Raw genomic sequence first — 214,270 nt, 5'->3', positions numbered from 1 at the left:
ACCTCAACGGCGTTACAGATTAATTACTGTACCAGACTACAGCGCCATACCAGCTCCTTCTCCCAAAGGGCGAGGGGACCGAATGTGCTACCACTGGGTTTTGGCACTAAGCCTAGACCTAAACGGCGCTACAGATTAATTACTGTACCTGACTCTAACGCCATACCAGCCCCCTCTCCCTGTGGGAGAGGGTTGGGGTGAGGGGCGTCCTAGTCGTTAAAATACCAGTAACCGCTGTTGATCAACGCCGTCAGCAGGGCCAGGAACGAAGGATCGTCCACCGCGTCGCCCAGCAAGGCGGCATCAACGCTGGCGTGCTGGCACAGCGCATCGGCGGCTTGCAGATGCTCGGTGTCGATTAGCTCACCATTGACAAAGCATTGGTCGCCAACGCGCAGCACGCGTAACCCACCCAAACGCTGTAATGGCTCACCCTGTTGCAGCAGCTCATAGATTTCACCGGCCTGATAAGGCGGCTCTGGCGGCGCGATGTCCAGCTCATGGCGCGACTGCGAAATAAACTCGCCAAACCAGTTCTGGAAGTGCTCCGGCTGCTGCACCAGCTCCAGGATCATCCCACGCAGCGCATCGACCTCATGGGGGAGCACCATCGCCGGGTGATCGCGCTGCGCGATATCCGGGTCGGTGTAACGCTTGCTGCCCAACTCGCGGGCCAGCACGTAGTCGGCATAGCCACTTACCATCTCGCGGCCATTTGGCGCGCGGAAACCGACGGAATAGTTGAGCGAGTTTTCCAGCGAGTAGCCTTCGTGTGGGAATCCCGGTGGAATATACAGAATATCGCCAGGCTCCATCTCTTCGTCAATGATGGCGTCAAACGGCTCTACCTGTAGCAGGTCAGGGTGCGGGCAGTGTTGCTTCATCGGCACTTTTTCACCCACGCGCCAACGGCGGCGGCCAGTACCCTGGATGATGAACACGTCGTATTGATCAAGATGAGGGCCAACGCCGCCACCCGGCACCGAGAACGAAATCATCAGATCGTCCATGCGCCAGTCCGGCAGCTTACGGAACGGTTGCATCAGGGCACTGGAAGGCTGATGCCAGTGATCAACGGCCTGCACCAGCAATGACCAGTTGTTCTCGCCCAGATGGTCGAAACTTTCGAACGGGCCGTGGCCAACCTGCCAGCGTCCTTCCTGATGGCTCACCAGGCGGCTGTCCACCTCGTTTTCCATGGCCAACCCGGCCAGCTCATCCGGGGAAATCGGATCGATAAAGTGGTTAAAACCGCGCTTGATAATTACCGGGCGCTTTTGCCAATAGCGTTGCAAAAAGTCGTTCCAGTCGAGATCTAATTGGTAATCCATGTTCTATTCCAGGATAGAGTGAGCCTGCAGGGATTATAACGGAAGTTAGGCCCCGGTGGGATGAGTGACAAGTCGATAAGTGAAATGCTCGCAGTAACTGGACGGTATACCGATCTTATGGACCGCTTGTGAGCGGTCAGCCAAATGAATAGCTTAGCTTTATCCTACATTGCAAAGTTTTTCGGTGGTTTTCGGTCTACTAAAGCACGGCTTCGACATGGCGGCCTTCCTAGGCAAAATCGACGTAAGTACCAGGGAGCGAGAGCTGTATATTCAGGCGCTGATGCAATACGCCGAGCGGAAGGCACCTAAGCATGTAGGTATAGTAGAATGCCTCGCATGTCACATATGAGTTATCTTTACGGCCACATACTATGCGTTTTTTTGTTCATTAATAGGTCAAACCTTCTTGTAAATCCTCCTTAAAATGATACTGTACATGCATACAGTATTGGTGGTTGGGAAGTGGATAGTGTGACATTGATAAATATTTTTTAACAATGTGGTTGTAATGTATAATTTTACATATAGAATTATGTCACTTAATTTTATATGGATATAGGTTATGGCTATTTATAAATTTTATAATATTCAACTTCTTCCAATTGAATCCAATGTTAGTGAGGTAGGAGAAGGTGGGTATTGCCGATTATTTGAATCTATTGGTGAGTTGATTAACGAATGTAAAGTTAAGAACCTTAAACTAAGTTCAATAGCTGTCTCGATGAGAGGGGATATGTTCTTTGCTCCTTTTGATGTGACTACATATGAATATCCAGGTTTAGATGAGGAAAAAAAATTAATATATGGCTCATTTTTAAAGTTTGATGATGTAAACGAACTCGTAGATACAAGTAGTGGTGAGACAGAGTATATATCTAAAGGGAATACAAGCAGCAAACGTTTTAACCTAGAGTTTGTATTTGATCCGTGCACCCATATACTTGCAATCCATGATACCAAAGGTATACCCACAAGAAAGCCATTAATTGCTGCACTTACTAAAATATTAGACTCGCATGCAAAAAAAATATTTAAGCTTCACAATCTTGAGATTGAAGAGTTAACGTCAGCTGATTCAATAAAGGAGTTTTTAGCAACACCAAAAAAAGGATATAAGAGTTACAGTGGTATAATAACTTTCTCAAACTCAGACTCGTTTGATGATGCATTAGAAAGAGAAATCGTACAGAAGACAGAACAGGAATTAAAAGATAAGAAGGTTGCTAAGTGGGAAGCTAATTACAAAAGTTTCACAAAGTCGGTAATGAATGATCTTCCAGATCAAGCAAAGATTCAAATGATCCTTGCGACAAGATATGGTAATGCTGAGGTTTCCTATTTAGATTCTGACGGAATTAGGCAAAAGTATCAAATGGAAGATTATCCTGTTAGACTTGCATTAAAGGAAGATGTTAAAGCTGGAAGGCGACAAAAAGCATTGATGATAAAGCAGCTGATTGTAAAGGCCATAGAGAGAACAAGAATGAAACTGAGCGCAATCAGAAGCAACAAAAAAATCCTTAATGATAAGGAATAACCATTCAATATAACAAGCATGGCGGTGCGTTATGAAAGCAAAGGTATATAAGTTATTAAGGATGATTCCAGTTATCGGCGCAATATTTCGCATCGCTAATGCTTACGCTTATGAAGGGAGAGCTGAAGGAAATATATATGTAGCTCCTTTTCGTATGTGGTGGGGTCGGATTTTTAAAAAAATGGTATTCATACTATTATTTACTGAGATGCTTGTTCTAATCAATGGACAGTTACTATTAGATTGGTCTTGGGAGCCAGCGGATACAATTTTTTCTGTTTTTCCTAGTGTGCTTGGGTTTGGTATTGGTGTTTTTGCATTGATGTTTGTAATGCCAAGTAACTTTCTTCAATTTTTGAAAGATAGGAGAGGGACCCTTAGTTTTGGGCCAGAAATAGTTCCTGTTGATATGGGCTATCCACTAGTTGTCTTTGTTTTGGTGATTGTGTCAGCAGCTATAAATAAAATATTTCCTAATGGCTTTTTGAGATTCATAAGTGTATGGGCTTTTTTCTATGGATTAGCTATGGCATTTGAATTGATCTCATTTTTATTTAATACCTCATATCTTATTCATAAAATTAACGAGGATAACAATGAAAAGTCGTAAAATATACTGTCAGCTATCATATTAGAAAGGTTAATCTATATCTGTATTAAGTTGGTCATTTTTTAACTGTACAGTTAAACCCATAACGCTTTATAGCCTGCCTTGGCAGGTGCTGGTTTTTATCATTTCTAGAACTAGGTGTTTACTGAGCAATACCGTAAACTAGCAAGCAAAGGAGATCATCAATGATGTTACCTGTTTTCGAAGGGAACTGAGACAGTGGTAATCGATAAGGCCACCATTCTCGGACTACTTCCATGGGCCGGATTTTGATGATGTATTCATCGGATCTGTGATTTTTGTTATCAGCGCGAAAGAGTACCCCTCAACAATCTACTGATCAATACTTACCAGCGTAAGCATCCGAAATCGCTAGCATTAGTACAGAACACGAACTCTGTTACAAATATGGCCAACTGATCGACATCTATAATAGTTGGTGAATCGAATTGCTGTTTTTCCTTTTCAATGACCTATTACATGTGAAATCGAAAGTTGCGGCGGTACTTTTACCAAAAAATAAACATGATCCAGCTGCATATTCAGTTCCACCACTTTTATCCCGAGCTGTTCACTTGAGATCCTTATCTGCTTATAGACCCCTTTATTTACGTTGTTCCTCAGGATGCGAAATCGGTACTTGGGGGGCCGTACGATATGATATTGACAACACCAGAGCACATGAGATGCTTTCTTGAATCTACCTATTGTTAAGTCCTTATCAGTTATGTGGATAACGGATTCGGATTTTCCCATGAGTAGCATTACTGGCAGAGCCAATTTGTTGCTGACCACCTCCATAGGAGGTGGTGTTTATGCAGGGATAAAATACTTTACTATCAATATAGTAAAGTACAATCTGTAACTCGCCTGAGCGACAGAATTTAATCGTGATGGTGGGGGTCGTGCTGGCGGGAGAAGGTGACTTCCATCCGTGCACCACCAAGTGGGCTGTCGCTGATGGTAATTTGCCCGTCATATTGCTCAATGATCTCGGCGGCGACTGACAGACCAATCCCCTGGCCGGGGCGCAGAGTATCGACGCGTTGGCCGCGTTGGAAGATCAACTCACGCTTGCTTTCCGGGATGCCGGGGCCGTCGTCATCAATGACGATCGTCAGGTATTTGTCCGAGTGTAGCGAGGTGATCTCCACAAACTCCAGGCAATATTTACAGGCGTTCTCCAGCACGTTGCCCATCACCTCCATAAAGTCGTTTTTCTCGCCCATAAAGGTGACTTCGGGTGAGATATCGAGGGTGATGACAACCCCTTTGCGCTGATAGACCTTGTTCAGCGCCACGCTCAAGCTGTCGAGCAGGGCAGAAACCGAATGGATCTCGCGGGTCAGCACGGTTTGACCCGAGTTGATGCTGGCCCGGTGCAGGTAATAACCAATCTGCTGCGAGATACGGCCAATCTGCTCGAGCATGATCGGCTCGACCTCTTCGATGGTGGTCTGCTTGCTGGAACGCAGCGAGCGCAGGGTGGTCTGCAATACCGCCAGCGGGGTTTTCAGGCTGTGGGTGAGGTCGGACAGCGTCGTGCGGTATTTGGTGTAGCGCTGGCGCTCGTTGCGTACCAGAATATTCAGGTTACGCACCAGACCGCGCAGTTCACTGGGGGGATTTTCATCCAACTGTTCACGCTCGCCGTTTTCCAATTCACCGACCTGGGTTATCAGCGCCTTGATTGGCCGTAAGCTCCAATACGCGGCCAGCCACAGCAGAGGCACGACCAGTAGCAGATTGGCCAGCAGCACATAGCTGAACCATTCCCACACCACGTCCGAGCGTTGCAGCTCCTGCGGAATGCTGTCGACCACCACGATGCTCAAGGCCGGCAGGCGTGGGGTGGCGGCATAGGTATTGACGGCCACCGAGTGGGTTAACGCCTCATGGTCGCTATCGTCATAGTCTTTCAACTGATCCTGGGCCTTGGGGTTGTCGCCCAGCACTTCGCTACTGACGCGGGTATCGGTGTCTATCTCGTAGAAACCGGACTCTTGCAGCCACTCTTTCTGGATCAGTTTTTCCAGCTCCGGCACCGAGCGCTGGCTCCACAGCAGGTTGCCTTTATCGTCATAGATAAACACCAGCGTAGGGGAGTTGAGATCGAGATCGGGCGGGATGGCAATGGTCAGCTTCTGGTCTTTCCACTGCGCCAGGCTGAAGAACAGGTTGCTCTCACCGCGCAGCAGGCGGAAAGCGGTTTTATCGAAGCTGACGATATAGCCGACGACCGCAACCAGTCCATAGGATAGCGACAGCGCCAGGATCACCCCGGCGGTGGCCATCAGAAAGCGGGCGCGCAGCGAGAAGGGTTTTTTATCTTTGTTGAACATCATGTTCACTTAGCATCGAAACGATAGCCTTGTCCACGTACGGTGGTGATCACTTCCTGTGGGTATTCAGCCTGTAGCTTTTTACGCAGGCGCCCCATTAATACGTCGATGGTGTGGCTTTCGCGCAGCTCGGCATCCGGATAGAGTTGCAACATCAACGAATCTTTGCTGACCACTTTACCGGCGTTACGGATCAGCGTTTCGATAATGGTGTACTCAAACGCCGTCAGTTTGATTTGCTGTTCGTTGACGCTCAGTTCACGGCGTGAGAGATCGATCTGGAACGGCGGCAGCGCGATCACCTGCGAGGCCAGGCCGCTATTGCGGCGCATCAAGGCTTGCATGCGGGCAATCACTTCTTCCAGATGAAAGGGCTTGGTGACGTAATCATCGGCACCGGCTTCCAGCACCGCCACCTTATCCTGCCAGCTTTCACGGGCGGTCAGCACCAGGATTGGCAACTTCATCTGGTTGGCACGCCAACGGCGGATCAGGCTCAGGCCATCTTCACCCGGCAACCCGAGATCGACAATGGCGATATCAGGCGCATGTTCCTGCAGAAAATAGTCGGCTTCTTTGGCATCTTCTGCGGCATCGACCTGATGCCCCATTTCACGCATTTGCACACTAAGATGGTGGCGCAATAGGCCATTGTCTTCAACAACCAGTACTCGCATGGTACAGACTCCTGTGGTTAGGGGGTGAAACACCAGGCACCCACACTGAAAGGTTACACGCTGTTGGCCACGTTGCGAAAACGTGCGCTCGCTGACCATTCCTTGATCGTTTAATTCTGTCATCCATTGATTATCGGCAATCGCTGATAAACGCAGGATAAACAGCGTAGTGTCAAAGGTAAACAAAACTTAAACAAAGCCTGACTGCCTGAAATGTGAGTGGGATCGCTGCAAAGCAGTAAAGGTATCATTAAGGTATTACATAGGTATCGTAATGATACTAACACCAGGAACCCTACACCGCTTTCCCGAACCGATGCCGGGAAGGTAGCCAGCAAGGATATATAACAATGAAACGTCCTCATCTGAAGCTGTCTGTCATGATGTTTATCGAATGGTTTATCTGGGGAGCGTGGTTTGTTCCCCTGTGGCAATACCTCAACAAGCTGGGTTTTACGCCGGGTGAAATTGCCTGGTCGTACAGCAGTACGGCGATTGCGGCGATCCTCTCGCCAGTGCTGGTTGGCGTCATTGCCGATCGCTATTTCGCGGCGCAAAAAGTCTTGGGCTGGTTGCATCTGGTTGGCGGGGGGCTGATGTTTATCATCGCCTGGCAAACCACCTTTACCACCTTCTTCCCGCTGCTGGTGATTTATGCCATCACCTATATGCCGACCGTGGCGCTGACCAACAGCATCGCCTTTGCCAACATTACCGATACCGAAAAAGAGTTCCCGCGTATCCGCGTACTGGGCACCTTGGGTTGGATTGCCTCCGGTCTGGTGGTGGGCTTTATGCTGCCGCCGTTGCTGGGGTTGGGCAATATTTCCGATAGCAACCTGCCGTTAATCATTACCGGTGCGGCCTCGCTCGCGCTTGGTTTGTACAGCTTTGTGCTGCCCAATACGCCAGCCAAGGGTTCCGGCCCGGTGGATATCAAGGCGTTGCTGGGCCTGAACGCACTCGCCCTGCTGAAGGATCGCTCATTTGCCACCTTCGCCCTGTGTTCGTTCCTGTTCTGTATGCCATTGGCGTTTTACTATCAGTTTGCCAATGGCTATCTGACGCAGGTTGGGCTGCCGAATGCCACCGGCTGGATGACGCTGGGGCAGGTCTCGGAAATCTTCGCCATGCTGGCGTTGCCGTTGCTGCTTAAGCGTTACGGCATCAAAAGGGTGCTGCTGTTGGGCTTTGTGACCGCAGCGATCCGCTATGTGTTCTTTATCTACGGCGGCACCGCCGATGTCTGGGCCTACAGCATGCTGTTCCTGGGCATTTTGCTGCACGGCGTCAGCTACGATTTCTATTTCGTGACCGGCTATATCTACGTCGACAAAAAAGCGCCGCCGCATATGCGTACCGCCGCGCAGGGCCTGATCACCCTGATTTGCCAGGGGTTGGGCAGCTTTATCGGTAACTGGCTTGGGGGGCGTGCGATGACCGCTTTCGCTCTCGAACAGCCGCGAGACGGTATGACGTTTGACTGGTTCGCCGTGTGGGGCGTTGGTGCGGTGATGGTGGTGGGCGTCATGCTGCTGTTCCTGCTGTTCTTCCGTGAACGCAGCGACAACATCACCCCGATTGACGTGGCACGGTCTTGATTCGTTGCGCCGGGCGTGTTGCCCGGCAAGGTAAAAATTCAGGAGAAACAGATGAAGCAGTTAACCCAGGAGCAACGCGTAGTGGGTGCACTTTATGGTCAAATGCTGGGCGATGCGCTCGGCATGCCTTCCGAGCTGTGGCCGCGTGAGCGGGTTAAGCGCCACTTTGGCTGGATCGACCGCTTCCTTGACGGCCCGGCGGAGAACAACGCCGCCTGCTATTTCACGGCAGCCCAGTATACCGATGATACCTCGATGGCTCTGGCGCTCGCCGATGCGTTGATCGAGGCCGACGGTGAAGTGGTGCCGGAGCTGATTGCCCGTAACGTGATCCGCTGGGTCGATAGTTTTGATGCCTTCAACAAAAACATCCTTGGTCCGAGCTCCAAACTGGCGCTGGGGGAGCAGAAGAAGGGCACGCCGATTAGCGATTTGGAAAACAACGGTGTGACCAACGGTGCGGCAATGCGGGTCTCCCCGTTGGGTTGTGTGCTGCCTTCTGCGCCGTTGGAACAGTTTTGCCAACAGGTTTGGCTAGCCTCCAGCCCGACGCATAAATCCGATATCGCCGTTGCCGGTGCGGTGGTGATTGCCTGGGCGGTTGCCAAGGCGGTCGAAGGGGCCAGTTGGGCAGAGATCCGCCTGGCACTGCCGGGGGTGGCAGATTACGCCCAACGCCGACGAAGCACTACCTTCAGTGCTTCTTTAGCGGCGCGCATCGAGCTGGCCTTCCAGGTGGTGGAACAGGCCGGCGGTACCGAGCAGGCCTCAGAGCGGGTTTACCAACTGGTTGGTGCAGGGGTCAGCACCATAGAATCGGTACCGGCCGCGTTGGCGATGGTCGAACTGGCGCAAACCGATCCCACCCGCTGTGCGATCCTGTGCGCCAACCTGGGCGGTGATACCGACACCATCGGCGCGATGGCCACGGCGATCTGCGGTGCCCTGAACGGTATCGACGCGTTCGACGCGGCCATGTTGGCAGAATTGAAGCGGGTGAACCCGCTGGATATCAACCACTACGCGCAGGCTTTTCTCCGTTTCCGCCAGCGCTGGCAGGAGGCTGAATGAGTAACGAAAGACGCGAGTTATTGCAGACGCTGACCCAGGGCGGCTGGTATCAGCAGTGCCCGGTGACGGTGATTGGCGCAGCGGTGATGGATATGGTGGTGAGCGCCGATGCCTTGCCGGTGCGCGGTGGCGACGTGTCGGCCCGGATGCAGGGGCTGCATTTAGGCGGCTGCGCGCTGAATATCGCCGTGGCTTTGTGCCAGTTGGGCATTACCAGCCGCAATCTGCTGCCGGTGGGCGAAGGCGTGTGGGCCGAGCGTTTGCGTAGCGAGATGGCGCTGCGCGGCGTGAGTTCCGATCTGCAAGTGGGTGGTGAGGATAACGGCTGGTGCCTGGCGCTGGTCGAACCGGACGGTGAGCGCACCTTTATCTCTATCGATGGCATAGAGAACCAGTGGCAGCCGGAGTGGTTGGCAGACGTGACGCTACAAAGCGGGCTGGTTTACCTTTCCGGTTATCAACTAGGTGCCAGGCAGGGCAACGTGCTGGTGGATTGGCTGTTACGCCTGCCTGAACAGGTTCGGGTGGTGCTGGATATTGGCCCGCGCATCGATGTGATGGCGGAAAGCCTGCTGCAACGCCTGATCCGTCCTGGGGTGATCCTGACGCTAAACCAGCGTGAAGCCCAGCACCTTGGCATGCAGGACGATATTGCCGGTTTTTGCCAGCAGTTATGGTCAACCACCAGGCAACTGGTGATTGTGCGCTGCGGGGGGGAAGGCGGCTATTACTTTGCCGGGCCGGAGGATCAAGGCTGGATCGCCGCCCGTCAGGTCAAGGTGGTAGACAGCATCGGTGCTGGCGATAGCCACAGCGCCGGTTTGCTCGCCGGTTTGGCACTGGGCCTGAGCGCCCGCCAAAGCATGATGCTAGCCAATAGCATCGCCGGTTACGTGGTATCGCAGGCCGGTGGCGATTGTGCGCCAACCCTGGCTCAGCTCCTGGCCAGCGAGGAGCTCAATTCTCGCTGATAAACTCGTACATGTCGCTGCGGCAGAAGCTTTCGCTGTATTCGATGGGTTTTTTCCGGCTGTCGAACAGCGTTTGCTTGATGATCAGCAGCGGCATCGGTTCTTTCAACTGCAGCGCTTGCAGGGTTTCGCCATCACTCATGGCGGCGCTGACCTGGCTGCGCAGCGATCCCAACTCCACGTTGTTCAAACGGAAGTAGTCATAGAGAGAAACGCCGATATCATCAACGTTGGCTATTGCCTCCGCCACCACATAAGACACCGCCACCGACATGGGGCGCTGATCGATAAAGTGAATACGTTTGAGTTTGTACACCGGCGTATGCTCGGCCAGTGCCAGCTTCTCGGCCAGTGCGCTATTCGCCGGGATTTGCTCACGGCTGATCCACATGGTGTCCGGCTTACGCCCTTGCAGCATTACTTCGCGTGAAAAGCCTTTCACATCCGCCAGTGAATAGGCCAGTTTAGGCTGAGCCACGGTATTTTGAATGAAGGTGCCATAGCCCCGCGAGCGGCCGATAATGCCGTCCTGCTCCAGGCAGGCCAGGGCTTTGCGTACCGTAATGCGCGAGATCCCCAGCCGTTCGGTGAAATGGCGCTCACTGGGCAGAAAATCCCCCTGGCTCAATATGCCAAGCTCAATGGCCTGTCGTACCGATTCGTTAAAGCGCAGGTAGAGCGGCATAGCGCCAGCGCTGGTCAGATCGTGTTGCAGTTTGTCCAGCAGGCGCTGGTTGGGATCCGTGATCATCAGATTGCCTCCGGGAAACCTGGGCCTTTAGACCGGGGAGGAAAGGAGGCGGTTTTCAAGCTAACTTCTTTTTGTCTTTTCACTATAACTCCTGTAATTTTGTACATATGAAACGCGCCTACAAATATCGGTTTTATCCAACACAGGATCAGATTGAGTTTTTAGCTCAAACCTTCGGTTGTGTGCGTTTTGTCTACAATTCAGTTCTTCGCTGGCGAACTGATGCGTACCGCGAACGACAGGAGAAGATCGGCTACATTCAGGCCAATGCCCGACTAACCGCCCTAAAAAAAGAGCCTGAATTTACCTGGCTGAATGATGTTTCCTGCGTCCCGTTACAGCAGACTCTTCGCCACCAACAGGCCGCCTTTTCTAACTTCTTTGCGGGGCGTGCCAAGTACCCAACATTCAAAAGCAAACACCACAAACAATCTGCTGAATTTACGGCGAGTGCCTTTAAATATCGTAACGGCAAGCTGTACATGGCTAAAAACACAACGCCACTCTCTGTTCGCTGGAGTCGTGAACTCCCCTCGACACCTTCAACCGTCACAATTTCCAAAGACGCATCAGGTCGATATTTCGTGTCCTGCTTGTGCGAATTTGAATCAAAATCACTGCCTGTTACCGCAAAAATGACGGGCATTGATATGGGTTTAAAAGATTTGTTCGTCACTGATAGCGGATTTAAAACCGGCAATCCCCGCCACACGGCGAAGTACGCGAAACGTTTAGCGTTGTTACAGCGCCGATTGAGCAAGAAGAAAAAAGGTTCAAGGAACCGTGCTAAAGCAAGATTAAAAGTCGCAAAGCTCCACGCTAAAATTGCTGATTGCCGAATGGACAGCCTGCATAAGTTGTCCCGCAAACTGATAAACGAGAACCAAGTTGATAGCTTATTTAAGGTGATTTCGCCGGGCTGTGCAACCGTGTGGAGCAAGATCTGTGGAGATCAAACTCGCTACGTAGGAGCGCTGCATGCTGCGACTGTTTGGATAATCAATGGTGAGCCGGTGTCCACTGTTTCCCCTCACCCCAACCCTCTCCCCAAAAAGGAGAGGGGGCCGGTACGGCGCTATAGTCAGGTATGAGAGACAATCTGTAACACCAACGATCAAGTCAAAACGTAGGGGCGCTGCATGCTGCGCCCGTTGTAGTGTTTACTGCTGGGAAGGTTTGGCGGCGCTGTTCTCCCGTATTTCTTTGACCTGCTCGGCGGTGACCGGAGCGGCGTGATTGCCCCAACTGGTGCGCACAAAGGTGGCAATCTGGGCCACCTGCTGGTCGCTCAGCCGCCAGCCAAAGTCCGGCATGGTTAGCCCGGTAGGGGCGCTTAGAGTCATCGGCGTACGTGAACCATTCAGAATGATGCTGATCACCGCAGCAGGGTCTTCCGCCAGCAGCGCCGGGTTATGGGCCAACTGTGGGAAGGTATTGCGATAGCCCTGGCCGTCGCTGCGGTGGCAGGCGGCGCAGTTGTCCAGATAAGCCTGCCCGCCTGGGTTGTCTTGGTCGGTACTGTAGAGTGCCAGCGGCATGTTGGCCTCTGGCGATTTCTGCTCATCCCCCGCAGGCAGCGATTTCAGATAGGCGGCGATCGCCTGCAAATCCTCGTCGCTCAGGTGCTGAGTGCTGTCTTGTACCACGTCCACCATGGAGCCAAAGGCGGCAAATCTGTCGCTGTGGCCGGTTTTCAGGAAACGGGCCAGATCTGCCGCGTTCCAACTACCCAGCCCGCTGAACGCATCGCCGCGCAGGCTGGCGGCGTGCCAACCCTCCAGCGTCCCGCCGCTCAGATAGGCGTCATCTGTCTGATTCAGCGCCTTCTCCTGGAAGCCGATGCCGCGTGGCGTATGGCAACTGCCGCAGTGGCCCAATCCTTGTACCAGATAGGCCCCGCGGTTCCATTGTGCGCTTTGGTTAGCGTCTGGCTGATAGATGCCATCCTCGCGGAATATGCCGTCCCACATCGCCAACGGCCAGCGCATATTCAGCGGCCACGGGATATCGCTAGCCTTATTCAACTGCACCACCGGCGTTACCCGTTGGGTGAAGTAGAGATACAGATCGCGTATATCCTCATCATTGATTTTGGCAAAAGAGGGATAGGGCATGGCCGGGTAGAGCCGAGTGCCATCACGCGTAATGCCTTTGCGCAGGGCGTCGGCGAACTCTTGTAGGCTGTAGGCACCGATACCGGTGGTTTTGTCCGGAGTGATATTGGTGGAATAGATCGCGCCAACCGGGGTGGTCATCTTCTGCCCACCGGCGAAAGCCATACCACCTGGCGCGGTATGGCAGGCGGCACAGTCACCGGCGCGGGCCAGATATTCGCCATGAGCGATTTGCCCGACCAGGTGGGTATCCTCGGCTGCCAGAGCGCTAGCGCTTAATGCCAGCAAGGCCAGCAGCGAGGGCGTTAATCCTTTCATCGTCTTCTCCTTACGTATCAGTCCTGAACCAATGGGCCAGGATTGTTCAGATACTGACTGCGGATCGCTTCCGCCGAATAATAGGCCAGCGCACCGACAATCCCGGTGGGGTTATAAGCCAGGTTCTGCGGGAAAGCGCAGGCGCCGGTGACAAACACGTTAGGCACGTCCCAGCATTGCAGGTACTTATTCACCACGCTGGTTTTTGGGTTGTCGCCGGTGATTGCCCCGCCGGTAGTGTGGGTGGATTGATACGGGCGCACGTCATAGTGCGAGCCGCTGTTCATCACCGAGATCGCCATCTGTTTCGGCTCCATGGCTTTGGCGATGTTCGCCATCTTGCTGGTAATGTGCTGGGTCATTTTGATCTCGTTAGCCTTCCAGTCGAAGGTCATACGCAACAGCGGTAGCCCATAGGCATCCCGATAGGTGGGATCGAGATCGAGATAGCAGTCGCGGTAGGGCATCACCGAGCCTTCGGAACCAATGCTCATCGAGTGCTGATAATTATCTTTGATCCCTTGCTTCCAGCCGCTGCCCCAGGTGGGTGTTCCCGGCGGTAACGACATCTGCTGGATCGGACGGCCACCGGTGCGGGTGGCGGAAATGTAGGCGCCGCCGATAAAGCCCAGCGCGCTGTGATCGAAGTTTTCCGAGTTGAGATCGTCGATCACCGTGCCTGCCGCTCCGGCTCCGATGAACGGATTGAAGTGGGTGTCCTTATCGTAAAACAGCGAAATGCCGCTATTCATCTGATAGGCGTAGTTCTTGCCAACGACTCCTTCGCCGGTGGCGGGGTCATAAGGTTTACCGATGCCGGAGAGCAGCAGCAGACGCACGTTATGCAACTGAAAGGCGCTGAGGATCACCAGATCGGCCGGTTGCTCAATCTGTTGACCCTGGGCGTCGATATAGGTGACACCGGTGGCCTTTTTGCCGCTGCTGTCCAGATTGACCTTGATGACCTGCGACTGGGTGCGCAACTCAAAGTTTTTCCGTTTCATCAGCACCGGCAGAATGGTGGTCTGTGGCGATGCCTTGGAGTACATAAAGCAGCCGAAGCGCTCACAGTAACCGCAGTAGTTACAGGGGCCGAGTTGCACGCCGTAGGGATTGGTATAAGGCTCCGAGCAGTTGGCTGCGGGAATGCTGAACGGGTGATAGCCAAGCGACTCGGCCGCCTTGCCAAACAGCGAACCAGAATAGAGTTGCTTGAGGGGGGCGGTGGGATATTCGCTGGTTCGTGGCCCTTCGAACGGGTTGCCGCCTTTGACGATGTTGCCTTGCAGGTTACCGGCCTTGCCTGCGGTGCCACAGACCCGCTCGAACTTATCGAAGTAAGGCTCCAGCTCGGTGTAACTGAGAGGATAATCCTGCAACAACATGTCTTCTGGCACCCATTTATCGCCATACTTTTCCGTTACCGTCGTACGCATTTTCAGATCGGCGGGCAGGGCGCGCCAGAGCATGCCGTTCCAGTGGACGCCAGCACCGCCAACGCCGTTACCGGGCAAAAAGGATCCTAGCTGACGATAGGGTACGGCGAAATCCGCTGGCGTGTGGCGCACGGTGACGGTTTCGTGCGCCATCTCCTGCTCCAGTTTCAGGCGGATGCCATAGGTCAATTCGTCGGCAATCCGTGGATAGGCAAAATCAGGGTAGGTATCGCGCTGCTCACCGCGCTCCAGTGCCAATACGCTCAGGCCGGTTTCGCTCAGTTCCATGCCCATAATGGCACCGGTCCAACCAAACCCGACAATCACCACGTCTACCGGTGGTTTTTTTATCATGCTCATGATTATGCATTCCTCTTGCTGGAGATACTGACCGGGCCAAGGGGATAGGCCTGATTGGGATGATCGACCCAGTCGGTGTAATCCGCCCGCGCCCCAGGGAAACCGATCAGTTTCCATGAGGCCATCGACTGGTTACCGCCGTGCTGCGGATCGGCCAGATAACCCTCTTTGGTGTTTTGCAGCAACTGGCTAAAAAAGGCTTTGCCTGGCAGGGCTTCGGAGTCCAGTTCACCTTTCTCCAACGACGTCAGGATCTGCTCTTGCTGGCTATGATCAAGATCCACAAAGGCTTTCTGGTACTGCAACTGGCAGTGCGCATTGAGGCCGCGAATGCCGATGCGGTAGGTATCCCGCGGCGTCAGTTTGGACTGGTAGCCCAGTTCTGGGGCGGAGGGGACAAAAGGGGGATGCATATACCACAGGCCGCCGTGACCATAAGGCGTTTCCATCTGCTTATCGATAAAGATCGGCACGCTTTCTTCGATGGCACCGGGGCCATTGCTATCGCTGGGGATCAGTCGATCGCAGGCCGCCAACAGGAAGCGCCACTCGTCGTTATTGAAGTAAGTGGGGACATAGTGAGAGGAGATACCCGCCGCCGAGGCTGGTGGGGACGCCAATGTCATAACGCCGGTACCTCCAACTGCGGCTAACGGGATTAACGCTAAAGTCTTTTTAAGAAAGCTCCGCCTGGGCGGTATAGAAGAGTGCTGTTGCGACATAGTTCCACCTTGAATATGTTTCACAGAAATGCCCGCGTGCGGATCAGGTACGCACTGCCGCTGTCTTGGGCAGTAACGGGCAGAGGGAGTTGCTATTCCATGGCCAATAATGATTAGCAAGCTACTGGTATGGTGATTAAAGTTTAAGTCTTGGCGGGTAAAACAAACAATAAAGCATCCGTTTCAAAACATTTTATTCACATTTATTTTGATTTAGATCATTTCATTAACAATTCACCTTGACTAATGCACCTAACAAGCTTCGGCTGATTGGTCTATTCGCTGAATTTAATTGGTCTGTATGATGCGATCTGGCATCGGTATATGCTGCTGTGGAGAACCTGCTTTTGCAGCAACCGGACGGAATACTTTTATGGCGATAAATCAATATGGTCAGCCGGTGGGCGAACCCTTGGCGCAATGGCATACCTTGCTACGGCCGCAGGAGGTGATGCTGACGGGCAAATTTTGCCGCCTCGCGATGTTGGATGCCGAACGGGACTTTGCCGCATTGTTTGCGGCTTACCAGCTAGCGCCAGATGGCCGTGACTGGACTTACCTGATGAGGGAGCGACCGGATAGCCCGCAGGAGATGCGTGCGCATCTGGAAGACCTGCAGGCCAACCCGGTGCTGGTGAATCTGGTGGTGTTCGATTTAGCCACCGATATGCCCGTCGGCACGGTGGCCTTTATGCGGATTGAAGAGGCTAGCGGCGTGTTGGAAATTGGCCACGTCTGCTGGTCACCGCTGATGAAGCAGCGTTCGTGCGCCACCGAGGCGATTTACCTGATGCTGCGCCACACCTTTGACGAGTTGGGTTACCGCCGCTGTGAATGGAAATGCGATAGCCTGAATGCACCCTCCAGGCAGGCGGCGCAACGCTTTGGTTTCCACTACGAAGGGTGTTTTTTGCAGGCGTTGGCCATCAAGGGCCGCAACCGGGATACCGATTGGTTCGCCATGATTGACCAAAACTGGCCGCAGGTGCGTGGGGCGTTCGAAGGTTGGCTGGCTGACGAAAATTTTGGCACCGACGGCCAACAGATACAGCGTTTGCAGGCGTTTATGCCGCAGAATGGCTAACAAACGTCAACCGGTTCATTTTGTAGGGGCGCAGCATGCTGCGCCCGTTCCAATTCAGCATCTTTTTCGCCAGCTCATGGCCGGAGGCGCTAGAGAAATCACCACTATAACGCCAGCACGTGGCGTTGTATTACCGTGTTAGTCAGATGCTTTTTGGCACTGCTGGTTTTGTATTCCAGCTTTTCGGCAATTGCCAGAATGCAATGCTTGGTCTCTTCTTTGACGTTGAGCATGGGTGCGTTATTCAGAACCCGGGAGACTGTCGCATGCCCCCACCCAAAGGGTGAGGGGTAGACACCGGTAATAACCGCTTACTTTAGCTCGTCAACCATGGTAGTTGCGCGGCCAATGTAGTTAGCTGGCGTCATGGCTTTCAGGCGGGTTTTCTCGTCTTCCGGCAGTTCCAGGCTATCGATAAAGGCTTGCATACCGGCCGCATCCACGCGTTTGCCACGGGTCAGCTCTTTCAGTTTTTCGTACGGCTTTTCGATGCCGTAGCGGCGCATCACGGTCTGGATCGGCTCGGCCAGCACTTCCCAGTTGTGATCCAGTTCGTCCAGCAGGTGCGCACGGTTCACTTCCAGCTTGCTGATGCCTTTCATGGTGGCCTGATAGGCAATCAGCGCATAGCCCAGGCCCACGCCCAGGTTACGCAGCACCGTGGAGTCCGTCAGGTCACGTTGCCAGCGGGAAACCGGCAGTTTGCTCGCCAGATGGCCCAGCACCGCGTTAGCCAGGCCCAGGTTGCCTTCGGAGTTCTCGAAGTCGATTGGGTTAACCTTGTGCGGCATGGTGGATGAACCGATCTCACCGGCAATGGTTTTTTGCTTGAAGTGGTTCAGGGCGATGTAACCCCAGATATCACGGTCAAAGTCGATCAGGATGGTATTGAAACGCGCCACGCAGTCGAACAGCTCGGCGATATAGTCATGCGGCTCGATCTGGGTGGTGTACGGGTTCCATGTCACCCCCAGCGAGGTGACAAATTCTTCGCTGAAACGGTGCCAGTCCACTTCCGGATAGGCCACGATATGGGCATTGTAGTTGCCCACCGCGCCGTTGATTTTACCGAGGATCTCTACGCGCTCTAGCTGGCGGTATTGACGCTCCATCCGGTAGGCCACGTTGGCAAACTCTTTACCCACGGTAGACGGGGTAGCGGGTTGACCATGGGTACGGGACAGCAGGGGAATATCGCGATATTCCAGCGCCAGCCCTTTGATGGATTCGATGATCCTGCGCCAGTGCGGCAACACCACATCCTGACGGGCGGTGTGTAACATCAGCGCGTGCGACAGGTTGTTGATGTCTTCAGAGGTACAGGCGAAGTGGATAAACTCGGACACGGCATGCAGAGCAGGTACCGCTGCCACTTTCTCTTTCAGGAAGTATTCCACCGCTTTCACATCGTGGTTGGTGGTGCGCTCGATGGTCTTGATGCGCTGGGCGTCTTCTTCACTGAATTCTGCGACGATCTTATCAAGGTAAGCGTTTGCGTTGGCGTCAAAAGCGGGAACTTCTTTGATCTCTGCGCAAGCGGCCAGTTTTTGCAGCCAACGTACTTCAACCTGCACGCGGAATTTCAGCAAGCCATACTCGCTGAAAATGGTGCGCAGTGCGCTGACTTTATCACCGTAGCGTCCATCAATGGGGGAGACGGCGGTCAGTGAGGATAATTCCATCGGTAGCAACTCCTGGGAAGTTTAACAATGAGCAACGATATGTTGCGCCTGCTTGAGCAGACGATTACGGGAAAACATTAACTGCAGGCGGCTACCGCCAACCTGTTGCCACAGCACGGCGGCACGGATACCGGCGAGCAGGGTGGCGCGAACCTTGGCCTGTACCTGCGGATTTTGCAAGATGGCGGGTGAACCTGTTACCTGGATACGCGGCCCCAAAGGTGCCACGACATCGACGTAGATACTGGCCAGGGCGCTGATGATGGTATCCGAACCCAGTTCATAATGCGCCAACTGACGCTCCAACTGGCTCAACCGCTCGCCTAGCGTATTCATCGCCGTTTTGTTGGCGTTCAGCTTGCGCTCCAGCACCATCAGGCTGATGGTATAGCGGGTCAGCTCGGCTGCCGGGCCTTTGTTATTGGCGTTGAGTACGCCAATCAAGGTTTCCAGCCCCATCTTCAGGTTACGCTCTTCACCGCCGAACACCGCCAGGGTAGAAGGGGGATCCATCTGCAACAGGCTGTTGAGTGAGGTATGGAAGGCTTCGCCATCCTGTTGCCCTTCATGCGCCAACTGCTGTACCAGACGGGCCGCTTGGCTGATCCCGGCCATGGCCAGCGTGATGTCGTAATAATTCTTCGCCACGGTTACTCCTGTATACGCTGTTCGATAATGCCGCCGCCCAGGCAGATATCGCCCTGATAGAACACGGCAGACTGGCCTGGGGTGACGGCTGCGACCGGCTCGTCGAAGCGGACTTCGATGCGTTCGGCGTCTAGCGGCGTCACGGTGCAGGGAATATCCTGCTGGCGATAACGGGTTTTAACCGTACAGCGCAGAGGTTGTGTCAACGGCAGGCGATCCACCCAATGCAACTGCTGGGCAATCAGGCCGATAGACATCAGGCGCGGATGTTCATGGCCTTGGGCGACCACCAGAATATTGTTGGCGACGTCTTTATCCACCACGTACCACGGATCTTCGCTGCTGTCTTTCATACCGCCGATGCCCAAGCCTTTGCGTTGGCCGAGGGTGTGGTACATCAAGCCCTGGTGCTCGCCGATGGTTTGGCCGTCGACGCTAACGATCGGGCCGGGCTGTGCTGGCAGATAGCGCCCCAGGAAGTCGCGGAATTTACGTTCGCCGATAAAGCAGATGCCGGTGGAGTCTTTTTTCTTGGCGGTAACCAGTTCCAGCTGTTCCGCAATGCGGCGCACCTCCGGCTTTTCCAACTCACCGACCGGGAACAGGCTTTGCGCGACCTGCTCGTGGCTCAGGGTATACAGGAAATAGCTCTGGTCTTTGTTACCGTCGACGCCGCGTAGCATACGGCTTTTGCTGTCCACGTCCTGGCGGCGGACATAGTGACCGGTAGCGATAAAATCCGCCCCCAGATCTTCAGCCGCAAACTCCAGGAACGCTTTGAATTTGATCTCTTTATTGCACAGGATATCCGGGTTAGGGGTACGGCCCGCCTTGTATTCCTCAAGGAACAGCTCGAACACATTGTCCCAGTATTCCGCCGCGAAGTTCACCGTATGCAGCTCAATGCCCAGCTTGTCGCAGACGGCTTGCGCATCGGCCAAATCGGTGGCGGCCGAGCAGTATTCCTCGTCGTCGTCTTCTTCCCAGTTCTTCATGAACAACCCAGCGACCTGATAGCCCTGTTGTTGTAACAGATAGGCAGTAACGGAAGAGTCGACGCCGCCGGACATTCCGACGATCACTTTTTTCTGGCTGTTGTCTGACATGGGGGTCTCACGAACTGTGCGATAAAAAAACAAGCGCAGGATTTTACCACGTTGGCTGCCTGCGCGCACGGCCCTTATTTGCAGCTCAAAGCGGCCAGTTAAAGCTGGCAACCAGCGACAACGGGTAGCGTTCCGGCTGCTGATAACAACGGATCGTCTCGGCCACCAGCGGTGAACGCAGGTTTTCAGCCTCCAGGATCTGCTCGGCGGTCAGCCACAGACAGCAGTCGATGTCATCGTCTTGCGGCTCGGTGGGCAGCGGCTGCTCCAGCTCAATCACAAAGCAGAAGCGCAAAAACGGCGTGCGGTCTGGCGCGATCCACTGATGCATCCGCAGAAAAGACTGTGGCGTGGCGCGGATGCCGGTTTCTTCCCACAGCTCGCGCTCGGCGGCCTGGATCAGCGTTTCATCCGCTTCGAGATGGCCGGCCGGTTGATTCCACAGGGCTTTACCGTTGATGGTTTCTTCTACCACCAAAAATTTACCGGCGGCATGAACCACGCAGGCAACGGTGACGTGCGGCTTAAACATGGCGGTTCCTTATAGTGAATCGACGGTCTGCCATTCCCCAGGTTGCAAGCTCCCCAGGGAAAAATTGCCCATACTGTAACGAATCAGGCGCAGGGTAGGGAAGCCGATATGTGCCGTCATGCGACGCACCTGGCGGTTTCGGCCCTCGTAGAGCGTGATTTTCAGCCAACTGGTGGGGATGGTCTTGCGTTCGCGGATGGGCGGAGTACGTGGCCATAACCATTCTGGTTCTTCGACCAGTTCCGCTCCGGCGGGCAGGGTTGGCCCATCGGTCAGCGTAACGCCAAGATGCAGTGCGGCCAGATCGCTTTCCTGTGGCTCGCCTTCCACTTGAACGTAATAGATTTTGCCGGTGCGTTTGCCGGGCTGGGTTAGCTGCGCCTGTAGCTTGCCGTCGTTGGTCAGCACCAGTAAGCCTTCACTGTCGCGATCGAGCCGCCCGGCGGCATAAACATCGCTGAAAGGAATGAATTTTTTCAGGGTGACGCGGCCGGCTTCGTCGGTAAACTGTGGTAACACATCAAAGGGTTTGTTGAAGATAACCACTCGCCGCGGGGCCTGTGATTTCTGGCGTGCTGCGGGTTTACTGCGGCTGAATCGTTTAACTTGGTGATTTTTAACAGAGAATTTAGTCATGGTCTTTGCGATTTCGAATGATAAGCGCATTATAGCCTAATCCGTTTCGGATTGGCGCGAGCTGAATATTCAAGTAGTATTGACACGCATCTTACAAAGCATTAACAAAAATTGCGCTTGAAGACAGAAAGGAGAGGTTGATGGAAAGCAAAGTAGTTGTTCCGGCAGAAGGTAAAAAGATTACGGTTGATGCCCAGGGTAAACTGGTTGTTCCGCATAACCCTATCATCCCGTTCATCGAAGGTGACGGTATTGGCGTTGACGTTACTCCTGCCATGATCCACGTGGTGGATGCAGCGGTTAAAAAGGCCTACCACGGCGAACGTAAAATCTCCTGGATGGAAATCTACACCGGTGAAAAATCCACCCACGTTTACGGGAAAGACGTGTGGCTGCCGGAAGAAACTCTGGAACTCATTCGTGACTACCGCGTAGCGATCAAAGGCCCACTGACTACGCCAGTGGGTGGCGGTATTCGTTCTCTGAACGTGGCTCTGCGCCAGCAGCTCGATCTGTACGTATGTCTGCGCCCGGTGCGTTATTACCAGGGCACGCCAAGCCCGGTTAAACAGCCAGAGCTGACCGATATGGTGATCTTCCGTGAAAATGCCGAAGACATCTACGCCGGCATCGAATGGAAAGCGGGTTCTGCAGAAGCCGACAAAGTGATCAAATTCCTGCGTGACGAAATGGGCGTGAAGAAGATCCGTTTCCCAGAGCAGTGCGGTATTGGCGTTAAGCCTTGTTCCGAAGAAGGCACCAAACGCCTGGTTCGTGCGGCCATCGAATACGCTATCACCAACGATCGCGATTCAGTGACGCTGGTTCACAAAGGCAACATCATGAAGTTCACCGAAGGTGCCTTCAAGGATTGGGGCTACGAACTGGCACGTGAAGAGTTCGGTGGTGAACTGATCGACGGCGGCCCATGGTTGAAAATCAAGAACCCGAACACCGGTAAAGAGATCGTGGTTAAAGACGTGATCGCCGACGCCTTCCTGCAGCAAATCCTGCTGCGCCCGGCAGAGTATGACGTGATCGCCTGTATGAACCTGAACGGTGACTACATCTCCGACGCCCTGGCAGCCCAGGTTGGTGGCATCGGTATCGCCCCTGGTGCCAACATCGGTTCCGACTGTGCGCTGTTTGAAGCCACCCACGGTACAGCACCTAAGTATGCTGGCCAGGATAAAGTAAACCCAGGCTCCATCATCCTGTCCGCTGAGATGATGCTGCGTCACATGGGCTGGTTCGAAGCGGCTGACCTGATTGTTAAGGGCATGGAAGGCGCTATCGCTGCCAAGACCGTGACTTACGATTTCGAACGCCTGATGGAAGGAGCTAAGCTGCTGAAATGTAGCGAGTTTGGCGACGCTATCGTTAAACACATGTAAGCGTGTTTTATCGTTGAATGATTACGGGAGCTTATGGCTCCCGTTTGTTTTTCCCCCTTCAAAAAGTCTTCTGCAAAACTCCTGCAAAACTCTTCTGCAAAACTGTATGTAAAAAGAGCTGTTTTCATACCCCAACAACCTTCCAATCTCTCCCCCGGTCATCGTTGTAACGGTCAGTTTGACGCTGGGATTTATGCCCCAGCAAATCCTTAGTATTCACTTTTTGCTCCCTGTACACCCGTTCTGCCAGTGAGCGGATTTGGTGAAAACCGGGTGGAGTGTCCTTATCCCAAACCTAGTCTGACAGATCCCCATGATAATGGTGGCGCGATCACTGCCAGCATTGTGTTGAACTCAACCAGGATCATCCTCCCCGGTCTATCCATATGGAGTCTTTGTGGCTCTTCGCAGGGGTTGTAGCCTTGCCAGCGTGCTTAGCCTCCTTGAAGAACCCGGAAGTTGTACCATTCATGGTACAACCGTCCCGAGTATCGCCAATCTCTTTTTCTTGAAATACTGTTCATCCAAACAGTGGTTAGGGTTAGGCAACCAAAGAGGAGGGAACCATGCAAGCAGCTGAAATTCATTACCTGGATAACACTTTTACATATAAAGGAGTCACTATGCGTTCTATTGATTAATGTTTGGATACGTAATTTAATGTTTTTAAGTTAATTGCCTTGTGCGCATCAGTTTAGGGTGCACTCATTATTGTTAATTCTGAATCAGACATATCAATTTGTCTATCTTTCTAAATAAGGACTGTTTATGTTTAAATATTTATTACCTCTGCTTGTGTTAACTACTGCATTCAACGCTCCTATCGCCAACGCGGAAAAAATGTGGGCAGTTCACGTAACAAATTTCACGGGTAGCATGCCAAATGCTAATGTCGGCTATAAAATCATGAAATATCCTATCACTGTTGAGTCTGGACCCAATATGAAAAAATTCTATTATTCTCAATTTGGTTACTTCTCAAAGAGTGGAGCGGAGGGTGGGGCCTATTACACAGGAATACAGCCGCAGGGGAATAATAGGGCTACTGCAGTGTTTTCAGTATTTGGCAAGGGAGTCAAAAAGGTATCATCGTGGTGTACTGGGGAAGCAGATGGTGCTGCCGGTGCTACATGCCTTATAAATGTGCCTTTTTCTTTTGGTACCACTTATGATTTTACGGCGACCTTGGTAAAACAAAGTGTCACTGGAAATACATGGGAGGGATATATGACCAACACAACAAACAAGGCAACTTATAAAATTGGCTCTTGGATTACGCCTTCTAGTTGGGGGCTATTAACAGGAAAGAGTATTGGGTTTATAGAGGATTACTCTGGCATCAATGGATGCAGAGACATAAAACCTACAGTTGCGGCATTTGGTGCAGGGGTAGGTACATTGTCTGATGGTCGGGTTGATATCGGAATCATAAATAAACCCTATGCGGTCGGTGCGTGTAAAGATAAAGTTCCCTATAATTCCACTGTTTCTCAAATCTTGACTGTGAGCCAAGCTAATGGTGTGAATTAAAAAATAATTAAGTGTGCTGAGGGAATTGCTTGCATCAAAATTAATGCAATGATTTTAAATTGTTTATAATGGTGCTTTTAATAGTCTATTTCCCACGAGTACTTAATCAAAAACCTCGGTATTCTCCGGGGTTTTTCATCTATAGGCTGCGCTATTGCGTGGCCTTTTTCATTGGGTCGCAACGCTAATTCCAGTTATCAACTGCAAACATCTTCATGACTACGAGTGATTACGGCGTGGTGGCTATCCGGTACCTCCGGCGCCGAGAATCAGTTCAGTTATGGCATGACTGCGATGAACGCTAACCAGGAGATGGGGACCAGTGGGTCGATTAGTGGTAGCTATCGTAGTCGTATTAGCGCACTGAATGGCACCTACAGCACAGGGAAAGGCAACCAGAGTGGCTCTGCCGGTATGACAGGGACGGTGATCGCCCACGCAGGAGGCATCACCTTTACTCCCTACACCTCAGATACTTTTGCTCTGGTAGAGGCCAAAGGAGCAGAAGGGGCCAGCGTGTCGTCGTATCCTGGGGTGAACGTTAATTCCCGTGGCTATGCGGTGGTGCCCTACCTGAACCCCTACCAGATGGATGAAATCAGTATTGACCCGAAAGGAACGGCGGCGGACGTTGAGTTGGATAACACCAGTCAGAAAATTGCGCCGTATTCCGGAGCGGTGGTGAAATTGAAATACAACACCAAGCAGGGGACGGCAATTTTGGTGAATGCGACCTACCAGGGCGAACCGGTACCGTTCGGTGCCGATCTCTTTGATAGCAATGGCAATAGTGTGGGTTCCGTGGGGCAAGGTGGGCAGATGTATGCTCGCGTAGCGGAAGAAAAAGGACAACTGATTGTGAAATGGGACGCCGGTAGTGAAATGCAATGTAATGTACTGTGGGGTATATGCTTATGCAGCAGGCAAAAAGCAGTCCCGTTACGGCGATTCAATTTACCAATAGCGCGTGATTCATCGCTTGGTTGATCTGTAATCATCCTGCGAAGCTGTAGCTATCCCCGATACTCGTAGTGTTCTTCCAGACCCTAATTTTGAAACCTATCATAACTCATTGATTTTAAATTAATGAAAGCGGACGGGCGGAAAAAGGGTTTTCCGGAGGATTTTAAGGTTATTATTTAATTAACAGAAGATTAGCGATAGAATGTAACAGTTCACTGCCGTACAGGCAGCTTAGAAAGCTTGGAGAACCTGTAAATATTTCATCATAAAGTTCACTGCCGTACAGGCAGCTTAGAAATATTTCTAATCGTTTTTCTAATGCTATTCCAAGTTCACTGCCGTACAGGCAGCTTAGAAAACGCTGGTGAAGAAATTCAACGCTGGCGATGTGTTCACTGCCGTACAGGCAGCTTAGAAATCATACTTACCGCGCAGATAAGCCATAGCGCCGTTCACTGCCGTACAGGCAGCTTAGAAAGCGTACTGAGCCGCGAGGGAAACGTGACAATCGTTCACTGCCGTACAGGCAGCTTAGAAATGGGGCGAACCAGTCTATCTGGCACCAATCACGTTCACTGCCGTACAGGCAGCTTAGAAATGTCGATTTTGTGTAGAAGAGCGTTACATCGAGTTCACTGCCGTACAGGCAGCTTAGAAATACTATTTCGCGTGGGAAGCCTTTGAGGACGCGTTCACTGCCGTACAGGCAGCTTAGAAAAGTAGAACGTGGCCAGGATGCGGAAGCATTCGGTTCACTGCCGTACAGGCAGCTTAGAAAGCTGGCGCTGCATGTCCACGGCGGGACCTCGAGTTCACTGCCGTACAGGCAGCTTAGAAAAGTGATCAGCAGGCGTTTGCCCTGGCTGCGGTGTTCACTGCCGTACAGGCAGCTTAGAAACAGAACTGCCAACGGTGATGCAGGAGCAGAAAGTTCACTGCCGTACAGGCAGCTTAGAAAGTCAATCGTCTGTTGATCGGCCCATGTCCATAGTTCACTGCCGTACAGGCAGCTTAGAAACCTAATGAGGTGTCTGGGATTGCCTCATCCCTGTTCACTGCCGTACAGGCAGCTTAGAAATGTCGTACCCCAGTGATCAGCCTCTCACCACGGTTCACTGCCGTACAGGCAGCTTAGAAATTACGGCTAGCGAAGGCGTTAAGCACCGTAGTGTTCACTGCCGTACAGGCAGCTTAGAAAATCAGATGGACAAGGTATGCGGACGTTCTGCCGTTCACTGCCGTACAGGCAGCTTAGAAAATTGGGCTGACCAGCGGGATACCTTCGCTTGAGTTCACTGCCGTACAGGCAGCTTAGAAAAATAACTCATGGGAATCGAAGCGCAACGACTCGTTCACTGCCGTACAGGCAGCTTAGAAATATCCCGACAAGATGTGATCAACACCATGCGCGTTCACTGCCGTACAGGCAGCTTAGAAACACAGAAGCCCGGAGCCATTGAGTATTGCGGCGTTCACTGCCGTACAGGCAGCTTAGAAACCGGGCAGCAGGCGTGCGTGGCCAGTTGTCCGTTCACTGCCGTACAGGCAGCTTAGAAATTCCAATGCGTCACCCATCGGGCCTTTTAATAGTTCACTGCCGTACAGGCAGCTTAGAAAAGGAGCATGACGACGACCTGAGGGATCGGGTGGTTCACTGCCGTACAGGCAGCTTAGAAAATTGGCGTGGTGGGACTGGGGGCCGCCCTGGGGTTCACTGTCGCACAATCAACTTTTTCCACCCCAAGCTTGTTTTAATTATTAAGGTAATTGATATAAATTATTCACACTCTGTATCCATCCTTATGATTCATAATCAATAAAAATTAAAAAAATCCAACTTACATCACTCTATCTAATGAGTAAGTTATGCTAAAACAGCAATATCGCTTTGGCATCTGTCATAGATAATCACGAACTGAGTGGCCTATGGCATAAAAACAGGGAAGTTTTCATTTCGTGCAAAATCAATTTTCGCCTTCGGATTTAAAAACAATTCTGCATTCAAAGCGTGCGAATCTCTACTACCTGCAGCATTGCCGGATCCTGGTCAGCGGCGGCAGGGTGGAGTATGTCACTGATGAAGGTAAGCAATCCTTGTATTGGAACATCCCGATTGCAAATACCACAGCGGTGATGCTGGGGACGGGAACTTCCGTTACTCAGGCAGCAATGCGTGAGTTTGCAAAAGCCGGGGTGCTGGTTGGATTCTGTGGCGGCGGTGGCACACCTTTATTTGCCGCTAATGAAGTGGAGGTGGACGTCTCTTGGTTAACCTCGCAAAGCGAATATCGGCCTACCGAATATTTACAGCACTGGGTCAGCTTCTGGTTTGATGATGACAAGCGCCTGGCGGCGGCTATTGCTTTTCAACGGCAGCGTATCGTTCAGATACGTACTCATTGGCTTTCGGCACGTATGCAGCGCGAACAAGGATTCGACATCGATGCGGCACGTCTTAATCCGGTGTTGGACAATTTTATGCAGCGTTTGTCCTCCTGCCAAAATAGCAACGATGTCTTGGTGCAAGAAGCCGTTATGACCAAAGCGCTCTATAAACTGGCGGCCAACAGTGTGAATTACGGTGAGTTCAACAGAGCTAAGCGCGGCGGTGGGGTCGATACCGCTAACCGGTTTTTGGACCATGGTAATTATCTGGCGTATGGACTTGGCGCAACGGCAGCTTGGGTTATCGGCTTGCCGCATGGGCTGTCAATACTGCATGGCAAAACTCGTCGTGGTGGTTTGGTATTTGATATCGCCGATCTGATTAAAGATGCTTTGATTCTGCCGCAGGCCTTTGTTGCCGCCATGGCCGGAGAAGATGAGCAGGAATTTCGCCAGCGCTGTCTGCGTGGATTTCAGCAAGCGGATGCGTTGGATGTAATGATTGATACCCTCAAGGAAACGGCAGAAAGCTTGTCGTCAGTGGGCAAATGAATATTTTGCTGATTGCCCAATGCAATAAAAAGGCATTGGTAGAGACTCGCCGCATCCTGGACCAGTTCGCCGAGCGTAAAGGTGATAGAACCTGGCAAACTGCGATCACGCTGGAAGGGTTGAATACGCTGAGAAAACTGCTGCGTAAAACCGCCAGGCGCAATACTGCGGTGGCTTGTCACTGGATAAAAGGCGGCAATCAGACCGAACTGCTATGGATAGTGGGCAATTTACGGCGTTTTAACTCCGAGGGTTCGGTGCCGACCAATACCACTGAGCGCGATGTGCTCCGTAGCAAGGATGAAAATAGCTGGCATAGCGTAGAAGCGATTGCATTGATGGCGGGGATCGCCGGGCTTTTTCATGATTTCGGCAAGGCCAACCTTTTATTCCAGAATGGATTACGCGGCGAAGGGAAATATTTTCAACCCTATCGGCATGAGTGGGTTTCATTGAGGTTGTTTTGTGCCTGGGTAGGAGAACGGAGCGATAAACAATGGTTAGCGGCGCTGGCAGCGATCGACAAGAGCGATGAAAGCCAAATGTTAACTACCCTGATCAAGGACTCCGTTGACGTTTCTACTAATCCATTTCTCTCTTTGCCACCGCTGGCAACAACCATTGCCTGGTTGATTGTCTCCCATCACCGTTTGCCTGCTTACCCTAAAATGGAGCAGGGAAGTGGGAACCCGCCAGAATTAAAGGATATGGACGGCTGGCTAACGACACAATTAGTTGCAGAGTGGAACTCAACGAATAGCCTAATTGAAGGTTGGACAGTTGAAGAACGCCGTGCAGTATGGGGTTTCCCGCATGGCACACCAATGCGCAGTGCTATCTGGCGGGAAAAAGCGCACAAATTTGCCCAACGTGCGTTGCAATTATCCTCACTGATGCAATTTGGCGTATTGGACCAACGTTTCACCAGTCATATGGCGCGTTTGGTGCTGATGCTGGCAGATCATCACTATTCATCCTTAGCGCCGACGGAAGGCTGGCAAGATGCCGCTTATCAAGCATATGCCAATACCGATCGTCAAACGGGTGGGTTGAAGCAACAACTGGATGAGCACAATATCGGGGTGGGGCAGAATGCGTTGTTATTGGGGCGTAGCTTGCCGCATATCCGGACCACGTTACCGGCGATCACACGTCATAAAGGTTTCAAACAGCGCAGTAAGACAGATCAATTCCGTTGGCAGGATAGAGCTTATGATCTTGCATGTGCCGTTCGTGAACGTTCGGTTAAGCAAGGCTTCTTTGGCGTTAATATGGCTTCTACGGGCTGTGGCAAAACGTTTGCCAATGCGCGAATTATGTATGGCTTGGCCGATGAAAAGTCAGGCTGCCGTTTTTCCGTTGCTTTGGGGCTACGCACCTTAACCTTGCAGACCGGCGATGCGCTTAAAACCAGGTTAATGTTGGAAGATGACGATCTGGCCGTATTGGTGGGTTCCGCCGCCGTGCGGGAACTGCATCAACTCAATAATGATAAAGCTGAACTGCGCGGTACAGGCAGCGCTTCGGCAGAGGCGCTGTTCGCCGAACATCATTACGTCAGCTACGGTGGCAGTCTGGACGATGGGCGCTTAAGTCGTTGGCTACAAGATAGTGGCAACTTGCACAAACTGTTGAGTGCGCCGGTATTGGTGACCACTATCGACCATTTGATCGGTGCGACTGAAGGTGTGCGCGGTGGCAAGCAAATCGCACCGATGTTGCGCCTGCTGACTGCCGATCTGGTGTTGGATGAACCGGACGATTTTGATATTGCCGATTTGCCCGCGTTATGCCGCCTGGTCAACTGGGCGGGAATGTTAGGTTCGCGCGTGCTGCTCTCTTCCGCCACTTTGCCGCCTGCGCTGGTTCAGGCGTTGTTTAATGCATATAAAGCGGGACGGGCGGATTATCAGCAAGTGTGCGGCCAGCCAGAGACGCCATTAAATATCTGTTGCGCCTGGTTTGATGAGAACGATGCCGTAGCGCACGATGTACAAGGTGCGAAAGAGTTTAAAGCTGCGCATGAGGCATTTATCGCGCAGCGGGTGGCAAAACTGCAAAACGTCGCAGTTTTGCGCCGTGCACAGTTGATTAAGGTGCAACCAGTAAACCAGCGGAAAAGCACAGTACTGGATAGCGTGGCGGAAACACTATTGGTCGCCATGCGGCAGTTGCATGCGCTTCATCATCAAGAACATCCCGAGGGTAAAACCGTGTCGTTGGGGGTGATCCGCATGGCAAATATTAATCCTTTGGTGGCGGTAACTCAGCGGTTATTACGCATGTCAGCGCCAGAGAATACGAGAGTCCATTACTGTGTTTATCACAGCCAACATCCACTGGCGATGCGTTCACATATCGAGCGGCGGCTGGATGAAACTCTGACGCGCTATTGCGAAACGGCACTGTGGCAAATCACGGAAATCAAACATGCATTGGCGAATTATCCTGAGCAGCATCATCTGTTTGTGGTACTGGCGACATCTGTTGCCGAAGTTGGCCGCGATCATGATTACGATTGGGCCATTGCTGAACCGAGTTCAATGCGCTCGTTGATCCAATTGGCAGGGCGTATCCAGCGTCACCGGCAGAAGCCTTGTACGTCGCCAAACCTGCATATTCTGCAAAAAAACGTGAGGGCGTTGCAGGGGAATAAACCGGCTTATTATCGGCCAGGATTTGAGTCTGAGAAATACCGGCTTCAGCTCAACAGCCACGACTTGGCGGAGATTTTACAGCCAGCGCAATATGAAACGATCAGTGCCATTCCCCGAGTACAGGAATCTTTGAAACTGAGAGCCCATGACAATTTGGTCGATCTGGAGCATGCCTGTTTACGCAGCGTGTTGCAGGGACGACAGGATCTTGAGGAGAAATATTACGCCGCTATTTGGTGGCGCAAACAGGCCACTTGGTGCGCGGAGCAGCAGCGGGTGAGCCCATTTCGGCAATCTACTGAGGAAGAGTCGCATTATCTGTGGATGGAAGATGAAGTGGATAGGCCGCGCTTTAAATTCCCGGATATTGTCCCTGGTCGGTGGAAGCTCAGCGATAACTTTCGCGAGATTGAGGTTACTTTCGCCAAGGGCGTTGGTGCCTGGCTCACTGAGGACTACCCCACAATTTACCAAGAGCTGGCCGATAAGCTGGGGATGGAGTTATCAGAGGTGAGTCAGAAATTCGGTGAGATCAATCTACGAAAAAACAAGGCAGATCAATGGCATTTCCACCCGCTTTTGGGGGTATTTGGCGCACTCGAATGAGTGCGCCGCTGCCTGTACGGCAGTTTACTCTGTAGAACATATTTCTAAGCTGCCTATACGGCAGTTGGGTGATGGTAAACGGCTAAAAAAACAAATACCAGAACTTCTGAATTTTGTTGTAGTACATAGGATGAATTTTTCGTAAGATGCTTCCAATCACATGTGTATTCCTGACTGGGGTATCAAAATGAAACAAGGATGGATGGCCAAGGCTTGCAGGGCAATACAACTAGTTACTATCTGTGTTGTTTGCATAAATCCACTGATTTATGGTGAGGAGGGCAAGTCTTTATCAATCGAGGAGACGAGGGCAGTCTCTATCTTCACCATTAATATCAATATATAACCATGCTCCGGTTCTTTCGTCGAACCGGAAAGGCAAGGAGCGTTAGATGGCTGATAACGGATTAACCGCTTTAATTGTTGAATATATAGCCAGCCGCAAGCAGCCCAAGTTGGAGGTGCTGGAGAAAGAGACGGCAAAAAAATTGGCGGGGCTGACTGACCCCGAAGAGATCGCAGTTGCTAAACAAACGGCATTAGAGCAAAGGCAGGAGCTGGAGAAAAACTACGCACCACGCAATTGGCTGACCGATGCCGCAGGCCGTGCTGGGCAAGTCAGTTTGGTGACCCATGCGCTGAAATTTACCCACAGCGATGCCAAGGGCAGCAGTATTTTCAGCCCGGGTCTGTTGGAGCAGACAACAAACACTCTTTCTACCGCTTCATTATCACAGCCTGCTGTTGATGCTGTCGGCAATGCGGCGGCGTTGGACGTGGCAAAGTTGCTACAGTTGGAATATGAAGGCGAGTCGCTGATTGCCTGTTTAAGCCGTGATAACCCCGCGCCGTTGCAGGAACTGGCAGAAAACCCGCAACAGCTGGAACAGTGGGTCGTAGGATTCAAGCAAGTTTTGGCCAATAAACATCTCTCTTCTCACACCTTGGCCAAGCAGATCTATTTCCCGATAGGGCCGGGCGAATACCATTTGCTAAGTCCGTTGTTCTCTTCATCACTGGCTCATGCAATGCACAGCCGCATCAGCAAAGCGCGTTTTAGCGATACCTCCAAAGAGATTTACCAAGCCTTCAAAGCAGGTGAATGGCACCCTGAGCCACGTGTGATTTACCCAAAAACGGCTGTGGTAAACATGGGCGGTACCAAGCCGCAAAATATTTCCTATCTCAACAGCGTACGTGGTGGTCGGACTTGGTTGCTGCCTTGCGCGGCTCCGGTTTGGCAAAGCCAAAATAAGCCACCGCTAAACCAAAGCTCTATTTTCCAAGAGCGTAAAACATTCTCTGCGATGGCTAGAGACGCGGTGTGGCAGTTGAAGCAATACCTGCGCAGCCTTAACCCGCAGGATCGAAATACAGAGATCCGCCAGCAGCGTGCTGCCTATGTGGATGAGATTATCGATACTTTGTTCAGCTATGTGGCCGGGATCCAAAATAGGGAAGATTGGCAACGCTGGAGCATGGAAGAAGAGTGCCAACTGTCGCGTGCGCAGCAGTTGTGGCTTGATCCATGGCGGATGAAGGATGATAAAGACTTCCAGTTTGAGCGTGAAGGTGGGGATTGGAAAAAGGAAATCGCTATCGACTTCGGCGTCTGGCTCAATCACCAGTTAAAAACCGAAGAGATGAAGTTTAGCGAGGTTGAACGCCGCGAATGGTCAACCACGTCTTTGTTCAAACGTCGCCTGCGGGAGTTCGAACAAGAATTTAAGGAGGACTTCGCATGAGTACGTTGATCGTATTACGTCACGTCCGGGTGGAGAACGCCAATGCCGTTGCCGGGCTGACCTATGGTTTCCCTGCCATCACTCATTTTCTCGGTTACAGCCATGCTTTATCCCGCAAATTGCAGCAGAGCCACGGTTTAACCTTGGCAAACTGCGGTGTAGTTTGCCATCAGCAACAGCTCCATGCGTATTCCTCTGGGCGTGATTATGCTTTTGCCTTGACGCGCAACCCATTGACGAAAGAAGCGAAAACGGCAGCGTTCAATGAAGAAGGGCGGATGCATATCACGGTTTCGTTATTGATGGAATGCCACGGCACCATAGTTAACGGCGATCAAGGCGCTAAAGCATTGGAAGCACACCTTGCAGAAGTGTGTCCAACTCAGCGCTTGGCCGGTGGGGTGATCACCGACATTGGCGCGATTAAGGTGATGGGAACTCCTGAAAAACCAGAGGATCTGCGTAAGTTGATGCGCCGTCTGTTACCCGGGTTTGCCTTGCTCGATCGCTCCGAGTTATTGGCCAATCATTATCAAACGTTGCGTGAGAGTAACCCACAGGCAGAGCTAATTGATGCGTGGTTAGACTTTGCGGCGCTGAAATATCAGGCGCAAGATGAACAAGATCCTCAATGGTGCTATCAGCCAAAACCTGCTGCTGGTTACTTGGTGCCGCTTCAGACTGGATATCGTGCGATCTCTCAACTGTATGCGCCGGGTGAGGTCGAGAAATCACGTGATCCAACAACGCCTTTTCGTTTTGCCGAACCTGTCTATGGCATTGGCGAGTGGCGCAGCCTACACCGCATTACCGATCTGAATCAGTTGTTATGGCAATACCATCATCAAGGCGATGACTACCTCTGCCGCACTGCGGCGCCAGTCATCACGGAAGACTATCAATATAACGAAGAAGATTAACTTAAAGGATTATTCATATGGCTACTGTAAAGACTGCATCCGTCCTGGCTTTCGAACGTAAATTGGCAAACTCTGATGCAATTATGTATGCCGGTAACTGGCAACAACCTGAGTGGACGCCGATTGCGATCCAAGAAAAAGCAGTACGTGGTACTATTTCCAACCGTCTGAAAAATGCTATCGCCAGCGATCCGGCCAAGCTGGATGCCGAGATCCAAAAGCCCAACTTGCAGCGCGTAGATGTTGCTGCATTACCGTTCGACACTGATACCTTAAAAGTCAGCTTTACCCTGCGTGTGTTGGGTAATTTGTCGCAGCCTTCGGTATGCAACGATCAGGCTTACCAAGCCGAATTGGCGAAGGTGATCCAAGGTTATGTCAAAGAGCATGGTTTCAAAGAACTGGCAGGACGTTATGCTGAGAACCTGGCAAATGGCCGCTTCCTGTGGCGCAACCGTGTCGGTGCCGATGAGATTGCTATTACTGTAAAGGGGAAAGAGAAAACCTGGCAATTTAACGCCAGTGATTACAGCCTGCGTACGTTTAGTCAACCGAAAGGCGATTTAGCGGAGTTGGCAAAGGAAATTGAGCAAGGCTTGGCAGGGGACAGCTTTGCTTTCTTTAGCGTGGAAGCTTGTGTGCGATTGGGTAAAGGACAAGAGATTTTCCCATCGCAGGAACTGGTGTTGGATAGCAACAGTAAGAAAAGTAAGGTGCTGTACCAGGTGGGTGATATTGCCGCCATGCACTCACAAAAAATCGGTAATGCGTTGCGTACTGTTGATAGCTGGTACCCAGACGCGAGTGAGTTGGCATTAGGACCAATTGCGGTGGAACCTTATGGCTCAGTGACTAGCCGGGGGCAAGCCTATCGGCAGCCGAAACAAAAAATGGATTTTTATACGCTCTTGGATAATTGGGTGACCAAAGGGAAGGTGCCAGAAGTGGAGCAACAACACTATGTCATGGCCATTCTGATCCGTGGCGGCGTATTTGGCGAGAAAGGCGAATAAAGGGGCGACGTATGGATCATTACCTTGAGATTCGCGTGCTGCCGGATCCGGAGTTCACGACGACGGTATTACTGGAAGCACTCTTTGCCAAGCTGCATAGGGCATTGGGTGCTGCTGGGCAGGGAAAAATAGGTGTCAGTTTTCCCTCTGCCGGTAAAACACTGGGCGATAGGTTAAGGTTACATGGCCCTTTAGTGGTGCTTACGGCCTTTGAGACTTTACCTTGGCGTAAAGGGCTACGGGATTACACGGAATGTGGCGAAATTCTGCCGGTACCTGCCAATGTGAAATACCGTACAGTGCGACGCGTGCAGATCAAAAGCAGCGCCGAGCGATTACGCCGCCGTTCTGTTCGCAAGGGATGGCTAACTGAAGAAGAGGCTCGGCTGCGTATTCCTGACTCCGTTGAGGAACGCTCAGCGTTGCCATTTATCCGTTTAAAAAGTTTATCCAGCGAGCAAACCTTTTTGTTGTTTATCGAGCAAGGCAAGATCCGCGATAACGCAACAGAGGGGATATTTAATGCTTATGGTTTAAGCGCGACGGCAACCATCCCGTGGTTTTAATCCTGATTTAATGGCTGATTCTAACCTGTTGATTTATAAGGTTGGGTTCAGCCATGAATAGCTGTGGCATGACATCGGCAAGAGCTGAACAGAAAAAACACCAACATCCACCAGGTATGAATATTATTACGAGCAGTCATCCATACTGAAACGGCGTAAGTGCTACTTGCAGCTATTTTAATCAAAGACATTGATATTTATTCCTTTAGACACAACTAGTTCACCAATGTGGCAAGTTGGCTATTGGATAATCTTGGTCTCGCGGTAGGAGACGATAAAGCTGCAATATAAGGGAGTATTTGGCCGGCTAAGTTAACATTGGTGGTCTGATTTATGGTTTTTAGCCACTTCAAAATAGCGCAGACTAAGGATTACTCGCAAAAGGCCGAGAGTTGCATATTGGGGGAGCGCAGCTAAACAGGAAGGTTTGCAACCTCTAATACGGCAGGCATTACCTACCGCTTCAATTCACTGTAGTGCGGGTAGGGTAGAAATATGACTTATCAGCGATTTTTGTGAACTGATACCTTCGTAATCATTTTACGAAGGTATGCCCACCTCTGGAATGAGTTGTGTCCTGCTGACCCTTAATTTCCGAGCAATTTGTAACTCATTGATTTAAAACACTGAGAAAGGAACGGGTAAAAAAAGGGTTTTCTGATAAATATCAAGATTATTGTTTGATTAACAGTAGATTAGCGATAGGATACAACAGTTCACTGCCGTACAGGCAGCTTAGAAACAGGTAACCGCGTAGCTATAGCTGAGGTGTGGGTTCACTGCCGTACAGGCAGCTTAGAAAAAGTCGAAAACCAGTTCCTAGAATACGTTCCAGTTCACTGCCGTACAGGCAGCTTAGAAATACAAAACCCGGAAACCAGACACCAGCCGCTAGTTCACTGCCGTACAGGCAGCTTAGAAAATCAAGCATGAGCGGGAAGCGCAAGGTAAAGAGTTCACTGCCGTACAGGCAGCTTAGAAATTATGATATTGACGGTGTGCAATTTGATGATTGTTCACTGCCGTACAGGCAGCTTAGAAAGTTTAGCCCATATGTTTCATCTAATTCTTTCAGTTCACTGCCGTACAGGCAGCTTAGAAAATCAACGGCAGCCAATACCACACTACCGTGTAGTTCACTGCCGTACAGGCAGCTTAGAAACTGAAAAGGGAGTTCCATAGACCATTTCACTGGTTCACTGCCGTACAGGCAGCTTAGAAATTGAAATTGTTGTATTCATTCTCAAGGTATTTGTTCACTGCCGTACAGGCAGCTTAGAAAATTGACCTTATAAGCCCTCAGCGCATACTTTTGTTCACTGCCGTACAGGCAGCTTAGAAATGGCCAACAGTAGTAAAGCTGGCAAGCGCTGGGTTCACTGCCGTACAGGCAGCTTAGAAATCAATCGCAATGTCACAAGGTGGGGACTTCCTGTTCACTGCCGTACAGGCAGCTTAGAAACGCTTATTAATCTCAAAATCACTTAGTTCGGTGTTCACTGCCGTACAGGCAGCTAAACATTAACCTGGAGAGCGGGGGTATCGCGAGAAGAACTCAATCTTCGCGTTTACGAAAGTAATGTCCACAGTGGGGGCAAATCAGCGTGACGTTTTTTTTCACCTTACTGCGATTTTGCGGCGAACTTTTTGCACATTCAGGGCAAGTGACGTCGACAGGGGCATCACCGAAAAGCTTAAAGGCATCAAAGAAAGACATCTTTTTCACCGGGTAGAGGTAGGAGGAGTTCAGTGTACCTTTATCGCTCGGTGATAGCTCTACATAGATTGATAAACCATTGGTAGGGACGTGGGGATGGGGCCGTGCGCCAAAAAGGTGCTAACCAGTAAGGGAAGGGAGAGGACAAGAAAAAAGCCCCGCAAAAGATGCGGGGCAAACACAACAACACCAGGGAAATCGTTGATGACTAATCTGCTATTACTATATGTTTTTTGAGACGAGAGTTCATCAATAAATTGCTGCATCATTGCAACATTATAGTTAATTAATTTGTATGTATTTTGGTTTGTTTATACGTTTTGTGAATTTGTTCGTTATTTGTGAGTAATAAGTCAGCATGGCGGTTATTTTCTGTTGAATTGATGGCTTGGGGGATGGTTTCTTGTTCCATCACCCCGTTCCAAACGGAATGTGACTTGAATCACATCGGGCAGATCCCCTATATTCCCCACCCATAAAGATGTTGTCGTATTGCGATGCAGCGGCGCAGAGATTTTACATTTATCCGGAGTTGTTGATGGAGTTAACTACGCTTTTGCTTTACGTGATTGCCGTCAGTGCGGTGATGGTGACGCCTGGCCCTTCCATGCTGTTGGCGCTAAACAATGGCGCAACCCACGGTATGCGTATTGCCAGTTACGGTTTTCTGGGGGCGGTGTTGGCCGATTTGTTGCTTATCGGTGCCGTCGGTTGCGGACTAGGGGCGTTGTTGCAGGCTTCTGAGCAGCTGTTTGCCGTGGTGAAGTGGGGCGGTGCGTTATATCTGGTCTACCTGGCCTGGGTGCTGTGGCGAGCACCGGTAAAGGCTTTGGCGGTAAGCGCCAGCCCCGCCGCTGCGACCGGGAAAACGGCATTCCTGCGTTCCCTGATGGTTGGTTTGTCCAATCCGAAGGGCCTGCTGTTTTTCTCGGCCTTTCTGCCGCAGTTTATTCAGCCAGAAAAATCGCTCGCTATGCAATACCTGATTCTGGCACTGGTCAGCGCGATAATCGACTGTGTGATGATGACGATCTATGCTTACGGCGGTCGCCATGCAATGCGTAAATTCTCTGCGAACGTGATGCGCTGGGTAAACCGTAGCTGTGCCGGCATGCTGGGCGTACTGGCCGTGGGTGTCGCGCTTTATCGGCGTAGCGATGTGAGTTAGAGCCTATCGGTTATATCAGCGGGCGCAGCATGTGGCGCCCCTATTTGGCGAAAAAGCCTACAGTTTCAGAGAGCTGACAAGCTCTCTTTTTAATAGGTGACTGCCTGTGTTAACAAAAGAGGAAAGCTTGGACATATTGCCTGCCGACAGGTCTGCAGTTAACTCGCAGACCGCATTGTTCCACGTCATAGTGGTATGGTTCGCATCTGATTGGTAGTAGTGCTGATAGATGTGAAATATATGCACAACGCTAGTCACCGCTAATATAATCACCAGTGCAATTAAAACGTAGGTTATTTTAACCTTGCTCAGAAAGTTATTTTTCTTTTTACTGGGTAATTCAGGTTGATTCTGATTAATTGAGATCTCTTCAATGGCCACATTATCGGCTATTCTTAACCCTACTTTTGGTATGGTTTCTATAATGTTTTTATCAATACCCATACTTTTGATGATCCGACGTAGCGTGCTCAGGCATTGGTTGAGATTATTATTGCTGGCCTGTAGACCGTAATCATCCCATACCCTTTGCAGAAGCACTTCTCTCTCAACAATTTCTCCTTTATTTTTAATAAGAAAGGAGAAAAGTCGAGCTGCAGCGGAGGAGATGGTGACGATTTCTTCCTGAAGTTCCTGATGATAAAAACCGACGCTATTCGGGCAGAAAAGGACATCTCCTTCGATGAGATATTGGGGCTTAGTCATGATGATTCACTCCATGTCAGACAGTATGATTAACTTAATTAACATTAATCCTGAGTCTTATAATATTGTTTTTTGGGCTGTGGGGCAACAAATAAACAATATAAAATATAGAATAATCAACAAACTTTAGTTTAAAACACGCTCTAATTAGAGATGGTAGTTATTAATATTAAGTGAATAGACTGTAAATTATTAATTGGCACTTAATAAAAATTAATGCCGCTAACTTACTGATAATTTTGCCAAACAAAGGTTCTAACTAGCCCGATCACTAAGAATCAGCCTAGTTAGAAAAATGTATCAATTTAAGCAGCAGGTTGGTGCTGAGACAGCGTTACATTAAACCCCAATTCGATCGCGCAGGGTGTAGTAGGCAGCGCCAATGGCGGTGAAGGGGATTTGCAGATTACGGCCGCCAAAGAACGGCAGGTGTGGCAGTTTGGCAAAGGCGTCAAAACGTTCTGCATCGCCACGCATCAGCTCTGCTATTAGCTTGCCCGCCAGATGGGTGCAGGTCACGCCGTGCCCGCTGTAGCCTTGCATGTAGTAGACATTGTTTTCCAACCGGCCAAACTGCGGCATGCGCGAGAGCGTCAGCAAGAAATTCCCGGTCCAGCGGTAATCAAGGCGTACGCCTTTCAACTGTGGGAAGGTTTTCAGCAGTTTAGGGCGGATCAGGTTGTCGATATCATCCGGATCGCGGGCGCCATAGACCACGCCACCGCCGTACAGCAGCCGGTTATCGGCGGTTAAACGATAATAATCCAGCAGGTAATTGCAATCTTCCACGCAATAGTTTTGTGGGATCAGTGAGGCCGCCACTTCTGGAGCCAAGGGCTCGGTGGTGACCACTTGAGTCCCGCACGGCATACTGCGTTTGGCCAGCCTTGGTTCCAGTTTATCGCCCAGGTAGGCATTCCCGGCTACGATCACGTAACGAGCGGTGACTTGGCCGTTGGCGGTGCTGACCAGCGCTGGCTCTCCGTGACGGATATGGGTGACTGCGGACTGTTCGAAGATCCGCCCTCCTTGCAGGCGGATGGCCTCGGCCTCGCCCAATGCCAGGTTGAGCGGGTGGATATGGCCGCCGCTGTGATCGAGCAATGCGCCAACATAACGATCGCTGCTGACCTCCTGGCGGATACGGTCGGCATCCAGCAGTTCAAGTTGCGTATTACCGTAACGTTCCCAGTGCTGCTTTTGTTCGATCAGCGCGTGATACTGCTTATTGTTAAGCGCGGCGAAGATCCCGCCGGGGCGATAGTCACAGTCAATGGCATAGCGCTTGATGCGGCTGCGGATAATCTCTGCGCCTTCAAACATCATGCTACCCAGCAGCTTGGCGCTTTCTGCACCGTAACGGCTTTCGATCACGTCGATGTCGCGGCTGTAGGAGTTGACCAGTTGGCCACCGTTGCGGCCGCTGGCACCAAAGCCGATGCGGGCAGACTCCAGCACCACCACATTATAACCGGCTTCGACCAGAAACAGTGCCGATGACAGGCCGGTGTAGCCGCCCCCCACGATACAGACGTCACAGTCGATCGATTCATTCAACTGCGGATAAGGCTGATGGTCATTGGCCGTTGCCGCATAGTAGCTTTTTACGTGTTCAGTCATCATCAATTCCTTATTCCAGTGAAATCCAGGTGGTTTTCAGTTCGGTAAATTTATCCAGCGCATGCAGCGACTTATCGCGGCCGTTGCCACTTTGCTTGTAGCCGCCGAACGGCACGGTCATATCGCCGTCGTTGTAGTTGTTGACGAACACGGTGCCCGCTTTCAATTGGCGAGCCATGCGGTGTGCGCGTGACAGATCGCGGGTCCAGACGGCTGCACCTAGCCCGTAGTCGCTGTCGTTGGCCAATGCGAGTGCCTGTTGCTCACCGTTGAAGGTAGTGACGGCCAATACCGGGCCAAATATCTCGTCCCGCGCGACGTGCATCGCGTTATCCACCTGAGTGAGAATGGTGGGGCCGAGATAGCCGTGATGATCGCTTTGCGGATGAACTCTCCCATCAAGGAACAGCGAGGCTCCCTGGCTCAAACCCTGCTCGATGTAGCTGGTGACTTTTTCACAGTGCTGTTGGTCGATCAGCGTACCCATAAGCGTTTGCGGATCGAGCGGGTTGCCCGGTGTGAAGGCCGCTGCATGTCGCTGCAATGCCAGTAAAAAGGCCTGCTGAATACTTTCCTCTACCAGCAGGCGCGTACCGGCAATGCACACCTGGCCCTGGTTATAGAAGATCCCGGCCGCCGCGCCCTGCGCCGCCTTATCCAGGTCCGGGCAGTCGGCGAAGATAATGTTGGCACTCTTGCCACCGGCCTCCAGCCACACGCGTTTCAGGTTGGATTCACCGGCGTACTTCATCAACTGCTTGGCCACCAGGGTGGAGCCGGTAAAGGCGAGAGCATCAACGTCGTTATGCAGTGCCAGCGCCTTGCCTGCATCGTGGCCGAAACCAGGAATAATGTTCAGGACACCATCCGGCAACCCTGCCTGCTGCGCCAAAGCGCCAAGATAAACCGCCGTGAGCGGTGATTTTTCCGAGGGTTTCAGCACCACGCTGTTACCGGCTGCCAGCGCCGGGCCTAACTTCCAGCAGGCTAACAGCAGCGGAAAGTTCCACGGCACGATGGCACCCACCACACCGATTGGCTCCCGCTGGATCAGGGCGAGCGCATCATGGCCGGTTGGGGCTATTTCGCCATACACCTTGTCGATAGCTTCGGCGTACCAGCGGATACAGCGGATCGCCCCTGGAATATCATCGCGCAGGCTGTGGCGAATGGGTTTGCCGGTATCTAACGTTTCCAACAGCGCTAACTGCTCGCTGTGCTCTTCCATCAGGCTGGCGAGTTTGAACAACGTCGCCTTGCGTTTGGCAGGGGAGGCTTGCGACCAGTCACCGCGTTCAAATACCTCCCGAGCCGCCTTGACGGCCAAATCGATATCGATGTGACTGCCACGGGCCATCTGCACCAGTTCACGAACCTCGGCTGGATCCTGAATGCTAAAGGTTTCCCCTTCGGCCGCCGTGAGGTAGTGGCCATTGATAAACAGCCGGTTCTCAATCTTCAGGGCCTGTGCCCGTTGTTGCCAATATTCCAGGTGGTGGAAGTCCATACCTTGCTCCGTTAATCAGAATGTCGTCGGCGTATGTGCGCTGATAATTCGGCAAATGCGCGCCGAGGTGTTGCTGAAACTATGGGGGATCGCGGTGTTGATGGCGTAGCTCTGGCCTGCCCGTAGGTGATAGCTTTGCCCGTTGACCTGCAGCATCACTTCGCCTTCCAGCAGGGTGCCAATCTCTTCCCCCTGATGTTTAAGCCGTTCACCGGTGGTGGTGCCCGGATCGTAGGTTTCGATCATCATTGCCAGGGTGCGGTCGGGATCGCCGTTGTGGATCAGCTTCATCGAAACCCCCTGGCTGCCGATTTCGATCAGATGGTCATGGTCGATTACAATCTGCGGCTCATGCGGCTGTTCCGGTTCGGTAAAGAAAGCCGATAGCGACAGTCCATACACCGTCAGCAGCTTTTGCAGCGTACTGATGGCCGGGCTGACCTTGTCCTGTTCAATAGTGCTGATGGCGCTGTGCGTTAAGCCAGACAGTTCGGCTACCCGGCGCTGTGATAGCCCTAACTGCTGGCGGATCTGCGATAAGCGTTTCCCCGGTGCCAAGCTGACGTCGCTCATAGGCGTTTTTCCTTTTGGTAGTTTTGGCAGGCGTTAATAAATCCCTCAAACAGCAGGCGGGACAGGGCGTATTCATCGCTGTTCCATTCAGGATGCCATTGCACCCCTAAGGCAAAGGGCTGATCGCGAATGCTGAGGGCTTCCACCAGGCCGTCGGCGGCATAGGCTTCAACACGCACGCTTGGGCCGAGGGTTTTGGCCCCTTGGCCGTGCAGGGAATTCACCCAGAATCGGTGGCAATCCGGCAGCAGCTGTGTCAGCAACCCTCCGTCCTGTACGGTCACTTCGTGAGCAGGGGCATACTGCTGTTCCAGCGGCAGTTCATGATCTTCACGGTGTTCGAGCAGTTCTGGTTGCTCATATAAACGGCGGTGCAGCGTGCCTTGAGTCGCAACCACCAGTTCTTGCATACCGCGGCAAATGGCGAAAAGGGGGATGCGCCTGCTCAGTGCCAGGCCAATCAGCGCCAGGCTCAATTCATCGCGCCCAGGATCGGCGTCAGGCTCATCGCCGTTTTCACCATAAAGGTGCGGCTGCACATTACTGGGGCTGCCCGGCAGCAGGATGCCGTCGAGGTGGGGCAGCAACTCTGCCAGCATTTCCGGCTCTGCCAGCGCGTGCGGCAGGGCAATCGGTAATCCTCCGGCAGCTAACACTGCATTCAGGTACTTTTCTTGCAAGGTCTGGGTGAGGTGCTGGTTTAACCTATACCTGCACATTACGACGCCGACGATTGGTCTGTTAAATATATTGCCCATACTATCCCCTCAGGTTGTTCGAAATTATGACCGATAAGCCGTTTAATCGCCTTTTTTGTTCAATATTCACTAAATCTAGCAGTCGAATGGGCAATATTCAAACCAAAATTAACACTTGCAAAACATTTTTGTTGCATCTATGTTTCATTGGTGGACATTATATTGAGCAAGATGGTCAATAAACATCGAAGCCAATAAGTGTGAGAACCACAGAGCAAACACAACGGCGGGTGAAACATGCAAACCAACATCGTAGAAGTCGAAAACTTTGTGCAACACAATGAAGAAAGGCGAAGTAGCACGTTCCAGCGCGAAGTGAAGAAGTATCTGGAACGTTATCCGTTAACCCAGCATATCGACGTATTGCTGACCGATCTCAACGGCAGCTTCCGCGGCAAGCGCATCCCGGTGAGCGGGCTGGGTAAACTGGAGAAGGGCTGTTACTTCCCGGCCTCGGTGTTCGCGATGGATATTCTTGGCAACGTGGTGGAAGAGGCGGGTTTGGGGCAGGAACTGGGTGAGCCGGACCATATTTGTGTGCCGGTAGCCGGAACCCTGACGCCATCGGCGGCCGATCCGCAATATCTGGGCCAGGTACTGCTCACCATGCTGGATGAAGATGGTACTCCCTTTGACGTTGAACCGCGCAATGTGCTGAACCGAGTGTGGCAGCGTTTGCGTCAGCGCGGGTTATTCCCCGTAGTAGCGGTAGAGTTGGAGTTCTATCTCATCGATCGCCAGCGCGATCCGGAAGGCTATTTGCAACCACCTTGTGCTCCCGGTACCCAGGAGCGTAACACCCAGAGCCAGGTCTATTCGGTGGACAACCTCAATCACTTTGCCGACGTGCTGAGCGAGATCGACGAACTGGCTCGCCTGCAAGGGCTTCCGGCCGACGGTGCGGTAGCGGAAGCCTCACCGGGCCAGTTTGAGGTTAACCTGCATCACACCAATGATGTGCTGCAGGCCTGTGACCATGCCCTGGCGTTAAAGCGGCTGATACGCATGGTGGCAGAAAAGCACCATATGCATGCGACCTTTATGGCCAAGCCTTACGAGGAACATGCGGGCAGCGGTATGCATGTGCATATCAGCATGTTGGACAAGCAAGGTAACAACGTCTTTGCCGATGCGGATGGTGAAGACTCGACGCTGTTGAAGCAGGCGCTGGCTGGCATGATCGCCTTGATGCCTGCCTCCATGGCGCTGCTGGCACCCAACGTCAACGCCTACCGCCGCTTCCAGGCAGGGATGTACGTTCCTACCCAGGCATCCTGGGGCCATAACAACCGCACCGTAGCGCTGCGTATTCCCTGTGGCGATCGCGACAGCCACCGCGTGGAGTACCGCGTGGCGGGGGCCGATGCCAACCCTTATCTGGTGATGGCGACCATTCTGGCCGGGATTGTCTACGGCCTCGACACTCAGTTACCGCTGCTTGAGCCAGTGACCGGCAACGGGCTGGAGCAAGAGGGGCTGCCGTTCCCGATCCGTCAGAGCGATGCGCTGTATGAGTTCGAACACCAGCCGGTGCTCAATGCGCTGCTGGGCGAACGTTTCAGCCACGTCTACCTGGCCTGTAAGACCGATGAGCTGGAGCAGTTTGAGCGGCTGATCACCGAAACCGAAATCGAGTGGATGCTGAAAAACGCCTGACGTCCTCAGCCCGATCCTACCGCGCGCCGGCGCATTCCCGCGGGCTACCTGTGGCCTGGCGAGGCCGTGCGCGACGGTGATGATTTTTTCCAACTTGGCGTACAGGACGCCGGTGAGGAATAACCCAATGACGATAAGTGCCATCGACGATAATGGCGCGGGCAAACCGCAACTGCGCAAGACATTGAAACTGTGGCAAGTGGTGATGATGGGCCTGGCCTATCTGACGCCAATGACGGTGTTTGACACCTTCGGTATCGTTTCTGGCGTGACGGATGGGCACGTTCCGACGTCTTATCTGCTGGCATTGGCCGGGGTGCTGTTTACTGCCATCAGCTATGGCAAGCTGGTACGCCAGTTCCCGACTTCTGGCTCGGCTTACACCTACGCACAAAAGGCCATCAACCCGCATGTGGGTTTCCTGGTTGGCTGGTCATCGCTGCTGGATTATCTGTTTTTGCCGATGATCAATACGCTATTGGCCAAAATCTATCTTACGGCCCTGTTCCCAGAGGTTCCGCCGTGGATCTGGGTGGTCGGGTTTGTGATCCTGATCACCGCCATCAACCTGAAAAGCGTCAGCCTGGTGGCAAACTTCAACACCTTGTTTGTGGTGGCGCAGGTGGCAATTATCGTGGTGTTTATTTTCCTGGTGGTACGAGGGTTGCACAATGGCGAAGGGGTTGGTCAGGTGTGGAGTCTGCAACCTTTTATCAGTGAAAACGCCCATCTATTGCCGATCATTACCGGCGCCACCATCCTGTGCTTTTCGTTTCTGGGGTTTGATGCCGTCACTACGCTGTGTGAAGAAACGCCTGATGCCGCCCGTGTGATCCCGCGTGCTATCTTCCTTACCGCACTTTACGGTGGGGTGATCTTCATTACCGTATCGTTCTTTATTCAGCTGTTCTTCCCGACACTGGAGCGTTTCAAACAGCCGGATGCGGCACTGCCAGAAATCGCGCTGTATGTGGGCGGCATGCTGTTCCAGTCAATCTTCCTGTGCGTCACCTTTATCAACACCCTGGCTTCTGGACTGGCTTCCCACGCCAGCGTGTCCAGGCTGCTGTATGTGATGGGGCGCGACAATGTGTTCCCGGAAAAATTCTTTGGTTACGTGCATCCTAAATGGCGCACGCCAGCGCTTAACGTGTTGCTGGTTGGTTTGGTGGCGTTATCGGCCTTATCGTTCAATTTGGTGACGGCGACTGCCCTGATCAACTTTGGCGCGCTGGTGGCCTTTACCTTCGTCAATCTTTCGGTGATCAGTCACTTCTATATTCGTCAAGGGCGCAACAAGAGCTGGAAAGACCGCTTCCATTACCTGATTTTGCCGCTGGTGGGGGCGCTGACGGTAGGGATCTTGTGGTTGAACCTGGAAAAAAGCTCCTTGACCATGGGGCTGCTGTGGGCGGCGCTTGGGTTTGGCTATCTGGCCTATCTTACCCGTCGTTTCCGCCAGCCTCCGCCGCAGTTGGAACGCCAACCTCAGCAGTAAAGATACGGGCGCAGCGCTGCGCCCTTTCTTTTTCCCCTCTAGGGCAGTAGAGTAAAAAAACCGCACAAAAATAACCGATTGGATCCTACGCTAATGCCTCCGTTGTCCGCTTCTCATAAAGCCACCTTGCTCGGCCTGCTGGCCATTGTGTTATGGAGCAGCGTGGTTGGCCTGATCCGCAGCGTCAGCGAAGGGTTGGGGGCGGTCGGTGGGGCGGCGATGATCTACAGCGTGGGCACGTTGTTTCTGCTGGTGGTGATGGGTGCCCCCAAGCTGCGTGAGTTCCGCCGTTCCTATCTGATCCTCGGCAGCCTGCTGTTTGTGCTGTATGAGATCTGCCTCTCGTTATCACTGGGCTATGCCAGCAACCGTATGCAGGCCATTGAGCTGGGGATGATCAACTATCTTTGGCCCTGCTTTACGGTGCTGATGGCCATCCTGTTCAACGGGCAAAAGGCCAAATGGTGGGTGGTGCCTGGCTTGTTGCTCTCCCTGTTCGGTATCGGCTGGATCATGAGTGGCAGCGGCGGTTGGTCACCGGCGCAAATGCTGGCTAACGTGCGCAGCAATCCGTTGAGTTACGGGCTGGCGTTCAGTGGAGCGGTGATTTGGGCCATCTATTGCAACGTGACCAAGAGGATCGCCCAGGGCAAAAACGCGGTAGTGCTGTTTATCTCCCTGACCGCGCTGGCGCTGTGGCTGATTTATCCTTTCAGTAATGAAAGCGGCATGCACTTCAGCCTGCCGGTTGTGGTGGCGTTGCTGTGCGTGGGTTCGGCGATGGGGGCTGGCTATGCCGCTTGGAACGTCGGGATCCTGCATGGCAATATGACGCTGCTGGCGACCGTATCTTACTTTACCCCGGTGCTGTCATCGGTGTTTGCCGCTGTGGTACTCAGCACTGCGCTGACTCTCAACTTCTGGCAGGGGGTGATGATGGTGACGTCAGGATCGCTGATTTGCTGGCGGGCTACCCGCGCCAATTAACGCTTATTTTTGCTTTGGCGAGCAGCAAAGTCATGAATTTCGATCTAATCTCAAGGTAAGTGCTTCGCCAGAAGGAGTGGGAAAATGAGAAAAGATATTCAATTTATTCAGCAGCCAGCGCTAAATGGTCACAGCTTCAGCACCGGCGATATCGTGCGCCTGACCACCTCTAATCTGCCGCATGAGTATCAGTTGGATGTGATGATCCTGCGCCGTGACGATAAGCTGATCCATGGTTCGGTAGTCGTGGCCTCGCCGAAAATCGATATCCCCGTCAGCCAATGGGAAATTGCCACGGGTGATGAGGTGGTATTCCGGCAAGAGAACATTGCCAAGGCCGTACCCGGAGCCCGCTGAAAAAACCAACCGGTTCGCCATGTAAGGGGGGCCGTATACTGGGCCAGCCTGCCACTAAGCCGACATAAGCGTCGGCTTTTTTACGTGCTTTTTCACTCCAGGTTAAAATTTGGTGTCGAACACAAAGACACCAAAAATCGTCGATTGAAAATTTATCGATATGATGAAAATCACATCAAAAATGTTTTGCACTGCAATTTATTTTGAAAAATGAGAACGCAATCGATTACGCAATGATAAAATGCCTAACTGGATCACAGATTATTACAGTGAGTGCTTTCTATAATGCGCACGGCAACCAGTAATAGGTAACCGTTTGTTTACAACAGGCGTCGCCAGACTCATATCATTCTAACGGGCAGGGAATGGCCCACTCAGCATGTGGTATTAAAATGAAGAAAATAGCTCTCGCAGCAGGTGTGCTTCTCTCCGCGTCTTTCAGCCCCGCTTCCATGGCGGCAGAAAGCAAAGACAGCCAGTTTCTGTCAGACTGGTGGCATCAGAGTGTCAACGTAGTAGGCAGCTACCATACCCGCTTCGGGCCGCAGCTGAACAATGACGTGTATCTGGAGTATGAAGCCTTTGCCAAGAAAGACTGGCTGGATTTCTATGGCTATGTGGACGTGCCAAAGTTCTTCGGCACCGGTAACACGCCAAACCGCGGCATCTGGGATAAAGGTTCACCGCTGTTTATGGAGATCGAACCGCGCTTCTCTATCGACAAACTGACCGGCACCAACCTGGGCTTTGGGCCGTTCAAAGAGTGGTATTTTGCCAACAACTACGTTTACGACATGGGGCGTAACAACGCCTCCCGTCAAAGCACCTGGTATATGGGCCTGGGCACCGATATCGAAACCGGTCTGCCGATGAGCCTGTCGATGAACATTTATGCCAAATACCAATGGCAGAACTATGGTGCATCCAACGAGAACAGTTGGGACGGCTATCGCTTCAAGGTGAAATACTTTGTACCGCTGACCGAAATGTGGGGCGGCAACCTGAGCTATATCGGTTTCACCAACTTTGACTTTGACTCCGATCTGGGCAGCGACAACTTCGTAGTGAATGGCCGCCAGGCGCGTACCAGCAACTCTATCGCCTCCAGCCACATTCTGGCGCTGAACTACGATCACTGGCATTACTCCTTTGTGGCGCGTTACTTCCATAACGGTGGTCAATGGCAGGATGGGGTGGATATCGGTACGCCGCAGGGGCCAATCAAGTCTACTGGCTGGGGTTACTACCTGGTTGCCGGTTATAACTTCTGATTTTCCGTGGTATCAGAAACAGGAAACCCCGCGCTGGCGGGGTTTTTTTCATCATTTTAGCTAACTTTCCGCGGGTAAATGTTTAACCGGCATAAACAATTTACCCTTGATAACGTAGCACTCATTGTCGATCCAGTTGAGGATCTGCTCACGGCTGACACCTTCAAATTGTGCATAGCGATAAATATCGCCATTAAAGTGCAGCTGGATGTACTCCATCAGCGTCATGTGCATGGGTATAACTCCTAAACGCCCAGAAATAGCGGTATCGCCATGCCGAGTGGTTGAGGTTCGCAAGGCCTAAAGGTAAATTATCAGCAACAAAACCGCAACGAAAAACACTGAAAAGAGGCGTGTCGGCAGTGAAAAATAGTAAAGGAATTCCCGCATAGGGCGGCGGGAAATAGCGCACTATCATTTATCGATGACATAAGATGGGTTTGAGGTGCAACGAAAAAGAGCAGGTTTACTCATCTTCGCAGCCCACTAAAATTACTGGATGGCTTATTTGGCCGCAAGAAAAATCTACGGAATTCACTCGGATATCATGAGTAGTTTTGAGCATGAACAATTTTTTGTCTTCTAACCACGATCTATTTTTTTATAACTGGCGTGAATGATAGGTCGAGCAGTGACCTGCTGATGAGGCAAAGCGGCTAAACGGGCGCACAATGCGGCGCCCCTACAGAGCGTGGCGAACTTTTACGTGCGGGCGCTGATGTTCTTTTTGAACGTCAGTACCCGGCTACGGCTGGCGATCAGATCGACCTGGTAACCGCGGAAATACAGACAGAACCGATTCAGGCTGGGTCCATCGTTGCTTTCAACCAATATCCTCCCATCTCCCAGCGAACTCAGGGTGCCTGTTTGCACCGCCGGGCCGACCCCGATGTGGATCTGGTTGCCGCAAATTTCGAACGCGGTGCGGTATTGTGGATGATACCAGTGCCCTTGAACCTGTTTGAGACAAACCGTTTCGCTAGCCACCGGCAGAAAGCGGCGTGCAACGTGGCCAACTTCACCTTCTATGGCTTCACCTGTCCACTTAAGACGCATTGGCTGATGGGCCGAGAGCGATACCGCATAACCGTCTTCACTTTGATACAGCGGTTCGTTGCTGCCCAGATAAGCCACGTTGCCCCCTTTAACCTCCAACCAATAGGGTTCCGCCCGGGTGGCGTAGATCCCATCTGGGATCGCCGTGCTGCGTTGGGGCAGCGGTTCACTCAGCAGCGCCGCCATCACCTGTAAAATGATGGCAAAGCTGTCACAATCTTCACGGTTAGCGACCAGCAAAGCACCGGCTTGCCGGTCTGGCGCTAGCAGAAAATAGGTCTTATAACCGGCATGAGAACCGCCGTGGCCCAGTAATGTCAGGCTGCCAAGCGGCGTTCGCGCCAGCCCAAGTCCATAATGGCTGATTTGGCCCTGGCTGAGCCGACGTGGGGCACTGAGCTGCGTCAGAACCTCTTTGCCTGGGCCGCTATTGGCCAGCAGGCATTGCAACCAGCGGGTGAGGGCGTTGGCGCTCCCTGTCAGGCTGCCAGAGGCGGAGAGATGCAAACCGGCGCTGGTCTGCTGCCAACCTTTAGCCGTATGCCAATAGCCAGGAGCTAGCCCAGGCACCACATCAAACCAGCTTTCGGGGGCTTGTAGCTGCACGTCCAGAGGGCGGGCCAGATGTTGCTGAACCAGAGCATCAAAAGCGTACCCTTTAGTCTTCAGCGCCGCCTCTACCAGGCGGTAGCCGGTATTGGTGTAGGCGATCTCACTGCCCGCCGGGTAGTTGAGCCGGGTTAAATCATGGATAAACTCCATCACCGGTTGGGCCTCACTGACGGTGTTGACCGAGATGCCAAGCAGCCCCAGCGTTTGTCGAATATCGGGTAGCCCGCTGGTCATGTCCAAAGCCTGGCCTACCGTCACCTCCGCCAGTTGTCCCTGCAGTTCGGGCAGTAGATTGCCAAGGCGATCGTCAAGCTGCAGGGCGTTGTCGGTGGCATTGAGCGCCAGCGCGGCAAAAATATGTTTGGTGATGGAGGCATAGCGCACCACGGTATCGGCAGTGAAGGGATCGCAGCGTGCCAGATCGGCCAGCCCAGCACACACAACCGCCTGGGTGTTATCTTTGTCAAACAGGGTGATAGCCCCACCGGGTTGGCCTGGGGTTTGCCAACCTGCCAATAGGTGAGCAGCGGCTGCCTGTGCGGCGCGCCAGTTTAGCGGGGTGTCAGACATGGTTTCCTCCTGAGGTAACGAACGCCACACACTACTGTGGCCGAGTACACACGAGTGTTTACCACAGCCACGGTACAGAAGTGGTTGGCGGGTATGGCAAGGGTGGTCTTTCAATCCCTGATCTCTGCCGTAAGACCGCTGACAACGGGTGGGCTTGGGATGAAAGTGGCCCAATTGTGGCGCAAGGCAAAAGTCACGGGCCGCTGTTTTGTGCGCTGTTCAGACCAGTGGGCAACCTTTCCATCAAAATTGGGATGCAGTGCTCAAATCGTCATGGAAGGGCGTGAAAGACAGGAGGGGATAAGGCCGACTCCGGCACGATAGCTGCACCGGAGAAGGAACGGGTTAACGTTGTTGCTCGCCCCAGGCCAGCATGCTTTCTATCATCTGCTGCAACAAGTGTTGTAAAGGTGCGGCACGGGCGGCATCAAATTCAAATGTCTGCTCAGACATATAGTTCACCTGCGCCAACTCCAATTGCACCGCGTGCTGGTTTTTCTGCGGTTGGCCATAGGCACGGGTAATGTAGCCCCCTTTAAAGCGCCCGTTGAGTACGTGGCTGAACTGCTGCTGTTGCTGACAACAGGTGACCAGCCGGTCACTCAGTGAAGCAGGGCAGCTTTCACCCCCGTTGGTGCCCAGGTTGAGATCGGGTAGCTTACCGTCGAACAGGCGTGGTATCACGGAGGCGATCGAGTGGGCGTCAAACAGTAAGGCATAACCGTGTTGGGCTTTTAGCCGTGCCAGCTCGTTTTGTAATTGCTGATGGTAGGGCTGCCAGATGTTTTGCAGGTATCCGGTCCGTTCTTCGTCCGAAGGGGCGGCGTCCGGCAGAAAACTGGGGCGGCCATCGAACAACACATCTGGAAACAGACCGGTGGTGGCGGTGGCGTAGAGCGGTTTGTCATCTGCTGGGCGGTTGAGATCGATAACCAGGCGCGAATAGTTACCTACCAGGACGCTGGCACCCAGGGTGCGGGCAAAATCGTACAGCCGTGGGATATGCCAGTCGGTGTCCTGCAGGGGGCGGGCCTCATCGGTTAGCCCTTTCTCAACCGTTGGCGTTAAGCGGGTACCGGCATGGGGAATACTGATCAACAGCGGCAGATGGCCACTCTGGAACTCAAAAGGATCGCGAATCATCATTAACGGATTTCTCCTCGGAAAATCACCGTGCAGGGCAGTTGTCCGCCCAACCAGTAAGCCAGCTCTGCCGGGCGTGCCAGCGGCCAGTGAACAAAATCGGCCACTTTACCCACTTCCAGCGAGCCGTGGGTTTCCTGCAGGCCCAAAGCCTTGGCGGCATGCAGCGTTACGCCTGCCAGCGCTTCTTCCGGCGTGAGGCGGAACAGGGTGCAAGCCATATTAATCATCAGACGCAGCGATAGCGCAGGTGAGGTGCCAGGGTTGGCATCGCTGGCAATAGCCATTGCCACGCCGTGTTTGCGGAACAGCTCAATCGGTGGGCATTGCGTTTCGCGTAACAGGTAGTAGGCACCGGGCAACAGCACCGCGACGGTTCCGGCTGCTGCCATCGCTTTCGCATCTTGTTCGCTGGCATATTCCAGGTGATCGGCGGAAAGGGCATGATGCCGTGCTGCCAAAGCGCTACCGCCGAGTGCCGAAAGCTGCTCCGCGTGCAGTTTCACCGGCAGGCCAGCTTGCTCTGCGGCGGCGAAAACCCTCTCAACCTGCTCAGGGGAGAATGCCAGATGTTCGCAAAACGCATCTACTGCATCTGCCAGTCCTGCTGCTGCGGCCTCAGGGATGATGGTATTGCACACCAGGTCAATATAGTCGTCGCTGCGTCCGGCATATTCCGGTGGCAGGGCATGAGCGGCCAGGCAGGTGGTTTTCACTTCGACCGGTAATATTTCTGCCAGGCGACGCGCCACACGTAACATTTTCAGCTCGCTTGCTAGCGTTAAGCCGTAGCCGGATTTGATTTCTACGCAGGTGACACCCTCAGCCAGTAATGGCCGCAGGCGGAACAGTGCCTGTTCCAGCAACATCTCTTCTTGCGCATCGCGCGTGGCTTTGACCGTGGAGATAATGCCACCACCCTGAGCGGCAATCTCTGCGTAGCTCACTCCGTTCAAACGCTGTTCAAACTCACCGCTGCGGTTGCCACCAAACACCAGATGGGTATGGCAATCCACCAGGCCGGGGGTGATGATGCCACCGTCAAGCTTCACCGTTTTGGTCGCGGCCAAGGTTGGCATGTCGGCCTGTTCACCCATCCAGACAATTTTGCCTGCACGCACGGCGATCGCGCCGTTGCTGATGATGTGATACTTGCCGTCACGCATGGTGACGATATCGGCCCCGTGCCACAGGCTGTCGCAGTGGATCTCAGACGTCATGGTGTTCCCGCTCCCACATGGTTGTATATACAATTAAAAACAACCTAGCGCATTCGCCGGTCTGCGACAAGAGAGGGGATAAAAATTTGTTACCGAGATGTGATGAAACGCGAAAAAGGCAGGGTTTAGCACACCGGATGCAACCGTAGGGGCGCGATATGCTGCGCCCACTTTGGTAGCACGCTCGGAGTGACCGCTCCCCGTCGTAAAAAATTTGGGTAAGGGTTTACGGCGGATTTTGCTAACTCAAACCTGATTGGTAAAACGGCCAAACAGCTGATAGCGGCTGCCAGGATAGAGCAGGCGGGCGGAGGTCACCACCATTTTGCCAGACCAGGTGCGACGATGGATCAGCAGGCCCGGCTCGTGGTCTTCCAATTGCAGCAGTTCGCGCTCCTGCCTGGTTGGCACCACGGCTTCGACAATATGTTCACCTGCGGTCAGCGGAGCGGACTGGGTCAGGTAAATATAGGGCGTGACCCGATCGAAATCCTGTTTCATATAATCGGGGGCCGCCAGCGGGTTGACGCAGCGATCTTCCACCTGCACCGGCACGTCATTTTCATAATGCACAATCTGCGAGTAGAACAGCTGCTGGCCTGGCAGGATCCCCAATGCCGTCGCCTCCTCTGCGCTGGCCGGGCGGGCGGTCAACTGCAAAATTTTACTGCTGTGGCGGTGCCCACGGGCGGCGATCTCATCGGCGATATTATGCACTTCCAGCAATGCGGTGTGTGCCTTGGCCTCGGCCACGAAGGTGCCTACGCCCTGCATGCGGATTAAAAAGCCCTCACTGGTCAATTCACGCAAGGCCCGATTGATGGTCATACGGCTGACGCCCAGCTCGCTGACCAGTTCACTTTCCGAGGGAACGCGTTGGTGCGGCTGCCAGTGGCCCGCACGGATTTGGCTTATGATGGCCTGCTTGACCCGTTGATAGATCGGGGCGGGGGTTTCGCTCATTGCTGCAGCCAACTGCAACACGGTCTGTTGATCTACCACGACGTTAACCTCGTCAAATAAAAAAATAATAACACCAGTTTACTGTTGATGTTGAAGATACGTATATGTATATACAAGTAAGCGCCTGTTCACCAGATGAATGAAACTGGTTTACAAATTTTTTACCTGCGCGGCGTAATAGTCGTGCGTTCTTAGCCGTTACACCTACTTTGGAATACTGCTATGTCTGCTTATTTTGCCTCTCGCGCACTGCTTCCGACCGGTTGGGCCCATAACGTACGGCTCGAAGTCGATGCGCACGGCCAATTGGCCCAAGTGACCCCCAATGCCGCCCCTGACGGTTGCCTGCGCCTGCACGGTGACGTGGTGCCGGGCATGCCGAACCTGCACTCTCATGCCTTCCAGCGCGCGATGGCCGGGTTGGCAGAGGTAGCGGGCAATCCGCAGGACAGTTTCTGGACCTGGCGCGATCTGATGTACCGTCTGGTGCAGCGCTTAACCCCGGAGCAGGTTGGGGTTATAGCCCGTCAACTGTATATCGAAATGCTCAAGGGCGGCTACACCCAGGTTGCGGAGTTCCATTATCTGCATCACACACCGGAAGGAAAAGCCTATGCCGACCGGGGCGAAATGACCGGGCGCCTCAGCGAGGCAGCGCTTCAGGCAGGCATTGGCATGACGCTATTGCCGGTGCTCTACAGCTATGCCGGGTTTGGCGCCCAACCTGCGCAAGCGGGGCAAAGACGCTTTATTCAGGATGCGGAGAGTTACCTCGAACAGCAACAGGTGATAGCTCGTCAACTGGCAGGTCAGCCATTGCAGAATCAGGGGTTATGCTTCCATTCGCTGCGGGCGGTTGAGCTGGGGCAGATGCAGCAGATCCTGGCGGCCTCTGATCAGACCTTACCGGTGCATATTCATATCGCCGAGCAGCAAAAAGAGGTCAACGACTGCCTGGCCTGGAGTGGTCAACGCCCGGTGGCCTGGCTGTTTGAACATTTACCGGTGGATAGCCGCTGGTGTCTGGTGCATGCCACTCATCTGGATCGTGAAGAACTCGAGCAACTGGCGCGCAGCAAAGCGGTAGCCGGATTATGCCCGACCACCGAGGCCAATCTGGGTGACGGCATTTTCCCTGGTGACAGTTATCTGCACCACCAAGGGCGCTGGGGGATCGGCTCGGACAGTCACGTTTCCCTAAATGTGGTGGAGGAGTTACGCTGGTTTGAATATGGGCAGCGGCTGCGCGATCAGCGCCGTAACCGCCTGACCACGCCAGAGCAGCCCGCCGTGGCAGATGTGCTTTATCAGCAGGCATTACAGGGCGGCGCTCAGGCCTGTGGCACGGCGATTGGCAAGCTGGCGGTAGGCTACCGTGCGGACTGGTTGGTGCTGGATGGTGACGACCCGTATCTGGCATCTGCGCCTGATGCTTCTATCCTCAACCGCTGGCTGTTTGCCGGGGGCAAAGAGCAGATCCGCGACGTATTTGTTGCCGGCCGGCAGGTGATTGAGCAGGGGCGTCACGCGCTGCAACAGCAAAGCAGCGCTGAGTTCCTACAGGTGCTGAAAACGTTCCAACAGGAGGCGTGATGAAACTGAACCGTTTCGATTTTGCCGACCTGCCGGTCAGCCCATGGCGTAATGGCGGTGGTGAAACTCGTGAAATAACCTGCCAACCGCCGGGCAACGCCGAATTCGGCTGGCGCGCCAGCATTGCCACTATCGCTCAGGATGGGCCTTTCTCGGCCTTTAACGGCATTGACCGTTCTATCACCCTGCTGGAAGGCGATGGCGTGCATTTGTACAGCGAAGGCCGGGTTGATCACCAATTACAGCACATCGGTGAGCCGTTTGCCTTTTCGGGGGATGTGGCGCTAGAGGCCAGATTATTAGGCGGCAGCAGCCAGGACTTCAACATCATGACGCGGCGTGGCCACTACCAGGCGCAGGTGCAACGCATTGTTGAGACCATCGGGCTATCGTTACAACATGCCGGTGTGATGTATGTGCTGCGCGGAGAATGGCAGTTGCCAGACGGCAGCTTGCTGGCTGCACGCCAGGGTTGCTGGTGGCTCCCGGGGGATGGCCCGCTGCGGTTAGTGGCTCAGGGTAATGATGCGCGGGCCTTATGGGCCGATATTATGCCTGCCACGCTACCGTAGGGGCGCTGCATGTGCGCCCGTGTATCCTTCGTCACCAATCTGGACTATTCCGATTACTCAGCCAAGCCTGACGTGAGAATATAACACCAAGAGAGGCCGGGCTTGCATACCTTGGGCTCTTACAGGATCGCCAACCACTTCGGTTGGCGATTCACTTTCCTTCTTTCAGCATGTTGATCGCCGCACCGATCAGGATGCGCTGTTCAATATCGTGGCTTTCCGCCAGATGCTGCGCCAACTGCCTGGACAGGCTCTCCACCGACAATTCCTCGCCGTGATGACGCAACTGCATCACGCTGTCGCCAATCAATCGGGCAACCTCATCCCATACGGGTTTAATCTCCTGTTCCGAGAACTTCATCGCTAACCTCGGCTGGGTGATTTTTGCTCAATGTAGCAGTTGGCAACCGGCTGCGCTACCCGTCAGGCCATAGAGAAAATAAAACCGGAAGGATAAAAATCATCCCATCAGTGTTTCTTCTGGTTTTTATATTCAATACTGGCGTGGTCAAATCAACGAGGGGGCGCAACCATGAAACTGGTCGAACAATTAGCGGCTTATTATCAACTTAGCCGAGATGCTGAAGTGAAAAATCGCTGGTGCCGTTGGTGGCTACCGCAGGAGGAGGCCCGGATCGCCTATTTGCGTGAGCTGCTGGAGCCAGTGGCCAAAGTGCCTGCTGCCCGAGCGGGAGAGGCGGCTTACAAAACGCAGGATTAACCGAAGACGATAGCCGCCCAGCGCAATAGCAGCAGGGCCAGACAGATCAGCACCAGGATCACAAACATTTTCCAGTGTTTGGTACGCATACGCTTGGTTGGCAATTCGGGGTTCCTTATTTTCCTTTAGACACAGAGATACCAGCTCCCGAGACCGATAAGGGTGATGGCTATAAATGTGATGATTTTCAGTAAATCACTGAAGGTGTCATCGGGATCTTGCTCTGCCTGTTTCATTTACTGCCCAGGCAGGTTGGCTGCCATTGAGGACGTCTTGATCCACAGTATGAATGCTGCACTGCGATACGCACAGAACTTTAGCGTAAAGCCAGCTAAAAAGCAGGGACTGCGAGCCGGTGCGGCAACGTGATGGATGCAGACGTGAGGGAATACGGTGTAATATTGCCTGAGCACCTGTGACTCAATCAATAAAGGTAAAGCAATGGCCATTCCTGAAAAGTATGAAAATGTAGAACGTTGGGCGTTTGGTGATACCGAACAGCAGGCGGATGAGTTGGTGAAGCTGGTGCTGGATGGCGTCAAGACCGCCACCTGTTCCAATCTGGATGGCGAAGGTATTCCGCAGCCTGGCGATGTCTTTGTGGTGGTGGACGGTAAGAATGAACCGGTGTGCGCCATTGAGTTGACGACGGTGGATATGAGTACCTATGAGCAGGTGGATGCGGCTCATGCCCTGGCGGAAGGCGAAGGCGACCGCTCGCTGGATTACTGGCGCAAAGAGCACAAACGCTTCTTTGAAGAGTATGAACTGTTCTCACCGGACATGACGCTGGTGTTGATGCATTTCAAGGTTATCGAAAAGTTTTAAGTGATGTCGCAACCTGAAGTGCCCTATGTGTGCCAATGGGCAACGCCAGAGCTGGCTGCGGATCTGATCGCAGGGCGTGTCACGCTGGCGGAGGATGCCAATTGGGTGCAGAGTGGGGCGGCCAATCGGGCGGAATATGTTGAGTGGGCTAACCACGTGTGCGGTATGGCCTGCCTGAAGATGGTGCTGACGCACCGGGACGGCGCGGCACCGCCATTGCTGGAACTGGCACGCCAAAGCCTCCCTTATGGGGCTTATGTTCGTGACGGCGAGTGGATCAAGGGGCTGATTTATGCTCCCTTTGTGGTGTTTGTGCGTGAACAGTTTGCGCTAACGGCAGAGGTGCGAGTCGGTCTTGATGAACATCAGTTGCCGCTGCTACTGGAGCAACACCGCTATTTTATCGCTTCGGTGCACCCGAGTATCCGGCAACCAGCGGCACAACCGCCAGCGCGGGGTGGGCATCTGGTGCTGGTGTTCGCCGCAGATCGGCATAGCGTCACCTTTCATAATCCTTCCGGTGATAGCCTCGCCAGTCGCCAGAAGGTGACAATGTCACTGGCAGATTTCGGCCGTTTCTTTGCCGGGCGCGGTATCGCCATCGCATAAAACAACGTGCCGTGCCCAATGGGAACACGGCGCGTCCTTCCTCCTGAACCTCTTTACTCCAGCCGCATCACCCAGGCATCCGCATGTCGATCATAATGCTGTTTGTACAGCAGCGACTGCTGGCCATCCAGCATGGCCGGAATACTGGTATGCTCGTCCCAACCGTCCAGCTGCATGCACAGGTCGGGGTCTGATTTGCAGGGGATCGCCAGGGTGATTTTCCCTTCGGCGTGTTCGGATGCTGGCGTTAAATGTGCGTCATCAACCTCGAAGCTGCCTATTTTCACGACGGTTTTGCCCATTGGAACTCCTTGCTGAAACTGGTGGTATGAGGTGTGACCAGTTGCGACCACCCAATAAGCATAGACAAAAGGGCGAAAAAGTCACAAAAAAGTCGCCAACCGCCCGCTGGACGCTGCTTGTTGCACTAGAGCCAATCATTGATGCTTGCGTAATTGTTACGATAAATATTAACGATCCTCACTATCACACTCATTAACCATTTTAAAATCGAGGTATGTCGCGGTTTTCTGGAGTAAAGTTTGATAATAATTTGAAAAATAGTTTTTTATTCTTATTTTGCTGAAAGTAGATAAATTCCGCTTAAGCTAAATTTATTAATCTATATTTAACCAAGATAGCTTGTGTCATCAGGTTGTTACCGTCAGGGTTCCTTTGCATAAAAATAGAATCCGGCTTCAGCGTTATCTTTATCTTTGGCAGTTTTTGGCAGTGCGTGAGTCCACCAGAGAATTTCCATACGCAACCTGGTTGCATGAATACACATCGGTGTAAGTTGTTATTGGGAGTTATCATGGGCGAAAAAAAGAGTTTATTACTGGCTTTGCTGGCTGCTGCAAGCTTGGCGCTGGCTGCGGGTGTGCAGGCCGCGGGGACCTTGACAGGGCAAGTCGGTATTCAGTTGACGATCGGTAGCGGTTGTACCGTGGGTAACGGCGGCGCGACCGGTGGCGCTAACCAATGGGGGACCTTGAACTTTGGCAGTTACTCCGATCTGACCAGCGTAATCAACGGTACGGTGTTTGGTGCCAATGGTTCCAGCGCGGTCACCATCACTTGCAGCACTGGCCTTAGCCCGACGCTGTCGCTCAATGGCGGTCTGGCGGCAACGGGAGCGCTGCGTGCCATGAGTTCCGGCGGCGACACCATTCCTTATCGTCTCTATTCAGATAGTGCGCGTACCACGGAAATCGCCATTAATACGCCGGTTGCCTTGACGACGGGCACGACCGCACAAAACATCCCGATTTATGGCCGCGTATTACCTGGCGATCAGCTCAGCACCTCTCCGGCAGCAGGAACCTATAACGATACCGTTGTCGCCACGCTTTCCTGGTAAGGCTGTTATTGCGCCGGGGGCGATCTGCTCCTGGCCGGTTTTTTATACGGGAAGGAACGAGCATGGGGATCAAGGTGTTGCTGCTGTTGCCAGCGATCTTGTCGCAGTCTTTACTGTTCCACATTCCCTCAGGTCAGGCGGCGACGATCGGCATTGCGGCCACGTTGCAGCCCGCCTGTGAAGCGGGAACAACGACGTCTGGCAATACCAGCTTTGGCACGATGAATTTCGGTACTTTTGCCACTCTGAGCAATGTGATCAACGCGACCAGCGCTCAGTTGGCAGGCTCAATCCGTGTCAAATGTGTCAGTGGTCTGAGTTATAAAATCTTGCTGGATGGAGGCAGCAGCGGCGTGGTCACGAATCGCAAAATGGTGAATACCACCAACAGCTCGGCTAGCGTGCTGTACAACCTTTACACCAACCAACCCGGCGGTACGATTTGGGATAACATCACCGGGCTGAGTGACACAGGCAACGGAGCTGACCAATGGCACACCGTCTATGGCCGTGTTCCTGCGCAAACCACGCCGGCTGCCGGTGTTTATCTGGATACGGTGAATGTCACCGTGTCCTGGTAACGGGAGACATTGATGCGCTATGTCTCCTTGGTCCTGCTGCCGTTGATGATGTGCGGTGCGTTACGTGCCGCCACGCCAACCACCACGACCTTTACCGTGACGGCAACCCTGACCAGCGGCTGCGTTTTTGGTAGTTCGCTTTCCAGCCCCACTTCCAACCTCGGCACCATCAATTTCGGCACCATGACGACCCTTGCCAGTAATGTCGATACCGTGAGCACCGCCGGTGCCGGTTCGGTAGTGGTGACCTGTACACCGGGAGCGACGGTCAGCATTGCCATGGATTATGGTATCCACGGGGGCAATGCCAGCCGGCGTTTTATGCAAAACAGCGCCAATAGCGACACGCTAGGTTATCAGTTGTTCCGCGATGCCAACCGCAGTCAGGTCTGGGGCAATGGCGCATTGGTGATGTCTATCCCCAGTTTTCCCAGTACCACACAAACCTACCCGGTTTATGCCCGTTTATACGCCGTGACCACACTGCCTTCGGCAGGAACTTATACCGATACGGTCACCGTAACATTAACTTATTGAATCATCAGGATATGAGCCATGTCGATCTTGTTTGCCCGCATTATCAGAGCCGCATTACTGAGTTGCACAATCTGTGTTTCAATCACGGCACAAGCCGCCAGCTCGGTGCTGGTCTGGCCGGTATATCAAATCATTGAGTCCGATCAGAACGGCTCCGCCTTATGGCTGGAAAATCGAGGGGCTGAACCCGTTTCATTACAGGTGCGGGTGCTGGCGTGGAAACAGGAAAATTTTAACGAGCGCTATGCCGATCAGAATAATGTGGTCGCCAGCCCACCTTTTGCCACCGTACCGCCAGGGCAACGCCAACTGATCAGGCTGATCCGCAATACGCCAGTACCGGCCAATACCGAGCAGGCCTACCGCATCATCGTTGATGAAATCCCGTCGCCGATCAGTGGCGCAGCCGGGGGGCAAAGTAAAGCGGTGGTAGGGCTGCAATTACAGATGCGCTATCTGCTGCCGCTGTTTATGGATGGTGGCAGTTTGTGGACCAACGAACGTAGCGATATCAAACGTGATGCTGCTACAGCGACGCGCCCAGTGTTGCAATGGCACACGGTCAACGACGGCGGAAAAACCTATTTGCAGATCCGTAATAGCGGCATTGTGCATGCGCGACTGAGCAATGTGTTCTGGTCAGAGAAAGGCAACCAACAGCAGGGCGTGAAAACCATGATCGCGGGCTTTATGGGCTACGTCTTGCCTGGGCAGTCGATGCGCTGGCCGGTTCCTACCGGGGTTAGCCCTGGTGCGCAACTCAATGCGCAAATTGCCGATAACACCAAACCCATCGTCATTCCACGCGGCGAATAGCGTCAGGAAGTGCGCCGAATGCCGAACCGAACCATTACTCGTCCCGGTCATCAGTATCCGCTGTATTGCCGGGGCGGTCTGTGCCTGCTTTGTCTGAGTACCTTCAGCGTTCAGGCGCAGGAATACTCATCATTGCCCGATGCCCCGCGAGCGGCACCGGTGATCACCAATGCAATGTTCTACCTGACCCTGGTCGTCAATGGCCAGAGCGACGGCCAGGTGGTCCCCGTGACCTATCGGGAAAATGCGTATTACGTGGAGGCGGGTGTACTGGCGAAGAACCATGTACATACCAATGGTCAGCAAGGGTTGATCAAGGTCGAGGAGTTGCCTGGGGTGAAGGTGAAATATGATCCTGCCGCCCAGCAGTTGATATTTCAGGTACCGGATGCCTGGCTGCCAGAACAGGACGTCGGCGGCGGCGAGCTGATGAATTACACGGTGGCGCAAAGTAGCACCGGTCTGCTGCTAAACTACGATTCCTATTATACCGATCCCCACGATGGCTCCAGATCGGTTGCTACCTGGATGGAGCAACGCCTGTTCAGCAATGCGGGGATTATCAGTAATAGCGGGACTTATCGCTACAATATCGACACCGCATCGGGCGAGGGTGGCAGTAATGTACAAGACCGCTATCTGCGCTACGATACGTTCTGGCGCTACAGCGATGAACAAGATCTGATCAGCTATCAGGTTGGGGATTTTGTCAGCAACTCGCTAACCTGGAGCAATTCGGCCCGCATGGGAGGGGTACGCATTAGCCGTAACTTTTCCCTGCGCCCGGATCTGGTGACCTATCCACTGCTGCAATACAGCGGTACCGCAGCTGTCCCCAGCACCGTGGATTTATTTCTCAACGGCTTTAAGGCCAGCAGCAATAATCTGAACTCCGGACCGTTTACCCTCACCAATGTGCCTTACATCAACGGGGCCGGTGAAGCGACGATCGTCACCACCGATGCGGTCGGGCGCCAGGTATCCACCACGGTGCCGTTTTATGTTTCCAACACTTTGTTGCGTAAAAACCTGAGCGACTTTGATGTGTCACTCGGCGCGGTGCGTCAGGATTATGGCATCTCTAATGGTGACTATTCCGACGCGGCCTTCAGCGGAATTTACCGCTACGGGCTGAGTAATTATCTGACGCTTTCCGGGCACAGCGAGGCGACGCAAGGGCTGACACTCGGCGGGTTAGGGGCCGATATCGCAGTGGGAACCTGGGGGACGCTGAGCCTGTCCGGCAGCCAGAGCAAGGCTAATCATCCGCCGGTGGCGACCAGCGACGTGGTTAACGATCAGATTGTCCCGCCGCATACGCCTGGAATGCCCGATCCCAATCAGAATACAGATAATCCGCTGGGAGCTAACGTGACGGACAAAAAAGACGGTAGCCAATACACACTGGGCTACACCTATAATTCGACGCTATTTAGCTTTTCGGCGCAGCGGGCCTCGCGCACCGTGGGTTATCAGGATCTCACTTCTTACACCAGCAATACCCGCCTGAGCCGTCAATCCGATCAGGCCACCTTCAGCGCTTCGCCGTTTGGCTCAAACAATGGCACCTTGGGCTTGGGTTATTACGACGTGCAGGCTTATGACAACTCACATACCCGCCTGGTGAACTTCTCTTACAGCCGGGCCCTGTGGGGCCAGAGCAGCATGTTTGTCTCACTCAACAAAACGTTGGGGGATAACGGCTACAGTGCGCAACTGCAATTTATTGTTCCGCTGGGCGGTGATGTCAGCCTCAATGCGGGGTTGGCACGTAACAATAATGGACATTATCAGCAGCAGGTGGGGGCCAGCAAGGCCGCTCCCACAGATGGAGGCATGGGCTGGAACCTGGCTTACAGCGGTGGTGGCGATGCCTATCAACAGGCCGATGCAACCTGGAAAACCCGCTATGCCACGCTGCAGGGCGGCATCTTTGGCCCACAAGGGGAATATACTCATTGGGCGGACCTGAGCGGCTCAGTGGTGTTCATGGCCAACTCCTGGTTCCTGTCGGACAAAATTAACGACGCGTTTATTGTGGTGGATACCGATAATTACGCCGGGATTTCGGTGCTGTACGAGAATCAGAAGATGGGCACCACCGACAGCAACGGGCATCTGCTGATCCCGTCGATCAGTTCGTACTACCCGGCCAAGGTCGAGATCGATACGCTGCCGTTACCGGCGGACGTGGTGGCTAACCAGGTCAACAATCGCATTGCCGTTAAGCAAGGCAGCGGGATGGTGGTGAAATTCCCGGTACAAAAAGTCCTCTCGGCCAATATCACGCTATATGACAGCGCCCGGCAACCGCTGAAACTGGGCACCTTGGTCACGGAACAAACCACGCAGCAAACCGCCGTTGTTGGTTATGATGGACTGGTGTATTTCTCTCATTTACAACCTCATGCCCAGTTAAGTATTCAGCAGGAAGATCGCTCGGTATGCCGCGTGGACTTCGACCTGGATCCCAATTATCACAGCATTGAACAGGTCGGGCCGCTGGTCTGCCAAGGCAGTGCAGCGGAGGCAAAATCATGACCGGGTTATTACCATGGATACGAGCAGGATTGTCATTACTGCTGTTAGTGGGGGTTATGCCTTCAGGCTGGGCTGGCTGCACCGCCCCGGCAACCTCAGGTAACCTGGGCACGCAAAATTCCTTTGACGTCAGCAGTACCCCGTTAACCACCTCTGTCAGTAGCGGGCTGAAATGTACCGGCTCGCTGCTTAATATTGGCGGCACTAACACCATTACGGCCACTATCGGTACGACTTTACATCCAGTTGGCACCCAGCCGCGTTTATACAGTGCGGCAACCGGTCAGTATCTGCCATACAGTCTGTGCAAGGATGGTGGCTGTAGCACCCTCTATAATCAGGGCAGCGTCATTACCTGGACCAGTACTACTGCACTGGATTTACTCGGTCTGTTTACCGGGCCAAACAGCACGCTGCCGATTTTTATCCGGCCACAAATGAACTCGAATCTGGCTGCTGGCACTTATACTGATACCATTCCGATCGTCTGGAGCTGGAGCATCTGCTCGATTGCGCTTGGCCCCATTTGTATCGCAGACACTGGGAGTATAACGTCCGGTTCCAATATCAGTCTGTCGCTGGTTGTCACCAATTTTTGCTATATCGACAGTGCGCCAAATGTCGGGTTCGGCAGTGCGGCGTTGCCGTCTGGCCTCACTACGGTAGTTTCCAATACCATCAGCGTGCGTTGTACCCTTAACGCCAGCTATTCGGTCAACCTGACCAGCAGCGTCGCCAGTTCGGGGCAATATCGGCAAATGGCGTCTACGGTAAACGGCACCACCAGCTATATTCAGTATCAGCTGTTCAAGGGGGATAGCACCGTTTGGACCGCCGCCACCAATAGCAACGCGACGGGCGCTGGCACCTCGCAATCCTTCCCCTATACTGCTTCGGTTAACCTGTCGCAAAACAACCAGCCAGCGGGGAACTATAGTGACACTGTAACGGTTACCGTAGCCTATTAGACGTTATTGATGGAAATCCAGCACTCCGTCACGCACCAGTTCCCGAGGCAGACTGTTTTTAATCCGGCTGCCGATCAGTTTGGCCAGCCCTAACGGCTGATGTTGATAAGTGACGATACACTCATTGCTTTGCGGGGGTTGTGAAGGGTAGAGATCGCGGCCATGGAACCATTCCTGGGCCAGTGCCGCATCGAGTTCAAAAGTCTGTGGGGTGCCACTGGCAGCCAAGGCGATCACCGCCTCATGCTGCCAACGGAACCCTTTTGGGAAACGTTCCGCCAACTTAAGGCCAATGCGTGAAAAACGCACTTTGCTGACTAAAGGCTCCAGCGCTGCTGGGAACAGCCAGATTTCTTTATCCCGCGCCCATAATTTACTGGTTTCATCCCAGACCAGGCCCGAGGCTGCGGCAGCTTGCGCCACCAACGCGGATTCCTGGGCCGACAGTGGGGTGAAAGGGAACTTGCCTAGTTTATAACTCGGTTTGGCCAGGGCCGGAACGCTGTGATTTTTACGCAGCCGGGCGACAAAGAAGCCTTCACTGTCATAAATTTGTGGGAATACGTGCAGGAAGCCTTCTTGGGTAAGGGCAAGCTGTGCCTGTGGGAACAGATCCCCCAGCGGTTCAACGTTGACGGCGTCGCCATAGGTTGCCAAGAGTTGGTGTACCACCTGTTGATTTTCCTGTGCATTCAGCGTGCAGGTGGAGTAAACCATCACGCCGCCGGGCGCCAGGGCGTGGAAGGCGCTGTCGATCAGTTCCCACTGGGTTTGCGCAATGCTGGCTACGCTTTCTGGTGACCAGTTGCTCATGGCATCCGGGTCTTTGCGCACTACGCCTTCACCAGAGCAGGGCGCATCCAGCAGAATGGCGTCAAAACTTTCCGGCAAGGCGGCGCCAAATACCCGGCCGTCGAAATGGGTCAGCGCCGTATTTTTGATGCCGCAGCGGCTGATGTTGGCGTGTAACACCTTGACCCGGCTGGCCGAATATTCATTGGCGACAATGCCGCCCTGATTGCCCATCAACGCGGCGATCTGGGTGGTTTTGGAACCCGGCGCGGCGGCGACATCCAGCACCCGGCGTGGGGTTTCACGCCCGGCAAACAGGGCGCTCACCGGTAGCATGGAGCTGGCTTCCTGAATGTAGAACAGACCGCTAAGATGCTCCGCCGCGCTGCCCAGCCGCAATGCTTCGTCCTCGCGCTCGATCCAAAAGCCCTCGGGACACCAGGGGATGGGTTCCAGCCGCCAGTCGTAGTCTTTTACCAGCGCCAGAAAGTCCACAACGCTGATTTTCAGCGTGTTGACCCGCAGGCTACGCCGCAAAGGTTGTTGGCAAATAGCGATGAAATCATCCATGGATAAATGGTCAGGCATGATGGCGCGCGTCGCGTCGAGAAAAGCAGGAGGCAAAAAAGCAGGGGCAGGTTTAGCCACAGGGAACTCTCAGGGCGGAAAAAAATCGAAGGGGTTAGTTTACCATAAACTGCCTGCCTGAGAATACCGGCAAGTTTCGGTCAATGAGATGGATGGCAAAGCGGCAATGATAGGGATTATTTAGGCGGGCGCGTTGCGGTACCGTGAACTCGGCAGGGTTCAGAACATTGAACCCTGCCAATAGCTATCAGTTGTCCCTGGGGATGGCGGTGCCCCATTCGTGCCAATCTTTCGGCTCTTCCGCATTCAGCAGGAAGTGTTTGTTCGGCGTGGCTTTAGGGGCCAGTGGAATGCTAGGTGGAGTGGCAAAGGCAATACCGCCGCGAATAAACTGCTGGAAGGTGCCGCTTTTGATCACGCCGCCCGTCAGGCCAAACTGCAGGTTGTAGCCAGAGGCCAGCCAGAAGACGCTGTTGTTACGCACCAGATGCTGGAATTTCTTGCTAATGCGCAGTGAGACGTGCACGCGATCTGACATCGCCCCCAGATAGAAACCGGTCACGGTACCTACTTCAATGCCTCGGAACAGGATCGGTGTGCCAATTTGCAGCGAACCGGTCTCGGCGGCGTCCAGGATCACGCTCAGGCCATCCAGGTAGCGGGAGTCGGTAATGCTGGCTTCCTGTAGCTCAAAAGAGCGCCTTGAGCCGCCGTGGCCGGGTTCCACGTTGATATAGGGCTGTAACAAGGTATCCAGATTGTTTACCCCAGCGGCGGAAATCTCCGGTGAAACGATGGCGAAGCGGCTACCGAGACGGGCAAAAGTTTTCACATACTCTGGGTACAATACCGCTTTTGCCAGCACCTCGTTACGCTCCGGTGCCAGTTTCAGAGATTCAAGCTGGCCGATATCAATGCCCAGATAGCGTATTGGCATCCCAGGCGACAGTTTGCTGGCATCATAGGTGCGCAGCGTGATCTGGCTACCCACGGCGCGAGCGGCGGTTTCGGAGGCATATAGCACGCGTTTGGCCCCTTTATCCAGCGTAACGCCCTGCAGGTTATCAAAGCTGATGGCGCCTTTCAGCGCGCGGTTGAGTGGGGAAGCCTGCACCGTGAGGCCACTGCCGTTCAATTGCACCTTGGCACCGCCTTCTGCCCAGAAAATGCTTTCGCTGGTTAACAGCTTGCGGTATTCCGGGCTGATATAAACCTCAACGTCAAACTCGTCGGCCTTGGGTCGCACGTTGACAATCTCACCTACCTGGAACTTGCGGTATAACACCACTGAACCGGCTTGCACATCTGGCAGGCTGGTGGCGGTAAGCGTCAAGGTGGGGAGTGGGCTGTTGCCGACGATGCCCTCGGCGGCTTTTTCCGCGTTGCTGTACAGCGGATACTGTGCGTCCGGCGCGCCTTTACCCCCAGGGATCAGGCGTACGCCGCCGTCCAGCCACTCCTGGGCACTGGCACCCAACACCTGCACGCCGTCCAGACCGAATTTGACATCCATTCGGCTGTTGACCACGAATTTACTGTCTTTGTGCAGCAAACTGCGGTGCTGAGCTTCGATCGCTGCCGTAAAGGTCACACCGCTGTCGGTAAGGGTACGCGTCAGGATCTGGCCGATCTTGATACCGTGCACGATTAACGGCTGCCCGACATCAATGCCGTAGCTTTGCGGGGCATTCAGGGTGACTGTAAGCACGCCAGGCTGTTGCAGCAGCGTTTTACTGCTGTCCAACACGGTAAAGTGCTGTTGGGGTTCTCCTTCCCCCGGCACCAGCTCCAGGGTGTTGCCGGTTAACAGTTGGCTCAGCTTGGCATCGTTAAGGCTGATTTTTGGGCTGCGCATCTCAATGCGCGTACCGCTGCGCATCAGATCGACCACCGAGGGATCGATGGTAAGTTCGCCGGTCACCTTACTATCCTGTTGTAGTGCCAGGCGGGTCAGCGTACCGACCTGCAATCCTTGATACATCAGCGGCGTGTGCCCCTCGCTCAGGCTGTTGCCGTCGGGCAGATCCAGCGAGATGTTCACCCCACGCTGGCTACGGGCCAGATCCGGGTACAGCGCATAGTTTTGATCGGCCTTGGCCTGCTTGCCGTCGAGCGGGGAGTCAAAGGCTATCGCACCATTTACCAGCGCAGCCAGGCTTTCCATCTGCACGCTGGCACCGGACAGGCTGAAATCGCCTTTAAAACCGGAAACGTTCCAGAAGCGGGTGTTATCCTTCACCAGCTTGGCAAAGCGGCGTTCGATCAGTACGTCGATGATCACGCCTTTGTTACCCGGCGATATGGTGTAGTCATACACTTTGCCGACTGGGATCTTGCGATAATAGACCAGCGAACCGGTGTTCAGGGAACCGAGGTCGTCAGCTTGCAGGTGGATCATCAGCTCGCCCGTATTCAGGCGGTATTTCGGCTGCGTATCCAACGCGGTGAAGTGGGTTTGCGGCTTGCCCCGGCCCGGCATCATGCCGATGTAGTTACCACCGACCAGCGCATCCAGGCCGGAAACCCCAGCCAATGAGGCTTTGGGCGTCACCAGCCAAAATTGCGTGCCTTCCCGTAGTGAGTCTTCCAGATCGCTCTTGATGCTGGCTTCAACCACGATACTACGCAGATCCTTGCTCAGCGAAATGCTTTGCACGGTGCCCACGTCCACGCCCTGATAGCGTACCGGCGTGCGGCCAGCGACAATACCTGCCGCAGACTGGAAGTCTATGGTGACGCTATTGCCGCTCTCCTGGTAATTGGTATAGACCAGCCACCCGGCAATCAGCAGGGCAATAAACGGCAGTAACCAGAATGGTGAGATACGGCGCTTGTTTTTGACCCGTGCCTCAGTCGGCGTATTCGGCGTTTCCTGTTGCATGTGCATCCCAAATCAATCGGCTGTCCAGCCACTGTACGGCAAGGATAGTTAAAATAACCGCAGACCCAAAGTAAAAAGCTGCTGGTCCCATAGTAAAAGAAAACAGTTGGTCGCGATTGATCAGCGACATCATCAACGAGATCACGAACAGATCGAGCATCGACCAGCGACCAACCCAGGTGACCAGCCGTAGCAGCCGGATGCGGGTCTTGAGGCTGTGCGATGTTTTGAAATGAATGCTGAACAGCAGCACCAGCAGCACGATCACCTTGGTAAAGGGCACCAGGACGCTGGCGATAAATACGATGGCGGCGATCGGCATGTTGCCCGAGTTGGCCAGCGAAACGACGCCGCTGAAAATGGTATCTTCCATACGCGCGCCGTTGGCGTAAACCACCGAGATCGGCAGCAGGTTGGCGGGGATCAGCAGCACGATGGCGGCGATCAGCGCGGCCCAGGTTTTTTGCAGGCTGTAAGGTTGGCGATGGCTCATCGGCACATGACAGCGGGGGCAGCGGCCACGCTCATCCTGAAAACCGGTAAAATGGCAGGCCAGGCAGACATGCAACGCCTCTGGTTTGCCCTCTGGCTGTTCCTGCGGATAGTAGCGTTCCCACATCTGCTCCAGGTTCATGTGGATCAGCGTCAGCAGGCTGAGGAGGGTCAATGACAGATAGGCAATCAGGGCGCTGCCGGCTTGAATATCTGCATATTCCTTGACCTTGATTGCCGCAACCACCATGCCGATCAGGTAAATATCGAGCATGATCCATTCTTTCAGGCGTTCCAGCATCAGCAGTACTGGCCGCAGGTTCATGCCGAGCGCATGGCCAAACCACAGGTACAGCAATGACAGTGATAGCGTCAGCGGCGCGCCGATGGTGCAGAAGGCGACCATGCTGGCGGTAAACGGATCTCCCTGGCTGCTCATTTGCCAGATGCCTTCCAACAGGCTGGCGTTAATCCGCGTGCCAAGCAGGCGAATGCTGATCAACGGCTCGCTAAAGGCAAAGGGCATCAGCAACAGCATGGTGACGGCCATGGCGGTCAGGCGGGTCATTGACCAGTCGCGGCCATTTACCACCTTGGCGTTGCAGCGTGGGCAGTAGGCGGCCTGATGGCGGGTTAACGACGGCAACGTGAACAGCAAATCGCATTCACAACAGCGTTGGTGGCGAGCCTTGGAGAGTGGGCCGGTAATCGCGAGTATCTTCATCATGAGTGCTGTTTGGCGACCTGAGGTCTGCTTAGCGTAGCTGGAAAACCAACCTGTCAATGTCATCAACCGGTAAAAAGGGATTGGCATCGCAGGTTACAAATGATTTTTAGACGGCAAACATACCCTGTTGTACCGTGTTTTGTGAAGCAACAGATGATTAACCTTGTGGCTATACGCATTTAATGCTTATTTTATACGGGTTAAGTCTGGGCTATTTTGAGCATTTGAACGGTTAATCATGATTAAAGAAACATTCTACGCGGAATTAAAACGCGATTTGAGCGCATTGCTGGATGGGGAAGATAATTTTATTGCCGCGCTGTCTAACGCCAGTGCGCTACTCAATGAGCGTCTTGATGACGTAAACTGGGTCGGTTTTTATCTGATGGAAGGCCATCAACTGGTGCTAGGTCCGTTCCAGGGCAAGATTGCCTGCGTGCGGATCCCGTTGGGTAAGGGCGTGTGCGGTACGGCAGCGGCGCAGAACCAGGTGCAGCGCGTTGGCGATGTTCATGCATTTCCTGGACATATCGCCTGCGATGCCGCCAGCAACGCGGAAATTGTGTTGCCGTTAGACGTCAGTGGTCAGGTCATCGGTGTTCTGGATATCGACAGCACAGTTTATCAACGCTTCGATGAACAGGACGAAATCGGCCTGAAAGCAGTGGTGGCGGGGCTTTGCGCACGGTTGGCACAGAGCAATTTTGCAAAATATGTCACTGTAGCGGCAAGTTGATCTACGGTTAACGTGGCATTTAGCGATGGCGTCATTATAATGACGCCTGTTCATGCCTGCGGCTTGTTGGCAACCCGTTGTAATCAGGAAATTTCATGGAAAATCAACACAAGTTGAACTCAGTTAAAGAAGTCATTGCTTTTCTTGCCGAGCGTTTCCCGCTCTGCTTTAGCGCCGAAGGCGAAGCACGTCCGCTCAAAATCGGTATTTTTCAGGATCTGGTAGAACGTGTCCAAGGGGAAGAGAGCCTTAGCAAAACGCAGCTGCGTTCCGCCCTGCGCCTGTATACCTCAAGCTGGCGTTACCTGTACGGTGTCAAAGTTGGCGCCCAGCGTGTAGACCTGGACGGTAACCCGTGTGGTGAGCTGGAACAGCAGCATGTCGATCATGCTCGCCAGCAGCTTGAAGAAGCCAAAGCGCGCGTTCAGGCACAGCGTGCCGAACAGAATGCCAAAAAACGTGAAGCTGCTGGTGAGTCTGCCACTGCCGAGCCTCGTCGTCCGCGTCCTGCCGGCAAAAAGCCAGCCGTACGTCGTGAAGGCGGAGCCGCAGCAGAGAACCGCAAGCCGCGTCCACAACAAGCACGCCCACAGCAAGCTCGTGAACCTCGTGTAGCCAAAGAGGCCAGCCAGCCGCGCCATGTGCCAGTCACAGACATCTCAAAACTGCAAATTGGCCAGGAAATCAAAGTCAGAGCAGGTCAGAGCGCGATGGACGCAACCGTACTCGAAATCGCTAAAGATGGCGTACGTGTACAGCTCTCCTCCGGTCTGGCGATGATTGTGCGCGCAGAACACTTGCAGTTCTGATACGGAGGCCAACCTAGGCATGAACAAATTTGTCAGATTAACCGCAGTTGCGGCTTTGCTGTGGGCGAGTGTCAGTTACGGAGCGGATACCGCCAACATCCGCATCGATCAACTGCCCAAGCTTGAGCAGGAAGTGCAACATGCAACCGTGAGTGAGCGCGTAACCTCGCGCTTCACTCGCTCTCATTATCGCCAGTTTGCTCTGGATGCGGATTTTTCAGGCAAGATCTTCGATCGCTACCTGAATATGCTGGACTACAGCCACAACGTGCTGCTGGCCTCCGATGTCGCGCAATTTTCCGACAAACGCAGCACGCTGGGTGAAGAGCTGAAATCCGGCAAACTGGTTACGCCTTATGCGCTGTTCAATCTGGCGCAAAAGCGCCGCTTTGAGCGCTATCAGTATGCGCTGTCGCTGCTCGACAAGCCGATGAATTTCACCGGTAACGACACCATTGACGTAGACCGCAGCAAAGCTCCGTGGCCGAAAGACAAGGCCGAGCTGGACCGCCTGTGGGATGCCAAGGTCAAATTCGATCAGCTGAACCTGAAGCTGACCGGCAAGACGGATAAAGAGATCCGTGACACGCTGACCAAGCGTTATCAGTTTGCGATCAAACGTCTGACGCAAAGCAACAGCGAAGACGTGTTCTCGCTGATCATGACCGCGTTTGCCCACGAGATCGATCCGCATACCAACTACCTGTCGCCACGCAATACTGAACAGTTCAATACCGAGATGAGCCTCTCTCTGGAAGGGATTGGGGCTGTTCTGCAGATGGATGACGACTACACCGTGATCAACTCTATGGTGGCAGGCGGCCCGGCAGCCAAAAGCAAGGCGATCGCCGTGGGCGACCGTATCGTCGGTGTTGGCCAGGCAGGCAAACCGATGGTGGACGTGATCGGCTGGCGTCTTGACGATGTGGTTTCCCTGATCAAAGGGCCGAAGGGTAGCAAGGTTCGCCTGGAGATCCTGCCAGCTGGTAAAGGCTCCAAAACCCGCGTGGTCACGCTGACCCGTGAGCGTATCCGCCTGGAAGATCGCGCCGTTAAAATGACCATCAAGACCGTCGGCAACCAGAAGGTTGCGGTGATGGACATCCCTGGTTTCTACGTTGGCCTGACCGATGACGTGAAGGTCCAGCTGCAAAAGATGGCCAAGCAGAACGTCGACAGTCTGATTATCGATTTGCGTACCAACGGCGGCGGGGCATTGACCGAGGCGGTATCGCTTTCCGGTCTGTTTATCCCGAGTGGCCCAGTGGTGCAGGTGCGTGATAACAACGGCAAGATCCGCGAAGATGCGGATAACGACGGCGTTGTCTACTACAAGGGCCCGTTGGTGGTGCTGGTTGACCGCTTCAGTGCCTCCGCTTCCGAGATCTTTGCTGCGGCAATGCAGGACTATGGCCGTGCGCTGATCGTGGGCGAGCCTACCTTTGGTAAAGGCACGGTGCAGCAGTACCGTTCACTGAACCGGATTTACGATCAGATGCTGCGTCCTGAATGGCCTGCACTGGGTTCTGTCCAGTACACCATCCAGAAGTTTTACCGCGTTGACGGTGGCAGCACCCAGCGTAAAGGCGTCACGCCAGATATTCTGATGCCAACGGGTATCGATCCGGCGGAAACCGGCGAGAGCTTCGAAGATAACGCCATGCCGTGGGATAGCGTAAACGCGGCGGTCTACACCAAAACCGGTGATTTGAAACCGTTTGGACCGCAACTGTTGAAAGACCACGCGCAGCGTATCGCCAAGGATCCGGAGTTCCAATACATCGCGCAGGACATTGCCCATTACAAGGCGTTGAAAGACAAACGCAACATCGTTTCTCTTAATCTGGCCACCCGTGAGAAAGAGAGTCATGACGATGATGCAACGCGCCTGAGCCGTATTAATGAGCGTCTGGAGCGTGCGGGTAAAAAACCGCTGAAGTCCCTGGAAGCCTTGCCAAAGGACTACAAGGAGCCGGATCCGTATCTGGATGAAACGGTCAAGATTGCTCTGGATCTGGCCAATAGCGAAAAGCAGCAACCATCGCAACAGACGGTTGCCGCCAAGTAAGTTATTTGCGGATTTAACGTTATTGAGAGCGCACCTTCGGGTGCGCTTTTTTTTCGTCATATCCGTACTAAAATTTCTGTTGTGGTTTCTCCCCTTGGTACAGAGATCGTTTACACTTTGTAAAAGCCTTGTTTCGTCGTGACTTTGTAAAGTTACGTATTTTTAGTGGGTTAATGGCCTGCCAATCTTGAAATTGTGACCGATGCCCATAAGATCTGGCTATCAGAGGTCGCGTTTTGTTAACAATAACGAGGAAGTAAACATTCTATGATGCGTATAGCTTTGTTCCTGCTCACCAACCTGGCGGTGATGTTGGTTTTCGGGCTGGTGCTTAGCCTGACAGGGATCCAATCCAGTAGCGTTCAGGGCCTGATGATCATGGCCGGTCTGTTTGGTTTTGGCGGTGCGTTTGTTTCACTGCTGATGTCCAAATGGATGGCGCTGCGCTCCGTCGGTGGGGAAGTGATTGAACAACCGCGTAACGAAACCGAACGTTGGCTGTTGGACACGGTGCGTCGCCAATCGCAGCAGGCGGGTATCGCCATGCCGCAGGTGGCTATCTACCAGGCGCCGGACATCAACGCCTTTGCGACCGGCGCACGCCGCGATGCATCGCTGGTAGCGGTCAGTACCGGCCTGCTGCAAAGCATGAGCCGTGATGAGGCGGAAGCGGTGATCGCCCACGAAATCAGCCACGTTGCCAACGGCGACATGGTGACCATGACGCTGATCCAGGGGGTGGTGAACACCTTCGTGATCTTCGTGTCGCGCCTGATTGCCCAGGTGGCCGCCGGTTTCCTCGGTAACCGAGATGGAGAAGGTGAAGGCAATGGCAACCCGATGATCTACTTCGGCGTGTCGATGGTGTTGGAGCTGGTATTTGGTATTCTGGCCAGCATTATCACCATGTGGTTCTCACGTCACCGTGAATTCCACGCCGATGCGGGTTCAGCCAAACTGGTCGGCCGCGAGAAGATGATTGCTGCGCTGCAACGTTTGAAAACCAGCTATGAACCGCAGGAGGCTGGCACCCTGATGGCTTTCTGCATTAACGGCAAATCCAAATCGTTCAGTGAGCTGTTTATGTCGCACCCGCCGTTGGACAAGCGTATCGAAGCGCTGCGTTCCGGCCAGTATCTGAAATAACCCCGCATCAAACAAAAACCCCGGCTCGCCGGGGTTTTTGCTATTCAAACGGGCATCGCATGCAGCGCCCGATAACCCGCATACCTTGTCCGATAAACTATTTACCGGGTTCAGCGAGGTTGGCGCGGGGCTGAGTAATACGCAGGCAGCTCACCACCGCGGCAACACTGGCGAAGGTGCCTGCCAATACCAACGAAGCATGTGTGCCGCCGGTGGGGAACAGGTTGAACATCAAGGCCACCAGCGCCGCGCCAGAGGTTTGCCCCAATAAGCGAGCAGTACCAAGCATGCCACTGGCTCCGCCGCTGCGGTGGCGTGGGGCAGCAGAAATAATGGTGTGGTTGTTGGGCGACTGGAATAACCCAAAGCCCGCACCGCACAGCACCATGCGCCAGATGATATCCAGATCGGTCGGGTTATATGGCAATAGTGCCAGCAGGAACAAGCCGAGCGCGAAGGTCGCCAAACCAATCCCTCCCAGTAACCCCGCGTGAACACGCTCCACCAGGCGGCCTGCAATCGGCGCCATCACGATAATGGCCAACGGCCAGGGAGTTAACAGCAAACCCGTTGCCACCTCGTCACGGCCCAAAGAGGCTTGTAGGAAGAAGGGTAACGACACCATCGCTAGCATCTGGGCGGTAAAAGAACAGATTGAAGTGCCCATCGACAGCGCAAAAATAGGGATACGCAGCAGATCGACCGGCAGCAAAGGGGATGTCTGCCGCAGTTGACGGCGCACAAAGAAGTAACCTATCACCAGCAACGCCGTGATTTCAGCTGTAATCAGCAGCAGGCTTTGCCCTTGGGCAAAACCGCTGATGGCGGTGATCAGCAGGCCAAACGTCAGGGCATTCATCACCGCACTGGTAGGATCAAAGCGCTGATTACTGCTTTTCTGACTGTTAGCCGGCAGGTATCTCATTCCCAGGATCAGTGCAACGATGCCGATCGGCAGGTTGATGGCAAATAACCACTGCCAGGAGGCCACGGATAAAATGGTGGCGGCGACCGTAGGCCCGGCGGCGGAAGAGAAGGCTACGATCAGCGAGTTTATCCCGATGCCACGGCCGAGAAAGCGTTGCGGATAGATGATGCGGATCAGGGCGGTATTGACGCTCATAATCGCCGCGGCACCGAACCCTTGCAGTACGCGGGCGATCGTCAAGGTTAATAGCGAATCGGACAGCGCGCAGAATAGCGAGGTTATGCTGAATACCAACAGACCAGCCTGATAGATACGGCGATAGCCAATCAGATCGCCCAATGATGCCAGAGAAAGCAACGAGATGGTGATCGCCAACTGATAGGCATTGACCACCCAGATCGAGCTGGCCGGGCTGGCGTTAAGATCGCGGGCGATGGTTGGCAGGGCAACGTTGGCGATCGCCCCGTCGAGCACTGAAACCGTAATGCCCAGCGCAATGGCCAGGATCGCCCCGTAGCGTTGCGGAACGGGTAAGCCGTCGGAATTAGCAAGCGTTGTCATGGAGGTAGTTATTAAACAGGGGGAATATTACAATGCTAATCATATTTCCCGCCGAATGCACCCGGCGTTTCTGTACTAAATGTAAAAGCAGTGGGATATCTGCCGCTAATCCCGTCATTTATGGCGAATATTGTACAACCTCCATTGCGTGGGGTGAAATGTTCCGATTATACTGAAACTCCTGTTCAAATTTCCTAAAACAAAAATAGTTAAGTTAAGGTATTAACCATGGCTAATGCAGATCTAGACAAACAACCGGATTCCGTTTCATCAGTGCTGAAAGTGTTTGGCATCCTGCAGGCACTGGGTGATGAGCGTGAGATCGGTATTACCGAGCTTTCTCAGCGGGTAATGATGTCCAAAAGTACCGTTTACCGTTTCCTGCAAACCATGAAGTCGCTGGGTTATGTCTCACAGGAAGGAGAGTCGGAGAAATATTCGCTGACCCTCAAGCTGTTTGAACTGGGTGCCAAATCGCTGCAAAACGTCGATTTGATCCGCAGCGCGGACATCCAGATGCGTGAGCTGTCCAACCAGACGCGTGAGACTATCCACCTGGGTGCGCTGGATGAAGATAGCATCGTCTATATTCACAAAATCGACTCCATGTATAACCTGCGTATGTATTCACGCATTGGTCGCCGCAACCCGCTGCACAGCACCGCGATTGGTAAAGTCCTGCTAGCCTGGCGCGATCGCGGTGAAGTGGCAGAGATCCTATCCCACGTCGAGTTTACCCGCAGCACTCCGCATACCATCGCCAGCGCCGCAGAATTACTGCCGCTGTTGGATAAGGTACGCGAGCAGGGGTTTGGCGAAGATATCGAAGAACAGGAAGAAGGCCTGCGCTGCATCGCGGTGCCAGTGTTTGACCGTTTCGGCGTGGTGATCGCCGGCTTGAGCATCTCCTTCCCGACCATCCGCTTCTCCGAAGAAGGTAAAGAGGGCTACGTGGCGCAGTTGCACACCGCCGCTCGTCTGATTTCAGCGCAAATGGGCTATCACGACTATCCGTTTTGACGGTGTCTGAATAGCTAAGGGCCAAACGTACGTTTGGCTCTACGTTTCTGCATCCTCGCCTTCCTCTGTTATCTCACCACAGTAAAACCTTCACTGTTTAACGATGGCTCCAAACACCAAGTATAAAAAAACCGGCGCCTGGGCGCCGGTTCAGTTTGCGGATCAGTCTAGGGTTACCGGTGAGCCAGCTCTGCTTCGTCCTCGCTGTCCATAATGGCTTTGTCGGTCTGCTTCATCAGTTGGCTGGTGATGGTACCTGCGGTCATAGAACCACTAACGTTCAGCGCGGTACGGCCCATATCGATCAACGGTTCAACCGAAATCAGCAGGGCGACCAGGGTCACCGGCAGGCCCATCGCTGGCAGCACAATCAGTGCAGCGAAGGTCGCTCCGCCGCCCACACCGGCAACACCGGCTGAACTGACGGTAACAATGCCGACCAGCGTTGCGATCCACAGAGGATCCAGCGGGTTGATACCCACGGTTGGCGCAACCATCACCGCGAGCATTGCCGGGTAGAGACCCGCGCAACCGTTCTGACCAATAGTGGCACCAAATGAAGCCGAGAAGCTGGCAATCGATTCTGGCACGCCCAGACGGCGAGTCTGCGCTTCGACGTTCAGCGGGATGCTGGCAGCGCTGGATCGGCTGGTGAAGGCAAAGGTCAGCACCGGCCACACCTTGCGGAAGAATTTCAGCGGATTGACGCCGGTGAAGCTCAACAGCAGGCCGTGAACCACGAACATGATCGCCAGACCAAGGTAAGAGGCAACCACAAAGCTGCCCAGCTTGATAATATCGTGGATGTTTGAACCCGCAACCACCTTGGTCATCAACGCCAGTACGCCGTAAGGCGTCAGCTTCATCACCAGACGGACCAGCTTCATCACCCAGGCTTGCAGGGTATCGATAGCTACCAGCACGCGCTGGCCTTTCGGCTGGTCATCTTTAAGCAGTTGCAGCGAAGCCACGCCCAGGAAGGCAGCGAAAATCACCACGCTGATGATTGACGTTGGGTTGGCCCCGGTCAGATCGGCAAACGGGTTTTTCGGCACAAATGACAGGATCAGTTGCGGCACGCTGAGATCGGCCACTTTGCTGGCGTAGTTGGTTTCGATTGCTGACAAACGAGCAGTTTCTTGTGTGCCCTGGACCAGACCTTCTGCGGTCAGCCCGAACAGGTTGGTGACCAATACGCCCACCAGGGCGGCAATCAACGTGGTAAACAGCAGCGTACCAATGGTCAGGAAGCTGATTTTGCCCAGCGAGGAAGCGTTGTGCAACTTGGCTACGGCGCTAAGGATGGAGGCGAAAACCAGCGGCATCACGATCATTTGCAGCAGCTGTACATAGCCGTTACCGACGATGTTAAACCAGCTGATGGACGCTTTCAGCACCGGGTTGTCCGAGCCGTAAATCAGTTGCAGTACCAAACCGAACACTACACCAAGTGCCAGACCAACCAGCACTTTTTTAGCCAGACTCCATTGCTTATGGCGGGTTTGCGCCAACAGCAAAAGGAGGGCGGCAAAAACCAGCACGTTTAATACGAGCGGTAGATTCATCCCCAATGTCTCCAATCTTGTTTTTTTATATTTAAGGTGCTGTGCACCGATGTAATACGATGTAAATATCGTAACATTTTGCGATGAAGCGCACTTATATCTAAAAGGTATTTAATATAACTTTTTACTGAAAATAGATGGCATAGTGAGCGATTTGGCGGGTAAATAGGCGGTTTTGTTGATCACAGTCGGATATTTTTAATTTGCTCAAAATATGACTGCACCGGAAGAGTGTAATCTCCTTGCCAGTAAATGGCGAAAGCCACCAGGCATAGACACAGTACCCTCTCCAGCTGATTGCCTTTTTGTGAGTTCAATATCGGCAGGCAGAAACGCCAGCGGCAGGGCCAGAACAATGGTACTCCAGCAGGGGTCAGCATATCGGCCAGCAGGTGGCTGAAATAACCGATAATCATGGCGTGTAGTACATCCGCGGGGATCGGCCAACCGCGCGGCACCTCCAGCTGAAATAACCACATGCCGCCGACGATCGCCAGCAGGCTATGGGTGAAACCGCGGTGACCAAAGGCGCGTGAGATTGGGATGGCTATCCAGCGCAGGCGCTGGCCCAGGATGGATTTAGGGTGATCGATATCGGGTAACAGTGACGTCAGTAGCGCGGCAGGAATGATGTGCCACCAATCGCCAGCGGCGAGCACAGGAGTCACCTCCGCTTTCTTGGCAAAGATCGCGCAGGCAACAGAGAATAGGAGATGTCCTTCCGCGGTCATGTTGCTATATTCCGGCTACTAAACTGTTAATTTATCCAGTATATGGGAATTTTTACAGTAACGGAAGCAGTTACCCTGTAACGATTTGTTAATTTTACGCCGTTTTACAAAGGGTTGAAACCTCATTTCTGACGGATGCAGTATACAGGCAGACTCTAATGTAGGGAGGGCCGCATGCGGCACCCGTTCAAATTCGGGGGAAGATATGTTTGCTGTGGGGATCAACGAGCCAGCCCAATCACGATGCCTTGCCTTTGGCCGGTATTACAGCCAGTGATCTGCGATATTTACCCCATTAAGTATAATGAATTCAAAATGATAGATTTGTTCTGCCTGTCGTGAGGGAAGAAAACACCGGGCTTTCGATGGCTACCGCGTGGCAGTGACAGTGACACCTAATTGTCCGGTGTTTTCTTTATGCGATTAGCATAATTTGGATGGTATAATAATTCAATAAAAATGAAATCGTATTTTATTTTATCGTAATAAGGGGAAAGGGCACCGGTAGGGCCGATGCCGTCAAGATCAGGCCAGATGTGCGGCAGTCAACTGCTCGAGACTTTGCAGTTTAAGGTCGGCCAAGGCCCAGCGCGGATCCTGGCTGTATTCGTGCGCAGGGATCACGATCGACCTCATGCGTGCCGCCTTGGTGGCAATCATGCCGTTGAAGGAGTCTTCCAGAGTAATGCAGTGCTGTGGATCGCTGCCCAGACGTTCGGCCGCGATCAGATAGACTTCCGGGTGCGGTTTGCTATACGGCAGGTATTCGGCCGAAACCAACTGGTCAAAGTAACTCTCCAGATCGAACATCTTTAGCACCTGTTGCTGCATATGTAGCGGAGAAGCGGAGGCCAGCCCGATATTCAGATCCAGGCTACGGCACAGTTCCAACGCTTGTTGCACCCCAGGTAGCAACGGGCGCTTTTCCTGCACCAACTCGATGGCCCGCTCGATTATGCGGCCAGTCACTTCCTCCTGAGAAGGTCCTTGCCACGGCATGGCCTGGAACCACATCCGCACTACCAGATCGATGCGCAAACCCAGCGTATCCGGCAGGTTGTGACGATTGGACAAATCCAGTCCCAATGAGCTGAAGATGTCCATTTCCGCCTGTAGCCACAGGGGCTCAGAATCAATCAATAAACCGTCCATATCAAAAATTGTGGTTGTTATGCGTTGCGAATAAGCCATTAACAATTAACCCCTGTTGTACTAGTAAAAGAAAATGTTTTCGCCACTCTATCATCTTTGTTCAGGCAACTGCATCCTTCGGACCCGGAGGGGGGACAAAGTGCAGGATCTCACTGGATTCAGATGGGAAGACGAAGAAAACGGTGGGCGAGTTTCATTAACTACAGGTAGACTTAGCGCAACAACGATTGCGTCGCTTACAAGGGGAACACATGACGTATCAACAGGCTGGGCGCGTTGCCATTCTGAAACGCATTTTCGGATGGGTCGTTTTCATCCCGGCGTTACTTTCAACGCTGGTTTCACTGCTGGGTTTTGTTTATCAACACAGTGAGAAGTCCAGAGGGATCAACGCAGTGATGCTGGATTTTGTCCACGTCATGGTCGATATGGTGCGCTTCAATACGCCATTCCTGAATATTTTCTGGTACAACTCACCGGTACCGGACGTGGATAAGAGCCTGTTTAGCGGCGCTAATCTGATGTTTATCATTATCTACTTCCTCATTTTTGTTGGCCTGGCATTGCAGACCTCCGGTGCGCGCATGTCGCGTCAGGTGAAGTTTATCCGTGAGGGATTGGAAGATCAGATGATCCTGGAACAGGCCAAGGGTAGCGAAGGGCACACGCGTGCGCAATTGGAGGAGCGGGTAACGTTGCCGCACCACACCATTTTGCTGCAATACTTCCCGTTGTATATTTTGCCGGTGGTGATCGCCGTAGTGGCTTATTTTGTACTCAAGCTGCTAGGGCAAATGGCCGGAGTGGCGTAGGGGCGCTGCATGCTGCGCCCGTTAAGATAAGTCAGTAATATTGCCGCTTTGTCATCAATCTGAGGTGCCGCATGCGGCACCTTATCGTTTACAGCATCTCCGGGTGGAGCAGATTGTCGATGGCTCGTTGTGCCATGACCAGATGTTGACCGCCAAACAGGTTGCTGCGGTTGAGCAGGTAATAAAGTTGATACAGCGGCTGGCGTTCGATAAAACCGGCCTCCAGCGGCCACACGCTCTGATAGCCGTCATAAATCTGGGTGGGCAATTCAGGATAAAGCGGCAGCATCGCCAAATCACACTCTCTGTCGCCCCAGTAACAGGCTGGATCAAACAGCAAAGGCCCATCGGCGGCCTGAGCGCAGTTAGCAGGCCACAGATCGCCGTGCAGCAGGGAAGGCTGTGGCTGATGGTTTTGCAAGCGCAGATACACCACGTCGATAATTTCGTCGATATCACCGAAGGTCATACCCTTTTCCGCCGCCAGCTGTAGCTGCCAGCCGATGCGTTGCTCGGCAAAAAATTCCGCCCAGCGGCGTTGCCAGGCGTTGGGCTGCGGTGTGGTGGAAAGATGGTTATCGAAGTCGAGGCCGAACTGTGGTTGTTCGCTCCACTGGTGCAGGCGGGCCAGTTGTTGCCCGAGGCAGTGCGCCCCGTGAGCATCCAGCGGCTTAAGGGGTTGATACTCCAGCAGCAGGAAACTGTAATCGCGATCGCTGCCAACCCCATACACTTCAGGCACTCGCACAGTCTTACTGCGCGCCAGTAGGGCCAGTTGATCGGCCTCTGCGGTGAATATCGGCAGCATTTCACGGGTATCACATTTAACAAATACCTCGCTATCACCGTAACTCACGCGCCACGCCGGGTGGATTTCCCCCCCGGGCAGTTCAGTCCTTTCGCGGATTTCTGCGCTGCCAAGATGTTCACTCAACAGACGACTAACGGCTTGCCACATAGTAATCCCCTTCTGTGTTGCCTGCGATTTCATTAGGTTAGCGTCTTTCCTACTGCGAAAACACGATGTGGCGCACAGCTGCGCCATCTATTGACGAAAATATCATCGCTGCGTGTCTGGTCAAAGTATATACGCTATTGATTAATTTAAGTACGCTTATGCTTAATGCCGCTTGCGGGATAGCCGACAAGACGGTATCTCTCCCGCGCAGGGCGAGGGAGCTGTCGTGGAGCCGTGGGTAGGGGCAGGAGCCAATCGGTGGCACATTCTGTTCCCTCTCCTGGGGGAGAGGGTTAGGGTGAGGGCGACTTGGTGAATGGAGTTGAGTCGGCAGTGGCAGTGCGGTAAGTTTCGTATCAACACATATGGTGGTCCCTACGAATGATCCTTAGCCAGGCCGTTCTCGTGGTGTTGCACGGGTTTGAAGTGGCTATAGAGCAGGGCGATGACAAACAGCACCGCCTGCACAATAACGATGCACGGCCCGGTTGCGCCGTCGATATGAAAGCTGATCAGCGTCCCCAGCACGCAGGAAAAAACCGAAGCGACGGTGGCAATGATCAGCATCCGGTTGAAGCTGCGACACAGGGTGAACGCAATGATCCCCGGTGCGATCAGCATCGCAATCACCAGGATCACCCCCACCGCCTGTAGCGAGGCCACAATGGTTAACGCCAGCAGGCACAGTAAGCCGTAGTGCAGTAACTTCACCGGCAGGCCGATGACGCGCGCATGGTTGGGATCGAAACAGTACAGCATAAAGTCCTGGCGCTTGAGCAGCACGATCGCCAGCGTGATCCCGGCGATCCACAATGTTTGCCGCAACTCACCGTCGGTGATCCCCAACATATTGCCGAACAGGATATGGCTGAGGTGTTGATCGGTATCGATGCGGGCAAACAGCACCAGTCCAAAGGCAAACATACCGGAGAACACGATCCCCATCACGGTATCTTCCTTAACTCGGCTGTGCTCTTTCAGATAGCCCGTCGCCACTGCGCAGAAAATGCCGGAAAGAAATGCGCCAATCGCCAGCGGAATACTGAATACAAAGGCCAATACAATGCCGGGTAGCACGGCGTGAGAGATGGCATCCCCCATCAGTGACCAGCCCTTCAACACCAGATAACAAGACAGCACGGCGCAGACCACGCCGGTGACGATGGCCGCGATGATGGCGCGCTGCATAAAGGGATAGGCGAACGGCTCCGAGAGCCATTGCAACAGAAGTTCCATCAGTTACCCTCCGGGGAGTTGCCATGGGTGACACGGCGTTTTGAGGCTAACAGCCCGTGCTTCGGTGCAAACAGGAAGGCGACCAGGAACACCAGCGTTTGCAGCGTGACGATCACGCCGCCGGTAGCCCCGTCGACGAAGAAGCTGAGGTAAGCGCCCAGGCTGCTGGTCAAGGCTCCGATCGCAATGGCGATAATCACCAACCGGCCAAAACGGTCGGTCAGCAGATAGGCGGTGGCACCGGGAGTGATCACCATGGCGATCACCAAAATGGCGCCGACGGTTTGCAGTGCGGCCACGGTACAGGCGCTAAGCAGGGTAAAGAACAGGATCTTCAACTTCAATGGCGAAAGCCCGATTGATACCGCGTGGTTTTCGTCAAAAAACACCGCTAGCAAGTCTTTCCACACCAGGCATAAGATCAGTAACGAAACGCCGATAATAATTTCCACCTGCAACACGTCTTCGTCCGCGATGCCGAGAATGTTGCCGAAGATGATCGACTGCACATTCACCGAGGTGGGATTGAGCGAAATAATCAGCAGGCCGACGGCGAAAAAGGTAGAGAAAATAAAGCCGATAATCGCATCTTCACGTAGGCGGGTAACGTGACGTACCAACGTCATCGCCAGCGCGGCCAGCATGCCGGTGAAAAACGCACCGGCCGCATAAGGCAGGCCGAGGGCATAGGCACCGGCCACGCCAGGGACCACGGAGTGGGAAAGCGCATCGCCCATTAACGACCAGCCTTTCAGCATCAGATACGCCGACAGAAAAGCGCAGGCCGCGCCGACGATGGCGCTAACCCACATCGCCTTGACCATATAGTTGTAGTTGAACGGTTGCAGCAGGATCTCGAGCATCAGGGATTATTCTCCTTTTGCTGACTTTGCGCCGGAGGATCGCTTTTGGTATGACCATAAAACACCGCAGGGCGTTCGTCATCGGTTAATACCGTCACGGTGCGGGGATCGTTATCATCGTGCAGATCGGGCCCAGAGAGGTTGATATGGCGCAATACGCCGCCGAATGCCAATTCCAGATTGCTTTGCGTGAAGGTGGTTTCGAGCGGCCCGGTGGCCAGCACGGTACGGTTAATCAGGATCACCCGATCGCAAAATTCCGGTACGCTGCCGAGGTTGTGGGTCGATACCAGGATCAGGTGACCCTCATCGCGCAGCGAACGTAACAGCTCGATAATGGCGTTCTCGGTTTTGACATCCACGCCGGTAAAAGGCTCATCAAGCAGCAGTACCGTTCCCTGCTGAGCCAGGGCACGGGCCAGGAATACACGCTTTTTTTGCCCGCCGGAAAGCTCACCGATCTGTCGGCTACGTAGCTCACTCAGGCCAACGCGTTCCAGCGCCTTATCGACCCACAGCCGGTCTTCCTTAGTCGGAATGCGCAAGAAGTTCATTTTGCCGTAGCGGCCCATCATCACCACGTCTTCCACCAGCACCGGGAAGTTCCAGTCAACCTCTTCGGTCTGCGGCACGTAGGCGATAATGTTTTTCTTCAGCGCAGCGACAACCGGTTGCCCGCTCAGCATCACCTGGCCGGACGTCGGTTTTATCAGGCCCATGATGCTTTTGAAGAGGGTTGATTTCCCGCTGCCATTAACTCCCACCAGTGCACAGATCGAACCACCGCTAAGGGTAAAGCTGGCGTTATGGATTGCCGTATGGCCATTATTATAGGTGACCGATACGTCATCCACGTTGAGTTCGGGGCGGATAAAGGTCTCTGTACTCATTGATTGAACCCTTTGGCGATGGTTTGCACGGTGGCATTGAGCAGATCGATATAGGTGGGCACCGGCCCGTCGGCGGCAGACAGCGAATCGACATACAGCACACCACCGTATTGCGCACCGGTTTCTTTGGCCACCTGCTTGGCGGGTTTATCCGAAATGGTGCTTTCGCTGAACACCACCGGAATGTGGTTGGCCCGCACGGTATCGATCACTCGGCGTACTTGCTGTGGTGAGCCTTGTTCGTCGGCATTGATCGGCCACAGATAGACTTCTTGCAGCTGATAATCTTTGGCCAGATAGCTAAAGGCACCTTCGCTGGTCACCAGCCAGCGTTGGGCTGACGGAATGCGAGACAAACGTTCGCGTAGTGGGGCATCCAGCGCCGCGATTTTTTCAGCGTAGGCTTTGGCATTGCGGTTATAGCTTTCCGCGTTGTCGGGATCGTACTGTACCAACGCTTTGCGGATGTTCTCAACGTAGATCAGCGCATTGCTTGGTGACATCCAGGCATGGGGATTTGGGTTACCGTTATATGGGCCTTCGTGGATCGGAAGTGGAGTGATCCCTTCGGTCACCACTGCGGCGGGAACCTGTTTGATATTTTCGAAGAAGCGTTGGAACCAGCGTTCCAGATTCATCCCGTTCCATAAAATCAGATCGGCGTGCTGTGCCTTAACGATATCGCGCGGCGTGGGCTGGTAGTCGTGGATTTCCGCTCCAGGTTTGGTGATGGACTCCACCACGGCGGCATCGCCCGCCACATTCTGGGCGATATCCTGGATAATGGTGAAGGTTGTCACCACGCGCAGTTTATCCTTCGCCAGAGCTGGTTGGCTCACAGCAACAATGCTAAGGCATACGCAGAGCAGGGCAAGAGGGCGAAAGCGGGACAAGCTACAATGACGGGTAAATACTCTGTTTTTCATTGGCATGATGGCGTCTCCTTGTTTCAAATGAAAATGATTATCAATATCAATTGAGCGGAAGTCAAGCATCACCCAGCTTTGCCAAAGGGTTATTTTATTGTTAATGGAATGGTGCCGCCGTGTGAGTTATAACATTTTATGTATCGGGATGTAACCGCTTAAAGTAGTCACTGGCAGTGATTATCTCCACCTCGGGTTTTGCCCCCAATGCCACCTCGCCCAACCCCTGCGCCAACTGTTTTACATCTTCTTGATTTAATGACATTGTTAGCGAAAAACTGTTGATCCCAAGCTCATGGGGAACGCCCTTGCTGTCGCTGAGCGTGGTGGAAAAACCGGCCAGCGTCATTTGTCCTGTTAATTCAGCTAAATCGGTTAAGCTCTGTTCCAGATAGGTGAAAGACACCACATAACCTGTGGACGAAGATTGACTCATAAATCACCTCTTGGTATATGGATAACCTGAGAATAGACCAAAAAAGTTATGCAGGTATCCTTACCCGTTGTATATGCTACGCAACTCATTGAAAGGAGTGAGGGATTCTGTGAAAACAAAAATAGGTTGCCTGATGGCAATCGTACTATTAGCCGGTTGTGCGAAAGATCCGCAAACAACGAGCAATCAGGCAGGCAGTGGCACTTCGGGCGGTTGGCTAAAAACCCCACCGCAAACACCAAGCAACCGTACCGGCACACCGGTCGCTTATAACGATTATATCCGCCAGGCCGCCAGCAACTATGGCGTCGACGAAACGCTGATTAAGGCGATCATTCAGGTGGAGTCCGGGTTTAACCCGAACGTGGTCAGCACCTCGAATGCCGTGGGGCTAATGCAGCTGAAAGCCTCAACCGCTGGGCGTGATGCTTACCGTATGAAGGGCAAGAACGGGCAGCCAAGTTCACGTGAGTTGAAGGATCCGGCGGTTAATATTGATCTGGGAACAGCCTATATCAATATTCTTCAAAGCCAGCAGCTAGCCGGGATCACCAATCCACAAACGCTGCGCTATGCCACTATTGTTTCCTATGTGAACGGGGCAGGCGCGATGTTACGGACCTTCTCATCGGATAAGCGCGTGGCGGTAAACCGCATTAATCAGATGAGCCCGGAAGAGTTTTATCAGCATATCCAGAAGAAACACCCGGCACCACAAGCGCCGCGTTACTTGTGGAAGGTTACCACCGCTTATCAAGCGATGGCCTACTAGCCTCAGATTGCCTACAACCGGCCTCAGTAAGGGGCCGGTTTTGCTATTTCTTACCGCTAAAAATGTGTTCCACATCCCATTTCCGCCTATCTGCTGCCTGATGTTCTAAAAAGCGCACAAATTGTTAATTTTACATTAACAAAGAAAACTTTACGTTCAATCAATTAGTTACCGGTAACATTGTTGCTAAAGCTCACATTCTGACCTTCAATAAATAAACAATTACGTAACAATATATGTTTAAACTCCGCATAGACCACAAGGTTGAGGTTAAATAGTTGTGATTCTTTTCGGAAGGAATGTGCTATGTCGAACGATAAAACCAACAATTCCCGGCGTGATTTCTTACTGAAATCGATGACGCTGATCCCCGCAGCCGTTATCGGTGGCAGCGGTGTGGGTGCCCTGACGACACCCACATCTGTGCTTGCCGCTAGCGATACCCCCAAGCAAGCTGACTATCAACCCACCTTCTTTACCCCCGAAGAGTGGGCCTTTGTTCAGGCGGCGGTGGCGCGTTTGATCCCTGCGGACGATCGCGGCCCGGGCGCTTTGGAAGCCGGCGTGCCGGAGTTTATCGATCGTCAGATGAATACGCCTTATGCCACCGGTGCAATCTGGTACATGCAAGGGCCGTTCAATCCCGATGTCGCTCCGGAAATGGGTTATCAACTGCCGTTGGTACCCAAACAGATTTATAACCTGGGCATCAGCGACGCGGATGCCTACAGCAAGAAAACGACAGGTAAAGTATTCGCCGAACTGGATGGCGCACAACAGGATGCGCTGTTGCAAAAGTTTGAATCCGGTGAAGCCGAGTTTGTGCAACTGCCTGCCAAGCTGTTCTTCTCTTATCTGTTGCAAAACACCCGTGAAGGCTTTTTCAGCGATCCGATCCATGGCGGTAACAAAGAGATGGTGGGATGGAAGCTGATCAATTTTCCGGGCGCGCGCGCCGACTTTATGGACTGGGTTGAGCGAGGGGAACGTTATCCCTTCCCGCCGGTATCTATTCGTGGGGAGAGAGGGTAATTATGGCAACGGTAATGAAAAAGCAGGATGTGGTGATCGTCGGTTTTGGCTGGGTTGGTGCCATTATGGCCAAGGAGTTGACCGAGGCCGGGCTTAACGTGGTGGCGCTTGAGCGTGGCCCGATGCGCGATACCTACCCAGACGGCTCCTACCCGCAGGTGATCGATGAACTGACCTATAATATCCGCCGCAAGCTGTTCCAGGACCTTTCCAAAAGTACCGTGACCATCCGTCACAACGCCAGCCAAACCGCAGTGCCTTATCGCCAGTTGGCGGCTTTCCTGCCGGGCACCGGCGTGGGCGGAGCTGGCCTGCACTGGTCTGGCGTGCATTTCCGTATCGATCCTATCGAGCTGCGAATGCGCAGCCATTATGAAGAGCGCTACGGCAAAAGCTTTATTCCAAAAGACATGACGATCCAGGATTTTGGGGTGAGCTACGACGAGCTGGAGCCGTTCTTCGATAAGGCCGAGAAGGTATTCGGTACCTCCGGCACTGCCTGGACGGTGAAGGGGCAGTTGGTGGGTAAAGACAAAGGTGGAAACCCCTTTGCACCTGACCGTTCCGACCATTTCCCGCTGCCAGCGCAGAAGAACACCTTCTCCGCGCAGCTGTTTGAAAAGGCGGCGCGTGAGGTGGGTTATCACCCTTACAATCTGCCCTCTGCCAATACCTCAGATTCCTATACCAACCCCTATGGCGCGCAGATGGGGCCTTGCAACTTCTGCGGTTATTGCAGCGGTTATGCCTGCTACATGTATTCCAAGGCCTCGCCAAACGTCAATATCCTGCCAGCACTGCGGATGGAGAAGCGCTTTGAGCTGCGCACCAACGCCAACGTGCTGAAGGTTAACCTGACCGCAGACAAAAGCCGGGCGACCGGGGTCAACTATATCGATGCCCAGGGGCGAGAGATCGAACAACCTGCCGATCTGGTGATCCTCGGAGCCTTCCAGTTCCACAACGTACACCTGATGCTGCTCTCCGGTATTGGCAAGCCTTACGATCCACAGACCGGTGAAGGGGTGGTTGGGCGTAACTTTGCCTACCAGAATATGACCACCATCAAGGCGTTCTTCGATAAGGACGTCCACACCAACCCGTTTATTGGCGCGGGCGGTAACGGCGTTGGCGTGGATGATTTCAATGCGGATAACTTTGACCACGGCAAAGAAGGTTTTGTCGGTGGCTCACCGTTCTGGGTCAACCAGGCGGGTACCAAGCCTATCTCCGGTCTGCCGACGCCTCCTGGCACTCCAGCCTGGGGCAGCAAGTGGAAAGCTGCGGTGGCGGATGCCTATACGCACCATGTCTCTATGGATGCGCATGGCGCGCACCAGTCCTATCGTAGCAACTACCTCGATCTCGATCCGACCTATAAGAACGTCTTTGGCCAACCGCTGCTACGCATGACCTTCGACTGGCAGGAAAACGACATCAAGATGGCGCAGTTTATGTTTAACAAGATGGCCCCCATCGCCAAGGCGATGAACCCGAAACTGATTTCCGGCAGCCCGAAAAACGCTAACAGCCATTTCGATACCACCAGCTATCAAACCACGCACATGAACGGCGGTGCGGTGATGGGGGAGGATCCGAAGACCAGCGCGGTAAACCGCTATCTGCAAAGCTGGGACGTGCATAACGTGTTCTCGATCGGCGCATCAGCCTTCCCGCAGGGGCTAGGCTACAACCCGACCGGCACCGTTGCCGCGTTGGCCTACTGGTCTGCCCGTGCCATTCGCGATCAGTATCTGAAAAACCCAGGCCCATTGGTACAGGCATGAGGATGCGAGTGATGAAAGTTTTGGTTCCCGCACTGGTTCTCAGTGCACTGAGTTTTTCCGTTTTGGCGCAGGACGCGGCGGTCAGCAGCGACTTGCTCAAACGGGGTGAATATCTGGCACGTGCCGGTGACTGTGTAGCCTGCCATACCAATGGCAAGGGCGGCGTGCCCTTTGCTGGTGGTTTGGCGATGGAAACGCCGATTGGCACTATCTATTCCACCAACATCACCCCGGACAAAACCACCGGCATTGGCGACTACAGTTTTGAAGATTTCGACGATGCGGTACGTAAAGGTGTCGCCAAGAACGGTAGCACCCTGTACCCGGCGATGCCTTATCCTTCGTTTGCGCTGGTGAAAGAAGAGGATATGCGTGCCATGTACGCCTATTTCATGCACGGCGTGCAGCCAGTGAAACAAGCGAACAAAGACTCTGATATTCCCTGGCCGTTGTCCATGCGCTGGCCGCTACACATCTGGCGCTCGATGTTTGCACCAACACCGGCAGATTTCGCGGCAAACGCCAACGCCGATCCGGTTATTGAACGTGGCCGCTATCTGGTCGAAGGGCTGGGGCACTGCGGAGCATGCCATACGCCGCGCAGCCTGACCATGCAAGAGAAGGCGTTGAGCAACACGGAAGGGGATGATTACCTGTCCGGCAGCAACGCGCCGATCGACGGTTGGGTGGCATCCAGCCTGCGTGGTGATAATAAAGATGGCCTGGGTACCTGGAGTGAGAGCGAACTGACCGAGTTCCTGAAAACCGGCCGTAACGCTAAGTCGGTGGTATTTGGTGGCATGAGCGACGTGGTCGAACATAGTCTGCAATATCTCAGCGATGAGGATTTGACCGCGATCGCCCGCTATTTGAAAACCTTGCCGCCGAAAGACGGTAAACAGCAGGCCGCACCGGTTGAAGACAGCGTCGCCAAAGATTTATGGCGTGGTAACGACAGCAAGCCCGGAGCCGCGCTGTACGTCGATAACTGTGCCGCTTGCCACCGCACCGATGGCGTTGGCTACCAACGTGCTTTCCCGGCGTTGAAGGGCAACCCGGTGGTACAGACCGAAGACGCGACTTCGCTGATCCACATTGTGCTGGTTGGCAATACCACGCCAGCGGTGAAGGGAGCGGTTTCCAACCTCACCATGCCGCCGTTTGGCTGGCGCTTGAACGATCAGCAGGTAGCGGACGTGGTGAACTTTATCCGTTCCAGCTGGGGTAACAACGCCAAAGCCATCAGTGCCTCCGATGTGGCTGACGTGCGTAAGGATCGTTCCATAATCCGTGATGAGAAGGCGATGGGCAGCTCTGCTATTCCAGAGTCAGCACCGGTGGGCGCCAAGTAATCTTCCAATCTGTCCAAGGGCCTCGTTCGAGGCCCTTTAATCGTCTTTCATTCCCCCCTTGAATAAATTAGAGTTGTTAATCATTTTTCTGTGGTTGCTTTTTAATCGCTTTTAGCAGTGTGTTGCTAGTGTTTTAAGCTGTTTGATCTGATTATGTTACATTTCTACAGGATGTTGTACCTAGGATTTATGTTATGTCATTGTTATTGATTGAGTTCTAATGTTTTTTTTTCATGGTGAATAAAATTATCATTAGTGTTATTAATGTTAATCACAAGGAAGCGTTGAAACCAAGGGGAGGTTATGAGCGTGATGGTGATAGCATTATTGATGGTGGTGTATGTTTCCATTGCTTTTGAGATCGATAGACGTAAGCGCATCTGTATTGGCCTTGGTCGAAAATATACCTACAGGAAGCGCATCAATCTCAAAAGGAAATGTGTAAGGTTTATCGATATTCTGCTTTTCCGAACATGATAGGTTGTGGTTTGCCATATTTGGTCAAAAAGCAGATTTCTTCAGGTGAAATGCCCCGGAAAAGCGGGGCATTTTAGATTGATGACCAAGAAGCCGCAGCTATTTGACACTACCAATGCCTGTTAACAATTTGCACCGTTATCGATCTCGTCAAAATGTCGATCTACTACCCGTGAGCAGACCCACGCTTTTGTGATCCTGTAGATAAAAAGTGTCTAATCCACTGTATGCATTCAGCGGCTGCTTTAGTATGGTCTTTGTAATTGAGCATTCGCCAAAAGACATTGCCATGGAAAAAATCGACCTGCATATGCATTCCAACTACAGCGATGATGCAGACTTCCCGGTTGAGACGGTGATTGCGCGCTGCCTGGCCAACGGCATCAGTACGTTGGCGGTGACCGACCATAATAATGCCAATTCGGTGCCGGAGGCCAAGGCCCTGGCATCGTCCAGCCTCAATGTCTTGTCCGGTATCGAGATCGACTGCACCTTCGCAGGGCGTAACTTCCACCTGTTGGGCTACGGGTTTACCCCCAGCAATGACTTTGTGGAAATCTATAACAATTTCAGCACTATTCAACGGGAACTGACGCCGCAAAAGTTTGCCAGGCTGCGCGGATTGAAATTCCATCTGGATGAGCAACGCCTGGAGCAGGTATGCGGTGGTGCCATCCCGCAGGAAGAGCAGATGGGTGAAGTGATACTCGACGATCCACGTAATGATGGGCATCCGTTGCTGATGCCTTATCGGCCCGGGGGGGAAAGGGCCGATATGCCACTAATCAATTTCTACTGGGACTTTTTTGGCCCAGGAAAGGTGTGCTATATGCCGGTCACCTATCCCGCCATGAGCCGCATGGTGGAGGTGATCCGCCATAACGGAGGAATACCGATCCTGGCGCATATCGGTGCCAACGTTAAACAGGACCATACCCAAGTCATCGATGAAATGTTGAAGATTGGTGTGATGGGGGTAGAGGCGTTCTCAAGCTATCATTCACCCGAATTGGCCAGCCAGTTGTATGAGTTTACCGTGAGCCGCTCGGCGTTTGTTACCTGCGGCAGCGACTTCCACGGGCGTAACAAGCCAAAAATAGAAGTAGGGCAATGTGCTTACGGCCCGCAGCATATTGGTGAAATACTCCGGTTTGTCGCCGCCGCCAGCGCCTAGGCATTGTTTCATTCCATATGGCTCGTGGGCGGTATCGGCTGCTCACGAAGCGCGCAGTTAACCGCCGAAATATAGACCATTCCAGATATTTTCTTTATCCTTTGCCGTCCTTTTATCAGGTAGGTGAATTTTTCTCGCCATTAACATCCTGTTTTATATGAACATTCTACGGGGAAGGGAGTTTCCGTCGGGCGCAATCGTTGGCGCTGTAGATTAAGGTAAGCTGTCTCATGAGTACGATTTCTCCAGATCATGGCAGGTTGGCTATTGCCCAATCTGCCAAATGGAACAAGACCGACACCGTCTGGATGTTCGGTTTATACGCCACTGCCGTGGGCGCCGGCACCCTGTTTCTGCCGATCAATGCCGGTCTGAATGGCCCACTGGTGCTGCTATTGATGGCACTGTTTGCCTTCCCTTTGACCTATTTACCCCATCTGGCGTTAACCCGCTTTGTCCTTTCCGGCTCCAGCCGCGATGGCAATATTCAGGACGTGGTGGTCGAGCATTTCGGCGTGTTAGCCGGCAAGCTCATTATGGTGCTGTACCTGATGGCGTTTTTCCCCATCGTGCTGGTCTACAGTATTTCCATCACCAACGCGTTGGACAGTTTCCTGACTCACCAATTTCACTTTGCCCCAGTCCCCCGCGTCTGGCTGAGTTTGGCGGTGGTGGTGGTGCTCAATCTGGTGCTGCTGCGCGGAAAGGACACGATCGTGGCCGCGATGGGCGTTCTGGTATTCCCATTGCTGGTGTTTCTGATGGGGATTTCGTTGTATCTGGTACCCACCTGGCAGACCGAGAACTTTGTCAGTGGTTTGGCCAACACCCAACTTGGCAGCCCCGATCTGTGGCACTCGCTGTGGTTGGCGGTCCCGGTGATGGTATTTTCCTTTAGTCATGCGCCGATCATTTCGTCGTTCGCTTCCACCCAGAACAGCTTATACGGTGACAACGCCGAGCGCCGTTGCGCGCGGATTATGCGTTACAGCTACCTGCTGATTTGCGTCACGGTGCTGTTCTTCGTGTTCAGCTGCGTGCTGAGCCTTTCGCACCAGGAGATGGAGCAGGCGAAAGCGCAGAACATCACGGTGTTGACCACTCTGGCCAACAAGTTTTCCAATCCGCTGATAGCCTATCTTGGGCCGGTGATGGCGATGTTGGCGATGGCAAAGTCCTATCTTGGCACTTCATTAGGCGTAACCGAAGGGGCAACCAGCCTGATCGATGGCCTAACACGTGCCGTTGGCAAGCCGCTGAGTGCCGTGACGACCCATCGCATTTCCGGCGTGGTGCTGTTCTTGCTCACCTGGGCAGCCACCGTCTGGAATCCGAGCGCCTTGCATATCATTGAAACCATCAGCGGTCCGCTGATTGCGGTGATCCTGTTTATTCTGCCGATGTATGCGGTGCGCGCGGTTCCGGCTATGCGCCGTTATCGCGCCTTGAGTAATGGTTTTGTGCTGGTGATGGGGCTGATTGCGCTTTCCGCTCTGGTTTACGGTTTGGCATAACGGGCAAATTGGCCCCGCAACAGCGGGGCCGGTTGGGTCAGGTCATTGGCACGTAGGTAGAGATCAGCTCCAGTACGCCGTTGATAATAAACTGCACGCCCATACACACCAACAGGAAGCCCATCAGGCGGGAAATAGCTTCGATACCACTTTCGCCAACCAGTTTCATGATTGCCGTGGAGCTGCGTAAACAGATCCATAGAATGACCGCTATCGACAGGAAAATGGCCACCGGTGCGGCCAGCAGCACCCAGTGGGCAAAGCCCAGGGTATTTTCGTTGACGCTGGATGCGGTGCTGATGATCATGGCGATGGTACCCGGCCCAGCGGTACTTGGCATGGCCAGCGGGACAAAGGCGATATTGGCCGAGGGTTTCTTGTGCAGTTCTCTGCTTTTGGTTTCTACCTCCGGTGTTTCATCGGCACTTTGCTGTGGGAATAACATGCGAAAACCGATAAAGGCGACAATCAAGCCCCCGGCGATCCGCAGCCCGGGGATGGAGATCCCAAAGGTGCTCATGACCAGTTGACCGGCATAGAACGCCACCGTCATGATGCAGAATACGTAGACCGAAGCCATCAGAGACTGATGGTTGCGCTCTTCGTTGGTCATATTTCCCGACAGACCAAGCAGCAGCGCCACGGTGGTCAACGGGTTGGCCAGTGGCAACAGTAGGGCTATCCCCAGCCCGATGGCCTGAAAAAACTGCAAAATACTCGACATAAAACAAACCCCAGCAAGAGAATGAAATGAGGGCGCAGTCACTACGCCCAAAAAGTATTGTGACTACCAGCGTCATACCAGACGCTCAATTTTCCTATGCCGCCATACCAGCCTATAAAACGTTGTCTGCAATGCCAGCATTGTCAAATAGGCGATAGGGAACGCCATCCATACCCCCTCTAATCCAAAGTGATTGCTGAGCAGATAGGCCGCTGGTAGCTGTACGGCTACGATGCAGAGAATGGAGATTGTCACCGGTACCAACACCACGCCGCTGGCGCGCATGATGCCGCCGACAATCGCCTGGAAGCCAAACACCAACATGCTCCACAGCATGATATGCAATAAATGCTCCGCTTCTGCCAATACTACCGGGCTGGTCAGGAACAAACCCAGCAGCCAATGTGACAGCAGGTAGACCAGAATAATCAACGAACCGGTCAGCCAGAGGTTGATATATAACCCGGTACGCAAGATGGGTGCAATTCGCTCGGTTTTGCCAGCGCCGATGGCCTGAGCACCCAAAATGGAGGCGGTGACGGCAATCGACAGAGCAGGGAATTGCACATAGTTAACGATTTGCGTCACTGCGCCATAGGCTGCTGTGGCATCCGAGCCGTGGCGGTTGACCAAGGTCAGGATAATCAATTCAGAGATAGAAATCACCACCATTTGCAAACCGGTGGGCAGGCCAATACGTAACACTTTGCGTAGCACCACCGTATCCAGCTTGAGCGCGGCCAGCATGGCCCGGTCGGGGGCCAGCACGTGTTTTTTGCGGCGCAGGCGCAGTGTCAGATACACCATCGCCAGTGCGTTACCGACCATACCCGCCAGGGCGGCGCTCTGTATGCCCATGGGGGCAATGCCCAGCCAGCCACGGATCAGGGCCGGGGTGAGCAGCAAGCCGACGATGGTGGACAACAGCAGGGCCAAGAGTGGCGAGACCGTGTCACTGACGCCGCGCAGCAACTGGGTGAACAACACAAATACCAGCAGCAACGGCATAATCAGCATCATGATGCGGGCGTAGGAGACCGCCTCTTCCAGCACATCCGCTGGCGTGCCAAGCGCTTGTAGCGCCTGGCGGGCAAACAGACTGCCAAAGACCGCCGCCAGTAAGCCAAGCGACACGCCCAGCATCAAGGCCGTACCCGCAATGGCTTTGACTTTCTCTGGTTCATTCGCGCCCCATGCCTGCCCAATCAGCACCGAGGCACCGGCACCAACGCCAATCACCAGTGAGATAAAGAAGAATACCACCGGGAACATACCGGAGATGGCGGCCAGCGCATGGGTGCCGAGCATCTGGCCAATATAGATGCCGTTCAGCGTGCCTGAAAATCCTTGCAGGAAGTTGGACAGCACCATGGGCACCAAAAAGATCAGATAGATGCGCCAAAGCGGTGGCTGCTTGTGCTGCGGACGGGTTTGCATTTAATCGTTTTTCCTGCGCTTGAAAGGCCTGTAAAGAGCTCTAGTAATACTGAGACTCATATGTAGGGGCGCCGCATGCTGCGCCCGCCTGGTTATATCACCGGGGAAATGCATCGCGAGTCATCCAGGCCAGATGCGCCTGGATATCGGCAGGCCATTGCGCAATTCGCTCGGCAAACAGCTTGCCGTTGTGGCCAAACAGTGCGCGCGTGGCTTCTTCATAGCCTGGTAAAGAGCCGGCGATGGCGCTCATAAAGCGATAGCCGTTCTCTTTGATACGGCGTTCATTATCCTGCTCGGCGGAGGTGCGCCGGGCTTCATCAACCAGACGACGTAGCGCTGCAGAAGCCCCACCACGTTGTTGTGCCAGCCATGCCCAATGACGGGGCAGGAGGGTCACTTCGCGGGCCACCACGCCGAGCTTGGGCCGACCAACCGAGGGCTGAGCTGCCGGTTCCGCGTCAAGCTCAGCGACACCGCCATCAGGCTGGGGCCAAACGTAGCCTGCTGGCCAAGGGTAATCCACCTGGGAGCCGGTGGCATCATCAAACACTAACAGCTCACCGGCAGTAAGATCCATCGCAGCAAGCGCCTGAGCGACATCGGCATAAGACCCGGCAGCCACTCGTTGATGCTGCAAGAAGGCGGTGCAGCTCGGCGTATTGATGGTTTTCATATTATTTATATCCGGGTTAAATTGTTTTACCCGGGTAATTTGTCTGAGTTATCGTGGTAAGTCAAGTGTGATCAATTATGCAGCAGGGTAAACTGCGCTTTATTTATCCTCCACAGTTTTAATGCTACTATCCGCAAGGCTGTATACAGCCACTGGAGGTTCGCGTGTTATTAACGGACCAAGTTGTGCGTCAATCTGGCAATTGTGGGCGAGATATGACGCATAACTGACTCAACACTAACCAAAATATCTGTACTGCATGTGATCTGTCGTGTGGGTCACCACTGTAGATAAGGAATTATGAATGCCTGTTATTACTCTTCCTGACGGAAGTCAGCGTCAATACGACCATGCCGTTTCCCCGCTGGATGTTGCCCGTGATATCGGCCCTGGCCTTGCCAAAGCCTGTATCGCTGGCCGCGTTAACGGTGAACTGGTCGATGCCAACGATGCCATCGAATCCGATGCACATCTGGCCATCATCACCATCAAGGATACCGAAGGCCTGGAAATCATGCGCCACTCCTGTGCGCACCTGCTGGGTCATGCGATCAAACAGCTGTGGCCAGACACCAAAATGGCCATTGGCCCGGTGATCGACAACGGTTTCTACTATGATGTTGACCTTGACCATACCCTGACGCAGGAAGATCTGGATCTGCTGGAGAAGCGGATGCATGAATTGGCCGACAAAGATTATGACGTCATCAAGAAAACAGTGAGCTGGCAGGAAGCCCGCGACACCTTCGCAGCCCGTGGCGAAAGCTACAAGGTGGCGATTCTGGATGAAAATATCAGCCATGACGATCGCCCTGGCCTGTATCATCACGAAGAATACGTGGATATGTGCCGTGGCCCACACGTGCCGAATATGCGTTTCTGCCACCATTTCAAACTGCAGAAAACCTCCGGTGCCTACTGGCGTGGCGACAGCAAAAACAAAATGCTGCAACGTGTCTACGGCACTGCCTGGGCAGACAAGAAACAGCTGAACGCCTACCTGCAACGCCTGGAAGAGGCGGCCAAGCGTGACCACCGCAAGATCGGCAAGCAACTCGACCTGTATCATATGCAGGAAGAAGCCCCTGGCATGGTGTTCTGGCATAACGACGGCTGGACCATCTTCCGCGAACTGGAAGCCTTTGTGCGCATGAAGCTCAAAGAGCACCAGTATCAGGAGGTGAAAGGGCCGTTCATGATGGACCGTGTGCTGTGGGAAAAAACCGGCCACTGGGAAAACTACAAAGACGCCATGTTCACCACGTCTTCAGAGAACCGTGAATATTGCATCAAGCCGATGAACTGCCCGGGCCACGTGCAGATCTTCAACCAGGGCCTGAAGTCTTACCGTGACCTGCCGCTGCGTATGGGCGAGTTCGGCAGCTGCCACCGTAACGAGCCATCCGGTTCACTGCATGGCCTGATGCGTGTGCGTGGCTTCACCCAGGACGATGCCCATATCTTCTGTACCGAAGATCAGGTGCGTTCCGAAGTGAACGACTGCATCAAAATGGTCTACGATATGTACGGTGTGTTTGGCTTCGAAAAGATTGTGGTGAAGCTGTCCACCCGTCCAGAGAAGCGCATTGGTACCGACGAAATGTGGACTCGAGCCGAAAACGATCTGGCCGCTGCGCTGACTGAAAACGGCATTCCGTTTGAATATCAGCCGGGTGAGGGCGCTTTCTACGGACCAAAAATTGAATTTACCTTGCATGATTGTTTGGATCGCGCATGGCAATGTGGTACCGTGCAACTCGATTTCTTCTTACCGGGCCGTTTAGGCGCGTCGTATGTTGGCGAAAACAACGAACGCGTGGTCCCGGTAATGATACACCGTGCTATTCTTGGCTCCATGGAGCGCTTCATCGGTATTCTTACCGAAGAATATGCCGGTTTCTACCCAACCTGGATTGCTCCAGTGCAGGTAGTGGTGATGAATATCACCGACAGTCAGTCTGATTACGTCCAGCAATTGACCAAAAAACTGCAAGATGCAGGCATTAGGGCAAAAGCGGACTTGAGAAACGAGAAGATTGGCTTTAAAATTCGCGAACATACTTTACGACGGGTTCCATACATGTTGGTGTGCGGTGATAAAGAGGTCGAATCAGGCAAAGTTGCCGTTCGTACCCGCCGTGGCAAAGACCTGGGGAGCCTGGACGTACAAGAAGTCGTAGACAAGCTGCTACATGAGATACGCAGCCGAAGTCTTCATCAACTGGAGGAATAAAGTATTAAAGGCGGAAAACGAGTTCAACCGGCGCGTCCAAATCGCATTAACAAAGAAATTCGCGCGCAAGAAGTTCGCCTAACCGGCGTCGATGGCGAGCAGATTGGTATTGTCAGTCTGAATGAAGCTCTTGAAAAAGCTGAGGAAGCGGGTGTTGATTTAGTAGAGATCAGCCCAAATGCCGAACCGCCAGTTTGCCGGATCATGGATTACGGCAAATTCCTCTACGAGAAGAGCAAGTCGACCAAAGAACAGAAGAAGAAGCAAAAAGTTATCCAGGTTAAGGAAATCAAATTCCGTCCTGGCACCGATGATGGCGACTATCAGGTCAAACTACGCAACCTGATTCGCTTTCTGGAAGACGGCGATAAAGCCAAGATCACCCTGCGTTTCCGTGGGCGTGAAATGGCGCACCAGCAGATCGGTATGGAAGTGCTTAACCGCGTCCGTAAAGACCTGTGTGAAGATATTGATCTGGCAGTGGTCGAGTCCTTCCCAACAAGGATCGAAGGCCGCCAGATGATTATGGTGCTCGCACCCAAGAAGAAACAGTAAGGCTTCCAAGTAATCGAACCCGCGCCGTGCAAGCGTGCGTGGGTTTTATTCGCCTCACTGATTCGTTGTTTAACAATGCGAAGTGGATTTAATTAACATGCCAAAGATTAAAACTGTACGTGGTGCAGCCAAGCGCTTCAAAAAGACCGGCAGCGGTGGTTTTAAGCGCAAACATGCTAACCTGCGTCATATTCTGACCAAAAAAGCAACCAAGCGTAAACGTCATCTGCGTCCGAAAGGCATGGTGTCTAAAAACGATCTGGTCCTGGTTATCGCGTGCCTGCCGTACGCATAAGCCACATTTTTTGAATCTAGAATAAGACTTTAGGAGAGAGCATATGGCTCGCGTAAAACGTGGTGTAATTGCACGCGCACGTCACAAGAAAATACTGAAACAAGCGAAAGGTTACTACGGTGCCCGTTCGCGCGTTTATCGTGTTGCCTTCCAGGCAGTAATCAAAGCAGGTCAGTATGCTTATCGTGACCGTCGTCAACGTAAGCGTCAGTTCCGTCAGCTGTGGATTGCACGTATCAACGCAGCTGCTCGTCAGAACGGCTTGTCTTACAGCAAATTCATTAACGGCTTGAAAAAAGCTTCTATTGAAATTGACCGTAAGATCCTGGCTGATATCGCAGTATTCGACAAAGTGGCCTTTGGCGCACTGGTTGAAAAAGCGAAAGCAGCACTGGCGTAAGCTAGTTGAAAAGAGGGAGCTTGCTCCCTCTTTTACTGTTTGTTTCCAATACAGATATTGACTTTTTTGGCTGGCGCTTTAACACTGGTTGCCAATCTATCGACAAGGTATGCACCAACATGCACGCTGTTATTTTCCGCTTCTTTTTTTACTTTAGCGCCTGACTTCAGGAGGCTTTGCGCGTAAGAAAAGAAACGGAAAGTAGCGCCCAAGCCTCCCAAGTGGAGGCTTTTTTGTTTTTGGCCACCTTCTGCGCCTTTCGGGCCTGCGGCACTTGCCTGGCTACGGCTTGAAATTCTTTGAAGATCAACCAAAGGCGTGTTGGAATAATAGATAACAATTACTTAGGGCCACAAGGCCAGAGGAAGAGGAAAGCAATGTCACATCTCGCAGAGCTGGTTGCCAACGCCAAGGCAGCCGTAGAAGATGCCCAAGATGTTGCCGCGTTGGATTTGGTACGCGTCGAATATTTTGGCAAGAAAGGTCATTTTACCTTACAGATGCAGTCCCTGCGTGAAGTGCCAGCGGAAGATCGCCCGGCAGCCGGGGCGGTGATCAACCAGGCAAAACAGGAAGTTCAGGATGCGCTGAACGCGCGTAAGAACGCGTTGGAGTCTGCGGTGCTGAACGCCCGCCTGGCGGCGGAGACCATCGATGTCTCGCTGCCGGGGCGTCGCTTGGAGAACGGTGGCCTGCACCCGGTCACTCGCACCATCGATCGTATCGAAACCTTCTTTGGCGAACTGGGCTTCTCGGTAGAGACCGGCCCGGAAATCGAAGACGATTACCATAACTTCGACGCGCTGAATATCCCTGGGCATCACCCGGCGCGCGCCGATCACGATACCTTCTGGTTTGACGCGACGCGCCTGCTGCGTACCCAAACCTCTGGCGTGCAGATCCGCACCATGAAGAACCAGCAGCCACCGCTCCGCATCATCGCGCCGGGCCGCGTGTATCGTAATGACTACGATCAGACGCATACCCCGATGTTCCACCAGATGGAAGGGTTGATCGTCGACAAGGACATCAGCTTCACCAACCTGAAAGGGACGCTGCATGATTTCCTGAACAACTTCTTTGAAGAAGACCAGCAGGTTCGTTTCCGTCCTTCCTATTTCCCGTTCACCGAACCTTCTGCCGAAGTGGATGTAATGGGCAAAAACGGTAAGTGGCTGGAAGTGTTGGGTTGCGGCATGGTGCACCCGAACGTACTGCGCAACGTGGGTATCGACCCGGAAATCTATTCCGGCTTTGCCTTCGGTATGGGTATGGAGCGCCTGACGATGCTGCGTTATGGCGTCACCGATCTGCGCGCGTTCTTCGAAAACGATCTGCGTTTCCTCAAACAGTTTAAGTAAGGCGGGAATATCACATGAAATTCAGTGAACTCTGGTTGCGCGAGTGGGTAAACCCGGCCATCAGCAGCGAAGCATTATCCGATCAAATCACTATGGCTGGCCTGGAGGTAGACGGCGTTGAGCCGGTAGCTGGCGTGTTCAACGGCGTGGTCGTGGGCCACGTGGTGGAGTGTGGGCAGCACCCGAACGCCGACAAACTGCGCGTCACCAAAGTCGATGTGGGCGGTGAACGCCTGTTAGACATCGTTTGTGGTGCGCCAAACTGCCGTGCTGGCCTGAAAGTAGCCGTTGCTACCGTCGGTGCCGTACTGCCAGGCGACTTTAAAATCAAAGCCGCCAAGCTGCGCGGCGAGCCTTCTGAAGGCATGCTGTGTTCGTTCTCCGAACTGGCGATTTCAGACGATCATGACGGTATCATTGAGCTGCCGACAGATGCGCCGATCGGTACCGATATCCGTGACTATCTGCAACTGAACGATAGCGCGATCGAAATCAGCGTCACGCCGAACCGTGCCGATTGCCTGGGCATCATTGGCGTCGCGCGCGACGTTGCCGTGCTGAACCAACTGCCGCTGACCGAGCCGGATATGAGCCCGGTTGCTGCCACTATCACCGACACCCTGCCAATCCGTGTAGAAGCTCCTCAGGCATGCCCACGTTACCTTGGCCGCGTGGTGAAAGGCATCAACGTGAAGGCACCTTCACCGTTGTGGATGCGTGAGAAACTGCGCCGTGCTGGTATTCGCTCGATAGATGCCGTGGTCGATGTGACCAACTACGTGCTGATGGAGCTGGGCCAGCCGATGCACGCCTTTGACCTCAATCGTATTGAGGGCGGTATCGTGGTGCGTATGGCCCACGAAGGTGAAACCCTGCGCCTGCTGGATGGCAACGAAGCCAAACTGCAGGCAGATACCCTGGTGATCGCCGATCGGCAAAAAGCGCTGGCTATGGGCGGCATTTTTGGCGGTGAGCACTCTGGCGTGAATGACGAAACCCAGGATGTGCTGCTGGAGTGTGCTTTCTTCAGCCCGCTGTCGATTACTGGCCGTGCTCGCCGTCATGGCCTGCATACCGACGCCTCACATCGTTACGAGCGTGGCGTAGATCCGGCACTGCAACATAAAGCGATGGAGCGCGCCACACGCCTGCTGATCGACATCTGTGGTGGTCAGGCTGGCCCAATCATTGACGTTAGCGACGAGAGCACCTTACCGAAACGTGCCACCATTGCGCTGCGCCGTGAAAAGCTTGACCGTCTGATTGGCCATGTGGTGCCAAGCGAGCAGGTGAGCGATATTCTGCGCCGCCTGGGTTGCCAGGTTACCGAGCAGGGTGACAACTGGTTGGCGGTAGCGCCAAGCTGGCGTTTCGATATGGAGATCGAAGAAGATTTGGTGGAAGAAGTGGCCCGTATCTATGGCTACAACAATATCCCGGATGTGCCAGTGCGCGCCGATCTGGTGATGACCAAACACCGTGAATCCGATCTGACCCTGAAGCGCGTGAAGACCCTGTTGGTCGATCATGGCTATCAGGAAGCAATTACTTACAGTTTTGTCGATCCGAAAGTGCAGACGTTGCTGCACCCAGGTGAAGAAGTCCTGATCCTGCCAAGCCCTATCTCGGTAGAGATGTCTGCGATGCGTCTGTCACTGTGGACTGGTCTGCTGTCGGCGGTGGTATACAACCAGAATCGCCAGCAGACGCGGGTGCGCCTGTTTGAAAGCGGACTGCGCTTTGTGCCTGATACTGCGGCAAATCTGGGTATCCGTCAGGATGTCATGCTGGCTGGCGTAATTGCCGGGCATACCCATGATGAGCATTGGGATCTGGCAAGAAAGCCGGTGGACTTCTATGATTTGAAAGGGGATCTGGAATCGATATTGGAGCTGACCGGTAAATTATCCGAAATTCAGTTCAAGGCAGAGTCCAATCCCGCCCTGCATCCTGGGCAAAGTGCGGCCATTTATTTACACGGCGAGCGTGTCGGTTTCATCGGTGTGGTTCACCCGGAACTTGAACGTAAACTGGATCTTAACGGCCGTACTGTGGTATTTGAATTGGAGTGGAACAAGCTCGCAAGCCGCGCCGTGCCTCAGGCCCGTGAGGTTTCTCGCTTCCCTGCAAACCGCCGCGATATCGCCGTTGTAGTGGCTGAAAACGTCGCCGCAGAAGATATTTTGGCAGAGTGTAAGAAAGTTGGCGCAAATCAGGTAGTTGGCGTAAACTTGTTTGATGTGTACCGTGGCAAGGGCGTAGCTGAGGGTTATAAGAGCCTGGCTATCAGTCTGGTGTTGCAGGATACCGCCCGTACACTGGAAGAAGAGGAGATTGCCGCTACCGTTGCAAAATGTGTAGAGGCTCTAAAACAGCGATTCCAAGCATCCTTGAGGGATTGAACCTATGGCGCTTACTAAAGCTGAAATGTCAGAACACCTGTTTGAGAAGCTAGGGCTTAGCAAACGGGATGCCAAAGATCTGGTAGAACTGTTCTTTGAAGAGGTCCGTCGAGCTCTGGAGAACGGAGAACAGGTCAAGCTGTCTGGTTTTGGCAATTTTGATTTGCGAGACAAGAACCAACGTCCGGGACGCAACCCGAAAACCGGTGAGGACATTCCGATTACGGCGCGCCGCGTGGTCACTTTCCGTCCGGGACAGAAACTGAAAAGCCGGGTGGAGAACGCCAGCCCGAAAGAGTAGGTTATACAACGCCAAAAAGGCCGCGCAAGCGGCCTTTTTCTTTTGGGCGGTTTACCAACCTCACCGGGCATCGTGTAGGGGCGTCGCATGCTACGCCCGTGTGTGTATTACCATTCATCGTATCGATGACCGGCAGTGCCAGCTGCTATTTTCCCCACCATTCGTTCACTCAGTCCTTCCCCTAAACGCCCGAACCTCCTACTATTTGCTGCAGACGTTATTTTCAGGCCGTTATCCTGGCCAGTAGGGAAGTTGTGTAGTTATGCCGAGCAGTCAGACCTTCACTTTGTTACAACAGCATCAGCACCGCCGCGATAAACGCTATTTAACCTGGCTGACGCTGGGCGTCGTACTGGCGTTTGCCTTCAGCCTGAGCGCCGGGGATCTGTGGATCTGGCCTGCGCAGTGGTTGAGTGAGCCTGCACAGCTGTTTGTCTGGCAATTGCGCCTGCCACGAGCGCTGGCGGTGATGCTGGTGGGGGCAAGCCTGGCGGTGGCCGGGGCGGCGATGCAGGCCCTGTTTGAGAACCCGTTGGCGGAGCCTGGTCTGCTTGGCGTATCCAACGGTGCCGGAGTGGCGCTGGTGCTTACGGTGCTGTTCGGCAACGGCCTGCTGCCGGTGGCGCTGATGAGCATGAACGCCATCGTAGGCGCCCTGGTGATGACCTTCCTGTTGCTGATTTTTGCCCGCCGTCGTAGGTTGAGCAACGCACGTTTGCTGCTGGTGGGGGTAGCGCTGGGGATTGTGTGCAGCGCGATCATGACCTGGGCCGTCTATTTCAGTTCGAGTCTCGACCTGCGGCAGCTAATGTACTGGATGATGGGCGGTTTCGGCGGGGTGGATTGGCGGCAGAAATGGTTGCTGTTAGCTCTGCTGCCGGTGCTGCTGTGGTTATGCGCGCAGGGCAAGGCGCTGAATTTGATGGCGCTTGGCGAAATGCAGGCCCGGCAGTTGGGCCTTTCCCTGCATGTATGGCGTAATCTGCTGGTGCTGGCTATCGGCTGGCTGGTGGGAACCAGCGTGGCACTGGCGGGGGTGATTGGCTTTATCGGCTTGGTGATCCCACATATTTTGCGCCTCAGCGGTTTGACCAACCAGCGTTACCTGTTGCCTGGCTGCGCGTTGGCGGGCGCAGGCGTATTGTTAGTGGCAGACGTGGTGGCGCGGATTGCGCTGTTTTCGGCGGAGTTACCCATCGGCGTGGTCACTGCAACGCTGGGAGCCCCTCTTTTTATCTGGTTACTGGCGCGGACAAAAAGCGTAAGGTAAACCAGTTGCCGGTCATGTCCGGTGGCGTTTTTCTGTATCACCTGCAAATAAAACCAAAGGAAAACATCTGATGAGCAACCCCATTTATGCCATTCCCCTGCAAACCATTGAGAACCAACCTACCACGCTGAACGCCTATGCCGGCAAGGTGCTGCTGGTGGTCAACGTGGCGTCGGAATGCGGCCTGACCAAGCAATACGAAGGTCTGGAAAAGCTTTATGAAACCTGGCGTGAGCAGGGTTTTGCGGTGTTGGGTTTCCCCTCCAATGAGTTTCTTGGTCAGGAGCCGGGCAGTAATGAAGAGATCCTGGCGTTTTGCCGTGGCACCTTTGGCGTCCAATTCCCGATGTTTGCCAAAATTGAAGTCAATGGTGAGGGCCGTCATCCGCTGTATCGGGAACTGATTGCCGCACAGCCACAGGCCGTCGCACCAGAAGGCAGTGGTTTCCTGGAGCGGATGAGCAGCAAAGGCCGTGCGCCGAAGCACACCGGCGATATCCTGTGGAACTTTGAGAAATTCTTGATTGGGCGTGATGGTACGGTGATCCAACGCTTCTCGCCTGATATGACGCCAGAAGATCCACAGGTGTCCGAGGCCATCAAACAGGCTTTGGCCAAGTAAAGGAGCGAACAGAACCATGCTGCAACTCAGTGAGGTGGGGGTAGAAGGGCGACTAGTGCCGTTTTCTGGGCAGATCGCCGCTGGGTTGCAGGTGCACCTGATCGGCCCAAACGGCGCGGGTAAGAGTACGCTGTTGGCCAGATTGGCGGGTATGCTGCCAGGGCTTGGCGAAGTTCGGCTGTCTGGGCGTTTGCTGGAAGCGTATACGGGGAATGAACTGGCAAGGCATCGGGCTTATCTGTGCCAGCAGCAGCCTCCGGTTGCGCTGATGCCGGTATTTCAATATCTCGCCTTACATCAGCCCGCCGGGGCGGACGAAAGCGAGCTGGAAAAAACCATCCTGTATTTGGCACGTAGCCTGAAGCTGACGGATAAATTATCCCGCATGTTGACTCAACTCTCCGGGGGCGAATGGCAACGGGTGCGACTGGCCGCAGTGTTGTTACAGGTTTGGCCGACGGTCAACCCGCGCAGCCAATTACTGCTGCTCGATGAGCCGACCAACAGCCTGGATGTGGCGCAAAAGGTGGCGCTGGATCGCCTGTTGCGTGAATTTTGCCAAAGTGGCCGCAGCGCACTGGTCTGTGCTCACGATCTCAATCATACCCTGCAACAGGCCGATCGGGTCTGGTTGCTGCAAGCCGGACGGCTGGTGGCCGAAGGGAGCACCCACGAGGTAATGGAGCCGGGGCTACTTTCCAAGGTTTATGATGTGGATTTTCATCTTCAGGCGGTGGGAGAACAGCGCTGGATTATGACCAAAACGGCCTAGCGATGTTTAATCGATTAAATTAAACGAAAAGTAAACGTGCTCGATATAATTATCCAATAAGGGGATAAATCCTTCCGGTAATCTCGCAATATAAGATGGAAAATTCCCGGTCACCTGCTACGCTGTTCGGGTTGAAAAGAATTAAGTAAAAAATCATGACTGTATAACAAATTGATTATTAATATAATTTTCATTCCATTAATGAGAGGGTTTTACAGAAGGTTTCCTGATAATAATTTCTCTCTTAAGGTTTAGTTAAGCTTGCCCACGTACATTGGTAGTTAATCCACCAGGGATCATTCTTTGCGACGTTTACTTTTCGTTAAATGTAAAAGTCTTACAGTGGCTCAAAGAAAATCGAGATGTTTGGGGTTTAATTATGGATCAATTTCTGCCTTTTTCACGCCCGGCAATTGGGGATGAAGAAATTGCGGCGGTAGAAAAGGTGTTACGTTCGGGCTGGATCACCACCGGACCGCAAAATCAGCAGTTGGAAAGCGAGTTTTGCCGAACCTTCGGCTGCAAACATGCGGTTGCCGTCTGCTCTGCAACGGCGGGGATGCACATCACTCTGATGGCCCTGGGGATCGGGCCAGGGGATGAAGTCATTACCCCTTCTCAAACCTGGGTTTCCACCCTCAATATGATCGAATTGCTTGGCGCTACGCCAGTGATGATCGATGTTGACCGTGATACGTTAATGGTTAGCGCAGCCGATGTTGAGGCGGCCATCACCGCACGTACCAAAGCGATTATTCCCGTTCACTATGCGGGCGCACCATTACCGATGGATGAGCTGCGCGCGTTGGCTCAGCGCCACAACCTCCCCCTGATTGAAGATGCCGCTCACGCCGTGGGTAGCCGTTTCAATGGTGAATGGGTTGGCGCACGGGGCACTGCCATTTTTTCTTTCCACGCCATCAAAAACCTGACCTGTGCGGAAGGTGGCCTGATCGCGACCGATGACGATCAACTGGCCGATCGCGTCCGCTGCCTGAAGTTCCATGGCCTGGGCGTTGACGCTTTTGACCGCCAACTGCAGGGGCGTAAGCCGCAGGCAGAAGTGGTTGAACCTGGCTACAAATACAACCTGTCAGATATTCATGCGGCGATTGCTGTGGTACAGCTGGCGCGCTTGCCAGAGCTGAACGCTCGGCGCAAGGTTCTGGCGGAACGTTACCTGGCCGCGCTGCAAGACTCGCCTTTCCAACCGTTGGGGTTGCCGGATTATCCGCACGATCACGCCTGGCACCTGTTTATGGTGCGCGTTGATGAACAACGTTGCGGCATTGGGCGCGATCAACTGATGGAACGGCTGAAAGAAGTTGGGGTCGGTACCGGTCTGCATTTCCGCGCCGCCCATACGCAAAAATTCTACCGCGAACGTTACCCACAGCTGTCACTGCCCAATACCGAATGGAACTCGGCACGCCTGTGTACTTTACCGCTGTTCCCGGATATGACCGAAGCTGATGTCGATCGCGTGGTCAATGCCTTGTCTTCCGTATTGGAGTCTTCCCGTGTCTCGCGTTGAACCTATTAGTAAAGTTTCGGTGGTGATCCCGGTGTACAACGAGCAGGAAAGTTTACCTGCCTTGTTGGAGCGCACCACCGCCGCCTGTAAACAACTATTGCAACCTTATGAAATTATTCTGATTGACGATGGCAGCAGCGACAACTCTGCCGCCATGCTGACCGCCGCGGCAGAACAACCGGGGAGTTGCATTATTGCCGTGCTGCTGAACCGTAACTACGGCCAGCATTCCGCCATCATGGCGGGGTTCAATCAGGTCAGCGGCGATCTGGTGATCACCCTGGATGCCGATCTGCAAAACCCGCCGGAGGAAATTCCCCGTCTGGTCAGCGTCGCGGAAGAGGGGTATGACGTAGTGGGTACCGTGCGTGCCAACCGTCAGGACTCCTGGTTCCGCAAGACGGCCTCCCGCATGATCAATATGATGATCCAGCGCGCGACCGGTAAATCCATGGGCGACTATGGATGCATGCTGCGTGCCTATCGCCACCATATCATTGAAGCGATGCTGCACTGCCATGAGCGCAGTACCTTTATTCCGATCCTGGCCAACACCTTTGCTCGCCGCACCACGGAGATCGAGGTGCGTCACGCTGAACGCGAGTTTGGTGACTCCAAATATAGCCTGATGAAGCTGATCAACCTGATGTATGACCTGATCACCTGCCTGACTACCACGCCGTTGCGTCTGCTCAGCGTGGTGGGCAGCGTGATTGCGCTGTCAGGCTTCGTGCTGGCGGTGTTGTTGATCGTGCTGCGCCTGGTCCTGGGGCCGGAATGGGCGGCAGGCGGAGTGTTCACGCTGTTTGCGGTGTTATTCACCTTTATCGGTGCACAGTTTGTCGGTATGGGATTGTTAGGGGAGTACATCGGCCGGATTTATAACGATGTCCGCGCTCGTCCCCGCTATTTTGTCCAGAAAGTGGTCGGTGCCAAGCCAACCCAAAATACTCAGGAAGAAGAAGAATGAAAGCTATCGTATTTGCTTACCATGACATCGGCTGCGCAGGCTTGAAAGCGCTGACAGAAGCGGGTTATGACGTACAGGCCGTATTTACCCATACCGATGATCCCGGTGAAAACAACTTCTTCTCTTCCGTTGCTCGTCAGGGTGCCGAACTGGAGCTGCCGGTGTATGCGCCGGAAGATGTCAATCATCCGCTGTGGGTGGAACGTATCCGTGAGCTGCAGCCGGATATCATTTTCTCTTTCTACTACCGCAATATGTTGAGCGATGAGATCCTTTCTCTGGCTCCAAAAGGTGGTTTTAACCTGCATGGTTCACTGTTACCACGCTACCGTGGCCGCGCGCCGATCAACTGGGCGCTGGTGAATGGCGAAACCGAAACCGGTGCCACGCTGCACAAGATGGTCAAACGTCCGGATGCCGGCGATATCGTTGGTCAGCATAAAGTGGCGATTTCCGAGCAGGACACCGCGCTGACGCTGCACAAAAAAGTGCTGGAAGCGGCGCAGATCGTCTTGAAAGAACAGCTGCCGAAACTGAAAAACGGTACGGCCAGCCTGACGGTACAAAACGAAGCGGATGCCAGCTATTTTGGCCGCCGTACCGCTGCCGACGGCGAGATCCAGTGGCACAAATCTGCGCGTGAAATCAATGATTTGGTGCGTGCTGTCACCGAACCTTATCCGGGCGCATTCAGCTATCTGGGGCAGCGCAAGGTGATCGTTTGGCGCGCACGCGTGCTGGATACCGCACATGATAAGCAGCCTGGCACGGTACTGAGCACCACTCCACTGCTGATTGCCTGTGGTGAAGGGGCGTTGGAAATCGTGGCTGGCCAAAGCGAGTCTGGTTTGTATGTGCAAGGCAGCCGTCTGGCGCTGGAAATGGGCATGGTGAGCGACGTACGTCTGGCTGCCAAGCCCAGCTCAGTGATGAAGCGCCGGACCCGCGTGCTGATCCTGGGAGTTAACGGCTTTATCGGTAACCATCTCACCGAACGCCTGCTGCGCGAAGATCGCTATGATATCTACGGCCTGGATATCGGCTCTGATGCCATCAGCCGTTTCCTGGATAATCCGCGCTTCCACTTTGTGGAAGGGGATATCAGCATTCATTCCGAGTGGATCGAATATCACATCAAGAAGTGCGACGTGGTACTACCGCTGGTGGCGATCGCCACACCGATCGAATACACCCGTAATCCACTGCGCGTGTTCGAGTTGGATTTCGAAGAAAACCTGAAAATCGTCCGCGACTGTGTGAAATACAACAAACGCATCATCTTCCCGTCCACTTCAGAAGTGTATGGCATGTGCGACGATAAAGAGTTTGATGAGGACACCTCGCGCCTGATCGTCGGGCCAATCAACAAACAGCGCTGGATCTATTCGGTCTCCAAACAGCTGTTGGACCGGGTTATCTGGGCTTATGGGGCCAAAGAAGGCCTGAAGTTCACGCTGTTCCGTCCGTTTAACTGGATGGGGCCACGCCTGGACAACCTGGATGCGGCGCGTATCGGCTCTTCGCGCGCGATCACCCAGTTGATCCTGAATCTGGTTGAAGGCTCACCGATCAAGCTGGTGGACGGTGGAGCGCAGAAACGTTGCTTTACCGATATCAACGACGGTATTGAAGCGCTGTACCGCATTATTGAAAACCGCGATGGTCAATGTGATGGTCAGATCGTCAACATCGGCAACCCAACCAACGAAGCCAGCATTCGTGAGCTGGCGGAAATGCTGTTGGCCAGCTTCAATGAGCATCCGTTGCGCGGCAATTTCCCGCCGTTTGCCGGTTTCAAGGACGTGGAAAGCAGCAGCTACTACGGCAAAGGGTATCAGGATGTTGAGCATCGTACGCCAAGCATCAAGAACGCGCGCCGCCTGCTGGGCTGGCAGCCGACGATCGCCATGCAGCAAACCGTTGCCGAGACGCTGGACTACTTCCTGCGTACCACGGTAAAGGAAGGTGATGGTGCATGAAGAAGGTCGGCCTGCGAGTTGATGTAGACACCTTTAGCGGTACCCGTGAAGGGGTACCGCGCCTGCTGGAACTGTTTGCCAAGTACGATATTCAGGCCAGCTTCTTCTTCAGCGTCGGGCCGGACAACATGGGGCGCCACTTGTGGCGCCTGCTTCGTCCGCAATTCCTGCTGAAAATGCTGCGTTCCAAGGCCGCCTCCCTGTATGGCTGGGATATCCTGCTGGCGGGGACCGCGTGGCCTGGGAGGAATATTTCCCGATCTTTGGGGCCGTTGATGAAGCGCACGCTGGAAATGGGCCACGAAGTAGGTTTGCACGCCTGGGATCATCAAGGCTGGCAGGCCAAGGTGGGGAGGTGGTCCAAACCCGAGTTGATGCGCCAGGTTCAGTTGGGCGTTGATGCGCTGGCAAAGGCGATCGGTCAACCGGTGCGATTTTCGGCGGTGGCGGGGTGGCGTGCCGATCAGCGCGTCGTGGAGGTTAAGCAAGATTTCGGTTTCGAGTACAACAGCGATTGCCGTGGCACTCATCCATTCCGTCCGCTATTGGATAACGGCCAGCCGGGCACGGTGCAAATCCCTGTCACGCTCCCCACCTTTGATGAGGTGATTGGCCGTGAAACCAGCATGGCGGATTTCAATGATTATATTTTGCGAGCGATAGCAAACGATCGTGGAGTGCCGGTGTACACCATACATACCGAGGTGGAAGGCATGTCGCAGTCGGCTATGTTCGAACAGTTGTTACAGCGAGCAAAACAGCAAGGCATCGAGTTCTGCCCGTTGAGCGCATTGCTGCCCCAAGACGTGTCATCATTGCCGCTAGGCCGCATTACTCGCGCGCCATTTCCTGGCCGAGAAGGCTGGTTGGGCTATCAAACCGAAGTTGGGGGAGAAAAGGTTTCATGAAAGCGTTGAAAGGATCCTGGGCCATCGTATTGGCCATTTTTTTTGCCCTGGTGTATCTGCTGCCGGTGAATGGGCGGTTGCTGTGGCAGCCGGATGAAACCCGCTACGCCGAAATTAGCCGTGAAATGCTGGCGAGCGGAGATTGGATAGTGCCCAACCTGCTCGGCCTGCGCTATTTTGAAAAGCCGGTTGCCGGTTACTGGTTTAATAACATCAGCCAGTGGCTGTTTGGTGATAGCAACTTTGCCGTGCGCTTTGGCTCGATATTCAGCACTGCCATGACCGCCTTGCTGGTCTTTACTCTGGCCTGGCTGATGTGGAAAAACGCGCGTCGTGCCTACGTGGCGGTGCTGATCTTCCTGTCGATGGTGCTGGTATTCAGTATCGGCACTTACAGCGTGCTCGATCCGATGATCTCGCTGTGGCTGACGGCGGCCATGGTCAGCTATTACCTGACGCTGAAAGCCACCACCGCCAAAGGCAAGTTGGGCGGCTATGTGTTGCTCGGGCTGGCCTGTGGCATGGGCTTTATGACCAAAGGCTTTCTGGCGCTGGCGGTACCGGTGATTGCCGTCATCCCCATTGTTATTCAGCAGCGAAAGGTCAAAGATCTGTTCTGCTATGGGCCAGTGGCGATCGTGGTGGCGATACTGCTCAGCCTGCCATGGGCACTGGCTGTGGCCCAACGCGAGCCGGACTATTGGAACTACTTCTTCTGGGTGGAGCATATTCAGCGCTTTGCCGAAGACAATGCCCAGCACAAGGCCCCCTTCTGGTATTACCTTCCGATCCTGATTGCAGCGGTACTGCCGTGGTTGGCGTTATTGCCAGGTTCCCTGCTCAAGGGATGGCGTGAGCGTGTGCAGCGCCCGGAGCTGTTTTTCCTGTTGAGCTGGGTCATGATGCCGCTGATCTTCTTCAGCATCGCCAAAGGCAAGCTGCCGACCTATATTCTGCCTTGCATGGCGCCGTTGGCTCTTCTGATGGCGGCTTACGCAGAGGATTGCGCGGGGCAGTTGCGCACCCGGGTATTCAAGGTGAATGCCTTACTGAATGGCCTGTTTGGTCTGATTGGCATTATCACGTTGTTGCTGATCGGCTCTGGTGTATTACATAAAGTACATCTGTTTACCGCCGATGAGTGGCCGAAAATCGTGTTCGGCCTGATTGCCTTTGGTGGCTGGCTGCTGTTTGCCGTGGTTTCCGCTCGTGATAATGCGAAGCGCTGGACCTGGGCGGCTGCCTGTCCGTTACTGCTTTGTCTGTTGATCGGCTACGCTATTCCACAGCAGGTAATCGACTCCAAGCAGCCGCAAAACTTCATGCGCGAAAATATCGCCACGCTCAGCCAGAGCCGGTTTGTGTTGGCCGATCGTGTGGGTATCGCCGCTGGCCTGGCCTGGGAACTGAAACGCAGCGATGTGCTGATGTATGGTGAAAAAGGTGAAATCACGTATGGCTTGGCGTATCCCGATGCGCGCGGTCACTATATCGGCGAGCAAGATTTTGCTGGCTGGTTGGCGCAGGCTCGCAAACAGGGGGATGTGTCACTGGTAATGCAACTCTCCCGTGGTGAGCACGTGCCGACAGATCTGCCAACGCCAGACCGCGTTGTCGAGATGCATCGCATGGCACTGGTATGGTATAAGCAGCAGCCATGATGGCGTATTTATTGGTGATCCTGGTTAGCCTGTTCACCTGTGCAGGGCAACTGTGTCAGAAGCAGGCGGCTCTTACCTGGCAACAGGCTGGCGAGCGGCGGCGGGTTTTAACGCTGCGCTGGTTGGTGCTGGCGGTGTGGCTATTGGGGCTGGGCATGCTGGTGTGGCTAAATGTGTTGCAGCGTCTGCCGCTCAGCCTGGCCTATCCGATGCTGAGCCTCAATTTTGTCCTGGTGACGCTGGCGACACGCTGGTTGTTTAACGAGCCGACCACGCTGCGCCACTGGTGCGGCGTGGCGTCGATCATGCTGGGGATCTTGCTGATGAGTCTGCAATCATGAAAGGTTATCTTTGGGGCGCGGGCAGCGTCCTGTTGGTTACGCTGGCCCAGTTGCTGATGAAATGGGGCATGGGGCAGATCCCACTATTGTCCTTTGCCGAAGTTACCTGGTCGTTACTCAATCAGTACGGAATGGCCTTGCTGGCGGTGGTCGCCGGGATTTTCGGTTATGGATTATCAATGCTGTGCTGGTTCTTTGCGCTCCATTACCTGCCGCTGAACCGGGCTTATCCGTTGTTGAGCGTCAGTTATGCGCTGGTTTACCTGGCGGCGGTGATCCTGCCTTGGTTTAATGAACCGGCCACCTTGCTCAAAACGCTGGGGACGCTGTTTATTCTGTTCGGCGTCTGGTTGATTAACAGCCATCGGGCGGAAAAAAACCGTTAATAGCGGAAAAAACGCTGTCGATTCGAATATCTCATGCACAATACTTGCCTTTTTATTATCTTGAGCGATAAATTAACGCCAAACAGCATTCTCCTTACCTGGGGTGGCGTGGTGAAATACCGCAGGCGGTTGATCCGCTTCGGTGTTCAAGTGAAAGGTAAAATGCGATGCGTGTGTGGTTTCTATTAGCCAGTTTAATTCTCGCCGGTTGCAGCAGCCATGCGCCTCCGCCGAGTGGCAGTTTGTCCGATCCCATCGTGGTAGTAGCGCAATTGAACGAGCAACTGCGACAATGGTATGGCACCCCGTATCGCTACGGCGGGCTGGATCGCGGTGGCGTAGATTGTTCCGGTTTTGTCTATCGTACCTTTCGCGATCGTTTTGATATGCAATTACCTCGCTCCACGGCGCAGCAAACCGGGCTGGGTACCAAAGTCTCGCGCGACGAGCTGATGCCGGGTGACCTGGTGTTTTTCAAGACCGGCAGCGGTGAGAACGGCCTGCATGTGGGTATCTACGATACCAACGACGAATTTATTCATGCCTCGACCAGCAAAGGCGTAATACGCTCCTCGCTCAATAACGTTTACTGGCGCAAGGTGTACTGGCAGGCGCGCCGGATTTAACGCGCCAAAGCGCCTATCTGGTGTATTATGGCAGCACTGCATGATGAGGTGACTGCCATGAATTCCTTACGTTTATTGATTTCCGACTCCTACGATCCCTGGTTTAATCTGGCGGTAGAAGAGTGCATCTTCCGCGAAATGACCACGCAAAAAATCCTCTTCCTGTGGCGTAATGCCGAAACCGTGGTGATCGGCCAGTCGCAGAACCCGTGGAAAGAGTGCAATACCCGGCGGATGGAGCAGGATGGCATTCGTCTGGCACGGCGCAGCAGCGGCGGCGGGGCAGTGTTTCACGATCTGGGCAATACCTGCTTTACCTTTATGGCCGGTAAGCCCGGTTACGATAAAACCATTTCTACCGGCATTATTTTGGCGGCGCTGAAACAGCTGGGGGTTGATGCTTCGGCTTCCGGGCGTAACGATCTGGTGGTCGAAACGGCCGACGGAGTGCGCAAAATCTCCGGCTCGGCCTATCGTGAAACTCAGGATCGTGGCTTTCATCACGGTACGCTGCTGTTGAATGCCGATCTCAATCGGCTGGCGGATTATCTCAATCCCGATCCGAAAAAATTGCAGGCGAAAGGCATTACTTCCGTGCGTTCCCGGGTCGCCAACCTGGCCGAGTTTGTGCCGGAAATTGACCATCAGCAGGTTTGTGACGCCGTTATTCAGGCATTCTTCGCCCATTATGGTGACACTGCACAGCCGGAAGTGATTTCTCCGGATGTCTTCCCAGACCTGCCCGATTTTGCCCGGCAATTTGCCAAGCAGAGCAGTTGGGAATGGAATTTTGGCAAGGCGCCAGCGTTTAGTCATCTGCTGAACGAACGCTTTACCTGGGGTGGGGTGGATATCTTCTTTGACGTCGAGAAGGGGACGATTGTACGTGCGCAGATCTTCACCGACAGCCTCAACCCTGCGTCATTACAGACCTTGGCCGAAAAGCTGGTGGGGTGTGCCTATCGCAGCGAGGCATTGGCAGACTGTTGTTCACAGTTGGTTGCGCAGTATCCGCAACAGGAAAACGAACTTGGCGAACTGCGGCGTTGGCTGTTGGAAACCATTAAGTAGTGCTGTGCAGTAAATAAATTAGGAATTTTATTAATGAAATCAGGTGGTCGCCGCATCACCTGATCGTTGCACGTCAAAAAATAAATCACACATTGCATAAGGTGATTAATTTGTAACGATACATGCCGCAAATTAAATTAACGTACCTGATTGTCTGAACGAAAAAACATCGCTAAAACTATCAATTACTTGGCAACGCCCGGCTAATCACATTGCTATTTATGACCTATTCCCCAGGGATTGATCGGTATAACTTATTGTTATACGATGGTTTGCACGCCATTCAGCCTCTGGCATTAAAATGAATATTCAATCTGACGTTGATTTTATTAGTCAGTACGTCTTCCTGCCGATTTACTCCATGACGGGAAGGTTACTGGCAGTGGAACTTCTTACCCGTTTTACTGGCTCGGGCGACAACCTGGCGATGCCTACGGAGATCGGCTTGCGGTTATTATCCCCAGCGCAAAGGATTGAATTATTCAACGACCAGCTAACAATGGCTGAAAGGCACGCGTCATGGTTTATTGCTAGCGGGGTGTCATTGACCATTAATATCGAAGAAACGGTCGTCGATTGGTTGGTGAGCAGCGAGGAGCACCGTCAGCGTGTGCGGCAGTTGCCGTTTATTGCCTTTGAAATCAATGAGAGTTTCCCCAACCTTTCCGCTGGGAAAGACAATGGGAAAATTCGCTTGTTAAGTGCTGAATTTTCGCTGTGGCTTGATGGTTTCGGTTCTGGCAAAGCGACGTTGACCGCACTGTACGATGGTTTATTTGATTTTGTGAAGATCGACAAACGCTTTTATTGGCAATTGGTTACCCAACAGGGATATGACCTGGTTATCGATTCACTGTTTAAAAATATCAATCAACTTTGTAAGGGAGTGATTGTTTGCGGCATTGAGAAACATGAGTACTTCAATAAACTGACCAACACCGGTGTTTTAGGACTACAGGGTTTTTTATGGCCTGCCATCAGTGTGGATAATCTGCGGTCTCTACCCAGGATTGCTGAAGAGTTCGAGAATAATAGCTGATTTTTGCATACACACAGGGGTATATAGTGGACTGGATGATTTTTACCGTGATCCCAGCATGGTAATTATTGTCGTTTTATCATGGATGAAGCACTTTATCCATGCGCGCAGTAGGTTATTAGAAGATGCACGCCGCCGGTGCGAAATAACCAAGCTAATAGGGCTCACCGCCATTTTTTGTCTACCACGCCCCTGTCGGTTATTGGCCAAGGGCGATCCCCTTGTAAATCCTCCGTGTTAATCCGAACTTCCAGGCTCTACACTAAGCGTTACGGAGGGCCTATGCCGCAATTTGAAAATGCTTATTACCAACAGCTGCCCGGTTTTTATACCGCACTGCTGCCGACGCCGCTCAAGGCGGCTCGTTTGCTGTATTACAGCCAGCCGCTGGCACAGGAGCTGGGGTTGGACGCAAGCTGGTTTACCCCAGAGAAAACGCCAATCTGGGCAGGTGAAACCTTGTTGCCCGGCATGCAGCCTTTGGCGCAGGTTTACAGCGGCCATCAGTTTGGCTCCTGGGCGGGGCAGTTGGGAGATGGCCGGGGGATCCTGCTGGGTGAACAGCGGCTCGCGGACGGCCGCAGCATGGATTGGCATCTGAAAGGTGCCGGGTTAACGCCGTATTCCCGCATGGGCGATGGGCGAGCGGTGTTACGCTCGGTGATCCGTGAATTCCTGGCTTCCGAGGCGCTATACCATCTGGGGATCCCGACAACGCGGGCCCTGACAATAGTCACCAGCGAACATCCGGTGTTTCGTGAGCAGCCTGAGCGCGGGGCAATGTTACTGCGCGTGGCGGAAAGCCATGTCCGCTTTGGCCATTTCGAACATTTCTATTACCGCAAACAGCCGGAGCAGGTCAGGCAATTGGCGGACTTCGTCATTGCACGTCATTGGCCACAATGGGCGGAGGAACAAGATCGCTATCTGCTGTGGTTTATCGATGTGGTGGAACGCACCGCACGGATGATTGCTCATTGGCAGTGCGTGGGGTTTGCCCACGGCGTGATGAATACCGACAATATGTCGATCCTTGGCCTGACGATGGATTATGGGCCTTATGGTTTCCTTGACGACTACCGACCCGATTTTATCTGCAATCATTCCGACTATCAGGGCCGCTACGCGTTCGATAACCAGCCTGCCGTGGGGTTGTGGAACCTGCATCGGTTAGCCCAAACGCTTTCCGGTTTGCTGAGCGCCGAACAGTTACAGCAGGCGCTGACCGCCTATGAACCGGCTCTGATGCAGGCTTATGGTGAGCAAATGCGTGCCAAACTGGGCTTGTTTACCCAGTCGAAACAGGATAACGATCTGCTGACCGGCTTATTGAGCCTGATGGCGCAAGAGGGACGTGATTACACCCGCACCTTCCGCTTATTGAGCGATGTTGAGCAGCAGCAGGCGCAAACGCCATTGCGTGATGAATTTATCGATCGCGACGCCTTTGACGGTTGGTATCACAAGTATCGCCAGCGCTTACAGCTGGAGCAGGTGAGTGATGCCCAACGCCAGCAAGCGATGAAGCTGGCGAATCCTAAGCTGATTTTGCGTAATTATTTGGCGCAGCAGGCGATCGAAGCGGCGGAGCAGGATGATGTCAGCAAGCTGGCACGTTTGCACCAGGCGTTGCTGCAACCTTTTGCCGATGATGCTCGGTATGACGATCTGGCGGCCTTGCCACCGGATTGGGGCAAGCATTTGGCAATTTCCTGTTCGAGCTGACAGCAGCAAGCCCTCCATGGCTTATCGTTACTGACGTAAAAACACCTGCGGCAGTGCGGTATCCGGGTGGGCGATGACACCGAGATCTGCCTGATACCAACGCGTCAGGATATCCGTCTGTAATACCTGCTGCGGGGTACCGGAAGCGACCAGGCGGCCCTGATGCAATAACAGAATACGATCGGCGTATAGCGCGGCCAGATTAAGGTCGTGCAATACGCAACAGACCGCCAATGGCTGCTGGCGAGTCAGGGAGCGTAGCAGGCGTAAGGTATGCTGCTGATGATACAGATCGAGCGCCGAGGTGGGTTCATCAAGGAATAACCAGGATGGTGCGGGTTGTGGCTGCCACAACTGTACCAATACTCTGGCCAGTTGCACCCGCTGCTGTTCCCCGCCGGAAAGTTGGCGGTAATCGCGTTGTGCCAGGCTGACGCAGTCGGTCTGCTCCAACACCTGCTGGATCGCCCGTTTGGCATCACGCCCGTTATGCGGAGAGCGCCCCATGGCGACTACTTCTTCTACGGTAAACGGAAAGGCCAGCTCGCTGTGTTGACGCATTACCGCCCGCACCTTGGCCAACTGCTGCGGTTGCCACTGTTCAAGTGGTTTACCTTGCAGGCGGCATTCGCCACAGTCAGCGGCCAGATAGCCGGTGAGCAAGCGAAGCAGGGTCGATTTTCCCGCACCGTTGGGGCCGATAATCGCCACCATCTCACCGCTGGCGATGCTGAGAGAGACATCGGCGATCAGCCGGCGATCCCCCAGGTTGTAACGCAATTGCCGTGCCGTCAGCGTTGATGAATCATCCATCCGCGCGCTCCCGCTGGCGCATCACCAGCCACAGAAAATAGGGACCACCGATCAGGCTGGTCATCAGGCCAACCGGCATTTCCGCCGGGGTGACCAGCGTCCGTGCCAGCGTATCGCTCACCAGCAGCAGGCAGGCACCACCGAGGGCAGCGGCTGGCAACAACCAGCGGTGATCGCCCCCAAGCCGCATGCGCACCAGATGGGGCACCACCAGGCCAATAAAGCCGATGACGCCACTCATGGCTACGGCGGCACCAATCAGCAAGGCGCTCAACAATAGCAATTGCAGCTTGGCGCGTTGCACATTAACCCCAAGGTAATGCGCCTCTTCATCGCCCAGCTGTAGCAGATTCAAACGACGGGCCTGTAACAGCGTCAGCAATGCGGTCGGCAGGATCAACGAGGTGGACACCACCAGGGTGGGCCACTGTGACTGGCTGAGGCTGCCCATCATCCACAGCGTAAACTGACGTAATTGCTGGTCGCTACTGAGGTACGACAGCACTCCGATAGCCGCCATGCAAAGCGCATTGATGGCAATACCGGCCAGCAACAGCCGTGACAGGTTGCCGTGCCCGCTGCGGCTGATACCGTAAATCAGTATCGAAACCAGCAGGCTGCCAAGGAACGCCGCCAGCATCTGGCTGTACAGAGCGACGAGTGGGGGTAGGGCCAACGGCATGACGATCACCAGGGCGACGAACAGAGCGCCGCCGCTGCTGATCCCCAACAGGCTGGGATCGGCCAAGGGGTTGCGGAACAGCCCCTGCATCACCGCACCGGAAACCGCCAACGCGCAGCCGATCACCACGGCCAGCAGTACGCGGGGCAGGCGAATATTCAGCCAGATATGCCAGGAGGCATCACTGAAAGGAGCCAGCCACAGGGTGCGAAATGACAGTGTCAACGCTCCGAGGTTAGCGGCCCCAAGTGCCAGGATCGTCAGCAGGATCAGCAGGCTGCCGATTGCCAGCCGGGGCGAGGTTCGGCAGCGCATTACTGTTGCTCCGCCGCTTTACGCAACAGGCTGAGTGTCTGCGGCGTTTCCAGACCAAAACCGAGCAGCGCAATATCATCAACGATTAACACGCGGCGGTTTCTTCCCGCCGGTGTCAGAGCGATGCCGGGCAACTGCCACAGGTTTTCCTGGCCGCCGATGGAGCGAACGCCATCGGTAGTCACCAGCAGCAAGTCTGGTGTGCTGGCAATCACGCCCTCTTGCGAGAGTGGGCGGTAACGGCTGAAACCTTGCATCGCGTTTTTCAACCCAGCCGCTCTGATAATGGCATCTGCCGCGGTTTGCTGGCCCGCAGCCATGGGGGTGATACCGCCGTGACTCATCACGAACAACACCTTTACTGGCAGCGGCGTGTTGGCTACCGCAGTCAACTGTTGCTGATAGCGTTCGGCCAACTGTTTGCCTTGGCTACTGCGGTTGACTGCCCCGGCAATCACGCTGATTTTTTCGGGCACCGCCTGCACGGTGGTATCCCCAGGGATACGCACCACTTTCACGCCACTGTCTTCCAGTTGCTTGAGCACCAGTGCTGGCTCTGCCAACTCGGTGGTCAGGATCAGGGTGGGTTTCAGCGCCAGGATGCCTTCGGCATTCAACTGGCGCATATAGCCCACGTCCGGCAATTTCTGCACCACAGCAGGATGTAGACTGGTACTGTCTCGTGCCACAATTTCATCGCCCGCGCCTAGCGCGAAGGCAATTTCGGTCACGTCACCCCCTATAGAGACTATCCTCTCGGCCGCCACGGTGGCTAATGGAAACGCCAGCGCAACACACTGCGCCAGGTGCCGGAGCAATGAAGCTATCATGCGGCGACTTCCTTCGGTTCAAGAGCAGTAACCTGTTCACGCCACTGGAGCTGTTCCGGTTGACCCTCGGTGCGCTGCCCGTAGAGTTGGGCGATCTGGGTGCCATCGGCGGCAAACAGCTCCAGGCTGGTGACCATGCCATCTTTAGTTGGTTTGCGGGTGATCCAGCTTTCGGCGATCGCCCCTTCAACCAGGTGCAGGGTAAAGTGGCGGTTGAAGATGTTGACCCAGCCGTCCTGCGGCATCAGGCGTTCGATCTGGCCGGTAAAGATCTGCACACATCCCCGATTGCCGACGAAGATCATGATTTCGTTCTGCGCAGACTTGGCGGCTTCCAGGATCGCCGTCAGCGCACTGTTGTCCACGCGATAGGCCAGATCGTTGCCGACGGCGCGGAAGGCCTGTTGACGGGTCAGATTATTGCGGCTCAGCAGTTGGAAGAACTGGTGGACATCGGTCATAGCCCGCCAGTCGGCATCGATTTTGGCGGCATCTGGCGCGCTATTGCTTTCTTTAATCTCGGCCGGTCGCAGTTCTAATGCCGGGTTTTCCGCACTCTGATGGCGTTCGACCAGGGCAAACCAGGCGGCAAGGTCGGTTTCGTCAGTGGTGTAAACTTTGTGCAGCGCGTCGCCTTGATGGTCAAAAAACTGAATGCTGTGGCGCACGCCGCGCTTGTTGGTTTCACTCAGGGCAAAAACGCTGGCCCATTGGTTGAGGAACAGGCGCAGATCCAGCTCGCGTGGGTTGAGGATCAACCCGGCATGGCCGTTGAGATGTTGATTCTGGTAGCGCCCAACCTGCTCGTGTACCGCATAGCTGTTACGCGTGATGGACTTGGTGACGCCAACCTGTTCCAGTTCGGTCAGCAGAGTACGGGCTTCGGCCTGCAGGCGACGAGCATCGTGGCCGACGCGGGCTTGGGTCAGTTCGGCTTCGCTGGTACCCAACAGCTCGGCCAGATCGCGGGCATATTTACCTGGGTGATCAATTTTCGCCTGCTCATAGCGTTGGTATAGGGTCTCGCTCATTATTTTGCTTCCTGTGCTCGTGGTGGGTGAGAAGCGGGCAAAAACGGCCTGCCCGCTGTGGTTCAATGGGTTACCACTGATAGCTGACCAGCAGTTTGGCGTTACGACCATCCTGCGGAATGCCCTGTGGTGAGTAATATTCTTTATCGAAGGCATTCCCCAGAACCACGGTAGTGGTGACGCCCTGCAGGTTTTCGCGACCTTTATAGCTCAGGTAGAAATCGTTCACACCATACCCGGCTTGCTTACTACTTCCCTCGCTGACATGGTTGGCGCTTTGCGCCAGCGTGGCTACCCAACCGGCAGAAAGTCCGGTGGTGGCGATTGGGATGTCCAGCGTGCTGGTCACGGTATCCGGCATGGTAGTTGACAACCACTGGCCACTGTGACCATTCAGCTCACCTTGGCTAGAGCGATCTTTGGCACGGGTGCGGTTGTAAGCCAGATCCCAGTCGAACCAGTGGGTCTGATAGCTCATTGAGGCATCCCAGCCCCAAATTTTGGCGCGGGAGATATTTTGTGAGTAAGTTTTGCGGCCACGAATATCCACATACAGATTGATGTAATCGCGGGCGTCGGTATCGAAATAGCTGGCTTTGAACTGCAGGTTATCGTCTGCCAACATCAGATTGTCGAATCGCAAGCCCAGGCCGAATTCCGTGGTGCTGCTGGTTTCTGGCCTCAGGTTGGGGTTGGGTACCCAATAGTTGCCTGGGAAGTGCATTGAGTCGTTATACATTTCCCCCAAGGTAGGGGCACGAAACGCCTGCGCATAAGAACCAAACAGCATTAACCAATCTGTTGGCGATAGCGTAATCGCTCCCCGAGAAGACCATTTGTCCGCGTTGACGTCATCATGGCCCTGGCTTTTGCCTTGGAAGTTGTCATAACGGGTGCCAGCAAGGATGGAGATCGGCAGATCACGCAAGGTGATCTCGTCTTGTAACCAGCCGGAGGCAAAGTTGATTTTTGCATCGGGGAAACTGGTGGTGGCTCCGCCTGGCCGTTGCTTCTGCTCGTAAGCCTCGGAACCGTAAGTCAGCAAATGCGCGGCGAAACTGTCGGTAAACAGGTTGGTACGGTTTTCCAGTTTGCCGCCATTGGTGGTTTGCTTGCGGAACTCGTCGGTTTTACCCGCATTGTGGGCATTGATCTTCACTTCCGAGGTATACACTTTCGCCACAGCATTTACCCAGTCTTGACCCTGCGGGTTCAGTTTATAACTGAGAGCTGCATCGCGCTGGATGGTAGAGCGATCGGTCATTGGATTGCTGGTGGAGGCCGCTGGCGTTTGTGGGTTTTTGGGTTGTTGTGCACTGTTGTTGTAGTAGCGCAAATCGCCGCTTAGCGATTGATTGTTGTCGATGTTCCAGGTGCCTTTGGCTAGCACATTGCTGATGGTTTCGCTGTTTGGGGCATCAAAACCGTTACTCTGACGGATATCGCCGACATCGCGAGTGCCGAAAGAGATCAGACCGTCGAGTTCATCGGTTTTGCCGTAGGCGCTGGCGCTTACCCCAAGGCTATGATCGCCGCTAGCCGTAGTGCCGAACACTCGATAACCGGTGTTGTGGCCTGGCAACAGCAGGTCGGCTGCGTCGACAGTTTCATAGGCAATCACTCCGCCGAGAGCACCACTGCCGTAAAGCAGCGCGGCCGGGCCACGAACGACTTCGATGCGCTTCACCAAACCAGGATCGATAAAGGTCGCGCCGATATGGCCGGTATCGGTGCCTTGGCGGATCCCATCAACCAACGTCAGTACACCGTTTTTACCATAGCCACGCATTGACACATCTTGGCCGTTACTCCGCCCGGTGCCGTTAACGGTAATCCCAGGCACATGACGCAGCATATCGCCAGCGGTGGTGGCGGTTTGGCTCTGAGGGCTGTTGCCGTCGATCACCGTCACCATCATCGGCGCTTCAAAACTGCTGCGTTGATTACCGGTGGCGACCACGGTCATGGCCTCATCTTTGTTTTTTTCTTGTGCCTTGGTGGCAGCGGAAACTCTGGTGTCGGTCTGGGCAAAAACCACCGTAGGCAAAGCGCAGGCAATGGCCAGGCTTAATGCGGAAAAACGCAGCCGGGAGGTGAAAATGGCAGGCATGTGGCAACTCTCCGTATGAATCAACATATCAATAGATTTGCTGGCTGCCTGGATCGCAAGATCGGGGTGGCTGGCGCTAAAAGGAAGCAAGACGTTATTTGGTCAGGATCAATTTTCCCGCTTTGGTTTGGCGCAGTTGATAACGTTGCCCCTGATGGATGATCACCGCCAGCCCATCACTGCCCAGCAGCTCGGCACTGTCGAAGCAGGGCGGTAACGCGGCATGTACACCGCCGTCAGGGGTAACCAAAGCGTTGTTGGGCTGTTGGCAATTATTGTGATTGTCCATAAATTTAGTCAGTAAATGGTAATTAATATCACATTGATAATCATTATCATGTGAACGAAAGGTTACATCAAGGGAAATTTTCTTACCGATGGAACCTTTTTGTCATCATGTCTTACCGGAACCGGGGTGCTCCAGATCAATTTGCTGATCAAAAGGCTATTTCAACAGGGTTTCGATACGGCTGAACAGGCGCTCGGGTTTAGTGATGGGGGCGAAGCGTGTGATGCGCTCGCCATCGGCGGTGAGCAGGAATTTGGTGAAGTTCCACTTGATACGTTGGCTGCCTAACAAACCGGGAGCACGGCGTTTTAACTCGCTGAACAGGGGATGCGCCTGCGCACCGTTGACGTCGATCTTGCTGAACAGCGGAAAGCTGACGCCATAGTTGAGGGTGCAGAAGTTGGCGATCTCCAGCGGATCGCCCGGTTCTTGCCCGCCAAACTGGTTGCAGGGGAAGCCCAGCACCATCAACCCACGTGAGCGATAATACTGCCATAGCTTCTCCAAGCCTGCATACTGCGGGGTAAAGCCACACTTGCTGGCGGTATTAACCACCAGGTAGGCTCGTGCCGGAAAGTCGGTCAGCGTTTTATGTTCCCCTTGCAGGGTGATACAGGGAATGGACAGCAGTGAAGAGGTCATGTGGTCGGCTCCAGATCTTGTGTGCGGCAACGTTTGGCAAGTATAGCTGAATGGCATAAGTCTATCCCGTAGAACACGCACTATATAATTCGGCGAAGATGTTGTGTATACGCTAATTCAGTATTGAAATGAACTTTTCCCATGTCATAAAAACACTGTTTACCCGAACGGTAAAAACTAACCTGAGAGACATTATCTAATATTAACAATGCATTACACTCTTACCTTTATATATTAAGAGAACATTTAAAATAAAAAAGTAATATATGAAATAATGCTTTTTTCATTGAAAATTATTGACACTTGAGTTTTTCAATGTTTATTATCTTATTCATGGATGATGTGGTTTAAATAGGGATTATATGAAATGGAATAAAGAGAATTTTCTTTTATTGATTTTATTTGGCATGATTTCTTTTATCTCCCATGCAGAGACACCAAGGGAGAATGTGAGTGCTGAGTCGATGAAATCAATTTTAAAAATAGATGACTTTCTTCCGGAAAAGAAAAGCTGGTCATTTGGAACCGGGATAAACATCATAAATGATAGCTCGAATGGAGCCTACTCTGGTGTTTATATAAATCAAATCAGTCCAGGCCAATATGTTATAGACCGTACCTCGTTGTCGTATCGGCGGGAAAAAAACGGTGTGTCAGGGTATTTTTCAGGGATGTATGGGGTGACGCGCCAACTTTCATTATCAGCAACTGCAAATGGGCAATGGGTCAATACTAAGTTTTCATTGGAAAATGATGGTAGTTCAACTAAGAACGAGTACAGGTTTAATGGGATAGGGGTTGGGGTAAGTTACCAGTTTTATAGATTATCGGATTATACGGTTTTGTTTTCTGGTGGCAATTTTAAACATGGATCGCTACAGAGTTACGTTCTTGGTTCTTCACTCAGTTGGATATACGATCCTGTAGTTCTTAATCTATCATTAGGGTATCTCGATGGTATTTCGAAGGAGAAATTTGCTAACGACTATAAAGCCTATACTCTATCGGGAAAAGTTGTTTTTGCCATTAATCCTGAGATTAATTTAAATTGGGGCGTTTCTAAGGATGTCATAAATGCATATGGTTATATTTCAAACCAAAAAGAGTGGAGTAGTAAAACCTCGCTTTTAGTTGGCACAGCAGTGAACTTGGCAGAGAATACTATTGGCAGCGTTAGTGCTAAAGGGGGGGTAGGTAACAACAAAGGCTCTGTCATATCTATTGGTTTGAATTATCGAATGTGAATAGGTACCAATTTTCACTCTGTCAGAACGTTAGGAATACATTTCGCATAGTAATCTAATGTCATATCTAACGTGTTCAATATCGCAATGAACATTTAATGCATAAAGGTTGCCAATATGATGAAGGTAAAACAGGATTTATTTCTTTGCGTTTTAGGTCATTACTCTTTTTTTAGTGCGAATGTGTGCGCTGAAAATAAAATAGAATCCTTGGATAAGGATAAGTATCGTAAGTTAGAGGCGCTGGGATATCATTCATTCTCACCATTAAATATAGAGGAGTTAGATAATACCAAAGGTAAGGTTGGCCCTCTGATTATTGGTGCCATTGGGGCGGCAGGAGGTGCTGCTGGGTCAATTGGTATTGACTTATCAAATGGAGCGCAAATAAATTGGGGGAATGCAGCCACTGCGGCCGTCGGTGGTTTTGTAACTGGTGCTTCGGGTGGGTTAATGGGCGCTACGGTGTCAGGGGCGGCTGCCAGTGCGGCTTTAGGGGTGAGTGCTATGGGGGCTACGAATGCTGCTTTTGGACGTTTTGGCGGCGGTGGAAGAGGATCATGTGATACTTGTCATAAGAAGAAATAATATGTATATACTTAATGTTGGTTTGCTTATAGTGGCAACATGTTGTTACTTCATTACAGGCGTAAAAATATTTACGGATATCAAGATGAGTGTCATGGTATTTTCATTGTTGATGTTGGTTTTTGCAGGGATAATAAGTGGTTATGTTATTTTTACTGCGTTTTACTCCCTTTTTATGATTTTAATGGCTACTATTATCCACTGGCTTTATAAAATTAAAATAATAAAAGAAGTTAACAGTATGGGGATCATTTATGTGAATTTTTCTTCGTTACCCGCTATCGTTTACCTGGCTGAATGGATAAACTCATGATTTTGAGTGGAATCTAAAGGTTTTACTGGTAAGAATGGCAACATGACAGTTATTGGGGGGCTATTGAAAAGATGGATGGTGAGTGTTATATGTTGGTTTATGCTTTGTAGTGGTTGTCAAACGAGTGCGAAAGCAACCTATCTTTACACTAAATTCCTGGGGGGGAATAGACAGCTGTATGATAACACTTGTGGGTTGGCATCCCTTGAGTTTATTTTAAGGAAATATTATAGCATTGATACATCAGAACTGAAGTTGATAAACAAAATTGGTGTGAAACCTGAATATTCACTCTTGGATATTAATAGGCTATCAAAAAAAATGGGGCTGGATACCATAGGCGTTAAAATCACCGCAACACAATTAAGGCAAATTCACTCACCCGCTATTCTATACATAAAAAGATTTGGGAAAGCGCACTTTGTAGTTTTTCATGGGGTGATGGATGGTGTTATTCAACTATACGATCCTGCTTGGGGGTATATTAATTACCCATTTCCACAGTTCGAAAGGTATTGGCTTGGAGATGAGCAGTTCGGTCGCGCGCTGCTGTTTCTCGATGATATTAACATCAATATCAACGAAAACCTGATCTACCAAAAAGTCGTTTCGATAGAGTGATCCCAATGCTTGATAATATGGGGACCTGTTGTATGGCGACCGCAGCAGCAAAGGAGAACCAGCATGCCATAAGCATGCTGGTTAAAACGATCAGAAGCGGGTATCTACCGCATCGGCCAGCATAGCCAGCAACTGCTCGCTGTCCGACCAGCTCAGACAAGGGTCGGTAATGGATTGGCCGTAGGTTAGTGATTGACCAGCCACGATCTTCTGTGTGCCTTCCACCAGGAAGCTTTCTGCCATTACGCCAGCGACGGCCGCGGAGCCTGCACGGATCTGTTGGCAGACGTTTTCCGCCACTTCCAACTGGCGGCGATGCAATTTCTGACAGTTGCCGTGGCTGAAGTCGATCACCAGTTGTTCAGGTAAATCGAACTCGCGCAAGCTATCACAAGCGGCTACCACATCGGTCGCGTGATAGTTTGGTGTCTTGCCGCCGCGCATGATGATATGACCATAAGGATTGCCACTGGTCTGGTAAATGGTCATCTGGCCGGTTTTATCTGGCGACAGGAACATATGACCGGCGCGTGCGGCGCGGATGGCATCAATGGCGATGCGGGTGTTGCCGTCGGTACCGTTTTTGAAACCGACCGGGCAGGAGAGCGCCGAGGCCATTTCACGGTGGATCTGGCTTTCGGTGGTGCGAGCGCCAATCGCGCCCCAGCTGATCAGATCGGCAATATACTGGCCGATCACCATATCCAGGAACTCGGTCGCCGTTGGCAGGCCAAGCTGGTTCACTGACAACAGCAGCTTGCGCGCCATCTCAATGCCACGGTTGACCTGATAGCTACCGTCCAGATTGGGATCGGAAATCAAGCCTTTCCAGCCCACCACGGTGCGCGGTTTTTCAAAATAGGTGCGCATCACGATTTCCAGGCGGTCCTGATAGCGTTCGCGCAGTACGTTAAGGCGGGTGGCATAGTCCATCGCCGCATCCAGATCGTGAATGGAGCAGGGGCCAATCACTACCAGCAGGCGCTTATCAACGCCTGTCAGGATTTTTTCAATACGTTTACGTGACGCTGTCACGTTATCGGCTACCGATGCAGAGATCGGCAACTTTTCTGCCAACGCCTGAGGCGTGACCAAGCTGTCGATGCGCGCGGTCCGCAGTTCATCTGTTTTGTGCATGATTGTCTCTAAAACTGTTCTTCGCGACGGCAGGAATACCGGGAAGTGATGGCGATCACAATAACGCAAAAACCGCTGAATTCAACCGTAGAGATTGTGTTCTGCTGATTAAAACCGGAAAAAAAGCACAAAAAAGGGGCCTGGACGACTCTCCTCCGTCCAGCCCCTGCTATCAGAACATCCGCCGGCTCATACCGAGGATATCGAGGATCTTGGTGGAGATCTCTTCCACCGAATAGTTGGTGGTATTAAGGTAGCGGATCTGGTTTTTGCGAAACAGCGCTTCCACTTCGGCAACTTCCATCCTGCACTGGCGCGGGGAAGAGTAACGGCTGTTTTCTCGGCGTTCTTCGCGGATAGCCGTTAACCGCTCAGGATTAATGGTCAACCCGAATAATTTATGCTGAAACGGTTTTAGCGCGGCGGGTAACTGCAAATTATCCATATCATCGGCGGTAAACGGATAGTTGGCTGCGCGGATACCAAATTGCATCGCCAGATACAGGCTGGTGGGGGTTTTACCACAGCGGGATACGCCGAGCAGGATCACCTGCGCCTGATCGAGATTGCGCAGCGATATGCCGTCATCATGGGCCAGGGTGTATTCAATGGCCGCGATCCGGGCGTCATACTTGCCCAGGTTGTTTTCGGTCAGCCCGTGGGTGCGATTAGGCACTGGCGTTGGATCCACCGCTAATTCGCCCTGTAGTGGGCCGACCAGGGCCTGCACGATATCCTGGCAGAACCCTTCACTTTGGGTGATCACCTGGCGCACTTCCGGCGAGATAATCGAATAGAACACCAGTGGGCGCACCCCGGTTTGCTGGTAAATATCATTGATTTGCTGGCATACACCCCGCGCACGCGCTTCGGTTTCCACAAAAGGCAGAGTGAAAGTGGTGGCCTTGACGGGAAACTGTGACAGCACCGCATGCCCCAATACTTCAGCGGTAATGGCCGTTCCATCCGAGATATAAAAAACGCTTCTTTCCACCCATAACTCCTTAATGCCTGAAACGACTGATAGCAACATCATGGTCCGCATACCCACATTCGGTAAAGAGGGGGACAGAAATTTTGTGACGGTGGAAATCATTCGCGGCAATAAAATATATTTAATAAAACCTAATTTCATTTTTAATAAAATTAAGAGTGCTATTTTAACTACAGCCATCGACACAGGTTGGCGCTATTTTCGTCAAATCAACCACGAAAAATACGGGTATTAAAGCAAAAATTTAAATAATATATAATTTGTTGAATTGTATGCTTTTAACCATTTAGGGAACGATCCCTATTAAAAGTTGTGCCCGCTGGAATTCTCTTAATTGCTATTTTCTTCATTGGCTTGATCGATTCACCTGTCCATTGTCTATGGATCAATGTGCTAGTCTGGCTGGGTGCCGTTTTTGCGGTACGAGTCAAAAATCCGTCAATACCCTACTGATAGCAATAAGGATTGTCTCGATGTCTAACAATGGCCCAGACTTGCGTAATGTGCTTTGGTACAACCAGCTTGGCATGCACGACGTTGACCGTGTCGGTGGCAAAAATGCCTCCCTCGGTGAAATGATCACCAATCTTTCCGATTTGGGTGTGGCCGTACCCAACGGTTTTGCCACCACCGCCCAGGCATTTAACGATTTTCTTGAGCAAAGTGGGGTTAACCAGCGCATTTATCAGCTGCTGGATCAGACTGACGTTGACGATATTGCTCAACTGTCCAAGGCCGGTGCGCAAATTCGCCAATGGGTGATCGATACGCCTTTCCATGCGGAATTTGAACGTGAAATTACCCTGGCGTACCAGCAACTGTCCGAGGGTGAAAGCGAAGCCTCCTTCGCCGTGCGTTCTTCCGCCACGGCCGAAGATATGCCAGACGCCTCGTTTGCCGGCCAGCAGGAAACCTTCCTCAACGTGCAGGGTATTGATGCGGTGATGGTGGCGATCAAACACGTCTTCGCCTCTCTGTTTAACGACCGGGCCATTTCTTACCGTGTGCATCAGGGTTACGATCACCGTGGCGTAGCGCTTTCCGCCGGTGTACAGCGCATGGTGCGCTCCGACCTGGCTTCCTCTGGGGTCATGTTTACCATCGATACCGAGTCCGGCTTTGATCAGGTGGTGTTTATTACCTCGGCGTTCGGCCTGGGGGAAATGGTGGTGCAAGGGGCGGTCAACCCGGATGAGTTTTACGTCCATAAACCGACGCTGCTGAAGGGCAAACCGGCCATTGTGCGCCGCAACCTTGGCTCGAAAAAAATCCGCATGGTGTACGCACCTTCACAGGATCACGGCAAGCAGGTACGTATCGAAGATGTGCCAGAAGAGCAACGCAATCGTTTCTCTTTAACCGATGATGAAGTCCAGGCACTGGCGCATCAGGCATTGCTGATCGAAAAACACTATGGCCGCCCGATGGATATCGAGTGGGCTAAAGACGGCCACACCGGCAAGCTGCTGATAGTCCAGGCGCGGCCAGAAACCGTGCGCTCCAATGAACAGGTGATGGAACGCTACCAACTGAACGGTAACAGTACCGTGCTGGTGGAAGGGCGAGCCATTGGTCATCGCATTGGGGCTGGCCCGGTGAAGGTCATCCACGACATCAGTGAAATGGATCGCATCGAGCCGGGCGACGTGTTGGTCACCGACATGACCGACCCGGATTGGGAGCCGATCATGAAGAAGGCGGCAGCGATCGTAACCAACCGTGGCGGGCGTACCTGCCATGCGGCGATCATCGCCCGTGAACTGGGGATCCCTGCCGTTGTAGGCTGTGGCCACGCAACGGACCTGCTGAAAGAAGGGCAGAAAGTCACCGTCTCCTGCGCAGAAGGTGACACTGGCTTTGTTTACAGCGACATGCTGGAATTTACCGTACAGAGCTCGGAAGTGACCGAACTGCCGGAATTACCGTTGAAGATCATGATGAACGTCGGTAACCCGGACCGTGCGTTCGACTTCGCTCGCCTGCCAAATGAAGGCGTGGGCCTGGCCCGGTTAGAGTTTATTATCAACCGCATGATCGGCGTACACCCGCGTGCTCTGTTGGAGTTTGATCAGCAAACCCCAGAGCTGCAGGCAGAAATCAAGACGCTGATGTTGGGCTATGACGATCCGGTCGAGTTCTATGTCGGCCGTTTGACCGAAGGGATCGCCACGTTGGGCGCGGCATTCTGGCCGAAACGCGTGATCGTGCGCCTTTCCGATTTCAAATCTAACGAATACGCCAACCTGGTCGGCGGCGAGAAATATGAGCCGCACGAAGAAAACCCGATGTTAGGTTTCCGTGGTGCGGGTCGATACGTGGCGGACAGCTTCCGCGACTGTTTCGCCATGGAATGTGCCGCAATGAAGCGGGTACGTAATGAGATGGGGCTGACCAACGTTGAGGTGATGGTGCCGTTTGTACGTACCGTGGCTCAGGCGGAGGCCGTGGTGGCAGAGCTGGGGCGTCAGGGGCTGAAGCGCGGCGAGAACGGACTGAAAGTGATCATGATGTGTGAGATCCCCTCCAACGCCTTGCTGGCCGATCGCTTCCTTGAGCATTTCGATGGCTTCTCTATCGGCTCCAACGATATGACGCAGCTCACACTGGGGCTGGATCGCGATTCCGGTGTGGTCTCTGAGCTGTTTGACGAGCGCAATGAGGCGGTCAAGGCGCTGCTTTCCATGGCGATCCAGGCGGCCAAGCGTCACGGCAAATATGTCGGTATCTGTGGGCAAGGCCCGTCAGACCATGCAGACTTTGCCGAGTGGCTGATGGATCAGGGGATTGATAGCCTGTCGCTTAACCCGGATACCGTGGTGCAGACCTGGGTTAATTTGTCACAAAGAAAGTAAACCCGAATAACGACATCTATTGAAAGCATAAAACCGCCGGTTAAACCTGGCGGTTTTTTTTTATATTAGGGGTTATTTTGCATAAAAAAAAGCCCATCAAAAGACGGGCAAAGACTACACACAGCAATTCAGAGAGTACCTTGTTAGGTGGCTTGACTGGAAAACAATGCATGTAAAACAATGAATTTCAGCAAGATAGAGTTTCATACTAGGCAGTTATCTGGCGCGCGTCATTAAGAATCGTCTCAATAAAACAGCCTGAGAATTATACAGGCTCACTGTAATAACAGGTATTTGAACGGCATCTATTATTGCAGCAGATAAGTCAGCAGAAAAATTATCGGGGACGATGCTGCGGGGAAAGGGAATGTCGGAGTCATCGCCTGCCCAGTGGATGAGCAGGCGACGCAGGGATCACAGCTGTTCTAAATCTTTGGCGACTTCTTCCAGATCGGTGGTGGGTTCCGGGGCTTCGTTCACCCAGGCACTAACCAACCGATAAGAGACCGCTAACACGACCGGGCCGATAAACAGGCCAATCATGCCGAAGGCCAGCAGGCCACCGATAACGCCTGACAAGATCAGAATCAACGGCAGGTCGGCACCCATGCGGATTAGCGCCGGGCGCAGGAAGTTATCCAGAGTTCCGACCACACAGCTCCACACCAATAGCACGGTGCCCCAGGTGGTGTCACCGGTCCAGTACAGCCAGATAATGGCCGGGACCAAGACCAGCAATGGCCCCAGTTGGGCGAGGCAGAAGACGAACATCAGTACGCTCAGTAAGGTGGCCGCCGGAATGCCAGAAACGGCCAGCCCAATACCGCCCAGGATCGACTGCACCAATGCGGTTACCACCACGCCTAATGCGACTGCACGTATCGCTTGCCCAGCCAGTAACACGGCCGCGTCACCCCGAGTGGAAGCAAGGCGCACGGCAAAATGGCGGATCGCCATGCCAACCTGCTCACCGCGGGCGTACAGCAAGGCGCTGAACAGGAGCATTAGAGAACAGTGGATCAGGAAACGGCCAATATGCGCTGCCTGGGTGACAAACCAGGTGGCGGTTTGGCCGAAGTAAGGTTGAATTTTGGCCACCAGGGCGTTACCACCAGTGTTCACCAGCAGGTGATAGCTGTTAAAAAGTTTGTCCCCAATCATCGGGATTGAGCGCAGCCACTCCAACTGCGGAGCGTGGATCTGGCCCGGTGCGTTGACCCACGCCACGATTGGAGCACTATTATCCACCACGCTGCTGACCAGCAGGGCAATAGGCAGTACGAACAACAAGAGCAGCAGGATGGTCATCACCAGCACGGCCAGTGACCGGCGGCCCCACAACAGATGCTGTAGTTTAATCAACACTGGCCAGGTGGCGATCACCACCATGGATGCCCAGGCAAAACCCAAAATAAACGGTTGAACGACCCAAAAGCTGGCGACGATCATAATGGCGATAAACAGCACGCCAAAAATTATCGTCGGTAAATCGTAGCGGCGTTGCGGTTGTGTCATGAATGCGTTTTCATCCTAGTAAGTTAATTCCTTGGTACCCTTTTATCATGGAGCATTTTTGGCAACTTTCACAGCCAGGTGCACATTTTGTCGCGAATTTTGGTCTGGGGTACAGCCTTTCATTGTTGGATATCATTCACGCGTGTCAGTGGATTGAAGAGCAGATGCGCCATGCGGGTTGGCAGGCTGAGCATTCATCCATAACGATCCCTGGGGAGCCAACACTAAACTGGGCGCAGTGGAATAACCGCCGGACTTTCTTCTTCCTGAAGCGCAGCTATCGGCTTCCTCACCAAATAATGCCAAATGCAGGATGTACAAGCGGCAAAACACCCGCCATTATGAGGTAGATAGCGATGATGCAGGGGCGGATAACGTCCCCTGCATCATTGTGATAATAAAAGACAGGGGAGGGCCAGTTCCTGGCCCGATTAAGCAATTAAGAGCAGACAGAGTCAAACAAGCGAATGATCCCACAAATTTCTCAGGCACCCGGCCTCGTTCAACGGGTGCTGGACTTTTTGGCCGCGTTAAAACAGAGCGGATTCAACGGCGATACCGCCACTAGCTATGCCGATCGACTGACGATGGCGACGGATAACAGCATTTACCAGCTGTTGCCCGATGCGGTGGTGTTTCCTCGCTCAACCGCTGACGTGGCGCTTATCGCCCGGCTTGCCGACGAGGAGCGCTTCAAGGCGCTGACCTTCAGCCCGCGCGGTGGCGGCACCGGCACCAATGGGCAGGCACTTAATACCGGCATTGTGGTTGATATGTCGCGCTACATGAACCGCATTCTGGATATCAACGTCGAGCAGGGCTGGGTGCGGGTAGAAGCCGGGGTGATTAAAGATCAGCTCAACCAGTATTTGCGACCGTTTGGCTATTTCTTCGCGCCGGAGCTTTCCACCAGCAACCGCGCTACCCTTGGCGGGATGATCAATACTGACGCGTCTGGCCAGGGGTCGCTGGTGTACGGTAAAACCTCAGACCATGTGCTGGGACTGCGGGCGGTGTTGCTGGGGGGCGAAATGATCGACACCCGCGTCATGCCGACGCCGCTGGCGGAAACGATTGCTCAGGAAGATACGCCAGAGGGGCGGATCTACCACACCGTGCTGAACCGTTGCCGCGAGCAACGGGCGCTGATCCTGGAAAAATTCCCCAAGCTTAACCGCTTCCTTACCGGCTACGATCTGCGCCACGTGCTGAGCGACGATCTGCAAACCTTCGATCTGACACGCATTCTTACCGGTGCCGAAGGGACCTTGGCCTTTATCACCGAAGCGCGGCTGGATATCACACCGTTGCCGAAGGTGCGGCGGCTGGTCAACGTCAAATATGACTCTTTCGATTCGGCCTTGCGCAATGCCCCCTTTATGGTGGAAGCCAAGGCGCTGTCGGTGGAAACCATCGATTCCAAGGTGCTGAATCTGGCCCGTGAAGATATTGTCTGGCACACGGTCAGCGAACTGATCACCAACGTGCCGGACAAAGAGATGCTCGGGTTGAACATCGTTGAGTTTGCCGGTGACGATAAGGAACTGATCGACAGCCAGATGGAAGCGCTGTGCGAGCGTCTGGACGACCTGATCTCCAAGCAACAGGCTGGCGTGATCGGTTATCAGATTTGCGGCGATTTGACCGGTATTGAGCGCATCTACACTATGCGCAAAAAGGCCGTTGGGTTGCTGGGTAATGCCAAAGGGCAGGCCAAGCCCATTCCGTTTGCCGAAGATACCTGCGTACCGCCGCAGCACCTGGCCGACTACATCACCGAGTTTCGCCAACTGTTGGATAGCCATAACCTGAGCTACGGTATGTTCGGCCACGTTGATGCCGGGGTGCTGCACGTGCGTCCGGCGTTAGATATGTGCGATCCCCGGCAAGAAGTATTGATGAAGCAGATCTCTGACCAGGTGGTAGCGTTAACCGCGAAGTACGGTGGCCTGCTGTGGGGAGAACACGGGAAGGGCTTCCGGGCGGAGTATAGCCCGGCGTTCTTCGGCGAGGAGCTCTATGAAGAGCTGCGCCGTATCAAGGCTGCGTTTGATCCGCTCAATCGCCTGAACCCAGGTAAGATCTGCCCGCCGTTAGGCGTTGATGCCGTGATGATGAAAGTTGATGCGGTGAAACGCGGTACGCTGGATCGTCGCATTCCTATCGATGTCCGCACCTCGTTCCGTGGCGCGATGGAGTGTAACGGCAACGGGCTCTGTTTTAACTTTGACGTACATAGCCCAATGTGTCCATCGATGAAGATCACCGCGAATCGGATCCATTCGCCGAAAGGTCGTGCGGCCCTGGTGCGCGAATGGTTACGGTTATTGGCAGAGCAGGGCGTCGACCCCGTCGCGCTGGAAAAACAGTTACCGCAGCAGCGCCTCAGCTTCCGCACCCTGGTTGAGAAAACCCGTAATAGCTGGCATGCAGGCAAGGGCGAATATGACTTCTCCCATGAGGTCAAAGAAGCGATGTCTGGCTGCCTGGCCTGTAAAGCCTGTTCGACCCAGTGCCCGATCAAGATCGACGTGCCGGGCTTCCGTTCACGTTTCCTGCAGCTTTATCACACTCGTTATCTGCGCCCAATGCGTGACTACATGGTTGCTGGCGTCGAGAGCTATACCCCGTTGATGGCCAAAGCGCCGAAGGTGTTCAACTTCTTCTTCAAGCAGCCATGGGTGCGCGAACTGAGCCGCAACAGCATCGGTATGGTGGATTTACCGCTGCTGTCCAGCCCAACGTTACGCCAACAGCTGTCGGGCCATAGCGCGTTCAGCATGACGCTTGAACAGTTGGAAGCATTGAGCGATAGCCAGCGCGAACGGCATGTGCTGGTAGTGCAGGATCCGTTTACCAGCTATTACGATGCCCAGGTCGTGGCAGACTTTGTACGGCTGGTGGAAAAGCTGGGCTACAAGCCGGTGCTGTTGCCTTTCTCACCGAACGGTAAGGCGCAGCATATCAAAGGCTTCCTGACGCGCTTTGCCAAAACGGCGCGCAAGACCGCGGACTTCCTCAACCGGGTAGCCAAATTGGGGATGCCGATGGTGGGCGTCGATCCAGCGCTGGTGCTGTGTTATCGCGACGAGTATCAAGAAATTCTTGGGACCGAACGGGGGAATTTCCAGGTGCAACTGGTCCATGAATGGTTGCAAAAGTTGTTGGTAGAACGTGTGGAACAGCCTGCCACCGGGGAAGCCTGGTATCTGTTTGGTCACTGCACCGAAACCACCGCCTTACCGGCCAGCACCCAGCAGTGGGCTGCGATCTTTGCTCGTTTTGGCGCCAGGTTGGAAAACGTCAGCGTGGGTTGCTGCGGCATGGCGGGCACTTACGGTCACGAAGCCAAGAATCTGCAAAATTCCCTGGGGATTTATGAGCTATCATGGCATCAGGCGCTACAACGTTTGCCAAGGCAACGCTGTCTGGCGACCGGTTATTCTTGCCGCAGCCAGGTAAAACGCATTGAAGGCAATGGCGTGCGGCATCCGTTACAGGCACTTCTGGAGATGATTGCGTGAAGCTGTGGAAACGTGAAACAACGCTGGAACAACTTAACCAAAGCGGCGAAGGATGCATGGTGGCCCATGTAGGCATTCGGTTCACCCGCTTGGAAGAGGACTATTTGGAGGCGGTGATGCCCGTCGATCACCGCACTACCCAGCCGTTTGGCCTGTTGCACGGCGGGGCTTCGGTGGTACTGGCCGAGTCGATGGGCTCAATGGCCGGTTATCTGTGCACCGAAGGGGAGCAAAAGGTGGTAGGGCTGGAGATCAACGCCAACCACCTGCGCGCGGTATTTAAAGGGCAGGTGCGTGGGGTTTGTCGTGCGTTGCACGCTGGCCGTCGCAATCAGGTATGGCAGATCGAGATCTTCGACGATCGCGATCGCCTGTGCTGTACCTCACGGCTGACCACGGCGGTATTGGAATAGAGGCCCCCCTCACCCCAACCCTCTCCTACAGGGAGAGGGATCTGTTGGCCTCTGCTCTTTTGGAAGCAAGGAGGTCATCTCAGCAAACGCGAACGCTCCCTCATCCAAAGTGCGTCACCGAATTTCAGTTGCACTCGTTCGGTCCCCTTGCCCTGTGGGAGAGGGGCCAGCTTTATAACTGGAAGGGGACCCGTTTCACAAAATCCTTCTGAAAAGCGGTAGCCTTATCCCAACCGCCTTCCATCGAATATTTCTGGCAAATCAGCGTTAGCGTATGCCGGGCAAAATGGTAGCTTTGCACGCGGAACAACTGACAGCGCTGGGGATTGTTGATCTCGACGATCAGCCGGTTATGCAGTTTGCTCAGCGCATGCAGATAGCTTTCATCATCGCCATTTTCCAGGCATAAATTTGCCATGCCAAGGCTGACGCCGTTGTAACGCTTCAGATGATTGATGTTGCATTCTGGCCGCTGTAGTGCCGCTTCCGCCATATAGAAATCCACCGTGGCATCACGGATATTGAACTTGTATTCATCAATTTTGCCAAGCAGCCACGCATTCATCGAGATGGCCATAGATTCACGTCCAATCAAAACTTAATGATAATCATTATCATATTTGCTGCTGTGGCGATGTTCAATGCTCTTCGGCGATTTTTTTCTCTGGTGGTTGATTTGACCACCACGGGCTAAAAACACGCGAGCGACTAGACTTAAAGCAGGGAAAGGCATTTTTCAGACAGACAAGATGCAGAAATAGGTATTTTCTATGAATGTTTAAAACAGACGATTTATCCGGCGCCATAACCTTGTCATGGCAGTGGGATAAGCCGTACGAGATATGATGAATTGCTATAAATTCATAGGGATAAGAATTATCCCGCAGTCTGTTTTGTCTGGATACGCCATCGGTTTATCGTGTTACCGAGCGTAAATCTGGGCGTTTGGTAAATACCCCCGCAAAACAAACGGTTGAAGTGATAATCATTATCACTAACATGGGTGGTACGCCAGATCGGCTGTAGTAAAACACGAATGTGAGGTAGGCCATATGCATACGGAAGAGGTTGGTACTTTTTCCTTGGCAGATAACGTCTGGCAAGGTATTTCGCTGAGCGACAGCGCGGTGAAGCAGATAATCAGACTCATGCAGCAGGATGCGCAAGTAAAAGGGCTGCAACTCGGCGTCAAACAATCCGGCTGTGCGGGTTTTGCCTACGTGCTGGATTTGACCCGCGAACCGGCCAGCGACGATCTGTTGTTTGAACGTGACGGGGCAAAGTTGTTCGTGCCGCTCAAGGCGATGCCGTTTATTGATGGCACCACGGTAGATTTTGTTCGGGAAGGGCTGAATCAGATGTTCAAATTTAATAACCCCAAAGCTCAGAACGCCTGCGGGTGCGGTGAGAGCTTTGGCGTTTAAGCGATGCAATCAACATGACACGAAGCAACGTAGAAACAGCGAAAGATGTACCGGCTTGGGTCAGCGAAGGTCGCTACAAGGAAGGATTCTTTACCCAACTGGCCACCGATGAGTTGGCCAAAGGTATCAACGAAGAGGTGGTACGCGCCATCTCGGCCAAGCGTAACGAACCCGAGTGGATGCTGGAATTCCGCCTGGAGGCTTACCGTGCCTGGCTGCAAATGGAAGAGCCACACTGGCTGAAAGCCAACTATGACAAGCTGAACTATCAGGATTACAGCTACTATTCAGCGCCGTCCTGCGGCAGCTGTGATGATGCCTGCGGTTCTCAGCCTGGGGCGGAGCAGCAACCTGGCGCCAGTACGGAAAACGGCTACCTGACCAGCGAGGTTGAACTGGCGTTCAATCAACTGGGTGTACCGGTGCGTGAAGGTAGCGAAGTGGCGGTCGATGCCATTTTCGACTCGGTTTCCGTCGCGACCACCTACCGTGAAAAGCTGGCGGAGAGCGGGGTGATCTTCTGCTCGTTCGGTGAAGCCATTCACGATCATCCGGATCTGGTGCGCAAGTACCTGGGGCGGGTGGTGCCGCATAACGACAACTTCTTTGCCGCACTCAACGCTGCGGTGGCTTCCGATGGCACCTTTGTCTACGTGCCAAAGGGCGTACGCTGCCCAATGGAGCTTTCCACCTATTTCCGCATTAACGCCGCGAAAACCGGCCAGTTTGAACGCACCATCCTGATTGCCGATGAGGGCAGCTACGTCAGCTATATCGAAGGCTGCTCAGCGCCGGTACGTGACAGCTATCAACTGCACGCGGCGGTGGTCGAAGTGATCCTGCATAAAGACGCTGAAGTGAAGTATTCCACGGTGCAGAACTGGTTTTCCGGCGGCGGCGAAAGCAAGGGCGGCATTCTTAACTTCGTCACCAAACGGGCGTTGTGTGAAGGCGCAGGATCCAAAATGTCCTGGACGCAGTCGGAAACCGGTTCGGCCATCACCTGGAAATACCCAAGCGTGATCTTGCAGGGCGACAACTCTATCGGTGAGTTTTTCTCGGTGGCGTTGACCAGCGGCTACCAACAGGCGGATACCGGCACCAAGATGATCCACATCGGTAAAAACACCAGGTCGACCATTATTGCCAAAGGGATCTCCGCCGGGCACAGCCAAAATACCTATCGTGGGCTGGTGAAGATCCTGCCCGGGGCGGAAAACGCTCGTAACTTTACCCAGTGCGATTCGATGCTGATCGGGCCGAACAGCGGGGCGCATACCTTCCCTTATGTGGAAACCCGCAATAACAGCGCCCAGCTTGAGCATGAGGCCACCACCTCGAAGATTGGTGACGACCAGTTGTTCTACTGCCTGCAACGGGGCATCAGTGAAGATAACGCCATCTCGATGATCGTCAATGGTTTCTGTAAGGACGTGTTCTCCGAACTGCCGCTGGAATTTGCCGTGGAGGCACAGAAGTTACTGGCTATCAGCCTGGAACACAGCGTTGGTTAAGCACCCGTATTAATAGCGCAGCAGCGCGAACAGAGGACACAGCATGTTAAGTATCAAAAATTTGCACGTCAGCGCCGAAGGCAATGAGATCCTCAAGGGGCTGAGCCTGGACATCAAACCGGGCGAAGTGCACGCCATTATGGGGCCCAATGGCTCCGGAAAAAGTACGCTTTCCGCCACGCTGGCTGGCCGGGAGGAGTATGAGGTCACTGCAGGCGAAGTGACGTTTAAAGGCAAAGATCTGCTGGAGCTGGCTCCTGAGGATCGGGCCGGTGAGGGCGTATTCCTGGCGTTTCAGTATCCGGTGGAGATCCCCGGCGTCAGCAACCATTTCTTCCTGCAGACCTCGGTGAATGCGGTGCGTAATTACCGTGGCCAAGAGGCGCTGGATCGCTTTGACTTCGCCGACTTTATCGAACAGAAGATCGCATTGCTGAATATGCCTGCGGACCTGTTGACACGTTCGGTCAATGTCGGTTTTTCCGGCGGCGAGAAGAAGCGCAACGACATCCTGCAAATGGCCGCGCTGGAACCGGAGTTGTGCATTCTGGATGAAACGGACTCCGGGCTGGATATCGATGCCCTGAAGATCGTCGCCAACGGCGTCAACTCGCTGCGTGACGGCAAGCGCGCCTTTATTATTGTCACCCATTATCAGCGTATTCTCGATTACATCAAACCGGATTACGTTCACGTGCTTTCCCAGGGGCGCATCGTGAAGTCTGGTGATTTCTCATTGGTGAAACAGTTGGAGGAGCAGGGCTATGGCTGGCTTTCCGACCAACAGTAATTCACGGGCGCTACAGCAGATGTACAGCCTGTTCGAAGCGCGCGGCGGCGAGCGTTCTGCGCATGCGTTAGTCCATTGGCAGCAGGCTTTGCGTCAAGGCTGGCCGACTCGCAAGCAGGAAAACTGGAAATATACCCCGCTGGAAGGCTTGCTGGATCAGCAGTTCCTGGAGCCTGTGGACAAAGTGTTCAGCACGGAGCAGCGCGACAAGCTGGCGTTAAAGATCGATGCCTATCGCCTGGTGTTTGTCGATGGGCGTTTATGCCTGCGGCTGAGCGATGAAGATCTTGGCGACTATCGGTTGACCAGGATGGCCTATGATGCGCCACCAACGCTGCCGGAGCCGGTCCAGCCAGAAATCTTCCTGCATTTGACCGAAAGCCTGGCGCAGGAAACCAGCGTGATTAGTCTGGCGGCGGGCAAAGCTCCGGTCAAACCACTCTATCTGTTGCATATCAGCACCGGTCGCGAGCAGCCCGGTGAAGTGAATACGCTACATCATCGGCACCATCTGGAGATTGCGAGTGGTGCACGAGCTTCGGTCATCGAACACTATGCCAGCGTCAGCGCTGCGGCCCACTTCACCGGCGCGCGCCTGACCGTGACGGTGGGTGATAATGCCGAACTACATCATTGCAAACTGGCGTTTGAGAGCCAGGCCAGTTACCACTTTGCCCATAACGACCTGCTGATTGGCCGCGACGCGCGGGTTAAAAGCGATAGTTTCCTGCTGGGAGCGGGGCTGACACGCCACCACACCAGTGCGCAGTTAAACGGCGAGGGGAGCAATCTGGTCATCAATAGCCTGGTGCTGCCGGTGGGCAAAGAGGTGTGCGATACCCGTACTTATCTGGAACACAACAAAGGCTACTGCGAAAGCCGCCAACTGCATAAAACGGTGGTCAGCGATCGGGCCAAGGCGGTGTTTAACGGCATGATCAAGGTCGCGCAGCACGCGATCAAAACCGACGGACAGATGAACAATCACAACCTGCTGTTGGGCAAGGTGGCGGAGGTAGATACCAAACCGCAGTTGGAAATCTATGCCGATGATGTCAAATGTAGCCACGGTGCCACCGTGGGCCGGATCGATGAAGAGCAGCTGTTCTATCTGCAATCGCGTGGTATCAATAAACATGCGGCGCAGCAGATGATTATTTTTGCCTTTGCCGCTGAACTCACGGAGGGCATTGCCGACCCGGTCATCCGGGAGTTGGTGCTGGCCCGTATCGCCGATCGTTTACCCCGGGAGGTGGCATGAGTTATCCCCTGGAACGGGTACGTAGCGATTTTCCCTTGCTGGCTCGGGAGGTCAATGGGCAACCGTTGGCGTATCTGGACAGCGCTGCCAGCGCGCAGAAACCGCAGTGCGTGATTGACCGCGAACTGGATTTTTACCGTCACGGTTATGCCGCTGTACACCGCGGTATTCATACGTTGAGCGCCGAAGCTACCCAACAGATGGAGGCCGTGCGTGAACAGGTGGCACGCTTTATCAATGCGGGCTCGGCGGAAGAAATTGTATTCGTCAAAGGTACCACCGAAGGCATCAATCTGGTGGCTAACAGCTTTGGACGCCATTTGCTGACGGCGGGCGACAGCATCATCATCACCGAGATGGAGCACCACGCCAATATTGTGCCTTGGCAAATGCTGGCGCAGGAGCGCGGCATTACGCTGCGTATCTGGCCATTACAGCCAGACGGCACCCTGGATATGGCGCAACTGCCGGATCTGATCGATGTCTCCACCAAGCTATTGGCGATCACCCAGGTATCGAACGTGCTGGGCACCGTCAACCCGTTGCAGGAAATCGTTCCCGTGGCCAAAGCCGCGGGGCTGAAGGTGCTGGTGGATGGCGCTCAGGCGGTGATGCATCAGCGTATCGATGTCCAGGCGCTTGACTGTGATTTCTATGTGTTCTCCGGCCACAAGCTGTACGGGCCTAGCGGTATCGGCATTCTGTATGGCAAGCAAGCGTTACTGGAACAGATGCCTCCGTGGGAAGGTGGCGGCGCGATGATCCAACGGGTCAGCCTGACGCAAGGCACTACCTTTGCTGCGCCACCTTGGCGTTTTGAGGCCGGTTCGCCTAATACGGCAGGCATGATGGGGCTGGGCGCTGCCATCGACTATGTCGAGGCTCTGGGGCTGGAAAACATCCGCGATTACGAGCAATCTTTAATGTGCTATGCATTGGACGGATTGCAGCAGGTGCCAACGCTGAAGATCTATGGCCCTGCGCAACGTGCTGGCGTGATTGCCTTTAACCTGGGTGAACATCATGCCTACGACGTGGGTAGTTTCCTGGATCAATACGGCATTGCGATCCGCACAGGGCACCACTGTGCCATGCCGCTGATGGAGCTCTACCGGGTGCCAAGTATGTGCCGGGCCTCGCTGGCGTTGTACAATACCCGCCAGGAAGTGGATCGGCTGGTTGCCGGTTTGCAGCGCATCCACAGCTTGTTAGGCTAATCATTAAAGGGAGCCACATGGCGCATTTGCCGGACAAAGATAAACTGGTGCGTAATTTTTCCCGCTGCTTGAACTGGGAAGAAAAGTACCTGTATGTGATCGAACTGGGTAGCCAGTTGCCACCGCTGGATGAACGCGAGCGGCAGGCGGCGAACCTGATTTCCGGCTGTCAAAGCCAGGTCTGGATCGTGATGAGCAACAACGTACAAGGGCGGGTTGAGTTTCACGGTGATAGCGATGCCGCCATCGTGAAGGGGCTGCTGGCGGTGGTGTTTATTGTCTATCACCAGCTAACGCCGCAGCAAATCCTCGATCTGGATGTGCGCCCATTTTTCAGCGAGCTGGCGTTGAGCCAACATCTGACGCCTTCTCGTTCTCAAGGGTTGGAGGCGATGATCCGCGCTATTCGCAGTAAAGCGGCCCAGCTCATCTGACCGGACATCCTGAGGCTTATTGATGGCACGCTATGTCAATGAGCCTTTACAATTCCCGCCAAATCCCATCTTTTTTCCGCAAATCATAAGTATTTCAGCCGCTTACCCGTTGACGAGTCATTGACAATTCCTGCGTTTGATTACGTTATAACATGTTGATTTTTTACAATTTATTGCCTTTAAATCGGATCTTGCTAATATTAAATGAGCATTTATCTTATTTACCTACTGGCAAGCGACCGCTAGCTTTGCAATGAACCGTAATAACAATAGGGATCAGAATGAAACGTGCGTTGACTCTAATGGGCGTGCTATTCGCCACCGTACTGACCGGCACCCAGGTCGCCAGTGCGAACGAATACCCATTGCCGCCGCCAGGCAGCCGTCTGATTGGTGAAAATACGATTTACAACGTGCCCAATGATGGCCGTTCGCTGGAAGCCATTGCGGCTGACTACAAGATTGGGCTGTTGGGGATGCTGGAAGCCAACCCGGGTACCGATCCCTATCTGCCTAAACCGGGGTCGGCGCTGACGATCCCGACACAGATGCTGCTGCCGGATACCCCACGTGAAGGAATTGTGGTCAATCTGGCGGAACTGCGCTTGTATTATTACCCGAAAGGGGAAGATAAGGTGATCGTCTACCCGATCGGTATTGGCCAGACCGGTATGAATACGCCGCTCAAGGTGACTTCGGTCAGCCAGAAGATCCCGAATCCAACCTGGACCCCCACCGCCAACATCCGCAAGCGCTACCAGTCACAGGGCGTGACTCTGCCAGCGGTAATACCGGCTGGGCCAGAGAATCCGATGGGGCTGTTTGCCATGCGTCTGGCCATGGGGCACGGTGAATACCTGATCCACGGCACCAATGCCAACTTTGGTATCGGGATGCGCGTGAGCTCAGGCTGTATCCGCCTGCGCCCGGACGATATCGAAGCGCTGTTCAACCAGGTGCCACAAGGTACCAGAGTGCAAATCGTCAATGAGCCGGTGAAAGTCTCCGTTGAGCCAGACGGCAAACGCTATGTAGAGGTGCATCAGCCATTGTCGAGAGTGGCCAGTGACGATCCGCAGACCATGCCGATCGCGCTTTCTAAAAATCAGAAAGCCTTTGCTGCCGATCCACAGACCGATAAGGCAATGCTCGACAGCGCCATCGTACGGCGTTCCGGCATGCCGGTGCTGGTCAGTGTAGGGCAGGATCTTTCAGAGGTCGCTACACCGCCTGCAGCGCTTCCTGGTGAGGGCGCTGACACCTCTGGCGAGCCTGGGGCACCGATTAGCTCGGTGAACTAAACCTTGATGGTGCGAAAGTAGTGGGGTCCGGCATTGAGCCTGGCCCTTTTTTTGTGCCTAAGGCATGGGTTGGGGTGATGTGCAGGGGCTATTTATTTATAGGCAAAAAAAAACGGTGCACAATGTGCACCGTTTTCAATTACCGAAGCAAACTTACTTTTTGTAAGCGTGTGCTTGGTTGTCCAGACGCTGGTTAGCGCGCGCTGCGTCGTCTTTAGCTGCTTGAACGTCAGAACGGATTGCGTTCACGTCGTTGCTCAGCTGATCAACTTTAGCGTTCAGAGTCTGAACGTCAGAAGACAGTTGATCGATTTTAGCGTTGCTTGAGCAACCAGCCAGCATAGTAGAAGCCAGGATTACCGCGCCCAGTACCAGTTTAGTACGATTCATTATAACACCCTCTAGATTGAGTTAATCTCCATGTAGCGTTACAAGTATTACACAAACTTTTTTCGAAAGAGAATAAATTTTTTGTATTAAGGCTCTTTATTTTGATCGTTCGCTCAAACTTGCATCTGGTTTTGCAAAATAGTTAAAAAATCGAAGGAAAACAGCCTTATTCTATGGGACAACTCTCAAATGAAATTGGCGAAATAAACCGCTTTAGTGGTTGCGTTTTTCTGAAAGTGCGGTATTGCAGATAAAAAAAACGCCGCTTAGCGGCGTTTGGGTCACAGATTTGTTGTCACGTTTATTATTACAGCACGTGAACCGAGGCAGTATTGGTGGTGCCGCTTGGTACCAGAGCACCAGAAACCATCACCACAACGTCGCCTTTCTGTGCCAGGCCGCTCGCCAAAGCAACTTCTTTACCAATGCGGTAGAAGTCGTCGGTAGAAGCAATTTCTTTGACCATCTTAGTGGTAATACCTTTGCTCAGGATCAACTGACGAGCAGTGACTTCGTTGGTCGTCAGCGCCAGGATCACGGCGTTAGGGAAGTACTTACGCACGGATTTGGCCGACTTGCCGCCGCTGGTGGCAACCACGATCAGTGGCGCGTCCAGTTTTTCGGCGGTTTCTACCGCACCGCGGCACACCGCTTCGGTGATACGCAGTTTACGGTTGTCGTTCAGGGTATCGATACGGCTAGGCATCACGCGATCGGTACGTTCGCAGATGGTTGCCATGATGGTAACGGCTTCCAGCGGATATTTACCCTTGGCGCTTTCACCAGACAGCATCACCGCATCGGTACCGTCCAGGATGGCGTTGGCCACGTCACCGGCTTCTGCACGGGTAGGGCGCGGGTTCTTGATCATTGAATCCAGCATCTGGGTCGCGGTGATAACCACTTTGCGTGCGCGGTTACACTTCTCGATCATCATCTTCTGCGCAAAGATCACTTCTTCTACCGGGATTTCAACACCCAGATCGCCACGGGCAACCATGATGCCGTCAGACGCTTCGAGGATCTCGTCGAAGTTGTTCAGGCCTTCCTGGTTTTCAATCTTGGAGATGATCTGAATGTTTTCGCCGCCGTGGGCTTTCAGGTGCTCACGGATTTCCAGTACGTCGGAACGCTTACGGATAAAGGAAGCCGCAACGAAGTCTACGCCTTGCTCACAACCGAAGATCAGGTCACGTTTGTCTTTTTCGGCCAGCGCTGGCAGCTGAATGGAAACGCCCGGCAGGTTAACGCCTTTGTTTTCGCCCAGATCGCCGCTGTTCAGTACCTTACAGATCACTTCGCTTTCGGTAACCGCAGTCACTTCCATACCGATCAGGCCATCATCCACCAGTACGGTGTTGCCAATTTTCAGGTCGGCAGCAAAGCCAGGGTAGGTCACCGCAACGCGCTCTTTGTTGCCGATAACGCTCTGGTCGGTGGTGAAGGTGAAGGTCTGGCCAGCAACCAGAGCTGCATCAACGCCGCCTTCCAGCTTCATGGTACGGATTTCCGGGCCTTTGGTATCGAGCAGGATACCGGCGTTTTTACCGGTTTTGGCAATCACTGCACGCATGTTCTTGATGCGGTTGCCGTGTTCTTCATAATCGCCATGGGAGAAGTTAAGGCGCATTACGTTCATGCCCGCGTTCAGCAGGCTGGTCAACATTTCTTCCGACTCGGTTTTCGGGCCGATAGTACAAACAATTTTGGTCTTTTTCATGACGATTTTTTCTACAAGTTGTGATGGATAATAAAACTAACGATACCGGCGGCTAGGCCATCGGTAAGGGATTTGAGCTGTGCCTGGCAATGCAAAACATAGTTAAGGATAGGTGACCTTGGTCGAAATGGGGTGGAAAAATTCGGCCGATGCCCAGATGTGGGTAGGCTGCGCAAAAAGCGAGGATGAGAATTTGTTGTAATTGCGTTTTCGCAGATCAAGGGCTGAAACCATTCAACTGAAAGACGTTGCGCATTATAAGGCTATGCGGCTGGAAACAAAACAAAAAACCGCAGTCGTTGGCAGTTTTGTACATAAAGTCAGCAAATGTGGCGCAAATAGACCGTTCGCCAGCGGATTTGTTGCGCAAATATGATTACTGTAACGCAGTATGAATTCGAAAACTATGAAGTGGCGACTTTCCCACGTTCAAGCGCTTTGCTGGATTTCCAGCAGGACTCCGTCATCCAGACAGAAACAGCCAAATACGGTGGCGGCAGGGATCGCCAACGTTTCCTGGGCTATCAGAGTATGCACGTCGCTGCCGACGGTGAACTCGAACATACCGGAAAGGATGCGGATTTGCTGGGGGTAGGGGCGTTTTTGCAGTTGGTCAAAGGTGCCTGCGGCAAATTTGACCTCCCAGGCGGTGCTGCCATCGCTCATTAGCCCTTGGCGGCGGGCCAGGCCATTGTCGAGTTGTTCGAACGGTAGCTGTGATTTAAAAACCGACATCAAAATTACCTCCATCAGGATACTGTACTGATGATACGCGACGGGCTGACGCTCTGTCCGGTATTACTGTTAATTTATGGGCTGCCCTGAGGCGAGAGATAATACTGGGAAGCGAAACAAGAAGTGGTGCGTCCGAATGGACTCGAACCATCGACCCCCACCATGTCAAGGTGGTGCTCTAACCAACTGAGCTACGGACGCACTGTGCTACTTTCAGGAATTTGGTGCGTCTGAATGGACTCGAACCATCGACCCCCACCATGTCAAGGTGGTGCTCTAACCAACTGAGCTACAGACGCATCTTTTTCCTCTCTGTCATGGCTGACAGCGGGGACGAATATTAACGAGCAACCCGGCCGCTGGCAAGGGGAAAAACGCAATTTTATTTGGTATTTCACGCGATTGCTGAGCTTATGTGCAGTAAGGCGGTTTTTTCTGCAATGGCTGGCGAGGAACTCACCGGTTTGCCTGGGACAAACCGGCGAACGCTATTAACGGGCGGAACGCTGCAAAATCAACGCCGGGGGCTGGCGCTGTAACCAACGCATCCGCAATACCATCATGATGGCAGCGAAGGTCAGGCCGATAATAAAGCCGAACCAGAATCCGCTTGGCCCCATCGCCGGCACGATGTAGTCCGTCAGCGCCAGCAGATAGCCGCTTGGCAATCCGAGAACCCAATAGGCCACAAAGGTGATGTAGAAGATCGCCCGGGTATCTTTATAGCCCCGCAGAATACCGCTACCGATCACCTGGATGGAGTCGGATATCTGGTAAATTGCCGCCAGTAGCATCAGATGGGAGGCCATGGTCACGACCGCAGGGTTATCGTTATACAGCAGGGCGATAGGCTCGCGGAAGGCGGCGGTGAACAACGCCGAGCAACTGGCCATGGCGATGCCTACGGCAATCGCCGCATAGGCGGCAATCCGAGCCCCCTCTACCGAGCCTTCGCCCAGACGGTGTCCAACGCGAATGGTGGCCCCCACGCCGAGCGACAGCGGCAGTACAAACATCAGTGAGCTGAAGTTCAGGGCAATCTGGTGCCCGGCAACCGCGACGATACCTAGCGGTGAAACCAGTAATGCCACCACGGCAAACAGCGTCACCTCAAAGAACAAGGCCAGGGCAACCGGCAAGCCAATGCCGATCAGGCGTTTTAACGCCTGCCAGTCCGGACCACGGCGTGAGCCTTCCTCCAGCTTGATATCCCGCAGCGAGGACGCACGTTTGGCATACCAGCGCATCATCAGGAACATCATCCAATACACGCTGGCGGTGGCGACACCACAACCGACGCCGCCCATTTCCGGCATGCCAAACTTGCCGAAAATCAATATGTAGTTGATCGGGATGTTGATCAACAGCCCCAAAAACCCTATTACCATGCCGGGCTTGGTTTTGGATAAGCCTTCACACTGGCCACGAACTACCTGGAAGAACAAATAGCCGGGTGCTCCCCACATAATGGCGTGCAGGAAACCAACGGCTTTTTCAGCCAGCAACGGATCGATGTTGTGCATCATGTCGATCAGCAGTTGGCTGTTATAAATCACGGCGATAATGAGTAGTGAAACCCCCGATGCCAACCAAAAGCCCTGGCGCACCTGATACGCGATACGATCGCGGCGGCCCGCGCCGTTGAGCTGGGCGATCACTGGGGTCAAGGCCAGCAGTAAACCGTGGCCGAACAGGATGGTCGGCAGCCAGATAGAGGTGCCGACGGCAACGGCGGCCATATCCGTGGCACTATAAGAACCAGCCATGATGGTATCGACCACACCCATTGCGGTTTGGGATATTTGCGCGATGATGACCGGAATTGCGAGGGCCAATAAACTACGCGCCTCAATAAAGTACTTCTGCACGTATACACCTTTCTAATTATTTATGGGGAAGAGGTGTTGCTGCAAACAGCAACAACTAAAAACTGCGGAATATGCCAGTAAAGATTGTACCTGCTAGTCGGGGTTAAGCAAAGGTTGTAACGAAATAGTTATACTCGTCGTCTTTCAAGCTGCGGCTCACCGCAGTCACTTACAAAAGTAAGCTCCTGAGGATGAGATAGCTTGTCGCCTGGCTGCAGCTTGAAATCCATAGAGTATATATCCGTCGTCTTGAAACTACTGTGCTGTCAACTGTGGACGCCAATCCCAGGATATAAACTAGGCAAGCACTGCTTTTTTGCCGTTGTGCGTTTGGTTTTCTGCCGTAACTGGGGCAAACTGCTTACAGCGCGTTGAACATAGTCATAAAGAAGAGGCCAACATGTTTACCGGTATCGTACAAGGCACCGCCCCGCTGGTTGCCATTGATGAAAAACCCAACTTCCGTACCCACGTTGTTGAAATGCCTGATGAGCTGTTACCAGGGCTGGAGTTGGGGGCCTCGGTGGCCCACAACGGCTGCTGTCTGACCGTCACGGAGATCGCCGGCAATCGCGTCAGCTTTGACCTGATCAAAGAGACCCTGCGGTTGACCAATCTTGGCGATCTTAAACTGGGTGATGTGGTCAATCTGGAAAGAGCCGCCAAGTTTAACGATGAAATCGGCGGGCACCTGATGTCCGGGCATATTATCTGTACGGCGGAAGTCACCAAGATTTATACCTCGGAAAATAATCGCCAGATTTGGCTACGTATGCCAAATATCGATTTGATGAAATATGTGCTGCATAAGGGCTTCATCGGCATCGACGGCATTAGCCTGACTATTGGCGAGGTGGTCAATAACCGTTTCTGCGTACATTTGATCCCGGAAACCCTTGAGCGCACCACGCTGGGTAAAAAGCGCCTGGGCGATAAGGTCAATATCGAGATCGATCCGCAAACTCAGGCGGTGGTGGATACCGTCGAGCGCGTGCTGGCTAATCGTGAGGCTGCGTTAGCTGTAACCAGCTCACTGGCACCCAAAGCCTGAGAACCCTATACCGATAACCACACTTAGGAGCTAAACGTGAAGTTTTATGGGAAAACGATGATGCTAGCGGCGCTGTTGGCGCTGACCGCCTGTTCAAGTTCCCCGGAACAGGCGAACTCACAGTCGGCCGAGGCTGAAGATGATACCTGTGGCGCAGCGCAATATCAGAATTATGTGGGTAAACCGCTGTCTGCGTTGGACGGGGTCAATATTCCTCAACAGGTACGAACCATTCCTTATAATTCTGCAGTGACCATGGACTTTAATCTAAAGCGCTTGAACTTCCTGGGTGATAGCGAAGACAAGATCATTCGCGTTTATTGTGGCTAAAGCATAAAAAAACAAACCCCGGCAGCCCGGGGTTTGTTTTCTCAGAGGGTCATAATGTGTAGGAGAGTTGCATGCTGTGCCTGCCTTGCATTCAGCGAGGAACGCGCAGACCGCCTTCGACGCCTTTGGGGCTGAATACCACCTGCCAGAGTTGAATATCGCGAGCGCGGAACGCCCCGGCGCAGGCATTAAGGTAATAACTGAACATCCTTTCGAAACGTTCGGAATAGCGCGACGCCAGCTGTGGCCAACTCTGTTTGAAACGTTCATACCAGGCCATCAGGGTGCGGTCATAGTCTGCGCCGATATTATGCCAATCTTCCATGACGAAATGGCCTTCGCTGGCCTGGGCAATATGTTTCACCGACGGCAGGCAACCGTTGGGGAAGATATATTTGTTGATCCACGGATCAACGTTCATATCGGTCTGGTTGGAGCCAATGGTATGCAACAGGAAAATGCCATCGGGTTTTAAATTACGTTCCACTACCTTGAAATAGGTGCGGTAGTTCTTCGGCCCAACGTGTTCGAACATGCCAACCGAGACGATGCGGTCAAACTGCTGGTGGAGATCGCGGTAATCCTGCAGCAGAATTTCCACGTCCAGCCCGGCACAGCGTTCTTGCGCCATTTTTTGCTGTTCGGCAGAGATGGTGACCCCCACCATGGAAACGCCATAGTGCCTGGCCGCATAAGCAGACAGGCCGCCCCAGCCACAGCCGATATCCAATACCCGCATGCCGGGCTGCAGGTGCAGTTTTTCACAAATCAACCGTAGCTTGGCTTCCTGTGCTTCTTCCAAGGTAGTGGCCTGTTGCCAGTAGCCACAGGAATATTGCATATAGGGATCCAGCATCTGGGTAAACAAATCGTTACCCAGATCGTAATGCTCTTTGCCAACGATCCAGGCACGCTTTTGGGATTGCAGATTGGTCAGGCGGGCGGCGGCAATACGCAAGATATCTTTCAGGTGGTGGGGCAGTTTCTTTTCCAGACCGGCTGCGACAACCCGCTGAAAAAACATGTCCAGCCGTTCACATTCCCACCAACCGTCCATGTAGCTTTCGCCCAGCCCCAGGGAGCCGTTTTGCAGTACGCGTTTAAAGAAATTGGGATTGTTGATCTGAATATCGAAAGGGCGTGAGCCATTGATTTCAATACCGGCCATGCTAAGCATTTCATGTGCGATACGATACCAATGGTTATCCTGGATGCTCAGATCTTCTATACACGATGAACTCATAGCTTCTCCATCACCTTCTTCTGACTTATGATCCTGCAGAATTTAGCGTAGACAATTTCTACAGGGACATACGTATACCTACGGTAAAAACTCACCGTGGCGTCTGAAAACCGACTGGAACAGAGGAAATTTAAGAGGCTCTTTGCGCCAAAGGACGCGGGTAAATGCAACCTTAAAAAAAGTGTGATGCCATCCACGTACGCAGCAGTTGCTGCAATAAGAGCTTAGTATAACTGTTATTCTAAAAGGTTGCTTTTGAGTATAGGCTTGCCGAGGTGCAGACTCAACTGCAAATCGCGCTCGGCAAGAATTTTCATTAAGTGACTATTTTAAAAGGTAATTATTGCGCTGACTCAACACGTTCCTGCCGCGTTACCTGCGTTTCATCTGTTCCTTTGCCACGTTGGATCAGGTAGCCCAAGGCCGCCAAGAATACGGTGGCAACCATTACGGTGGCAGTGGCTAGCAGCGGCCGGGCGATAAATGCCGAAACCAACAGGCTGGCTATAAAGCATAATCCCAACTGTAGCGTGTTTTGCAGCGCTGCGGCTTTGCCACTGTTGTTGGGGAAGGGCATCAACGCATTGGCCACCAGGATCGGATAGCTGGCACCGTTTACTAACGCCATGAAGCAGAACGGGATCAACAGCGTGGTCAACGTTGGTTCACTCAGCGTGGCGATCAGATACAACGCCGCCATGCTGATACCGTAAGCTAACAGCAACCACGGCAGCAAGGTTTTGCCAGAAATGCGATTTAAAGCGCTACGGCAGCTGTAACCCCCTAATAAGAAAGCCAGCGTTTGTGGCACATAGCTCAGGCCAATATCGTTGGGGCTATATCCCATATCGCCGAGGATAAAGGGTGAACCTGTCAGCCAAGCGAAGAAGCCGGCTGAGCAGGCGGCAAAAACCATCACGTTGCCGCTGAACACCGGTGATTTCAAGATCTGCATAAAGCCAAGGCTGGGCTTCTTATCGGCGGAAGGCACTCGTTTACTACGATCTTTCAGCAATAAGGTGGGGATCAGCAGCAGGGCGGTAATCCCCAGCAGCACGGCGAAGATGGCCCGCCATCCCATATGGTTGAGCAACCAGGCACCCAGCAGCGGGGCCAGCGCCGGAGAGAGGGCGACCAGCGGCATAATAGAGGCGAAAACGCGGTTGGCTTTGCCATCGCGGTAGCGATCGACCACGATCGCCTGCCAGGTGACGGCGGCGGAACACACGCCAATGGCTTGAATAAAGCGCAGTGACCACAGTTGTGTCACGTTCTCGACCCACAGCATACCGAGACACCCGACGGCGAACAGCGCCAGGCCAATCAATAACACGGGCTTACGGCCAATACGGTCGGACAGTGGTCCCCACAGCAATTGGGCGAAGGCAAAGCCCGCCAGGAAGATACTCAGACTGGCGCTGATCGCCCCAGCGGAGATTTGCAGATCCTGCTGCATTGCTCCAAAAGCGGGCAGGTACATATCGGTAGCCAGATAGCCCAACATACTCAGGCCGGCCAGATAGAACATAAATCCAAAATTTCGCATTGCTATTTCTCGTTAAAATTATGTTGTCGCAGGTTTTGAAGCGCCGGCAAGTGTATACGGCTGGATCTCTGCTTGTGAAACGGTAATATTTGCAAGATGCTGTTAAAAAATTTGAAGGCAAGATTATGTGGTCTGAATATTCACTCGATGTGGTAGATGCGGTAGCGCGGACCGGTAGTTTCAGCGCGGCGGCACAGGAGTTGCACCGAGTTCCTTCTGCGGTGAGTTATACGGTACGCCAACTGGAGCAATGGCTGGCTGTGCCGCTGTTTGAGCGCCGTCACCGCGATGTGGAGCTGACGCCGGCGGGGGCGCTGTTTATTAAAGAAGCGCGGGTTGTTATCAAAAAAATGCTCGATACTCGACGACAGTGCCAGCAGGTGGCCAACGGTTGGCGTGGGCAACTGAGGATTGCGGTCGATCTGATCGTCAAACCCCAGCGTAGTCGCCAATTGGTGCTGGATTTTTATCGCCATTTCCCCGATGTGGAGCTGATGGTGCAACCGGAAGTTTTCAACGGCGTATGGGATGCGCTGGTGGATGACCGAGCTGAGATGGCCATTGGTGCAACGCGGGCGGTGCCGGTAGGCAGCGGTTTTGCCTTTCGCGATATGGGTTTTATGAATTGGCTCTGTGTAGTGCATGCCAAACATCCGCTGGCCGCCTTGCAAGGAAAGCTGCGCGACGATCAGCTTCGCCCTTATCCCTCGTTGCTGTTGGAAGATACTTCGCGCAATTTACCCAAGCGGGTGACCTGGTCGCTGGACAACCAGCGGCGGCTGACCGTGCCGGACTGGGTTTCGGCGGTAGATTGTTTGCGTGCCGGGCTGTGTGTGGGTATGGTGCCCGCGCATCGGGTATTGCCGTTGGTACAAAGTGGCGAACTGGTGGTGTTACCACTGGATGAACCTTTCCCGCCCAGTGCCTGCTGCCTGACCTGGCAGCAAAATGCCCAGTCTCCGGCTATGGCCTGGCTGTTGGACTATCTGGGCGATAGCGAAACGCTCAATCAGGAATGGCTCAGTGAAGAGGAACCGGGGGCAGTGCGTCGCTAATCGGGCGCAGCACAATTTGCAGCGCCCCTACGGAGGGTTAACGGCGGTAATCGACAAAAGGACCATCTGCCACGGAGCGGCGCTCAATGAGTTTTGGATGCACTTCAATCACCTGCGACTCTTCACGCTTGCTGATTATGCGATCCAACAGCATGGTGAAGGCCATCTCGCCCAGGCGTTCTTTCGGCTGGTGAATGGTGGTCAGCGCCGGGGTGAAGTAGCGGGCATTACGCACGTTGTCGTAACCAATAACCGAGATATCCTGCGGTACACGCAACCCCAGCTCATCGGCGGCGCAGATTGCCCCCATAGCCATAATATCACCGCCACAGAAAACGGCGGTTGGGCGATGCTTTTGTGACAAGATTTGATGCATGGCTTTATAGCCGGATTCGGGCTCGAAATCCCCTTGCACGATCCATTCTTCACGCACTTCGATGTTGGCTTCCTTCATGGCTTTCAGAAAGCCCTGATGGCGACCTCCGCCGGTATTACGCGCCAGTTGACCCGGAATGGCACCGATGTCCCGGTGTCCCCGTTCGATCAGGTAGCGACCTGCCAGGTAGCCGCCCTTGAAGGCATTGTCGATAATGGTATCGGTGAAGTCTCCGCGCGCGGTACCCCAATCCATCACCACCATAGGAATATTACGGTAATCTTCCAGCATGCCCAGCAGCTGATCGGGATATTCTGAGCACATGACCAGCAGGCCATCGACGCGTTTTTGCGCCAGCATTGCCAGATAGGCTTGCTGTTTATCCAGGTTATTGTGCGAGTTACACAAGATCAGGGTATAGCCTTTGCTGTAGCAGCTGTTTTCTACCGCTTCGATCACTTCGGCAAAATAGGGGGCCTCACTCGAGGTGGCGAGCAAGCCGATCGATTTGGTGTGGTTGACCTTGAGGCTGCGGGCCACGGCGCTGGGTGAATAGTGCAGCTCTTTGATGGCGGCCCAAACGGCCGTTTTGGTATCTTCGGCGACGAAACGCGTTTTATTGATAACGTGCGATACGGTAGTGGTAGAAACGCCAGCGCGTTTGGCCACATCTTTAATCGTTGCCATGTAAAGAATGACTCCTAAACCTACATGTTACAGCATGTAAGTATGATGTTAATCGTTTGCCTGCGTAGATCCTTTCCCAGATAAGCGAAAACTGAGTTTTTAGTGCTGAAGTCGTAAATCGCTTGAACAGGGAGGGGCAGTTTATCGGTACGCAGTTGTGAACTGCGGATTTTGTCGCATATTGAAGAAAAGTGGAAGAGCTAATCGGTATTTATCCGTGGGGAAATCATAACAAGATTTTCATCACGAACTATGGGAAAATGATTTGACGTATTAACTGTGTGGCTTATGCTCTGGAAAAGCCAATCTGAGAGGGAGTTGTATATGGATACCAATTTGAAGATGTCATTACTCACTACCGTGGGTGCTTTGGCAATGATTATTGCTTTCAGTTTTGTTGCCGCATTGAACTGATCCTCAGCAAAAAACAAAGGCGCAGCTTGTGCCGCGCCTTATTAGCTAGTCACCCGTCGTTAAGCCAGGTTTTTTGCCACGAACGCCCAGTTCACCAACGCCCAGAAGTTTTCCAGGTACTTTGGCCGCGCATTGCGGTAGTCGATATAGTAAGCATGTTCCCACACGTCAACGGTCAATAACGGAACGTCTGCGCCCGTCAGTGGGGTTGCCGCATTCGAGGTGCTGACGATCGCCAGACTGCCGTCCGCCTTTTTCACCAGCCAGGTCCAGCCAGCGCCGAAGTTTTTCACGGCGGCATCGGTGAACTGCTCTTTAAAGGCGGCGAAGGAGCCGAATGACTTGTTGATGGCCTCTGCCACTGCGCCCGTTGGCTCGCCACCACCTTGCGGTGATAAACAGTGCCAATAGAAGGTGTGGTTCCAGACCTGGGCGGCGTTGTTGAACACTCCACCGGTGGAGGTCTTGACGATCTCGATCAGGGATTTACCTTCGAACTCGCTGCCTTTCACCAGATTGTTCAGGTTAACCACGTAGGTGTTATGGTGCTTGCCATAGTGGTATTCCAGCGTTTCCGCGGAAATGTGCGGTTCGAGAGCGTTTTTCTCATACGGTAATGCAGGTAATTCAAACGACATTGCTTTCTCCTTTTATAGACAATACGTCTCTCCGACGCTGTGGGCCTGGGTGGCCGAGGGCGAAAAAACGCAATTGCACCACTTTTGTTATGGTCATTAATCTTAACAACTTTCCGAGCGAAAAGAACATCCAAAGTGTGCCAAGTGGCTGATTGATTAAAGTCGCAGCGGTTTTTGATTTTCTGGGGAGTAAGGCACGGCTGAGCAGTTGGCTCAGCCGTGCTAGGTCAACGAATGGTGGTCGGGGTCACTACGCGGCGGGCGCCAATGTAATGGTTCTGCCAATAGTCGTTATCCAACTGACTGATGCGAATCTCTTCACCGGTGCGCGGTGACTGGATGAACTTACCGTTACCAAGATAGACGCCAACGTGATCGGCGGTGCCACGGTTGTTGATGCGGAAGAACACCAGATCGCCTTTCTCCAGCTCATTACGTTTGATCGGCGCTGCATCACGCAGGTGGTACATTTCGTTGGCGGTACGCGGCATTTTGATTTTCACCACGTCTTTGTACGCGTAATAAATCAGCCCGCTGCAGTCGAAGCCTGTACCAGGTGAAGATCCACCCCAGCGGTAGGGTTTACCCATTTGCCCCATCAGCTTGGCCATGGCGGTTTGCTTGGCGTGCTGATAACGTTTTTTATGGGCGGCGGAAAGTTTCAACGGCTTGTCGCGGCCAGCCAATTTTGCCGTAGCTTTGCCTTCTTCACGATGGCGACCATAGCCTTTTTTATAGCCTTTTTTAGGCGGAGTCACTTTGAGCTTGGCCGTTTTGGTTGCCTGGCTTTTGGTTTTAACTCTGGTGGTTTTTTTGGCCGTCTTTAAGGTTGCCGGTTTGGTTTTTAGCGTTTTCGGAGGGGTGGCTGCCTTCACTTTTTTATTGGCTTTCTCCGCTTTCTTTTTCTTGCGGTCGTCTGGCCGTGCTTCATTAACGTGACTCTTGCGCTGCTCGGCAGAAACACGTGCCTGTGGCGCAGCGTGCGCCAAATTGAAGAAGAGCTGCGTAAATAGCAGCACAAAAAGTGTAATAATTAACCGCATATCGACGTTACCAACCTTGGCTCCGAAACAGAAATCGAATGAGTCACAGTATTCCCGAAATTCACCCTATAAAACAGCGTGGATCTCATAAATACTAATCCATATTGTGAGAAAACGTTAATGGCATTTTTATTGTCGCAAAATCAAACACCTGTCGCCTAAAAAAGCGACAGAGATCATGTGGTTGGCTTATTGCTCGCCGGCATTGGGCTGCGCAAATATAATAGTGAAACGTCCCGATTAAAAATGTTATTCTGGGGCCATGTTTTAACCGGTTCGGTGTGACCGCCGTTTTTGCTGAGGCAATCAGAGAATGTCCCTGCAAAAGATGGCGTTTTCTTGGCACCGGTCCTGCCGCTACAATAGCCAGTGTGATGCATGTTGTAGCCATGATGTGGCTTGAGGAAGCAATAATGACGACGATTGAAAAAATTCAGCAGCAAATTTCTGCCAACCCGATCCTGCTGTATATGAAAGGCTCACCGAAATTGCCAAGCTGCGGTTTCTCTGCTCAGGCCGTGCAGGCACTTTCAGCCTGTGGCGAACGTTTTGCCTACGTTGATATTCTGCAAAACCCGGATATCCGTGCCGAGCTGCCAAAGTATGCCAACTGGCCAACCTTCCCGCAGCTGTGGGTGGATGGTGAACTGGTTGGCGGCTGCGATATCATCATCGAGATGTACCAGCGTGGTGAACTGCAGCCGTTGATCAAAGAAACGGCCGAGAAATATAAAGATCAGGAAGACCAGCAGCCTTAATGGCGCAGAGGTTGACCAGATAAAGTCGGGCGGCACCTTCAACAGTGCCGCCCGATTTTTTTACGTCTGTTTGTCAGCCCGTTATTGCGATTCAGCGTTGGCAATCGGCCAGCCACCGAGACGTTTCCAGCGGTTGACCAATTCACAGAACAACTGGGCGGTTTGCTGGGTATCATACAGCGCCGAGTGTGCCTGGCTGCTGTCAAACGGCATACCGGCGGCAATACAGGCTTTGGCCAGCACCGTCTGCCCCAATACCAGCCCGCTAAGCGCAGCGGTATCAAAGGTGGCGAACGGATGGAACGGGTTGCGCTTCAGGCTGGCGCGTTCGGCGGCGGCCATCAGGAAACTGTGATCAAAGTTGGCATTATGCGCCACGATGATCGCCCGGTTACAACCCTGATCCTTGATGCCTTTACGTACGGCCTTGAAAATCGCATGCAGCGCATCATATTCACTTACTGCGCCACGTAGTGGGTTATGTGGGTCGATACCGTTGAAAGCCAACGCTTCCGGTTGCAGGTTCGCCCCTTCAAACGGTTCTACATGAAAATGCAGCGTTTCATCCTGCTGTAACCAGCCATTCTCATCCATTTTCAGCGTGACGGCGGCAATCTCTAGCAGCGCATCGGTCTGAGCATGAAACCCGGCGGTTTCCACATCAATAACAACGGGATAAAATCCACGGAAACGGCCACTCAGGGCGTTAAGATCACTTTTTTCGGCCATCAGTTTCTTATCTTTAGCGAATTCAGCGCGCATTATGACAAATTTCTTGTCTTGGTGCAGCGGAGATAGAAAGCAGGGCGCAGGGCGCGCCCTGGAGAAACCTCAGTTACCGAGGCCGTGACCTGCGTGCTTGTTCTCGATCAGCTCGATCTTGTAACCGTCAGGATCTTCGACGAAGGCAATCACGGTGGTACCGCCCTTGACTGGACCGGCTTCGCGGGTGACTTTGCCACCGGCCTGACGGATGTTGTCGCAGGTGGTTGCGACATCATCAACGCCCAGCGCCAGATGACCAAAGGCGGAGCCCATGTCGTAGCTGTCGACACCCCAGTTATAGGTCAGCTCGATGACCGAGCCTTCGCTTTCATCGCTATAACCCACGAAGGCCAGCGAGTATTTGTACTCGGTGTTTTCGCTGGTACGCAGTAAGCGCATGCCTAATACCTTGGTATAGAAGTCGATGGAGCGTTGCAGATCGCCGACACGGAGCATGGTATGGAGTAAGCGCATAGTTTCCTCTGATTGGATATGCCGCGGCTGACGGCAGGTGACTTGAACAGCGTCAGACAGTATAGCCTTGTCGCATAAGGCAATTCAACGCATGTGGCAGGTGACGTTGTCACAAATAAAAATGGCTGCGGATAATAGTGCGGCAGGCGGGAGCCAGACAGAGCGCCGACACGGCGTGGACCCATCCATGGATGGCTCATATCGCGCGTCCATGCGCTCAACGGTCGGCTAACCTGTATGGCTCCCACCCACCTCAGCCTGAGGTGTCGCGGTATTTAGCGCACCTAATTAGCTGAGTGCAAAGTCAATTTAATTCACTTACAGCGTTGGGTAATCGGTATAACCCTCGGCACCGCCGCCGTAGAAGAAATCGGCACGCTGCTCGTTAAGTGGAGCCTGCTGTTTAAAGCGTTCCACCAGATCTGGGTTGGCAATATAGCTGCGGCCAAAGGCGACGGCATCGATAAAGCCTTGGGCGATCAGCTCTTCCGCTTTCTCCGCCGTATAGGCACCCGCGCCAATAATCACCCCTTGGAAGTGTGCTCTTACTGCATCGCGGAACGCGGTTGAGTAAGGTTTGCCACCGGCCCAATCCGGCTCGGAGATGTGCAGGTAGGCGATACCGCGTTTATTCAGCTCTTCGATTAGATACAGCGCCGCTTCTTCCTGATCTTCGCCGTTGTCCAGGCCATTGAACGGGCCCAACGGTGAGATACGGATGCCAACGCGATCGGCACCGATTTCGGCAATGCTGGCATCGACCACTTCCAGCGTCAGACGGGTACGGTTTTCAATGCTGCCACCGTATTGGTCGGTACGTTGGTTGGACGCCGGAGACATAAACTGGTGCAGCAGGTAACCGTGCGCGGCGTGCAGTTCAATATAGTCAAAACCGGCTTCACGCGAGTTGGCCGCCGCCTGACGGAAATCGTTGACGATCCCCGGGATTTCGTTGGTTTCCAACGCGCGCGGGGTAGAGGTTGGCACACGGACCCATGCACCGGTTTCATCACGCACCGTGGTGCGGGTTTCGGCATTGATCGCTGAAGGCGCGACCGGAGCCTGCTGGCCTGGCTGCAAGCTGGAGTGGGAGATGCGGCCTACGTGCCACAGCTGCACGGCGATATGGCCCTGTTTGTCATGTACCGCCTGGGTGATTTTTTTCCACGCGGCGATTTGTTCTGGGGTATGCAGACCGGGAGCTCCGGCATAACCTTTCGCCTGGAAAGAAATCTGGGTGGCTTCGGTGATCAGCAGGCCAGCGCTGGCACGCTGAGCATAATACTCCGCCATCAACGGTGTAGGGATGTCACCTGGCTCGATGCTGCGCAGACGAGTCAGCGGGGCCATGAACACGCGGTTGGGCAGGGTGGTGTGGCCAACTTTGAGCGGAGAGAACAATTTTTCAATCTTCATAGTGCATCCTATAGTATTAGACCAGTCGACTAGTGATGATAAACAATATCGCTAACCTGCTTTTGGGTAAAAAAAGGGGTTTTATGGCTGCGCTGGACGCAACAGCAGTTCGATACTTTCCAGCGCACAGGTCAGTGGAGCGACCGAGTGGCGGATTTTAGCCCGCAACGATGCGCCCAACCACAACGAATACAGCGTTTCTGCCGTGGCCGCCGGGCTCATGGTGATAGCCAGTGAACCTTCACGGATGCCGCGTTCGATCGCGTCTTGTAGATGACCAATCACGCGGCTGGTACCCGCTTCCAACGCATGGCGCATAGGTTCAGAAAGATCGCTGACCTCTGCGGAGAGTTTCACCGCCAGGCAAGCGTTATGGCACTCACTACGACAGTGGAAGCTGATGGCCTGGGCGTAATAACTTAATAACTGATTACGCGCATCGCTACGAGAGTCGGCAAACAGCGCCTGCATTTGAGCGTCGTAATGGGCAAAATAGCGTTGCAACATCGCTTCGCCAAAAGCTTCCTTTGAGCGAAAATAGTGATAGAACGACCCTTTGGGCACGCCAGCGGTAGCGAGCAACTCACTGAGGCCCATGCCGGTAAAACCAAGGCGCAGGCTGAGCGTTTCGCCGGTAGCGAGCAGATGTTCTCGGGTATCCCCGTTGCAATTCGTCTGTTTTGTCATAATGAAAATGAGAATAATAGACTGACTGGTCTAGGTCAAGTCGCCGATAGAAAAACCAGCAAAAAAATTCCGGTTCAGACGGTAAGTATTTCAGCCAACTTACACTCTGTAGCGGAGCTGTATACGCTATCATAACCCTAGGGGCGCACATGCTGCACCCGTCTAGTTGCGGCAACGTTGCAGAATATCCAGGTCGGGCTGATATTGCCGTGTCTGCACGTTTAGCATGCCTAACAAGGTGTGGAACAGATTATCCTGTGAAATCTTACCGGTATCTGCCAGGGATTGCAGGCATTGGCGGTTGATGCCGAAATTGTGTTGATAATCGGCAGACATCCACATCAGGAAAGGCACGTGGGTCTGCTGTGACGGTGCGAACATATAAGGCGTACCGTGCAGGTACATGCCGTTCTCCCCGAGCGATTCACCGTGATCGGAAAGATAGACCATCGCCGTATTGAATTTACCGCTGTAAAGCTGTAGCAGCTTGATGGTGCTATCCAGCATGGCATCGGTGTACAGCAGCGAATTGTCGTAGGTATTCACCAATTGCTCGTGGGTGCAGTCCTGGATCTGGTTGCTGTCACAGGTCGGTGAGAACTGACGTAATTCGGGCGTAGTGCGGCGATAGTAGGCCGGGCCATGGCTTCCCATCTGATGCAGCACGATCACAGCATCTCCTTTCAGGCCGTTGATATAATCGTCCAGTTTATGCAGCAGCACGTTATCCATACAGACATCGCCGTCGCAATACTGTGAAAGCTTCAACTTGGTCATGTCGATATGTGGGATACGATCGCAGGCCCCCTTACAACCGCCATCATTTTCGCGCCACAGCAGGTTCAGTCCGGCATGTGCCATCACGTCCAGCATGCCTTCCTGGTGAGCGGCCAAGGTGGCGTTGTAATCGCTGCGTGGCATGTTGGAGAACATACAGGGCATGGAGATAGCCGTTTCGGTACCGCAGGAACTGGCATTTTTGAAATAAACTACATGGTCCTGCTTCAAGCGGGGATTGGTTTCGCGCGAGTAACCACCTAGCGAAAAATTCTCTGCTCGTGCGGTTTCGCCGACCACCAGTATCACCAGGGTCTTCTTGGCCTGGCTGCTAATCACCGGGCCTAAATGGGCATCTTCACCAATCTTGACCAGCGGCAGATTTTGGTGGAAATAACGGTGTTGAACATAGTTGATGGTGCCAGCCACAAAATTGCTTGGGGTGAGCATTTTCACCACGCTTTTATTGTTACGGATCAGCGAGGCGTAATCTTTGTAGAATAACGCTGCAACCAACAGGATCACTACCACGGAAAGCATCACATTGGCCGCGCGCAGGCCAATCATGTACCACCAAGGGCGGGTTTTATTGATGCGTACAAAGCACACGAAAACGGCAGGCAAAATGCCCAGCAACAGCAGCCATAACCCCATACGAGGGGTAAGCAACGCCGTTGCTTCCTGCGTATTGGTCTCGAAAGCGTTCTGCATCATATTGCCGTCAATCACCACGCCATAGCTGAACATGAAATAGTTGGCCGCCGCGCTGCCGAGCAGTAACAGAATAACCAGAGGTTTACGCAGGAACGGAATGGTTAATACGCTGAAGATAATATTCAGGGCACAGAAAATAACCACCGGCATAGTCGCCGCAAAAATGACGTTATGTACGTTATCAAAGGTGATATATGACCAGGCCTGGTGGATAAATAGCAGGTTCTGGAAAACCGTGAAGAATAAGGCGCAAGCCAGGATAAAACCCAGGCCGTTGCATTGTAATGATTGACGTAAGCGCATTGCCAAATCTGGATCCTGCCATGATGTAATGCGCCAAAATTTACCAGATGAAACTTAAGATAACCTTAGACCTAACAGCGGCTGCAACGATGCAGCCGCTTGATACTCGCTACCCACAGAAACCTGGCGACCTATTAATAGGCGGCGGTGAACTGCGCCTTGATGAACTGCGGTTTTTCAACCTCATCGATAATGGCAACGGCGAGGTCTTCCACCGAAATATTGGCCGGTGCGTCACCCTTCATCAGCAATTGCGTCGTGCCCAAACGGAACTGACCGGTACGCTTGCCGGGTTCCAGCAAGGCAGCAGGAGAAAGGTAGGTCCAATCCAACTGGGTTTCTTTTTTCAACGCATTACGTAAATCCCGTACCGCCTGGGCCCCTGGACGAATATTTTCCGGGAACTGCGGGGTATCAACCAGCTCAACGCCTGGAGCCACTTCCAGGCTACCGGCACCGCCAACGTACAGCAGGCGCTTAACCGCGGATTGTTTTACCGCCGCCAGGATTTGTTGGGCACCTTTAGCGGTTTTCTCATACAGATCCGCTTCCGCCCAACCTGGGTTATAGGCGCTGATTACGACGTCATGGCCAGCCAACTGTTGTGTCAACCACGGGCCGTCGGCCACGTCACCCAGGGCGACAGTGAGATTGGCATTATCCGGCAGATCTTTTTTCTGACGGGCGATGGCGGTCACTTGCAGGCCACGGGCCAATGCTTCATCCACTACGCGGCGGCCAACAAAACCGGTTGCTCCAATAATGACGATTTTCATGAGGTCTCTCCTGTGAAATATTGTTTAGCAGGTTGCCGTACCACTCAGTAGCGGCGCAGTAGAAATACTATAAGTCTTAACAATGTGGTTGATTAGTGCCATATTCATGCTTTCTTGATTAAGTAAAACTTCATAATCATGGATAAACTGAATCGAATGGCGGTATTCGCCACCGTGGTGGCCGAGGGCTCCTTTGTTGCGGCGGCCCGTCGGCTAGAGATGACGCCCTCTGCGGTCAGCCAGCATATGCGGTCGTTAGAAAAATCGTTGGGCGTGCCGTTATTGCACCGCTCGACTCGCCGCTTGGCACTGACCGATGCGGGGGAAGCCTTTTACCCCGGCTGCGAAGCCATGTTGCAGGAAGCACAGCGCGCGGAGCAGCGGCTGGCGGAACTGCGGGATACGCTGGTGGGCGAACTACGTATTGCCACCACCGTCGGGATCGGTAGCGGCCCCTTGGCGGAGGCCCTGGCTCCCTTGCTGTTGGCACACCCAAAGCTGACGCTGCGCATTCTGGCAGACGACCAGGTGGTGGATATGATCGAGCAGCGGGTGGATATTTCGCTGCGCGTAAATCTGCAACTGGCAGACACTAACCTGATCGCTCACCCGCTGACTGCCTGGCCCATGGTGCTCTGCGCCGCGCCGCGTTATCTCAGCCAGCATGGCGTGCCAGAAACGCCCCAGGAGCTGGTGCAACACCGCTGGATCACCGGCAGCGGCCACGGGCTGCATCTCGATTTGCATCACCATACGGGAGAAACATTCAAACTACGCCTGGCGGCGGGGCAGGTTGTCAGCGGTAGCATGAACGTGATCCGGGCCTTTACCCGCAATGGTCTGGGGATTTCCGGCCAACCACTGTATGAGATTGGTGACGAACTGCGCCGGGGGGAATTGATCGCCCTGTTACCGCAGTGGCGGCCAGCGCCATATCGGCTGCATGCGTTGACTCTGGAACGGGTTCTGCCGGAGAAGACGCGCCAGGCGCTGCACTATTTGCGGGAATATTTTCGCCGTCATGGGGAAAAGCCACTTGCCAATGGCACCGATGACGTCTTCAATTAACATGACAACGCAGGAGGACGTGTGGCGCAGCAACTCGAGTTCTTTGACATCCCCAGCCCGTGCCGTGGCATTTGCCAGGCTGATGAGCGCGGCTATTGTCGCGGTTGCCTGCGCAGCCGCGAGGAGCGCTTTGGCTGGATGCAAATGAACGATGTCCAGAAAAAGGACGTCCTGCGCCTATGCCGCCAGCGTTACCTGCGCTCACTGCGTACCGGCAAGCAGCCGGAAGAAATCCCGCCAGAGCAGCCCTCGCTGTTTTAAGTTTTATTTTTAATTTTCCCGATCTACCGCACGTTGAGGCAGCTTTTGCGTTTCCTACACCTTGGGCGCTTGTGTATGCTGGCGTTAACTACTGTCATGAGGTTTAACAATGCTGAATCGTATTAAGCTGGCGCCACAGGGGCCTGAATTTTCCCGCATGATTTGCGGCTACTGGCGTTTGATGGAGTGGGGTATGTCACCGCAGCAGTTGCTGACGTTTATCAAGCAACATGTAGAGCTGGGGGTGACCACGGCGGATCACGCAGATATTTATGGTGGTTATGCCTGTGAGCAAGCCTTTGGCGAAGCTATCAAGTTACAGCCCTCGGTGCGCCAGGGGATGGAACTGGTGTCGAAGTGCGGCATCGCTACCACCGCCAAACCGGGTAACCCGATCGGGCATTACATCACCGATCGCGAGCATATTGTGCACAGTGCAGAGCAATCTTTATCACACCTGCACACGGACTACCTGGATTTATTATTGATCCATCGTCCCGATCCGTTGATGGAGGCCGATGAGGTAGCAGAAGCCTTTGTGGCGCTGCATAAAAGCGGCAAGGTGCGCCATTTCGGCGTTTCGAACTTTACGCCAGCACAGTTTTCCTTATTGCAGTCGCGCCTGCCGTTCTCGCTGGTGACCAACCAGGTCGAGATATCCCCGATCTATCAGCCAGCGATCCTTGATGGTACCTTGGATCAATGCCAGCAACTGCGTATCAAACCGATGGCCTGGTCTTGCCTGGGCGGCGGGCGGTTGTTCAGCGATGCTGAGTTCCAGCCGTTACGTGATGAACTGCAAACGGTGGCGCAAGAGATGGGTGCCGAAACCATTGAGCAGGTGGTGTATGCCTGGGTGATGCGCTTGCCATCGGCGCCGTTGCCAATTATCGGCTCCGGCAAAATCGAACGCGTACGCTCGGCCCTTAAGGCACAACAGCTGACGCTGAGCCGCCAGCAGTGGTTCCGCATTCGTAAAGCGGCACTGGGTTACGACGTACCTTAAGTCTTTGCTGCACAACCCTCACTCATTTGGAGTGGGGGATATCCGTGGTAACAACGCCAGTCAGGCTTCCATTGTGGTGATGTTTTTTAGCCATCAGCCATTAATGGGCGCAGCCTCACACTTCTTGCTGATCATAAAAACGTGATAATTCATAGGGGTTAACTGAATTGATTAATCAGATACAGGCTCTATACTTCCTAGGAACGATAACTATCGCATGGAGATTGAGTGATGAAACGTTATTGGTGTGCGGCATTGGGTTTGATGGCCTGTGGCGTTGCCCAGGCGGCAACGGTTGATGTCGAAATGAATCTGGTGACCGGCCAGGGAATAGGTCAGGACATTGGTAAAATCACAATTAGCGAAACGCCTTACGGTCTGTTGTTCACCCCACTGCTGAAAGCCTTACCTGCCGGCGTACACGGTTTTCACGTTCATGAGAAAGGCAGCTGCGAGCCGGGTATGAAAGACGACAAGGCGGTAGCCGCACTGGCTGCGGGCGGCCACTTTGATCCGGAGAAAAGCGGCAAGCATCTCGGGCCTTATGATGCCAACGGGCATTTAGGCGATTTGCCAGCAATCTATGTCACGGCGGATGGCATGGCTGACACCCAGGTACTGGCTCCGCGCTTGAAAAAAATCAGCGAAATCGAAGGCAAGGCGCTGATGGTACACGCCGGGGGGGATAACCACTCCGATCACCCCAAACCTCTGGGGGGTGGTGGCGATCGCTTCGCCTGTGGCGTAATCAAGTAAATCAGCCGCCCGCGTCAGCCTGGCGTGGGCGCTGTTACCGCTTCCGGTGGAATGAGCGCCTGCTGTAACTGCTGCAGTGAGCAGTACAGCCGCCAAATCAAGCCTGCCAAATCGCGTGCTGCCTGTTCTGGATGCTGGGCAAGCGCGTTACTCATACGCTGCAACTCCTGCAAGGTGGCGTCTAACGACGCATGTTGCACCCCTTTCTCAGTCATGACTCCCTTCAAACAATGAATACAGACGTCGCGCACTGCGGCCAGCGGATCTGAACGGGTTTGCCAATCACGCAGTTGCCAGACCACGTGGCTGCAGTTCAGCAGCACGACTCCCCAACGCAATAGCCAGGTGCGAGCCTCTTGATCCAGGCTTTGATTCAGTTGACTGATGCGGTGATAGATACGCGACTCAAACTGGCTTTCGCTTTGCTGCGGTTTCTTACTCAACTGATCGATAAAATCACGGCGTAACGCGCGGATAATCCGTCGGCTTTTACGTTTGTCCGAACTGGGGCGCAGGATTTGGAAAGCCAATCCGGCCAACAGCACGCCGGCAATCTTGGCGAGGCTGTCATTGATATACCCCTGATAATCGTAGCTCGGCGGGTTGGTCACGGCGAGAAACGATCCCATAAACACGATCAACTGACCCCACAGTGGGGCATAGGGCGGATTTTGCAGTTTCATCATCTGCATCGTGACCAAGGTCGGGAACAGGAAGGCGCAGAATACCCAGAAGTCGTCGATCTGGATCATCAGGCCAAACTTCATCACGAAGCAGAAGGCAAACAGCAGGGAGATGGCCTTCAGTAAGGTGGTGATGGATTTGATCGGCGAAGGCGTAGAGGAATAGAGCACGCAACTGATAGCGATCAGCGTCAGCGCGGAACTGCCGGAGTCCCACTGGGTAGTGATCCAATAAGCGCAGCCGATCAGGATGCACAAGAAGGTACGTAGCCCGTTGTAGGCGGCCTCAACGCTGTCGGTATGGCGCGCTAGTGAGGTTACCCGTGGTGGTTCGATATCACTGACCTGGGTAGCGTTTTCCAGCCGTTGTAGCCAACGGGTACAGCGCAGATAGAGCCAGCAAAAGTGGCGCAGGCGCAGGAAAAAGGCCCGATGGCGATAATCGGCCGGATCCTGAGGGGCGATGGCGACCAGAATATGAGCCAGCCGGTATTTATCTGTGGTCGGATCGCGTAATTCATTCAACAACTGCTCCAACACCGTCGCCAGATTTTCCGGGCGCTCTGGCCAGTTTAACAACATGCGGCGCAGGCTGGAGATGACGCTGGTGATGCGCAATTGCTGGTGCAGCATGTAGTTGAGGATATTGTTTTGCCGACGCAGTCGGTAATGGCTCCAGAAGGCCTGAATGCGCAGCAGGTTCATGGTCAGGATCTGGCCGATAACGCCCTCGTGGGAGGTGCGCATCCGCGGGCTGATTTCCGGTTGCCACAGCATGGCAGCATGTTCCAGCAGGCGTAAGTGCATACGGCGTAGCGATACCAGCAGAGTTTCGCCATCCGAGGTGCTTGGCAAAATCATCATCATCAATCCGCCGCACAGGATGCCGGTGATCACCTCACAGACGCGCGCCTGAGTGATATCAAAAATTTGCTGGGTGTCGGTAATGTTAACCGTACCAAACACGATAATCGCGGCGGTATAGCCCGCCAGGGCAAAGGCGTAGGAGACATTGTTCTGGTAGTGGTTGGAAATGTAGGTGCACAACCCCAACCAACTGGCAATTGACAGGGTGAATAACCAGGGATCGTTCAGGCAACCGGCAATCAGCAGCGAAGCCATGGCACCAAGCAGGCTGCCAAAAATGCGACCAATGCTCTTGCTGATCACGCCGCCGACCGTCGGAAAGCTGACGACGGCGGCAGAGGTCAGTGCCCAGTAGGGTTCATCCAGCTGTAAAACGAAGGCGACCCACAATGCCAGGCACATTGCCAGGGTATTGCGTAACGCATAGCGCCACTGCCCTGCGGTGGCTTTACCCCAGGGCGAGCGCTTCCATTCAAGAAAGGGCAGGTTCACACATTAGTCCTGCTGATGAATTGAAATGGTGCAGGTGGTACCTGCTACCAGGGGCAGATCGGCCGGAACATTGATCAGCCTGATACGTACCGGCACCCGTTGTGCCAGGCGCACCCAAGGCACGTTGGGTTTCACATCCATCAGCAAATCACTGCTGCTGTCGGCGCTTTGGTCGTAGATGGCCCGGCCAATGCTTTCGACCACCCCTTGCAGCCGAATATTACCGTTATACAACACGATATCCGCCTTGCGGCCCTCTCTGATATGCCTGAGCTTGGTCTCTTCGAAATAACCGAGCACATAGAACGAATGGGTGTCGACCAGCGCCACCAACGGCGTTCCTGCTGTGGCATAGTTGCCGACGCGAGCCTGTAAGTTGGTGATGTAACCGTCGGTAGGGGCATAGATCCGCGTTTTGCTGAGGTTCCATTTGGCCTGTTCCAGATTGGCCTGCGCCGCCTTATACGAGGCTTTCATGGAGGCGGCGGCCAGGTTTGACTCATCCAGATCTTCAGAGGAGATGACGTTACGGGGCAGGCTGCGGCGACGGGCTGCTTCATGATTGGCCTTGACCATATCTGCCTGCGCTTTGGCCTGCGCTGCCTCGGCATTGTCTAACGCAATTTGGTAAGGTACTGGGTCAATGCTGAAAATCAGGCTTCCCGCAGTGACGAACTGGTTATCACGAACCCGTATCTTCTCCAATCTGCCAGAGACTTCCGGGGTAATGTTGACGAGCTCTGCCCGCACCTTACCGTCGCGTGTCCAGGGGGATTGCATGTAGTAATTCCATAACCACCAGCCGGCACAAAGCGCGATGGCGCAAACAATAACCGTCGAGAAATACTTTAATGTCTTATGCTTCATGAGCTACCAACTCGCTAGGAGCCATAGGGAACCGCTGACGGTAATGACGAAAATGGACAGATCCATCAGCATAGGGTGCCAGATATCACCGGAGTACATCCAGTCGCGTAGCAAATGATGCACCAGCAACCAGAAGACTAATCCGAGTAAGAAAGCTTTAAATAGAGGAGGGAAATAAAGCGATGCACCCAGCACCAGATCGGGCAGTGGTGACGCAGTATAGAGCCAAGTCGTATTCACGTTAGCAATCCCGATGAGTGAATATGAAGGATGTTTGCATAGAGGATAACCAATTACTGATAAAAATGTGTCTATTTTTACGATTTGGATTATATACATTTGTGTTTTTAATGTTAATTAACCAAAATGGGCTACACTTTTGGGATTAATGTTAGCATGCTAACTATAAGGAGGGGGAAGTGGAATCAACGTTAGGTTCAGATTTAGCACGATTAGTTCGTGTTTGGCGTGCGCTGATCGATCATCGGCTGAAGCCGTTGGAGCTCACACAAACGCATTGGGTGACGTTGCACAATATAAATCGGTTACCGCCTGAGCAGTCGCAAATCCAATTGGCAAAAGCGATCGGTATTGAGCAGCCTTCATTGGTCCGTACCTTGGATCAACTGGAAGAAAAAGGGTTGATCACCCGTCACACCTGCGCCAACGATCGACGTGCCAAGCGCATCAAATTGACCGAGGCGGCGGAGCCGATTATTCGTGAAGTGGATAGTGTGATCACCTCGACCAGAGGTGAAATTCTTGGCGGTATCTCGGCAGAAGAAGTAAGACTTTTAGTCGGTCTGATTAGTAAGCTGGAACAGAACATCATCGAACTGCAAGAAAAACAATAAATCCAGCGCCTTTTTTATTCAGCTAAGTCACAGCAACAGACAGAAACCGGAGGCCCAGGGGCCTCCGGTTTTGCATTCAGGCAACGAAGTTACAGTGGAGAAACGGTAACGGTACTGCCATTTTGCGCCATACGAACGCGCTGCCCTGGGCTGAATTTAGTTGCCCCGGCTTTCTGTACCACCACGATATTTTCTTTATTATCGGTTTTGATTTCCAGCTCCCAGGCGCTGCTACGGCTAGCTGCGCTACCGACGCTGTCGCCTACCACACCACCGGCTACGGCGCCCGCTGCGGTTGCCAGGCTACGGCCGGTGCCACCACCGATGGTGTTCCCCAGGAACCCACCCAGGACTGCGCCGCCGATAGTGCCAAGCATGTTTGAGCCTTCACCGCCCTGAATTTGTACCGGGCGTACGGACACCAAGGTTCCAAAGGTCACGGTTTGTACCTGTTTAGCCTGAGAGGCGGAATAGACATCCCCGGACGCGGTTTGGTTTGCACAGCCCGCCAGTGTGACTGAGGCGAGAGCGACAACGAGAAGACGCTTGATCATATAAAGCTCCTGCAGTTGGTAATTCAGATCTGGGAGATAGGCCCAAACCAAGTTCTATAAATATTACAGCAAAAATGGCTGAATCGGTTTGATATCATCCATGAACTGCTTCTGTATACAGCTTAGCCTTTCTCTGTTCAACCAATAATAAACGGTGGTTTAGCTTTATGACAGAACTGAAAACAAATAACCGACGCTTTTATTTTCCCCCTCCGAATTGTTGGTTATGTAACCAGTTTTCGACATAAAATAAACAACTTCGCTCACAGGCTGTAAAAAAGACATCATAATTCATGGCGTTAATTGCACAATTCTGGTCTATTTAGAGGGTGAAAACGGTTGCAACCTGGAAAGGGTAAAGGATAGTGCTGATGAAGTCAGGCCGCTATATTGGTGTTATGTCTGGCACCAGTCTGGATGGGATCGACGTGGTGCTTGCCGCGATCGATGAACGTATGGTGGCGCAACAGGCAAGCTATAGCCACCCAATGCCGATCCAACTGAAAAAAGATATTCTGGGGATGTGCCAAGGGCAGCAGACCACGCTTTCTGCTGTAGGACGGTTGGATGCCCAGTTGGGCACGCTGTTCGGTGAAGCGGTGCTGGGGCTGTTAAAGCAGACCGGTATTCCGGCTCATGAAATCACCGCCATTGGCTGTCATGGTCAAACGGTGTGGCATGAGCCGGAGGGCGAAACGCGCTTTTCGATGCAGCTTGGGGACAATAACCGGGTGGCTGCCTTGACCAATATCACCACCGTGGGGGATTTTCGCCGCCGTGATATGGCCTATGGTGGCCAAGGGGCGCCTTTGGTTCCCGCGTTTCATCAGGCTTTGTTGGCTCACCCGACCGAGCGCCGTATGGTGCTGAACATCGGCGGCATCGCCAACCTGTCACTGTTACTACCTGGTGCACCGGTGCGCGGTTTTGATACCGGCCCGGGGAATATGCTGCTGGATGCGTGGGTATGGCGACACCGCACGCAACCTTTTGATAAAGACGGCCTTTGGGCGATGGAAGGGCGCGTCTGCTTACCGCTATTGCAGCAGATGTTGGCCGATCCTTATTTCGCCTTACCGGCCCCGAAAAGCACCGGTCGAGAATATTTCAATATCAGCTGGCTGGAAAAGCAGCTGGCGACGTTGCCGGGGTTAACCCCGGTGGATGTGATGAGTACGCTGGTGGAGTTGACCGCCACCACCATTAGCGAGCAGGTTATGCTGGCTGGGGGCTGTGAGCGGCTGCTGGTTTGTGGTGGCGGTGCTCGTAATCCACTGCTGATGGCGCGAATGTCCGCTTTACTGCCGGGTACCGAGGTGGCAACCACCGATCGCTTTGGCGTCAGTGGGGATGATATGGAGGCGTTGGCCTTTGCCTGGCTGGCATTTCGCACCCTGTCCGGTCAGCCGGGTAATCTGCCTTCGGTTACCGGTGCCAGTTGTGAAACTCTGCTGGGTGGGATTTATCCGGTTTTGCCGTTGGGCCACCGCTAGCTCTGTTAGGATAAAGAAAGGGTTAATATCTTAAGGAGCACCTGATGAAAAAAATTGCGATGGTAGCCGGAGTTCTGGTGTTGGCGGGGTGTAGCTACGTGATCCCGCAAAAGAGCGAAACGCTGCATTATCAATGCGGAACGACGCCACTCACTGTAGAGCTCAATGGTGAAGAGAGCACGGTCAGCTTGCTGATGGACGGCGAACAGTTGAAGCTGAAACAGGTGCTGGCGGCGTCCGGTGCCAAATACAGCGACGGTAAATACACCTTCTGGTCGAAAGGGCAAAATGCCTTTGTCGAGCGCAATGATAAAGTCATCATGAGCGATTGCGTGCAGACTCAATAAACCGACCTTGTCACTGTAGCAGCAGAATGATTGAGATCCTGCTGCTACAGGCGCAGAATATGACAACGAATTTACCGCTTGGTTGCTAATCCAGATGACTGATAATAATGAGTTTGATGTGGCGGATCTGCGCCGTGAATATACCCGTGGCGGGCTGCGCCGTAACGATCTGACCGCCAACCCCCTGGAGTTGTTCGAGCGCTGGCTCAAACAGGCTTGTGAGGCGCGTCTGGCCGATCCTACCGCCATGTGCGTTGCTACTGTGGATGAGCAGGGGCAGCCTTTCCAACGCATCGTGCTGCTAAAGCACTTCGATGACCAGGGCCTGGTGTTTTATACCAATCTGGGCAGCCGCAAGGCGCAACAGCTGGCGCAAAACCCGCATATCAGCCTGCTGTTCCCGTGGCATATGCTGGATCGCCAGGTGATCTTCCTCGGCAAGGCCGAGCGGCTATCGACGCTGGAAGTGATGAAGTATTTCAACAGCCGCCCCAAAGACAGCCAGATCGGTGCTTGGGTGTCGCAACAGTCAACGCGCATTTCTGCCCGTGGTATCCTCGAAAGCAAGTTTCTTGAACTGAAGCAAAAGTTCCAGCAAGGCGAGGTGCCCTTGCCCAGTTTCTGGGGCGGTTTCCGCGTCAGATTTGATTCCGTTGAGTTCTGGCAAGGGGGCGCGCACCGCTTGCACGACCGTTTCCTGTATCAACGCGAGGAAAATGACTGGAAAATTGACCGACTGGCACCCTGATAGACGGAAAATCCCCCTTAAGCGCTGGCACTGATGCCGCTGGCGCTTTATTCTATGCGCTACCCCGAATTTTGTGATTTTCGCCAATGGGCGAAGGCCGTGTACCGGCAAAGGTGCATTCGTTTATACATGGAGAAATTGATGGCTAGCATCAACCTGATTCAACAACTGCAAGAGCGGGGCCTGGTGGCTCAAGTGACGGACGAGGAAGCGTTAGCAGAGCGACTGGCGCAAGGGCCAATTGCACTGTATTGCGGCTTCGATCCGACCGCTGACAGCTTGCATTTGGGCCATCTGGTGCCTCTGCTGTGCCTGAAGCGTTTCCAACTGGCCGGCCATACGCCGGTAGCGTTGGTAGGTGGCGCGACCGGTATGATCGGCGACCCAAGCTTTAAAGCCGCCGAACGCAAACTCAACACCACGGAAACGGTCAACGAATGGGTCGAGAAAATCCGCAAGCAGGTTTCTCCGTTCCTCGATTTCGACTGTGGCAGCAACAGTGCCATTGCGGCCAACAACTACGACTGGTTTGGTGGCATGAACGTGCTGACCTTCCTGCGTGACATCGGTAAACATTTCTCGGTTAACCAGATGATCAACAAGGAAGCGGTCAAGCAGCGCCTGAACCGTGATGATTCCGGCATCTCCTTCACCGAGTTTTCCTACAACCTGTTGCAAGGGTTTGACTTCGCCGAGTTGTACAACCGCCATCAGGTGGAGTTGCAGATCGGGGGTTCTGACCAGTGGGGCAATATCACCTCGGGTATCGATTTGACGCGCCGCATGCACCAGAAACAGGTGTTCGGCCTGACGGTGCCGTTGATCACCAAGGCAGACGGTACCAAGTTTGGCAAGACCGAAGGCGGCGCGGTATGGCTGGCTCCGGAAAAAACCAGCCCGTACAAATTCTACCAGTTCTGGATCAACACCGCGGATGCGGACGTTTATCGTTTCCTGAAGTTCTTCACTTTCCTGAGCATTGAAGAGATTAATGCGCTGGAAGAAGAAGACAAGAACAGCGGCAAAGCACCGCGCGCCCAGTATGTGCTGGCAGAAGAAGTCACCGGTATGGTGCATGGCGCTGAGGGATTGGCCGCGGCGAAACGTATCACCCAGAGCCTGTTCTCCGGTTCACTGCACGAAATGACCGAGGCGGACTTTGCGCAGTTGGCTCAGGATGGCATGCCAACCATCAAGCTGGAAAATGATGCGGATCTGCAACAGGCGCTGGTTAATGCCGAGCTGGTTCCTTCTCGCGGTCAGGCTCGCACCATGATCGGTTCCAACGCAGTGACCATCAACGGTGAGAAGCAATCCAACCCTGAATATCTGTTCAGCGACAGCGATCGCCTGTTTGGCCGTTATACGCTACTGCGTCGCGGCAAAAAGCATTACTGCCTGGTTGACTGGAAATAATCTGTTTTTAATGCTGACAAGGGGCCCAATGTGGCCCCTTTCTTTTATTCAGGCTTTATAGCCCTTCGGCACTCAACGTAGCTGCCACCGCTGGGCGAGCCGCTACGCGATCGAAATAAGCCGTCAGGTGCGCGTGCTTCGTGAGATCAAACTGTAGTGCCTTCGCCCAACGCAATACGGTGAACAAATATGCATCCGCCACGCTGAAACGCTGACCCAACAGGTACTGCTGCTTTTCCAGCACCGAATCCAGATAGCTGAACTGGCTGGCCAGCTTATCGCGGGCGATCGTTTTGTATTCGTCCGGCGTCTTCGGGTTAAACAGCGGGCTGAAGCCCTTGTGCAACTCGGTGGCCACGTAGTTCAGCCATTCGATCGCATGATAACGAGAAAGCGTGCCAGCGGCCGGGATCAGGTTACGATCCGGTACGCGATCTGCCAGGTATTGCACAATCGCCACGCCTTCGGTCAGCAGGCTGCCATCGTCAAGTACCAACGCCGGGACTTGTCCCTTCGGGTTGATCGCCAGATAGTCGGCACCACTTTCGGTTTTCTTGTGTGCTAAATCGACTTTCTCTGCGGTGAAATCCAACCCGGCCTCACGTAACACGATGTGAGGGGACAGGGAACAGGCGCCAGCTTTATAGAACAATTTCATCGAAAACTCCTTGATGGTGATGAAGGACAGGCAGGTTCAACCTCTCATCCTAGTCCTAGGCCGGAAAAATTACAGCGGTTTTACGCACAATATTTTATTACTCCGCCAGGGGGAGTGGTTGCAACTGCGCCAGTAAATCGGCGATTTGCTGCTGCAACGCCTGTGGCGCCGTTTGCATTGGGGAACGAAGCTCGTTTCTTATCAACCCCTGCTGATAAAGCGCCGCTTTAACCGGGCCTGGGTTCGGATAGCTGAACATTTGTTGGATCATCGGCAGCAGGGTATAGAAATTGCTGCGTGCGGCGGCCAGATTGCCTTGCGCGACTTGTTCCACCAGAGCCACAAAGCGTTCCGGGTGCAGGTGTGCCGCTGCGGAAATCGCGCCACTGCCACCCAGGCACAGAGTGGTCAGGATCAGAGGGTCTTCGCCGGTCAGCACGTCGATCTCGCCGTCGTGGATCAGCGCCATGGTGGCCTCGGGGCTGCCGCCACAATCCTTGATCGCTTTGATTTGCGGGTGGCGGGCGAGTTGCCGCAGCGTTTCCAGCTCAAAGGTTGCTCCGGTGCGATAAGGCACATTATACAAAATTACCGGCACGGGAGAGGCATCGGCAAGGCGGGTAAAATACTCCACCAGGCCCGCCTGCGAAGGGCGAATATAGTATGGGGCAGGGATCAGCACACCGGCGATATCGCGCTGGTTGATGGCCTGCTGCATCTGCAAGGTGCTAGCCATGTTATTACCTGAAAGCCCCATGACCACCTGGCGGGCCGGCACTACCTCGAGAACGGCATCCAGCACCGCCAACTGTTCTTCTTTGCTCAGGGCCGCGGCTTCGCCGGTAGAACCGCAGACCACCACGCCAGCGACGCCTTTGGCGATCAAGTGCTGCGCCAGCCTTTTCACGGCCGGGAAATCAACGTCGTCATGATTGAATGGGGTAACCAGAGCTACCCAAATACCGGAAAATGAAGCCATGTAAAACTCCTGCTGCGTGACCGACTAGGAGTCAGATGAGAAAACCAGAGAGGAGTATCGCATTGCACACCATCCAGTCAGCTCATCTGACGGGACAGCGCGCCCCGGTCAAATGAGCGGCTGTTTCTTCGAAGTAAGCGCCAAAGCTTCACCCACGGTCAACGCGGTTTGCTGCGGTGTGGCCTGTTGGATGAAAGGGGACATGGCGATCTCATAACCTGTGAATGTCACCCGATAGTGGACAGGTCACGGTCCGCTGTCAATGGATAACCAGATGATAATAGGGATATTAATAATAGTTGGGTGCAGATGAGTTTGGCTTATCAAACAGAGACCCCGCTAAAGCGGGGTCTGTGATCAACGATGTGGGCGCGTGCTGATGGAGGCAGTCCAACTGAAGGTGGCACCTGTCGGCTGTGCCCGGTTGGCTTTGCGTGCTGCGCGGGTCGCTTTGGCAATCTTTTCACGTGCGGCCATAATGCGATCGATGGCTTCGTCTTTGATTTTATTATGTTCTGAGTTGGTCAACTGGCGCTCGAGGTTTTTGCTTGCTCTGTCCAGATCGGTCTTTACTTCACGTTGTTCGCTTTCTGTCATCTCTTTCAGCGTTAGTCTCTTCATTTTGGCAACCTGTGTTGTGAAGTTGACTTTCAGTGTACAGCATTTCTGGGGAGACAGTTGGAGAATGCACAAATCGATCCTTATCAATAGGCCGGAAGTGAGGAGGGATTACTCATTGCGAGAGTTGCCGTATTTGTTGTCGTACTCGCGCCGATAGCCGCGCGCTTTATTGCGATCGCGGATCCATAGATAGCCGCAAACCAGGGCCACCAGGGTTGAAAATGAAACATTACGCATATCCCGGTCATAATAAAACACCAACAATGCATCCAGCGCCGCCACCAGGGCAATCCACTTATACATGTGCGACTGCCGCCGCGTTGCGGCATTAAGGCGTTTCAACTGTCTGGCTTCATGCAAAACCGGCTTTTGCTGCATAGTCACTCATCATCAATCAGTCCAGTTGCTAAATTAGCAGATTATTCCCGACAGCGTCATAGCGGAAAAGGGCTGTTATGTCACTTTCTACATCGGTTTAAAAATCATGCGTTGACGGATTGAAATCGGCCAAAAACATGATAGGTTATTTATTCATTATTTCCGGTTTTATATTCAGCGAGTGGCGATGATTGTCAGAACCTGGCACGGCTGTGTGCCGTTACAACATCGGCAAGGATTTGCCGATCATTTGCATGTCACAGGCGTCAAGCATGCTAAAGAGATTGCGGGCAACCGTGGGGCTTTTGTCAGGCAAGAGGTGCAGGGAGACTATGCGCATTTCTTTCTGGCAACCTATTGGACCTCGCTGGAGGCCATCAAGTGTTTCGCCGGTGAAGCCTATCAGGTAGCGGTAACTTATCCGGATGATGAAGCCTTCGCGCTGATCTCCGATCCTTACGTGTTTCACCATCAGGTAGATGAAATCGTCGAGCTTTAACCTTGGATTCAACGTTATTTATGCAGGGGACTACGATGAACAGCAAAACAGTACGCCCAGAAGAGATCGTGCAACAGCAGCTTGATGCCTACAATGCCCGTGATATCGACGCCTTTATGGCCTGCTGGGCGGACGATGCGCTGTATTACCAGCATCCGCATACGCTGCTTGCCCGAGGCAAAGGTGAAATTCGTGAGCGTCATATTGCCCGCTTCCAAGAGCCAAGCCTATACGGCGAGCGTATCAAACGTATGGTGGTGGAGAATCTGGTGATCGACCAGGAAGTGGTCACGCGTAATTTTCCACAGGGGCGCGGGAAGATGGACGTCATTGCCATCTATGAGATTGAGCAGGGTAAGATCGCCAAGGCCTGGTTTAAGATTGGGCCTTGTGAACTGGATGAGGGCGCGTTATAGCGCCCCTATGATTTACAGTGCCAAAATGGCTTCGATCTCGACGTTGAGATCTGGCGAAAACAGGGCGCTGACGGCAACCAGAGAACTGGCAGGGAGCGCACCATCCAGATAGTCGAACAGGACGTCACGGATGGCGGCCAGGTCGGCCATCTCGGTCAGAAAAACGGTGATCTTGATCAGTGATTTAAGATTGCTACCTTCGTTGGCGGCCACGGCCGCCAGCTGTTCCAGTATGGCGCGAGCCTGATCTTCTACCGATTGGCCCTGGGCTTCGGTGGCAAAGGCGGTCAGGCCAGAGACATACAGCGTATCGCCGTGGCGTACTGCGTGTACATAGGGCCCACCCGGCTTAGGTAATTTTGCATAGTTGGTGCGTTTTAATGACATGATGACCCCACGAGATGACCAAGAGCACGCACTCATCAGCGCGTGCAGCCGAAAGTTTTGCAGGATGCTGCCGGGTAATACTATCATCCCAGACAGTCGTTCACGCAATAAGGGTGCATAAGGGTGATCAACCAGGCATTTATTCCTTATCTGCAACGCTGGCAACTTGAGCCAGACGGGGCCGCGTTTGAAACCCACAGTAGCCTGTTGATGCCGGTACGCTATCAAATGATGCCCGCAATGCTGAAAATTGCCCGCGAACAGGAAGAAAAATTTGGCGGCCTGCTGATGTGCTGGTGGCGTGGGGAAGGTGCTGCGCGGGTTCTGGCTTGGCATGATGACGGCATTTTGCTGGAAAGGGCGATGGGGCCTTTGTCATTGGCGCAGCTGGTACGCAATGGTGAAGACCAACGGGCAACCGCTATTCTGTGCCAGGTCATTGCCCGATTGCATGCGCCACGAGATGAACCTTATCCCGATCTGATCCCCTTGCATCAGTGGTTTAATGCTTTATGGCCCGCAGCGCAAGCTCACGGAGGCATGCTGCGTCTGAGTGCCACCGCTGCGGCAGAACTGCTGACCAGCCCACGGGATCAAGGGGTGTTACATGGGGATATCCACCATGACAACGTGCTGGATTTTGCCGAACGCGGTTGGCTAGTGATCGATCCCAAGCGCTTGTACGGCGAGCGCGGATTTGATTACGCCAATATCTTCTGCAACCCCAATTACGGTGTCGCCACCGATCCCGATATCTTCCATCGTCGCGTTGAACAGGTTTGCTCGCTGGCTGGATTGGAACGTTGCCGTCTGTTGCAGTGGATCCTGGCATGGGCGGGGCTTTCCGCGGCCTGGTTTTTGGAGGATGGCGAGCAAGCGGATATCGATTTCCGCGTAGCAGAGCTGGCAGCGTGTGCCTTGGGTATCACGTTGCCGCAGGGTGATAGCGGATTTATCCTGCCAATCGTTGAGAACCAATAGCGGAATTCAAGGCATTTTGCGCCGTGGTAATGAGAAAATAGCGTAAGCCAGCACGCCGCCAATCAGCCCCCAGAACGCAGCCCCCACGTTTAACAACGTCAGTCCGGAAGCGGTGATCAGAAAGGTGATCACTGCGGCGTCCCGCTGTTTATCATCCTGGATCGCGCGCTGCAGACTACCGGCTATGGTGCCTAATAATGCCAACCCGGCGATGGTGTGGATCAAGGTTACCGGCAGCGCGCTGAACAGCATGCCGATGGTACCGCCGAACACTCCAGCTAACAGATAAAAGCCACCGGCGACCACGGCGGCCATGTAGCGGCGTTTGGGATCGGGATGAACGTCCGGCCCCATACAGATGGCAGCGGTGATGGCCGCAATACACATTGTGAAGCCGCCAAAGGGTGCCAACACCAGAGCCGTCAGGGCGGTCCAACTGATTAATGGTGAAGTGGGGACGTCATACCCGCCAGCCTTGAGAGTCGCGATGCCAGGCGCGTTTTGCGAGGCCATCGTCACGACAAAGAAAGGGATACCTATGCCCAGCAACGTCGACAGCGTGAAGTGCGGAGCGATAAACTCCGGCTTGGCGAAGGACAGCGTTTGTTGGGTGAAGTGAATGTTACCCTGTAACGCTGCGATGATTAGCCCCGCAAGCAACGTCAGAACGATCCCATAACGCGGCAGATAGCGGCGGGTGAACAGATACACCAGGCACATACTGGCGCTGAGTGTAAAATTGATCTGCAAGGAGGCAAAGGCGTCCAACCCGAAGCGCAGCATTATCCCGGCCAGCATCGCTGCCGATATGGCCTGTGGGATATGGTTCATCAACCTGGCAAACAGGCCGGTGATACCGCACAGCAGGATCAGCCCGCTGGCAAAAATAAATACCCCGATGGCCTCATTGAGCGGGGTTCCAGGCAGACTGGTGACCAGCAACGCGGCGCCGGGCGTCGACCAGGCGGTGAGGATTGGCGTACGGTAATAGAGCGATAGCCCCAGTGAGGTGATACCCATGCCTAAGCCCAGCATGCTCAGCCAGCCGCCAATTTGTGTCGGGCTGGCCCCTGCGGCGGCGGCGGCCTGAAAGATAATCGCTGCAGAACTGGTGTAGCCCACCAACACCGCTACAAAACCTGCGACAACGGCAGAAAAGGAGATATCACGTAATGAGAGTGCAGGGCGCATAATCGCTCCCGAGTAGTGTGCGTTATAACGGTCGAATTGACGGAGCATAGCATCGTGCGCTATAGCGCACAAGGGGCTATAATCACCGCAGGTTTTTCAGGAGAATAGCTATGCAGGATCTTGCCAGTCATTTGGCGCAAACGCTGAAGTCATTACGCACGCAACGCGGTTGGAGCCTTAATCAGGCTGCCGAAAATACGGGCGTCAGCAAGGCGATGCTGGGGCAGATCGAACGGGGCGAATCCAGCCCAACGGTGGCGACCTTATGGAAAATTGCTACCGGGTTTAACGTGGCGTTCTCTGTCTTTCTGGAAACGGCGCCGCTGCAACCGGCGGCTATGTTGCATCGTTATGGCGAGTTGCCAATCTTCAATCAAGACAATGTGGACATGCGTGTGGTGCCGCTGTTCCCATTCGACCGCCAACTGGGTTTTGATATGTTTGTCATCGATTTAGCCCCTGGTGCGCTCAGTGAATCCTCGGCTCATGAGCCGGGGGTGATTGAACATGTCATTGTTATCAGTGGCCAACTGGAATTGGCGATTAACGGCGAGTGGCATACCCTTGCCAGCGGCGAAGCCATGCGTTTCCAGGCGGATTGCCCACATGCGTATCATAATGCCAGCGCAGAGCCGGTACGTATTCACGACTTGATCCATTACCCACAGGTTAAACCGGATTTAATCGCAGCCGTGAATCTTGATATGTAAAGGGTGCTCACGGATCGCCTCCCAGCAAGTTACGGATGGGGCGAACCCCATCCGTGGGATCGCCTTACCGCTGTTTCAGGCAAGACAGAATGGCGGCAATTTCTGTTGTTCCTTGCATGACGCGTAATTCACACAGTGAATCATGTGTTATCCAGGTGACTGCGATCAGCGTCACACAGATAATGGTCAGGCATAAAACCAGCAGTTTTTGCGGCATTCTTAACCTCCTTGTCCCTTGATTTCGGGAATTTTAGAGGATAATCTCACCTTGTTTGGGAGTGAGATCGGCCTCGGATTGATGTAAATCGGTCCGGGGCTTTTCTCTTTCCATCCTTTACTCAATGCTCCAGACGGAAAGATCCAGAGCACCCATCTGCAGTCTACTCAATACCCACGTTGTTGAATGCACTCGATTGTTTAGATAGGGAGGCGTTTCGCAATTTTTCTGTGCATCATAAAAAAACGCCGAAGCTAGGCTCCGGCGTTTTTGAGGTCAGGTTACAGCAGAGATTAGAGAGCAGCAGCTTTCGCTTTTGCTGCCGTATCTTCTGCGGTATCCAGCGTCATGCGGTACAGCTTCGGTGCGGTCAGCATCATCAGCACGGCGATCACCGCCGTGGCGATACCAATCTGCATAAACACGTGACTATAGATAGCCAAAGAAGCATGCGCATCGTTGATGTCGCTTGGGACGGCGGTCAGACCCGCAACCTTACCGGCGATCAGCGCGGCGGCGGCGGTGGTCAGGAACCATGAGCCCATGATAAAGCCCATCAGGCGCTGTGGTACCAACTGGGCGACCATGGCCAGGCCCAGACCCGAGATCATCAACTCACCGATACTCTGCAGCGCATAACTCAAGATTAGCCAGTTAACGGACACTATGCCCTGGTCATTGGCGAAGGTTGCGCCCCACGGCAGCACCAGGAACGCCCCGGAACACAGGATCATGCCGAAGGCAAACTTGTGCGGCATGGGCAGACGATCGCCCATCTTGTTATACAGCGCGGCGAGAATAGGGCTGGCCATCATGATCCAGAACGGGTTCAGTGCCTGATACTGCTCCGGCTCAAAAGCGAGCCCCAGAATATTGTGCTCAACGTTGTGGATAGCAAAGAAGTTCAGTGAGGTTGGCATCTGGCTGTACAACACGAAGAATACCACCGCTTCGAGCATCAGCAGGAAGGCCACGATCATTTTACGACGAGCGGCGCCGTGTAAGGCGAAGGTTTCCTTGGCGAACACGATGACGATACCCACAGAGATGATAGCCAGTGCCCAGCGTGCGATTATCTGGTTGTGCAGCAACCAGCTGGAAACCGCGATCAGTGCTACCACGCCAACGATCACCATCAGCAGTTTTTTGACCTGTAGGGGCTTAAAGTCAGGTTTTGAACCGTATTGCTTCACCCAGCGGTGGCACATCATAAAGTTGACCAGGGTGATCAACATACCCACCACGCTCAGTGAGAAGGCGACGCTCCAGCCATATTTGGCAGCCAACCACGGCGTTGCCAGCATGGAGAAGAATGAGCCGATGTTGACGGACATATAGTACATGGTAAATGCACCGTCCAAACGCGGATCGTCTTTCTCATAGCAGGTAGACAGCAGGGAAGAAGGGTTGGCTTTAAACAGACCGCTACCGACGGCGATGGTGGCCATGCCCAGATAAACCCAGAAGATATCATGACCAGAATAGGCCACCATGGCGTAACCGGCGGCCAGTACGATGGCCCCCAACACGATCACCCGCTTGGAGCCAAGAACTTTATCCCCCAACCAGCCACCAATGGCCACGAAACCGTACACCAGCGCGCTGAATGAGGAGAACAGCGTAATCGAGTCGGCTTCACTCAGGCCCAGCATCTTGACCAGGTAGACCGCCATGATGCCTTGCAGACCGTAGTAGCCGAAACGTTCCCAGAGTTCAATCGAGAAGATCAGGTAGAAGGCCTTAGGTTGCTTAAACGCGTTAAGGCTAATGTTATCCGAAGAATTGTTGTTTGCAGTTGACACTGGTACCTCTGGTTTTTTCACTACCCGTATTGTCAGGACGGGAAATTGCAGAATGTGGTGCAGGGCTGCACCCTTCTGCATTGTTATAGGATGAATGCCGGCGGTTAATGTTCACTATCTTTGTCAACGAGGCAAGCTTTTCGACATGTTCTGTTACATATATCATTAACCACGTCATGTAACTATGTTGCAAATGTTATGCAGTATTAACGTTTGCCATTATTAAATTTGCCGAGTTTTTGTTTTGCTTAAAAGCTATCCTGAAATAATTTAGTTATATCTTCTGCTATTTGTGTCATATCCAGTCCATACCAATGCCCATAACTGTTTATGGCTTGGTTTGTTGTGCATAACATGGAATATATGAAACTTTAGAAAATAGAAGGATCGGTGGTGGGGTTTGTAAATGAGATGTGATCGTCAAGGCGTGAGGTACACCATAATTTTTGACTGATTTTAGGGTTGAAAATATCTGAAACAGCGAGTTTGTGGCGAAATTCCAGATTGCACCAAGGTTAATGCTGCCTGAAGTCACATTTTTGATAAAAACCGGCAGGAAGAGCAGCGGACACGGATCGTCGTGCCCGGCTGGCTCAATCAAGCGGATAGACCTTCTCTTTAAACTCGCACAGGTCTTCGATAATGCATGAACCACAGCGCGGTTTACGGGCGATACAGGTATAGCGACCATGCAGGATAAACCAGTGATGGCAGTCGACTTTAAACTCGGCAGGAACCACTTTCAGCAGCTTTTCCTCCACCTGCTCCACGTTTTTCCCTGGGGCGAAGTGGGTGCGGTTACAGACGCGGAAGATATGGGTATCAACGGCAATGGTTGGCCAACCGAAGGCCGTGTTCAATACCACATTGGCCGTTTTACGCCCCACGCCGGGCAGGGCTTCCAGTGCGGCACGATCTTCCGGCACTTCACCGTCATGCTTTTCCAGCAGGATACGGCAGGTTTTAATCACGTTCTCGGCTTTACTGTTAAACAGGCCGATGGTTTTGATGTACTCTTTGACGCCGTCTACCCCCAACGCCAGTATGGCTGCCGGCGTGTTGGCAACCGGGTAGAGCCTGGCCGTGGCCTTGTTAACGCTGACATCGGTTGCCTGAGCGGAGAGCAGCACGGAAATCAACAGTTCAAAAGGGGTGGTATACACCAGCTCGGTGGTCGGGTGTGGGTCGTTATCCCGCAAGCGGGTCAGGATTTCCAGGCGTTTCTCTTTATTCATAGCGCTTTCTCTATGTGTCCCTGTTCCATGTTAGGTTCAACTGCCAAAGCCCTGGCTTTACGCGCCTTCATTTTTTCGTCAATCAGATATTTGGCTGCCAGCATCAAGCCCAGGCCGATAAAGGCACCCGGTGGCAGCATGGCCAGCAGGAAAGGGGTGTCGAAATGGACAATCTCGATGCGCAACACCTTGGCCCAACCGCCCAGCAGCAGGTCAGCACCATCAAATAGCGTACCATTACCCACCATCTCGCGAAGCGAGCCCAGCACAAACATGGCACTGGTGGCGCCGAGCCCGATGGCCATACCGTCGATCAATGCCAGTCCTACCGGTTTTCGCGCCGCTACTGCTTCAGCCCGGCCCACCACGATGCAGTTGGTGACGATCAGCGGGATAAAAATCCCTAACGACTGATACAGGCCGAAAGCGTAGGCGTTGATCAGCATCTGTACGATACTCACCGCGGCAGCAATGATCATCACATAAATCGGAATGCGGACCTCGCTCGGGATCCAACGGCGCAGAGCGGAAATGGAACCGTTGGTAATGGTCAGCACCAGCGTAGTGGCCAACCCAAGCCCCAAGGCGTTGGTGGCAGTCGACGTCACCGCCAGCAGCGGGCACAGCCCCAATAATTGCACTAACGCGGAGTTGTTTTTCCACAACCCCTGGACGATTAACTCTTTGGCTTCACTCATTCGCTGGCTCCGCAGGCAGGCAAGGTATCCAGTTTAGGCGGCAGCGTCTCCATAAACAACGCTGTACGGCGTACGGCGTTGACTACGGCTCGCGGGGTGATAGTAGCACCGGTGAACTGATCAAACATGCCGCCGTCTTTCTTCACTGCCCAACGTTTATCATCTGGTCCGTCGATCTTTTTACCGCTGAAGAAGGTGATCCAGTCGGTGATACGTAATTCGATTTTGTCGCCCAACCCAGGCGTTTCGTGATGTTCTATCACGCGGGTTCCCAGCACTGTGCCGTTAAAATCGGCCCCGACCAGCAGTTGGATCGCCCCAGAATAACCGTCGGGAGCGGTTGTTTCCAACGCGGCAGCCACCAGTTGGCCATTCTTGCGTGCCAGATACAGATGGTGAGGTGCGCCGTTGCCTAACGCCGGATCGCTGACCAGCAGGCATTCGCTCTGCATATCGTTGTCATAATGCTCCGGTGGCACGACCTGATCCAGCAGCGCTTTCTGTTGCAACGCCGCCTGATGGGCAATGGTAGTTTTGGTTAACTGGTACACCACGGCGGTCAGGCCGGTGGTAACTGCGGCGAATACGGCCAGTGTGGTGCCATGCTTTCTCATGGAATTAAGCATCTTGACTCCTCAACGGTGGCCATACACGCGTGGCTGCGTGTAGTGATCGATTAAAGGCACGGTAATGTTGGCCAGCAGTACGGCAAAGGCTACCCCGTCTGGATAACCGCCATACACGCGGATCAGCCAGACCAGCAAGCCAACCAGGGCGCCGTATATCAATCGCCCTTTAGGCGTGGTAGAGGCACTGACCGGATCGGTGGCAATAAAGAAAGCCCCGAGCATAGTGGCCCCGGAAAACAGGTGGATCAGCGGGGAAGCCTGATGGGCAGGATCTAACGTCCAGGCTAATCCTGAGCATAGGGCAATGACGGCCAACATGCTGAACGGGATTTGCCAGTGGATCAGTTTACGGCCCAGCATAAACAGGCCGCCGAGCAGGAAGCCCAGGTTGATCCATTGCCAGCCGATACCTGCCAACGTGCCGCCGAACAGCGGTTGCTGCAGCACCTGTTCCACCGAATGGCCGCTGCGCAGGCCGGTCTTAAAACCGTCCAGTGGCGTTGCCTGGCTGATACCATCAACGCCCATCTGCAATTGGTGCAAGGTTGCTCCCTGAGCGGTATGGCCGCTGAAAATAGTCAGCAAGGTATCCGGCAAGGTCAGGGCGGTAGCGCGAAGTTCTTCCGGCGGTAACCAACTGGTCATTTGTACCGGGAAGGAGATTAACAGCACCACGTAACCCACCATGGCTGGGTTGAAGGGGTTTTGCCCCAGTCCACCGTACAGCTGTTTGGCGATGACAATGGCGAAAAAGGTGCCGATAACGATCATCCACCAGGGAGCCAGCGGTGGTAGGCTAATGCCCAGGAGCAGCGCAGTGAGCAGGGCAGAATTGTCAGCCAGCCGTGCCTTGACCGGCTGTTTACGTAGCGCAAGAATGGCGGCTTCGGCCCCTAGAGCGGTCACCATCGCCAGCGCGGTCTGAATAAGATTGCCATAGCCAAAAAACCACAGCTGTGCGGCCATGCCGGGAATACAGGCCAGCATCACCCAAAGCATGATACGGCTAGTGCTTTGCTGGTTATGGGTAAACGGAGAGCTGGCGATGTGTAAGCCTTTGGGGGCTGCCTGTTGTACCGGCCTGAACTTCATAGAATCACTACCATTTCTTTGCCATGTTAATCAGTGCATTCACGGTGCGGGCACCGGGGGAAATTACAGCGCTGCATTCTACCTCAATCATATGTCGGGTAATACGTGCTAATCATAAGGATATTCGGCTTTTGCCGCGAGAAAAAGCCAGGTTGGATGTAAAACGTGCAGTATGGGTTGTCATACTGCTGATCGACCTGCTATTTTTTGGACTGCTTTGCGCACGGAATAACAATTTTCATATAATTAACGTAGGTTACCATCCTGAGCATTTTTGAAGTAGCGAACAACTAATAATGACTAATGAAGATATTTTATTTATTGAAGAGCTGATTGAATGGGTCGAAATTCATCTGGAGACACGGCCGAATCTGGATGAAGTTGCCCGCATCTCCGGCTACTCCAAGTGGCACCTGCAGCGTAAGTTCAAGCGTATCACCGGTATCCAGCTCGCCACTTATATTCGTTCACGCATTCTTACCCGTGCGGCGGTCGCGCTGCGCATCAGCAACCGTACGATTATCGATATCTCCGACGAATTGGGCTTTGATTCACAGCAGACCTTTACCCGGATGTTTAAGCAACGTTTTGGCATTACGCCAAACCGCTACCGTACCATGGATAAATGGGACGTGAAGAGCCTGATGCCGCGCTTCGACTTCGCAGCCGTGTATGAGGCCGGTTTTTATCCGGCGATACAACGGTTGACGATGCCGGATACGCATCTGGTCGGGTTCTCTCGGCAGTTGGAGTTTGATACTGTACAAGAGATGGAGGTTTCTTCTTGCCTTGCCATGAAGGGGGAAATTCTTAACGACTTCTTCAAAGGGCTGAATACGGAATGTCACAAGGTTTTCAGTATCCATTCAGCTCATGAGCGCGGCGACGGCGAGTGTTCGGTCACGCATACCATGGCGGTGGAACCGGAATTCAAGAAGGACATTCTTTCTGGTCATAAGATTGAGGATATTCGTTTGCCAACGCGCGAGTACATCGCGATCACCCACCAGGGGACGGCCAAAGAGTGCGTGAAATTTATCTCTTACCTGATCTCAAACGTGGTGCCAGGGCTGCGCAACGAAGTGCGCGGGAGCGTAGAGATGGAGATGATCGAAGCCAAGGCGTGGAATCAGGATGCCAAACTGCGGCAGATCGATGTCAATTACACCTACCTGATTTCTATCGATTAAGTGGGGCCTTGCGTTCGGCAAGACCCCATACCGCTTACTCTTTATCTACCGTAGCTAGCCGTTGTGCGGCCTTTTTGGCCTTGACTCGGGCCAGCGCGGCGGCAACGGCAGCCTTGCGCGGATCCTCGAGTTCAGTCGTAGGGATGGTTTCCTCGTCAACTTGCGGTTGCGAAAGCTCAGCTTGTTGCGCGGCCTTTTTGGCCTTGACTCGGGCAAGCGCGGCGGCAACGGCAGCTTTGCGCGGATCCTCGGGTTCAGCCGTAGGGATGGTTTCCTCGTCAACTTGCGGTTGTGAAAGTTCAGCCTGCTGCGCCGCCTTTTTCGCCTTCACTCGGGCCAATGCCGCCGCTACCGCAGCCTTGCGCGGATCCTCTGAAGCTACAGTTTCCGCCACGCTCTCGGCGTCTTGCGCCTGTGCCGCTTTCTTGGCTTTTACACGTGCCAACGCCGCAGCCACGGCCGCTTTACGTGGGTCTTCCTGTTGCACCGCTGCTGCCGTAGGCATTTCGTTTGCCTGCTCAAGCTTGCGCGCTCTGGCCTGTGCCTTACGTGCTTCGCGGGCAGCAATGGCGGCGCTGTTATCCGGCTCCTGGCCGGTGATAGCAATGCCAGCAGCCTCACTGTTTTTACTGCGCACGCGAGCCAGCGCCGCTTGAACGGCATCCTGATCGCTGTCGGTCAGTTTCACCGCAGCCTTTTTATGACGCTCTTCGCGCGCCAGTTTCTCACGCTCCAAGCGGGCCAGCTTAGCTTCATAACGTGCTTTGGCTTCGGCGGTACGTGCCGCTTCCTGATCCAACGCGTTAATCTCAGCCTTTTCTTGGCGATAATATTGCACCAGCGGAATATTGCTGGGGCAGACGTAGGCACAGGCACCACATTCGATACAGTCGAACAGGTTGTGCTTACGCGCCTTCTCGTGCTCTTCGCCACGGCTGAACCAGTAAAGCTGCTGCGGTAACAGTCCGGCAGGGCAGGCATCAACGCACAACCCACAGCGGATACAGGACTGCTCTGGTTCTTGTACGGCCATTTCGTCAACCGTCGGGGCCAGCAAGCAGTTGCTGATTTTGACGATCGGCACGTCTAACGTTGGCAGCGTAAAGCCCATCAGCGGGCCGCCCATCACCACCATCTGCTGGGATTGCGGACGATAGCCGCCAAAGGCCAGCAGGTGTTGCACTGGCGTGCCGAGGCGCGCCCAGACGTTGCCAGGTCGGCTCATGGCCTCACCGGTTAAGGTGACGACGCGTTCAATCAACGGCTCGCCATCGACAATCGCCCGCTTGATGGCAAAGGCGGTGCCCACGTTTTGCATCAGCACGCCGATGGTGGACGAACGCTTGCCGTGAGGCACTTCTTTGCCCGTCAGAATTTTGGTTAACTGCTTGGCACCGCCGGAAGGGTATTTGGTGGGGATCACCCGCAGGGCGATCCCATCCTGCCCGCGCAAAGCGGCTTTCAGAGCGGCGATGGCTTCCGGCTTGTTATCTTCGATGCCGATCAGCGTCACCTTGGGTTGTAACAGGTGTCGCAGGATCTGGGTGCCTTCGATAATCTGAGCGGCCTGTTCCTGCATCAGCCGATCGTCGGCGGTGATGTAGGGTTCGCATTCCGCAGCGTTGAGGATCAGGGTTTCCACCTCTTCGCGGCCGCCTTGCAGCTTACTGGCCGTTGGGAAACCTGCGCCCCCCAGACCGGCAATCCCGGCCTGATGAATACGTTGGATCAGCTCTACCGCATCCAGTTGGCGGTAATCGGCGACCGGCGTCAGTTCGCACCAGCGATCTTCACCGTCTGGATCGATAATCACGCACAGTTCCGCCAGCCCTGAAGGGTGGGCGGTAACGTGAGGCTCAATGGCGCGGATGGTGCCGGAGGTTGGCGCATGTACCGGCAAGGTGCGGCCACGGCCAAAGGTCAGCGGTTGGCCTTTCAGTACGCGGTCACCGGCTTTGACACACAGCTCGCCTTCTGGCCCCAGATGCTGTTGCAAGGGGACGATAAAAATATCAGGCAGGGGAGCCACGCGCAGTGGCACACCGCTGGACTGGGTCTTCATTTCGGGTGGATGAATGCCACCGTCAAAATCCCAAATCCGATCTTTTTTCAAAGCGGCGAACAGATTAAACATGTTGCTCCACGGGGATCACTTGCACTGGAATGGTTTGCATATCCCATTTCCAGCTGGCGGTCGTAGTGGCGACCGGTTTCATTTCAATACAGTCGGTTGGGCAGGGTGCAACGCACAGATCACAGCCGGTACAGAGATCGGTAATGACCGTGTGCATGGCGCGGGTGGCGCCAACGATGGCGTCCACCGGGCAGGCCTGAATGCACTTGGTGCAGCCGATGCAGTTGGCTTCGTCAATAAAGGCGACCTTACGTACCGGTTCAGCCACGGCAGCTCCGCCGTCCAGCGGTTGTGGCTCGACGTTCAGCAATTCGGCCAGCTTGAGCATCACCTGCTCGCCACCCGGGGCGCATTTGTTGATCATCTCGCCATTGGCAACCGCTTCGGCATAGGGGCGGCAGCCGGGATAACCGCATTGGCCACATTGGCTCTGCGGCAGAATATCGTCGATCTGTTCGGCAACCGGATCTTCTTCCACTTCAAAACGGCGCGCGGCAAAGCCCAGCACCAGGCCAAACAGCAGCCCCAGAGCGCTTAATGCCGCCACCGCAATCCACAACGCAGTCATTAGAATCTCACCAGCCCGGTAAAGCCCATAAAGGCCAGAGACATCAGGCCAGCGGTGATCAAGGCGATGGAGGAGCCGCGAAACGGCGCGGGCACATCGGCTACCGCCAGGCGTTCACGGATGGCGGCAAACAGCACCATCACCAATGAGAAGCCTGCGGCGGCGCTAAAGCCATAAACCGCAGACTGCAGGAAGTTGTAGCCAAGGTTGACGTTGAGCAACGCCACACCTAACACGGCGCAGTTGGTGGTGATCAACGGCAGGAAAATCCCCAGCAGGCGATACAGCGCCGGGCTGGTTTTGCGCACCACCATTTCGGTGAATTGCACCACCACGGCGATCACCAGAATAAAGGACAGCGTACGCAGATAGACCAGATCCAGCGGGATCAGGATAAAGCTGTTGATTAGCCAAGCGCAGACCGAGGCCAGCGTCATCACGAATGTGGTTGCCATGCCCATGCCGATGGCACTTTCCAGTTTCTTGGAAACGCCCATAAAGGGGCACAGGCCCAGGAATTTCACCAGGACAAAGTTGTTCACCAGTACGGTGCCAACAAACAAGAGCAGGTATTCGGTCATTGCAATGCCTAAAAAAATAAAAGCCGCCTATTATCGGTAATCGGCGGCGTAACGACAACATACTAATCGCAAGGGTATAGCGCTTTTTTGCCCGTTTTGCTGAAAATTTATCCGGCAGGGCGATCAAATCGTGCTTTGCCGCGGTTACTTCTCGATGAAGGTGCCTTTCACGCGCAGGGAACGCTTAAAATAGGGCACCAGCAGGGCAGCCATCACCAACGGCCATAACAGGCTACGCACTGCCAGCTCATCGGGCACGGGGGCAAAGGCGAATGCCTTGATCGCCAATAGCACGGTGATCAGCAGCCAGACCAGGAACAGCTTTGGAAAACGTTGTGAACGCTGGCAGAACAGCCACAGCAGGTACAGCGTAAAGCACCACATCACTAGCGTGGTAAGTACCGATAGATACCACTGCGTGGAGAAAGCCTGAGCATTGGTGCTCAGATACTCGCGTGATTCCGGCATAAAAATGGCCATACCGTACAGGGCCAACATCAGGCTGGCGCTGAGCAGGGTAACGATCAGATAGGCCATCGGGGCTAGCAGCCAACCGCCAATGCGCGAATATTCAGCTTGGGTCATACGAGATCCTGAGTGGTATTCCAACAAAGTAAGCGGCATAGCTTACTCAAATATGAGTCAATGCGCGAGGAGAAGGCGGCACCAACGACAAAATGCCAGTCAGATTGCGCTGACTGGCATGACAGAGTTTACCAACCTCAACCGGTGCTCATTGTAGGGGCGCTGCATGCTGCGCCCACTTGGCGGCTGTTAACGTTCCGCACCGTTGCTGGCGATCAGTTTCTGGTACCAGAAGAAGCTCTTCTTACGCTGGCGTGCCAGATCCTTGTTGTGGTCAACGTAGATAAACCCGTACTGCTTCTGGAAGCCGTTGAGCCAGCTCAGCAGATCGATAAACGACCATGGGTAATAGCCACGCACGTCGGCACCCTGTTTGATGGCGTCTTCAATGGCACCAATGTGCTGGCGCAGATAGTCGATGCGATCGTCATCCACCACCTCACCATCGATAATCGGATCTTTGGCTCCGAGACCGTTCTCGGTGATGTAGATAGGAATATCGCCGTAACGCGCCTTGATATTCATGATGCCTTCGGTGAGGCCCTGTGGATAAATCTCCCAGTCCCAATCGGTATACACGCCATTCGGATTGCGGACGAACTTGAACAGCCCCTTAAAGCCGAATTCGTTGCCCTGCTGGTGGCCGCTGCCTTTCTCACCGGTGGTGTTGATGGTCAGATGCGACTCTTGATTATTGGCCGCGATAGTTTCACGTTTGTAATAGTTCAGGCCAATAAAGTCACAGATATTGTCGCGCAGCAGTTGCTCATCACCAGGTGCGAATTGCGGTACGCCCCACAGAGCTTGAGTCTGCGCCAGCAGTTCAGCCGGATATTCCCCTTTCAGCACCGGATCGTACAGCCAGTGGGTAAAGATCCCTTCGGCCAACTGATAGGCCGCCAGATCTTCCGCAGATTGGCTGAGCGGGGTATGGGTTTGCAACACGTTGACGAAGCCGATTTGGCCGGCAATGCCGCTGGAGCGGAATGCAGCCACCGCTTTTGCGTGGGCCACAAAGACGTGGTGGCAGGCTTGGATCGCGCGCGCCGGATTCTGTACGCCCGGTGGGTGGCCACCAGTGATGTAACCGAAGCCGATAAAGCACACGGTTTCATTGAAGGTAGACCACAGTTTGACGCGATCGCCGTAACGCTGGTAACACAGGCGGGCATACTCTTCAAAAGCCTCTGCGGTGCTACGCGCTTCCCAACCGCCTTCATCTTGCAATGCCTGTGGCAGATCCCAGTGGTACAGGGTGATCATCGGCTCAATGTTGTGTTCCAACAGGGCATCGATCAGATCGCTGTAGAATTTGACCCCGGCCTCATTGATGGTACCCCGGCCCTGTGGCAGCAGGCGCGGCCAGGAGATAGAGAACCGGTAGCTCTGCATCCCCATTTCGGCCATCAGCGCTACGTCCTCACGGAAGCGGTGATAGTGATCGACGGCAACGTCGCCGTTCGTGCCTTGGTAAGTGGTACCAGGCAGGTGGGAGAAGGTATCCCAGATGGATGGGCCTTTGCCGTCGGCATCGTGCGCGCCTTCAACCTGATACGCCGCGCTGGCCGCGCCCCAGAGGAACTCTTTCGGGAAAGCAGACATAACTATCCTCTCTCTATACGTTAAATATTGAGTCTAGTTTAGGTCGAGTTGGAATGGGTTTGCAACCGGTTTCTGAAACCGGTTGCAGTTTTTGCAGACGCGTTTAGCGGCGGTTGATTTGGTAGTAGGTTTCATTCCAGCGGATTTCGTTCTTGAACGCTGGCAGGGTAGTGTCGTTATCGATCAGCAGGAATTCGATGTTGTGCATCTCGGCATACAGGCGCAGGTAGTCGGCGTTCAGTGACTGCGAGAACACCGTGTGGTGCGCGCCGCCTGCCAGGATCCAGGCTTCCGCCGCCGTAGCCAGCGAAGGTTGAGCACGCCAGATCGCCCGCGCCACCGGCAGCTTAGGCAAGGGTTTAGGCTGCTCAATGGCATCAACCTGATTGACCAGCAGGCGGAAACGATCGCCCATATCGATCAGGCTGGCATTCACCGCCGGGCCGGCCGGGGTAGAGAAGATCAGGCGGGCCGGATCGGCCTTGCCACCGATGCCCAGATATTGAATATCCAGCAGTGGCTTGTGCTCTTTGGCGATGGAAGGGCAGACTTCCAGCATATGGGACCCCACCACCAGATCGTTGCCCGGCTGGAAGTTGTAGGTGTAATCCTCCATAAACGAGGTGCCGCCGTTTAAGCCGCTGCCCATCACTTTCATAATGCGCAGCAGGGCCGCGGTTTTCCAGTCGCCCTCACCGGCAAAGCCGTAGCCTTGCTGCATCAGGCGCTGTACGGCCAACCCTGGCAACTGCTTCATGCCGTGCAGCGTTTCAAAGTTGGTGGTGAAGGCGTGGAACTTGCCCTGTTCAAGAAAGCGCTTCATGCCCAGTTCGATAGCGGCGGCATCGATCAGATTCTGCCGTTTGGCGCCGTTAACTTTAGCCACGTCGCTCAGCTCATAGCTGGCTTCGTACTCTTCGATCAGGGTATCGATATCGCCCTTGCTCACTTCGTCGATCACGCTGACCAAATCACCGATGCCATAAGCATCCACGGAATAACCAAACTGGATCTGCGCGGCCACTTTATCGCCATCGGTCACGGCAACCTGGCGCATGTTGTCACCAAAACGCGCCACCTTCAGCTGCTGGCTTTCCTGTTTGGCGCAGGCAACACGCATCCATTGAGCGATACGCTCCTGGGCATTTTTGTCTTGCCAGTGGCCCGCGATCACGCTGTGCTGCTGGCGCATACGAGCACCGATAAACCCGAACTCACGGCCACCGTGGGCGGTCTGGTTCAGGTTCATAAAGTCCATATCCATGCTGTCCCACGGAACTTCGGCATTAAATTGGGTATGGAACTGGAGCAGCGGTTTATCGAGGATCGACAGGCCGGCAATCCACATTTTGGCCGGTGAGAAGGTGTGTAGCCAGGTGATGATGCCGACACAGTCCTGGTGATAGTTGGCATCACGGCAGACGGTGGTGATTTCGTCCGGCGTGGTGACCAGCGGTTTCAGCACCATCTTCACCGGTAAACCTGCGTCACGGTTCAGGCTGTTCACGACCTGCTCGGCATTTTCCATCACCTGTTGCAGGGTTTTTGGGCCATAAAGATGCTGGCTGCCGATCACGAACCACACTTCACGTTGCTTAAAGATGTTCATCAAAAACTCCTGGATCTAGAGGTTTTATTGAGCCGAGAGGGTCTGCCCCGGCGTATTAATTTTTGGGGGTTGCGGCAAAGCGCGGCTCTGCGGCTTGGCACCATTGTTGATAGCGTTCATAAAGTTGTTGGTAGCGAACGACGTTTGCAGGATCGGGCTGCAAAGTTCGTTCAATGCTGCAAGCCATATGCCGCTGAGCCTGCGGAACGTCACTGAAATGTCCGGCGGCCACGGCGGCGAAGATGGCCGCACCCAGCGCGCAGCATTGGTCGGAGGCGACAATCTGTAGCGGGCGATCCATCACATCGGCACAAACCTGCATAATCACCGGTGACTTGCGGGCAATGCCGCCCAAAGCCAGCACGTTATCGACGGGAATGTCCTGCTGTTCGAAGCACTCCATGATGGCGCGAGCGCCAAAAGCGGTTGCGGCAATAAAGCCACCAAACAGCGTGGGCGCATCGGTACCAAGGTTGAGATCGGTGATCACCCCTTTAAGACGCTGGTTGGCGTAGGGGGTGCGGCGGCCATTGAACCAGTCCAATACTACGGGCAGATGGTCTAGCGACGGGTTTTTGGCCCAGCCGGCGGTCAGGGCGGCCAGCATGTCATGCTCGATTTGTTGCAGCTGTGTCTGGAGTTGCGGTTGCGTCTTGGCGGCTTCACGCAGTGGCCAGCTCAGCAGGCGGCTGAACCAGGCGTACATATCGCCAAAAGCGGATTGCCCGGCCTCCATGCCGATGGTTTGCGGCACTACGCTGCCGTCCACCTGGCCGCAGATGCCGCTGATGGCGCGATCGCCCACGCGTTCACGATCGGCGATCAGGATGTCGCAGGTTGACGTGCCAATCACCTTCACCAGCGTATAAGGCTGCGCACCGGCCCCCACGGCCCCCATATGGCAGTCAAAGGCGCCCCCGGACAGCACCACGTTTTCTGACAGCCCAAGCCGTGCGGCCCACTCTTTGGTCAGCGTTCCCACCGGCAGATCGGCAGTGTAGGAGCCGGTGAACAGCGGATAGGGCAGATCTTCCACCAGCAATGGGTCCAGAGCCGCAAAGAAGGCTTTGGGCGGTAAACCGTCCCAGTCTGGATGCCACAGCGTTTTATGCCCAACGCTGCAACGCCCGCGCTTTAACCGATCCGGCGCGGTCGTGCCAGAAAGCAGCGCCGGTACCCAGTCGCACAGCTCAACCCAAGAGGCGGCGGCGTGGCGTACCGCCTCATCCTGGCGTGAAACGTGCAAGATTTTGGCCCAGAACCACTCAGAGGAGTAAACGCCGCCGATATAGCGTGAATAGTCGGGGAAATCGCCACGGCGGCACAGCTGGTTAATCGCCTCGGCTTCCTCGATGGCGGTGTGGTCTTTCCACAGTACAAACATGGCGTTGGGATTGCTGGCAAACTCCGGCCGCAACGCCAACACGTCGCCGTGTTCATCAATCGGGGCGGGAGTGGAACCGGTGGAATCTACCCCAATCCCGACCACGGCCTGCCGCTGTTCCTGGCTCATGCGTTGCACCACGGCGACGACGGCCTGCTCCATGGCTTCGATATAGTCGAGTGGATGGTGGCGGAACTGGTTCTGCGCGGCGTTACAAAAGTCGCCACGCTGCCAGCGAGGGTAGTAGACCACCTCGGTATCCAGTTCGTTGCCGTTTTGGCAGTCGACAGCCAGTACCCGCACTGAATCGCTGCCGAAGTCTAATCCCAGGGCAATAGCACCTGCCGTCATGATGCGGACTCCTTATTTGTTTGATTGAGGTTAACGATAGGAGCGGGACAGGGAGACCGGTGAGGAGTCATTGGCTGGAAGTATGCACTTTTCTGCTTGCTACAGTGATTTTGTGATGGGGGTCAAAAGTTACCACTTGGTTAAATTTGCTAAATATATGCATATATCTGCTGTTATCTCGGGATGTGATAGCGCTCTACATTTAACTGACAAATACCGGCTAAAACTGTTTGCGTCTTACCTGAGTCGACGGCAATAAGCGAGATGTAAGGCCATTGTCGTGACAGGATCTCATAATGATAACGTTTTCACGGTGGCCCGGTTTTTCTGCCGATGAAAGCAAAACAGCGGAGAGTACCATGCATAAATTCACTAAGGCGTTGGCAGTGATCGGTCTGACGGCGGTTATGTCACATTCGGCTGTCGCAGAGACCATGAAACTGGGTTTTTTAGTTAAACAGCCAGAAGAGCCCTGGTTCCAGACCGAATGGAAATTTGCCGACAAAGCGGGTAAAGACCTGGGGTTTGAAGTGATCAAGATCGCCGTACCGGACGGCGAGAAAACCCTCAATGCCATCGACAGCCTGGCGGCCAGCGGGGCCAAGGGGTTTGTCATCTGCACCCCAGACCCGAAGCTAGGCTCGGCGATTGTCGCCAAGGCGCGCAGCTACGATCTGAAAGTGATCGCGGTTGACGACCAGTTTGTTAACGCCAAAGGCAAGCCGATGGAGAGCGTGCCGCTAGTGATGATGGCGGCCACCAAAATAGGTGAACGCCAAGGTGCAGAGCTGTGGAAAGAGATGAACAAGCGTGGCTGGAAAGTGGCAGAGACCGGCGTCATGGCGATCACCTCCGATGAACTGGACACTGCACGCCGCCGTACCGGTGGCTCTATGGACGCATTGAAAACCGCGGGTTTCCCAGAACAGCAGATCTACCAGGTTCCGACCAAATCCAACGATATCCCAGGGGCGTTCGATGCCGCCAACTCGATGTTGGTGCAGCATCCTGAAGTGAAAAACTGGCTGATCGTCGGGATGAACGACAACACCGTGCTGGGCGGCGTGCGTGCCACTGAAGGCCAGGGCTTTAAAGCGCCTAACGTGATCGGCATTGGTATCAACGGCGTTGATGCGGTAAGCGAGCTTTCCAAGAAACAGGCTACAGGCTTCTACGGCTCATTGCTGCCAAGCCCGGATATTCATGGCTACAAGAGCATTCAGATGCTGCATGACTGGGTAGAGAAAGGCGTAGAACCAGAGAAATTTACCGAAGTGACCGACGTGGTGCTGATCACCCGCGACAACTTCCAGGTCGAACTGCAGAAAAAAGGTCTGATGTAAGGAACGTGCCGCCTGCATCAAACGGGCGGCCATTTATCGCACAGCATTGAGGAAAGCACTATGACTGCCGTCACGCCCTATCTGGCTTTCAAAGGCATCGGTAAAAGCTTCCCTGGCGTCAAAGCGCTGGATGATATCAGTTTCAGCTGTCAGGCCGGGCAGATCCACGCGCTGATGGGGGAAAACGGCGCCGGGAAATCGACGCTGCTGAAAATCCTCAGCGGCAATTACGCCCCAAGCAAAGGGGAGATCCACCTCCAGGGGCAAGCGGTACAGTTTGCCAATACCACCGACGCGTTGAACGCCGGGGTGGCGATTATCTACCAGGAACTGCATCTGGTGCCGGAAATGACCGTGGCAGAGAACATCTACCTGGGCCAGTTGCCGACCAAACATGGTCTGGTGGATCGCAAACTGCTGCGTTATGAGTCCCGCTTACAGCTCGAACACCTCGGGTTGGACATCGATCCGGATACCCCGTTGAAGTATCTGTCGATTGGCCAGTGGCAGATGGTGGAGATTGCCAAGGCTCTGGCGCGTAATGCCAAAGTGATTGCGTTTGATGAGCCGACCAGTTCGCTGTCGGCGCGTGAAATTGAACAACTGTTCCGGGTGATCCGCGAACTGCGGGCCGAAGGGCGAGTGATCCTGTATGTCTCACATCGAATGGAGGAAATCTTTGCGCTGAGTGATGCCATTACCGTGTTTAAGGATGGCCGCTATGTGCGCACCTTCGACGATATGCAGCAGGTGAATAATGAAGTGCTGGTGCAGGCGATGGTGGGCCGCGATCTCGGCGATGTTTATGGCTATCAGCCACGGGAGCTGGGAGAAGTGCGGTTGCAGCTTACCGATTTGCAGGCCGCCGGGGTGAAAACGCCTATCAGCCTTAACGTACGCGCTGGAGAAATTGTTGGCCTGTTTGGTCTGGTGGGCGCAGGGCGCAGCGAACTGATGAAAGGGATTTTTGGCGCTACGCGGGTAAGTGCGGGCCAATTGATGCTGGATGGCAAGCGGCTCGATGTGCGTTCACCGATCGACGCTATCCGTGCGGGAGTGATGTTGTGTCCGGAAGATCGTAAGGCCGATGGCATCATTGCGGTGCACTCGGTGCGTGACAATATCAACATCAGCGCGCGTCGCAAAAGCATCAAGGCGGGTTGCCTGATCGATAACGCCTGGGAAACCAGCAATGCCGATCACCATATCCGCGCGCTGAATATCAAAACCCCCACCGCCGAACAGTTGATCATGAACCTTTCCGGTGGCAACCAACAGAAGGCGATCCTGGGCCGCTGGCTGTCGGAAGAGATGAAGGTGATCCTGCTGGATGAGCCGACACGCGGCATTGACGTTGGCGCAAAACACGAAATTTACCACGTGATTTATCAGCTGGCGCAGCAGGGCATTGCGGTGCTGTTCGCCTCCAGCGATTTACCCGAAGTGCTGGGGTTGGCGGATCGCATCATCGTGATGCGTGAAGGGGCGATCTCTGGCGAATTGACCCATAGCGATGCCACTGAGGAAAAAGCCCTCAGTCTGGCGATGTTACGTACCCCCGATATTGCAGCGGCGATGGCCTGATTGTGAAGGAGCAAGAGATGTCGAGCATGACAACCAATTCTGTGAAAAACCGCGGCGGCCTTGGGTTGGCGCGTATCTGGGACAGCTATGGCATGTTGGTGGTATTCGCCGTGCTGTTTGTCGCCTGCGTCGCGTTTGTGCCGAATTTTGGCAGCTTTATCAATATGAAGGGTCTGGGGCTGGCGATCTCCATGTCCGGCATGGTGGCGTGCGGCATGTTGTTCTGCCTGGCCTCAGGTGATTTTGATCTGTCGGTGGCGTCGGTTATCGCCTGTGCCGGTGTCACCGCTGCGGTGGTCATCAACATGACCGAGAGCCTGTGGATCGGCGTGGCTGCCGGTTTGCTGTTGGGGGTGCTCTCTGGGCTGATCAATGGTTTTGTGATCGCCCGGCTGAAGATTAACGCGCTGATCACCACCTTGGCCACCATGCAGATCTTCCGCGGCCTGGCCTATATCATTTCCGATGGGAAAGCGGTGGGGATCGAAGACGAGCGTTTCTTCGCGCTCGGCTACGCCAACTGGTGGGGGTTGCCTGCACCGATTTGGATCACCATTGGCTGTCTGATCCTGTTTGGTTTTCTGCTCAATAAAACCACTTTTGGCCGCAATACTCTGGCTATCGGGGGCAACGAGGAAGCGGCTCGTCTGGCCGGGGTGCCGGTGGTGCGCACCAAGATCATCATCTTTGTCCTCTCCGGGCTGGTATCAGCCGCTGCGGGAATTATTTTGGCTTCGCGAATGACCAGCGGCCAGCCGATGACTTCAATCGGCTATGAGCTGATCGTGATCTCTGCCTGCGTGCTGGGGGGCGTTTCGCTCAAAGGGGGCATTGGCAAAATTTCCTACGTTATCGCCGGGATCCTGATCCTGGGCACGGTAGAGAACGCCATGAACCTGCTGAATATCTCGCCGTTCTCGCAGTATGTGGTGCGCGGCGTGATCCTGCTGGCCGCGGTGATTTTCGACCGCTACAAGCAACAAGCGAAGAGCAGGGCGTGAAGACCCATCACAATTTTGCTATTGCTATGAGCAGCATTTTGCCGAATGGGTAAACTTGCTATAGGTGGATAGTGTTTTGCCGTTTATTGAGCAATCTCTATTTCCCCCTCACCCCAACCCTCTCCCCAAAGGAGAGGGAGCTGCACGGAGCGCGTGGTTGGCCCGTGCAGCTTCGGTAAGTAGGTAGTAAGAGGAAAGGCAGGTATTACACAGAAAAATCAATGAACTCGATCGGTTCCCTCTCCCTCTGGGAGAGGGTTAGGATGAGGGGAACTGACCACTCATCTTGCCAAGTTTTGGGATAGAGACACGACACTTTTGGAGGCCAGATGTATCATCGCATGGTTCAGGAACCCCAACCGAACCCGTTGTTGCCGGGTTACACCTTTAACGCCTACCTGGTTGCCGGGCTGACGCCGATTATGGCGGACGGGCCGCTGGATTTCTTTATCGATCGCCCCGGCGGCATGAAGGGTTACATCCTCAATCTGACCATTAAAGGCCAGGGCAAGGTGTTTGACGGTGAGGAGACGCTTTACTGTAACCCCGGCGATCTGCTGCTGTTTCCACCCAAGGCGGCGCATAACTATGGCCGATCACCGGATAGTGACTGCTGGTATCACCGCTGGGTTTATTTTCGCCCGCGGGCCTATTGGGCCGACTGGTTGGAATGGCACAGCAAGGCGCATCAGGTGGGGCGTCTGACGTTGCCCAACAACCAGTTGCTGACCGAGTTTGATCGTCTGTTTGCCAACATTGAGCAGACCCAACGCTCCGGCCGCCGTTTTGCCGAAGAGATTGGCATGAACCTGCTGGAACGCTTATTGTTGCGCGCGATGGAGGAAGATCCCCTCAGCCCACAAAAGATTATGGACCCGCGGGTGATTGAGGCCTGCCAGTTTATTACCGGCAATCTGGCAGGAGAGTTGCGTATCGATGAAGTAGCCCGTCACGTTTGTCTTTCGCCTTCGCGGCTGGCGCATCTGTTCCGTGACCAGGTCGGGATAAATATCCTGCGCTGGCGTGAAGATCAGCGGGTGATCCGCGCCAAACTGCTGCTGCAAACCACCCAGGAGTCGATTGCTACTATTGGCCGGGTAGTGGGCTATGACGATCAACTCTATTTTTCCCGAGTGTTTCGCAAGCGGGTTGGCGTCAGCCCCAGCGATTTTCGCCGCCGTAGCCTGGAGATCAACTACCCGGTAAACCATTCCCGGGATCGGCCATTGGTTGCCGCATCCAGTTAATCGGCCTGAGGATACGACCGTTGTTGGGGGCGTCGCATGCTGCGCCCGATTTACCGCATGCCATGCCCACTTAGCCATACTGCCAGTTTGTTATCAATCTGCATTTAGCTCTTGTTCCAGCCCGCATCATGGTGTCAAATCGAATCAATCGCTACTTCATCTTTTTCTCGCGGCAACACTCAGGAGCGGGTTTCTCGCCGCAACTTACAAGGACGTAGCATTTCAACAGCCTGGAATTGATGCATATATCGCCCTGTATGAGGAAACAAGATGTCTGAAACAATCCGCGTTGGTCTGGTGGGCTATGGTTACGCCAGCAAGACCTTTCATGCTCCGCTGATCGCAGGAACCCCTGGCATGGAGTTGGCCGCAGTTTCCAGCAGCGACGCCGGTAAAGTCCACGCCGACTGGCCGATGATGACGGTGGTCAGCGACCCGCAGGCCCTGTTCAACGACCCCTCGATTGACCTGATTGTCATTCCAACGCCGAACGATACCCACTTCCCATTGGCACAACAGGCGATGGCGGCGGGCAAACATGTGGTGGTGGACAAACCGTTTACCGTGACACTGTCACAAGCGCAGCAGTTACAACAGCAGGCAGAGCAGAGTGGACAACTGCTTTCGGTATTCCACAACCGCCGCTGGGACAGCGATTTCCTGACCTTGAAAGCCTTGCTGAAAGATGGCGCTTTAGGGGAAGTGGTCTATTTTGAATCCCATTTCGATCGTTTCCGCCCGGAGGTCCGCCAACGCTGGCGTGAGCAAGGCGGAGCTGGCAGTGGTATCTGGTACGATCTGGGGCCGCATCTGATCGACCAGGCGTTGCAGCTGTTTGGCAAGCCCCAGACGCTGTTTGTCGATCTCGGCGAGCTACGCCCGGGTTCACAATCGGTAGATTATTTCCATGCGGTGCTCAATTACGGTCAGCGGCGTGTGGTGCTGCACGGCACGGTGCTGGCCGCAGCAGAAACTGCACGTTACATTGTGCACGGCACACAGGGCAGCTTTATCAAATATGGTCTGGATCCGCAGGAAGACCGCCTGAAAGCCGGTGAGCGTTTGCCGCAGGCCGACTGGGGTTACGATATGCGCGACGGAGTAGTGACGTTGTCACGTGACGGCATGCTGGCGGAACAGCCGCTGTTGACCATTCCGGGCAATTACCCGGCCTATTACGCCGCCATTCGCGACGCGATTTCCGGTGCCGGTACCAACCCGGTTCCGGCCAGCGAGGCGATACAGGTCATGGAAATGATCGAGCTGGGCATTGAGTCGGCCAAACAGCAAAAAGCGCTGCCGGTCAGTTAATATCAATTATAACAGTAGGGTTCAGAGCGCCCCCTGAACCCTTGGTTACGCATTAAATAGCAAGGAATTGTGCAGGATGTCCTGGTTACAACGTCTACGTATCGACAAGTTTTTACTGGTGCTGCTGATGGTGGTGCTATTGGCCTCCTTGCTACCCTGTGAAGGGATTTGGCAGACCTTCTTCGAACATTTAACCACCGCCGCGATCGCCCTGTTGTTCTTCATGCATGGGGCGAAACTTTCCCGTGAGGCGATAGTTGCCGGCATGAGTCACTGGAAGCTGCATCTGGTGGTGTTTCTCAGTACCTTTGCGCTCTTCCCGCTGATAGGGCTGTCGATGAACCTGCTGGTGCCGGGCTTAATGACGCCCACCGTGTATCTGGGTTTCCTCTATCTGTGTGCTCTGCCTGCCACGGTGCAATCGGCAATTGCTTTCACCTCCGCAGCCGGAGGAAACGTGGCGGCGGCGATCTGCAGCGCTTCGGCATCCAGCATTCTTGGGGTATTCCTGTCTCCACTGTTGGTGGGAGCATTGATGCATACGCAAGGAGGCAATACTGACGTGTTGCATGCCATCGGTGCGATTATTCTGCAACTGATGGTGCCGTTTGTTATTGGCCATCTGGCGCGTCCGCTGATTGGCAAATGGATCGATCGCCATCGCAAACTGATTAACCTCACCGATCGTTCCTCGATCCTGCTGGTGGTTTATACCGCGTTCAGCGCGGCGGTGGTTGAGGGGATTTGGCACACCATAGACGGCTGGTCGCTGCTGACGATCCTGGTGATGTCGCTGGTGCTGTTGGCAGTGGTGCTGATGATCAACACCTATGCTGCACGTTGGCTGGGTTTTGACACTGCCGATGAGATCACTATCGTGTTTTGCGGTTCGAAAAAGAGCCTGGCCAACGGCATTCCGATGGCCAACGTGTTATTTCCGGCCGCAGCCGTTGGCGCGATGGTATTACCCTTGATGATATTCCATCAGGTACAATTGATGGTATGTGCGGTGCTGGCACAGCGCTATGCACGTAAAACAGCCCAGCAGCGCGAAGTTGCCGTAACTAAATAAAAACAGGGATGCAGCATGACCAGAGTTGTCGAGATTTTGCAATACCGTTTACAAGCGGGCAGTGGCGAGCGTTTTCACCACATCATGCAGCATGATAGCGTACCGCTGCATAGCGCCGCAGGGATCACCGTGCTTGAGTACGGTGTTTCGCTTCACGATCCCGATGCCTATTACCTGCTGCGGCGGTTTGACGGCATGGCGGAAATGGAACAGGTATTGCGGGATTTCTACCACAGCCAAGCCTGGTTGGCAGGGCCACGAACGGAGATTGTAGCCCTGATTGAGGAAAGTCACCGGGTGGTGCTGCCCTATCAGCCCTCAAATGTCTAATCAACTTAGGCACTGATGGTATATACATCGGTGCCTGTCGCAATTTATACCAACTGCGCTTCATTGATAATCTCAACTAAAAAATCAGCCACGGCCCGGATACGAGTCGATGCTGTCAAATCGGCATGGCTGACCAACCACAGATCTTCAGCAAATACCTGTTCTGTCGGGATGACCTCAACCATCTCGCTGCTTTGCGAAGCGATAAAACAGGGTAAAACCGCCAGACCTAGATTGGCTTTTACCGCAGCAATCTGTGAAGCGACGCTGGTTATTATCAGTGTGGCAGGGGCATTCGGGTAGGTGCTGATAAGCCACTTTGCTGACGGCAACTGGTTATAAGATCTATCCCAGGTAATAAAACCTCTTCCGTCCAGCGGCAGGTGATCGATTGCTGGATGCTGCCGTAGGTAGGCTTCTGAACCATAGACTGCCGATGCCATTCTGCCCACCCGGCGTATTTTAAGCGAATTCTGTTCCGGGCGTACCAGACGGAGTGCGAGGTCGGCATCGTGGCGAGTGATTGAGACGGTATTGACGCCAGTCAGGATTTCCAGCGTGATATCGGGAAAACGGGCGTTAAAGCGTGACAAGGCCGGAATAATCAGCTGGCTTGCCAGCGTTTCCGCCGTTGCTAACTAGCGCTATTCAGCATCAAATCAATGGCGAAGCGTGGTTGTCGAGTAATCCTGCTGAGGTGATCCACGAAAGGGCCGTGATGCTGGCACACGATCGGGCCGGATTGGTACTGGCTCTTGACGCCGCTGTTATTAGCCGGGGCGATGTGCGGGAATTACTTCCTCAGATTAAGGTACCTACGTTGGTTATCTGTGGTGAACAGGATACGGCAACCCCGGTTGAACTGAGCTGCGAAATAGTGAGCGCTATTGAAAATGCATCGCTGCTGACCTTAGCCGGCGTAGGCCATCACCCGATGATTGAAGTCCCTAAGGAAGTGAAAGAGGCGATTAGCGAGTTCTTACACTTAAATGGTATTAAGTCCTGAGCAACAGGCTCAGTGGCCGATAAGGCCACAGAGCCTGGATATTGCCTTAGCCCAGCACTTTTGCGCGTAGCGCCTGTTTTTCCTGCTCGGTGAGGAAAGCCATCTTCAGGCCATTTTCCTGTGCGGTGCGGATCTCTTGCGGGGTTAATCCGGCCTGCGGCGCTGCCACGCGGTATTCGTGCTCAATCTCGATGCCCTGCACGGCCGGATCGTCGGTATTGATTGAGGCTACCACGCCATGGCGCAGGAAGGTGGCCAGCGGATGTTGTGCCAACGAAGCTACGGTGCTGGTTTGAATATTCGAGGTCAGGCACGATTCAATGCCGATGGCATGCTGCGCCAGGTGATCCATCAGTGCCGGATCTTCTACCGCTTTAACCCCATGGCCGATGCGCTCTGCACCCAACTCACGGATCGCCTGCCAGATACTTTCCGGGCCAGCGGCTTCACCAGCATGAACGGTAATGCGCAGGCCAGCGTCACGGGCACGGTTGAAATGGTTGAGGAACAGGCTGCCAGGGAAGCCCAGCTCATCACCAGCCAGATCCAATGCAGTAATACCATCGCGGTGGGCCAACAAGGCGTCCAGCTCTTGCAGGCAGGCCGCTTCGCCGAAGGTGCGGCTCATAATGCCAATCAGGCGCACGTCAATATCGCGATCGCGACAACCAGAACGAATGCCGTCAATCACCGCTTCCACCACTCCAGCCACCGGTAGCTGGTGCTTCATCGCCATGTAGTATGGGGAGAAACGCAGTTCGGCGTAGTGCAACCCAGCGTTTGCTGCATCTTCCACATTTTCATAGGCAACGCGACGGCAGGCATCCAGATCGCCCAGCACCGCCACACCCCAGTCCAGCTTTTGCAGGAAGCTCATCAAGTCGGGTTCGGTATGGGTGATTTGCACATGGGGAAGCAGGGTAGCCAACTCGTTGGCGGGCAGGGCCAGATTGAACTGACGGCCTAGTTCAAGAATGGTTTGCGCGCGGATGTTGCCGTCCAGATGACGGTGAATATCGGTGAGGGGCAAGCGGGAGTCGATCATGATAGGCACTCATTATTTTTGTTCAGGTAAAGTGCGGAGCAGTATAAAAACAATCTGATGAAAATAGCTATTACGTTGCACAAAAAAGTGACAAAAATCACACTAAGCGACGACAACACCCGCATTTCAGGGCAGTGAAAAATCAGGGGCATTGCGCCCCTGACGATATCGCTTATTTTTCTTGCACAAGAAACTGCAAACCGGCAATCAGTTTATCCATCCCGGCCTCGACCTTGCTGCGTGGGCAGCCGACGTTCAGGCGCAGGAAACCACGGCCCTCTTCGCCGTAGGTAAAGCCAGGCATGATGGCGACTTTCTCACGCTCGATCAGCACCTGCTGCAATTCGCGGTCGTCAATGCCCAACGGACGTATATCGATCCACGCCAGATAGGTGGCCTGCGGTGGCTGCCAGTTTAGCTGCGGCAACGCCCGGTTGAGCCGCTCGGCCACGTAGGTCAGGTTATCCTGCAAATAGTCGCGCAGGGCGTCCAGCCAAGGCTCGCCGTGACGATAGGCGGCAATATGGGCTGCAACCGCCAGCACCGCCGGTGAAGATAATCCATCGCGGCTTTTTAGCGCCTGAACGTAGCTATCACGCGCGCTATCATCGCTGATAATGCCATAGGCACCGGTGAGCGCCGGAATGTTGAAGGTTTTAGAGCCGGAGGTCAGCAATGCCCAAGGAGTGGTGGCCACCTGGCTCCATGGCGTATGACGA

Annotated in this window: 202 protein-coding genes, 2 tRNA genes, 4 pseudogenes, 2 CRISPR repeat arrays and 1 other annotated feature (1 of these 211 only partly in view); of the genes and pseudogenes, 108 read left to right on the top strand and 100 right to left on the bottom strand. The window is 53.7% G+C overall.

The window, feature by feature from the left end; genetic code table 11:
* Positions 1 to 209: 209 nt before the first annotated feature.
* On the bottom strand, positions 210 to 1,331 hold the full coding sequence (locus ABIE29_RS10690) for a JmjC domain-containing protein (RefSeq protein WP_429618587.1): 1,122 nt from the start codon (positions 1,329 to 1,331) through the stop codon (positions 210 to 212).
* A 565-nt stretch (positions 1,332 to 1,896) separates the two neighbouring features.
* On the opposite strand from ABIE29_RS10690, the gene ABIE29_RS10685 reads away from it, so the two are divergent.
* Together ABIE29_RS10685 and ABIE29_RS10680 are read left to right on the top strand one after the other, a co-directional pair.
* On the top strand, positions 1,897 to 2,871 hold the full coding sequence (locus tag ABIE29_RS10685; protein ID WP_429618584.1) for a DUF4747 family protein: 975 nt from the start codon (positions 1,897 to 1,899) through the stop codon (positions 2,869 to 2,871).
* A 31-nt stretch (positions 2,872 to 2,902) separates the two neighbouring features.
* Positions 2,903 to 3,481, top strand: coding sequence for a hypothetical protein (locus tag ABIE29_RS10680; protein ID WP_429618582.1), 579 nt, complete (start codon positions 2,903 to 2,905; stop codon positions 3,479 to 3,481).
* Between the two features lie 468 nt (positions 3,482 to 3,949).
* On the opposite strand, the pseudogene tnpA reads toward ABIE29_RS10680, so the two are convergent.
* The 3 genes and pseudogenes from tnpA to phoP form a co-directional block, all read right to left on the bottom strand.
* Positions 3,950 to 4,189 (bottom strand): annotated as a pseudogene (gene tnpA, locus ABIE29_RS10675) (IS200/IS605 family transposase); the annotation flags it as partial.
* A gap of 176 nt (positions 4,190 to 4,365) precedes the next feature.
* Positions 4,366 to 5,823: a two-component system sensor histidine kinase PhoQ gene (gene phoQ / locus ABIE29_RS10670; protein ID WP_429618615.1), complete on the bottom strand. Its 1,458-nt coding sequence runs from the start codon at positions 5,821 to 5,823 to the stop codon at positions 4,366 to 4,368.
* A gap of 5 nt (positions 5,824 to 5,828) precedes the next feature.
* On the bottom strand, positions 5,829 to 6,500 hold the full coding sequence (gene phoP / locus ABIE29_RS10665; RefSeq protein WP_429618581.1) for a two-component system response regulator PhoP: 672 nt from the start codon (positions 6,498 to 6,500) through the stop codon (positions 5,829 to 5,831).
* A 350-nt stretch (positions 6,501 to 6,850) separates the two neighbouring features.
* On the opposite strand from phoP, the gene ABIE29_RS10660 reads away from it, so the two are divergent.
* Genes ABIE29_RS10660 through ABIE29_RS10650 form a run of 3 tightly spaced genes read left to right on the top strand, consistent with a single transcriptional unit; the run spans position 6,851 to position 10,143 of the window.
* Entirely contained in the window at positions 6,851 to 8,101 is a 1,251-nt protein-coding gene (locus ABIE29_RS10660; RefSeq protein WP_429618580.1) for a nucleoside permease, read from the top strand.
* A 51-nt stretch (positions 8,102 to 8,152) separates the two neighbouring features.
* Positions 8,153 to 9,172: an ADP-ribosylglycohydrolase family protein gene (locus ABIE29_RS10655; protein WP_429618578.1), complete on the top strand. Its 1,020-nt coding sequence runs from the start codon at positions 8,153 to 8,155 to the stop codon at positions 9,170 to 9,172.
* Positions 9,169 to 10,143 carry a PfkB family carbohydrate kinase gene (locus ABIE29_RS10650; RefSeq protein WP_429618576.1) on the top strand — a complete coding sequence of 325 codons (975 nt, stop codon included), beginning with the start codon at positions 9,169 to 9,171 and terminating at the stop codon, positions 10,141 to 10,143. The genes ABIE29_RS10655 and ABIE29_RS10650 overlap by 4 nt, the downstream gene beginning before the upstream one ends.
* Here ABIE29_RS10650 and ABIE29_RS10645 read toward each other — a convergent pair.
* Positions 10,130 to 10,894 carry a GntR family transcriptional regulator gene (locus ABIE29_RS10645; RefSeq protein WP_429618575.1) on the bottom strand — a complete coding sequence of 255 codons (765 nt, stop codon included), beginning with the start codon at positions 10,892 to 10,894 and terminating at the stop codon, positions 10,130 to 10,132. The genes ABIE29_RS10650 and ABIE29_RS10645 overlap by 14 nt on opposite strands.
* Positions 10,895 to 11,001: 107 nt before the next feature.
* Here ABIE29_RS10645 and ABIE29_RS10640 point away from each other — a divergent pair, with 107 nt between their 5' ends.
* The gene (locus ABIE29_RS10640) at positions 11,002 to 11,985 is read left to right on the top strand and encodes an RNA-guided endonuclease InsQ/TnpB family protein (protein WP_429618573.1); all 984 of its coding nucleotides are present in this window, start codon (positions 11,002 to 11,004) and stop codon (positions 11,983 to 11,985) included.
* 69 nt (positions 11,986 to 12,054) lie between these two features.
* On the opposite strand, the gene ABIE29_RS10635 is transcribed toward ABIE29_RS10640, so the two are convergent.
* The 3 genes from ABIE29_RS10635 to ABIE29_RS10625 are packed head-to-tail and all read right to left on the bottom strand — an operon-like array spanning position 12,055 to position 15,844.
* Positions 12,055 to 13,326, bottom strand: a complete 1,272-nt coding sequence (locus ABIE29_RS10635; RefSeq protein ID WP_429618571.1) for a c-type cytochrome — start codon at positions 13,324 to 13,326, stop codon at positions 12,055 to 12,057.
* 17 nt (positions 13,327 to 13,343) lie between these two features.
* Positions 13,344 to 15,125, bottom strand: a complete 1,782-nt coding sequence (locus tag ABIE29_RS10630; protein WP_429618613.1) for a GMC family oxidoreductase — start codon at positions 15,123 to 15,125, stop codon at positions 13,344 to 13,346.
* Positions 15,125 to 15,844 (bottom strand): gluconate 2-dehydrogenase subunit 3 family protein, encoded by a 720-nt coding sequence (locus ABIE29_RS10625; protein WP_429618569.1) that lies wholly within the window; start codon positions 15,842 to 15,844, stop codon positions 15,125 to 15,127. The genes ABIE29_RS10630 and ABIE29_RS10625 overlap by 1 nt, the downstream gene beginning before the upstream one ends.
* A gap of 373 nt (positions 15,845 to 16,217) precedes the next feature.
* Between ABIE29_RS10625 and ABIE29_RS10620 the strand changes: the two genes are divergently transcribed.
* Positions 16,218 to 16,928: a GNAT family N-acetyltransferase gene (locus ABIE29_RS10620; protein WP_429618568.1), complete on the top strand. Its 711-nt coding sequence runs from the start codon at positions 16,218 to 16,220 to the stop codon at positions 16,926 to 16,928.
* Between the two features lie 107 nt (positions 16,929 to 17,035).
* On the opposite strand, the pseudogene ABIE29_RS10615 reads toward ABIE29_RS10620, so the two are convergent.
* From ABIE29_RS10615 to rluE, 6 genes and pseudogenes are all read right to left on the bottom strand, one after another.
* Positions 17,036 to 17,233 (bottom strand): annotated as a pseudogene (locus ABIE29_RS10615) (LacI family DNA-binding transcriptional regulator); the annotation flags it as partial.
* Between the two features lie 6 nt (positions 17,234 to 17,239).
* Positions 17,240 to 18,610: an adenylosuccinate lyase gene (gene purB, locus ABIE29_RS10610; protein WP_429618566.1), complete on the bottom strand. Its 1,371-nt coding sequence runs from the start codon at positions 18,608 to 18,610 to the stop codon at positions 17,240 to 17,242.
* Between the two features lie 21 nt (positions 18,611 to 18,631).
* Entirely contained in the window at positions 18,632 to 19,258 is a 627-nt protein-coding gene (gene hflD, locus ABIE29_RS10605) for a high frequency lysogenization protein HflD (protein ID WP_429618565.1), read from the bottom strand.
* A 2-nt stretch (positions 19,259 to 19,260) separates the two neighbouring features.
* On the bottom strand, positions 19,261 to 20,364 hold the full coding sequence (gene mnmA, locus ABIE29_RS10600; RefSeq protein ID WP_429618564.1) for a tRNA 2-thiouridine(34) synthase MnmA: 1,104 nt from the start codon (positions 20,362 to 20,364) through the stop codon (positions 19,261 to 19,263).
* Positions 20,365 to 20,449: 85 nt separating this feature from the next.
* Complete coding sequence (locus tag ABIE29_RS10595) at positions 20,450 to 20,896, bottom strand: NUDIX hydrolase (protein WP_429618562.1); 447 nt, start codon at positions 20,894 to 20,896, stop codon at positions 20,450 to 20,452.
* 9 nt (positions 20,897 to 20,905) lie between these two features.
* Positions 20,906 to 21,532, bottom strand: a complete 627-nt coding sequence (gene rluE / locus ABIE29_RS10590; RefSeq protein ID WP_429618561.1) for a 23S rRNA pseudouridine(2457) synthase RluE — start codon at positions 21,530 to 21,532, stop codon at positions 20,906 to 20,908.
* 140 nt (positions 21,533 to 21,672) lie between these two features.
* On the opposite strand from rluE, the gene icd reads away from it, so the two are divergent.
* Positions 21,673 to 22,926, top strand: coding sequence for an NADP-dependent isocitrate dehydrogenase (icd, locus tag ABIE29_RS10585; RefSeq protein ID WP_021804667.1), 1,254 nt, complete (start codon positions 21,673 to 21,675; stop codon positions 22,924 to 22,926).
* A gap of 124 nt (positions 22,927 to 23,050) precedes the next feature.
* Here icd and ABIE29_RS10580 read toward each other — a convergent pair.
* A pseudogene (locus ABIE29_RS10580) lies at positions 23,051 to 23,218 on the bottom strand (integrase); the annotation flags it as partial.
* A gap of 476 nt (positions 23,219 to 23,694) precedes the next feature.
* Here ABIE29_RS10580 and ABIE29_RS10575 point away from each other — a divergent pair.
* The 8 genes from ABIE29_RS10575 (at position 23,695) to cas6f (ending at position 35,863) form a co-directional block, all read left to right on the top strand.
* The gene (locus tag ABIE29_RS10575; RefSeq protein WP_429618560.1) at positions 23,695 to 24,456 is read left to right on the top strand and encodes a DUF3472 domain-containing protein; all 762 of its coding nucleotides are present in this window, start codon (positions 23,695 to 23,697) and stop codon (positions 24,454 to 24,456) included.
* 225 nt (positions 24,457 to 24,681) lie between these two features.
* Positions 24,682 to 25,443, top strand: coding sequence for a fimbria/pilus outer membrane usher protein (locus tag ABIE29_RS10570; protein WP_429618558.1), 762 nt, complete (start codon positions 24,682 to 24,684; stop codon positions 25,441 to 25,443).
* 186 nt (positions 25,444 to 25,629) lie between these two features.
* Positions 25,630 to 27,096: a CRISPR direct-repeat array (repeat unit 28 nt; unit sequence GTTCACTGCCGTACAGGCAGCTTAGAAA).
* Between the two features lie 279 nt (positions 27,097 to 27,375).
* On the top strand, positions 27,376 to 28,356 hold the full coding sequence (gene cas1f, locus ABIE29_RS10565) for a type I-F CRISPR-associated endonuclease Cas1f (protein ID WP_429618556.1): 981 nt from the start codon (positions 27,376 to 27,378) through the stop codon (positions 28,354 to 28,356).
* The gene (gene cas3f / locus ABIE29_RS10560; RefSeq protein ID WP_429618555.1) at positions 28,353 to 31,619 is read left to right on the top strand and encodes a type I-F CRISPR-associated helicase Cas3f; all 3,267 of its coding nucleotides are present in this window, start codon (positions 28,353 to 28,355) and stop codon (positions 31,617 to 31,619) included. The genes cas1f and cas3f overlap by 4 nt, the downstream gene beginning before the upstream one ends.
* A 392-nt stretch (positions 31,620 to 32,011) precedes the next feature.
* Positions 32,012 to 33,364 carry a type I-F CRISPR-associated protein Csy1 gene (gene csy1, locus ABIE29_RS10555; protein ID WP_429618553.1) on the top strand — a complete coding sequence of 451 codons (1,353 nt, stop codon included), beginning with the start codon at positions 32,012 to 32,014 and terminating at the stop codon, positions 33,362 to 33,364.
* The gene (gene csy2, locus ABIE29_RS10550) at positions 33,361 to 34,284 is read left to right on the top strand and encodes a type I-F CRISPR-associated protein Csy2 (RefSeq protein ID WP_429618552.1); all 924 of its coding nucleotides are present in this window, start codon (positions 33,361 to 33,363) and stop codon (positions 34,282 to 34,284) included. The genes csy1 and csy2 overlap by 4 nt, the downstream gene beginning before the upstream one ends.
* Positions 34,285 to 34,295: 11 nt before the next feature.
* On the top strand, positions 34,296 to 35,297 hold the full coding sequence (csy3, locus tag ABIE29_RS10545; RefSeq protein ID WP_429618611.1) for a type I-F CRISPR-associated protein Csy3: 1,002 nt from the start codon (positions 34,296 to 34,298) through the stop codon (positions 35,295 to 35,297).
* An 11-nt stretch (positions 35,298 to 35,308) separates the two neighbouring features.
* Complete coding sequence (gene cas6f / locus ABIE29_RS10540) at positions 35,309 to 35,863, top strand: type I-F CRISPR-associated endoribonuclease Cas6/Csy4 (RefSeq protein ID WP_429618550.1); 555 nt, start codon at positions 35,309 to 35,311, stop codon at positions 35,861 to 35,863.
* Between the two features lie 714 nt (positions 35,864 to 36,577).
* Positions 36,578 to 37,385: a CRISPR direct-repeat array (repeat unit 28 nt; unit sequence GTTCACTGCCGTACAGGCAGCTTAGAAA).
* A gap of 33 nt (positions 37,386 to 37,418) precedes the next feature.
* Here the strand turns inward: cas6f and ABIE29_RS10535 are convergent.
* Positions 37,419 to 37,580 (bottom strand): YnfU family zinc-binding protein, encoded by a 162-nt coding sequence (locus ABIE29_RS10535; RefSeq protein WP_021178250.1) that lies wholly within the window; start codon positions 37,578 to 37,580, stop codon positions 37,419 to 37,421.
* 286 nt (positions 37,581 to 37,866) lie between these two features.
* Positions 37,867 to 37,992 carry a hypothetical protein gene (locus ABIE29_RS10530; protein ID WP_429618548.1) on the bottom strand — a complete coding sequence of 42 codons (126 nt, stop codon included), beginning with the start codon at positions 37,990 to 37,992 and terminating at the stop codon, positions 37,867 to 37,869.
* Positions 37,993 to 38,118: 126 nt separating this feature from the next.
* On the opposite strand from ABIE29_RS10530, the gene ABIE29_RS10525 reads away from it, so the two are divergent.
* Entirely contained in the window at positions 38,119 to 38,748 is a 630-nt protein-coding gene (locus ABIE29_RS10525; RefSeq protein WP_429618547.1) for a LysE family translocator, read from the top strand.
* 57 nt (positions 38,749 to 38,805) lie between these two features.
* Here ABIE29_RS10525 and ABIE29_RS10520 read toward each other — a convergent pair whose 3' ends face one another.
* From ABIE29_RS10520 to puuD, 5 genes are all read right to left on the bottom strand, one after another.
* On the bottom strand, positions 38,806 to 39,453 hold the full coding sequence (locus tag ABIE29_RS10520) for a winged helix-turn-helix domain-containing protein (RefSeq protein WP_429618545.1): 648 nt from the start codon (positions 39,451 to 39,453) through the stop codon (positions 38,806 to 38,808).
* A 339-nt stretch (positions 39,454 to 39,792) separates the two neighbouring features.
* Positions 39,793 to 41,073 (bottom strand): NAD(P)/FAD-dependent oxidoreductase, encoded by a 1,281-nt coding sequence (locus ABIE29_RS10515; protein WP_429618610.1) that lies wholly within the window; start codon positions 41,071 to 41,073, stop codon positions 39,793 to 39,795.
* Between the two features lie 10 nt (positions 41,074 to 41,083).
* Positions 41,084 to 42,580, bottom strand: a complete 1,497-nt coding sequence (gene puuC / locus ABIE29_RS10510; protein WP_429618544.1) for an aldehyde dehydrogenase PuuC — start codon at positions 42,578 to 42,580, stop codon at positions 41,084 to 41,086.
* A gap of 15 nt (positions 42,581 to 42,595) precedes the next feature.
* The gene (gene puuR, locus ABIE29_RS10505; protein WP_429618543.1) at positions 42,596 to 43,153 is read right to left on the bottom strand and encodes an HTH-type transcriptional regulator PuuR; all 558 of its coding nucleotides are present in this window, start codon (positions 43,151 to 43,153) and stop codon (positions 42,596 to 42,598) included.
* Positions 43,150 to 43,911, bottom strand: coding sequence for a gamma-glutamyl-gamma-aminobutyrate hydrolase (puuD, locus tag ABIE29_RS10500; RefSeq protein ID WP_429618542.1), 762 nt, complete (start codon positions 43,909 to 43,911; stop codon positions 43,150 to 43,152). The genes puuR and puuD overlap by 4 nt, the downstream gene beginning before the upstream one ends.
* Before the next feature lie 237 nt (positions 43,912 to 44,148).
* Between puuD and ABIE29_RS10495 the strand changes: the two genes are divergently transcribed.
* The 5 genes from ABIE29_RS10495 (at position 44,149) to ABIE29_RS10475 (ending at position 49,680) form a co-directional block, all read left to right on the top strand.
* Positions 44,149 to 45,567, top strand: a complete 1,419-nt coding sequence (locus tag ABIE29_RS10495) for a glutamine synthetase family protein (RefSeq protein ID WP_429618540.1) — start codon at positions 44,149 to 44,151, stop codon at positions 45,565 to 45,567.
* Between the two features lie 127 nt (positions 45,568 to 45,694).
* On the top strand, positions 45,695 to 47,065 hold the full coding sequence (locus tag ABIE29_RS10490) for an APC family permease (RefSeq protein WP_429618538.1): 1,371 nt from the start codon (positions 45,695 to 45,697) through the stop codon (positions 47,063 to 47,065).
* A 93-nt stretch (positions 47,066 to 47,158) separates the two neighbouring features.
* Positions 47,159 to 48,052 (top strand): aromatic amino acid DMT transporter YddG, encoded by an 894-nt coding sequence (yddG, locus tag ABIE29_RS10485; RefSeq protein ID WP_429618536.1) that lies wholly within the window; start codon positions 47,159 to 47,161, stop codon positions 48,050 to 48,052.
* Between the two features lie 84 nt (positions 48,053 to 48,136).
* Positions 48,137 to 48,409, top strand: coding sequence for a hypothetical protein (locus ABIE29_RS10480; protein ID WP_429618535.1), 273 nt, complete (start codon positions 48,137 to 48,139; stop codon positions 48,407 to 48,409).
* Between the two features lie 392 nt (positions 48,410 to 48,801).
* Positions 48,802 to 49,680, top strand: a complete 879-nt coding sequence (locus tag ABIE29_RS10475; protein ID WP_429618534.1) for a nucleoside-specific channel-forming protein Tsx — start codon at positions 48,802 to 48,804, stop codon at positions 49,678 to 49,680.
* 60 nt (positions 49,681 to 49,740) lie between these two features.
* On the opposite strand, the gene ABIE29_RS10470 is transcribed toward ABIE29_RS10475, so the two are convergent.
* The 5 genes from ABIE29_RS10470 to hutC all read right to left on the bottom strand — a co-directional run bounded on the left by ABIE29_RS10470 (position 49,741) and on the right by hutC (position 55,283).
* On the bottom strand, positions 49,741 to 49,914 hold the full coding sequence (locus tag ABIE29_RS10470) for a hypothetical protein (RefSeq protein ID WP_429618532.1): 174 nt from the start codon (positions 49,912 to 49,914) through the stop codon (positions 49,741 to 49,743).
* Between the two features lie 468 nt (positions 49,915 to 50,382).
* Positions 50,383 to 51,918: a serine hydrolase domain-containing protein gene (locus tag ABIE29_RS10465; protein WP_429618531.1), complete on the bottom strand. Its 1,536-nt coding sequence runs from the start codon at positions 51,916 to 51,918 to the stop codon at positions 50,383 to 50,385.
* Between the two features lie 345 nt (positions 51,919 to 52,263).
* Positions 52,264 to 53,064 carry an N-formylglutamate deformylase gene (gene hutG, locus ABIE29_RS10460; RefSeq protein WP_429618529.1) on the bottom strand — a complete coding sequence of 267 codons (801 nt, stop codon included), beginning with the start codon at positions 53,062 to 53,064 and terminating at the stop codon, positions 52,264 to 52,266.
* Positions 53,064 to 54,281, bottom strand: coding sequence for an imidazolonepropionase (gene hutI / locus ABIE29_RS10455; protein ID WP_429618527.1), 1,218 nt, complete (start codon positions 54,279 to 54,281; stop codon positions 53,064 to 53,066). Before hutI ends, hutG begins: the two co-directional genes overlap by 1 nt.
* A gap of 246 nt (positions 54,282 to 54,527) precedes the next feature.
* Positions 54,528 to 55,283, bottom strand: coding sequence for a histidine utilization repressor (gene hutC, locus ABIE29_RS10450; RefSeq protein ID WP_429618526.1), 756 nt, complete (start codon positions 55,281 to 55,283; stop codon positions 54,528 to 54,530).
* 183 nt (positions 55,284 to 55,466) lie between these two features.
* Between hutC and ABIE29_RS10445 the strand changes: the two genes are divergently transcribed.
* On the top strand, positions 55,467 to 56,837 hold the full coding sequence (locus ABIE29_RS10445; protein ID WP_429618525.1) for a formimidoylglutamate deiminase: 1,371 nt from the start codon (positions 55,467 to 55,469) through the stop codon (positions 56,835 to 56,837).
* Positions 56,837 to 57,409 carry a HutD/Ves family protein gene (locus ABIE29_RS10440; RefSeq protein WP_429618524.1) on the top strand — a complete coding sequence of 191 codons (573 nt, stop codon included), beginning with the start codon at positions 56,837 to 56,839 and terminating at the stop codon, positions 57,407 to 57,409. The genes ABIE29_RS10445 and ABIE29_RS10440 overlap by 1 nt, the downstream gene beginning before the upstream one ends.
* 151 nt (positions 57,410 to 57,560) lie before the next feature.
* Here the strand turns inward: ABIE29_RS10440 and ABIE29_RS10435 are convergent, their stop codons facing one another.
* Positions 57,561 to 57,770, bottom strand: coding sequence for a hypothetical protein (locus ABIE29_RS10435; protein WP_429618522.1), 210 nt, complete (start codon positions 57,768 to 57,770; stop codon positions 57,561 to 57,563).
* 171 nt (positions 57,771 to 57,941) lie between these two features.
* Between ABIE29_RS10435 and ABIE29_RS10430 the strand changes: the two genes are divergently transcribed.
* Entirely contained in the window at positions 57,942 to 58,130 is a 189-nt protein-coding gene (locus tag ABIE29_RS10430) for a hypothetical protein (protein ID WP_429618521.1), read from the top strand.
* Here ABIE29_RS10430 and yniD read toward each other — a convergent pair.
* On the bottom strand, positions 58,127 to 58,234 hold the full coding sequence (gene yniD / locus ABIE29_RS10425) for a small membrane protein YniD (protein ID WP_223499378.1): 108 nt from the start codon (positions 58,232 to 58,234) through the stop codon (positions 58,127 to 58,129). The two genes, ABIE29_RS10430 and yniD, sit on opposite strands and share 4 nt — an antisense overlap.
* A gap of 337 nt (positions 58,235 to 58,571) precedes the next feature.
* Here yniD and ABIE29_RS10420 point away from each other — a divergent pair, with 337 nt between their 5' ends.
* Positions 58,572 to 58,958 carry an ASCH domain-containing protein gene (locus ABIE29_RS10420; RefSeq protein ID WP_021178228.1) on the top strand — a complete coding sequence of 129 codons (387 nt, stop codon included), beginning with the start codon at positions 58,572 to 58,574 and terminating at the stop codon, positions 58,956 to 58,958.
* A 3-nt stretch (positions 58,959 to 58,961) separates the two neighbouring features.
* Positions 58,962 to 59,567: a hypothetical protein gene (locus ABIE29_RS10415; RefSeq protein WP_429618518.1), complete on the top strand. Its 606-nt coding sequence runs from the start codon at positions 58,962 to 58,964 to the stop codon at positions 59,565 to 59,567.
* A gap of 53 nt (positions 59,568 to 59,620) precedes the next feature.
* Here the strand turns inward: ABIE29_RS10415 and ABIE29_RS10410 are convergent, their stop codons facing one another.
* On the bottom strand, positions 59,621 to 59,869 hold the full coding sequence (locus tag ABIE29_RS10410; protein ID WP_248945691.1) for a DUF1480 family protein: 249 nt from the start codon (positions 59,867 to 59,869) through the stop codon (positions 59,621 to 59,623).
* A gap of 512 nt (positions 59,870 to 60,381) precedes the next feature.
* Between ABIE29_RS10410 and ABIE29_RS10405 the strand changes: the two genes are divergently transcribed.
* The 6 genes from ABIE29_RS10405 (at position 60,382) to ABIE29_RS10380 (ending at position 66,370) form a co-directional block, all read left to right on the top strand.
* Positions 60,382 to 60,927 carry a Csu type fimbrial protein gene (locus ABIE29_RS10405; protein ID WP_429618517.1) on the top strand — a complete coding sequence of 182 codons (546 nt, stop codon included), beginning with the start codon at positions 60,382 to 60,384 and terminating at the stop codon, positions 60,925 to 60,927.
* 62 nt (positions 60,928 to 60,989) lie between these two features.
* Complete coding sequence (locus ABIE29_RS10400; protein ID WP_429618515.1) at positions 60,990 to 61,508, top strand: Csu type fimbrial protein; 519 nt, start codon at positions 60,990 to 60,992, stop codon at positions 61,506 to 61,508.
* 12 nt (positions 61,509 to 61,520) lie between these two features.
* The gene (locus ABIE29_RS10395) at positions 61,521 to 62,045 is read left to right on the top strand and encodes a Csu type fimbrial protein (protein ID WP_429618514.1); all 525 of its coding nucleotides are present in this window, start codon (positions 61,521 to 61,523) and stop codon (positions 62,043 to 62,045) included.
* 18 nt (positions 62,046 to 62,063) lie between these two features.
* Positions 62,064 to 62,861 (top strand): fimbrial biogenesis chaperone, encoded by a 798-nt coding sequence (locus ABIE29_RS10390; protein ID WP_429618512.1) that lies wholly within the window; start codon positions 62,064 to 62,066, stop codon positions 62,859 to 62,861.
* An 18-nt stretch (positions 62,862 to 62,879) separates the two neighbouring features.
* Entirely contained in the window at positions 62,880 to 65,402 is a 2,523-nt protein-coding gene (locus ABIE29_RS10385) for a fimbria/pilus outer membrane usher protein (protein ID WP_429618510.1), read from the top strand.
* The gene (locus tag ABIE29_RS10380) at positions 65,399 to 66,370 is read left to right on the top strand and encodes a Csu type fimbrial protein (RefSeq protein WP_429618508.1); all 972 of its coding nucleotides are present in this window, start codon (positions 65,399 to 65,401) and stop codon (positions 66,368 to 66,370) included. The genes ABIE29_RS10385 and ABIE29_RS10380 overlap by 4 nt, the downstream gene beginning before the upstream one ends.
* Before the next feature lie 3 nt (positions 66,371 to 66,373).
* Here the strand turns inward: ABIE29_RS10380 and rsmF are convergent, their stop codons facing one another.
* From rsmF to yebS, 3 genes are all read right to left on the bottom strand, one after another.
* Positions 66,374 to 67,810, bottom strand: a complete 1,437-nt coding sequence (gene rsmF / locus ABIE29_RS10375; protein WP_429618507.1) for a 16S rRNA (cytosine(1407)-C(5))-methyltransferase RsmF — start codon at positions 67,808 to 67,810, stop codon at positions 66,374 to 66,376.
* 187 nt (positions 67,811 to 67,997) lie between these two features.
* Positions 67,998 to 70,631: an MlaD family protein gene (locus ABIE29_RS10370; RefSeq protein WP_429618506.1), complete on the bottom strand. Its 2,634-nt coding sequence runs from the start codon at positions 70,629 to 70,631 to the stop codon at positions 67,998 to 68,000.
* Positions 70,600 to 71,847 carry a membrane integrity lipid transport subunit YebS gene (gene yebS / locus ABIE29_RS10365; RefSeq protein ID WP_429618609.1) on the bottom strand — a complete coding sequence of 416 codons (1,248 nt, stop codon included), beginning with the start codon at positions 71,845 to 71,847 and terminating at the stop codon, positions 70,600 to 70,602. Before yebS ends, ABIE29_RS10370 begins: the two co-directional genes overlap by 32 nt.
* 241 nt (positions 71,848 to 72,088) lie before the next feature.
* Between yebS and ABIE29_RS10360 the strand changes: the two genes are divergently transcribed.
* The 4 genes from ABIE29_RS10360 to htpX all read left to right on the top strand — a co-directional run bounded on the left by ABIE29_RS10360 (position 72,089) and on the right by htpX (position 76,609).
* A complete protein-coding gene (locus ABIE29_RS10360) occupies positions 72,089 to 72,586 on the top strand; it encodes a GAF domain-containing protein (RefSeq protein WP_429618504.1) in 498 nt (165 codons plus the stop codon).
* 95 nt (positions 72,587 to 72,681) lie between these two features.
* Positions 72,682 to 73,395, top strand: coding sequence for an RNA chaperone ProQ (proQ, locus tag ABIE29_RS10355; RefSeq protein ID WP_429618502.1), 714 nt, complete (start codon positions 72,682 to 72,684; stop codon positions 73,393 to 73,395).
* 19 nt (positions 73,396 to 73,414) lie between these two features.
* Complete coding sequence (gene prc, locus ABIE29_RS10350; protein WP_429618500.1) at positions 73,415 to 75,463, top strand: carboxy terminal-processing peptidase; 2,049 nt, start codon at positions 73,415 to 73,417, stop codon at positions 75,461 to 75,463.
* 267 nt (positions 75,464 to 75,730) lie between these two features.
* Positions 75,731 to 76,609, top strand: coding sequence for a protease HtpX (gene htpX, locus ABIE29_RS10345; RefSeq protein WP_021178212.1), 879 nt, complete (start codon positions 75,731 to 75,733; stop codon positions 76,607 to 76,609).
* 97 nt (positions 76,610 to 76,706) lie between these two features.
* Here htpX and ABIE29_RS10340 read toward each other — a convergent pair whose 3' ends face one another.
* Positions 76,707 to 78,098, bottom strand: coding sequence for an MFS transporter (locus tag ABIE29_RS10340; protein ID WP_429618498.1), 1,392 nt, complete (start codon positions 78,096 to 78,098; stop codon positions 76,707 to 76,709).
* A 228-nt stretch (positions 78,099 to 78,326) separates the two neighbouring features.
* Here ABIE29_RS10340 and kdgR point away from each other — a divergent pair, with 228 nt between their 5' ends.
* Positions 78,327 to 79,118, top strand: coding sequence for a DNA-binding transcriptional regulator KdgR (gene kdgR / locus ABIE29_RS10335; protein WP_429618496.1), 792 nt, complete (start codon positions 78,327 to 78,329; stop codon positions 79,116 to 79,118).
* Positions 79,119 to 79,291: 173 nt separating this feature from the next.
* Here the strand turns inward: kdgR and ABIE29_RS10330 are convergent, their stop codons facing one another.
* The 3 genes from ABIE29_RS10330 to hxpB form a co-directional block, all read right to left on the bottom strand.
* Positions 79,292 to 80,683: an L-cystine transporter gene (locus tag ABIE29_RS10330; protein WP_429618494.1), complete on the bottom strand. Its 1,392-nt coding sequence runs from the start codon at positions 80,681 to 80,683 to the stop codon at positions 79,292 to 79,294.
* Positions 80,684 to 80,865: 182 nt separating this feature from the next.
* The gene (locus ABIE29_RS10325; protein ID WP_429618493.1) at positions 80,866 to 81,414 is read right to left on the bottom strand and encodes a metal-dependent hydrolase; all 549 of its coding nucleotides are present in this window, start codon (positions 81,412 to 81,414) and stop codon (positions 80,866 to 80,868) included.
* 525 nt (positions 81,415 to 81,939) lie between these two features.
* A complete protein-coding gene (gene hxpB / locus ABIE29_RS10320; RefSeq protein WP_429618491.1) occupies positions 81,940 to 82,605 on the bottom strand; it encodes a hexitol phosphatase HxpB in 666 nt (221 codons plus the stop codon).
* 212 nt (positions 82,606 to 82,817) lie between these two features.
* On the opposite strand from hxpB, the gene ABIE29_RS10315 reads away from it, so the two are divergent.
* Entirely contained in the window at positions 82,818 to 83,378 is a 561-nt protein-coding gene (locus ABIE29_RS10315) for a YniB family protein (RefSeq protein WP_024486719.1), read from the top strand.
* An 88-nt stretch (positions 83,379 to 83,466) separates the two neighbouring features.
* Here ABIE29_RS10315 and ABIE29_RS10310 read toward each other — a convergent pair whose 3' ends face one another.
* The 6 genes from ABIE29_RS10310 to ghoS all read right to left on the bottom strand — a co-directional run bounded on the left by ABIE29_RS10310 (position 83,467) and on the right by ghoS (position 88,687).
* Complete coding sequence (locus ABIE29_RS10310; protein WP_429618489.1) at positions 83,467 to 84,336, bottom strand: fructosamine kinase family protein; 870 nt, start codon at positions 84,334 to 84,336, stop codon at positions 83,467 to 83,469.
* Between the two features lie 375 nt (positions 84,337 to 84,711).
* Positions 84,712 to 85,572 carry a metal ABC transporter permease gene (locus tag ABIE29_RS10305; RefSeq protein ID WP_429618487.1) on the bottom strand — a complete coding sequence of 287 codons (861 nt, stop codon included), beginning with the start codon at positions 85,570 to 85,572 and terminating at the stop codon, positions 84,712 to 84,714.
* Complete coding sequence (locus ABIE29_RS10300; protein ID WP_429618486.1) at positions 85,572 to 86,435, bottom strand: metal ABC transporter permease; 864 nt, start codon at positions 86,433 to 86,435, stop codon at positions 85,572 to 85,574. Before ABIE29_RS10300 ends, ABIE29_RS10305 begins: the two co-directional genes overlap by 1 nt.
* Positions 86,435 to 87,325: a manganese/iron ABC transporter ATP-binding protein gene (locus ABIE29_RS10295; RefSeq protein ID WP_429618484.1), complete on the bottom strand. Its 891-nt coding sequence runs from the start codon at positions 87,323 to 87,325 to the stop codon at positions 86,435 to 86,437. The genes ABIE29_RS10300 and ABIE29_RS10295 overlap by 1 nt, the downstream gene beginning before the upstream one ends.
* The gene (locus ABIE29_RS10290) at positions 87,322 to 88,257 is read right to left on the bottom strand and encodes a metal ABC transporter substrate-binding protein (protein WP_429618482.1); all 936 of its coding nucleotides are present in this window, start codon (positions 88,255 to 88,257) and stop codon (positions 87,322 to 87,324) included. The genes ABIE29_RS10295 and ABIE29_RS10290 overlap by 4 nt, the downstream gene beginning before the upstream one ends.
* A gap of 130 nt (positions 88,258 to 88,387) precedes the next feature.
* Positions 88,388 to 88,687 (bottom strand): type V toxin-antitoxin system endoribonuclease antitoxin GhoS, encoded by a 300-nt coding sequence (gene ghoS, locus ABIE29_RS10285; RefSeq protein ID WP_429618480.1) that lies wholly within the window; start codon positions 88,685 to 88,687, stop codon positions 88,388 to 88,390.
* A gap of 109 nt (positions 88,688 to 88,796) precedes the next feature.
* Between ghoS and ABIE29_RS10280 the strand changes: the two genes are divergently transcribed.
* From ABIE29_RS10280 to ABIE29_RS10255, 6 genes are all read left to right on the top strand, one after another.
* Positions 88,797 to 89,459 carry a transglycosylase SLT domain-containing protein gene (locus tag ABIE29_RS10280; RefSeq protein WP_429618478.1) on the top strand — a complete coding sequence of 221 codons (663 nt, stop codon included), beginning with the start codon at positions 88,797 to 88,799 and terminating at the stop codon, positions 89,457 to 89,459.
* Positions 89,460 to 89,765: 306 nt separating this feature from the next.
* Positions 89,766 to 90,491: a gluconate 2-dehydrogenase subunit 3 family protein gene (locus ABIE29_RS10275; RefSeq protein WP_429618476.1), complete on the top strand. Its 726-nt coding sequence runs from the start codon at positions 89,766 to 89,768 to the stop codon at positions 90,489 to 90,491.
* 2 nt (positions 90,492 to 90,493) lie between these two features.
* Entirely contained in the window at positions 90,494 to 92,278 is a 1,785-nt protein-coding gene (locus tag ABIE29_RS10270; protein ID WP_429618475.1) for a GMC family oxidoreductase, read from the top strand.
* 11 nt (positions 92,279 to 92,289) lie between these two features.
* The gene (locus tag ABIE29_RS10265; protein WP_429618473.1) at positions 92,290 to 93,630 is read left to right on the top strand and encodes a c-type cytochrome; all 1,341 of its coding nucleotides are present in this window, start codon (positions 92,290 to 92,292) and stop codon (positions 93,628 to 93,630) included.
* Between the two features lie 766 nt (positions 93,631 to 94,396).
* Positions 94,397 to 95,281 (top strand): PHP domain-containing protein, encoded by an 885-nt coding sequence (locus tag ABIE29_RS10260; RefSeq protein ID WP_429618472.1) that lies wholly within the window; start codon positions 94,397 to 94,399, stop codon positions 95,279 to 95,281.
* Positions 95,282 to 95,511: 230 nt separating this feature from the next.
* Positions 95,512 to 96,795 carry an HAAAP family serine/threonine permease gene (locus ABIE29_RS10255; protein ID WP_429618471.1) on the top strand — a complete coding sequence of 428 codons (1,284 nt, stop codon included), beginning with the start codon at positions 95,512 to 95,514 and terminating at the stop codon, positions 96,793 to 96,795.
* Positions 96,796 to 96,832: 37 nt separating this feature from the next.
* Here ABIE29_RS10255 and ABIE29_RS10250 read toward each other — a convergent pair whose 3' ends face one another.
* The 3 genes from ABIE29_RS10250 to ABIE29_RS10240 form a co-directional block, all read right to left on the bottom strand.
* A complete protein-coding gene (locus tag ABIE29_RS10250; RefSeq protein ID WP_429618469.1) occupies positions 96,833 to 97,519 on the bottom strand; it encodes a MarC family NAAT transporter in 687 nt (228 codons plus the stop codon).
* Positions 97,520 to 97,591: 72 nt separating this feature from the next.
* Positions 97,592 to 98,956, bottom strand: a complete 1,365-nt coding sequence (locus tag ABIE29_RS10245) for an MATE family efflux transporter (protein WP_429618467.1) — start codon at positions 98,954 to 98,956, stop codon at positions 97,592 to 97,594.
* Positions 98,957 to 99,053: 97 nt separating this feature from the next.
* Positions 99,054 to 99,632, bottom strand: coding sequence for a DUF2239 family protein (locus ABIE29_RS10240; protein WP_429618465.1), 579 nt, complete (start codon positions 99,630 to 99,632; stop codon positions 99,054 to 99,056).
* 304 nt (positions 99,633 to 99,936) lie between these two features.
* Between ABIE29_RS10240 and thrS the strand changes: the two genes are divergently transcribed.
* The 22 genes from thrS to ABIE29_RS10130 all read left to right on the top strand — a co-directional run bounded on the left by thrS (position 99,937) and on the right by ABIE29_RS10130 (position 122,083).
* Positions 99,937 to 101,865, top strand: coding sequence for a threonine--tRNA ligase (gene thrS, locus ABIE29_RS10235; protein ID WP_429618464.1), 1,929 nt, complete (start codon positions 99,937 to 99,939; stop codon positions 101,863 to 101,865).
* A 3-nt stretch (positions 101,866 to 101,868) separates the two neighbouring features.
* Complete coding sequence (gene infC / locus ABIE29_RS10230; RefSeq protein WP_071683678.1) at positions 101,869 to 102,420, top strand: translation initiation factor IF-3; 552 nt, start codon at positions 101,869 to 101,871, stop codon at positions 102,418 to 102,420.
* A 97-nt stretch (positions 102,421 to 102,517) separates the two neighbouring features.
* Positions 102,518 to 102,715, top strand: coding sequence for a 50S ribosomal protein L35 (gene rpmI / locus ABIE29_RS10225; RefSeq protein WP_024485856.1), 198 nt, complete (start codon positions 102,518 to 102,520; stop codon positions 102,713 to 102,715).
* A gap of 43 nt (positions 102,716 to 102,758) precedes the next feature.
* Positions 102,759 to 103,115: a 50S ribosomal protein L20 gene (gene rplT / locus ABIE29_RS10220; RefSeq protein ID WP_004963673.1), complete on the top strand. Its 357-nt coding sequence runs from the start codon at positions 102,759 to 102,761 to the stop codon at positions 103,113 to 103,115.
* 113 nt (positions 103,116 to 103,228) lie between these two features.
* Positions 103,229 to 103,353, top strand: a sequence feature (Phe leader region).
* A complete protein-coding gene (gene pheM / locus ABIE29_RS10215) occupies positions 103,235 to 103,279 on the top strand; it encodes a pheST operon leader peptide PheM (protein WP_121608962.1) in 45 nt (14 codons plus the stop codon). Its footprint overlaps the feature before it by 45 nt.
* Positions 103,354 to 103,492: 139 nt before the next feature.
* A complete protein-coding gene (gene pheS, locus ABIE29_RS10210) occupies positions 103,493 to 104,476 on the top strand; it encodes a phenylalanine--tRNA ligase subunit alpha (RefSeq protein WP_429618462.1) in 984 nt (327 codons plus the stop codon).
* A gap of 14 nt (positions 104,477 to 104,490) precedes the next feature.
* Positions 104,491 to 106,878 carry a phenylalanine--tRNA ligase subunit beta gene (pheT, locus tag ABIE29_RS10205; RefSeq protein WP_429618460.1) on the top strand — a complete coding sequence of 796 codons (2,388 nt, stop codon included), beginning with the start codon at positions 104,491 to 104,493 and terminating at the stop codon, positions 106,876 to 106,878.
* Between the two features lie 4 nt (positions 106,879 to 106,882).
* Entirely contained in the window at positions 106,883 to 107,179 is a 297-nt protein-coding gene (gene ihfA / locus ABIE29_RS10200) for an integration host factor subunit alpha (RefSeq protein WP_004943604.1), read from the top strand.
* Between the two features lie 262 nt (positions 107,180 to 107,441).
* The gene (gene btuC / locus ABIE29_RS10195) at positions 107,442 to 108,449 is read left to right on the top strand and encodes a vitamin B12 ABC transporter permease BtuC (RefSeq protein ID WP_429618455.1); all 1,008 of its coding nucleotides are present in this window, start codon (positions 107,442 to 107,444) and stop codon (positions 108,447 to 108,449) included.
* A 70-nt stretch (positions 108,450 to 108,519) separates the two neighbouring features.
* A complete protein-coding gene (locus ABIE29_RS10190; RefSeq protein ID WP_429618453.1) occupies positions 108,520 to 109,071 on the top strand; it encodes a glutathione peroxidase in 552 nt (183 codons plus the stop codon).
* 16 nt (positions 109,072 to 109,087) lie between these two features.
* Positions 109,088 to 109,843: a vitamin B12 ABC transporter ATP-binding protein BtuD gene (gene btuD, locus ABIE29_RS10185; RefSeq protein WP_429618452.1), complete on the top strand. Its 756-nt coding sequence runs from the start codon at positions 109,088 to 109,090 to the stop codon at positions 109,841 to 109,843.
* 379 nt (positions 109,844 to 110,222) lie between these two features.
* Positions 110,223 to 111,377 carry a UDP-4-amino-4-deoxy-L-arabinose aminotransferase gene (gene arnB / locus ABIE29_RS10180; RefSeq protein WP_429618450.1) on the top strand — a complete coding sequence of 385 codons (1,155 nt, stop codon included), beginning with the start codon at positions 110,223 to 110,225 and terminating at the stop codon, positions 111,375 to 111,377.
* Positions 111,364 to 112,347, top strand: a complete 984-nt coding sequence (arnC, locus tag ABIE29_RS10175) for an undecaprenyl-phosphate 4-deoxy-4-formamido-L-arabinose transferase (protein WP_429618449.1) — start codon at positions 111,364 to 111,366, stop codon at positions 112,345 to 112,347. The genes arnB and arnC overlap by 14 nt, the downstream gene beginning before the upstream one ends.
* Positions 112,344 to 114,326, top strand: a complete 1,983-nt coding sequence (gene arnA / locus ABIE29_RS10170) for a bifunctional UDP-4-amino-4-deoxy-L-arabinose formyltransferase/UDP-glucuronic acid oxidase ArnA (RefSeq protein WP_429618447.1) — start codon at positions 112,344 to 112,346, stop codon at positions 114,324 to 114,326. The genes arnC and arnA overlap by 4 nt, the downstream gene beginning before the upstream one ends.
* Positions 114,323 to 115,234, top strand: coding sequence for a 4-deoxy-4-formamido-L-arabinose-phosphoundecaprenol deformylase (gene arnD / locus ABIE29_RS10165; protein ID WP_429618445.1), 912 nt, complete (start codon positions 114,323 to 114,325; stop codon positions 115,232 to 115,234). Before arnA ends, arnD begins: the two co-directional genes overlap by 4 nt.
* Positions 115,231 to 116,895 (top strand): lipid IV(A) 4-amino-4-deoxy-L-arabinosyltransferase, encoded by a 1,665-nt coding sequence (gene arnT, locus ABIE29_RS10160; RefSeq protein WP_429618444.1) that lies wholly within the window; start codon positions 115,231 to 115,233, stop codon positions 116,893 to 116,895. The genes arnD and arnT overlap by 4 nt, the downstream gene beginning before the upstream one ends.
* Positions 116,892 to 117,236 carry a 4-amino-4-deoxy-L-arabinose-phosphoundecaprenol flippase subunit ArnE gene (gene arnE, locus ABIE29_RS10155; RefSeq protein ID WP_429618442.1) on the top strand — a complete coding sequence of 115 codons (345 nt, stop codon included), beginning with the start codon at positions 116,892 to 116,894 and terminating at the stop codon, positions 117,234 to 117,236. Before arnT ends, arnE begins: the two co-directional genes overlap by 4 nt.
* Entirely contained in the window at positions 117,233 to 117,622 is a 390-nt protein-coding gene (gene arnF, locus ABIE29_RS10150; protein ID WP_429618440.1) for a 4-amino-4-deoxy-L-arabinose-phosphoundecaprenol flippase subunit ArnF, read from the top strand. The genes arnE and arnF overlap by 4 nt, the downstream gene beginning before the upstream one ends.
* Before the next feature lie 167 nt (positions 117,623 to 117,789).
* Positions 117,790 to 118,248, top strand: coding sequence for an NlpC/P60 family protein (locus ABIE29_RS10145; protein WP_429618438.1), 459 nt, complete (start codon positions 117,790 to 117,792; stop codon positions 118,246 to 118,248).
* Between the two features lie 57 nt (positions 118,249 to 118,305).
* Positions 118,306 to 119,319: a lipoate--protein ligase A gene (locus tag ABIE29_RS10140; RefSeq protein ID WP_429618436.1), complete on the top strand. Its 1,014-nt coding sequence runs from the start codon at positions 118,306 to 118,308 to the stop codon at positions 119,317 to 119,319.
* 301 nt (positions 119,320 to 119,620) lie between these two features.
* Complete coding sequence (locus ABIE29_RS10135) at positions 119,621 to 120,358, top strand: EAL domain-containing protein (protein ID WP_429618435.1); 738 nt, start codon at positions 119,621 to 119,623, stop codon at positions 120,356 to 120,358.
* Positions 120,359 to 120,640: 282 nt separating this feature from the next.
* Complete coding sequence (locus ABIE29_RS10130; protein WP_429618433.1) at positions 120,641 to 122,083, top strand: protein adenylyltransferase SelO; 1,443 nt, start codon at positions 120,641 to 120,643, stop codon at positions 122,081 to 122,083.
* A gap of 27 nt (positions 122,084 to 122,110) precedes the next feature.
* Here ABIE29_RS10130 and ABIE29_RS10125 read toward each other — a convergent pair whose 3' ends face one another.
* The 7 genes from ABIE29_RS10125 to ABIE29_RS10095 all read right to left on the bottom strand — a co-directional run bounded on the left by ABIE29_RS10125 (position 122,111) and on the right by ABIE29_RS10095 (position 128,795).
* Complete coding sequence (locus ABIE29_RS10125) at positions 122,111 to 122,896, bottom strand: heme ABC transporter ATP-binding protein (RefSeq protein WP_429618432.1); 786 nt, start codon at positions 122,894 to 122,896, stop codon at positions 122,111 to 122,113.
* On the bottom strand, positions 122,889 to 123,893 hold the full coding sequence (locus ABIE29_RS10120) for a FecCD family ABC transporter permease (RefSeq protein WP_429618430.1): 1,005 nt from the start codon (positions 123,891 to 123,893) through the stop codon (positions 122,889 to 122,891). The genes ABIE29_RS10125 and ABIE29_RS10120 overlap by 8 nt, the downstream gene beginning before the upstream one ends.
* Positions 123,893 to 124,723: a heme/hemin ABC transporter substrate-binding protein gene (locus ABIE29_RS10115; protein WP_429618429.1), complete on the bottom strand. Its 831-nt coding sequence runs from the start codon at positions 124,721 to 124,723 to the stop codon at positions 123,893 to 123,895. The genes ABIE29_RS10120 and ABIE29_RS10115 overlap by 1 nt, the downstream gene beginning before the upstream one ends.
* Positions 124,720 to 125,754: a hemin-degrading factor gene (locus tag ABIE29_RS10110; RefSeq protein WP_429618427.1), complete on the bottom strand. Its 1,035-nt coding sequence runs from the start codon at positions 125,752 to 125,754 to the stop codon at positions 124,720 to 124,722. The genes ABIE29_RS10115 and ABIE29_RS10110 overlap by 4 nt, the downstream gene beginning before the upstream one ends.
* Before the next feature lie 70 nt (positions 125,755 to 125,824).
* Entirely contained in the window at positions 125,825 to 127,864 is a 2,040-nt protein-coding gene (locus ABIE29_RS10105) for a TonB-dependent hemoglobin/transferrin/lactoferrin family receptor (RefSeq protein ID WP_429618425.1), read from the bottom strand.
* 94 nt (positions 127,865 to 127,958) lie between these two features.
* Positions 127,959 to 128,153 (bottom strand): hemin uptake protein HemP, encoded by a 195-nt coding sequence (gene hemP / locus ABIE29_RS10100; protein ID WP_429618423.1) that lies wholly within the window; start codon positions 128,151 to 128,153, stop codon positions 127,959 to 127,961.
* A gap of 156 nt (positions 128,154 to 128,309) precedes the next feature.
* On the bottom strand, positions 128,310 to 128,795 hold the full coding sequence (locus tag ABIE29_RS10095) for a glutathione peroxidase (protein WP_429618421.1): 486 nt from the start codon (positions 128,793 to 128,795) through the stop codon (positions 128,310 to 128,312).
* A 362-nt stretch (positions 128,796 to 129,157) separates the two neighbouring features.
* On the opposite strand from ABIE29_RS10095, the gene ABIE29_RS10090 reads away from it, so the two are divergent.
* The 4 genes from ABIE29_RS10090 to ABIE29_RS10075 all read left to right on the top strand — a co-directional run bounded on the left by ABIE29_RS10090 (position 129,158) and on the right by ABIE29_RS10075 (position 131,561).
* Complete coding sequence (locus tag ABIE29_RS10090; RefSeq protein ID WP_429618419.1) at positions 129,158 to 130,039, top strand: hypothetical protein; 882 nt, start codon at positions 129,158 to 129,160, stop codon at positions 130,037 to 130,039.
* Between the two features lie 117 nt (positions 130,040 to 130,156).
* Positions 130,157 to 130,627, top strand: coding sequence for a hypothetical protein (locus ABIE29_RS10085; RefSeq protein ID WP_429618417.1), 471 nt, complete (start codon positions 130,157 to 130,159; stop codon positions 130,625 to 130,627).
* A 1-nt stretch (position 130,628) separates the two neighbouring features.
* Positions 130,629 to 130,940, top strand: a complete 312-nt coding sequence (locus tag ABIE29_RS10080; RefSeq protein WP_429618415.1) for a hypothetical protein — start codon at positions 130,629 to 130,631, stop codon at positions 130,938 to 130,940.
* A 6-nt stretch (positions 130,941 to 130,946) separates the two neighbouring features.
* On the top strand, positions 130,947 to 131,561 hold the full coding sequence (locus tag ABIE29_RS10075) for a C39 family peptidase (RefSeq protein ID WP_429618414.1): 615 nt from the start codon (positions 130,947 to 130,949) through the stop codon (positions 131,559 to 131,561).
* A gap of 90 nt (positions 131,562 to 131,651) precedes the next feature.
* On the opposite strand, the gene ABIE29_RS10070 is transcribed toward ABIE29_RS10075, so the two are convergent.
* Positions 131,652 to 132,698 carry a 3-deoxy-7-phosphoheptulonate synthase gene (locus tag ABIE29_RS10070; RefSeq protein ID WP_429618412.1) on the bottom strand — a complete coding sequence of 349 codons (1,047 nt, stop codon included), beginning with the start codon at positions 132,696 to 132,698 and terminating at the stop codon, positions 131,652 to 131,654.
* Positions 132,699 to 132,870: 172 nt separating this feature from the next.
* The gene (ppsR, locus tag ABIE29_RS10065) at positions 132,871 to 133,692 is read right to left on the bottom strand and encodes a posphoenolpyruvate synthetase regulatory kinase/phosphorylase PpsR (protein WP_021804571.1); all 822 of its coding nucleotides are present in this window, start codon (positions 133,690 to 133,692) and stop codon (positions 132,871 to 132,873) included.
* A gap of 473 nt (positions 133,693 to 134,165) precedes the next feature.
* Here ppsR and ppsA point away from each other — a divergent pair, with 473 nt between their 5' ends.
* Complete coding sequence (gene ppsA / locus ABIE29_RS10060; RefSeq protein WP_429618409.1) at positions 134,166 to 136,544, top strand: phosphoenolpyruvate synthase; 2,379 nt, start codon at positions 134,166 to 134,168, stop codon at positions 136,542 to 136,544.
* A gap of 414 nt (positions 136,545 to 136,958) precedes the next feature.
* On the opposite strand, the gene ydiK is transcribed toward ppsA, so the two are convergent.
* Positions 136,959 to 138,059 (bottom strand): AI-2E family transporter YdiK, encoded by a 1,101-nt coding sequence (gene ydiK / locus ABIE29_RS10055; protein ID WP_429618407.1) that lies wholly within the window; start codon positions 138,057 to 138,059, stop codon positions 136,959 to 136,961.
* A 467-nt stretch (positions 138,060 to 138,526) separates the two neighbouring features.
* On the opposite strand from ydiK, the gene ydiJ reads away from it, so the two are divergent.
* Both ydiJ and menI read left to right on the top strand, forming a co-directional pair.
* A complete protein-coding gene (gene ydiJ / locus ABIE29_RS10050; protein ID WP_429618405.1) occupies positions 138,527 to 141,583 on the top strand; it encodes a D-2-hydroxyglutarate dehydrogenase YdiJ in 3,057 nt (1,018 codons plus the stop codon).
* Entirely contained in the window at positions 141,580 to 141,996 is a 417-nt protein-coding gene (gene menI, locus ABIE29_RS10045) for a 1,4-dihydroxy-2-naphthoyl-CoA hydrolase (protein WP_429618403.1), read from the top strand. Before ydiJ ends, menI begins: the two co-directional genes overlap by 4 nt.
* Positions 141,997 to 142,168: 172 nt before the next feature.
* Here the strand turns inward: menI and ABIE29_RS10040 are convergent, their stop codons facing one another.
* Positions 142,169 to 142,573, bottom strand: a complete 405-nt coding sequence (locus ABIE29_RS10040; RefSeq protein ID WP_429618401.1) for a hypothetical protein — start codon at positions 142,571 to 142,573, stop codon at positions 142,169 to 142,171.
* Positions 142,574 to 143,048: 475 nt separating this feature from the next.
* Between ABIE29_RS10040 and sufA the strand changes: the two genes are divergently transcribed.
* The 7 genes from sufA (at position 143,049) to ABIE29_RS10005 (ending at position 149,937) form a co-directional block, all read left to right on the top strand.
* Positions 143,049 to 143,420 carry a Fe-S cluster assembly scaffold SufA gene (gene sufA / locus ABIE29_RS10035; protein WP_429618400.1) on the top strand — a complete coding sequence of 124 codons (372 nt, stop codon included), beginning with the start codon at positions 143,049 to 143,051 and terminating at the stop codon, positions 143,418 to 143,420.
* A 14-nt stretch (positions 143,421 to 143,434) separates the two neighbouring features.
* Complete coding sequence (gene sufB / locus ABIE29_RS10030) at positions 143,435 to 144,934, top strand: Fe-S cluster assembly protein SufB (protein WP_429618398.1); 1,500 nt, start codon at positions 143,435 to 143,437, stop codon at positions 144,932 to 144,934.
* A gap of 43 nt (positions 144,935 to 144,977) precedes the next feature.
* Positions 144,978 to 145,724, top strand: coding sequence for a Fe-S cluster assembly ATPase SufC (sufC, locus tag ABIE29_RS10025; protein WP_429618397.1), 747 nt, complete (start codon positions 144,978 to 144,980; stop codon positions 145,722 to 145,724).
* On the top strand, positions 145,699 to 146,985 hold the full coding sequence (sufD, locus tag ABIE29_RS10020; protein WP_429618395.1) for a Fe-S cluster assembly protein SufD: 1,287 nt from the start codon (positions 145,699 to 145,701) through the stop codon (positions 146,983 to 146,985). The genes sufC and sufD overlap by 26 nt, the downstream gene beginning before the upstream one ends.
* Positions 146,982 to 148,202: a cysteine desulfurase SufS gene (gene sufS / locus ABIE29_RS10015; RefSeq protein WP_429618393.1), complete on the top strand. Its 1,221-nt coding sequence runs from the start codon at positions 146,982 to 146,984 to the stop codon at positions 148,200 to 148,202. The genes sufD and sufS overlap by 4 nt, the downstream gene beginning before the upstream one ends.
* A 17-nt stretch (positions 148,203 to 148,219) precedes the next feature.
* Positions 148,220 to 148,636, top strand: a complete 417-nt coding sequence (gene sufE / locus ABIE29_RS10010; protein WP_429618391.1) for a cysteine desulfuration protein SufE — start codon at positions 148,220 to 148,222, stop codon at positions 148,634 to 148,636.
* 281 nt (positions 148,637 to 148,917) lie between these two features.
* On the top strand, positions 148,918 to 149,937 hold the full coding sequence (locus ABIE29_RS10005; RefSeq protein ID WP_429618389.1) for a L,D-transpeptidase family protein: 1,020 nt from the start codon (positions 148,918 to 148,920) through the stop codon (positions 149,935 to 149,937).
* A gap of 153 nt (positions 149,938 to 150,090) precedes the next feature.
* Here ABIE29_RS10005 and ABIE29_RS10000 read toward each other — a convergent pair whose 3' ends face one another.
* The 6 genes from ABIE29_RS10000 to ABIE29_RS09975 all read right to left on the bottom strand — a co-directional run bounded on the left by ABIE29_RS10000 (position 150,091) and on the right by ABIE29_RS09975 (position 154,650).
* Complete coding sequence (locus ABIE29_RS10000; protein ID WP_005165631.1) at positions 150,091 to 150,327, bottom strand: major outer membrane lipoprotein; 237 nt, start codon at positions 150,325 to 150,327, stop codon at positions 150,091 to 150,093.
* Positions 150,328 to 150,634: 307 nt separating this feature from the next.
* On the bottom strand, positions 150,635 to 152,047 hold the full coding sequence (gene pykF, locus ABIE29_RS09995) for a pyruvate kinase PykF (protein WP_429618384.1): 1,413 nt from the start codon (positions 152,045 to 152,047) through the stop codon (positions 150,635 to 150,637).
* A 429-nt stretch (positions 152,048 to 152,476) separates the two neighbouring features.
* Positions 152,477 to 152,782 (bottom strand): cupin, encoded by a 306-nt coding sequence (locus tag ABIE29_RS09990; RefSeq protein WP_429618383.1) that lies wholly within the window; start codon positions 152,780 to 152,782, stop codon positions 152,477 to 152,479.
* A gap of 124 nt (positions 152,783 to 152,906) precedes the next feature.
* Positions 152,907 to 152,983 (bottom strand) — tRNA-Val (locus tag ABIE29_RS09985).
* A gap of 21 nt (positions 152,984 to 153,004) precedes the next feature.
* Positions 153,005 to 153,081, bottom strand: a tRNA-Val gene (locus tag ABIE29_RS09980).
* Positions 153,082 to 153,273: 192 nt separating this feature from the next.
* Positions 153,274 to 154,650, bottom strand: a complete 1,377-nt coding sequence (locus ABIE29_RS09975; protein ID WP_429618382.1) for an MATE family efflux transporter — start codon at positions 154,648 to 154,650, stop codon at positions 153,274 to 153,276.
* A gap of 400 nt (positions 154,651 to 155,050) precedes the next feature.
* Between ABIE29_RS09975 and ABIE29_RS09970 the strand changes: the two genes are divergently transcribed.
* Positions 155,051 to 155,701 (top strand): riboflavin synthase subunit alpha, encoded by a 651-nt coding sequence (locus ABIE29_RS09970; protein ID WP_429618380.1) that lies wholly within the window; start codon positions 155,051 to 155,053, stop codon positions 155,699 to 155,701.
* A 36-nt stretch (positions 155,702 to 155,737) separates the two neighbouring features.
* The gene (locus ABIE29_RS09965) at positions 155,738 to 156,031 is read left to right on the top strand and encodes an I78 family peptidase inhibitor (RefSeq protein ID WP_429618379.1); all 294 of its coding nucleotides are present in this window, start codon (positions 155,738 to 155,740) and stop codon (positions 156,029 to 156,031) included.
* 91 nt (positions 156,032 to 156,122) lie between these two features.
* Here the strand turns inward: ABIE29_RS09965 and cfa are convergent, their stop codons facing one another.
* The gene (gene cfa / locus ABIE29_RS09960) at positions 156,123 to 157,274 is read right to left on the bottom strand and encodes a cyclopropane fatty acyl phospholipid synthase (RefSeq protein WP_429618378.1); all 1,152 of its coding nucleotides are present in this window, start codon (positions 157,272 to 157,274) and stop codon (positions 156,123 to 156,125) included.
* Positions 157,275 to 157,614: 340 nt separating this feature from the next.
* Positions 157,615 to 158,820: a purine nucleoside transporter PunC gene (punC, locus tag ABIE29_RS09955; RefSeq protein ID WP_429618377.1), complete on the bottom strand. Its 1,206-nt coding sequence runs from the start codon at positions 158,818 to 158,820 to the stop codon at positions 157,615 to 157,617.
* Between the two features lie 125 nt (positions 158,821 to 158,945).
* Between punC and punR the strand changes: the two genes are divergently transcribed.
* The gene (gene punR / locus ABIE29_RS09950; RefSeq protein WP_429618376.1) at positions 158,946 to 159,875 is read left to right on the top strand and encodes a DNA-binding transcriptional activator PunR; all 930 of its coding nucleotides are present in this window, start codon (positions 158,946 to 158,948) and stop codon (positions 159,873 to 159,875) included.
* A gap of 37 nt (positions 159,876 to 159,912) precedes the next feature.
* Here punR and purR read toward each other — a convergent pair whose 3' ends face one another.
* Positions 159,913 to 160,938 carry an HTH-type transcriptional repressor PurR gene (gene purR, locus ABIE29_RS09945; protein ID WP_429618374.1) on the bottom strand — a complete coding sequence of 342 codons (1,026 nt, stop codon included), beginning with the start codon at positions 160,936 to 160,938 and terminating at the stop codon, positions 159,913 to 159,915.
* A gap of 324 nt (positions 160,939 to 161,262) precedes the next feature.
* Here purR and ABIE29_RS09940 point away from each other — a divergent pair, with 324 nt between their 5' ends.
* The gene (locus ABIE29_RS09940) at positions 161,263 to 161,352 is read left to right on the top strand and encodes a YnhF family membrane protein (protein ID WP_429618373.1); all 90 of its coding nucleotides are present in this window, start codon (positions 161,263 to 161,265) and stop codon (positions 161,350 to 161,352) included.
* A 59-nt stretch (positions 161,353 to 161,411) separates the two neighbouring features.
* On the opposite strand, the gene sodB is transcribed toward ABIE29_RS09940, so the two are convergent.
* Complete coding sequence (gene sodB / locus ABIE29_RS09935; RefSeq protein ID WP_429618372.1) at positions 161,412 to 161,990, bottom strand: superoxide dismutase [Fe]; 579 nt, start codon at positions 161,988 to 161,990, stop codon at positions 161,412 to 161,414.
* 227 nt (positions 161,991 to 162,217) lie between these two features.
* Complete coding sequence (locus ABIE29_RS09930) at positions 162,218 to 163,033, bottom strand: C40 family peptidase (RefSeq protein WP_429618370.1); 816 nt, start codon at positions 163,031 to 163,033, stop codon at positions 162,218 to 162,220.
* Positions 163,034 to 163,443: 410 nt separating this feature from the next.
* Between ABIE29_RS09930 and ABIE29_RS09925 the strand changes: the two genes are divergently transcribed.
* Positions 163,444 to 163,791, top strand: a complete 348-nt coding sequence (locus tag ABIE29_RS09925) for a Grx4 family monothiol glutaredoxin (RefSeq protein WP_172413932.1) — start codon at positions 163,444 to 163,446, stop codon at positions 163,789 to 163,791.
* Between the two features lie 81 nt (positions 163,792 to 163,872).
* Here the strand turns inward: ABIE29_RS09925 and rnt are convergent, their stop codons facing one another.
* The 6 genes from rnt to ABIE29_RS09895 all read right to left on the bottom strand — a co-directional run bounded on the left by rnt (position 163,873) and on the right by ABIE29_RS09895 (position 169,703).
* Positions 163,873 to 164,553, bottom strand: a complete 681-nt coding sequence (gene rnt / locus ABIE29_RS09920) for a ribonuclease T (protein WP_025119713.1) — start codon at positions 164,551 to 164,553, stop codon at positions 163,873 to 163,875.
* Between the two features lie 69 nt (positions 164,554 to 164,622).
* Complete coding sequence (gene gloA / locus ABIE29_RS09915) at positions 164,623 to 165,030, bottom strand: lactoylglutathione lyase (protein ID WP_429618368.1); 408 nt, start codon at positions 165,028 to 165,030, stop codon at positions 164,623 to 164,625.
* A 318-nt stretch (positions 165,031 to 165,348) separates the two neighbouring features.
* Positions 165,349 to 166,446: an alkene reductase gene (locus tag ABIE29_RS09910; protein WP_021178092.1), complete on the bottom strand. Its 1,098-nt coding sequence runs from the start codon at positions 166,444 to 166,446 to the stop codon at positions 165,349 to 165,351.
* 81 nt (positions 166,447 to 166,527) lie between these two features.
* Positions 166,528 to 167,133 (bottom strand): TetR/AcrR family transcriptional regulator, encoded by a 606-nt coding sequence (locus ABIE29_RS09905; protein WP_021804550.1) that lies wholly within the window; start codon positions 167,131 to 167,133, stop codon positions 166,528 to 166,530.
* Between the two features lie 162 nt (positions 167,134 to 167,295).
* Complete coding sequence (gene eptA, locus ABIE29_RS09900) at positions 167,296 to 168,927, bottom strand: phosphoethanolamine transferase EptA (protein WP_429618366.1); 1,632 nt, start codon at positions 168,925 to 168,927, stop codon at positions 167,296 to 167,298.
* Positions 168,928 to 169,061: 134 nt separating this feature from the next.
* Positions 169,062 to 169,703 carry an NAD(P)-dependent oxidoreductase gene (locus ABIE29_RS09895; protein WP_429618364.1) on the bottom strand — a complete coding sequence of 214 codons (642 nt, stop codon included), beginning with the start codon at positions 169,701 to 169,703 and terminating at the stop codon, positions 169,062 to 169,064.
* Positions 169,704 to 169,841: 138 nt separating this feature from the next.
* Here ABIE29_RS09895 and ABIE29_RS09890 point away from each other — a divergent pair, with 138 nt between their 5' ends.
* The 4 genes from ABIE29_RS09890 to sodC all read left to right on the top strand — a co-directional run bounded on the left by ABIE29_RS09890 (position 169,842) and on the right by sodC (position 172,794).
* Positions 169,842 to 170,771 (top strand): LysR substrate-binding domain-containing protein, encoded by a 930-nt coding sequence (locus ABIE29_RS09890; RefSeq protein WP_429618363.1) that lies wholly within the window; start codon positions 169,842 to 169,844, stop codon positions 170,769 to 170,771.
* A gap of 21 nt (positions 170,772 to 170,792) precedes the next feature.
* Positions 170,793 to 171,032, top strand: coding sequence for a DUF1289 domain-containing protein (locus ABIE29_RS09885; protein WP_021804547.1), 240 nt, complete (start codon positions 170,793 to 170,795; stop codon positions 171,030 to 171,032).
* Between the two features lie 109 nt (positions 171,033 to 171,141).
* Positions 171,142 to 172,038, top strand: coding sequence for an aldo/keto reductase (locus ABIE29_RS09880; protein ID WP_429618361.1), 897 nt, complete (start codon positions 171,142 to 171,144; stop codon positions 172,036 to 172,038).
* Positions 172,039 to 172,269: 231 nt separating this feature from the next.
* The gene (sodC, locus tag ABIE29_RS09875; RefSeq protein ID WP_429618360.1) at positions 172,270 to 172,794 is read left to right on the top strand and encodes a superoxide dismutase [Cu-Zn] SodC; all 525 of its coding nucleotides are present in this window, start codon (positions 172,270 to 172,272) and stop codon (positions 172,792 to 172,794) included.
* A 14-nt stretch (positions 172,795 to 172,808) separates the two neighbouring features.
* Here the strand turns inward: sodC and ABIE29_RS09870 are convergent, their stop codons facing one another.
* The 3 genes from ABIE29_RS09870 to ABIE29_RS09860 are packed head-to-tail and all read right to left on the bottom strand — an operon-like array spanning position 172,809 to position 175,943.
* Positions 172,809 to 174,836, bottom strand: a complete 2,028-nt coding sequence (locus ABIE29_RS09870; RefSeq protein ID WP_429618359.1) for an FUSC family protein — start codon at positions 174,834 to 174,836, stop codon at positions 172,809 to 172,811.
* Between the two features lie 3 nt (positions 174,837 to 174,839).
* Positions 174,840 to 175,703: an efflux RND transporter periplasmic adaptor subunit gene (locus ABIE29_RS09865; protein ID WP_429618358.1), complete on the bottom strand. Its 864-nt coding sequence runs from the start codon at positions 175,701 to 175,703 to the stop codon at positions 174,840 to 174,842.
* Positions 175,704 to 175,706: 3 nt separating this feature from the next.
* Positions 175,707 to 175,943, bottom strand: a complete 237-nt coding sequence (locus tag ABIE29_RS09860; protein WP_429618356.1) for a DUF1656 domain-containing protein — start codon at positions 175,941 to 175,943, stop codon at positions 175,707 to 175,709.
* Positions 175,944 to 176,122: 179 nt separating this feature from the next.
* Between ABIE29_RS09860 and slyA the strand changes: the two genes are divergently transcribed.
* Positions 176,123 to 176,557 carry a transcriptional regulator SlyA gene (slyA, locus tag ABIE29_RS09855; protein WP_429618354.1) on the top strand — a complete coding sequence of 145 codons (435 nt, stop codon included), beginning with the start codon at positions 176,123 to 176,125 and terminating at the stop codon, positions 176,555 to 176,557.
* Between the two features lie 89 nt (positions 176,558 to 176,646).
* On the opposite strand, the gene ABIE29_RS09850 is transcribed toward slyA, so the two are convergent.
* Positions 176,647 to 177,111 carry a glycine zipper 2TM domain-containing protein gene (locus tag ABIE29_RS09850; RefSeq protein ID WP_429618353.1) on the bottom strand — a complete coding sequence of 155 codons (465 nt, stop codon included), beginning with the start codon at positions 177,109 to 177,111 and terminating at the stop codon, positions 176,647 to 176,649.
* A gap of 371 nt (positions 177,112 to 177,482) precedes the next feature.
* Between ABIE29_RS09850 and anmK the strand changes: the two genes are divergently transcribed.
* The 4 genes from anmK to tyrS all read left to right on the top strand — a co-directional run bounded on the left by anmK (position 177,483) and on the right by tyrS (position 181,115).
* The gene (gene anmK, locus ABIE29_RS09845; protein ID WP_429618352.1) at positions 177,483 to 178,604 is read left to right on the top strand and encodes an anhydro-N-acetylmuramic acid kinase; all 1,122 of its coding nucleotides are present in this window, start codon (positions 177,483 to 177,485) and stop codon (positions 178,602 to 178,604) included.
* A gap of 44 nt (positions 178,605 to 178,648) precedes the next feature.
* On the top strand, positions 178,649 to 178,951 hold the full coding sequence (locus ABIE29_RS09840; RefSeq protein WP_429618351.1) for an MliC family protein: 303 nt from the start codon (positions 178,649 to 178,651) through the stop codon (positions 178,949 to 178,951).
* A gap of 94 nt (positions 178,952 to 179,045) precedes the next feature.
* Positions 179,046 to 179,699 (top strand): pyridoxamine 5'-phosphate oxidase, encoded by a 654-nt coding sequence (gene pdxH / locus ABIE29_RS09835; RefSeq protein WP_429618349.1) that lies wholly within the window; start codon positions 179,046 to 179,048, stop codon positions 179,697 to 179,699.
* A gap of 141 nt (positions 179,700 to 179,840) precedes the next feature.
* A complete protein-coding gene (gene tyrS / locus ABIE29_RS09830) occupies positions 179,841 to 181,115 on the top strand; it encodes a tyrosine--tRNA ligase (protein WP_429618347.1) in 1,275 nt (424 codons plus the stop codon).
* Between the two features lie 55 nt (positions 181,116 to 181,170).
* Here tyrS and gstA read toward each other — a convergent pair whose 3' ends face one another.
* The 4 genes from gstA to ABIE29_RS09810 all read right to left on the bottom strand — a co-directional run bounded on the left by gstA (position 181,171) and on the right by ABIE29_RS09810 (position 183,751).
* Entirely contained in the window at positions 181,171 to 181,773 is a 603-nt protein-coding gene (gstA, locus tag ABIE29_RS09825; RefSeq protein ID WP_429618346.1) for a glutathione transferase GstA, read from the bottom strand.
* Positions 181,774 to 181,870: 97 nt separating this feature from the next.
* Positions 181,871 to 182,752: a 4-hydroxy-tetrahydrodipicolinate synthase gene (gene dapA, locus ABIE29_RS09820; protein WP_429618344.1), complete on the bottom strand. Its 882-nt coding sequence runs from the start codon at positions 182,750 to 182,752 to the stop codon at positions 181,871 to 181,873.
* Between the two features lie 357 nt (positions 182,753 to 183,109).
* The gene (locus ABIE29_RS09815; protein ID WP_429618343.1) at positions 183,110 to 183,373 is read right to left on the bottom strand and encodes a DUF3811 domain-containing protein; all 264 of its coding nucleotides are present in this window, start codon (positions 183,371 to 183,373) and stop codon (positions 183,110 to 183,112) included.
* 108 nt (positions 183,374 to 183,481) lie between these two features.
* The gene (locus ABIE29_RS09810; RefSeq protein WP_429618341.1) at positions 183,482 to 183,751 is read right to left on the bottom strand and encodes a hypothetical protein; all 270 of its coding nucleotides are present in this window, start codon (positions 183,749 to 183,751) and stop codon (positions 183,482 to 183,484) included.
* 187 nt (positions 183,752 to 183,938) lie between these two features.
* Here ABIE29_RS09810 and ABIE29_RS09805 point away from each other — a divergent pair, with 187 nt between their 5' ends.
* The gene (locus ABIE29_RS09805) at positions 183,939 to 184,250 is read left to right on the top strand and encodes a hypothetical protein (RefSeq protein ID WP_071683635.1); all 312 of its coding nucleotides are present in this window, start codon (positions 183,939 to 183,941) and stop codon (positions 184,248 to 184,250) included.
* 35 nt (positions 184,251 to 184,285) lie between these two features.
* A complete protein-coding gene (locus ABIE29_RS09800; protein ID WP_429618336.1) occupies positions 184,286 to 184,666 on the top strand; it encodes a nuclear transport factor 2 family protein in 381 nt (126 codons plus the stop codon).
* A gap of 12 nt (positions 184,667 to 184,678) precedes the next feature.
* On the opposite strand, the gene ABIE29_RS09795 is transcribed toward ABIE29_RS09800, so the two are convergent.
* Positions 184,679 to 185,056: a RidA family protein gene (locus ABIE29_RS09795; RefSeq protein ID WP_429618606.1), complete on the bottom strand. Its 378-nt coding sequence runs from the start codon at positions 185,054 to 185,056 to the stop codon at positions 184,679 to 184,681.
* Positions 185,057 to 185,179: 123 nt separating this feature from the next.
* On the opposite strand from ABIE29_RS09795, the gene ABIE29_RS09790 reads away from it, so the two are divergent.
* On the top strand, positions 185,180 to 186,034 hold the full coding sequence (locus ABIE29_RS09790; RefSeq protein WP_429618604.1) for an aminoglycoside phosphotransferase family protein: 855 nt from the start codon (positions 185,180 to 185,182) through the stop codon (positions 186,032 to 186,034).
* 6 nt (positions 186,035 to 186,040) lie between these two features.
* Here the strand turns inward: ABIE29_RS09790 and ABIE29_RS09785 are convergent, their stop codons facing one another.
* Entirely contained in the window at positions 186,041 to 187,225 is a 1,185-nt protein-coding gene (locus ABIE29_RS09785; protein WP_429618335.1) for a benzoate/H(+) symporter BenE family transporter, read from the bottom strand.
* A 110-nt stretch (positions 187,226 to 187,335) separates the two neighbouring features.
* On the opposite strand from ABIE29_RS09785, the gene ABIE29_RS09780 reads away from it, so the two are divergent.
* The gene (locus ABIE29_RS09780) at positions 187,336 to 187,935 is read left to right on the top strand and encodes a helix-turn-helix domain-containing protein (protein WP_429618334.1); all 600 of its coding nucleotides are present in this window, start codon (positions 187,336 to 187,338) and stop codon (positions 187,933 to 187,935) included.
* Positions 187,936 to 187,999: 64 nt separating this feature from the next.
* Here the strand turns inward: ABIE29_RS09780 and ABIE29_RS09775 are convergent, their stop codons facing one another.
* The 6 genes from ABIE29_RS09775 to rsxD all read right to left on the bottom strand — a co-directional run bounded on the left by ABIE29_RS09775 (position 188,000) and on the right by rsxD (position 193,608).
* Positions 188,000 to 188,152 (bottom strand): Hok/Gef family protein, encoded by a 153-nt coding sequence (locus tag ABIE29_RS09775; RefSeq protein ID WP_429618332.1) that lies wholly within the window; start codon positions 188,150 to 188,152, stop codon positions 188,000 to 188,002.
* A 293-nt stretch (positions 188,153 to 188,445) separates the two neighbouring features.
* The gene (dtpA, locus tag ABIE29_RS09770; protein ID WP_429618331.1) at positions 188,446 to 189,954 is read right to left on the bottom strand and encodes a dipeptide/tripeptide permease DtpA; all 1,509 of its coding nucleotides are present in this window, start codon (positions 189,952 to 189,954) and stop codon (positions 188,446 to 188,448) included.
* Positions 189,955 to 190,547: 593 nt separating this feature from the next.
* Positions 190,548 to 191,189 (bottom strand): endonuclease III, encoded by a 642-nt coding sequence (gene nth, locus ABIE29_RS09765; protein ID WP_429618330.1) that lies wholly within the window; start codon positions 191,187 to 191,189, stop codon positions 190,548 to 190,550.
* Positions 191,186 to 191,887 (bottom strand): electron transport complex subunit E, encoded by a 702-nt coding sequence (locus ABIE29_RS09760; RefSeq protein WP_429618328.1) that lies wholly within the window; start codon positions 191,885 to 191,887, stop codon positions 191,186 to 191,188. Before ABIE29_RS09760 ends, nth begins: the two co-directional genes overlap by 4 nt.
* Positions 191,884 to 192,513, bottom strand: a complete 630-nt coding sequence (gene rsxG / locus ABIE29_RS09755; RefSeq protein WP_021804527.1) for an electron transport complex subunit RsxG — start codon at positions 192,511 to 192,513, stop codon at positions 191,884 to 191,886. The genes ABIE29_RS09760 and rsxG overlap by 4 nt, the downstream gene beginning before the upstream one ends.
* Positions 192,514 to 192,522: 9 nt before the next feature.
* On the bottom strand, positions 192,523 to 193,608 hold the full coding sequence (rsxD, locus tag ABIE29_RS09750; protein ID WP_429618327.1) for an electron transport complex subunit RsxD: 1,086 nt from the start codon (positions 193,606 to 193,608) through the stop codon (positions 192,523 to 192,525).
* Between the two features lie 296 nt (positions 193,609 to 193,904).
* Here rsxD and ABIE29_RS09745 point away from each other — a divergent pair, with 296 nt between their 5' ends.
* Complete coding sequence (locus ABIE29_RS09745) at positions 193,905 to 194,798, top strand: helix-turn-helix domain-containing protein (protein ID WP_429618325.1); 894 nt, start codon at positions 193,905 to 193,907, stop codon at positions 194,796 to 194,798.
* Between the two features lie 34 nt (positions 194,799 to 194,832).
* Here the strand turns inward: ABIE29_RS09745 and rsxC are convergent, their stop codons facing one another.
* From rsxC to ABIE29_RS09710, 7 genes are all read right to left on the bottom strand, one after another.
* Positions 194,833 to 196,932 carry an electron transport complex subunit RsxC gene (gene rsxC, locus ABIE29_RS09740; RefSeq protein WP_429618323.1) on the bottom strand — a complete coding sequence of 700 codons (2,100 nt, stop codon included), beginning with the start codon at positions 196,930 to 196,932 and terminating at the stop codon, positions 194,833 to 194,835.
* Positions 196,925 to 197,500 (bottom strand): electron transport complex subunit RsxB, encoded by a 576-nt coding sequence (gene rsxB, locus ABIE29_RS09735; protein ID WP_429618321.1) that lies wholly within the window; start codon positions 197,498 to 197,500, stop codon positions 196,925 to 196,927. Before rsxB ends, rsxC begins: the two co-directional genes overlap by 8 nt.
* The gene (gene rsxA / locus ABIE29_RS09730; protein ID WP_021178056.1) at positions 197,500 to 198,081 is read right to left on the bottom strand and encodes an electron transport complex subunit RsxA; all 582 of its coding nucleotides are present in this window, start codon (positions 198,079 to 198,081) and stop codon (positions 197,500 to 197,502) included. The genes rsxB and rsxA overlap by 1 nt, the downstream gene beginning before the upstream one ends.
* Positions 198,082 to 198,225: 144 nt before the next feature.
* The gene (locus ABIE29_RS09725) at positions 198,226 to 198,666 is read right to left on the bottom strand and encodes a DUF2569 domain-containing protein (RefSeq protein WP_429618319.1); all 441 of its coding nucleotides are present in this window, start codon (positions 198,664 to 198,666) and stop codon (positions 198,226 to 198,228) included.
* A 189-nt stretch (positions 198,667 to 198,855) separates the two neighbouring features.
* Positions 198,856 to 200,268: a glycoside hydrolase family 1 protein gene (locus ABIE29_RS09720; RefSeq protein ID WP_429618318.1), complete on the bottom strand. Its 1,413-nt coding sequence runs from the start codon at positions 200,266 to 200,268 to the stop codon at positions 198,856 to 198,858.
* A gap of 103 nt (positions 200,269 to 200,371) precedes the next feature.
* Positions 200,372 to 201,877, bottom strand: coding sequence for an L-arabinose isomerase (gene araA, locus ABIE29_RS09715; RefSeq protein ID WP_429618316.1), 1,506 nt, complete (start codon positions 201,875 to 201,877; stop codon positions 200,372 to 200,374).
* A gap of 55 nt (positions 201,878 to 201,932) precedes the next feature.
* The gene (locus ABIE29_RS09710) at positions 201,933 to 203,612 is read right to left on the bottom strand and encodes a ribulokinase (RefSeq protein ID WP_429618315.1); all 1,680 of its coding nucleotides are present in this window, start codon (positions 203,610 to 203,612) and stop codon (positions 201,933 to 201,935) included.
* A 359-nt stretch (positions 203,613 to 203,971) separates the two neighbouring features.
* Here ABIE29_RS09710 and ABIE29_RS09705 point away from each other — a divergent pair, with 359 nt between their 5' ends.
* From ABIE29_RS09705 to ABIE29_RS09675, 7 genes are all read left to right on the top strand, one after another.
* Positions 203,972 to 204,955, top strand: a complete 984-nt coding sequence (locus ABIE29_RS09705; protein WP_429618313.1) for an arabinose ABC transporter substrate-binding protein — start codon at positions 203,972 to 203,974, stop codon at positions 204,953 to 204,955.
* A 60-nt stretch (positions 204,956 to 205,015) separates the two neighbouring features.
* Positions 205,016 to 206,539 (top strand): L-arabinose ABC transporter ATP-binding protein AraG, encoded by a 1,524-nt coding sequence (gene araG, locus ABIE29_RS09700; protein WP_429618312.1) that lies wholly within the window; start codon positions 205,016 to 205,018, stop codon positions 206,537 to 206,539.
* A gap of 17 nt (positions 206,540 to 206,556) precedes the next feature.
* Complete coding sequence (araH, locus tag ABIE29_RS09695) at positions 206,557 to 207,540, top strand: L-arabinose ABC transporter permease AraH (protein ID WP_021178049.1); 984 nt, start codon at positions 206,557 to 206,559, stop codon at positions 207,538 to 207,540.
* Positions 207,541 to 207,869: 329 nt separating this feature from the next.
* The gene (gene araC, locus ABIE29_RS09690) at positions 207,870 to 208,787 is read left to right on the top strand and encodes an arabinose operon transcriptional regulator AraC (protein ID WP_429618310.1); all 918 of its coding nucleotides are present in this window, start codon (positions 207,870 to 207,872) and stop codon (positions 208,785 to 208,787) included.
* 270 nt (positions 208,788 to 209,057) lie between these two features.
* On the top strand, positions 209,058 to 210,098 hold the full coding sequence (locus tag ABIE29_RS09685; protein WP_429618309.1) for an oxidoreductase: 1,041 nt from the start codon (positions 209,058 to 209,060) through the stop codon (positions 210,096 to 210,098).
* A 76-nt stretch (positions 210,099 to 210,174) separates the two neighbouring features.
* On the top strand, positions 210,175 to 211,170 hold the full coding sequence (locus ABIE29_RS09680; RefSeq protein ID WP_429618307.1) for a bile acid:sodium symporter family protein: 996 nt from the start codon (positions 210,175 to 210,177) through the stop codon (positions 211,168 to 211,170).
* Between the two features lie 15 nt (positions 211,171 to 211,185).
* Positions 211,186 to 211,500, top strand: coding sequence for an NIPSNAP family protein (locus ABIE29_RS09675; RefSeq protein WP_429618306.1), 315 nt, complete (start codon positions 211,186 to 211,188; stop codon positions 211,498 to 211,500).
* A gap of 44 nt (positions 211,501 to 211,544) precedes the next feature.
* On the opposite strand, the pseudogene ABIE29_RS09670 reads toward ABIE29_RS09675, so the two are convergent.
* A pseudogene (locus tag ABIE29_RS09670) lies at positions 211,545 to 212,126 on the bottom strand (LysR substrate-binding domain-containing protein); the annotation flags it as partial.
* Between the two features lie 50 nt (positions 212,127 to 212,176).
* On the opposite strand from ABIE29_RS09670, the gene ABIE29_RS09665 reads away from it, so the two are divergent.
* Positions 212,177 to 212,506, top strand: coding sequence for an alpha/beta fold hydrolase (locus ABIE29_RS09665; RefSeq protein ID WP_429618304.1), 330 nt, complete (start codon positions 212,177 to 212,179; stop codon positions 212,504 to 212,506).
* A gap of 46 nt (positions 212,507 to 212,552) precedes the next feature.
* Here ABIE29_RS09665 and add read toward each other — a convergent pair whose 3' ends face one another.
* Both add and ABIE29_RS09655 read right to left on the bottom strand, forming a co-directional pair.
* Positions 212,553 to 213,551, bottom strand: a complete 999-nt coding sequence (add, locus tag ABIE29_RS09660) for an adenosine deaminase (RefSeq protein ID WP_429618302.1) — start codon at positions 213,549 to 213,551, stop codon at positions 212,553 to 212,555.
* Between the two features lie 172 nt (positions 213,552 to 213,723).
* Positions 213,724 to 214,270 carry the end of a MalY/PatB family protein gene (locus ABIE29_RS09655; protein ID WP_429618301.1) on the bottom strand. 635 nt of this gene lie beyond the right edge of the window, so the window shows 547 of its 1,182 coding nt (coding positions 636-1,182); its start codon lies off the right edge, out of view — the gene reads right to left on this strand; it ends in the stop codon at positions 213,724 to 213,726.

This window comes from Serratia sp. 2723 (genome assembly GCF_050434425.1).
Classification (GTDB): domain Bacteria; phylum Pseudomonadota; class Gammaproteobacteria; order Enterobacterales; family Enterobacteriaceae; genus Chania.
Note: the sequence above shows the minus strand (reverse complement) of the source record. Positions and strands in the feature narration are given on the sequence as shown.

Bases quoted from the DNA above. Each gene is read 5' to 3' on its own strand.
- pdxH (WP_429618349.1), top strand. From the start codon at position 179,046: ATGACTGATAATAATGAGTTTGATGTGGCGGATCTGCGCCGTGAATAT.
- rplT (WP_004963673.1), top strand. From the start codon at position 102,759: ATGGCTCGCGTAAAACGTGGTGTAATTGCACGCGCACGTCACAAGAAA.
- ABIE29_RS10105 (WP_429618425.1), bottom strand. From the start codon at position 127,864: ATGCCTGCCATTTTCACCTCCCGGCTGCGTTTTTCCGCATTAAGCCTG.
- rpmI (WP_024485856.1), top strand. From the start codon at position 102,518: ATGCCAAAGATTAAAACTGTACGTGGTGCAGCCAAGCGCTTCAAAAAG.
- ABIE29_RS10395 (WP_429618514.1), top strand. From the start codon at position 61,521: ATGCGCTATGTCTCCTTGGTCCTGCTGCCGTTGATGATGTGCGGTGCG.
- arnE (WP_429618442.1), top strand. From the start codon at position 116,892: ATGATGGCGTATTTATTGGTGATCCTGGTTAGCCTGTTCACCTGTGCA.
- thrS (WP_429618464.1), top strand. From the start codon at position 99,937: ATGCCTGTTATTACTCTTCCTGACGGAAGTCAGCGTCAATACGACCAT.
- ABIE29_RS10380 (WP_429618508.1), top strand. From the start codon at position 65,399: ATGACCGGGTTATTACCATGGATACGAGCAGGATTGTCATTACTGCTG.
- hemP (WP_429618423.1), bottom strand. From the start codon at position 128,153: ATGGACAATCACAATAATTGCCAACAGCCCAACAACGCTTTGGTTACC.
- sufB (WP_429618398.1), top strand. From the start codon at position 143,435: ATGACACGAAGCAACGTAGAAACAGCGAAAGATGTACCGGCTTGGGTC.
- ABIE29_RS10400 (WP_429618515.1), top strand. From the start codon at position 60,990: ATGGGGATCAAGGTGTTGCTGCTGTTGCCAGCGATCTTGTCGCAGTCT.
- kdgR (WP_429618496.1), top strand. From the start codon at position 78,327: ATGGCTAATGCAGATCTAGACAAACAACCGGATTCCGTTTCATCAGTG.
- rnt (WP_025119713.1), bottom strand. From the start codon at position 164,553: ATGCGCGCTGAATTCGCTAAAGATAAGAAACTGATGGCCGAAAAAAGT.
- btuC (WP_429618455.1), top strand. From the start codon at position 107,442: ATGCCGAGCAGTCAGACCTTCACTTTGTTACAACAGCATCAGCACCGC.
- puuR (WP_429618543.1), bottom strand. From the start codon at position 43,153: ATGAGCGACGTCAGCTTGGCACCGGGGAAACGCTTATCGCAGATCCGC.
- ABIE29_RS10685 (WP_429618584.1), top strand. From the start codon at position 1,897: ATGGCTATTTATAAATTTTATAATATTCAACTTCTTCCAATTGAATCC.
- ABIE29_RS09785 (WP_429618335.1), bottom strand. From the start codon at position 187,225: ATGCGCCCTGCACTCTCATTACGTGATATCTCCTTTTCTGCCGTTGTC.
- phoQ (WP_429618615.1), bottom strand. From the start codon at position 5,823: ATGTTCAACAAAGATAAAAAACCCTTCTCGCTGCGCGCCCGCTTTCTG.
- ABIE29_RS09775 (WP_429618332.1), bottom strand. From the start codon at position 188,152: ATGCCGCAAAAACTGCTGGTTTTATGCCTGACCATTATCTGTGTGACG.
- btuD (WP_429618452.1), top strand. From the start codon at position 109,088: ATGCTGCAACTCAGTGAGGTGGGGGTAGAAGGGCGACTAGTGCCGTTT.
- rsxB (WP_429618321.1), bottom strand. From the start codon at position 197,500: ATGACTGCGTTGTGGATTGCGGTGGCGGCATTAAGCGCTCTGGGGCTG.
- araH (WP_021178049.1), top strand. From the start codon at position 206,557: ATGTCGAGCATGACAACCAATTCTGTGAAAAACCGCGGCGGCCTTGGG.
- ABIE29_RS10690 (WP_429618587.1), bottom strand. From the start codon at position 1,331: ATGGATTACCAATTAGATCTCGACTGGAACGACTTTTTGCAACGCTAT.
- ABIE29_RS10145 (WP_429618438.1), top strand. From the start codon at position 117,790: ATGCGTGTGTGGTTTCTATTAGCCAGTTTAATTCTCGCCGGTTGCAGC.
- sufA (WP_429618400.1), top strand. From the start codon at position 143,049: ATGCATACGGAAGAGGTTGGTACTTTTTCCTTGGCAGATAACGTCTGG.
- ghoS (WP_429618480.1), bottom strand. From the start codon at position 88,687: ATGAGTCAATCTTCGTCCACAGGTTATGTGGTGTCTTTCACCTATCTG.
- ABIE29_RS10260 (WP_429618472.1), top strand. From the start codon at position 94,397: ATGGAAAAAATCGACCTGCATATGCATTCCAACTACAGCGATGATGCA.
- htpX (WP_021178212.1), top strand. From the start codon at position 75,731: ATGATGCGTATAGCTTTGTTCCTGCTCACCAACCTGGCGGTGATGTTG.
- ihfA (WP_004943604.1), top strand. From the start codon at position 106,883: ATGGCGCTTACTAAAGCTGAAATGTCAGAACACCTGTTTGAGAAGCTA.
- ABIE29_RS10625 (WP_429618569.1), bottom strand. From the start codon at position 15,844: ATGTCGCAACAGCACTCTTCTATACCGCCCAGGCGGAGCTTTCTTAAA.
- prc (WP_429618500.1), top strand. From the start codon at position 73,415: ATGAACAAATTTGTCAGATTAACCGCAGTTGCGGCTTTGCTGTGGGCG.
- add (WP_429618302.1), bottom strand. From the start codon at position 213,551: ATGATCGACTCCCGCTTGCCCCTCACCGATATTCACCGTCATCTGGAC.
- pykF (WP_429618384.1), bottom strand. From the start codon at position 152,047: ATGAAAAAGACCAAAATTGTTTGTACTATCGGCCCGAAAACCGAGTCG.
- araA (WP_429618316.1), bottom strand. From the start codon at position 201,877: ATGAACATCTTTAAGCAACGTGAAGTGTGGTTCGTGATCGGCAGCCAG.
- yddG (WP_429618536.1), top strand. From the start codon at position 47,159: ATGCCTCCGTTGTCCGCTTCTCATAAAGCCACCTTGCTCGGCCTGCTG.
- hutG (WP_429618529.1), bottom strand. From the start codon at position 53,064: ATGATGATTCGCGATCCTTTTGAGTTCCAGAGTGGCCATCTGCCGCTG.
- ABIE29_RS10620 (WP_429618568.1), top strand. From the start codon at position 16,218: ATGGCGATAAATCAATATGGTCAGCCGGTGGGCGAACCCTTGGCGCAA.
- ABIE29_RS10310 (WP_429618489.1), bottom strand. From the start codon at position 84,336: ATGTGGCAAGCCGTTAGTCGTCTGTTGAGTGAACATCTTGGCAGCGCA.
- ABIE29_RS10490 (WP_429618538.1), top strand. From the start codon at position 45,695: ATGACGATAAGTGCCATCGACGATAATGGCGCGGGCAAACCGCAACTG.
- ABIE29_RS09905 (WP_021804550.1), bottom strand. From the start codon at position 167,133: ATGACAAAACAGACGAATTGCAACGGGGATACCCGAGAACATCTGCTC.
- hxpB (WP_429618491.1), bottom strand. From the start codon at position 82,605: ATGGCTTATTCGCAACGCATAACAACCACAATTTTTGATATGGACGGT.
- ABIE29_RS10360 (WP_429618504.1), top strand. From the start codon at position 72,089: ATGATTAAAGAAACATTCTACGCGGAATTAAAACGCGATTTGAGCGCA.
- ABIE29_RS10495 (WP_429618540.1), top strand. From the start codon at position 44,149: ATGCAAACCAACATCGTAGAAGTCGAAAACTTTGTGCAACACAATGAA.
- araG (WP_429618312.1), top strand. From the start codon at position 205,016: ATGACTGCCGTCACGCCCTATCTGGCTTTCAAAGGCATCGGTAAAAGC.
- ABIE29_RS10190 (WP_429618453.1), top strand. From the start codon at position 108,520: ATGAGCAACCCCATTTATGCCATTCCCCTGCAAACCATTGAGAACCAA.
- ydiJ (WP_429618405.1), top strand. From the start codon at position 138,527: ATGATCCCACAAATTTCTCAGGCACCCGGCCTCGTTCAACGGGTGCTG.
- ABIE29_RS10095 (WP_429618421.1), bottom strand. From the start codon at position 128,795: ATGACCTCTTCACTGCTGTCCATTCCCTGTATCACCCTGCAAGGGGAA.
- ppsA (WP_429618409.1), top strand. From the start codon at position 134,166: ATGTCTAACAATGGCCCAGACTTGCGTAATGTGCTTTGGTACAACCAG.
- sufE (WP_429618391.1), top strand. From the start codon at position 148,220: ATGGCGCATTTGCCGGACAAAGATAAACTGGTGCGTAATTTTTCCCGC.
- icd (WP_021804667.1), top strand. From the start codon at position 21,673: ATGGAAAGCAAAGTAGTTGTTCCGGCAGAAGGTAAAAAGATTACGGTT.
- purR (WP_429618374.1), bottom strand. From the start codon at position 160,938: ATGGCAACGATTAAAGATGTGGCCAAACGCGCTGGCGTTTCTACCACT.
- phoP (WP_429618581.1), bottom strand. From the start codon at position 6,500: ATGCGAGTACTGGTTGTTGAAGACAATGGCCTATTGCGCCACCATCTT.
- ABIE29_RS10085 (WP_429618417.1), top strand. From the start codon at position 130,157: ATGATGAAGGTAAAACAGGATTTATTTCTTTGCGTTTTAGGTCATTAC.
- rsxG (WP_021804527.1), bottom strand. From the start codon at position 192,513: ATGCTTAATTCCATGAGAAAGCATGGCACCACACTGGCCGTATTCGCC.
- arnD (WP_429618445.1), top strand. From the start codon at position 114,323: ATGAAGAAGGTCGGCCTGCGAGTTGATGTAGACACCTTTAGCGGTACC.
- ABIE29_RS09705 (WP_429618313.1), top strand. From the start codon at position 203,972: ATGCATAAATTCACTAAGGCGTTGGCAGTGATCGGTCTGACGGCGGTT.
- ABIE29_RS09720 (WP_429618318.1), bottom strand. From the start codon at position 200,268: ATGTCTGCTTTCCCGAAAGAGTTCCTCTGGGGCGCGGCCAGCGCGGCG.
- tyrS (WP_429618347.1), top strand. From the start codon at position 179,841: ATGGCTAGCATCAACCTGATTCAACAACTGCAAGAGCGGGGCCTGGTG.
- ABIE29_RS09850 (WP_429618353.1), bottom strand. From the start codon at position 177,111: ATGATCAAGCGTCTTCTCGTTGTCGCTCTCGCCTCAGTCACACTGGCG.
- csy2 (WP_429618552.1), top strand. From the start codon at position 33,361: ATGAGTACGTTGATCGTATTACGTCACGTCCGGGTGGAGAACGCCAAT.
- ABIE29_RS10275 (WP_429618476.1), top strand. From the start codon at position 89,766: ATGTCGAACGATAAAACCAACAATTCCCGGCGTGATTTCTTACTGAAA.
- sufD (WP_429618395.1), top strand. From the start codon at position 145,699: ATGGCTGGCTTTCCGACCAACAGTAATTCACGGGCGCTACAGCAGATG.
- ABIE29_RS09810 (WP_429618341.1), bottom strand. From the start codon at position 183,751: ATGCAGCAAAAGCCGGTTTTGCATGAAGCCAGACAGTTGAAACGCCTT.
- ABIE29_RS10655 (WP_429618578.1), top strand. From the start codon at position 8,153: ATGAAGCAGTTAACCCAGGAGCAACGCGTAGTGGGTGCACTTTATGGT.
- ABIE29_RS09680 (WP_429618307.1), top strand. From the start codon at position 210,175: ATGTCCTGGTTACAACGTCTACGTATCGACAAGTTTTTACTGGTGCTG.
- cas6f (WP_429618550.1), top strand. From the start codon at position 35,309: ATGGATCATTACCTTGAGATTCGCGTGCTGCCGGATCCGGAGTTCACG.
- ABIE29_RS10680 (WP_429618582.1), top strand. From the start codon at position 2,903: ATGAAAGCAAAGGTATATAAGTTATTAAGGATGATTCCAGTTATCGGC.
- ABIE29_RS09675 (WP_429618306.1), top strand. From the start codon at position 211,186: ATGACCAGAGTTGTCGAGATTTTGCAATACCGTTTACAAGCGGGCAGT.
- ydiK (WP_429618407.1), bottom strand. From the start codon at position 138,059: ATGACACAACCGCAACGCCGCTACGATTTACCGACGATAATTTTTGGC.
- ABIE29_RS09805 (WP_071683635.1), top strand. From the start codon at position 183,939: ATGATTGTCAGAACCTGGCACGGCTGTGTGCCGTTACAACATCGGCAA.
- ABIE29_RS10405 (WP_429618517.1), top strand. From the start codon at position 60,382: ATGGGCGAAAAAAAGAGTTTATTACTGGCTTTGCTGGCTGCTGCAAGC.
- hutI (WP_429618527.1), bottom strand. From the start codon at position 54,281: ATGACGTCTGAGATCCACTGCGACAGCCTGTGGCACGGGGCCGATATC.
- rsxC (WP_429618323.1), bottom strand. From the start codon at position 196,932: ATGTTTAATCTGTTCGCCGCTTTGAAAAAAGATCGGATTTGGGATTTT.
- rluE (WP_429618561.1), bottom strand. From the start codon at position 21,532: ATGACTAAATTCTCTGTTAAAAATCACCAAGTTAAACGATTCAGCCGC.
- ABIE29_RS10340 (WP_429618498.1), bottom strand. From the start codon at position 78,098: ATGACAACGCTTGCTAATTCCGACGGCTTACCCGTTCCGCAACGCTAC.
- ABIE29_RS10040 (WP_429618401.1), bottom strand. From the start codon at position 142,573: ATGGCCATCTCGATGAATGCGTGGCTGCTTGGCAAAATTGATGAATAC.
- ABIE29_RS10070 (WP_429618412.1), bottom strand. From the start codon at position 132,698: ATGCACAAAACAGATGAACTGCGGACCGCGCGCATCGACAGCTTGGTC.
- ABIE29_RS10470 (WP_429618532.1), bottom strand. From the start codon at position 49,914: ATGCACATGACGCTGATGGAGTACATCCAGCTGCACTTTAATGGCGAT.
- ABIE29_RS10315 (WP_024486719.1), top strand. From the start codon at position 82,818: ATGACGTATCAACAGGCTGGGCGCGTTGCCATTCTGAAACGCATTTTC.
- ABIE29_RS10120 (WP_429618430.1), bottom strand. From the start codon at position 123,893: ATGCGCTGCCGAACCTCGCCCCGGCTGGCAATCGGCAGCCTGCTGATC.
- ABIE29_RS10265 (WP_429618473.1), top strand. From the start codon at position 92,290: ATGAAAGTTTTGGTTCCCGCACTGGTTCTCAGTGCACTGAGTTTTTCC.
- punR (WP_429618376.1), top strand. From the start codon at position 158,946: ATGTGGTCTGAATATTCACTCGATGTGGTAGATGCGGTAGCGCGGACC.
- ABIE29_RS10525 (WP_429618547.1), top strand. From the start codon at position 38,119: ATGGAGTTAACTACGCTTTTGCTTTACGTGATTGCCGTCAGTGCGGTG.
- sodC (WP_429618360.1), top strand. From the start codon at position 172,270: ATGAAACGTTATTGGTGTGCGGCATTGGGTTTGATGGCCTGTGGCGTT.
- ABIE29_RS10595 (WP_429618562.1), bottom strand. From the start codon at position 20,896: ATGTTTAAGCCGCACGTCACCGTTGCCTGCGTGGTTCATGCCGCCGGT.
- ABIE29_RS09710 (WP_429618315.1), bottom strand. From the start codon at position 203,612: ATGACGGCAGGTGCTATTGCCCTGGGATTAGACTTCGGCAGCGATTCA.
- ABIE29_RS10140 (WP_429618436.1), top strand. From the start codon at position 118,306: ATGAATTCCTTACGTTTATTGATTTCCGACTCCTACGATCCCTGGTTT.
- ABIE29_RS10270 (WP_429618475.1), top strand. From the start codon at position 90,494: ATGGCAACGGTAATGAAAAAGCAGGATGTGGTGATCGTCGGTTTTGGC.
- ABIE29_RS10005 (WP_429618389.1), top strand. From the start codon at position 148,918: ATGAAACGTGCGTTGACTCTAATGGGCGTGCTATTCGCCACCGTACTG.
- ABIE29_RS10575 (WP_429618560.1), top strand. From the start codon at position 23,695: ATGTTTAAATATTTATTACCTCTGCTTGTGTTAACTACTGCATTCAAC.
- ABIE29_RS10330 (WP_429618494.1), bottom strand. From the start codon at position 80,683: ATGAATCTACCGCTCGTATTAAACGTGCTGGTTTTTGCCGCCCTCCTT.
- ABIE29_RS09865 (WP_429618358.1), bottom strand. From the start codon at position 175,703: ATGAAGCATAAGACATTAAAGTATTTCTCGACGGTTATTGTTTGCGCC.
- ABIE29_RS10370 (WP_429618506.1), bottom strand. From the start codon at position 70,631: ATGCAACAGGAAACGCCGAATACGCCGACTGAGGCACGGGTCAAAAAC.
- ABIE29_RS10240 (WP_429618465.1), bottom strand. From the start codon at position 99,632: ATGAAAACCATCAATACGCCGAGCTGCACCGCCTTCTTGCAGCATCAA.
- ABIE29_RS10115 (WP_429618429.1), bottom strand. From the start codon at position 124,723: ATGATAGCTTCATTGCTCCGGCACCTGGCGCAGTGTGTTGCGCTGGCG.
- ABIE29_RS10110 (WP_429618427.1), bottom strand. From the start codon at position 125,754: ATGAGCGAGACCCTATACCAACGCTATGAGCAGGCGAAAATTGATCAC.
- ABIE29_RS10325 (WP_429618493.1), bottom strand. From the start codon at position 81,414: ATGACCGCGGAAGGACATCTCCTATTCTCTGTTGCCTGCGCGATCTTT.
- ABIE29_RS10305 (WP_429618487.1), bottom strand. From the start codon at position 85,572: ATGGAACTTCTGTTGCAATGGCTCTCGGAGCCGTTCGCCTATCCCTTT.
- ABIE29_RS10475 (WP_429618534.1), top strand. From the start codon at position 48,802: ATGAAGAAAATAGCTCTCGCAGCAGGTGTGCTTCTCTCCGCGTCTTTC.
- ABIE29_RS10415 (WP_429618518.1), top strand. From the start codon at position 58,962: ATGTCGCAACCTGAAGTGCCCTATGTGTGCCAATGGGCAACGCCAGAG.
- ABIE29_RS09940 (WP_429618373.1), top strand. From the start codon at position 161,263: ATGGATACCAATTTGAAGATGTCATTACTCACTACCGTGGGTGCTTTG.
- anmK (WP_429618352.1), top strand. From the start codon at position 177,483: ATGAAGTCAGGCCGCTATATTGGTGTTATGTCTGGCACCAGTCTGGAT.
- ABIE29_RS10130 (WP_429618433.1), top strand. From the start codon at position 120,641: ATGCCGCAATTTGAAAATGCTTATTACCAACAGCTGCCCGGTTTTTAT.
- gstA (WP_429618346.1), bottom strand. From the start codon at position 181,773: ATGAAATTGTTCTATAAAGCTGGCGCCTGTTCCCTGTCCCCTCACATC.
- ABIE29_RS10135 (WP_429618435.1), top strand. From the start codon at position 119,621: ATGAATATTCAATCTGACGTTGATTTTATTAGTCAGTACGTCTTCCTG.
- ABIE29_RS09880 (WP_429618361.1), top strand. From the start codon at position 171,142: ATGCTGAATCGTATTAAGCTGGCGCCACAGGGGCCTGAATTTTCCCGC.
- mnmA (WP_429618564.1), bottom strand. From the start codon at position 20,364: ATGTCAGACAACAGCCAGAAAAAAGTGATCGTCGGAATGTCCGGCGGC.
- sodB (WP_429618372.1), bottom strand. From the start codon at position 161,990: ATGTCGTTTGAATTACCTGCATTACCGTATGAGAAAAACGCTCTCGAA.
- sufS (WP_429618393.1), top strand. From the start codon at position 146,982: ATGAGTTATCCCCTGGAACGGGTACGTAGCGATTTTCCCTTGCTGGCT.
- ABIE29_RS10255 (WP_429618471.1), top strand. From the start codon at position 95,512: ATGAGTACGATTTCTCCAGATCATGGCAGGTTGGCTATTGCCCAATCT.
- ABIE29_RS09910 (WP_021178092.1), bottom strand. From the start codon at position 166,446: ATGAAGATTGAAAAATTGTTCTCTCCGCTCAAAGTTGGCCACACCACC.
- ABIE29_RS10000 (WP_005165631.1), bottom strand. From the start codon at position 150,327: ATGAATCGTACTAAACTGGTACTGGGCGCGGTAATCCTGGCTTCTACT.
- arnB (WP_429618450.1), top strand. From the start codon at position 110,223: ATGGATCAATTTCTGCCTTTTTCACGCCCGGCAATTGGGGATGAAGAA.
- ABIE29_RS10090 (WP_429618419.1), top strand. From the start codon at position 129,158: ATGAAATGGAATAAAGAGAATTTTCTTTTATTGATTTTATTTGGCATG.
- ABIE29_RS10245 (WP_429618467.1), bottom strand. From the start codon at position 98,956: ATGCAAACCCGTCCGCAGCACAAGCAGCCACCGCTTTGGCGCATCTAT.
- puuC (WP_429618544.1), bottom strand. From the start codon at position 42,580: ATGGACTTCCACCACCTGGAATATTGGCAACAACGGGCACAGGCCCTG.
- ABIE29_RS10440 (WP_429618524.1), top strand. From the start codon at position 56,837: ATGAAACTGAACCGTTTCGATTTTGCCGACCTGCCGGTCAGCCCATGG.
- ABIE29_RS09800 (WP_429618336.1), top strand. From the start codon at position 184,286: ATGAACAGCAAAACAGTACGCCCAGAAGAGATCGTGCAACAGCAGCTT.
- ABIE29_RS10295 (WP_429618484.1), bottom strand. From the start codon at position 87,325: ATGAGTACAGAGACCTTTATCCGCCCCGAACTCAACGTGGATGACGTA.
- yebS (WP_429618609.1), bottom strand. From the start codon at position 71,847: ATGAAGATACTCGCGATTACCGGCCCACTCTCCAAGGCTCGCCACCAA.
- ABIE29_RS10535 (WP_021178250.1), bottom strand. From the start codon at position 37,580: ATGTCTTTCTTTGATGCCTTTAAGCTTTTCGGTGATGCCCCTGTCGAC.
- ABIE29_RS10300 (WP_429618486.1), bottom strand. From the start codon at position 86,435: ATGCTCGAGATCCTGCTGCAACCGTTCAACTACAACTATATGGTCAAG.
- ABIE29_RS09815 (WP_429618343.1), bottom strand. From the start codon at position 183,373: ATGAAGAGACTAACGCTGAAAGAGATGACAGAAAGCGAACAACGTGAA.
- proQ (WP_429618502.1), top strand. From the start codon at position 72,682: ATGGAAAATCAACACAAGTTGAACTCAGTTAAAGAAGTCATTGCTTTT.
- pheS (WP_429618462.1), top strand. From the start codon at position 103,493: ATGTCACATCTCGCAGAGCTGGTTGCCAACGCCAAGGCAGCCGTAGAA.
- csy1 (WP_429618553.1), top strand. From the start codon at position 32,012: ATGGCTGATAACGGATTAACCGCTTTAATTGTTGAATATATAGCCAGC.
- ABIE29_RS09930 (WP_429618370.1), bottom strand. From the start codon at position 163,033: ATGCGGTTAATTATTACACTTTTTGTGCTGCTATTTACGCAGCTCTTC.
- ABIE29_RS10080 (WP_429618415.1), top strand. From the start codon at position 130,629: ATGTATATACTTAATGTTGGTTTGCTTATAGTGGCAACATGTTGTTAC.
- araC (WP_429618310.1), top strand. From the start codon at position 207,870: ATGTATCATCGCATGGTTCAGGAACCCCAACCGAACCCGTTGTTGCCG.
- ABIE29_RS10430 (WP_429618521.1), top strand. From the start codon at position 57,942: ATGAAACTGGTCGAACAATTAGCGGCTTATTATCAACTTAGCCGAGAT.
- ABIE29_RS10640 (WP_429618573.1), top strand. From the start codon at position 11,002: ATGAAACGCGCCTACAAATATCGGTTTTATCCAACACAGGATCAGATT.
- ABIE29_RS09725 (WP_429618319.1), bottom strand. From the start codon at position 198,666: ATGACCCAAGCTGAATATTCGCGCATTGGCGGTTGGCTGCTAGCCCCG.
- ABIE29_RS10645 (WP_429618575.1), bottom strand. From the start codon at position 10,894: ATGATCACGGATCCCAACCAGCGCCTGCTGGACAAACTGCAACACGAT.
- sufC (WP_429618397.1), top strand. From the start codon at position 144,978: ATGTTAAGTATCAAAAATTTGCACGTCAGCGCCGAAGGCAATGAGATC.
- puuD (WP_429618542.1), bottom strand. From the start codon at position 43,911: ATGGGCAATATATTTAACAGACCAATCGTCGGCGTCGTAATGTGCAGG.
- ABIE29_RS10650 (WP_429618576.1), top strand. From the start codon at position 9,169: ATGAGTAACGAAAGACGCGAGTTATTGCAGACGCTGACCCAGGGCGGC.
- rsxD (WP_429618327.1), bottom strand. From the start codon at position 193,608: ATGAAGTTCAGGCCGGTACAACAGGCAGCCCCCAAAGGCTTACACATC.
- ABIE29_RS09970 (WP_429618380.1), top strand. From the start codon at position 155,051: ATGTTTACCGGTATCGTACAAGGCACCGCCCCGCTGGTTGCCATTGAT.
- ABIE29_RS10390 (WP_429618512.1), top strand. From the start codon at position 62,064: ATGTCGATCTTGTTTGCCCGCATTATCAGAGCCGCATTACTGAGTTGC.
- ABIE29_RS10125 (WP_429618432.1), bottom strand. From the start codon at position 122,896: ATGGATGATTCATCAACGCTGACGGCACGGCAATTGCGTTACAACCTG.
- arnF (WP_429618440.1), top strand. From the start codon at position 117,233: ATGAAAGGTTATCTTTGGGGCGCGGGCAGCGTCCTGTTGGTTACGCTG.
- ABIE29_RS09895 (WP_429618364.1), bottom strand. From the start codon at position 169,703: ATGAAAATCGTCATTATTGGAGCAACCGGTTTTGTTGGCCGCCGCGTA.
- ABIE29_RS09760 (WP_429618328.1), bottom strand. From the start codon at position 191,887: ATGAGTGAAGCCAAAGAGTTAATCGTCCAGGGGTTGTGGAAAAACAAC.
- ABIE29_RS09780 (WP_429618334.1), top strand. From the start codon at position 187,336: ATGCAGGATCTTGCCAGTCATTTGGCGCAAACGCTGAAGTCATTACGC.
- purB (WP_429618566.1), bottom strand. From the start codon at position 18,610: ATGGAATTATCCTCACTGACCGCCGTCTCCCCCATTGATGGACGCTAC.
- ABIE29_RS10635 (WP_429618571.1), bottom strand. From the start codon at position 13,326: ATGAAAGGATTAACGCCCTCGCTGCTGGCCTTGCTGGCATTAAGCGCT.
- ABIE29_RS10445 (WP_429618525.1), top strand. From the start codon at position 55,467: ATGTCTGCTTATTTTGCCTCTCGCGCACTGCTTCCGACCGGTTGGGCC.
- cfa (WP_429618378.1), bottom strand. From the start codon at position 157,274: ATGAGTTCATCGTGTATAGAAGATCTGAGCATCCAGGATAACCATTGG.
- ABIE29_RS10420 (WP_021178228.1), top strand. From the start codon at position 58,572: ATGGCCATTCCTGAAAAGTATGAAAATGTAGAACGTTGGGCGTTTGGT.
- ABIE29_RS09685 (WP_429618309.1), top strand. From the start codon at position 209,058: ATGTCTGAAACAATCCGCGTTGGTCTGGTGGGCTATGGTTACGCCAGC.
- ABIE29_RS09890 (WP_429618363.1), top strand. From the start codon at position 169,842: ATGGATAAACTGAATCGAATGGCGGTATTCGCCACCGTGGTGGCCGAG.
- ABIE29_RS10435 (WP_429618522.1), bottom strand. From the start codon at position 57,770: ATGAAGTTCTCGGAACAGGAGATTAAACCCGTATGGGATGAGGTTGCC.
- ABIE29_RS10385 (WP_429618510.1), top strand. From the start codon at position 62,880: ATGCCGAACCGAACCATTACTCGTCCCGGTCATCAGTATCCGCTGTAT.
- ABIE29_RS09745 (WP_429618325.1), top strand. From the start codon at position 193,905: ATGACTAATGAAGATATTTTATTTATTGAAGAGCTGATTGAATGGGTC.
- eptA (WP_429618366.1), bottom strand. From the start codon at position 168,927: ATGCGCTTACGTCAATCATTACAATGCAACGGCCTGGGTTTTATCCTG.
- cas3f (WP_429618555.1), top strand. From the start codon at position 28,353: ATGAATATTTTGCTGATTGCCCAATGCAATAAAAAGGCATTGGTAGAG.
- ABIE29_RS09990 (WP_429618383.1), bottom strand. From the start codon at position 152,782: ATGTCGGTTTTTAAATCACAGCTACCGTTCGAACAACTCGACAATGGC.
- ABIE29_RS10530 (WP_429618548.1), bottom strand. From the start codon at position 37,992: ATGGAACAAGAAACCATCCCCCAAGCCATCAATTCAACAGAAAATAAC.
- dapA (WP_429618344.1), bottom strand. From the start codon at position 182,752: ATGGCTTCATTTTCCGGTATTTGGGTAGCTCTGGTTACCCCATTCAAT.
- ABIE29_RS10480 (WP_429618535.1), top strand. From the start codon at position 48,137: ATGAGAAAAGATATTCAATTTATTCAGCAGCCAGCGCTAAATGGTCAC.
- nth (WP_429618330.1), bottom strand. From the start codon at position 191,189: ATGAATAAAGAGAAACGCCTGGAAATCCTGACCCGCTTGCGGGATAAC.
- ABIE29_RS10465 (WP_429618531.1), bottom strand. From the start codon at position 51,918: ATGTCTGACACCCCGCTAAACTGGCGCGCCGCACAGGCAGCCGCTGCT.
- ABIE29_RS10515 (WP_429618610.1), bottom strand. From the start codon at position 41,073: ATGACTGAACACGTAAAAAGCTACTATGCGGCAACGGCCAATGACCAT.
- gloA (WP_429618368.1), bottom strand. From the start codon at position 165,030: ATGCGCTTACTCCATACCATGCTCCGTGTCGGCGATCTGCAACGCTCC.
- rsxA (WP_021178056.1), bottom strand. From the start codon at position 198,081: ATGACCGAATACCTGCTCTTGTTTGTTGGCACCGTACTGGTGAACAAC.
- arnT (WP_429618444.1), top strand. From the start codon at position 115,231: ATGAAAGCGTTGAAAGGATCCTGGGCCATCGTATTGGCCATTTTTTTT.
- pheT (WP_429618460.1), top strand. From the start codon at position 104,491: ATGAAATTCAGTGAACTCTGGTTGCGCGAGTGGGTAAACCCGGCCATC.
- ABIE29_RS10660 (WP_429618580.1), top strand. From the start codon at position 6,851: ATGAAACGTCCTCATCTGAAGCTGTCTGTCATGATGTTTATCGAATGG.
- arnA (WP_429618447.1), top strand. From the start codon at position 112,344: ATGAAAGCTATCGTATTTGCTTACCATGACATCGGCTGCGCAGGCTTG.
- ABIE29_RS09840 (WP_429618351.1), top strand. From the start codon at position 178,649: ATGAAAAAAATTGCGATGGTAGCCGGAGTTCTGGTGTTGGCGGGGTGT.
- ABIE29_RS10520 (WP_429618545.1), bottom strand. From the start codon at position 39,453: ATGACTAAGCCCCAATATCTCATCGAAGGAGATGTCCTTTTCTGCCCG.
- ABIE29_RS10410 (WP_248945691.1), bottom strand. From the start codon at position 59,869: ATGGGCAAAACCGTCGTGAAAATAGGCAGCTTCGAGGTTGATGACGCA.
- ABIE29_RS10250 (WP_429618469.1), bottom strand. From the start codon at position 97,519: ATGTCGAGTATTTTGCAGTTTTTTCAGGCCATCGGGCTGGGGATAGCC.
- punC (WP_429618377.1), bottom strand. From the start codon at position 158,820: ATGCGAAATTTTGGATTTATGTTCTATCTGGCCGGCCTGAGTATGTTG.
- ABIE29_RS10290 (WP_429618482.1), bottom strand. From the start codon at position 88,257: ATGCCAATGAAAAACAGAGTATTTACCCGTCATTGTAGCTTGTCCCGC.